This window comes from Kitasatospora sp. NPDC101447 (assembly GCF_044767225.1).
In the GTDB taxonomy this organism is placed as follows: Bacteria; Actinomycetota; Actinomycetes; order Streptomycetales; family Streptomycetaceae; genus Kitasatospora.
On the sequence record NZ_JBIWNL010000002.1, the window covers coordinates 7,166 to 231,620 of the forward strand.

General features: G+C 74.0%; 190 protein-coding genes and 2 pseudogenes. 90 read left to right on the forward strand and 102 right to left on the reverse strand.

What is annotated here, in order from left to right; all coding sequences use genetic code 11:
- The first annotated feature begins 142 nt into the window (after positions 1–142).
- The 4 genes from ACIRST_RS02605 (at position 143) to ACIRST_RS02620 (ending at position 4,229) form a co-directional block, all read left to right on the forward strand.
- Positions 143–736, forward strand: a complete 594-nt coding sequence (locus ACIRST_RS02605) for an ArsR/SmtB family transcription factor (RefSeq protein WP_402799397.1) — start codon at positions 143–145, stop codon at positions 734–736.
- Positions 733–2,022 carry an MFS transporter gene (locus ACIRST_RS02610; protein WP_402799399.1) on the forward strand — a complete coding sequence of 430 codons (1,290 nt, stop codon included), beginning with the start codon at positions 733–735 and terminating at the stop codon, positions 2,020–2,022. Before ACIRST_RS02605 ends, ACIRST_RS02610 begins: the two co-directional genes overlap by 4 nt.
- Before the next feature lie 69 nt (positions 2,023–2,091).
- Entirely contained in the window at positions 2,092–3,090 is a 999-nt protein-coding gene (locus tag ACIRST_RS02615; protein ID WP_350522086.1) for an adenosine deaminase, read from the forward strand.
- A 56-nt stretch (positions 3,091–3,146) separates the two neighbouring features.
- Positions 3,147–4,229, forward strand: coding sequence for a hypothetical protein (locus tag ACIRST_RS02620; RefSeq protein ID WP_402799401.1), 1,083 nt, complete (start codon positions 3,147–3,149; stop codon positions 4,227–4,229).
- Here ACIRST_RS02620 and ACIRST_RS02625 read toward each other — a convergent pair.
- The 5 genes from ACIRST_RS02625 to ACIRST_RS02645 form a co-directional block, all read right to left on the reverse strand.
- The gene (locus tag ACIRST_RS02625; RefSeq protein WP_350522084.1) at positions 4,210–4,797 is read right to left on the reverse strand and encodes a dihydrofolate reductase family protein; all 588 of its coding nucleotides are present in this window, start codon (positions 4,795–4,797) and stop codon (positions 4,210–4,212) included. The genes ACIRST_RS02620 and ACIRST_RS02625 overlap by 20 nt on opposite strands.
- Positions 4,798–4,885: 88 nt before the next feature.
- Positions 4,886–5,521 (reverse strand): vitamin K epoxide reductase family protein, encoded by a 636-nt coding sequence (locus ACIRST_RS02630; RefSeq protein ID WP_350522083.1) that lies wholly within the window; start codon positions 5,519–5,521, stop codon positions 4,886–4,888.
- Positions 5,518–6,312 carry a DsbA family protein gene (locus tag ACIRST_RS02635; RefSeq protein ID WP_402799404.1) on the reverse strand — a complete coding sequence of 265 codons (795 nt, stop codon included), beginning with the start codon at positions 6,310–6,312 and terminating at the stop codon, positions 5,518–5,520. The genes ACIRST_RS02630 and ACIRST_RS02635 overlap by 4 nt, the downstream gene beginning before the upstream one ends.
- A 166-nt stretch (positions 6,313–6,478) precedes the next feature.
- Complete coding sequence (locus ACIRST_RS02640) at positions 6,479–7,138, reverse strand: hypothetical protein (RefSeq protein ID WP_402799406.1); 660 nt, start codon at positions 7,136–7,138, stop codon at positions 6,479–6,481.
- Positions 7,139–7,236: 98 nt separating this feature from the next.
- Complete coding sequence (locus ACIRST_RS02645) at positions 7,237–7,698, reverse strand: SRPBCC family protein (protein ID WP_350522080.1); 462 nt, start codon at positions 7,696–7,698, stop codon at positions 7,237–7,239.
- A 181-nt stretch (positions 7,699–7,879) separates the two neighbouring features.
- On the opposite strand from ACIRST_RS02645, the gene ACIRST_RS02650 reads away from it, so the two are divergent.
- On the forward strand, positions 7,880–8,749 hold the full coding sequence (locus ACIRST_RS02650; RefSeq protein WP_402799409.1) for an Fpg/Nei family DNA glycosylase: 870 nt from the start codon (positions 7,880–7,882) through the stop codon (positions 8,747–8,749).
- Positions 8,750–8,885: 136 nt separating this feature from the next.
- On the opposite strand, the gene ACIRST_RS02655 is transcribed toward ACIRST_RS02650, so the two are convergent.
- Positions 8,886–9,743 (reverse strand): SAM-dependent methyltransferase, encoded by an 858-nt coding sequence (locus ACIRST_RS02655; protein ID WP_402799411.1) that lies wholly within the window; start codon positions 9,741–9,743, stop codon positions 8,886–8,888.
- Between the two features lie 221 nt (positions 9,744–9,964).
- Here ACIRST_RS02655 and ACIRST_RS02660 point away from each other — a divergent pair, with 221 nt between their 5' ends.
- The 5 genes from ACIRST_RS02660 to ACIRST_RS02680 all read left to right on the forward strand — a co-directional run bounded on the left by ACIRST_RS02660 (position 9,965) and on the right by ACIRST_RS02680 (position 15,451).
- Positions 9,965–10,849 carry a polysaccharide deacetylase family protein gene (locus ACIRST_RS02660; protein WP_350522077.1) on the forward strand — a complete coding sequence of 295 codons (885 nt, stop codon included), beginning with the start codon at positions 9,965–9,967 and terminating at the stop codon, positions 10,847–10,849.
- 153 nt (positions 10,850–11,002) lie between these two features.
- Complete coding sequence (locus tag ACIRST_RS02665; RefSeq protein ID WP_402799413.1) at positions 11,003–11,338, forward strand: hypothetical protein; 336 nt, start codon at positions 11,003–11,005, stop codon at positions 11,336–11,338.
- Positions 11,339–11,503: 165 nt separating this feature from the next.
- A complete protein-coding gene (locus tag ACIRST_RS02670) occupies positions 11,504–12,586 on the forward strand; it encodes a methyltransferase domain-containing protein (protein WP_402799416.1) in 1,083 nt (360 codons plus the stop codon).
- Positions 12,587–12,786: 200 nt separating this feature from the next.
- On the forward strand, positions 12,787–13,659 hold the full coding sequence (locus tag ACIRST_RS02675; protein ID WP_350522074.1) for a sulfurtransferase: 873 nt from the start codon (positions 12,787–12,789) through the stop codon (positions 13,657–13,659).
- A gap of 268 nt (positions 13,660–13,927) precedes the next feature.
- Positions 13,928–15,451 (forward strand): M1 family metallopeptidase, encoded by a 1,524-nt coding sequence (locus tag ACIRST_RS02680; protein ID WP_350522073.1) that lies wholly within the window; start codon positions 13,928–13,930, stop codon positions 15,449–15,451.
- A 158-nt stretch (positions 15,452–15,609) separates the two neighbouring features.
- Here ACIRST_RS02680 and ACIRST_RS02685 read toward each other — a convergent pair whose 3' ends face one another.
- Entirely contained in the window at positions 15,610–16,419 is an 810-nt protein-coding gene (locus ACIRST_RS02685) for an aminoglycoside N(3)-acetyltransferase (protein ID WP_402799420.1), read from the reverse strand.
- Positions 16,420–16,698: 279 nt separating this feature from the next.
- The gene (locus ACIRST_RS02690; RefSeq protein WP_402799422.1) at positions 16,699–17,085 is read right to left on the reverse strand and encodes a hypothetical protein; all 387 of its coding nucleotides are present in this window, start codon (positions 17,083–17,085) and stop codon (positions 16,699–16,701) included.
- Between the two features lie 392 nt (positions 17,086–17,477).
- Here ACIRST_RS02690 and ACIRST_RS02695 point away from each other — a divergent pair, with 392 nt between their 5' ends.
- A complete protein-coding gene (locus ACIRST_RS02695) occupies positions 17,478–17,852 on the forward strand; it encodes a hypothetical protein (protein ID WP_402799423.1) in 375 nt (124 codons plus the stop codon).
- On the opposite strand, the gene ACIRST_RS02700 is transcribed toward ACIRST_RS02695, so the two are convergent.
- Both ACIRST_RS02700 and ACIRST_RS02705 read right to left on the reverse strand, forming a co-directional pair.
- On the reverse strand, positions 17,833–18,930 hold the full coding sequence (locus tag ACIRST_RS02700) for an alkene reductase (RefSeq protein ID WP_402799425.1): 1,098 nt from the start codon (positions 18,928–18,930) through the stop codon (positions 17,833–17,835). The genes ACIRST_RS02695 and ACIRST_RS02700 overlap by 20 nt on opposite strands.
- Before the next feature lie 34 nt (positions 18,931–18,964).
- A complete protein-coding gene (locus ACIRST_RS02705; RefSeq protein WP_402799427.1) occupies positions 18,965–20,395 on the reverse strand; it encodes a condensation domain-containing protein in 1,431 nt (476 codons plus the stop codon).
- A gap of 196 nt (positions 20,396–20,591) precedes the next feature.
- On the opposite strand from ACIRST_RS02705, the gene ACIRST_RS02710 reads away from it, so the two are divergent.
- Both ACIRST_RS02710 and ACIRST_RS02715 read left to right on the forward strand, forming a co-directional pair.
- Complete coding sequence (locus tag ACIRST_RS02710; RefSeq protein ID WP_402799429.1) at positions 20,592–21,950, forward strand: MFS transporter; 1,359 nt, start codon at positions 20,592–20,594, stop codon at positions 21,948–21,950.
- A gap of 156 nt (positions 21,951–22,106) precedes the next feature.
- Positions 22,107–22,193 (forward strand): annotated as a pseudogene (locus ACIRST_RS02715) (DNA-binding response regulator); the annotation flags it as partial.
- 67 nt (positions 22,194–22,260) lie between these two features.
- Here ACIRST_RS02715 and ACIRST_RS02720 read toward each other — a convergent pair.
- Entirely contained in the window at positions 22,261–22,746 is a 486-nt protein-coding gene (locus ACIRST_RS02720; protein ID WP_350522067.1) for a MarR family transcriptional regulator, read from the reverse strand.
- A gap of 82 nt (positions 22,747–22,828) precedes the next feature.
- On the opposite strand from ACIRST_RS02720, the gene ACIRST_RS02725 reads away from it, so the two are divergent.
- Both ACIRST_RS02725 and ACIRST_RS02730 read left to right on the forward strand, forming a co-directional pair.
- Positions 22,829–24,085: an alpha/beta hydrolase gene (locus tag ACIRST_RS02725; RefSeq protein ID WP_350522066.1), complete on the forward strand. Its 1,257-nt coding sequence runs from the start codon at positions 22,829–22,831 to the stop codon at positions 24,083–24,085.
- 200 nt (positions 24,086–24,285) lie between these two features.
- Positions 24,286–24,705 (forward strand): TOBE domain-containing protein, encoded by a 420-nt coding sequence (locus ACIRST_RS02730; RefSeq protein WP_350522065.1) that lies wholly within the window; start codon positions 24,286–24,288, stop codon positions 24,703–24,705.
- A gap of 79 nt (positions 24,706–24,784) precedes the next feature.
- Here the strand turns inward: ACIRST_RS02730 and ACIRST_RS02735 are convergent, their stop codons facing one another.
- Positions 24,785–25,597: a class I SAM-dependent methyltransferase gene (locus ACIRST_RS02735; protein ID WP_350522064.1), complete on the reverse strand. Its 813-nt coding sequence runs from the start codon at positions 25,595–25,597 to the stop codon at positions 24,785–24,787.
- A 278-nt stretch (positions 25,598–25,875) separates the two neighbouring features.
- Complete coding sequence (locus ACIRST_RS02740; protein WP_402799433.1) at positions 25,876–26,448, reverse strand: carboxymuconolactone decarboxylase family protein; 573 nt, start codon at positions 26,446–26,448, stop codon at positions 25,876–25,878.
- Positions 26,449–26,738: 290 nt separating this feature from the next.
- Here ACIRST_RS02740 and ACIRST_RS02745 point away from each other — a divergent pair, with 290 nt between their 5' ends.
- Entirely contained in the window at positions 26,739–27,197 is a 459-nt protein-coding gene (locus tag ACIRST_RS02745) for a DinB family protein (protein ID WP_350522092.1), read from the forward strand.
- 25 nt (positions 27,198–27,222) lie between these two features.
- Here the strand turns inward: ACIRST_RS02745 and ACIRST_RS02750 are convergent, their stop codons facing one another.
- Positions 27,223–27,717, reverse strand: coding sequence for a hypothetical protein (locus ACIRST_RS02750; RefSeq protein WP_402799436.1), 495 nt, complete (start codon positions 27,715–27,717; stop codon positions 27,223–27,225).
- Between the two features lie 243 nt (positions 27,718–27,960).
- Entirely contained in the window at positions 27,961–29,538 is a 1,578-nt protein-coding gene (locus ACIRST_RS02755; RefSeq protein WP_402799438.1) for a CehA/McbA family metallohydrolase, read from the reverse strand.
- A 355-nt stretch (positions 29,539–29,893) separates the two neighbouring features.
- On the opposite strand from ACIRST_RS02755, the gene ACIRST_RS02760 reads away from it, so the two are divergent.
- The gene (locus ACIRST_RS02760) at positions 29,894–30,733 is read left to right on the forward strand and encodes a polysaccharide deacetylase family protein (RefSeq protein ID WP_350522060.1); all 840 of its coding nucleotides are present in this window, start codon (positions 29,894–29,896) and stop codon (positions 30,731–30,733) included.
- Positions 30,734–30,837: 104 nt separating this feature from the next.
- On the opposite strand, the gene ACIRST_RS02765 is transcribed toward ACIRST_RS02760, so the two are convergent.
- The 9 genes from ACIRST_RS02765 to ACIRST_RS02805 form a co-directional block, all read right to left on the reverse strand.
- Positions 30,838–31,221 (reverse strand): barstar family protein, encoded by a 384-nt coding sequence (locus tag ACIRST_RS02765; protein ID WP_402799440.1) that lies wholly within the window; start codon positions 31,219–31,221, stop codon positions 30,838–30,840.
- 104 nt (positions 31,222–31,325) lie between these two features.
- The gene (locus ACIRST_RS02770; protein WP_402799441.1) at positions 31,326–31,985 is read right to left on the reverse strand and encodes a 4'-phosphopantetheinyl transferase; all 660 of its coding nucleotides are present in this window, start codon (positions 31,983–31,985) and stop codon (positions 31,326–31,328) included.
- A 116-nt stretch (positions 31,986–32,101) separates the two neighbouring features.
- On the reverse strand, positions 32,102–34,444 hold the full coding sequence (locus ACIRST_RS02775) for an arylsulfatase (protein WP_402799443.1): 2,343 nt from the start codon (positions 34,442–34,444) through the stop codon (positions 32,102–32,104).
- Positions 34,441–36,039 carry a dipeptide ABC transporter ATP-binding protein gene (locus tag ACIRST_RS02780; RefSeq protein ID WP_402799444.1) on the reverse strand — a complete coding sequence of 533 codons (1,599 nt, stop codon included), beginning with the start codon at positions 36,037–36,039 and terminating at the stop codon, positions 34,441–34,443. Before ACIRST_RS02780 ends, ACIRST_RS02775 begins: the two co-directional genes overlap by 4 nt.
- Positions 36,036–36,899, reverse strand: coding sequence for an ABC transporter permease (locus ACIRST_RS02785; protein WP_402799446.1), 864 nt, complete (start codon positions 36,897–36,899; stop codon positions 36,036–36,038). Before ACIRST_RS02785 ends, ACIRST_RS02780 begins: the two co-directional genes overlap by 4 nt.
- A gap of 4 nt (positions 36,900–36,903) precedes the next feature.
- Positions 36,904–37,848, reverse strand: a complete 945-nt coding sequence (locus tag ACIRST_RS02790; RefSeq protein WP_402799448.1) for an ABC transporter permease — start codon at positions 37,846–37,848, stop codon at positions 36,904–36,906.
- A gap of 24 nt (positions 37,849–37,872) precedes the next feature.
- A complete protein-coding gene (locus ACIRST_RS02795; protein WP_402799449.1) occupies positions 37,873–39,471 on the reverse strand; it encodes an ABC transporter substrate-binding protein in 1,599 nt (532 codons plus the stop codon).
- A 143-nt stretch (positions 39,472–39,614) separates the two neighbouring features.
- Positions 39,615–40,610, reverse strand: a complete 996-nt coding sequence (locus ACIRST_RS02800) for a TauD/TfdA family dioxygenase (protein WP_350522052.1) — start codon at positions 40,608–40,610, stop codon at positions 39,615–39,617.
- Positions 40,611–41,142: 532 nt separating this feature from the next.
- Positions 41,143–41,364, reverse strand: a complete 222-nt coding sequence (locus tag ACIRST_RS02805) for a hypothetical protein (protein ID WP_350522051.1) — start codon at positions 41,362–41,364, stop codon at positions 41,143–41,145.
- 377 nt (positions 41,365–41,741) lie between these two features.
- Between ACIRST_RS02805 and ACIRST_RS02810 the strand changes: the two genes are divergently transcribed.
- Positions 41,742–42,227, forward strand: coding sequence for a cysteine/serine endopeptidase inhibitor (locus tag ACIRST_RS02810; protein ID WP_350522050.1), 486 nt, complete (start codon positions 41,742–41,744; stop codon positions 42,225–42,227).
- Positions 42,228–42,736: 509 nt separating this feature from the next.
- On the forward strand, positions 42,737–43,474 hold the full coding sequence (locus ACIRST_RS02815) for a hypothetical protein (protein ID WP_350522049.1): 738 nt from the start codon (positions 42,737–42,739) through the stop codon (positions 43,472–43,474).
- Positions 43,475–43,661: 187 nt separating this feature from the next.
- Here ACIRST_RS02815 and ACIRST_RS02820 read toward each other — a convergent pair whose 3' ends face one another.
- Complete coding sequence (locus ACIRST_RS02820) at positions 43,662–44,210, reverse strand: TIGR03086 family metal-binding protein (RefSeq protein WP_402799453.1); 549 nt, start codon at positions 44,208–44,210, stop codon at positions 43,662–43,664.
- A gap of 196 nt (positions 44,211–44,406) precedes the next feature.
- Between ACIRST_RS02820 and ACIRST_RS02825 the strand changes: the two genes are divergently transcribed.
- Together ACIRST_RS02825 and ACIRST_RS02830 are read left to right on the forward strand one after the other, a co-directional pair.
- Positions 44,407–44,778, forward strand: coding sequence for a metalloregulator ArsR/SmtB family transcription factor (locus tag ACIRST_RS02825; RefSeq protein ID WP_350522047.1), 372 nt, complete (start codon positions 44,407–44,409; stop codon positions 44,776–44,778).
- The gene (locus ACIRST_RS02830) at positions 44,775–45,215 is read left to right on the forward strand and encodes an SRPBCC domain-containing protein (protein WP_350522046.1); all 441 of its coding nucleotides are present in this window, start codon (positions 44,775–44,777) and stop codon (positions 45,213–45,215) included. Before ACIRST_RS02825 ends, ACIRST_RS02830 begins: the two co-directional genes overlap by 4 nt.
- Before the next feature lie 77 nt (positions 45,216–45,292).
- On the opposite strand, the gene ACIRST_RS02835 is transcribed toward ACIRST_RS02830, so the two are convergent.
- The gene (locus tag ACIRST_RS02835; protein ID WP_402799455.1) at positions 45,293–46,519 is read right to left on the reverse strand and encodes a GNAT family N-acetyltransferase; all 1,227 of its coding nucleotides are present in this window, start codon (positions 46,517–46,519) and stop codon (positions 45,293–45,295) included.
- Between the two features lie 226 nt (positions 46,520–46,745).
- Between ACIRST_RS02835 and ACIRST_RS02840 the strand changes: the two genes are divergently transcribed.
- Positions 46,746–49,001 (forward strand): FUSC family protein, encoded by a 2,256-nt coding sequence (locus ACIRST_RS02840; RefSeq protein WP_350522044.1) that lies wholly within the window; start codon positions 46,746–46,748, stop codon positions 48,999–49,001.
- Between the two features lie 73 nt (positions 49,002–49,074).
- Here ACIRST_RS02840 and ACIRST_RS02845 read toward each other — a convergent pair.
- The 3 genes and pseudogenes from ACIRST_RS02845 to ACIRST_RS02855 form a co-directional block, all read right to left on the reverse strand.
- Positions 49,075–49,429, reverse strand: a pseudogene (locus ACIRST_RS02845) (hypothetical protein).
- Between the two features lie 73 nt (positions 49,430–49,502).
- Complete coding sequence (locus tag ACIRST_RS02850; protein WP_350522043.1) at positions 49,503–50,021, reverse strand: NUDIX hydrolase; 519 nt, start codon at positions 50,019–50,021, stop codon at positions 49,503–49,505.
- Positions 50,018–50,287, reverse strand: a complete 270-nt coding sequence (locus tag ACIRST_RS02855) for a hypothetical protein (RefSeq protein ID WP_402799459.1) — start codon at positions 50,285–50,287, stop codon at positions 50,018–50,020. Before ACIRST_RS02855 ends, ACIRST_RS02850 begins: the two co-directional genes overlap by 4 nt.
- Positions 50,288–50,412: 125 nt before the next feature.
- On the opposite strand from ACIRST_RS02855, the gene ACIRST_RS02860 reads away from it, so the two are divergent.
- From ACIRST_RS02860 to ACIRST_RS02880, 5 genes are all read left to right on the forward strand, one after another.
- Entirely contained in the window at positions 50,413–50,904 is a 492-nt protein-coding gene (locus ACIRST_RS02860) for a flavoprotein (protein WP_396548865.1), read from the forward strand.
- A 106-nt stretch (positions 50,905–51,010) separates the two neighbouring features.
- Complete coding sequence (locus tag ACIRST_RS02865; protein ID WP_402799460.1) at positions 51,011–52,402, forward strand: NAD(P)/FAD-dependent oxidoreductase; 1,392 nt, start codon at positions 51,011–51,013, stop codon at positions 52,400–52,402.
- A gap of 327 nt (positions 52,403–52,729) precedes the next feature.
- Entirely contained in the window at positions 52,730–53,041 is a 312-nt protein-coding gene (locus ACIRST_RS02870; RefSeq protein WP_396548861.1) for a hypothetical protein, read from the forward strand.
- The gene (locus tag ACIRST_RS02875; protein ID WP_402799463.1) at positions 53,038–53,589 is read left to right on the forward strand and encodes an acyl-CoA thioesterase; all 552 of its coding nucleotides are present in this window, start codon (positions 53,038–53,040) and stop codon (positions 53,587–53,589) included. Before ACIRST_RS02870 ends, ACIRST_RS02875 begins: the two co-directional genes overlap by 4 nt.
- Before the next feature lie 150 nt (positions 53,590–53,739).
- Entirely contained in the window at positions 53,740–54,135 is a 396-nt protein-coding gene (locus ACIRST_RS02880; protein WP_350522036.1) for a DUF2267 domain-containing protein, read from the forward strand.
- 89 nt (positions 54,136–54,224) lie between these two features.
- On the opposite strand, the gene ACIRST_RS02885 is transcribed toward ACIRST_RS02880, so the two are convergent.
- The 6 genes from ACIRST_RS02885 to ACIRST_RS02910 form a co-directional block, all read right to left on the reverse strand.
- Positions 54,225–55,157: an ROK family protein gene (locus ACIRST_RS02885; RefSeq protein WP_350522035.1), complete on the reverse strand. Its 933-nt coding sequence runs from the start codon at positions 55,155–55,157 to the stop codon at positions 54,225–54,227.
- Between the two features lie 85 nt (positions 55,158–55,242).
- Positions 55,243–58,287, reverse strand: coding sequence for an alpha-mannosidase (locus ACIRST_RS02890; protein ID WP_402799467.1), 3,045 nt, complete (start codon positions 58,285–58,287; stop codon positions 55,243–55,245).
- Between the two features lie 102 nt (positions 58,288–58,389).
- Positions 58,390–59,646, reverse strand: a complete 1,257-nt coding sequence (locus tag ACIRST_RS02895) for a glycosyl hydrolase (RefSeq protein ID WP_402799469.1) — start codon at positions 59,644–59,646, stop codon at positions 58,390–58,392.
- A 42-nt stretch (positions 59,647–59,688) separates the two neighbouring features.
- A complete protein-coding gene (locus tag ACIRST_RS02900; RefSeq protein ID WP_402799470.1) occupies positions 59,689–60,642 on the reverse strand; it encodes a carbohydrate ABC transporter permease in 954 nt (317 codons plus the stop codon).
- 4 nt (positions 60,643–60,646) lie between these two features.
- Entirely contained in the window at positions 60,647–61,519 is an 873-nt protein-coding gene (locus ACIRST_RS02905) for a carbohydrate ABC transporter permease (RefSeq protein ID WP_402799471.1), read from the reverse strand.
- A gap of 114 nt (positions 61,520–61,633) precedes the next feature.
- Entirely contained in the window at positions 61,634–62,923 is a 1,290-nt protein-coding gene (locus tag ACIRST_RS02910; RefSeq protein ID WP_350522030.1) for a sugar ABC transporter substrate-binding protein, read from the reverse strand.
- Between the two features lie 148 nt (positions 62,924–63,071).
- Between ACIRST_RS02910 and ACIRST_RS02915 the strand changes: the two genes are divergently transcribed.
- From ACIRST_RS02915 to ACIRST_RS02930, 4 genes are all read left to right on the forward strand, one after another.
- Positions 63,072–64,154, forward strand: coding sequence for a LacI family DNA-binding transcriptional regulator (locus tag ACIRST_RS02915; RefSeq protein ID WP_402799472.1), 1,083 nt, complete (start codon positions 63,072–63,074; stop codon positions 64,152–64,154).
- A 151-nt stretch (positions 64,155–64,305) separates the two neighbouring features.
- Positions 64,306–66,774, forward strand: a complete 2,469-nt coding sequence (locus ACIRST_RS02920; protein ID WP_402799476.1) for a discoidin domain-containing protein — start codon at positions 64,306–64,308, stop codon at positions 66,772–66,774.
- A gap of 39 nt (positions 66,775–66,813) precedes the next feature.
- Positions 66,814–71,157, forward strand: coding sequence for an NEW3 domain-containing protein (locus tag ACIRST_RS02925; RefSeq protein WP_402799478.1), 4,344 nt, complete (start codon positions 66,814–66,816; stop codon positions 71,155–71,157).
- A complete protein-coding gene (locus tag ACIRST_RS02930) occupies positions 71,154–71,849 on the forward strand; it encodes a hypothetical protein (protein WP_402799481.1) in 696 nt (231 codons plus the stop codon). Before ACIRST_RS02925 ends, ACIRST_RS02930 begins: the two co-directional genes overlap by 4 nt.
- A gap of 89 nt (positions 71,850–71,938) precedes the next feature.
- Here the strand turns inward: ACIRST_RS02930 and ACIRST_RS02935 are convergent, their stop codons facing one another.
- Positions 71,939–72,451, reverse strand: a complete 513-nt coding sequence (locus tag ACIRST_RS02935) for a GNAT family N-acetyltransferase (RefSeq protein ID WP_350522025.1) — start codon at positions 72,449–72,451, stop codon at positions 71,939–71,941.
- Positions 72,448–73,095, reverse strand: a complete 648-nt coding sequence (locus ACIRST_RS02940; protein ID WP_402799484.1) for a hypothetical protein — start codon at positions 73,093–73,095, stop codon at positions 72,448–72,450. Before ACIRST_RS02940 ends, ACIRST_RS02935 begins: the two co-directional genes overlap by 4 nt.
- 153 nt (positions 73,096–73,248) lie before the next feature.
- Here ACIRST_RS02940 and ACIRST_RS02945 point away from each other — a divergent pair, with 153 nt between their 5' ends.
- Positions 73,249–73,743, forward strand: coding sequence for an ATP-binding protein (locus ACIRST_RS02945; RefSeq protein ID WP_402799485.1), 495 nt, complete (start codon positions 73,249–73,251; stop codon positions 73,741–73,743).
- A gap of 27 nt (positions 73,744–73,770) precedes the next feature.
- Here ACIRST_RS02945 and ACIRST_RS02950 read toward each other — a convergent pair whose 3' ends face one another.
- A complete protein-coding gene (locus ACIRST_RS02950; RefSeq protein WP_402799487.1) occupies positions 73,771–74,295 on the reverse strand; it encodes a DUF6879 family protein in 525 nt (174 codons plus the stop codon).
- A gap of 68 nt (positions 74,296–74,363) precedes the next feature.
- Complete coding sequence (locus ACIRST_RS02955; RefSeq protein WP_402799489.1) at positions 74,364–75,014, reverse strand: DUF6368 family protein; 651 nt, start codon at positions 75,012–75,014, stop codon at positions 74,364–74,366.
- Between the two features lie 121 nt (positions 75,015–75,135).
- Here ACIRST_RS02955 and ACIRST_RS02960 point away from each other — a divergent pair, with 121 nt between their 5' ends.
- Entirely contained in the window at positions 75,136–75,744 is a 609-nt protein-coding gene (locus ACIRST_RS02960) for a DJ-1/PfpI family protein (RefSeq protein ID WP_402799491.1), read from the forward strand.
- A gap of 101 nt (positions 75,745–75,845) precedes the next feature.
- A complete protein-coding gene (locus ACIRST_RS02965) occupies positions 75,846–77,255 on the forward strand; it encodes a hypothetical protein (RefSeq protein ID WP_402799493.1) in 1,410 nt (469 codons plus the stop codon).
- 73 nt (positions 77,256–77,328) lie between these two features.
- On the opposite strand, the gene ACIRST_RS02970 is transcribed toward ACIRST_RS02965, so the two are convergent.
- Positions 77,329–79,083 carry an FAD-dependent monooxygenase gene (locus ACIRST_RS02970; protein ID WP_402799494.1) on the reverse strand — a complete coding sequence of 585 codons (1,755 nt, stop codon included), beginning with the start codon at positions 79,081–79,083 and terminating at the stop codon, positions 77,329–77,331.
- An 87-nt stretch (positions 79,084–79,170) separates the two neighbouring features.
- Here ACIRST_RS02970 and ACIRST_RS02975 point away from each other — a divergent pair, with 87 nt between their 5' ends.
- Positions 79,171–79,761 (forward strand): CGNR zinc finger domain-containing protein, encoded by a 591-nt coding sequence (locus ACIRST_RS02975; RefSeq protein ID WP_402799495.1) that lies wholly within the window; start codon positions 79,171–79,173, stop codon positions 79,759–79,761.
- A 253-nt stretch (positions 79,762–80,014) separates the two neighbouring features.
- On the opposite strand, the gene ACIRST_RS02980 is transcribed toward ACIRST_RS02975, so the two are convergent.
- The 6 genes from ACIRST_RS02980 to ACIRST_RS03005 form a co-directional block, all read right to left on the reverse strand.
- Positions 80,015–81,385, reverse strand: a complete 1,371-nt coding sequence (locus tag ACIRST_RS02980) for an NUDIX hydrolase (protein ID WP_350522017.1) — start codon at positions 81,383–81,385, stop codon at positions 80,015–80,017.
- A gap of 147 nt (positions 81,386–81,532) precedes the next feature.
- Positions 81,533–82,402: a DUF4253 domain-containing protein gene (locus ACIRST_RS02985; RefSeq protein ID WP_402799498.1), complete on the reverse strand. Its 870-nt coding sequence runs from the start codon at positions 82,400–82,402 to the stop codon at positions 81,533–81,535.
- A gap of 492 nt (positions 82,403–82,894) precedes the next feature.
- The gene (locus ACIRST_RS02990) at positions 82,895–84,337 is read right to left on the reverse strand and encodes an MFS transporter (protein ID WP_402799501.1); all 1,443 of its coding nucleotides are present in this window, start codon (positions 84,335–84,337) and stop codon (positions 82,895–82,897) included.
- The gene (locus ACIRST_RS02995; RefSeq protein WP_402799504.1) at positions 84,334–85,137 is read right to left on the reverse strand and encodes a glycerophosphodiester phosphodiesterase; all 804 of its coding nucleotides are present in this window, start codon (positions 85,135–85,137) and stop codon (positions 84,334–84,336) included. The genes ACIRST_RS02990 and ACIRST_RS02995 overlap by 4 nt, the downstream gene beginning before the upstream one ends.
- A gap of 286 nt (positions 85,138–85,423) precedes the next feature.
- The gene (locus ACIRST_RS03000; RefSeq protein ID WP_402799506.1) at positions 85,424–85,660 is read right to left on the reverse strand and encodes a hypothetical protein; all 237 of its coding nucleotides are present in this window, start codon (positions 85,658–85,660) and stop codon (positions 85,424–85,426) included.
- 10 nt (positions 85,661–85,670) lie between these two features.
- Entirely contained in the window at positions 85,671–86,009 is a 339-nt protein-coding gene (locus ACIRST_RS03005) for a hypothetical protein (protein WP_402799509.1), read from the reverse strand.
- 705 nt (positions 86,010–86,714) lie between these two features.
- Between ACIRST_RS03005 and ACIRST_RS03010 the strand changes: the two genes are divergently transcribed.
- The 4 genes from ACIRST_RS03010 to ACIRST_RS03025 all read left to right on the forward strand — a co-directional run bounded on the left by ACIRST_RS03010 (position 86,715) and on the right by ACIRST_RS03025 (position 92,289).
- Positions 86,715–88,769, forward strand: coding sequence for a PEP/pyruvate-binding domain-containing protein (locus ACIRST_RS03010; RefSeq protein WP_402799512.1), 2,055 nt, complete (start codon positions 86,715–86,717; stop codon positions 88,767–88,769).
- A 174-nt stretch (positions 88,770–88,943) separates the two neighbouring features.
- Entirely contained in the window at positions 88,944–90,299 is a 1,356-nt protein-coding gene (locus ACIRST_RS03015) for an acetyl-CoA carboxylase biotin carboxylase subunit family protein (RefSeq protein ID WP_402799515.1), read from the forward strand.
- Between the two features lie 32 nt (positions 90,300–90,331).
- Positions 90,332–91,471 carry a nucleotide disphospho-sugar-binding domain-containing protein gene (locus ACIRST_RS03020; protein WP_402799518.1) on the forward strand — a complete coding sequence of 380 codons (1,140 nt, stop codon included), beginning with the start codon at positions 90,332–90,334 and terminating at the stop codon, positions 91,469–91,471.
- Between the two features lie 164 nt (positions 91,472–91,635).
- Positions 91,636–92,289 carry a hypothetical protein gene (locus tag ACIRST_RS03025; RefSeq protein ID WP_402799521.1) on the forward strand — a complete coding sequence of 218 codons (654 nt, stop codon included), beginning with the start codon at positions 91,636–91,638 and terminating at the stop codon, positions 92,287–92,289.
- Between the two features lie 181 nt (positions 92,290–92,470).
- On the opposite strand, the gene ACIRST_RS03030 is transcribed toward ACIRST_RS03025, so the two are convergent.
- Together ACIRST_RS03030 and ACIRST_RS03035 are read right to left on the reverse strand one after the other, a co-directional pair.
- Positions 92,471–93,040 (reverse strand): hypothetical protein, encoded by a 570-nt coding sequence (locus ACIRST_RS03030; RefSeq protein ID WP_402799522.1) that lies wholly within the window; start codon positions 93,038–93,040, stop codon positions 92,471–92,473.
- 69 nt (positions 93,041–93,109) lie between these two features.
- Complete coding sequence (locus ACIRST_RS03035) at positions 93,110–93,886, reverse strand: DUF2625 family protein (RefSeq protein ID WP_402799524.1); 777 nt, start codon at positions 93,884–93,886, stop codon at positions 93,110–93,112.
- Between the two features lie 229 nt (positions 93,887–94,115).
- On the opposite strand from ACIRST_RS03035, the gene ACIRST_RS03040 reads away from it, so the two are divergent.
- Complete coding sequence (locus tag ACIRST_RS03040) at positions 94,116–95,420, forward strand: FAD-dependent monooxygenase (RefSeq protein WP_350522007.1); 1,305 nt, start codon at positions 94,116–94,118, stop codon at positions 95,418–95,420.
- Positions 95,421–95,507: 87 nt separating this feature from the next.
- Here ACIRST_RS03040 and ACIRST_RS03045 read toward each other — a convergent pair whose 3' ends face one another.
- Together ACIRST_RS03045 and ACIRST_RS03050 are read right to left on the reverse strand one after the other, a co-directional pair.
- Positions 95,508–95,915, reverse strand: coding sequence for an Imm7 family immunity protein (locus tag ACIRST_RS03045; RefSeq protein WP_402799526.1), 408 nt, complete (start codon positions 95,913–95,915; stop codon positions 95,508–95,510).
- A gap of 108 nt (positions 95,916–96,023) precedes the next feature.
- Complete coding sequence (locus tag ACIRST_RS03050; protein WP_350522005.1) at positions 96,024–96,929, reverse strand: UTP--glucose-1-phosphate uridylyltransferase; 906 nt, start codon at positions 96,927–96,929, stop codon at positions 96,024–96,026.
- A gap of 360 nt (positions 96,930–97,289) precedes the next feature.
- Here ACIRST_RS03050 and ACIRST_RS03055 point away from each other — a divergent pair, with 360 nt between their 5' ends.
- A complete protein-coding gene (locus ACIRST_RS03055) occupies positions 97,290–97,661 on the forward strand; it encodes a YciI family protein (protein WP_350522004.1) in 372 nt (123 codons plus the stop codon).
- Entirely contained in the window at positions 97,658–98,938 is a 1,281-nt protein-coding gene (locus tag ACIRST_RS03060; protein WP_402799528.1) for an RNA polymerase sigma factor, read from the forward strand. The genes ACIRST_RS03055 and ACIRST_RS03060 overlap by 4 nt, the downstream gene beginning before the upstream one ends.
- An 85-nt stretch (positions 98,939–99,023) precedes the next feature.
- Here ACIRST_RS03060 and ACIRST_RS03065 read toward each other — a convergent pair whose 3' ends face one another.
- The 4 genes from ACIRST_RS03065 to ACIRST_RS03080 form a co-directional block, all read right to left on the reverse strand.
- A complete protein-coding gene (locus ACIRST_RS03065) occupies positions 99,024–100,148 on the reverse strand; it encodes a hypothetical protein (RefSeq protein ID WP_402799529.1) in 1,125 nt (374 codons plus the stop codon).
- Positions 100,149–100,308: 160 nt separating this feature from the next.
- Positions 100,309–102,084, reverse strand: a complete 1,776-nt coding sequence (locus tag ACIRST_RS03070; RefSeq protein ID WP_402799531.1) for a penicillin-binding transpeptidase domain-containing protein — start codon at positions 102,082–102,084, stop codon at positions 100,309–100,311.
- A 184-nt stretch (positions 102,085–102,268) separates the two neighbouring features.
- Positions 102,269–102,775, reverse strand: coding sequence for a carboxymuconolactone decarboxylase family protein (locus ACIRST_RS03075; RefSeq protein ID WP_350522000.1), 507 nt, complete (start codon positions 102,773–102,775; stop codon positions 102,269–102,271).
- A gap of 147 nt (positions 102,776–102,922) precedes the next feature.
- Positions 102,923–104,161: a cytochrome P450 gene (locus ACIRST_RS03080; protein WP_402799533.1), complete on the reverse strand. Its 1,239-nt coding sequence runs from the start codon at positions 104,159–104,161 to the stop codon at positions 102,923–102,925.
- Positions 104,162–104,351: 190 nt separating this feature from the next.
- Here ACIRST_RS03080 and ACIRST_RS03085 point away from each other — a divergent pair, with 190 nt between their 5' ends.
- Together ACIRST_RS03085 and ACIRST_RS03090 are read left to right on the forward strand one after the other, a co-directional pair.
- Positions 104,352–104,990, forward strand: coding sequence for a hypothetical protein (locus ACIRST_RS03085; RefSeq protein ID WP_402799534.1), 639 nt, complete (start codon positions 104,352–104,354; stop codon positions 104,988–104,990).
- 68 nt (positions 104,991–105,058) lie between these two features.
- On the forward strand, positions 105,059–105,904 hold the full coding sequence (locus ACIRST_RS03090; protein ID WP_402799535.1) for a hypothetical protein: 846 nt from the start codon (positions 105,059–105,061) through the stop codon (positions 105,902–105,904).
- A 122-nt stretch (positions 105,905–106,026) separates the two neighbouring features.
- Here the strand turns inward: ACIRST_RS03090 and ACIRST_RS03095 are convergent, their stop codons facing one another.
- Entirely contained in the window at positions 106,027–109,236 is a 3,210-nt protein-coding gene (locus ACIRST_RS03095; RefSeq protein WP_402799537.1) for a M28 family peptidase, read from the reverse strand.
- 374 nt (positions 109,237–109,610) lie between these two features.
- Between ACIRST_RS03095 and ACIRST_RS03100 the strand changes: the two genes are divergently transcribed.
- From ACIRST_RS03100 to ACIRST_RS03140, 9 genes are all read left to right on the forward strand, one after another.
- Positions 109,611–111,047, forward strand: coding sequence for a helix-turn-helix domain-containing protein (locus tag ACIRST_RS03100; RefSeq protein WP_402799539.1), 1,437 nt, complete (start codon positions 109,611–109,613; stop codon positions 111,045–111,047).
- Positions 111,048–111,346: 299 nt separating this feature from the next.
- Positions 111,347–112,204: a sterol desaturase family protein gene (locus tag ACIRST_RS03105; protein ID WP_402799541.1), complete on the forward strand. Its 858-nt coding sequence runs from the start codon at positions 111,347–111,349 to the stop codon at positions 112,202–112,204.
- A 72-nt stretch (positions 112,205–112,276) separates the two neighbouring features.
- Entirely contained in the window at positions 112,277–121,519 is a 9,243-nt protein-coding gene (locus ACIRST_RS03110) for an amino acid adenylation domain-containing protein (RefSeq protein ID WP_402799543.1), read from the forward strand.
- Entirely contained in the window at positions 121,506–123,260 is a 1,755-nt protein-coding gene (locus ACIRST_RS03115; protein ID WP_402799545.1) for a phytoene desaturase family protein, read from the forward strand. The genes ACIRST_RS03110 and ACIRST_RS03115 overlap by 14 nt, the downstream gene beginning before the upstream one ends.
- Before the next feature lie 26 nt (positions 123,261–123,286).
- Positions 123,287–124,951 carry a phytoene desaturase family protein gene (locus tag ACIRST_RS03120; RefSeq protein ID WP_402800119.1) on the forward strand — a complete coding sequence of 555 codons (1,665 nt, stop codon included), beginning with the start codon at positions 123,287–123,289 and terminating at the stop codon, positions 124,949–124,951.
- Positions 124,948–126,003: an NADP-dependent oxidoreductase gene (locus ACIRST_RS03125; protein ID WP_350521991.1), complete on the forward strand. Its 1,056-nt coding sequence runs from the start codon at positions 124,948–124,950 to the stop codon at positions 126,001–126,003. The genes ACIRST_RS03120 and ACIRST_RS03125 overlap by 4 nt, the downstream gene beginning before the upstream one ends.
- A 157-nt stretch (positions 126,004–126,160) precedes the next feature.
- Complete coding sequence (locus tag ACIRST_RS03130; protein WP_350521990.1) at positions 126,161–126,577, forward strand: GntR family transcriptional regulator; 417 nt, start codon at positions 126,161–126,163, stop codon at positions 126,575–126,577.
- Complete coding sequence (locus ACIRST_RS03135; protein WP_350521989.1) at positions 126,574–127,416, forward strand: ABC transporter ATP-binding protein; 843 nt, start codon at positions 126,574–126,576, stop codon at positions 127,414–127,416. The genes ACIRST_RS03130 and ACIRST_RS03135 overlap by 4 nt, the downstream gene beginning before the upstream one ends.
- On the forward strand, positions 127,413–128,477 hold the full coding sequence (locus ACIRST_RS03140) for a hypothetical protein (protein ID WP_402799548.1): 1,065 nt from the start codon (positions 127,413–127,415) through the stop codon (positions 128,475–128,477). Before ACIRST_RS03135 ends, ACIRST_RS03140 begins: the two co-directional genes overlap by 4 nt.
- A gap of 44 nt (positions 128,478–128,521) precedes the next feature.
- On the opposite strand, the gene ACIRST_RS03145 is transcribed toward ACIRST_RS03140, so the two are convergent.
- On the reverse strand, positions 128,522–129,739 hold the full coding sequence (locus ACIRST_RS03145; protein ID WP_402799550.1) for a pyridoxal-phosphate dependent enzyme: 1,218 nt from the start codon (positions 129,737–129,739) through the stop codon (positions 128,522–128,524).
- Between the two features lie 124 nt (positions 129,740–129,863).
- A complete protein-coding gene (locus tag ACIRST_RS03150) occupies positions 129,864–130,418 on the reverse strand; it encodes a YceI family protein (protein WP_350521986.1) in 555 nt (184 codons plus the stop codon).
- A gap of 165 nt (positions 130,419–130,583) precedes the next feature.
- Between ACIRST_RS03150 and ACIRST_RS03155 the strand changes: the two genes are divergently transcribed.
- Positions 130,584–130,886 carry a hypothetical protein gene (locus ACIRST_RS03155; protein ID WP_350521985.1) on the forward strand — a complete coding sequence of 101 codons (303 nt, stop codon included), beginning with the start codon at positions 130,584–130,586 and terminating at the stop codon, positions 130,884–130,886.
- A gap of 55 nt (positions 130,887–130,941) precedes the next feature.
- Here the strand turns inward: ACIRST_RS03155 and ACIRST_RS03160 are convergent, their stop codons facing one another.
- Positions 130,942–133,758, reverse strand: a complete 2,817-nt coding sequence (locus ACIRST_RS03160) for a penicillin acylase family protein (RefSeq protein ID WP_402799553.1) — start codon at positions 133,756–133,758, stop codon at positions 130,942–130,944.
- A 221-nt stretch (positions 133,759–133,979) separates the two neighbouring features.
- On the opposite strand from ACIRST_RS03160, the gene ACIRST_RS03165 reads away from it, so the two are divergent.
- The gene (locus tag ACIRST_RS03165; protein WP_402799555.1) at positions 133,980–135,299 is read left to right on the forward strand and encodes an SUKH-4 family immunity protein; all 1,320 of its coding nucleotides are present in this window, start codon (positions 133,980–133,982) and stop codon (positions 135,297–135,299) included.
- A 39-nt stretch (positions 135,300–135,338) separates the two neighbouring features.
- On the opposite strand, the gene ACIRST_RS03170 is transcribed toward ACIRST_RS03165, so the two are convergent.
- The 3 genes from ACIRST_RS03170 to ACIRST_RS03180 form a co-directional block, all read right to left on the reverse strand.
- Positions 135,339–136,208, reverse strand: coding sequence for an N-acetylglucosamine kinase (locus tag ACIRST_RS03170; RefSeq protein ID WP_402799557.1), 870 nt, complete (start codon positions 136,206–136,208; stop codon positions 135,339–135,341).
- Between the two features lie 43 nt (positions 136,209–136,251).
- The gene (locus ACIRST_RS03175) at positions 136,252–136,848 is read right to left on the reverse strand and encodes a DUF1349 domain-containing protein (protein ID WP_402799559.1); all 597 of its coding nucleotides are present in this window, start codon (positions 136,846–136,848) and stop codon (positions 136,252–136,254) included.
- A gap of 275 nt (positions 136,849–137,123) precedes the next feature.
- Positions 137,124–137,810, reverse strand: a complete 687-nt coding sequence (locus tag ACIRST_RS03180) for a macro domain-containing protein (RefSeq protein ID WP_402799561.1) — start codon at positions 137,808–137,810, stop codon at positions 137,124–137,126.
- 289 nt (positions 137,811–138,099) lie between these two features.
- On the opposite strand from ACIRST_RS03180, the gene ACIRST_RS03185 reads away from it, so the two are divergent.
- Together ACIRST_RS03185 and ACIRST_RS03190 are read left to right on the forward strand one after the other, a co-directional pair.
- A complete protein-coding gene (locus ACIRST_RS03185) occupies positions 138,100–139,719 on the forward strand; it encodes an ADP-ribosyltransferase domain-containing protein (protein WP_350521980.1) in 1,620 nt (539 codons plus the stop codon).
- A gap of 160 nt (positions 139,720–139,879) precedes the next feature.
- Positions 139,880–142,066 (forward strand): HelD family protein, encoded by a 2,187-nt coding sequence (locus ACIRST_RS03190; RefSeq protein ID WP_402799562.1) that lies wholly within the window; start codon positions 139,880–139,882, stop codon positions 142,064–142,066.
- A 100-nt stretch (positions 142,067–142,166) separates the two neighbouring features.
- Here ACIRST_RS03190 and ACIRST_RS03195 read toward each other — a convergent pair whose 3' ends face one another.
- From ACIRST_RS03195 to ACIRST_RS03210, 4 genes are all read right to left on the reverse strand, one after another.
- Complete coding sequence (locus ACIRST_RS03195; RefSeq protein ID WP_396548750.1) at positions 142,167–142,745, reverse strand: phosphatase PAP2 family protein; 579 nt, start codon at positions 142,743–142,745, stop codon at positions 142,167–142,169.
- Positions 142,738–144,228, reverse strand: a complete 1,491-nt coding sequence (locus tag ACIRST_RS03200; RefSeq protein WP_402799564.1) for a diacylglycerol/lipid kinase family protein — start codon at positions 144,226–144,228, stop codon at positions 142,738–142,740. Before ACIRST_RS03200 ends, ACIRST_RS03195 begins: the two co-directional genes overlap by 8 nt.
- A gap of 164 nt (positions 144,229–144,392) precedes the next feature.
- The gene (locus ACIRST_RS03205) at positions 144,393–145,235 is read right to left on the reverse strand and encodes a universal stress protein (RefSeq protein WP_402799566.1); all 843 of its coding nucleotides are present in this window, start codon (positions 145,233–145,235) and stop codon (positions 144,393–144,395) included.
- Entirely contained in the window at positions 145,232–145,639 is a 408-nt protein-coding gene (locus ACIRST_RS03210; RefSeq protein ID WP_350521976.1) for a DUF302 domain-containing protein, read from the reverse strand. The genes ACIRST_RS03205 and ACIRST_RS03210 overlap by 4 nt, the downstream gene beginning before the upstream one ends.
- On the opposite strand from ACIRST_RS03210, the gene ACIRST_RS03215 reads away from it, so the two are divergent.
- Entirely contained in the window at positions 145,638–146,099 is a 462-nt protein-coding gene (locus tag ACIRST_RS03215; protein ID WP_402799570.1) for a DUF6059 family protein, read from the forward strand. The two genes, ACIRST_RS03210 and ACIRST_RS03215, sit on opposite strands and share 2 nt — an antisense overlap.
- Here ACIRST_RS03215 and ACIRST_RS03220 read toward each other — a convergent pair.
- The 5 genes from ACIRST_RS03220 to ACIRST_RS03240 all read right to left on the reverse strand — a co-directional run bounded on the left by ACIRST_RS03220 (position 146,044) and on the right by ACIRST_RS03240 (position 151,369).
- The gene (locus ACIRST_RS03220) at positions 146,044–147,108 is read right to left on the reverse strand and encodes an SDR family NAD(P)-dependent oxidoreductase (protein ID WP_402799571.1); all 1,065 of its coding nucleotides are present in this window, start codon (positions 147,106–147,108) and stop codon (positions 146,044–146,046) included. The genes ACIRST_RS03215 and ACIRST_RS03220 overlap by 56 nt on opposite strands.
- Before the next feature lies 1 nt (position 147,109).
- Positions 147,110–147,910 (reverse strand): AfsR/SARP family transcriptional regulator, encoded by an 801-nt coding sequence (locus ACIRST_RS03225; protein ID WP_350521973.1) that lies wholly within the window; start codon positions 147,908–147,910, stop codon positions 147,110–147,112.
- Between the two features lie 274 nt (positions 147,911–148,184).
- A complete protein-coding gene (locus ACIRST_RS03230; RefSeq protein WP_402799573.1) occupies positions 148,185–149,867 on the reverse strand; it encodes an MDR family MFS transporter in 1,683 nt (560 codons plus the stop codon).
- A gap of 193 nt (positions 149,868–150,060) precedes the next feature.
- Positions 150,061–150,654 carry a TetR/AcrR family transcriptional regulator gene (locus tag ACIRST_RS03235; RefSeq protein ID WP_350521971.1) on the reverse strand — a complete coding sequence of 198 codons (594 nt, stop codon included), beginning with the start codon at positions 150,652–150,654 and terminating at the stop codon, positions 150,061–150,063.
- A gap of 112 nt (positions 150,655–150,766) precedes the next feature.
- Positions 150,767–151,369 carry a flavin reductase family protein gene (locus ACIRST_RS03240; protein ID WP_402799576.1) on the reverse strand — a complete coding sequence of 201 codons (603 nt, stop codon included), beginning with the start codon at positions 151,367–151,369 and terminating at the stop codon, positions 150,767–150,769.
- 258 nt (positions 151,370–151,627) lie between these two features.
- Here ACIRST_RS03240 and ACIRST_RS03245 point away from each other — a divergent pair, with 258 nt between their 5' ends.
- Positions 151,628–152,392, forward strand: coding sequence for an SDR family NAD(P)-dependent oxidoreductase (locus ACIRST_RS03245; protein WP_402799577.1), 765 nt, complete (start codon positions 151,628–151,630; stop codon positions 152,390–152,392).
- 90 nt (positions 152,393–152,482) lie between these two features.
- Here ACIRST_RS03245 and ACIRST_RS03250 read toward each other — a convergent pair whose 3' ends face one another.
- Both ACIRST_RS03250 and ACIRST_RS03255 read right to left on the reverse strand, forming a co-directional pair.
- Entirely contained in the window at positions 152,483–153,217 is a 735-nt protein-coding gene (locus tag ACIRST_RS03250) for an SDR family oxidoreductase (RefSeq protein WP_350521968.1), read from the reverse strand.
- A 60-nt stretch (positions 153,218–153,277) separates the two neighbouring features.
- Complete coding sequence (locus tag ACIRST_RS03255) at positions 153,278–153,481, reverse strand: hypothetical protein (protein WP_350521967.1); 204 nt, start codon at positions 153,479–153,481, stop codon at positions 153,278–153,280.
- A 45-nt stretch (positions 153,482–153,526) separates the two neighbouring features.
- On the opposite strand from ACIRST_RS03255, the gene ACIRST_RS03260 reads away from it, so the two are divergent.
- A complete protein-coding gene (locus ACIRST_RS03260; RefSeq protein ID WP_402799580.1) occupies positions 153,527–155,152 on the forward strand; it encodes an FAD-dependent monooxygenase in 1,626 nt (541 codons plus the stop codon).
- A gap of 72 nt (positions 155,153–155,224) precedes the next feature.
- Here the strand turns inward: ACIRST_RS03260 and ACIRST_RS03265 are convergent, their stop codons facing one another.
- On the reverse strand, positions 155,225–156,256 hold the full coding sequence (locus ACIRST_RS03265) for a ketoacyl-ACP synthase III family protein (protein ID WP_402799583.1): 1,032 nt from the start codon (positions 156,254–156,256) through the stop codon (positions 155,225–155,227).
- A 395-nt stretch (positions 156,257–156,651) separates the two neighbouring features.
- Here ACIRST_RS03265 and ACIRST_RS03270 point away from each other — a divergent pair, with 395 nt between their 5' ends.
- Entirely contained in the window at positions 156,652–157,758 is a 1,107-nt protein-coding gene (locus ACIRST_RS03270) for an acyltransferase domain-containing protein (protein ID WP_402799585.1), read from the forward strand.
- Positions 157,759–157,900: 142 nt separating this feature from the next.
- Here ACIRST_RS03270 and ACIRST_RS03275 read toward each other — a convergent pair whose 3' ends face one another.
- Positions 157,901–159,112, reverse strand: coding sequence for a nucleotide disphospho-sugar-binding domain-containing protein (locus ACIRST_RS03275; protein WP_350521963.1), 1,212 nt, complete (start codon positions 159,110–159,112; stop codon positions 157,901–157,903).
- Between the two features lie 179 nt (positions 159,113–159,291).
- Between ACIRST_RS03275 and ACIRST_RS03280 the strand changes: the two genes are divergently transcribed.
- Entirely contained in the window at positions 159,292–160,953 is a 1,662-nt protein-coding gene (locus ACIRST_RS03280; protein ID WP_402799586.1) for a class I adenylate-forming enzyme family protein, read from the forward strand.
- Between the two features lie 119 nt (positions 160,954–161,072).
- Here ACIRST_RS03280 and ACIRST_RS03285 read toward each other — a convergent pair whose 3' ends face one another.
- Together ACIRST_RS03285 and ACIRST_RS03290 are read right to left on the reverse strand one after the other, a co-directional pair.
- Complete coding sequence (locus ACIRST_RS03285) at positions 161,073–161,753, reverse strand: response regulator transcription factor (RefSeq protein ID WP_350521961.1); 681 nt, start codon at positions 161,751–161,753, stop codon at positions 161,073–161,075.
- A 304-nt stretch (positions 161,754–162,057) separates the two neighbouring features.
- Entirely contained in the window at positions 162,058–162,498 is a 441-nt protein-coding gene (locus ACIRST_RS03290) for a nuclear transport factor 2 family protein (protein WP_350521960.1), read from the reverse strand.
- 237 nt (positions 162,499–162,735) lie between these two features.
- On the opposite strand from ACIRST_RS03290, the gene ACIRST_RS03295 reads away from it, so the two are divergent.
- The 5 genes from ACIRST_RS03295 (at position 162,736) to ACIRST_RS03315 (ending at position 167,600) form a co-directional block, all read left to right on the forward strand.
- Positions 162,736–163,521 carry an SDR family NAD(P)-dependent oxidoreductase gene (locus ACIRST_RS03295; RefSeq protein WP_350521959.1) on the forward strand — a complete coding sequence of 262 codons (786 nt, stop codon included), beginning with the start codon at positions 162,736–162,738 and terminating at the stop codon, positions 163,519–163,521.
- A gap of 109 nt (positions 163,522–163,630) precedes the next feature.
- Entirely contained in the window at positions 163,631–164,590 is a 960-nt protein-coding gene (locus ACIRST_RS03300) for an aromatase/cyclase (protein WP_402799591.1), read from the forward strand.
- On the forward strand, positions 164,587–165,825 hold the full coding sequence (locus ACIRST_RS03305) for an FAD-dependent monooxygenase (protein ID WP_402799592.1): 1,239 nt from the start codon (positions 164,587–164,589) through the stop codon (positions 165,823–165,825). Before ACIRST_RS03300 ends, ACIRST_RS03305 begins: the two co-directional genes overlap by 4 nt.
- A complete protein-coding gene (locus tag ACIRST_RS03310) occupies positions 165,825–166,604 on the forward strand; it encodes a cyclase family protein (protein ID WP_402799594.1) in 780 nt (259 codons plus the stop codon). Before ACIRST_RS03305 ends, ACIRST_RS03310 begins: the two co-directional genes overlap by 1 nt.
- 3 nt (positions 166,605–166,607) lie before the next feature.
- Positions 166,608–167,600 carry an aldo/keto reductase gene (locus tag ACIRST_RS03315; protein ID WP_402799596.1) on the forward strand — a complete coding sequence of 331 codons (993 nt, stop codon included), beginning with the start codon at positions 166,608–166,610 and terminating at the stop codon, positions 167,598–167,600.
- Between the two features lie 64 nt (positions 167,601–167,664).
- On the opposite strand, the gene ACIRST_RS03320 is transcribed toward ACIRST_RS03315, so the two are convergent.
- The 4 genes from ACIRST_RS03320 to ACIRST_RS03335 all read right to left on the reverse strand — a co-directional run bounded on the left by ACIRST_RS03320 (position 167,665) and on the right by ACIRST_RS03335 (position 172,594).
- On the reverse strand, positions 167,665–168,696 hold the full coding sequence (locus tag ACIRST_RS03320) for a methyltransferase (protein WP_396552671.1): 1,032 nt from the start codon (positions 168,694–168,696) through the stop codon (positions 167,665–167,667).
- A gap of 112 nt (positions 168,697–168,808) precedes the next feature.
- Positions 168,809–169,105, reverse strand: a complete 297-nt coding sequence (locus tag ACIRST_RS03325) for an antibiotic biosynthesis monooxygenase family protein (RefSeq protein WP_350521953.1) — start codon at positions 169,103–169,105, stop codon at positions 168,809–168,811.
- A 107-nt stretch (positions 169,106–169,212) separates the two neighbouring features.
- The gene (locus ACIRST_RS03330; RefSeq protein ID WP_402799599.1) at positions 169,213–170,850 is read right to left on the reverse strand and encodes an NAD(P)/FAD-dependent oxidoreductase; all 1,638 of its coding nucleotides are present in this window, start codon (positions 170,848–170,850) and stop codon (positions 169,213–169,215) included.
- Positions 170,851–170,953: 103 nt separating this feature from the next.
- The gene (locus ACIRST_RS03335; RefSeq protein WP_350521951.1) at positions 170,954–172,594 is read right to left on the reverse strand and encodes an FAD-dependent oxidoreductase; all 1,641 of its coding nucleotides are present in this window, start codon (positions 172,592–172,594) and stop codon (positions 170,954–170,956) included.
- A 213-nt stretch (positions 172,595–172,807) separates the two neighbouring features.
- Here ACIRST_RS03335 and ACIRST_RS03340 point away from each other — a divergent pair, with 213 nt between their 5' ends.
- From ACIRST_RS03340 to ACIRST_RS03355, 4 genes are all read left to right on the forward strand, one after another.
- Positions 172,808–174,091 (forward strand): beta-ketoacyl-[acyl-carrier-protein] synthase family protein, encoded by a 1,284-nt coding sequence (locus ACIRST_RS03340; protein WP_350521950.1) that lies wholly within the window; start codon positions 172,808–172,810, stop codon positions 174,089–174,091.
- Complete coding sequence (locus ACIRST_RS03345; protein ID WP_350521949.1) at positions 174,088–175,371, forward strand: ketosynthase chain-length factor; 1,284 nt, start codon at positions 174,088–174,090, stop codon at positions 175,369–175,371. Before ACIRST_RS03340 ends, ACIRST_RS03345 begins: the two co-directional genes overlap by 4 nt.
- Positions 175,372–175,462: 91 nt before the next feature.
- Positions 175,463–175,684, forward strand: coding sequence for an acyl carrier protein (locus ACIRST_RS03350; RefSeq protein WP_396552715.1), 222 nt, complete (start codon positions 175,463–175,465; stop codon positions 175,682–175,684).
- Between the two features lie 116 nt (positions 175,685–175,800).
- Positions 175,801–177,132 (forward strand): cation:proton antiporter, encoded by a 1,332-nt coding sequence (locus ACIRST_RS03355; RefSeq protein WP_402799602.1) that lies wholly within the window; start codon positions 175,801–175,803, stop codon positions 177,130–177,132.
- Between the two features lie 71 nt (positions 177,133–177,203).
- On the opposite strand, the gene ACIRST_RS03360 is transcribed toward ACIRST_RS03355, so the two are convergent.
- From ACIRST_RS03360 to ACIRST_RS03370, 3 genes are read right to left on the reverse strand one after another with little or no spacing between them, the layout of a single operon-like run.
- Positions 177,204–177,608, reverse strand: a complete 405-nt coding sequence (locus ACIRST_RS03360; protein ID WP_402799604.1) for a PPOX class F420-dependent oxidoreductase — start codon at positions 177,606–177,608, stop codon at positions 177,204–177,206.
- A gap of 40 nt (positions 177,609–177,648) precedes the next feature.
- Positions 177,649–179,040 (reverse strand): NDP-hexose 2,3-dehydratase family protein, encoded by a 1,392-nt coding sequence (locus ACIRST_RS03365; RefSeq protein WP_402799607.1) that lies wholly within the window; start codon positions 179,038–179,040, stop codon positions 177,649–177,651.
- On the reverse strand, positions 179,037–180,101 hold the full coding sequence (locus ACIRST_RS03370; protein ID WP_402799608.1) for a glucose-1-phosphate thymidylyltransferase: 1,065 nt from the start codon (positions 180,099–180,101) through the stop codon (positions 179,037–179,039). Before ACIRST_RS03370 ends, ACIRST_RS03365 begins: the two co-directional genes overlap by 4 nt.
- A 300-nt stretch (positions 180,102–180,401) precedes the next feature.
- Between ACIRST_RS03370 and ACIRST_RS03375 the strand changes: the two genes are divergently transcribed.
- From ACIRST_RS03375 to ACIRST_RS03385, 3 genes are all read left to right on the forward strand, one after another.
- Positions 180,402–181,400 (forward strand): Gfo/Idh/MocA family protein, encoded by a 999-nt coding sequence (locus ACIRST_RS03375; RefSeq protein ID WP_402799611.1) that lies wholly within the window; start codon positions 180,402–180,404, stop codon positions 181,398–181,400.
- 99 nt (positions 181,401–181,499) lie between these two features.
- Complete coding sequence (rfbH, locus tag ACIRST_RS03380) at positions 181,500–182,849, forward strand: lipopolysaccharide biosynthesis protein RfbH (protein ID WP_350521942.1); 1,350 nt, start codon at positions 181,500–181,502, stop codon at positions 182,847–182,849.
- A 63-nt stretch (positions 182,850–182,912) separates the two neighbouring features.
- On the forward strand, positions 182,913–184,103 hold the full coding sequence (locus tag ACIRST_RS03385; protein WP_350521941.1) for a nucleotide disphospho-sugar-binding domain-containing protein: 1,191 nt from the start codon (positions 182,913–182,915) through the stop codon (positions 184,101–184,103).
- Between the two features lie 81 nt (positions 184,104–184,184).
- On the opposite strand, the gene ACIRST_RS03390 is transcribed toward ACIRST_RS03385, so the two are convergent.
- The 4 genes from ACIRST_RS03390 to ACIRST_RS03405 all read right to left on the reverse strand — a co-directional run bounded on the left by ACIRST_RS03390 (position 184,185) and on the right by ACIRST_RS03405 (position 189,170).
- A complete protein-coding gene (locus tag ACIRST_RS03390; protein ID WP_402799614.1) occupies positions 184,185–185,222 on the reverse strand; it encodes a ketoacyl-ACP synthase III family protein in 1,038 nt (345 codons plus the stop codon).
- Between the two features lie 303 nt (positions 185,223–185,525).
- Positions 185,526–187,235: an urease subunit alpha gene (locus ACIRST_RS03395; RefSeq protein WP_402799616.1), complete on the reverse strand. Its 1,710-nt coding sequence runs from the start codon at positions 187,233–187,235 to the stop codon at positions 185,526–185,528.
- Complete coding sequence (ureA, locus tag ACIRST_RS03400; protein WP_402799619.1) at positions 187,232–187,939, reverse strand: urease subunit gamma; 708 nt, start codon at positions 187,937–187,939, stop codon at positions 187,232–187,234. Before ureA ends, ACIRST_RS03395 begins: the two co-directional genes overlap by 4 nt.
- Positions 187,940–187,970: 31 nt before the next feature.
- Positions 187,971–189,170: an agmatine/peptidylarginine deiminase gene (locus tag ACIRST_RS03405; RefSeq protein ID WP_402799621.1), complete on the reverse strand. Its 1,200-nt coding sequence runs from the start codon at positions 189,168–189,170 to the stop codon at positions 187,971–187,973.
- 260 nt (positions 189,171–189,430) lie between these two features.
- Between ACIRST_RS03405 and tatA the strand changes: the two genes are divergently transcribed.
- Positions 189,431–189,748: a Sec-independent protein translocase subunit TatA gene (gene tatA, locus ACIRST_RS03410; protein ID WP_402799622.1), complete on the forward strand. Its 318-nt coding sequence runs from the start codon at positions 189,431–189,433 to the stop codon at positions 189,746–189,748.
- Between the two features lie 77 nt (positions 189,749–189,825).
- On the opposite strand, the gene ACIRST_RS03415 is transcribed toward tatA, so the two are convergent.
- Both ACIRST_RS03415 and ACIRST_RS03420 read right to left on the reverse strand, forming a co-directional pair.
- On the reverse strand, positions 189,826–191,598 hold the full coding sequence (locus ACIRST_RS03415; protein WP_402799625.1) for a serine/threonine-protein kinase: 1,773 nt from the start codon (positions 191,596–191,598) through the stop codon (positions 189,826–189,828).
- Positions 191,599–191,706: 108 nt separating this feature from the next.
- The gene (locus tag ACIRST_RS03420; protein WP_350521934.1) at positions 191,707–192,321 is read right to left on the reverse strand and encodes a TetR/AcrR family transcriptional regulator; all 615 of its coding nucleotides are present in this window, start codon (positions 192,319–192,321) and stop codon (positions 191,707–191,709) included.
- A gap of 157 nt (positions 192,322–192,478) precedes the next feature.
- On the opposite strand from ACIRST_RS03420, the gene ACIRST_RS03425 reads away from it, so the two are divergent.
- From ACIRST_RS03425 to ACIRST_RS03465, 9 genes are all read left to right on the forward strand, one after another.
- A complete protein-coding gene (locus ACIRST_RS03425; RefSeq protein WP_402799628.1) occupies positions 192,479–193,675 on the forward strand; it encodes an agmatine/peptidylarginine deiminase in 1,197 nt (398 codons plus the stop codon).
- 131 nt (positions 193,676–193,806) lie between these two features.
- Complete coding sequence (locus ACIRST_RS03430) at positions 193,807–194,832, forward strand: agmatine deiminase family protein (protein ID WP_350521932.1); 1,026 nt, start codon at positions 193,807–193,809, stop codon at positions 194,830–194,832.
- Positions 194,833–194,861: 29 nt separating this feature from the next.
- A complete protein-coding gene (locus ACIRST_RS03435; protein ID WP_350521931.1) occupies positions 194,862–196,511 on the forward strand; it encodes an ABC transporter substrate-binding protein in 1,650 nt (549 codons plus the stop codon).
- A complete protein-coding gene (locus ACIRST_RS03440; protein WP_402799632.1) occupies positions 196,508–197,467 on the forward strand; it encodes an ABC transporter permease in 960 nt (319 codons plus the stop codon). The genes ACIRST_RS03435 and ACIRST_RS03440 overlap by 4 nt, the downstream gene beginning before the upstream one ends.
- On the forward strand, positions 197,464–198,318 hold the full coding sequence (locus ACIRST_RS03445) for an ABC transporter permease (RefSeq protein WP_350521929.1): 855 nt from the start codon (positions 197,464–197,466) through the stop codon (positions 198,316–198,318). The genes ACIRST_RS03440 and ACIRST_RS03445 overlap by 4 nt, the downstream gene beginning before the upstream one ends.
- A 13-nt stretch (positions 198,319–198,331) precedes the next feature.
- Positions 198,332–199,288 (forward strand): ABC transporter ATP-binding protein, encoded by a 957-nt coding sequence (locus tag ACIRST_RS03450; RefSeq protein ID WP_402799635.1) that lies wholly within the window; start codon positions 198,332–198,334, stop codon positions 199,286–199,288.
- Positions 199,281–200,078, forward strand: coding sequence for an ATP-binding cassette domain-containing protein (locus ACIRST_RS03455; RefSeq protein ID WP_350521927.1), 798 nt, complete (start codon positions 199,281–199,283; stop codon positions 200,076–200,078). Before ACIRST_RS03450 ends, ACIRST_RS03455 begins: the two co-directional genes overlap by 8 nt.
- 318 nt (positions 200,079–200,396) lie before the next feature.
- Positions 200,397–201,572, forward strand: a complete 1,176-nt coding sequence (locus tag ACIRST_RS03460; RefSeq protein ID WP_350521926.1) for an agmatine deiminase family protein — start codon at positions 200,397–200,399, stop codon at positions 201,570–201,572.
- Positions 201,569–202,459, forward strand: coding sequence for a DUF4436 family protein (locus ACIRST_RS03465; RefSeq protein WP_402799638.1), 891 nt, complete (start codon positions 201,569–201,571; stop codon positions 202,457–202,459). Before ACIRST_RS03460 ends, ACIRST_RS03465 begins: the two co-directional genes overlap by 4 nt.
- 19 nt (positions 202,460–202,478) lie before the next feature.
- Here the strand turns inward: ACIRST_RS03465 and ACIRST_RS03470 are convergent, their stop codons facing one another.
- Positions 202,479–203,117 carry a TetR/AcrR family transcriptional regulator gene (locus ACIRST_RS03470; RefSeq protein ID WP_402799641.1) on the reverse strand — a complete coding sequence of 213 codons (639 nt, stop codon included), beginning with the start codon at positions 203,115–203,117 and terminating at the stop codon, positions 202,479–202,481.
- Positions 203,118–203,259: 142 nt separating this feature from the next.
- Here ACIRST_RS03470 and ACIRST_RS03475 point away from each other — a divergent pair, with 142 nt between their 5' ends.
- On the forward strand, positions 203,260–204,432 hold the full coding sequence (locus ACIRST_RS03475; protein WP_350521923.1) for an agmatine deiminase family protein: 1,173 nt from the start codon (positions 203,260–203,262) through the stop codon (positions 204,430–204,432).
- Positions 204,433–204,599: 167 nt separating this feature from the next.
- Here the strand turns inward: ACIRST_RS03475 and ACIRST_RS03480 are convergent, their stop codons facing one another.
- From ACIRST_RS03480 to ACIRST_RS03500, 5 genes are all read right to left on the reverse strand, one after another.
- Positions 204,600–205,763 carry an agmatine deiminase family protein gene (locus ACIRST_RS03480; RefSeq protein WP_350526047.1) on the reverse strand — a complete coding sequence of 388 codons (1,164 nt, stop codon included), beginning with the start codon at positions 205,761–205,763 and terminating at the stop codon, positions 204,600–204,602.
- Positions 205,764–205,872: 109 nt separating this feature from the next.
- The gene (locus tag ACIRST_RS03485) at positions 205,873–206,913 is read right to left on the reverse strand and encodes an agmatine/peptidylarginine deiminase (RefSeq protein WP_402799645.1); all 1,041 of its coding nucleotides are present in this window, start codon (positions 206,911–206,913) and stop codon (positions 205,873–205,875) included.
- Between the two features lie 274 nt (positions 206,914–207,187).
- On the reverse strand, positions 207,188–207,766 hold the full coding sequence (locus ACIRST_RS03490) for a helix-turn-helix domain-containing protein (protein WP_350526045.1): 579 nt from the start codon (positions 207,764–207,766) through the stop codon (positions 207,188–207,190).
- Positions 207,767–207,887: 121 nt separating this feature from the next.
- Positions 207,888–209,294, reverse strand: a complete 1,407-nt coding sequence (locus ACIRST_RS03495) for an MFS transporter (protein WP_402799647.1) — start codon at positions 209,292–209,294, stop codon at positions 207,888–207,890.
- A 168-nt stretch (positions 209,295–209,462) separates the two neighbouring features.
- On the reverse strand, positions 209,463–209,816 hold the full coding sequence (locus tag ACIRST_RS03500; RefSeq protein ID WP_402799650.1) for an ArsR/SmtB family transcription factor: 354 nt from the start codon (positions 209,814–209,816) through the stop codon (positions 209,463–209,465).
- A 128-nt stretch (positions 209,817–209,944) separates the two neighbouring features.
- On the opposite strand from ACIRST_RS03500, the gene ACIRST_RS03505 reads away from it, so the two are divergent.
- Both ACIRST_RS03505 and ACIRST_RS03510 read left to right on the forward strand, forming a co-directional pair.
- The gene (locus tag ACIRST_RS03505) at positions 209,945–210,928 is read left to right on the forward strand and encodes an aldo/keto reductase (RefSeq protein WP_402799652.1); all 984 of its coding nucleotides are present in this window, start codon (positions 209,945–209,947) and stop codon (positions 210,926–210,928) included.
- A 163-nt stretch (positions 210,929–211,091) separates the two neighbouring features.
- Entirely contained in the window at positions 211,092–211,931 is an 840-nt protein-coding gene (locus tag ACIRST_RS03510; protein WP_402799654.1) for an SDR family oxidoreductase, read from the forward strand.
- 120 nt (positions 211,932–212,051) lie between these two features.
- Here ACIRST_RS03510 and ACIRST_RS03515 read toward each other — a convergent pair whose 3' ends face one another.
- Entirely contained in the window at positions 212,052–212,447 is a 396-nt protein-coding gene (locus tag ACIRST_RS03515) for an SHOCT domain-containing protein (protein WP_402799656.1), read from the reverse strand.
- Between the two features lie 222 nt (positions 212,448–212,669).
- Here ACIRST_RS03515 and ACIRST_RS03520 point away from each other — a divergent pair, with 222 nt between their 5' ends.
- Positions 212,670–213,635, forward strand: a complete 966-nt coding sequence (locus tag ACIRST_RS03520) for a hypothetical protein (protein WP_402799658.1) — start codon at positions 212,670–212,672, stop codon at positions 213,633–213,635.
- An 18-nt stretch (positions 213,636–213,653) separates the two neighbouring features.
- Here the strand turns inward: ACIRST_RS03520 and ACIRST_RS03525 are convergent, their stop codons facing one another.
- The 3 genes from ACIRST_RS03525 to ACIRST_RS03535 all read right to left on the reverse strand — a co-directional run bounded on the left by ACIRST_RS03525 (position 213,654) and on the right by ACIRST_RS03535 (position 217,897).
- Positions 213,654–216,377, reverse strand: coding sequence for a LuxR C-terminal-related transcriptional regulator (locus ACIRST_RS03525; RefSeq protein WP_402799660.1), 2,724 nt, complete (start codon positions 216,375–216,377; stop codon positions 213,654–213,656).
- A 194-nt stretch (positions 216,378–216,571) separates the two neighbouring features.
- Positions 216,572–217,483, reverse strand: coding sequence for a YhjD/YihY/BrkB family envelope integrity protein (locus ACIRST_RS03530; protein WP_402799663.1), 912 nt, complete (start codon positions 217,481–217,483; stop codon positions 216,572–216,574).
- A 171-nt stretch (positions 217,484–217,654) separates the two neighbouring features.
- Positions 217,655–217,897, reverse strand: coding sequence for a hypothetical protein (locus ACIRST_RS03535; RefSeq protein ID WP_350526036.1), 243 nt, complete (start codon positions 217,895–217,897; stop codon positions 217,655–217,657).
- Between the two features lie 195 nt (positions 217,898–218,092).
- Here ACIRST_RS03535 and ACIRST_RS03540 point away from each other — a divergent pair, with 195 nt between their 5' ends.
- Positions 218,093–219,697: an MFS transporter gene (locus ACIRST_RS03540; protein ID WP_350526035.1), complete on the forward strand. Its 1,605-nt coding sequence runs from the start codon at positions 218,093–218,095 to the stop codon at positions 219,695–219,697.
- A gap of 58 nt (positions 219,698–219,755) precedes the next feature.
- Here ACIRST_RS03540 and ACIRST_RS03545 read toward each other — a convergent pair whose 3' ends face one another.
- The 3 genes from ACIRST_RS03545 to ACIRST_RS03555 all read right to left on the reverse strand — a co-directional run bounded on the left by ACIRST_RS03545 (position 219,756) and on the right by ACIRST_RS03555 (position 223,467).
- Positions 219,756–220,109, reverse strand: coding sequence for a hypothetical protein (locus ACIRST_RS03545; RefSeq protein ID WP_350526034.1), 354 nt, complete (start codon positions 220,107–220,109; stop codon positions 219,756–219,758).
- 76 nt (positions 220,110–220,185) lie between these two features.
- Positions 220,186–221,607, reverse strand: a complete 1,422-nt coding sequence (locus ACIRST_RS03550) for an MFS transporter (RefSeq protein WP_350526033.1) — start codon at positions 221,605–221,607, stop codon at positions 220,186–220,188.
- 30 nt (positions 221,608–221,637) lie between these two features.
- On the reverse strand, positions 221,638–223,467 hold the full coding sequence (locus ACIRST_RS03555) for a glycoside hydrolase family 15 protein (protein ID WP_402799667.1): 1,830 nt from the start codon (positions 223,465–223,467) through the stop codon (positions 221,638–221,640).
- A gap of 290 nt (positions 223,468–223,757) precedes the next feature.
- Here ACIRST_RS03555 and ACIRST_RS03560 point away from each other — a divergent pair, with 290 nt between their 5' ends.
- Positions 223,758–224,279, forward strand: coding sequence for a hypothetical protein (locus tag ACIRST_RS03560; RefSeq protein WP_402799668.1), 522 nt, complete (start codon positions 223,758–223,760; stop codon positions 224,277–224,279).
- Positions 224,280–224,455 lie beyond the last annotated feature (176 nt).

Here is a 224,455-nt window from a genome sequence, read left to right on the forward strand (position 1 = left end):
CGGCCCCCGGCCCCGCCCCGCGGCCGCCGCCGCCCCCGCCCCCCCCCCCCCCCCCCCCCCCCCCCGACCCGGGCCGGTCGGTTGAACAAGGGGAATTGTATAAGGAGTGTCGTACAAGAAGTCTTGTGGATATTCTCCCGGCATGACCGACACCACGGACGAACCACGCGGCGCCCGGGCGATCTCCGACTCCCGGGTGCTCGCCGCCCTCACCCACCCGCTGCGCCGCCGCCTGCTCGACCTGCTCAAGGTGGACGGCCCGGCCACGGTCGGGAAACTGGCCGAGCGCACCGGGCAGGCGGTCGGCAACGTCAGCCACCACCTGAAGGTGCTCGCCGAGAGCGGGCTGATCGAGGAGGCGGCCGAGCTCGCCCGGGACCGGCGCGAGCGCTGGTGGCGGCTCGTCGACCGTGAACTCAGCTGGACCAGGGCCGACTTCGACGGGGACCCGGTCACCGAGGCGGTCGCCGACGCGGCCGGCTCGATCCTCCTGGAACGCCAGGTCGAGCTGGTCCGCGAATGGTCGGCGCGGCGCGGCGGCTACCCGGCCGAATGGCGCGACGGCTGCTCGGTGGCCACCCAGAGCTGGCTGCGACTCACCCCGGAGGAGGCCCGGGACCTCGCGGCGGACCTGCACGCGGTGATCCAGAAGTGGGCGGACCGCCCGGTGCCCGAGGACGGCCGCGAGCGGGAGACCGTGCTCGCGTTCGCCCACAGCGTCCCGGCCAAGCCGTGAGCGCGGTCGCCGCCCCGCCGGAGCCCGCCGAAGTCCGGTCCCGCTGGGGGCTGTTCGCCCAGCGCGACTTCCGGCTGCTCTGGGCGGGCGAGACCGTCAGCCGGCTGGGCAGCAACATCACCTCCGTCGCGCTGCCGCTGGTCGCGGTGGTGGTGCTGGACGCCGGGCCGCTCGCGGCGGGCGTGCTGACCGCCGCCGTCTGGCTGCCCTGGCTGGTGCTCGGCCTGCCGGCCGGGGTCTGGGTCGGCCGGGTGCCCCGACGGGCCGTGATGATCTGCTGCAACCTGGTGTCCGCCGCGCTGTTCGCGAGCGTGCCGGTGGCGGGGCTGCTCGGGGTGCTCACCCTGGCGCAGCTGCTGGTGGTCGCCCTGCTCACCGGGGTCTCCTCGGTGTTCTTCGAGGCGGCCTTCGAGGCGTACCTGCCCGAACTGGTGGCCCCCGAGCACCTGATCGAGGGCAACGCGAAGCTTCAGGGCAGCGCCTCGGCCGCCGCCGTCGCCGGGCGCGGCCTGGCCGGCCTGACCGTCCAGGTGCTCGGTGCGACGACCGGGCTGCTCGCCGACGCCGTCAGCTTCCTGGTCGCGACCGTGACCCTGCTGCGGATCCGGACCGAGCCCCGCCCGGTCGCCACCGAACCCGGACCGGACGGGCTGCTGCGGCAGGCCCGGGAGGGCCTCGCCTTCCTGCTGCGCGACCCCTACCTGCGCTCCTTCACGCTGTACGGCGCCGCCGCCAACTTCGCGCTCACCGGCTACCAGTCGATCACCGCGCTGTTCCTGATCCGGGCGGCCGGGGTCGCCCCGGGCTGGGTCGGCGGGCTCGCCGCGGCCGGCGCGGTCGGCGGAGTGTTCGGCGCGCTGGCCGCCCGGCCGCTGTGTCGGCGCCTCGGCACCGCCCGCGCGGTGCGGATCGTGCTGCTCGCGCTGTCGCCCTTCGGCATGCTGATGGCCCTGGCCGGGCCCGGCCCCGGCATGGTGCTCTACCTGGTGGGAGCGCTCGTCGTGGTCACCGGGGTGGTGTTCTGCAACGTGGTGCTCAACAGCTTCCGGCAGTCCTACCTGCCGCCCGCGCTGCTCAGCCGGGTGGCCGCCACCTCGATGTGCGCCAACCACGCGACCATCCCGCTCGGGGCCCTGGCCGGCGGCGCACTGGGTGCGGCGATCGGGCTGCGGGCCACCATGTGGGTGATGACCGGCCTGCTGGCGCTGTGCGCGGTGCTGCCGCTGCTGTCGCCGCTGCGGACCGTCCGGGACTTGCCCGGCGGAGCGGCGGAACCGGTGCGCTGATCCCCAAGATCGTAGGATGAATCCTTGCCGTACCTTCGGGTTCCCCGCTACTGCTCGGACAGATCGCTGATGCCCCTTCCCAAGGCCGAACTCCACCTGCACATCGAAGGCACCCTGGAGCCGGAGCTCGCCTTCGAGCTCGCCGCCCGCAACGGCGTCGACCTGCCGTACGCCGACACCGAGGAGCTGCGCACCGCGTACTCCTTCAGCGACCTGCAGTCCTTCCTGGACCTGTACTACGCGCTGATGGCCGTGCTGCGCACCGAGGACGACTTCGCCGACCTGGCCGACGCCTACCTGGCGCGGGCCGCCGAGCAGGGCGTCCGGCACGCGGAGATCTTCTTCGACCCGCAGGCGCACACCGCGCGCGGGGTGCCGCTCGGCGTGGTGGTGGACGGTCTGACCCTGGCGCTGTCGCGCAGCGAGGAGCGGTACGGGATCAGCACCCAGCTGATCATGTGCTTCCTGCGGGACGAGTCCGCCGACTCCGCGCTGGACACCTTCGAGGCCGCCCGCCCGTACTTCGACCGGATCGCGGGCATCGGCCTGGACTCGGCCGAGGTCGGCAACCCGCCGGCGAAGTTCCGCGAGGTGTACCGCCGGGCCGCCGAGGCCGGACTGCGGCGCGTCGCCCACGCGGGCGAGGAGGGCCCGGCCTCGTACATCACCGAGGCCCTGGACGTCCTCGGCGTCGAGCGGATCGACCACGGGCTGCGGTGCCTGGAGGACGGCGAACTGGTCGCCCGACTGGTCCGCGAGCAGGTCCCGCTGACCCTCTGCCCGCTCTCCAACGTCCGCCTGCGCTGCATCGACACGCTCGCCGACCACCCGCTGCGCGAGATGCTGGAGGCCGGCCTGCTGGTCACCGTCAACTCCGACGACCCGGCGTACTTCGGCGGCTACGTCGAGGACAACTTCCGCGCCGTCCGCGAGGCCCTCGGCCTGGACCAGGAGACCCTGCGCCACCTGGCCGCCAACTCCTTCCACGCCTCCTTCCTCGACGACCGGCGGCGCGCCGAACTCCTCGCGGAGGTCGAGGACTTCACGTTCGGCCCGACGGAGGGCTGACAGCCGGATCGGCCGAACCACCCACCCGGACGGGCCGGCCTGGCTAGCCTGTCCGGGTGACCACCCCGCCATCGCAGCCCCCGGGCCAGCTGGGGCTGCTCGACCTCTCCGTCGACCTCTCCGTCCCGCAGGTGTACTCCGGCACGGACTTCACGGTCTACCTGCACATCAAGAACCCGTTCTCGGTGCCGGTGTGGATCGACAAGGTGGACATGAGCCTGCCGACCCAGCTGTTCTGGCGGAAGCCCGAACTGCGCGAGCCGCCGAAGGAACCGGTCCTTCCGGAGGCCGAGGCCGCACGGTTGACGGCGGCCGTCAAGGAGCGGCAGGCCCGGATCCGGCAGTTGGCGGAGGAGTCGGCCGAGGTCCCGCCGGAGAGCGTCGACCAGGTGTGGGGGATCCGCGACGAGATCGACCGGCTGCGAGAGGCGAACACCCGGGACCAGGCGCGCCTCGACGGCGCCGACGACCAGCTCAACCTCGACGTCTCCGGCGAATCGACGGTGAACCTGCACGGACGGGCCAGTCGGACCAATGTCTCGGTGAGCGGGCAGGCGCAGGTCACGCTGTTCGCCGACCGCCCGGCCGAGCGGGAACGCGTGCCGCTGATCGGCTCGCTGCCCGGCGGGGTCGCCTTGGAGCCGGAGTCGACCGACGTCTGGACCATCCGCCTCGGCACCCCCCGGAACCCGTTCTTCGTCCCCGCGAGCTACCGCCTGCAGCTCAACGTGGTCTACGGGCTCGCACCGGAGCAGACCGGGAGCCCGCTGCCCGGGACACCGGGATCCGAGCGCCGCAGGGTCTTCGCCAACACCACCGCGCTGACCGTCCCGCTCAAGGCGGCGCTGTGGAACGTGATGACCGGCGGGGTGGCAGGCGGCCTGGTCGGCAGCCTCGGCCGGTCGCTCCAGGAGGCGCAGAGCCTGAGCGCGCTCGCCCACCAGCCGCTGGGGACCACGCTCGGCTCGCTGGTGCTCGCGGTCATCCTGAGCGGGGCGGCGATCGTCTTCGCGGCGCGGAAGTCGGAGGCGCCGTCGTTCGTCACCGTCGAGGACTTCTGGGGCGGTGTGCTGGTGGGCTTCCTGATCGGCTACTCGGGCACGGCGGCGTTCACCGAGCTCACGGGGCTGCCGGCGTAGCGCCGCGCTCGCGGGCGTAGTGCAGCAGGGTGACGCCGTTGGTGAAGCGGTGGGTGTCCTTGAGGGTGAGCGGGGTGGGGTGGTCGGTCGGGCGGAAGAACAGGGTGCCGCGGCCCAGGACGACGGGGTGGACGTAGAGGCGGAACTCGTCGATCAGGTCCTGGGCGAGGAAGGACTCGGCCAGGTTGGCGCCGCTGAGGCAGAGGTCGCCGCCCGGGCCGGCGGTGAGGGCGGCGATCGACTCGGGGGTCACCTCGCGGACGATCGTGGTGTTCCAGTCGGCATGGTCGAGGGTGCGGGAGAAGACGACCTTCGGCATCGCGCGCCAGATGCCCGCGAACTCGACCATCGGCGCGTCGGCGGCCGGGTCCTGGTCGGCGGTCGGCCAGTACGAGGCCATCAGCTCGTGCGTCACCCGGCCGGACAGGAAAGCACCCATCCGGGCGAGTTCGCGGTTGAAGTGGGTGTGCACCTCGTCGTCCACGAAGTGCCAGTCGAGGTCGTGGTCCGGGCCCTCGAAGTAGCCGTCGACCGATACCGAGACGAAGAGGATGATCCTGCGTCGCATGGCGCCCCCACGGGGAGGAGTGGCCCGCCGCCCGCCCCGCCCGTCCCGCCCCGGGCGGGAACGGGAGGACGGCGGACGGGACCGGGGATCAGATCAGGGTGCTCCAGTAGTACCAGAACCGGTTGAGGACCAGCAGCGCGATCACCGCGTACCAGAGCGCCGGGACGACCCAGTGGTAGCGGGCCGCCTCGCGGACGACCACTCGCAGGCGCGGGCCGACCGGGATCACGCCCGAGCGCAGGTTGTGCAGCGTGGTGTACCAGAACAGCGGGATCACCGCGGCCCACACCACCATGCAGTACGGGCAGAGCGCGCCGATCCGGTAGAGCGCCTGGTACATCAGCCAGGTCACGAAGCCGATCCCGAAGACCGTCCCGGCCTGCAGGCCGAGCCAGAACCAGCGCCGGTACGTCGCCCCCGCGAGCAGCCCGGCGCCGACCGCGACCACGACCCCGAAGGCCACCAGCCCGATCAGCGAGTTGGGGAAGCCGAAGGCCTCGGCCTGCTCGCTGCGCATGATCGAGCCGCAGCTGATGATCGGATTGATGTTGCAGTTGGGGACGTAGGACGGGTCCTTCAGCAGCCGGATCTTGTCCAGGGTGAGGACCGCGGAGGCGAACAGGCCGACCGCGCCGCCGATCAGCAGCAGCCAGGCGAACGGGCGGCCGGCGCCGTACGTCGTCCGGGCGGCGGGAGCGGCGGCCGTGGCGGCGGGGGCGGTCACCCGGTCACCTGCTTGACCATCGCGGTGAACTGCTCGGGGGAGACGGCCTTGCCGTTGGTGAGGACGTCCAGCTTCCGGCCGTCCAGCTTGACGGTCGGGGTGCCGGTGACGTCGCTCTTGTTGAACTCCTCGTTGACCTTCGCCGCCCACGGTGCGTAGGTGCCGTCCTGGACGGCCTTCACGAAGGCGTCGGTCTTCAGCCCGGGCACCTGGCCGGCCAGGTCCAGGAGGTGGTTGACGTCGCCGAAGGCATCGCTGCGCTCGTCCGGCTGGTTGGCGTACAGCACGTCGTGGAACTGCTTGAACTTGTCCACGCCCTCGTTCAGCGCGGCGCCGGCGGCGGCCAGCGCGGTGCGCGAGCCCTTGCCGCCGAGGTTGCCGTCCAGGAACGTCGCCAGGTGGTACTCGACCTTGTACGTTCCGGCGTCGGCGAGCTGCTGGACGGTCTTGCCGGTGGTGGTCTCCAGCTGCTCGCAGTACGGGCAGCGGAAGTCCTCGTAGATCTCCAGGGTGTGCGGGGCGTCGGCCTTGCCGTAGGTGATCACCGTGCCGCCGTCGCCGGTCGCGTTGGCCGGGACGACCAGCGGCCCGTTGGCGGCGGCGTTCGAACCCGAGCCGGAGGAGCCGCCGACGGCGAAGGCCACGCCCGCCGCGAGGGCGAGCACGGCGGCGGAGGCGGCGCCGACCACCACCCGGCGGCGGACGCGGTCGGAGCGCTCGGCCTGGGCACGGGCGGTGCGCATGCGCTCGGTGGCGGAGGTCTTCTGGTCGGTCTTGCGGCTGTTGCTCATGGGGTGTCGTCCTGTGCTCTCGGGCGTGCGGAGGTGCGGGCGCGGCCGGTCGTGGGGCCTGCGCGGGGAGAGACGGCCGGGTGAGCGGGGGCGCGCCGGTCGAGCGGGGGGCTCGGGCGGGCGGAGGGCCCGCGGCGGGCGGGAGGTCCGGGTCGGGCGAACGGGCTCAGACGGCCGGGGCGAACACCGGCGGACCGCGCCGGACGGCCGGACGGACGACGACGTCCTCGGCGGGGACCAGCGGGCGGCTGGCCGGGGGGAACGGCACCCGCGCCACCGGACGGGCCGGGACGGGCGCGGAGAGCAGCAGCAGCCAGCGGGCGGCGGCCGGCAGGTGCCGGTGCAGGAACTCGCCCAGCATCCGGACCGTCCGGGCGAGGCCCGCCAGCGCGGCGTCCGCGCGGCGCAGCCAGTAGGCGCCCGCCAGCGCGATCACCGTGTGCAGCAGCAGGAGCAGCAGCACGCCGGTCTGCTGGGAGACGCCGTGGCCGAGCAGGAAGCCCCCCAGCGAACCGCCGCCGCACAGCAGCGGCTGCAGGCCGTGCCCGGAGCCGGGCGGCAGGGAGGGACAGGTGGTCTGGGCGACGTCGAACAGTGCGCCGGCGCCCAGTTCCAGCGGCAGGAACACCGCGGCGACCGCCGGGTAGCCGCGCTCGCGGCCGGCCAGGGTGAGGGCCACCGCGAAGACGGCGACCGAGGCGAGGAGCAAGGGTCCGACCGGCAGCGCGCGGCCGGTGACGAGCACCTGGCCGAGCCCGGCGAGCAGCACGACCAGCGCGGCGAAGACCGCCGCGCGGAGCGTTCTGGTGACCGGGCCGATGTCCATGGGACCCGAGTCTGCCACAGCTCGACAGCGGAACGGCCGGGTCGGCCGGGTCCTGTGAAGAGCCTCACCACCCGCGCTGAGCTGGGCTTATGTGCTTCTTATGACTCCTGCGGCGGGTCATCGACGGCGCTCATCCGGTCCTCGACCAGCTCCCGGAAGTGCTCCAGGTCCTCGCGGACCGTCCGCTCGATCGCCCCGGCCTGGGCGAAGCCGCGCGGTCCGCCGAACGCCCGGTGCACCGCCTCCGGGTCGTACTCCACCCGGATCTGCACCCGGGTGTGCCGGGCGTCGAGCGGCAGCAGGGCGAACGCGCCGCTGAGCCGGACCGGCTCCAGCGTCCGCCAGGCCATCACCCGGCCCCGGCCGCGGTCGGTGATCTCGGTGTCGACCGCGTGCTCGGCCCCGCCGACCTCCACCCCGAGGTGGGCGAGGTTGCGTCCGTGCGGATGGGCGCTGCGGACGCCGTCGACGAACCGCGGGTACTCGTGCACCCGGTGCAGCTGCTCCCAGGCGGCGAGCACGGGGGCGGCGATGTCGATCTGTTCCTCAAGGGTGCTCATGGTGGCGGGGCACCTCCCTCCGTTCCAGCCTGCGCTTCGCGGTGGGGGCGGGCAATGGGTGGGGGAAAGGGACGGGAGGGTGGTGGCGGGAGACGGAGGGGCGGGTGGGGACGGGCGGCCAGGGGCGATCGGCGGACGGGCAGGGCGCGCGGCGGGCGGCGGGGTGCGGGAGACTGGGCGCATGCCGGAGCTGCCCGAGGTCGAGGCGCTGACCGCCTTCCTGTCCGAGCGGCTGACCGGGCGGGTGATCGCCCGGGTGCAGCCGGTGGCGATCAGCGCGCTGAAGACGTACGACCCGCCGGTGACGGCGTTGGAGGGGCGGACGGTCGGCCCGGTGACCCGGCACGGCAAGTTCCTGGACATCGAGGCCGGCGGGCTGCACCTGGTGGTCCACCTGGCCCGGGCCGGCTGGCTGCGCTGGAAGGACAGCCTGCCCGCCGAGCCGCCGCGGCCGAGCCCGAAGAACCCGCTGGCGCTGCGGCTGCGCCTGGAGGGCGAGGCCGGGGACGGCTTCGACCTGACCGAGGCCGGCACGAAGAAGGGCCTCGCCGTCTACGTGGTGAAGGACCCGGCCGAGGTGCCGGGCGTGGCCAGGCTCGGTCCGGACCCGTTGGACCCGGACTTCACCCTGGACGCCTTCGCCGCACTGCTGCGGGCCGACCGGCGCCGGATCAAGGGCGTGCTGCGGGACCAGACCGTGCTGGCGGGGGTGGGCAACGCCTACTCGGACGAGGTGCTGCACGCGGCGCGGATGTCGCCGTACAAACTGGCGTCCGGCCTGGACGAGGAGGAGACGGCGCGGCTGTACGAGGCGCTCGGCGGCACGCTGCGCGAGGCGGTGGAGTGCTCGCACGGGCTGGCGGCGGGGGAGCTGAAGGCGGAGAAGAAGCTGGGTCTGCGGGTGCACGGCCGGACCGGCCTGCCCTGCCCGGTCTGCGGGGACACCGTGCGGGAGGTGTCCTTCGCGGACTCCTCGCTGCAGTACTGCCCGACCTGCCAGACCGGGGGCAAGCCGCTGGCGGACCGGCGGATGTCGCGGCTGCTCAAGTGAGCCCGGCCGGGGCGGGACGGCACGGGGCGGGCCGGCACGGGGCGGGTCGGTCGGGGTGGGTCGGCACGGGGTGGACCGATCGGGTCGGCCGGTCGGCCGGGCGGGACGGCACGGGGCCGTCCCGCCCGCCGCCGGTTCAGCGCTTGATGGCGACGCCGCCCCAGTAGTACGCGGCCTTCGGGTCGGCCGGCGGCTCGCCGTCGGGTCGCCAGCCCAGGACCGGGGCGACGCCCGGCTCGACCAGCTCCCAGCCGTCGAAGAAGCGGACCACGTCGTCGTAGGTGCGCGGCACCAGGGTCATCCCGCCGGCCCGGGCGGCCTCGGCGACCTTGCCGACGGCCTCCGGGTCGAAGTCCTGGGTGGGGGTGGTGAGGGCGAGGCAGCTGCCGACGGGCAGGGAGTCGCGCAGGGCGGCGACCCGGCCCCACGGGTCGTCCTCGTCGGCGATCAGCATCAGCACGGCGATCATCAGCAGGCCGACCGGCTTGTCGAGGTCCAGGGTGGAGGTGAGCGCCGGGTCGGCGAACAGTTCCTCGGGCTTGCGCAGGTCGGCGTGGATGTAGGTGGTGCGGCTGGCCGGGCTGGAGACCATCAGCGCGCGGGCGTGGGCGAGCACGATCGGGTCGTTGTCGACGTAGACCACCCGGGTGCCGGGGCTGACGGACTCGGCGATCTCGTGGGTGTTGGGCGAGGTGGGGATGCCGGTGCCGAGGTCGAGGAACTGGCGGATGCCGTGGTCCTGCGCCAGGTGGCGGACGGCCCGGCCCTGGAAGGCGCGGTTGGCCTTGGCCATCTCCTTGACGCTCGGCACGGCCTCCTCGATGGCCTGCCCCATGGCGCGGTCCGGCGGGAAGTTGGTCTTGCCGCCCAGCCAGTAGTCGTAGACGCGGGCCGAGTGCGGAGTGGTGGTGTCGACGCCGAAACGTTCCCACTGGCTCGGCTCGGCGGCGTCGTCCTGCGGACCCTGCTGGGGGAAGTCCTGACTTGTCGTCATGGCCACGTCCTCTGATGGCAGATCATCACACTGGAGAAGGCTCAGCGTAGCGGTCCGGTCGGGAGGCCGGGCGCCCGGCCGGGAAGGCCGGCGGGGGAGACCGGGGGATCGGGAGCGGGGCGGGGTGCGCGCCCGGTCGCCGTTGAGCCGTGCGAGTGGTGATCGGGTCCGTAGGAGTTGCCTCCGGGGAGCGACGGTGCCACTCGGGGGATGCATTCAGAATGCTGTCAGATCGTCAGATTACTTCGCGAAGATTGCTGCTGGTCGCGGCCGGGATGTCCCTGCTGGGGACGGCCGCCGGCTGCCGGGCCCCCTGGAGCAGCGAGGAGGTCGCGGCCGAGGCGGGCGTGGACGAGACCGCCCTGCCGGTGATGCCGGCCGGGTCCGCCGGGGCGCCCGGCGCTGCCGCGGCCGCCTCCGCCCCGGCGGCGCCCTCGGCCGCGGCCTCCGCCTCCCCCTCGGCCACCGCCGCGCCGGGCGTGGTGCCGGTGCGCAAGGTGCTCACCGAGGCCGAGACCAAGCCGGTGTACGAGCTGGACGCGGCGCGGAAGGTGGTGGCGCTCACCATCGACGACGGGCCGGACCCCCGGCACACGCCCACCGTGCTGGCGCTGCTCCAGCAGTACGGGATCCGGGCGACCTTCTTCCTGATCGGTGAGAACGCGACCGAGCACCCGGCGCTGGTGCGGGAGATCTCGGACCACGGCCACCACATCGCCAACCACACCTGGACCCACCCGGACCTGCGGAGCCTGTCCGCCACCAAGGTGCGGGACGAACTGGTGCGCACCTCCGACCTGCTGCACACGACCACCGGCCGACAGCCCACCTGGTTCCGCGCGCCGGGCGGGGACTGGTCCACGGAGTCGCTCAAGGTGGCCGCGGAGCTAGGGATGCGGAACATGGCCTGGTCGGTGGATCCGCGGGACTGGTCCCGCCCGGGCACCTCGGCGATCATCGACACCGTCCTCAAGGACGTCCGGCCGGGGTCGATCGTGCTCAACCACGACGGCGGCGGCGACCGCTCGCAGACGCTGGCGGCGCTGAAGGCGTACCTGCCGGTGCTCGTGGACTCGGGGTACTTCTTCACGGCTCCGCCGAACTGAGGGCACTCCCATGGGCGGCGGGTAGCGGCTATTCCCTCGAAACCACTCGAATGGGTGGATTGGAAGAACCGTTTCTGCGGATTTTGGGCCTCTAGGGTGATCTCGCACCGATTAACCGGGTACCGCCGCGTACCACCTGAAAGGCCCTCACCCATGCGTCTCCGCAACACCGTTCTCGCCGTCGCCAGCGCCGTCGCCCTCGTCTGCGCCGTCCCCACCTCGGCCAACGCCGCCGTCGGCGACTTCCTCTACAAGGTCGGCGTTCCCCCGGTCGGTGTCCCGGCCGGGCTGGCCGACCCGGAGAGCGGCAAGTGCATCAACCTGTTCGGCGCCACCGAGCTCGACCCGGCCTTCGCACCGGAGAACCTCACCAGGTCCACGGCCACGGTCTTCCTCGACTTCGACTGCAACGGTGACACCTTCTACGTGATGAACCCCGGCAAGCGGCTCGGTGACCGGCTGAAGCTGCGCTCGGTCGTCTTCTCCTGAGGCCGACGGCACGGACGACCTGCGGGGCGGCCCCGGTGACCGGTTGTGACCGGTCGTCGGGGCCGCCCTTCTGCCGTCCGGGTCGCCTTCTGTTGGGGCGCTCACGGCGGCGGCGTAGCGTGAGGACGGGAGGGTTTCGCTGGTCCCGCCGACGGAGGAGGAACGATGTCCGTACGGGAACTGGACGCGGAGAAGCAGGAGGCCTTCGCCGGGCGCGTGGTGGACGTCCTGAACGACGCCTGCCTGGGGCTGATGACCAGCCTCGGACACCAGACCGGGCTCTTCGACGTGATGGCGGGTCTCGCCCCGTCCACCAGCGAGGAGGTCGCGCGGGCCGCCGGGATGAACGAGCGCTACGTCCGCGAATGGCTGGGCGGCATGGTCGTCGCCGGCTTCGTCGAGTACGACCCGGAGCGGCGCACCTACGCGCTGCCGCCCGAGCACGCGGCCTCGCTGACCCGGGCGGCCGGGTCGGACAACCTGGCGGCCATGATGCCGTTCCTGGCGATGATGGGCGAGGTCGAGCAGGAGCTGCTCGGCCACTTCCGCAGCGGCGGCGGGATGCCGTACTCGGCCTACCCGCGCTTCCAGCAGCTCCAGGCCGAGGAGAGCGCCCGGGTGTACGACCTGGCGCTGGTGGACGCGATCGTGCCGCTGGTGCCCGGACTGGCCGAGCGGCTGCGGACCGGGATCGACGTGCTGGACGTCGGCACCGGGGAGGGGCACGCCGTCACGGTGCTGGCGAAGGCCTTCCCGGCCAGCCGGGTGACCGGGATCGACATCGCCGAGAACGGCATCGCCGCCGCCCGCGCCTCGGCGGCCGAACTCGGGCTGGACAACGCCCGGTTCGAGGTGGCGGACTCGGCCGAGATCGGCGGATCGTACGACCTGGTCATGGCGTTCGACGTGATCCACGACCTCGCCCGGCCGACCGGCACGCTCGCCGCCATCGCCGGTGCGCTGCGGCCCGACGGGGTCTTCCTGATGGGCGACGTCGCCGCCAGCAGCCGACTGGAGGAGAACGTCGAACACCCGCTGGCCCCCGCGCTCTACACCTTCTCGACCTTCTACTGCATGACGGTCTCGCTCGGCGAGGGCGGGGAGGGGCTCGGGACGGTGTGGGGCGAGCAGACCGCCCGGCGGATGCTGGCCGAGGCCGGGTTCGGGTCGGTCGAGGTGGAACGGGTCGAGGGGGACATCCTGAACCTGTACTACGTGGCCCGGCCGGACGGCGCGGCGAAGGGCTGAGCGGCGGGGCGGGTCGCCGGTGCGGGGTGCGAGGCCCGCGGGGCGGGGCCCGGCCGGGGCGGCGGCCGGCAGGGGTGGCCGGGGCCGGGCGGTCGGCGTACGTTCGAACTGTCCGGTCCGGTCGCCGGTGCCCGACGCGCGCGGCCGAGCGCGCGTTCACGGCGACGCGGCACGCCCACGGCAGGCAAGGAGGGCCCGGGATGACCGGCAACGGTTACGCACACCCCGAGGCACTGGTCCACACCGAGTGGCTGGCCCACCACCTGGACGACGGGACGATCCGGGTCGTCGAGGTGGACGAGGACACCACCGCGTACGACCGGGACCACATCCCCGGCGCGGTCGGGTGGAACTGGACCACCGACCTGCACAGCAAGGTCGGCCGCGACTACGCCGACCGCGACGGCGTCCAGCACCTGCTGCGGGCAGCCGGGGTCGAGGACGACACCACCGTGGTGCTGTACGGCGGCAACAACAACTGGTTCGCCGCGTACGCCTACTGGCTGCTGCGGCTGCGCGGCTTCGGGCCGGTGCGGCTGCTGGACGGCGGGCGCAAGAAGTGGGAGCTGGAGGGCCGCGAGCTGACCCGCGAGGTGATGGACTACCAGCACACCGGCTACCGGCTGACCGGGCCCGAGCGGCCGGAGCTGCGGGCGCTGCGGGACGAGGTGCTGGCCAAGGCCGAGGTGTTCGCCAAGCCCGGGGCGGACGCCGTCCTGGTGGACGTCCGCTCGCCGGCCGAGTTCCGCGGCGAGCTGATCGCGCCGCCGCACCTGCCGCAGGAGCAGGCGCAGGTGCCGGGGCACATCCCGGGCGCGATCAACATCCCCTGGTCGCAGGCGGCCAACGACGACGGGTCGTTCCGGTCGGCGGAGGAGCTGCGCGCGCTGTACGCGGGCAAGGGCGTGGAGACGGAGCGCGAGGTGATCGCGTACTGCCGGATCGGGGAGCGGTCCGCGCACACCTGGTTCGCGCTCACCGAGCTGCTCGGGTACCCGCACGTGAAGAACTACGACGGCTCCTGGACGGAGTACGGCTCGCTGGTGCGGGCGCCGGTGACGCTCGGGGCCTGAGCGGCGGGTGACGGCCTGCGGGGCGGGCGGGGGCGGGGGCCGGTGCGGGGCGTGGGCGGGGGCCGGTGCGGGGCGGGGGGTGCCGACGGGGGTGAAGGTGCCGATGGGGTGAGGTGACGGCGTCGCGGCATTGCTGCGACGGTGTCATTTCGGCGCGTTTCTTTTCATGAACATCTCACGATCCGGGAGTGGAGCGGGGACTGCCGGGACATGGATCGATCCGACCCAACGTTCGATCCCATCGTTCCGGTGATCCCTGGAGGACCACGTGCGCAAGAGGCTGATCGTCTCTGCTGCCAGCGCCCTGAGCCTGTTCCTGGCCGTCCCCGCCTCGGCATCCGACTTCCAACCCGGCGCGGCCGGGGCGGGCGACCCCTACTACCCGACCTACGGCAACGGCGGATACCGCGTCTCGCACTACGACATCCGGCTGAAGTACCAGCCCGCCACCGACGAACTCGAAGGCACCACCACCATCCTGGCCACCGCCACCCAGGACCTCTCCCGGTTCAACCTCGACTTCGCGCTGAACGTCTCCGAGGTCCGGGTCAACGGGCGGCCCGCGGCGTTCACCACCAGCGGCGAGCAGGAGCTGGAGGTCACGCCCGCCCGGCCGCTCGCCAAGGGCAGCCAGGCCACCGTGGTGGTCCGCTACAAGGGCGTGCCGTCCACCGTGAAGAAGTACGGCTTCACCGCCTGGCTGCGCACCCCGGACGGCGCGGTGGCGGCCGGCGAGCCGGAATCGGCCTGGTGGTGGTTCCCGAGCAACGACCACCCGAGCGACAAGGCCACCTTCGACGTCTCCGTGCTGGTGCCCGACGGCAACCAGGTGATCAGCAACGGCACCCTGACCGGCACCTCCTCCTCGGCGGGGTGGACCCGCTACAGCTGGCGCGAGACCAAGCCCCAGGCGACGTATCTGGCCACCCTCGCGGTCGGCAAGTTCGACGTCACGACCGACACCACGCCGAGCGGGCTGCCGGTCTACAACGCGTACAGCAAGGACCTCGGTGACAACGCGGACGCGGCCAGGGCCAGCGTGGAGCGCACCGGCGAGCTGGTCGACTGGCTGAGCGGCTACTTCGGCGACTACCCGTTCAGCTCGGTCGGCGGCTACGTCCCCAACGTCCCGACCGGCTTCGCGCTGGAGACCCAGACCCGGGTCTTCTACAGCCCCCGGCAGTTCGCGCGCGGCGCCAACACCTCGGTGGTCGTCCACGAGCTGGCCCACCAGTGGTACGGCGACAGCGTCTCGCTCTCGCGCTGGAGCGACATCTGGCTGAACGAGGGCTTCGCCCGGTACTCGCAGTTCCTCTGGTCCGAGCACGAGAACGAGGGCACCGCGCAGGAGCTCGCCGACTACGTGTACGCCTCGCACCCGGCCGACGACCCGTTCTGGAAGGTCAAGCCGGGCGACCCGGGCCCCGACGACCAGTTCTCCGGCGCCGTGTACGACCGGGGCGCGGTGGCCATCCAGGCGCTGCGCAACGCCGTCGGGGACGAGAAGTTCTTCCGGATCCTCAAGGGCTGGCCCACCGAGCGCCGCTACGGCAACGCCACCATCCCGGAGTTCCAGGCGTACGCGGAGAAGATCTCCGGGACGGATCTCGGCGACCTCTTCCGGACCTGGCTGTTCACCGCCGCGAAGCCCGCGACCGGGCCCGTTCCGCCGGCCGCCGCGGCCGCCTCGCTGGCGCCGGGCGCGGGCAGGGCGGACGGGCAGCTGCCGGCGGAGCCGAAGTCCTGGAAGAAGATCCAGGAGACCAACTCCCTGCACGACGCCGGGCACTGACGCCGGGTACTGGCGCCGGGTACTGGCGCCGGGCACTGGCGCCCTGCACTGGTGCCATGCACCGGCGCCCGGCCGTGCGACGGAACGGGACGAGGTGCGGTGACGTGAGGTGACGGGCGTGGCCCGGGCGGCCGTTCGCACGTGAACGGGCGGCCGGGCTACGCCGCTCCGGAGCCGTCCGCCGCCAGCAGCTCGGTGAGGCGGCGGACGGCGAAGGGTATGAGGCCCCGGACCGGGACCAGCCGACAGGGCGCCGCGCCGACCAGCACCTCGCGGATGCCCGCCTGCTCCTCGAACTCCCGCCCCACGACCGGGAAGTGGGTGTCGTTGTCGTCCCCCACGTCCGGCGCCTCGATCCAGACCCGCTCGCCCTGGACCGCCATCGGGAAACGGCGGAGCTTGAGCCGGCGGTTGGGCGCGAACGTCTCGGCGTAGTGCAGGAAGGTGTTGCGGTTGTGCCCGACACCCACCAGCAGCACATGGCCGCCGAGGTCGTGCAGCGCGCCGAACGGCGACTCCCGGCCGACGGCGAAGCCCAGCGAGCGGCGGCCGGTGACCTCGCGGGCGTGCGCCCCGACGGCGGCGACCGAGACCTGCGGGTGCGTGCTGCGCAGGCTCTCCGGCAGGGCGCGCAGGGCCTCCGCCACCGCGCCCGTACCGGAGGGGAGATCGGGCCGGAACAGCGGGACGGCGGCGCGCAGTTCGGCCGTCGCGGCGGTGGGCGCCCCGGTGTGCCCGGGGACCGGGTCGCAGACCGTCCCGGTGGTGAAGGTGGGCGCCGCGACCGTGCCGGACGGTCCGACCGCCTCGCGCAGGGCGGCCACCACGGCCGCCGCGCCGCCCTCGACCCGGCCGAGGCTGGAGAGCGAGGAGTGCACGATCAGCGCCATGCCCTCGCGGACGCCCACCCGGCGCCAGCCCCCCACGAGGTCGGCGGTGGTGAGCGGGGTGGTGCCCGGTGTGGTCATGGTGCCCCCTGGTGAAGCCGGAGTCGGTGCTGATCGAGGTGCCGATCGGTGTGGCGTGGTGCGGAGACTGCTGCGGACCGGGTGCGGCCCGGTGTGGCGTGGTGCGGCGCCCGGAGCGAACGCCGGTGCGCGGACGGTGTCGTGGTGGTGCGATCGTTCGGGGTCGACCATAACCGGTGCCACTGACAACCGGTCAGGACGGGGGTGCCCTGCGTCAGTTCACCGAGGGCTACGGTGTTCGAGCGGGCGACGTCGCGTCGGCGGGGCCCGTGGCGGGGGTCAGCGGCGGTCCGCCTCGGCGAGGGCCCGGGCCTCCTGCTCGGGGGTGAAGCCGTGGCCGAGCGGCGGTTCGCCGCGGTCGCGGTCCCAGGCGAGCACGTCGGCGACGGTGACGGCGAGCGGGGTCGCGGGCAGCCCGGCGGCGCGGGCCCGGGCCGGGTCGCGCTGCTGGCCGGGCCAGAGCGGCTCGGCCCGGACCAGCGGGAAGAACGGCCGGGGAGCGGTCTCCGGCGGCACCGGGACGACGTCCACCTCGGTGCCCGCGACCTCGGCGCAGGTGGCGATCAGCCCGCCCAGGGTGGTCGGTTCGGCCGGGCCCACGGCGTGGAAGGCGCCCGGCCGGTCGTCCTGGAGCAGCCGGAGCACCAGCCGGGCGAGGTCGCGCACGTCGACCAGCTGGACCGGCTGCTCCGGGCGGCCGGGCAGCGCGATCCGCCCGCCGCGCGCAGCCCGGCGCGCCCAGTAGGTGAGTCCGCGGTGCTCGTCGTGGGGGGGGGGGGGGGGGGGGGGGGGGGGGGGGGGGCGGCGGGGGGGGGCGGGGGGGGGGGGGGGGGGGGGGGGGGGGGGCGGCGGCGGGGCGCCCGCCCCCCCCCCCCCCCCCCCCCCCCCCCCCCCCCGACGGTCGCCCGGTCGCCGTAGCGGGCGGTGACGTGCTCCTCGCAGGCGACCTTGAGCCGGCCGTAGGTCTCCTGGGTGAGGTGCTCGGCGTCGAGCAGCGGGGCCCGGAGCGGTGCCGACTCGTCCGAGCCGGGGGCGAGGCCGTCGCCCCGGTACACCGCGTGGCTGGAGACGAAGAGGTAGCGGCCGACCCGGTCGCCGAGCGCGTCCACGGCCTGGTCGACGTGGCGCGGGCGGTAGCCGCTGACGTCCACCACGGCGTCCCACCGGCCGTCGCGCAGGGCGTCGAGGTCACCGGTGTCGCGGTCGCCGATCAGGTGGCGGGCGGCGGGGAAGAGGCCGGGGTTGGTCCGGCCGCGGTTGAACAGGGTGACGTCGGCGCCGCCGCGCAGGGCGTCGTCGGCGATCGTGCGACCGACGAAGGAGGTGCCGCCGAGGACGAGGATCCGCATGGCGCCAGGCTAGGGCTTGGTGCCGGCCGGAATGCGGGTGCGGACGGGCGGCGGGGCGGGTCGGTCAGCGGGTTCGGTCGGTGAGCCGGGGGTAGTCGGTGAGGCCGGTGGCGGTCTGGCCGTAGAGGTGGGTGTGGTCGACGGGGGTGAGCGGGGCGTGGGTGGCGAAACGTTCCGGCAGGTCGGGGTTGGCGATGAACGCGCGGCCGTAGGAGACCAGGTCGGCGAGTCCGGTGGCGAGTACCGCCTCGCCGCGTTCGCGGTCGGTGGCGGCGCGGTTCTCGCCGACGTTGCCGATCAGCGGGCCGGACCAGCGGGGGCGCAGGTCGGCCAGGGCCGGGTAGTCGTCGTTGTCGGTGAGGTGGAGGTAGGCCAGGCCGAGGCCGTCGAGTTCGGTGAGCAGTGCCCGGTAGACCGGCGCCGGATCGTCCTCGTGCATGCCGAACTGCGGGTTGCCGGGGGACAGCCGCAGGCCGAGGCGGTCGGGGCCGATGGCGTCGGCGACGGCGGTGACCAGTTCGACCGGGAAGCGCAGGCGGTCCGCGAGTGTGCGGGGCCCGTACTCGTCGGTGCGCAGGTTGGTGTTGTCGGCCAGGAACTGGTGGATCAGGTAGGAGTTGGCGCCGTGCAGTTCGACGGCGTCGAAGCCGGCGGCGAGCGCGTTGCGGGCGGCGTCGACGTGGTCGGTGACCGCCTGGCGGATCTCCTCGCGGGTCATCTCGCGCGGGGTGACGGCCTCGGCCTTGCCGCCGCCCTTGACGTGCACCGGGCCCGGCGCCATCACGGCGGAGGGGCCGGCCGGCAGGTCGCCCAGCAGCCGGTTGAGCGGGTGGCCCTGGCGGCCGCCGTGCATCAGCTGCGCGACGATCCGCCCGCCGGCCGCGTGCACGGCCTCGGTGACGGCACGCCAGCCGGCCACGTGCGCGGGCGTCTCCAGGCCCGGCAGGTGCCAGCCGGACTGGCCGCGGCTGCTGGGCCAGATGCCCTCGGTGACGATCAGGCCGGCGCTCGCGCGCTGGGCGTAGTACTCGGCGACGACGGGCAGCGGCGTACCGTCCTCGGCTGCCCGGTACCGCGTCATCGGGGCCATGACGAGGCGGTTGGGGAGGTCGAGCGAGCCGAGGCGGTACGGGCTGAGCAGGGATTCCGTGGTGGTGGTCATGCCGGAACCGTAGAACCTGACACCAATGTCAGGTTCAAGCGCCGGCGGCCTCCCCGGTGCTCGGCGGGTTGGTCGGCGGGGTGGTCGGCGGGGCCGTGGTCGTCGCGGCCACCGTGACGGCCTCAGTGAGGACCAACTCTTCCATGCCGTGGAGGAACCGCTCCATCGCCGGGCGCGGGATGACCGAAGGGTCCGCCGTCATGGCGAGGCTGAGTGCCTCGGGGGACTGCAGGGCGTCCAGGGCGTAGGTCAGGCCGGGGCGCGGCTCGAACTCCACCGGCCAGGTGAGGGTGGTCCGGTCGTGGCCGGGGTCGGGTGCCGCGGGCAGTAGCTCGCGGGTGTCGTTGAACACGCAGGAGCGGTCGGCGAGTTCGACGCCCTCGGTGGTGAGCCGGTCGACCTCCGCGGCCAGGGCGAGCTTGTCGAAGTAGGCGTGGCGGTAGGTGCCGATCGCGGCCGCGTGGGTGCGGCGCACCACCTCGCCGAACTCGCCCGTGGTGTCGGGGAGATGGAACAGTCCGTCGCCCGCGACCACGCCGACCGCGTTGGCCAGCTCGGGCAGGAAGCGGTTGTTGACGACCACGTTCAGCACGACCTCCGTCCGGCCGGCGAGTTCGGCGGTCATCGTGGCGACCGCGGCGAGCAGCACGGAGGACGTGCTCACCCGGTGGGCCGCGGCCACCTGCTCGACCGCCCGGGCCAGGGCGGGGGAGCGGAGCACGGCGTTCGGGAAGCGGGCGGGGGCGTCGGCGGCGGGGGCGTCGGCGGCGGGGGTTCCGCCGGTCGGCGGGAACAGCCGGGGCGGGCCCAGGCGCAGCTTGCGGACGAACTGCTTGCGGGCCGCCGTGTCCCGTCGGACTCCGCGTTCCGAGAGCTGGAACTCGGCTTCCTGCAGCGGCTGTCGGGCCGGTTCGCGGAGCCCTGCCAGCTGCTCGGGCGAGTGGCCGAGGCTGAGTGCGGTGAGGTCCGCGACCAGCCGGCTCATCCCGGAGCCGTCCACGGCCGTGTGGGAGAGCACCAGGCTGATGTGCCGGGCCAGGCCGTCCGCCACGACCACGCCGACCCGGATCGGCCACCGGGTGGCGGTGTCGAAGGGGCGGGCAGCAAGTTCCTCGTGCAGGCGGGCGCCGAGGTCCGCCGGGCCTTCGGTCGGGGTGGCGGACCGCACCTCGACCTTCAACGTGCCTTCGGGGTCGAGGACTTGGCGCAGTCGGCCGTCCTCGTCCGGGAGCAGTCGGGTGTGCAGCGAGTCGTGCAGGTGCAGCAGCTGTTCCAGTGCGCCCAGGACGACGGGCAGTGGCAGCCCCGGGTCCAGTGGCGCGGCGGTGGTGATGTTGTAGCGCGGCGCGTCCGCCGGGGCGAGCCGGCGGACGGCGTCCCAGATGGCGTGTTGGCCCCAGGTGGCGGGTCCGGACCCGGCCCGTCCGGACGAGAAGGCGATCTCCAGCGGTTGACGTGTGCTCACCGTGTGCTCTCCGTAGTGCGGTGGTCATGGCGTCGTGCCGGTGCGTTGGGAGCGCGGGTGCTGCTGGGGAGAGTGTGGCGCACGGCTCGCGGCGCGTCGAGGGCGCGGCCGGCCGGGGGAGGGGGTTCCCTGATTGTCTTGATGTGAAGTATCTTGATGTCGAGATTGATGTCGATCATGCAAACGGGGGCCTGCCATGCGGGGGAACGGACTGATCGCGCAGCTGCGGAAGCCTCCGGGCGGCCGGGATGCGCGCACCATGCTGCTGGCGCAGTGCGTCGACCGGACCGGGACCGGGGTGTGGGCGGCGGCCTCGGTGCTCTACTTCACCTACGTCTGCGGGATGGACGCCCGGCAGCTCGGCCTGCTGCTGGGAGTGGGCGCGGTGGCCGGGATCGCCGGCTCCCCGCTGGCCGGCCGGGCGGCCGAACGGGTGTCGGTGCGGTGGCTGCTGATCGGGTGCCACCTGCTGCGGTTGGGGACCATGGGCCTGCTGCTGGTGGTCGACGACTTCGGCGCGCTGCTCCCCGTGGTCGCCCTGACCTGCCTGGCCGAGCGGGCCGCCAAGACCCTGGAGATGCTGTTCGCCACCCGGGTCGCGGGCGAGCGGCGCGCCACCTACCAGGCGCTGTTCCGCAGCGTGGCCAACGCCGGGTACGCGCTCGGCGCGGGCATCTCGGCGATCGGCCTCGCGGTGGGCACCACGGCCGCCTACCGCACGCTGATCCTGGCCAACGGACTCTCCTTCGTCCTGGCCGCCGTCCTGGTCTGGCGCACCCGGGAGCCCGCCGGACGCGGCCTGGTGACGGCGGCCTCCGGTGCGGAGCCGGCCGCGGTCCCGTCCGCCGCGCCGAGCCCCTGGCGCGACCGCGGCTACCTGCTGTTCGTCCTGCTGGACATGCCGCTGAACCTGGACGACTCGATCCTCAACGTCGGCCTGCCGCTCTGGCTCGTCCACCACACCGACGCGCCGCGCGCCGTCGTGCCGGTCTTCCTGGTCCTCAACACGGTGCTCGTGGTGCTGCTGCAGCTGCGCGTCTCGGCAGTGGCGGAGGGCCCGCGCGGGGCGGCCGCAGCGGTGGGCTGGTACGGGGTGACGCTGTTCGGCAGCTGCCTGCTGATCGTGCTCGCCACCGGCGGCGGGCCGTGGACCGCCTCGATCGCGCTGCTGGCCGCGGCGATGCTGGTCACCCTGGCGGAGCTGATGCGGTCGGTGAGCTCCTGGGAGCTGGCGGTCGTCCTGGCGCCGCCGGGGGCCCGGGCCTCCTACCTGGGGGTGGCGGGGATGTCCCAGTCGGTGCAGAAGTCGGTGGGCCCGCTGCTGCTGACCGGGGTGGTGATGGCGGCCGGACCGGTCGGCTGGGTGGGCCTCGGCGCCGCGACCGTCGGCCTCGGCGCGCTCCAGCGCCGGGCCAGCCTGCGCCGGCTGGCGGCGCTGGCCGGCTCGACGGCGTCCGGTGCGACTGCCGCTGCTCCCGGTATGTCGGCCGCTGCGCCCGCTGTCCCCGTGGGCGAGCCGGCGAAGCGGGCGGGGGCCGGGGCCGGGGTCGGCTGAGCCTGCGCGTCGGCGCTGCCGGCCCGACGCGTTCGGGGTCGGCGCGCGGCGGCGCCGGCCCGGAGCGCGGGACCGGACTGACCGGGCCGGCCGACCGGATCGCCGTCGTGGACGGCACACTGACGGTCGGCAGTCCGCCCGGCGGAGGGCCCGCGGGTGGTGGTCGCCGAGGACGGCGTGCTGCTGCGCGAAGGGCTGGTCGGCCTGCTGGCGCGGTTCGGGCACCGGGTGCTGGCGGTGCTGGAGTTCCTCCGGGCGTGACGCCGTGCAGGGCCGGGCCCCGTCGGAGTCGGCTCCGTCGGGGCTCCCGTCAGAGTCGGTCGTAGACGGCGGACAGCCGGTGCAGGACCTCGGTGGCGCGGTCGAGGTCGTCGGCGTCGTAGTCGGCGAGGTCGGCGTGCAGGGCCTCGGTGAGTGCTTCCTGGCGCTGTCGGTGCCGCTCGCGCCCGTCGTCGGTGAGCGCGACCACGACGGAGCGCTTGTCCTCCGGCGGGCGGGTGCGGGTGACGTACCCGGCCGCGACCAGGCCGTTGACCAGTTGGGTGGTGGCGGCTCCGGTGGTCTCGGTGCCCGCGGCGAGTGCGCTGATGGTCAACGGGCCCTGGTCGGCCAGCGTGCGCAGGGCACGGGCGTGGGTGAGTGAGAGGGCCCCGGGGGTGCGGGTGGCGCGACCGCGCAGGCGGGCGTCGGAGGCACTGAGTCGGTAGGCGGCGCGGGCCAGGCGGTCCAGCGCCTGTGCGCGCTCGGGGGCGGGCGGCCGGTCGGCCATGGTCGGTCCTCCGTGGTGGGTTGACAACAGCTTAGTCTAAGTACTTAATAGCTAAGTACTTACAAATTAAGTACTTAGCTACTTGCTCCGATCCCAGAAGGAGACCTTCATGACCGTCCGTTCGACCGGCCAGAGCTGGGCCCTGGACATCGCCCTCGCTCAGGGTGGATTCGATGCGCTGCACCCCGAGGCCGTCGGGACCATGGAGCAGCTCGGCCACGACCACACCGACTTCGCGAAGGTCTTCGCGCTGGTCCGCAGCGGTGCGATGCTGCCCAAGGCGTGGGCGACGGTGGCCGGCCAGGCCGAGGAGAGGGCCGCTCACCACGAGCGCGGCGGTTTCTCGCAGACCGCCGCCGACCTCTACCTGCGGGCCGCGGTGATGTGGGGCCGCGCGCAGTACTCGATCTTCGACGCGGCCGACCCGCGCAAGGCGGCCATGCGTGAGCGCGCCGACCACTGCGTGGCCCGGCTGGGCGCGCTGCGCGACGGCCGGGTGCGGCGGGTGGAGCTGGACTTCGAGGGCTCCACGATCCACGCCCTGTTGCACCTGCCCGCCGGCCCCGTGGAGAACGCGCCGGCCGTCATCCTCGGCCCGGGTATGGACATGATCAAGGAGGACTACATCTGGGCGGCCGAGCGGTACTACACCTCCCGCGGGATGGTCGCGCTGTCCGTCGAGGGGCCCGGCCAGGGCGAGAGCCGGGCTGGCGGGCTCACCGTCGATCTGACCAACTACGAGCGGGCGATCGGCCGTTACCTCGACCACCTGGCCGGGCTCCCGGAGGTCGACGAGACCCGGATCGGCATGTTCGGCATCTCGATGAGCGGCTACTGGGGCTCCCGGGCGGCCGCCACCGACGGGCGCCTGGCCGCGCTCGCCGCGTTCGAGGCCGTCACCGGCGACTTCGCGACCATCTTCGAGCGCGCCCAGCCCACCTTCAAGAACAACTACATGTACATGGCCGGGTACACCGACGAGGCGGCCTTCGATCGCGACCTCGCCCGGCAGATGCCGCTCGGCGACCTGGTCGCCGACATCACCTGCCCGGTGCTGTACGGCATCGGCGAGTTCGACGAGCTCACCGACCTCGGCCAGGCGATCGAGAGCTTCGAGCGGATCCGGGCGCCGAAGGAACTGCGGGTCTACGAGGACGAGTTCCATCCGCTCGGCGGCGTGGCGGCCGAGGCGTTCCGGTTCGGCGCCGAGTGGCTGGAGCGCGCCCTCGCCGGCCGATTCGCCGAGCCGGGCCGCGACGTGCGCCACTACGTCCATCGCGACGGCCGCACCACCGACGGCAGCGCCGACCCCACCTGGTGGCGCGGTGCGGCCCCGACCCGGCTGGCGGTCGTCCGTCGGGGCTGAGGCGGGACGCCGCCGCGGGGCGGGCCGACGGGCCCGGCCCGCGGGGGCCGAGCGCAGCTGCGAGGGTGTCCGGCGATCTGTCCTGGCAGCTGCCCGGCGCCACGCCGACTGCTGTGAGCTGCGGTTTCCCCCGACTACGGTGGAGGTGCGCGACCGGACCCCGTGGAACAGCCCGACGACCCGAGATCGAGGTACCCGTCATGAGTCTGAGCATCCGCAACCAGCTGTCCGGCACGGTCACGTCCGTGGCCGAGGGCGAGGTGATGGCCACCGTCAGGCTCCGGCTGGACGGCGGCCGCGATCTCACCGCTGCGGTCACCCGGGACGCGGTCAAGGACCTCGGCCTGCACGAGGGCAGCCGGGTGCGGGCCCTGGTGAAGTCGACCGAGGTCGCCCTGGCCACCGGCCCCGTCGAGGGCCTGAGCATCCGTAACCAGCTCCCCGGCACCGTCTCCGCCGTGACCAGCGGAGCCGCGATGGCCGGTGTGAAGGTCGCCGTGGACGGCGGCGAGCTGACCGCGGCGATCACCGCGGACGCCTGCGCCGATCTCGACCTGGCGGAGGGCCGCGCCGTCGTGGCCCTGATCAAGTCGACCGAGGTCTCGCTCGCCACCGCCTGAGCCCGGGCACGCCGCGGCCCGTCCCCCGGGGAGGGGACGGGCCGCGGCCGGCTGTGGGCCGGCACCGAATCGCGTGGGTTCAGGGGCGGGTGGCCGTGACCAGGTGGTAGTCGAGCAGGCCGTTGCGCCAGGCGGGGAGGAAGTTGCGGGTCCAGTGGCCGGGCGGGACGGTGTCGGTGAGGTAGCGGTCGAGGCCGGGCCAGACGTCCGGGCCGATGGACTCGGCGCGGACGCTGGTGAAGCCGGCCCCGGCGAGGTCGGTGGTGAAGCCCGCGAGGGTGTGCGGGACGTCGAGGCCGTCGGCGAAGCTGGCGAGGAGGATGCTGAGCCGTTCGGCGATCTCGGGGCCCTCGGCGGCGAAGAAGGTGGTGACGGCGAGCCGGCCGCCGGGGCGGAGGACGCGGGCGGCCTCGTGGGCGAAGCCGGTCAGTTCGCGGAAGTGCTGGGCGGCCTCGACGGAGTACAGGCCGTCCAGGGAGGCGTCGGCGAAGGGGAGTTCGTCGGCCGCGCCGATGGTGTAGCCGAGCCGGTCGGGGTAGGTGGCCAGCGCCTTGGCGTTGACGGCGCGGGCGCGTTCGACCTGGTCGGGGTGGATGTCGACGCCGGTGACGGCCGCGAAGCGGAACTCGCGCAGGGCGAGGGCCGCGCCCAGGCCGCGACCGCAGCCGACCTCCGCCAGGCGCAGCCGTTCGTGCGGCTCGGGCAGGGCCCGCAACACCCGCCGGTAGAGCTGCTCCTGACTGTGCACCCGGTCCTCGGGGGTGAGGGCGGTGAGGTCGATGCCGTGCCAGTCGCCGAAGTTGATGAACCCTCCTGCGAAGCTGGCTGCTTTGGACAGATCGCCGGCGCCGTAGGTCTGCCGTACGGTCGGGGGGATGCGGTTGTGGTCCATGGGCCGCTGGGTCTCCTGCTCGGTGGGCGCCCGGCCGTCGGACGCGCCGAGGTACGTACCCAAACCGGTGGTTGCCCGAACACGGTACGTGATGGACGGGTGTGTCCGGTGGGAAAGGGGCGCGGCGGTGTTGCGAGGGGGCTCGGAACACCGCCGCGCGACCGGGGGCGGCTACCGGGCGGGGCCGGTTGCCGCGGGGTGGTCAGCGGCTGAGGGCCGTCGGCCGGTCGAGCCGGGTCTGCGGTGGGTGACGAACGGATCGCCGGTCGGGGCCCCGGTCATGCCGGGCGCCCTCCGGTGGCGGGGCGCCCGGCGAGCGGGACCGCGCAGGAGTCGGAGAAGCCCTGCGAGGAGACGCCGTTGGCGATGTTGCTCCGGGCGGCCATGTTGACGAAGGCGACGTAGGCGGTGAGTTCGACCATCGCCGCCGGGCCGAGGACGTCGAGCAGATCCCCGTACTGCTCGTCGGTGACGGTGGGCGGCGTGACGGACATCGCCTCGGCGTACGCCATCACGTCCCGCTCCAGCGGGGTGAACACGTCCGAGGCCCGCCAGTCCGGCACCCGGCTCGCCTTGGCGAGGTCCAGGCCCTGGTTCTGCGCCTGGAAGTAGTTGATGTCCAGGCACCAGCTGCAGCCGACCAGCGAGGCCACGGCCATGTGGGCGAAGGACTTGAGGCTCTCGTCGAGCGCGTGCCAGGCTGCGATCCGCCCCGCGAACTCCTGGTTCGAGACGGCGACCTCCGGGTTGTGCCAGAGGACCTCGGTGGGCTCGAAGACGGCGCCGAACGCCTTGACCATGGTCTCGCCGAGTTCGGCGGGCAGCTGGGCCTTCGGCAGACGGAGTGCCATGGGGTTTCCTCCCTGTGTGGTGGCTCGTTCGGGCATGAAGACACCGCAGGGCGGCCGGATGTGACAGGCGGCGGAAAAAAATTAATGCCGGGCGGGGCGGCGGGTTCGCTACAGTCCGCGAGGATTCCTGCGGCCTCGACGCCGGGGCCTTGATCCCTCGGCCCCGGGTCTCGGCCCTGCGGCCACGGCTCCGCGGCCTTGACGAGATCCCGACCGGACCTGAGGAGAACGACACCGTGAACGTCCCCGACGAACGCCCCGCACCGCCGCTGACCGGCGGCGAACGCGAGATGCTGCGCGGCTTCCTGGACTTCCACCGGGCGACCCTCGCCCTGAAGTGCGAGGGCCTGAGCGACGAGCAGCTGCGGCAGCGCGCCAGCCCGCCGTCCACCCTGACCCTGCTCGGGCTGGTGCGGCACATGGCCGAGGTCGAGCGCACCTGGTTCCGCCGGGTGATCGACGGCGAGGACGTCCCGCTGGTCTGGTCCGCCGAGGGCGACTACCAGGCCGCGTACGACGCCACCGGCGCCACCCGGGCCGAGGCCTTCACCGCCTGGCGGACCGAGGTCGAGCACTCCCGCCGGATCGAGCTCGCCGCCGAGAACCTCGACGTCACCGGCTTCCAGCCCCGGTGGGACACCGAGGTGTCACTGCGGCTGGTGATGCTGCACCTGATCCACGAGTACGCCCGGCACAACGGGCACGCCGACTTCCTGCGCGAGGCGATCGACGGCGTGGTGGGGGCGTAGCCCTCGGCGGCTTCGGCGGGGCCCGCTACCAGCCGAGGAGGTGGGTGCAGCGGGTGAGGGCGGTGAGGACGGACTTGGCGACGGTCTCGTGGGTGAGGTCGGCGGTGTCGAGGGTGTGCGAGCCGCCGTCCCCGGCCGGTCCCTCGTGGAGGACGACGTAGTGCAGGGCGGAGCCGGTGGCGCGGCTCTCGCGGCGGAAGGTGTCCAGCCCGGCCGGGACGGCCGGGGACTCCACGACGACCTGGTAGCCGCGGGTCGCGTACGCGAAGGCGGCCTGCGCGGCGGCGGCCAGGGCGGTGGCGTTCTGGCGGCCGGCCTCCGGCAGGTGGGGCGGGAGCCGGCCGCTGCGGATGACCCGCAGGAAGTCGTCCGTCCGCAGGTGGACGCTCGGGTGCAGCTCCTGTGCGAGCAGCTCCGCGACCGGGCTGTTCCCGGCCCCGGACGGGTCGACGAGGACCAGGACGCCCCCGGCGCCCCGGCCGCCCCCGAGCTCCGGCCCACCTACGGTCGTACGGTTCACAGCTGCTGATCCCTTCGCGGGCCGGGGACGGTCGGGTAGCCGGGGCGAGGCGGTCGGAGTGCGAAGGGGCTGGTCGGCACATATCCGGACAGCCGACCGCCTCGTCCCTACGACTGATGCGTCTCGGGGATCAACCTAGTCCAAACGGGTGCCCCGAGTCGTCCCCCACCCGGCCTACGGACGGGTGGCCGCGGTCGCTCGGTGACCGCCCGGTGAGCGCTCGGTGACCGCCCGGTGTCCGTTCTAGTTCCCCTCTGCGCGCAGGATGATCGGGTTGGTGAGCGCCGCCATCGGGCCCCACGGCAGGTCCGGGCCCATCGCGTTGCCCTTGCCCGGGGTGCCGTCCGGCTTCGGGTGGCGCACCTCGGCCCGGACGTACGCGGCGAGCGAGGCCGTGGTGCGCCACACCACCGTGCCGGAGCCGCCGGCCGGCAGCGACTCCTGGTGCATCTGCCCCTCGTCGGTGATCAGCCGGACCGTCCCGCCGGGCACCCCGGAGACGGTGAGCGTGACGTCCACGGGCGCGTCGGCCGGGACGGTCAGCTCCTCGCCGATGCCCGCCTGCCGGCCGTGCCCGGTCACGGTGAACTCCAGCCGGACGGCGCCGGATTCGGCGATCCAGCTGCGGCCGTCGCGCAGCCCGTCGAGGACGGCGTCCCGGGTGAGGTCCTCCGCGAGCACCACGTTGTGCGGGGAGCCGATCACCTGCGGCTCGCTGTGCGCGTCGCTGTTGCCCAGGGCGGGCAGCCAGGAGCGGCCCTCGCGCAGGGCGACGGCGAGCCGGCCGTCCCAGGTGTCCACCGCGGACTCGTCGTCGTACGTCCAGGGGCCGTTCCACACCTCGACGGCGTCGGCCTGCTCGTAGCCGAACTTCCACTGGCAGGCGACGTACGGGCAGTACGGGTGCGCGGGCACCACCAGGCCGCCGGAGCGGTGGACCTGGCGGACGAAGCGCGGGAACTCCTCGTCGCGCGAGCGGTAGCGCCAGTCGACGAACTGGCCGGCCTCCAGGCCGAGGGCCAGCCAGTGGCCGTTGCGGGTGGTGATCTCCTCGCCCGGGACGATCAGCAGGTCCGGGCCGGCCAGCGGGCCCCATACGGCGTGCGAGGAGCTGGTGTTGTGGTCGGTGGAGACGATGAAGTCCAGGCCGGCCGCGCGCGCCCCGGCCGCGACCTCCTCGGGGAGGCGCCGTCCGTCGGAGTGGACGGTGTGCAGGTGGCAGTCGCCCCGGTACCAGGCGCGGCCGCGGCCGCGGGCCCGCTCGGCCGGGTAGTGCGGGGTGAACTGCGGGCCGGGCGCGCCGAACCTGAGGGTGACCTCGACGTGGTAGTCCAGGCCCTGCGGGGCGACCTGGTACGGGCCGAGGACGACGTGCCAGGTGCCGGGGCCGATCGGGCCGGGGAGGTAGCCGGGGGTCGCGGCGGAGCAGGAGAGGCTGAACTCGGTGCGGAAGCCGCCGGACCAGCCGCGGAAGCCGGGGCCGCCGAGGTCGGTGCCGCGTTCGTCGAAGATGCCGATGTCGCAGGAGTTGCCGGGGGTGCCGGCCGGGACCGGGGGCTTGTCGTAGCCGTACGAGACGGCGATCTCCCGGACGCCCTCGGGGACTTCGACCGGGAGGTAGACGAAGTCGGGGGCGCCGGTGGGGAGATGGCCGGTGAGGGTGAGGGTGCGATCGGGGGGTGTGGCGGCGGGCGCGGCCGGGGCGGCGGTGGCCTCGCCGGTCGTGGCGGCGAGGCCGAGGGCGGTGGCGGCGCCGGTGGCCAGGCCGGTGCGGAGCAGGTCCCGGCGGGCGGGGCGGGGTGTGCTGGGTTCGGTCGGCATCGAGGTCTCCGGGTCGGGTCGGGTCGGGTCGCTCGCGTGCCTACCCGGGTGAGTGAACCGGGGGTGATTCCGGGGTGAGTCGGGGCCCACGGGGGCGGGGCGGGTCGGTGAAGAGGGGGCGGGCGGGGGCCGGGGGCGAGTTGCGGGGAGTGACGAATGGTCGGTTCATAGTCATGTAATCGGTGGATATCCGGATGGAATGGACAGGGAGGCTGGCGTGGCGCTGAGTCGGCGGACGCTGCTCGTGGTAGTGGCCGGAGGCGTACTGACGGGGTGCCGGGCCAGGCCGGCGCCGACCTCGCACGCCGGGGCGGCCCCGTCGTCAGTCTCCGCTCCGGGGGCGGCGGACGCCACGGTGGGCGGCATATCCTCGGCGGCGAGCGCCGCACCGACCCAGGATCCGGCGACCGCCGTGCCCGCCGAGACCGCCACGGCCACCGCGACGGCCGACGCCGCGGCGACTCCCGCGCCCACCCCGGCTCCGGTGAAGGAACCGACCCGGGCGGAGACGGTGGACCGGTACGCCGCCGTGGCCCCGACGGACTGGGGCCTGGAGGTCGCCGGGGTGATCACCGAGCTGCCCGACGGCGAGCGCGCGACGGCCCTCACCTTCGACGCCTGCGGCGGCCCCGGTGGCAACGGCTACGACGCCGACCTGATCGACTTCCTGCGGGCGAACGCCGTCCCGGCCACGCTCTTCCTGAACGCCCGCTGGATCGACGCCAACCCGGACGAGTTCGAGCAGCTCGCCGCCGACCCGCTGTTCGAGATCGGCAACCACGGCACCGTCCACCGCCCCCTCTCGGTCACCGGCCGCTCCGCCTACGGGATCGCCGGCACCGGCGACGTCGGCGAGGTCTACGACGAGGTCGCGGGCAACGCGCGCAAACTCACCGGGCTGCTCGGGCACCCGCCCCGCTTCTTCCGCTCCGGCACCGCGCACTACGACGACGTCGCCACCCGGGTGGTCGCCGACCTGGGCCAACGGGTGGCCGGCTTCACCGTGAACGGGGACGGCGGCGCGACGCTCAGCGCCGCCCAGGTGCGGCAGGAGGTCGGGTCGGCCGGGCCGGGCGCGATCGTGATCGGCCACATGAACCACCCGGGCGGCGGGACCGCGCCCGGGGTGGCGGCGGCGCTGCCGGGGATGCTGGCGGCGGGACGGCGCTTCGTCCGGCTCTCGGACGTGCTGTAGGCCCGGGGCCCGGACCGGCCGGCCTTCGGGAGCGCGGCGCCAGGCGGGTCGCGTCGGCCTTCGGGCGTGCGGCGCCAGGCCGGCCGCGTCGGCCCTTGGGCGCGCTACACCAGCCGGAGGCCGCCCGGGTGCTCCTCCTCGATGATCCGCACCAGCCAGTCGAAGACCGTCGGCCCCTCGCCCGCCCGGGCGGCGGCCAGCTCGGTGCCGACCCACTCGCGGTTGGTGGGGTGGCAACGGCCCAGCCGCAGCTCCAGCTGGCGGACCGTCTCCGGGTACCCGAGCCTGCGGCGGGAGGCCTCGTGGTCGCGCCACTCGATGAGCCAGTCGCCGTCCTCGGGCGTGCCGAAGCCGCCGCGCAGGCAGTCGGCGAAGGCGTCGAGGTTGCGGCCGAAGTAGCCGTCCACGCCGATCTCCTGCCCGACGACGTCCCAGAAGTCCTCCAGGGAGCCGATCCTGCTGCCGTCGATCACGTAGGTCACCGTCACGGGGTCGAGGATAGGCCCGGGTGGTGAACGGCGGGTGCGATGATCGGCGGCCGCCGCGACGACCGCCGTTGCTCCGGACGAGGCTGCGGTCGCTGCCGCTCCTGCTACTGCGCCGGGTCCACGGCGATGGCGGTGGCGAGCAGGCCGTCCCGGACGGTCCAGCGGCCGTCGAATCCCGGCAGCCGGCGCCCGCCGACCACCGGGCCCGGGACCAGCAGGCGGGCGGTGAAGGTGCCGTCCGGGGAGAGGTCCAGTTCGGCCTCGCTGAACTCCAGGAAGAGCCCGGTCAGCGGGAACCACGCCTTGTACACCGACTCCTTGGCGCTGAACAGCAGGCGTTCCCACGGGGTGCCCGGGTCGGTGGCGGCCAGGTCGGCGAGCCGCTTCTGCTCGACGGGTAGTGCGACGACGTCCAGGACGCCCTCCGGCAGTGGCAGTGCGGGTTCGGCGTCGATGCCGACGGAAGCGAGGGCGCCGGCCCGGGCCACGGCAGCCGCCCGGAAGCCGTCGCAGTGGGTGAGGCTGCCGATCACGCCGTCCGGCCAGCTCGGCGCGCCGCGCAGGCCCGGGACGAGCGGGCGGTAGGGGACACCGAGCCGGGCGAGGGCGGTCCGGGCGCAGTGCCGGACGGTGGTGAACTCGCGGCGCCGCTTGTCGACGGCGTTGGCGACGGCCGCCGCCTCCTCCGGCTCCAGCCGGGCCTCCGGGGGGTCGTCGTACGCCACCTCGGTCACCACGACGTCCGGCAGCAGGTCCCCGATCACCCGTTCCCCCCTCGGTCGGTCGCGCGGGGTCGTCGCCGCGCGGCACGAGGGTAACCCGGCCGGGGGGATCTCCGGGGGCGAACGGGGACTGCGGCCGGAGTGCGTGGACGCGTGCGCTACTCGAAGGCGGCCGCCGCCTCGCGCAGTGCCCGGGCGACGGTCTCCGGGTCGTACGGTGCCGGCTCGCCGGGCAGGTAGGTGACGGCGTGCAGCGCACCGGTGTAGCGGAAGGAGCGGTGGCGCTCGTGGACCGGCCAGGACACCGGCGACTTGCGGTCGATCCCGACGCTGATGCCCTGGAACGGCGCCATGCCGATCAGCTGGTGGACCGGGCCGAGCCGGCCGCCCTCGGTGCCGTCCACGAGCAGGCGGAACTCCCACCTGAGGTCGGCGACCGCGGTGGCCTCCAGGGTGACCAGCCGGGTGCCGTCCGGCAGGGGTCCGCCGTCGGCCTCCAGCAGGTCGCCGTACTGGTTGTAGGCGAGGCGCAGCCGGCCGTCCTCGACGTACAGGCTGTAGCCCCCGCCCTGGTCGCCGTGCGACACCAGGACGCCCTGGTCGCCCGTCCGGTAGCCGTCGAGGGCGACCTCGACGGTGAAGGAGCGGAAGGAGATCAGCCGGGAGGAGCGGTAGCGCTCCAGCTCGGGGGTGCCGGGCAGCAGGGTGACCGGTCGGCGCAGGCGGTCCGCCCCGGGGCCGCGCAGGGCGAGGGCGCCGCTGCCGTCGGCGAGCGGGAAGACGCCGTTGCGCCAGGCGGCGGCCTCCCAGGCGGCGGACAGCTCCTTGACCAGGCCGGGGTGGTCGGCGGCGACGTCGTGGATCTCGGTGGGGTCGGTCCGGAGGTCGTACAGCGCCCATTCGCCGTCGTCGTACTCCGCGCCGGGGCGGTGCAGGGTGACCAGCTTCCAGCCGTCGCGGTAGTAGCTGCGGTTGCCGGTCATCTCGCAGTACTGCTCGGGGTGGGTGCCGGGCGCCGCGCCGTCGCGCAGGACGGTGGCGAAGCTGATGCCGTCGAGTTCCTGGACGGGGCGGTCCCGGCGTTCCGACGGCCTCTGCACGCCCGCGAGTTCGAGGAGGGTGGGGAGGATGTCGGTGACGTACTGGTACTGGGCGCGGACGCCGTCGTCGCCCTCGGCGCGCGGCAGTCCGGCCGGCCAGGACAGGACGAAGGGGACGCGGACGCCGCCGGCGTAGGTCTGGCCCTTGTAGAGGCGGAAGGGGGTGTTGGAGGCCATCCCCCAGCCGCGCGGGTAGTGGACCAGGCTCTGCGGGCCGCCGATGAGGTCGATCTCGCGCCGGACGTCGGGGTTCCAGTCGTCCGGGAGGTTCGGGTGGTGGACGAAGCGGCTGAAGTAGCTGCGGGTGCCCTCGGCGCCGCCCTCGCCGGTGCCGCCGTTGTCGCTGGTGAACACGATGACGGTGTTGTCGAGTTCTCCGAGGGCGGCCAGGGTGTCGGTGAGCCGGCCGAGGTTCTGGTCGACGTTGTCGACCATCGCCGCGTACACCTCCATGTAGCGGGCGTACAACTTCTGCTGGACGTCGGTGAGTTCGTCCCAGGCGCCGACTTCGTACCCGGCCTCGGAGTTGCGCTCGGGTAGTTCGGTGCCGGGCGGGAAGTGACCGGCGGCGAGCTGGCGGGCGAAGCGGCTGCGGCGCAGTTCGTCCCAGCCGCCGTCGTAGCGGCCCCGGTGGCGGGCGAGGTCCGCGGGCTTGGCCTGGAGCGGGCCGTGCACGGCGTTGTGGGCGAGGTAGAGGAAGAAGGGCTTGTCGGCGTCGTGGGCGCGCAGCGACTTGACCATCTTGACGGCCTGGTCGGTGAGGTCGTCGGTGTAGTAGTAGCCGTCGGGGAACTCGTCGATGTCCAACGGGGTGTTGTCGCGGACGAGTTGGTGCGGGTGGAAGAGGCTGGTCAGGCCCTCCAGGACGCCGTAGTACTGGTCGAAGCCCTTCTGCAGGGGCCAGTTGGCGCGGTCGTCGGCCGCGTTGGAGGCCGAGTCGCGGGTGAGGTGCCACTTGCCGACCGCGTAGGTGGCGTAGCCGGCGTCGTGCAGCAGCTCGGCCAGGGTGGGGATGTCCCCGGCGACCTCCATGCCGTAACCGGGGAACCCCGGGTCGGCGTTGGCGACGAAGGAGTAGCCGACGCGGTGCGGGTTGAGGCCGGTGAGCAGGGCCGCCCGGGCGGGCGAGCAGAGCGGCATGGTGTGGTAGTTGGCGAGTTTGACGCCGGTGGCGGCGAGGCGGTCCAGGTTCGGGGTGGGGATCTCGGCGCCGAACGGTCCGATGTCGCTGTAGCCCATGTCGTCGATCAGGACGACGACGATGTTGGGGGCGCCCTCGCGCGGGCGGACCCGCCGGGGCCAGGCGGGGGTGGACTCGCGGAAGGTGCGGCCGACGGTTCCGGGGAAGTCGGCGTAGGGGTCGCGGCGGTGCGGGTTCGCTTCGGGCGGCGTGCCGGTCATGCGGTGCTCCGGGTGGTGGCTCGGGCCGGCTCCAGCCGCGGGACGGCGGCCAGGAGCTCGGCGGTGTAGGGGTGTTCGGGCGCGGTGACGACGCGGTCGGCCTGGCCGGTCTCGACGATCCGGCCGCGGTGCATCACGGCGATCCGGTGGCTGACCCGGCGGACCACGGCCAGGTCGTGGGCGATGAAGAGGACGGCCAGACCGAGTTCGCGCTGGAGCCGGGCGAGCAGGTCGATCACCTGGGCCTGGACCGAGACGTCGAGCGCGGACACCGGCTCGTCGCAGATCAGGACGCTCGGTTCGGGAGCCAACGCCCGGGCGATGCCGATGCGTTGGCGCTGGCCGCCGGAGAAGGCGCGCGGGTGGCGGTCGGCCGCGGCCGGGTCCAGTCCGACCTGGGTCAGCAACTCGGCGACCCGCTCGGCGCGCCGGTCGCGGTCGCCGAGGCCGTGGGCGATCAGCGGCTCGGCGATGATCTGCCCGGCGGTCATCCGGGGGTTGAGCGAGGAGTACGGGTCCTGGAAGACCAGTTGGACCTCACGGTGCGGCCGCGGGCCGGGGTCCTGGCCGCGGAAGCGGATGCTGCCGGCCGAGGGCGCGTGGGCCCGGACCAGCGCCCGGGCGAGGGTGGACTTGCCGGAGCCGGACTCGCCGACCAGGCCGAGCGTCTCACCGGGGTAGAGGTCCAGGTCGACGCCCCGCAGGGCGGCGGCGGGGCGACGCCGGGAGCCGTAGCTCTTGGTCAGGCCCCGGACGGTCAGCAGGGGCCGGGAACCCGGCGTGCTGTTGGCGGCGGCCCGGGAGGGCTCGTCCAGGCGCGGGACGGCGGCCAGGAGTTCGCGGGTGTACGGGTGCCGGGGTTCGCTGAGGAGCCGGGCCGTGGAGCCCTGCTCGACCACCCGGCCGTGGCGCATGACCAGGAGCCGGCGGCAGGTCCGGGCGATCACACCGAGGTCGTGGCTGATCACCACCAGCGCGGTGCCCTTCTCCTGGTTGAGCCGGGTGAGCAGGTCGAGGATCTGCCGCTGGACGGTCGGGTCGAGGGCGGTCGTCGGCTCGTCGGCGACCAGCACCTCGGCGTCGTGGGCGAGCGCGAGGGCGATCATGATCCGCTGGCGCTGGCCGCCGGAGAACCGGTGCGGGTGGTCGCGCAGCCGCCCGGCGGCGTCCGGGATGCCGACCAGATCGAGCAACTCGACTGCCCGGGCGGTGCGTTCGACCTTCGGTCGACGCTCGCCGTGCGCCCGCAGCGCCTCGTCCAGCTGCCTGCCGACGGTGAGGACGGGGTTGAGCGAGGACATCGGGTCCTGGAAGACCATGGCGATCCGGCGCCCGCGCAGGGTGCGCAGCGCCTCCTCGGGGAGGGCGCCGAGGTCCTGTCCGGCGAGTTCGACGGAACCGGCGGTGATCCGGCCGCCCGGCGGCAGCATCCGCAGCAGGGCGAGGGCGGTGGTGGACTTGCCGGAGCCGGACTCGCCGACGATGCCGAGGGTGTCGCCCGCCGCGAGCCGGAAGTCGACGCCGTCCACGGCGGTGGTGTGGTCGAACCGTACGGTGAGGCCGCTGACGTGCAGCACGTCGGGCACGGTGGTCATCGGCGGATCCCCCGGTTCAGGGCCTCGGCGATCAGCGTGAAGCCGAGCACCAGCGCGGTGGTGGCGGCCAGTGGGGCGGCCGCGAAGGTCGGGTCGGTGGCGAGGTAGCCGACGGACTGGCCGAGGATGCTGCCGAGGGTGGGCTCCGGCGGGCGGACCCCGAGGCCGAGGAAGCTCATGGCGCCCTCGATGAACACGCCGAGCGAGAGCGCGACGGCGGTCTGCACGACCAGCGGGTCGACGGCGTTGGGCAGCACGTGCCGCAGCAGCACCCGGCTGCGGGAGGCGCCTGAGACGCGGGCCGCCACGGCGTACTCGCGTTCCCGCTGGACCAGGATGCCTGCGCGCAACTGCCTTCCGAAGCCCGGTACTTCGGCCAGGGCGATGACGATCACCACCGGCCAGCGGCCGGGGCCGAGGACGGCGGTCACGGCGAGGGCGAGGATCAGCCCGGGGAAGGCGAGCAGCAGGTCGAAGGCGCGCTGGACGGCGAGGTCCGCCCACCTGGAGGTGGCCGCGAGCAGCGCCGCCGAGCAGCCGAGCAGCGCGCCGGCCGGGACGGCGGTGACGATCAGTGCGAGGTCGGTGCCGATGCCGTGCAGCACCCGGCTGTAGAGGTCGCGGCCGAGGTCGTCGGTGCCGAAGGGGTGGGCGGTGCTCGGGCCGGCCAGGGCGAGCGCGCTCTGGGCGTTCGGGTCGGAACCGGTGAGCAGCGGTGCGAGCAGGCCGGCGAGGGCGACCACGCCCACCAGGACGAGGCCGGTCAGGCCGCGCCCGGTGAGCAGGGCGGAGAGGTGACGGTGCTTCGTCGTGGGGGAAGCGGTCGCGGGGGAAGCGGTCGTGGTGGTGGCGGTGGTCATCGGGTCACTCCCAGCGGATCCGGGGGTCGAGCCAGGCGTACGCGAGGTCGGTGAGCAGCTGGACGGCGACGTAGACCGCCACCACGAGCAACAGCAGGTCCTGCACCACCGGGTAGTCCCGGCGGGCGACTCCCTGCTCGATCAGCCGGCCGAGTCCCGGCCAGGCGAAGATCCGTTCCACCAGGACGGCCCCGGCGACAAGGTGGCCGATCTGCAGGCCCAGGACGGTGACGGTGGAGGGCAGCGCGTTGGGCAGCGCGTGCCGCCACACGATCCGGCGGCGGGAGACGCCCAGCGCCGTCGCGGTGCGGACGTAGTCCTCGGCGAGGGCGCGCTCGATGCCGTCCTTGAGGTGGCGGGCGAGCACGGCGGCGCTGGGCAGGGCGAGGCAGAGCGCGGGCATCGCCAGGTACTGGACGGCCAGGTCGGGTGCGTCCAGCAGGGACTCGTGGCCGCCGGGCGGCAGCAGCCCGAGCGAGACGGCGAACACCAGGACCAGCACCACACCGGTGACGAAGGGCGGCACGGCGAGTGCGGCCGTGGTGAGCGCCCGGACCGCGACAGCGACCGGGCGGCTGCGGGTGGTCGCCCCGGCCAGCGCCAGCGGCAGCGCGATCAGCACCACCAGCAGCAGTGCGCCGAGGGCGAGTTGGGCGGTGGTGCCGAGCCCGTTGCCGATCAGGTCGGAGACCTGGCCGCCGATCGCGTAGCTCGGCCCCGGATCGCCGCTCAGCAGGTGACCGAGCCAGCTCACGTACTGGCCGAGGACCGGCTGGTCCAGGCCGAGTCGGGAGCGGACGGCCTCGACGGTCGCGGGCGAGGCGTCGGGCCCGGCGAGGGTGGTTGCCGGGTCGCCGGGGATGAGGCGCAGGATGAGGAAGACCAGGAAGGAGGCGAGGGCCAGGACCAGCAGTCCGCTGGGGAGGCGTTTGATGAGGAAGGTGCGCATGGGTCGGGTACCGGGCCGTCCTGCTCAGGCCGTCAGGTGGGCGTCGTCGAGGTTGAGGTAGCCGAACTTGTTGAGCGTGGCGCCCCGGGCCTTGCGGCCCGCGACCTCAACCAGTCCGGCGATGGCGAGGTCGATCACGAACTCCTCGTCCAGGAGCACGTCGGTGATCTGCTGGTAGAGGGCCTTGGCCTCGGGGCTGTCGCTGTCGGCGCGGTTCCAGGCCTGCTGCACCACGTCGGTGTAGGCGGCGGAGGCGAAGTGCGAGCTGTTGCGGGCCTCGTTGAAGGGGTAGGCGCTCACCGCGAGGGTGGCCGGGTGGAGCTGGGCGAAGCCGTGGCTGAGCGTCCAGAGTGCGGGCATCGTCTGGGAGATGAGCTGCTTCTGCATGGTGGGCGAGTCGGTGGGCTGGAGCACCGTGTCGATGCCGACCTGCTGCAGGTCGTACTGGAGGATCTGGGCGATCGCGGTCGAGCCGGGCTCGCTGGAGTGGGCGAAGGGCAGCGTGATCCGGTCCAGGCCGGCCTCCTTGAGCAGGGCGCGGGCCTTGTCCGGGTCGTGGCGGTAGTGGGTGGCGCCGGCCTCGGTGTAGGCGGGGGACGACTTGGGCCAGGGCACGGAGGAGACCGTCCCGTAGCCGCCGAGGGCCTGCCGGACGAGGCGGTCGCGGTCGACCGCCCAGGCGATGGCCTGGCGCACCCGCTTGTCGCCGACGTGCTCGGCGGTGACGTTGGCGCCGATGTAGTAGGCGCCGGCACCGGTGTCGTACTGCGTGATCCGGAACTGCGGGTCGGTGCGGAGGGTGGCGACGTCCTTGCCGCTGACGTTGTACGACAGGTGCGTCTGGCCGGTCCTGAGCGAGGACAGCAGGGACTCGGCCTGCGGGACGATCCGGATCTCCACGCCGTCCAGGTACGGGCGGCCGCGGTTCCAGTACGCGTCGTTGCGGGCGAGGGTGAGCGAGGCGCCCGGCTTGCGGTCGGTGAGGACGAACGGGCCGGTGCCGATCAGCCTGGTGCCGGCGACGGCGTCCTCGACGGTGCCGGCATCGGGGATGATCATGAACTCGAAGAGGTCGAAGAGGTTGCTGACCGGGTGGGCGAACACCAGGGTCAGCTCGAAGTCGCCGTCCTTGCGGAAGTCGGTGACGGCAGCGGCGGTCGAGCGCAACTGGGCGGAGCGGGCCGGGTTCTGGAGGTTCTTGACCGCGAAGACCACGTCGTCGGCGGTGAACCGGCGGCCGCTGTGGAAGGTGACGTCCTCGCGGAGCTTGAGCGTGACGCTCCTGCCGTCCTCGGCGACCTGCCAGGCGGTGGCGAGTTCGGGCTGCGGCCGCAGCCGGTCGTCGTACCTGGTGAGGGTGTTGAAGACCAGGCGCTGGATCAGGGTGTTGGCGCTCTGGGCGAAGAGCAGGCTCGGCGTGACGTCGATGCCGGTGGCGACGGAGAGCACGCCGCCCCGGCGAGGAGCGCCCGAACCGTCCACGGTGTCGGCCGCGTTCGCGGCGTTCGAGGCCTCGTCGACGGCGGACCGGCAGGCCGCGAGCGTCAGCAGGCCGGCACCGGCGAGGCCCGCGCGCAGCAGGGCGCGGCGGCTCGGGGCGGGAGGACGGGTGAGCGCGGTCATGGCGGTCCTTCGGGAGTCGGCAGGGGGTGGGGGCAGGGGGCGGAGGAGGGGGGAACGGCCCGTGGCGCAGCGCCGGTCCCCGCTCCGGACCGTCGTCGGTACGGAGCGGGGCGGTGGCTGTCGTGTTCGCGGGGCCGGTGCGGTCAGTTGGCCGCTTCGAGCTCCTCGGCGGGCACCAGACCGGGCACCCGCGGCGGCTCGGCGGGCTCCAGCAGACGGCTCGGGGTGCCGTCCACCCCCACCGGCAGGTCGCCGTCCAGGGTGATCCGGCGCACCAGGCGGGGCTCGTCGCCGTAGTCCGCGACCGCGTAGTGCTGGGTCGCGCGGTTGTCCCAGATCGCCACGTCGCCGACCTGCCAGTCCCAGCGGACGGTGTTCTCCAGTCGCTCGACGTAGCGCTGGAAGAGGTCGATCAGCGCCTTGCCGTCGTCACCCGAGACGCCCTGGATGCGCTGGGCGAAGGCGCCGAGCAGGAGGGTCTTCTCGCCGGTCACCGGGTGGACCCGGACCACCGGGTGCTCGGTCCTGAAGGCGGTCGAGACGAAGACCTCCCGGAACAGCTTGGCCACCTCGGCGTTGTTCGCCAGCTCCGGGCGCAGCGCGAGCCGGGCGGCGTAGTCGTAGTCGTTGGTGTGCACGGCGCGCAGGCTCTCGGCGAGCGTCTTCAGCGGCGCGGGCAGGTCCCGGTAGGCGGCCGCGGTGTTGGCCCACACGGTGCTGCCACCGGCCGGCGGCACCTCCAGGGCACGCAGGATCGAGGCCTTCGGGTACGACGGGACGAAGGTGACGTCGGTGTGCCAGTTGTTGGCGCGTACGCCCTTCGTGGCGTCCAGTTCGAAGATGTAGCGGCCGTCCGCGCTGGGCACGGTGGGGTGGCCGACCGGGTGGCCGAGGAGGCGGGCGAAGGCCTCCTGCTCGGCGTCGTCCAGGTGCTGCTGGCCTCGGAAGAAGAGCACCTTGTGCTCGTACAGCGCGGCTTCCAGGGCGGCGACGGTCTCGGTGGGGAGCTCGCCGCCGAGGCGTATGTCGTGCACGATCGCGCCGATCCGGCCAGCGGCGGGCGTGAGGCGGAGGGGGGTGGGGGCGGCTTCGGTGGTTGCGGTGGTTGCGGTGGGGGTGGTGGTTGCGGTGGTGGTCATGGCGGTTCGCCTCCGGGGCGTGATGACGGAGAGTGACTGATGGCGGCCGCGCCCGAGTGGGGCGTGGGTGTGCGGGGGTAGCGCCGGACACGGAGTCCGGGAGAGGGAGGTCCGGCCCGGCGGGCGGTCAGGACGCGAGCGCGCCGCGACAACAGCGGCGCGGGCAGCGGCGGGGAACGGGGCGGACGACGGTGTGCATCGGCCCTCCTTCCGGCTCGCTGCGTGTGGGCTCGGTGCTCATCGTGCTGAAGCGCAGGACTGCCTGTCAATCGCCATCTTGCCTGGTGGGAAAGGGTGTTGCTGCTTCGTTTCGGCCGCTTGCGGTTCCTTGCGCCACCTTGCGGCCTGTTGCGTCCCGTTGCGGCGGATTGCGGGGGGACGGCGGTCCGGCGCGCGGTCGGTCGGCCCTGCCGTGCGGGTGCGGCGGTTGCCGACGTGCGGGAGCGGAAATGGCCAGGGCCGGCGCGGGCGGCTCCCGCGCCGGGGTCGACGCCTGGCCGGAGACGGTCGCTCGGTTACGGCATGTGATCGGTCACTGGCCGAGGAGCCGGGCGAAGTCCAGTCCGAGGCTGCCGAGGACGGGCAGTGCACCGAGGTCGGTCACGCCGCCGACCGGGATGCTGTAGCCCTGGTTCACCACGCGGAGCGCGGAGCCGACGACGGTGGGGCTGGGGGCGGGGGCGGCGGCTGACGGCGCGGCGGCGGCCGGGACCAGGGCGGCGCCGAGGAGCAGGGCGGCGAGTGCGGTGCGCATGTGAGGGGACCTCCGGGGCGGACGGGCGGGCACGCGGGCAGCCGGACGGACAGGCGCACAGGGGTAGGGGCGCACGGGCGCACGGGCAGCGAGGCATACCTGCGGATGACGGCCTGTCAACACCCCCGGTGGCGGCGCGGTCACGCATCTTCGCCCCTTCGGCGGCATTCGTAAAGATCCTTGCCTTGTGTTCATGCCAACATCAAGGAGGTCTGGACCATGCCGAGGAAGAGCGCATACGTTCCCTTCACAAGGACGGGCGCCGGACCGCCGAACTGCCGGGCGGCGTCGGCGACTTGTTCCTGTCATGTTCACGCCTGAACTCGGGGCGTCGGACCAGCACGCCCTGTCAGCACTGCAACCGGAGGGAACGAACCATGCGCGCCATCGGCAAGAACCTCAGGATCCTCGCGGGCGCCCCGCTCGCCGCAGCCGCTCTCATCGCCTTCACGGCCGGCACCGCCAGTGCCGCCATTCCGATCAACAAGCCCATGAACGGCAAGGCCACCTACTACAACGACTCGGGCTTCGGTGCCTGCGGCACCCAAATCAACGCCTCGTCGCAGATGCTGGTGGCCGTCTCGCACACCTGGTGGACCACCGCGAACCCGAACAACGACCCGGTCTGCAAGGGCATTTCGGTCAAGGTGACCTATCAGGGAAAGACCATCACCGTCCCGGTGAAGGACCAGTGCCCCTCCTGTGACTCCACCCACATCGACCTCAGCCAGCCGGCCTTCGCCAAGCTGGCCCCGCTGAGCAAGGGCGTCATCAGCGGCCTCACCTGGCAGTTCGTCAAGGCCGGCCTGAAGGGCGAGACCGTCGAGCTCTCCGCCCCGATCGCCGGCTCCACCATCGGCTGACTCCGGCAGACCTGACGCGGCCGTGGCCCCCCCCCCGGCCGGGCGGGGGGGGGGCCCGGCCCGCCCGGGCGGGGGGGGGGGGGGGGGGGCCCGGGGGGGGGGGCCCCCACCCCGCCCGGCGGGGGGCGGGGCGGGGGGGGGCCGCGGCCCCCCCCCCCCCCGCCCCCCCCCCCCCCCCCCGCGGCCCGCCCCCCCCCCCCGGGCGCCGGCCCCCCCCCCCGGGGGGGGGGGGGGGGGCGCCCCCCCCCCGCGCCGGGGCGGGTGTCGGGGGTCGGCGACCTGGGCTTCTGCCCGACAACTCCTCCGGCCGGGGCGGGACCTGTCGGTGTGACACGTGATCGATGCGGCGTTGCACGGGCGTTGCAGTCCGGTGACACGGAACGCGCCATTCCGTCGACTGTTCGGACTAGTTTCGATCGTGCACGCCCGCTGCGGCGCCGGTGCTTCCCGCACCGGCCGGAACGGGCAACGTTCGCGTCCCCACCCGTACTTCGTTCAGGAGAACCGGCATGTCCCTTTCGACGACCCGTCGCGCGACCACCGTCCGCACGCTGGCCGGAGCCGTCCTGACGGTCGGGCTGCTGGTGCCCGCCGCAACCGCCTGCAGCAGCACGTCGGGTGCCCAGGGCGCGGCTTCACCGGCCGCGACCGCAACCACGGCCGGTACGCCCGGCGCCAGTGCGCCGGCGGCCACGGCCACGACGGCTGCGCCGGCCGCGACGTCCACGGCGTCGCCCGCGTCCACGCCGTCCGGCAAGCCCGGTGGCGGCACCACGGCCGCCAAGCCGGACGCGCACCCCAGCACCACCCAGGCGCCCCCGGGCAAGCCGGCGCCCGGAGCCCGCACCCAGACCCTGCCGGACGGCAGCACGGCGGAGATCCGGGAAGTCGCCCCCCAGCACTTCGTCGCCAAGATCGTCCACGGCGGTGACGTCCTCGCCACGCTGGAGACGAAGGACACCGACGCCGGACTCGACGCCAACGACATGTTCATCGTGCTCTCGCTGGACGGCACGGTCCACGCCTGGATGGGCGGCGGGCACCAGGGCCCCGGAACCTTCAAGCTCCCCGGCGACTGGACGGCCAAGGTCACCAAGACCGGCGAGCTGAAGTACCGCGCGGAGATCCTCGGCCTCGACAACGCGGTGAACGGCACGCTGGAGACCGACGGGCAGGACGTCGGAGTCAACGCCAACGGCATCTACATCGTGCTCTCGGCGGGCGGGCAGATCAGCGCCCACGCCTGACCGCCGCTGTTCCGGCGTGACTGCTTCCCTGGCGGCCTTGCGGCCTTGCGGGCTCGTGTCCTTGCGCCCTTGCGCCCTTTGTGCCGCGGCGGGCTCGGGGCGGGCGGGGCAGGCGGATCGCGCGTCCCCTGCTCGCGCGATCCGCGCCGCCCGTGGGCCCGTGGGCCCGGGGCCGTCGGCCGGAGGGTCAGGCGGTCCAGCCCGGGTCGCGGCCGCTGAGGGCGAGCGCGACCTCGAAGGTCGAGGCGTCGGCCGGGGCGGTGACGGCCGGGCCGTAGACGCCGCCGGTGCGGGCCTGGTCGGCGAGTTGCTCGACCACGCCGAGCAGGACGGTGGCGGCCTCCTCGCCGACCGGGAAGGGCAGGTCGGCGGCGCGGGCCAGGTCCCAGCCGTGCAGGGCGAACTCCTGCAGGGTGATGGCGGCGGCCGCGCTCGCGGGCAGGGTGTTGGGGCCGAACTCCGTCTCGCCGGTCATCGCGTCCGGCCGCACCCACGCAGCGGCGGCGCGCTCGGCGCTGGCGGCGACGGCCCGGGGTTCGGCGACGGACGCGGGCTCGGTGCTGCGGGGCAGCTTGGCGGCCGCGCGTTCGGAGTCGGAGAGCACACCGCCGAGGTGGGCGAACAGGTCGGCGACGGTGAACTGCGCGCAGGGGGTGGCGGCGGTCAACCGGTCGGCCGGGACGGCCTGGGCGGTGCGGGCGAACAGGGCGGCGAACTCGGTCATTGCGGTCTGCATCGTCGGTCCTCGGTCCTCGATCTTCAGCACTTGATCTTCAGTGGTCGGAGCTCGGAGCTCGGAGCTCGGAGCTCGGAGCTCAAGCGCTCGGTGCTCGACGCTCCGGGCCCGGTCGGCGCCGGGCTCATTGCTTAAGCCGAGACTAAAATGACGTGGGCGTGGAGCGCAAGCTGAAGCCTCGACTAAAATGACGGCCATGGAAGCGGTCCAAGTGATAGCCGAACCCCGCCGCCGCGAGATCCTGCGGCTGGTCTGGGAGGACGAGCTGTGCGCGGGCGACATCGCCGAACGGTTCGACGTCACGTTCGGCGCGGTCTCCCAGCACCTGAAGGTGCTGCGGGAGGCCGGGTTGGTCACGCTGCGCCAGGAGGGCCGCAAGCGCTACTACCGGGCCGACCGGGAAGCACTCGGGCCGCTGGCCGCCTACCTGCAGTCGATGTGGGCCGAGAAGCTGGACGTACTGGCCGAGTTGGCGGAAGCGGCCGAGGCCGCGGAGGCCGACGGGACGGCGACGAGGACGGCGGGAGCCGCCGAGCGGGCCGGGGGAACGAGGGGGAGCGCCCGATGAGGACCGACCAGGTGGTGGTGGAGCGGCGGATCGCCGCCCGTCCGGAGACGGTGTTCTCGTTCTTCACCGACCGGGAGCGGTGGCTCTCCTGGATGGGCCGGGACGGCGAGTTCTCCTTCACCCCCGGCGGGAAGTACCGCACCAACGTCAACGCAGACCACCACGCCGCCGGCGCCTTCCTGACCCTGGACCCGTACCACCGGGTCGTCTTCACCTGGGGCCTCGAAGGCGGCGACATGGGCGTCCCGCCCGGCGCCAGCGTCGTCGAGGTCACCCTCACCCCCGACGGGGAGGGCACCCTGCTCACGCTCGTCCACCGTGACCTGCCCCCGGACGCCCGCGCCCCGCACCTCGAAGGCTGGGCCCACTACCTCGACCGCCTGGTCGCCCGCGCCGAAGGGCGCGACCCCGGGCCGGACGAGTGGCTGCAGGCGTAGGCACCCGGGAAGCCACCGGACCGTCGCCCCCGCCGCCTGTGTACCGGCCGGCGGGGCCGACGGGTGTGCGGGGCCGGTCAGAACCAGTGCAGGCAGTGCGGGGGGCGCTCGGCGCGGAACAGGGCGTCGGCGAGGGCGGCCGCGTCCGGGCCGTGGGCCCGGATGTGGCCGGCGCGCACGAGCGTGCTCGGAGCCGTACCACCGAGGTAGACCGAGCCCAGGTCGCGCACGTCCAGGGAGAGGTCGGGCTCGCGGTCCGTCGGGACGCAGTCGGCCTTGCCGTCCCGGACGGTCAGCAGGTAGCGGCCGCGCTCGCCGAGGAACGGGTCGTCGACGTCGAGGACGAGCTCCCCGTCGCAGAACCAGCCGCGCGCGGTCAGCGCACGCGGGACGTCCAGGATGCGCACCCAGAGCCATTCGGTGTGCCTGGTGAGTTGCCCGGCGTTGAGGTCCACCAGCCGCCAGCGCAGCGGGTGCTCCGGCGGGGAGTGCTTGAACACGACCTCCGAGACCAGGTCGTGGTTGAGCAGGAAGCCGGCCAGGGCCGTGTACACGGTGTCGTCGGCGGCGATGGTCTCGTCGACCAGCAGGGAGTCGGGTTCCCCGATCGAGTAGCAGGCGTACCCGTCCGGGACGCCGTCCGCGTCACGGTGCACGGCGACGTAGCGCGGCGCCGGAGCGATCGGAGGCTGCCCCGCGCCCAGGCTCCACCAGTGCGGCGGCCGGGACAGCGCGCCGGGCTGCGCACGGCGGTACCGGTCGTAGACCGCCTCCAGGATCTCGCCGCACTCCGCACGCCGCAGCACCTCGATCGAGCCGGTGTCCTCACCGGTGCCGGTGCCGGTGCCGCCCGCTCGGGGAGCGGTAAGCGCACCCCGGTGGCGCGGCACCGTGAGCCGCTGCGTGAAGGTCGCCGGCCCGTAGCCGAACCGGCCGTAGATCGTGGCCTCGGACGCCAACAGCACGGACAGGAACTCCCCGCGCTCCCGCACGTCCGTGAACTGATGCCGCATCATCGCGGTGAGCACGCCCTGGCGCCGGTGCGACGGCAGGACACCCACCGCGCTGACCCCGCCGACCGGGGCGAGGCCCCCACCGGGCAGGGTCAGCTCGAACGAGTACGCGGCGGCGGTTCCGACGGGCCGCCCGTCCGGCGCGACGGCGAGCCAGGCGCGGTCCGTCTCCAACGCCGCCCACACCCCGGTGCGCTCCCCGGCCGGTGTCTCCGGGAAGCGCGCGAACGCGGCGTGGAAGGTGTCGACGAAGACCTCGCGGTCCCGGTCGGTCGTGGAACGGATCTCCATCGCTGTGCTGCCTCCCCCAGTGACGGCACCACGACCTGCGATGCCCCGGCCACAGTGCACCGTGGCGGTGCTCCCGGGTCAAACGAATTAGCGGCGGGGCCGCCGGTCCGGGGCGGCGCTCCGGCTGCGGTCCGGCCCGGTGCCGTCCTACCGTGAAGGAGTCCCACGCCCGTACCCGGCCGAGGCTCCGCCCGCCGGGGCGGCACACCCACGGGAGCGAGGTGCGATGCACCGGTCGCGAGGGCCGGCGGACCGGCCGCGTGGCGGGCGTCCCGACGCGGCGGTCGTGCACCGCGCGGTGCGGGTCACCCTGGCCGCCTGCGCGGGGTTCTACACGTTCCGCTACGGCCTGCACCGCCCCGTGTCGGCCACCTACGCGCTCTTCGCGGCGGTCGCCCTCGGCGTCCTCGCCCGGGTCGAGGGAGCGGCCCGGGCACGGGCCCGGACGATCCTGTGGACGCTGCCGTTCGCCTGCGGGCTGGTCTGCCTCGGCACCCTTCTGGCCGTACGCGACTGGGCGGCGGCCCTGGGCATGGTGGGCGTCGGCTTCGCGGTGTCCTTCGGCACCGTCGGCGGCCCCCGGATGGTGGGCCTCGCCAACGGGCTCCAGCTGCTCTACATCCTCCCGTGCTTCCCGCCCTACAGCCCGGACACCCTCCTGCAACGCCTGCTCGGCGTGGTGGTCGGCCTGCTGCTGCTCGCCGGCGCGGAGCTACTGATGTGGCCCGAGCCGGCGACACCGGACTACCGGGGCCGGCTGTCGCGCGCCGCCTCGGCCCTCGCCGACCTGGCCGACCTCGCGGCCGCCGCCTGCGCCGGCCGCGCCACCCCCGTCGGGGCCGTCGCCGAGGCCGCCGAGCGGGCCGACACACACCTGGACGAGCTGCGCTTCAGACACGTCCCACTGATGCAGCGGCCCGCCTCGGCCGGCGCCGTCGACCGGGCCCTCGCCCACTGCGCGGTCGCGCTGCGCTACACCGGCCCGCGGGTGCTCGGCATCCTGCGGCTCGCCGGAGTTAGGCCCGACCCGGCCGCGGCACGGCTCACCGCCACCACCGGACGGACCCTGCGCGCCGCCGCGGCCGGGGTGGTCCGGACCGGACCCGTCCCCGAGACCGGGCAGGTCGACCGGGACCTCACGGCCTTCGACACCGCCCGAGCGGCCGCCTGGGAGGGCGACCGGGACGCCGACGGGGCGGTGGACCGGGCCGCCGACCGGGAACCCGCCGGCCCGGCGGCCGACCCGGAACCCTCCTACCTCGCCCGCCCGGCGCTCGGCACCGCCGCCCTGGACGCCGCCGAGGGCGCCCGCTTCGCCGTCCGGGCGGTGCGGGTGAGCCGCCACGCCGCCCTGCCCCCCGACGACACGCCCGCCGACCAGCGGCCGGGCCCGTTCTGGTACGCCTACGACCCCGCCCCGCTGCTGTGGTGGCGGCGGTTCCGCGCCAACCTCACACCCCGCTCGGTCGCCTTCCAGAACGCGCTGCGCACCGCGGGCGCCCTCGGCGCGGCCCGGCTGCTGGCAGGATCCCTCGACCTCTCGCACGGCTTCTGGGTGCTGCTCGCCACCCTCACCCTGATGCGCACCAGCGCCGCCGACACCCGGATCACGCTGCGCCCCGCGCTGGTGGGAACGCTCGCCGGCGCCGCCGTCACCGCCGCGGTGCTGCTGGGCGTGGGGGAGCGTCCCCTGGTGTACGCCCTCGCACTGCCCCCGGTGATGCTGATCGCCTTCGCCGCCGGACCGGCGTTCGGGCCGGCCTGGGGCCAGGGACTGTTCACCGTCGTGGTCGCCCTCGTCTTCACCCAGCTGGCGCCCGCCGACTGGCAGCTGGCGGAGGCGCGCGTGGTCAACGTGGTCGCGGGCGCGGCGATCGGCATCCTGGCGGGCCTCTGCGCCTGGCCGCGCGGCGGCGGCCAGGACCTGCGGCGGTGCACCGCCGGGATGCTGGACGACAGCGCCGAGGCGCTCCGCGAGACCGTCGCCGTGCTGACCGGCACGGGCCCGGCGGCCGGGGCCCTGCACCGGGCCCGCCGCTCCGCCCTGCTCACCGAGGCGATGTACGCCCAGTACCGCTGCGAACGGCACGACCCGGCCGAGGACGGGCCGAACTGGCAGGCGGCGCTCCTCACCGGCCAGCACACCGTCCGCGGGGCCGAACCACTGCTCGCCCGCGTCCCGCCCGGCACCGCGGCGGTCCACCGGAACGGGCAACAGGTGCTGATGCGCCACGCGGACGACGTGGCGGGGGCCTTCCACCGCCAGGCGGCGGCCCTGCGCGCCCGCGAGCCGGCGGGGTCCGCGCACCCCGCCCTCTCCCGGGCCCGCGGCGCCCTGGCCGCCGAACTCGACGGGGCGGCCGCGCTGCGGGGCGACGGACGGGTCTCGCTCCACTCGGTCGACATCGCGGTCTGGCTCACGGGGCTGCTCGACGACCTCCGGCAGATCCACGACGCCCGGCCGTCGCCCCCGCCCGGCTGAGCCTCGTCGCCAGGCCGTCCCCGTCCCCGTCCCCGGCCGAGGCCGAGGCCGGGGACGGGGCCGGCGAACGACCTCAGACCCGGCGCTCGACGGCCTCGAAGATGTCGGCGTCCGTTTCCTGCTGCCACTTGGGCAGGTCGTCCCAGTCGGCGACGTGGGCGGGCTTGGGGTCGGCGACGTGCTTGTGGATCTGGGCGATCCAGCAGGTGGCGACGAAGCGGCCCTTCTGCTTCCGGCTGAGCTTGGCGGTGCTGCCCGCGCTGACCGCGACGAAGTCGCGGACCTGCCCGAACACCGCTGCCGCGGAAGCCCGTTCAGTCGGGCGTCTCCTCCCAGGGCGTGACGTACCCGGGCTTCGGCTCACCCGGGAAGTGCTTGCGCACCCCGGCGATCCACGCCTCACGGAAGATCCGGCCGTCCTCGGTCATGGTTGTCACCCTTCGGTGCGGTAGCCCAGTTCGCGGTACTCGACCGCCTGGGTCTCGTCGGGGTCGGAGCGGTTCAGACCTGCCATGGCTCTGCTCCGTTGCGCAGGTAGCGGGTCCGGCCGTCGGCGAGCGATCGCAGGGCGCCGCACAGCCGGTCGCGCTGTCGCGGGCGGAGGCGCGCGGCTGCTTCGGGGGCCGGGAGGAAGAGGGCTTCGGAGAGTTCGTCGTCGTGCGGGCGGACGGTGGCGGCGAGGGCGGGGGAGAGGGTGCCGGCGTCGAAGATGAAGGCGAGCTGGTCGTCCCAAGGCTCATGCGGTGCAACCCAGTCCACGACGAGCAGGCGGTGGAGCGTGAGGGTGAGGCCCAGTTCCTCGCGCAGCTCGCGGAGGGCGGCCTGGTCGGGCGACTCGTTGGCCTCCGCCATGCCGCCGGGCAGGTCCCAGCCGTCCTTGTAGGTCGGGTTGACGGTGAGGATCCGGTCGTGTGCGTCGCGCAGGATGACGTCCGCCGAGACGCGCTTGCGGGCCTGCTTGGCGTTGCCCTCGGCGAGGTAGGCGTTCCAGGCTTTGGTGTCGGTGGGTGCCGGCCTCACGATGAACCTCCCCGAGACTCCGGGATGATGTCGGCGAGCAACAGGAGTCGGGTTCTGCTCGCTTCTTCGAATCGTGCCAGGTACGCCCGCACGGGTCCGTAGTCACGGTAGCTGCCGAGGACTTCGGCGAGTTCGTCGAGTTGGTCGACGACCCGAACCGAACCGAGCGTAGGGTCGGTCGCGAGGAGGTCGGCGCCGACCGAGACCGCAGCGTCCAGGTCGCCGACCGGACGGTGCGGGTGGCGGGGGCGGACGAGGAGGGGCACCGGGGGTTGTCGTTGATCCATGAACTCACGCGGGGGCGTTGGGGTGCGGTGGCGGAGCCGTTTGGGAAGGTGGTGCACGCCGATCTGGTGGTGGGTCGGCGGGGATGAGAAGGGGAGTGCCGGGGATGGCGCAGAAGCCGGTGCTGTACGTGGTGGTGTGTGCGGCGGGGGTTGCGGGTGGGGTGGGGGAGCTGATCGCGGCCGCTCAGGAACAGGGGTGGGACGTGGGGGTGGTGGCGACTCCGCAGGCGATGGGGTTCATCGATCAGGACGCGGTGACCGCGCGGACCGGGTATCCGATCCGTTCCGCCTGGCGCAAGCCGGGGGAGCCGCGGCCGCTGCCGGACCCGGACGCGATCGTGGTCTCCCCGGCGACGTTCAACACGATCAACAAGTGGGCCCTGGGCATCTCGGACACCCTGGCGCTCGGCATCCTCTGCGAGTCGTACGGCTGGGGGATCCCGGTGGCGGTGCAGCCGTGTCTGAGCACCGCGCAGGCGGCGCACCCGGCGTACGAGGAGAGCTTGGCGAAGCTTCGCCGGATGGGGGTGCGGGTCGCGGACTTCGTGCCCGGTTCGTACAGCTGGACGCGGGCGCTGGGGTTGTTGCGGGACTGACAGGGTGGCTGATCGGGGTGGGCGATCCTGGCAGTGTGAGGGGTGGTCGGCGCGGACCGGTCCGGGGTAGCGTCCGGGCAGGTCAGCGACGGTGTGGGAGGTTCCGGTGGCGGCGGTCAACGGCGAGGTGTCGTTCTGGTTCGCGGCGGGTGGGGTGCCGGAGGCGGGCCCCGGGCTGCCGGGGGACCGCGACGTCGACGTCTGCATCGTCGGGGGCGGCTACACCGGGCTCTGGACCGCCTACTACCTGAAGAAGGCCGATCCCTCGCTGCGGATCGCCGTCCTCGAACAGCGCTTCTGCGGCTACGGCGCCTCCGGACGCAACGGCGGTTGGCTGTACAACGGTTTCGCGGGCCGCGGCGCGTTCGCCAAGCGGTACGGGCAGCAGCGGGCGGCGGCGATGCAGCGGGTGATGGACGACTCCGTCGGCGAGGTCGTCGACGTGGCGGACCAGGAGGGCATCGAGGCGGACATCGTGCGCGGGGGTGTGCTCGAAGTCGCCCGCAGCAAGCCGCAGTTGGAGCGCCTGCGGGCCTTCGTCGAGAGTGAGCGCGCGTACGGCGCGGACCGTGTCGAGCTGCTGGGCGCCAAGGAGGCGGGCGACCGCGTCAACGTCGCGGGCACCCTCGGCGGCTCCTGGAGTCCGTACGGCGCCCGCATCCAGCCCGCGAAGCTCGTACGCGGCCTGGCCCGGACGGTGCGCGGCCTCGGAGTCGAGGTGTACGAGGGCACGGCGGTCACCGCGATCCTCCCCGGCAGCGCCCACCGCGGGCCGCGCGCCGTCACCCCGTACGGCACCGTCAGTGCCGACCGCGTGCTGCGCGCCACGGAGGGGTTCACGGCCGGTCTGCGCGGCGAGCGGCGCACCTGGCTGCCGATGAACTCCGCGATGGTCGCCACCGAGCCGCTGCCCGCCGACTTCTGGGCCGACGCGGGCTGGCAGGGGCGTGAGGTGCTGGGCGACTTCGCGCACGCCTACATGTACGCGCAGCGCACCGCCGACGACCGGATCGCGCTGGGCGGGCGGGGCGTGCCGTACCGGTTCGGCTCGCGGACGGACTCGGACGGCAGCACCCAGGTGGAGACGGTGCGCCAGCTCCGCGCCGTCCTGGACCGCTTCTTCCCGGCCGCCGCGCAGGCCCGGATCGACCACGCGTGGGCGGGTGTGCTCGGCGTCCCCCGGGACTGGTGCGCCACCGTGGAGCTGGACCGGCTGACCGGGCTCGGCTGGGCGGGCGGGTACGTCGGCAGCGGGGTGACGACGGCCAACCTGGCCGGGCGGACGCTGTGCGACCTGGTTTTGGAGCGGGACACCGAGCTGACCCGGCTGCCCTGGGTGGGGCACACGGTGCGGCGCTGGGAGCCGGAGCCGCTGCGCTGGCTGGGGGTGCACGCGATGTACGCCGCCTACCACGCGGCTGACCGGCAGGAGGCGGCCGGACGTGCCACCACCTCGCCGATCGCCCGGATCGCGGACCTGGTCTCCGGGCGGGGCTGATGGGCGGGGCTGACGGGCGGGGCGACATGTCCCGCGGGCCGGGGTGGCGGGGCGGTCCACTAGCAGATCCGTGACGCCGGGAAGTCGATCTTGGGCGTCGAGTCGGCGATACCACTCGAATTGCGGACAGCGTTCGGCTGACGGGGCATATTGTGTACCCCGGCAAACTACTCCGATGGAAGTCAGTTTCCCGTCGCGGTCCGAAAACGATCTGCCGAGCCCCGTCGACTGGGATAGCGTCGAAGGCGTCGGGGGGTCGACACCGATCCGGTGTATTCGAACGCTAGCTACCGGGCCGTAAAGGCCGATTGAGTCCTGGAGAAAAACATGCGGAATTTCCCTACGGAAAACCGGCCGGACGCACTGGACGATCTGCAGCTCGCGGTGGACTCGCTGGCCGCGTTCCCGTCCCGGAATGCGGCGAGCGGGGCGGACGTGACCGAGCGCCTCGCGGCCGTCGCCGACCTGTGCCGCTCGGTCGACGCGGTGCTCGACAGCCTGGTCGTCCAGGCGGCCGCGGAGGCCGCCGAAGAGGGGTGGACCGCGGCCCGGATGGCGGCCGAACACTCCGCCTACTACGCCAGGTTGCAGCGTGCGCTGCTCCCCGCCACTGCCGGCGCCGGGCTGACGCAGCAGTGAGCGCGGCGCAGCCGGGCGCGCACGTGCTGGCCTGCCCCACCCGGTGGAGCGACGTCGACGAGAACGGGCACATCAACAACGCCCGGCTGGTCGGCTACATCCAGGAGGGGATTTACGACCTGTTCTGCCACCACGCGACCGCCGTCCGGGAATCCCTGTTCCCGTCCGGATTCATTATCGCGCGGCACGAGATCGATTATCTTGAGCAGTTGCACCACCGGCCCGAGCCATTGTCGGTGCGGCTCACCGTGGAACGGCTCGGGCGGAGTTCCGCGCATGTCGAGGTGAATGTCTGCCGGGACCCGCTCACCTTTATGCGGGCGCGGACCGTCGTGGTCGCCCGGGACCGCGAATCCGGCCGCTCGCGCACCCTGAGCCCGAACGAGCGGCGCTTTCTCTCGGCGTTTATGCCGGACGCGGCGCGTGCCGACGGCGCCCTGGCCACCGCGACGGCGACGACGCCGGCGCAGCGGGTGGCACCCGGGGCCGTCGGCGGGACCGCCTCCTCGCGCCGGCCGCGCCGGCGGTGCCGGGCCTCGGCGGGCTGAGGGCCGCGCCGAGCGTCCGGGCCGCGCTACGCTGAGCAGCACGGGCACCGGTACGCCCCACGGTGGTCGCGGGCTGCGACGCCACCTCCCTGGCCCGGGCGCGGAGCGCCGTCGGTCCTGCCGGATCCCGCCCACCGTAAGGAGGACGCGATGACCATCTCCTGGGAGGACTTCCTCGCCCGCGTCGTGGAGCGCGGCGAGTACCGGGGCGAGGCGGAGGCGGACCACGCCGCCCGGGTCGTCCTCGTTCTGCTCGGCGAGCACCTGGTGGGGTCCGAGCGGGGCGAACTCGCCGACGCGCTGCCCGAGATGTACGCCTCGCTGCTGCGCGACGCGAAGCCGGCGGCCGAGCCGCTGACCGCGGAGCGCTTCGTCCAGGCCGTGGGCGGGTGGATCGACGGGGCGACCACGGCGACGGCGCAGTGGGACATCGGGGCGGTGCTCAGCACGGTGGCCGACCTGGTCCCGGGGGAGCTGATCGACCGGGTGATTGAGCAGCTCCCGGAGGGCTACGACCTGCTGTTCGGGCATCCCACACCGGCCTGAGGGCACGCGGCTCCCGGCCTGAGCGGTGTGCGGCACCCGGCCTGAGGGGCACGCGGCACCGCCCGGGGCGCTCTGCGGCGGCGGCCCGCTCAGCGGCAGAGCGCGGCCGCGCCGATCAGCCCGGCGTCGGTGCCGAGTTCGGCCCGGCGCACGTCCAGGCCGCGGATGTACGAGAGCGCGGCGTAGCGGTCCAGGTGGCGGGCGAGCGGCGCGAACAGCACCTCCCCGGCGGTGGCCACGCCGCCGCCGACGACGACGCGGTCGAGGTCCACCAGGGCGGCCGTGGCGGCGATGCCGGCGGCCAGGGCCTGGGCGGCGCGGTCGAAGGCGGCGAGCGCGACCGGGTCGCCCGCGGCGGCGCAGGCGGCGACGGCGCGGGCCGTCCGGTCGTCCGCCGGGGGCCGCCAGCCGTCGGCGAGCGCGCGGCGGGCGATCGCGGTGCCGCTGGCCAGGCCCTCCAGGCAGCCGCGCGAGCCGCACGGGCAGGGCTCGCCGTCCAGGTCGACGCTGATGTGGCCGAGGTGTCCGGCGTTGCCGCTGGGGCCCGGCCGCACCGCGCCGTCGAGCACCAGCCCGGCGCCGACGCCGGTCGACACCACCAGGCAGAGCGCGTCGGCGGCGCCCCGGGCGGCGCCCTGCCAGTGCTCGGCGGCGGCCATCGCGACGCCGTCCCCGGCGAGGCGGACGGGCAGCGCGCGGGCGGCCACCGACGGGTGCGCGGCGACCTCGGCGACCAGCGGGAAGCCGCGCCAGCCGGGGATGTTGACCGGGCTGACGGTGCCGTCGGCGAGGTCGACCGGGCCGGCGCTGCCGATCCCGACGGCCGTCACGGCGGCCCAGTCGGGCGTGTCGGCGAGCCGGTCCAGCACCCGGTGCACGACGGCGAGCACGGCCGCGCCCGGGGCCGTCGCCGGGGTGGGCAGCTGGAGCCGGTGCCGCAGCCGTCCGTCGCCGTCGACCAGCGCGCCGGCGATCTTGGTGCCGCCGATGTCGACGGCGGCGAACAGCGGGGTGAGCGGCACGGTGGGCTCCAGCGGAGGTAGGGGTCGGCGCCCCGGCCGGGGAGGGCCGGGGCGCCGCACAGCGTAGAACAGCCCCGGACCGGCCTCAGCCGGCGGTCCGCAGCCGCAGGGTGACCAGCTCGAACGGCCGCAGCGCCAGGCGCACCGCGCCGTCCTCCACCGTCACCTCGCCGCGGGTGCCGTCCCAGGGCCGTTCGAGCAGGTCACAGGGGACGGCGTCGGCCAGCGGGAAGGAGGTGGTCAGCCGGCCCCGGGCGCGGCCGCCGCCCGCCTCGTAGACGCGGACGACCAGGTCGCCGCTGCGGTCGTCGGCGAGCTTGACGGCGCTCACCACGAGGGCATCGTTGTCCAGTGCCACCAGCGGCGCGACCCGCTCCACGCTGCCGCGCATCCGCCGCTCGGGCAGGCCGATCCGGTAGCCCTCGCGCACGGCGTCGCCGATCGCCGCGCCCGGGACGAGGGCGTGCCGGAAGCGGTGCAGCCCCTGGTCGGTCTTCGGGTCGGGGAAGCGCGGGGCGCGCAGCAGCGAGAAGCGGACCGTCGTGGTGGTGCCGCCGTCGGTGTCGCGCACGGTGCGGGTGACGTCGTGGCCGTAGGTGGAGGCGGTGACCAGGGCGACGCCCCAGCCGGGCTCGTCGAGGTGGACGAAGCGGTGGTTGCAGGCCTCGAACTTGGCGGCGTCCCAGCTGGTGTTGGTGTGGGTGGGGCGGTGGAGGTGGCCGAACTGGGTCTCGGCGGCGTAGCGCTCGGTGTGGATGTCGAGCGGGAACGCGGCCTTGAGGAACTTCTCGGTCTCGTGCCAGTCCACCAGGGTCTCGATGTCCAGGCGCTGCTCGCCCGCCCGCAGGGTGAGCGTCTGGACGGCGGTGGACGAGCCGAAGGAGCGCACCACCCGGACGGAGACCTTCTCCGCCGTCTCCGCGAAGACGGTGAGCGAGTCCACGCCCGTCAGGTCGGTGACGGTGTTGCGGTAGAACCGGTCGACGTCCCAGGCGTCCCACATGTTGGGGAAGTCGGGGTGCAGCTGCAGCAGGTTGGCGCGGGTGCCGGGGGCGACGCTCTCCCGGCCGCTCGCGACCTCGACCACCGACGCCACCAGGCCGTCCGCGTCCACCACGACCTCCAGCAGGCCGTTGCGCAGCAGGTAGCCGCCCTCGGGGCGCTCGGCCAGCGTGCAGCCCTTCGCCGGCGGAGCCACCACGGCGGCGCCGCCGGCCGGGACGGTGGAACGCGGGTGCGGCGCCGCGTTGAACACCAGCTCGTGCTCGCCCCGGTGATCCCCGGCGAGGGCCCGCTGCGCCGACGCGATCAGGTCCACCAGCTCCCCGGCCAGTGCCGCGTAGGTCGCCACGGCCTCGCGGTGCACCCAGGCGATGGACGAACCGGGCAGGATGTCGTGGAACTGGTGCAGCAGCACCGTCTTCCAGATCCGGTCCAGCCGCTCGTACGGGTACTCCGCGCCGGTGCGCAACGTGGCAATGGTGCACCAGAGTTCGGCCTCGCGCAGCAGGTTCTCGCTGCGCCGGTTGCCCTGCTTGGTCTTCGCCTGGCTGGTCAGGGTGGCGCGGTGCAGCTCCAGGTAGAGCTCGCCGACCCAGACCGGCGGGTCCGGGTACTCGGCCTCGGCCTCGGCGAAGAACTCGGCGGGCTTCTGCCAGCGGACGGTGGCCGAGCCCTCCAGGTCCCTCAGCCGGGCCGCCTTGGCGACCATCTCGCGGGTGGTGCCGCCGCCGCCGTCCCCCCAGCCGGTCGGGGCGAGCGAGTGCCTGGCCACCCCCTTGTCCTTGAAGTTCCGTGCGGCGTGGGCGATCTCGCTGCCCTTCATGGAGCAGTTGTAGGTGTCCACGGGCGGGAAGTGGGTGAAGATCCGCGTCCCGTCGATGCCCTCCCAGAGGAAGGTGTGGTGCGGGAACCGGTTCACCTGGCTCCAGGAGATCTTCTGCGTCAGCAGCCACTTCGAGCCCGCGTTGCGGATGATCTGCGGCAGGCCGCCGGTGAAGCCGAAGGTGTCCGGCAGCCACGCCTCGTGGTTCTCCACCCCGAACTCGTCCAGGAAGAACCGCTTGCCGTGCACGAACTGCCGGGCCATCGCCTCCGAGCTCGGCATGTTGGTGTCGGACTCGACCCACATGCCGCCCGCCGGGACGAACCTGCCCTCGGCGACGGCCTTGCGGACCTTGGCGTACACCTCGGGGCGGTGCTCCTTGATCCAGGCGAACTGCTGGGCCTGCGACATGGTGTAGAGGAAGTCCGGCTCGTCCTCCAGCAGCGCGGTCATGTTGGCGGTCGTGCGGGCCACCTTGCGGACGGTCTCGCGCAGCGGCCACAGCCAGGCCGAGTCGATGTGCGCGTGGCCGATCGCGCCGATCCGGTGCGCGGACGGCGCGGCGGGTGCGGCCAGCACCTCCTCCAGCCGTGAACGGGCCTCCGCCGCCGTACCGTTGACGTCCTGGAGGTCGACCGCGTCGAGTGCCCGCTCGATCGCGCGCAGCAGCTCCCAGCGGCGGGCGCCGTCCGTCGGCAGCTCGGCCATCAGCTCGCCGAGCACCTCCAGGTCCATCACCAGCTGCCAGACCGTCTCGTCGAAGACGGCGAGGTCCATCCGGGCGAGCCGGTACTGCGGGCGGTCGCCGGCCGTCTCCTTGTCGCCCAACTCGGTGGGCAGGAAGGGGTGGTAGTCCAGGATGACCGGGTTGGAGGCGGCCTCGACGTGCAGCAGCACCTGCTCCCCGCCGGCCGCCGGGGCGGCGATCCGCACCCACTGGTTCTGCGGGTTGAGGCCCTTCACCGGGGTGCCGTCCGGCCGGTAGACCAGGCCCTCGCACTGGAAGCCGGGCATGTTGGCGTCGAAGCCGAGGTCGATCAGCGCCTCGACGGTGCGGCCCGCCCAGGCCTCGGGCACCGCACCGGTCACGGTGATCCAGCTGGTGCCCCAGGGCGCGCCCCAGGCGTCGCCGACGGCGATCGGGGTGCGCGGTGCGGCCAGGCCCTCGGCGACCGGGACGGGCTCGCCCGGCGCCGTCCAGATGCCGACCGTCAGCGGGACGGACTCGGGGTACACGGCGGGGCGGATGCGCTCGTCCAGGACGCGCTTGAGGCGGGCCTCGACCAGGGTGCGGTCATCGTGCATGTCAGCGGCCTCCGTCGGGTGGCTGGGGAAAGCGGGCTGCGGTGGAGCGGGCTGCGGGAGCGGGTTGCGGGGGGAGCGGGCTGCGGGCCGTGGGAAAGCCGGCTACCGGGACCGTACGTCCTCGGGGTGGACCACCTCGGTGATGCCGCGCGCGGCCAGGTGGTCGCGGTCCGCGGCGCGCTCGGCGAGTACGGCGGTCGGCCGGGCTCCCGCCTCGGCGAGCCGCATGAACGCCTCGAACACCGGGCCGCCCGGGCCGCAGACCGAACGCCCCGGGGAGGTGGCCTCGTCCCCGGTGGCGACCACCACGGCGGTGGTGCGCGGCTTCGGCGGCTGCCAGTTCCGGCGGGCCTCGGCGGCGGCCGCGGCGAGCCGGGCCCCGGCCGGTTTGACCGTCCCGTCCGTGGTCAACAGGCCCAGGCCGTATTCGAGTTCGGGGAAGTCGGCGAGCGAGCGGGAGACGTCGTGCGAGCACCACCAGGTGACGCCCCAGAGGTCCGGGCAGTCCAGCACGGCCTCGACGGTGGCGCCGGTGAAGCGGGCCGCGTCCTCGGGGGCGATGTGCGGGGCGGGCGCGCCGACCTCCTGCAGCCACACCGGGCGGGCCGGATCGTCCGCCCAGGCCTTGGACAGCTCGACCAGGTACGCGGCGTGCTGCGCGGTGGCGGTGGAGCGGGCGCCGTAGCGCTGGGCGGTGCCGTTGAACACCCAGGAGTGCACGGCGGTGGCGGCGCCGAGCCGGGCCGAGTGCCGGGGCGTGAACGGGTGCCCGTCCAGGTACCAGGCGGCATCGTACGAGGCGTGCAGGTGCAGCCGCCCGGGGGCGCCGCGCTCGCAGGCGTCGAGCATCCGGCGCAGCCAGGCCTCGACCTCGGCGGGGGTGGCCCGGTCCGGGTCGGGGTGGGGGCCGCCGGAGAACTGGTTGATCTCGTTGCCGAGCGTCATCCCGAGGAAGTTGGGCCGCTCGCGCAGCGCTCCGGCGAGGGTGTGCAGGTACGCGGCCTGGCCGTCGATGACCTCGGGGTCGGTGAAGAGGTTGCGCCGGTGCCACGTCCGGGTCCAGGCCGGCAGGAAGTCGAAGCTCGACAGGTGGCCCTGCAGGCCGTCCACCGCGACGTCCAGCCCGCGCTCCCCGGCCGCGTCCACCAGGGCCGTCAGCTGCTCGACGGCGCGCGGGCGGATCAGGGTGCGGTTGGGCTGGAACAGCGGCCAGAGCGGGAACACCCGCACGTGGTCCAGGCCGAGGGCCGCGACGGAGTCGAGGTCGGCGCGCACGGCGTCGAGGTCGAAGTCGAGCCAGTGGTGGAACCAGCCGACGCTGGGGGTGTAGTTGACGCCGAAGCGGGGGGCGGTGGTCATCGGGGGGCTTCCTCGGCTCGGTGGGGCGTGCGGACGGTGCGGCTATCCCTTGACGGCTCCCTCCTCGACGCCCTTGAAGAAGTAGCGCTGGCAGGCGCCGAACACCACGACGACCGGCAGGAAGGCGATCATGGTGCCGGCCGCGATCAGCCGGGGATTGGCGGAGAAGGTGCCGTTGAGGTACTGCAGCCCGACGGTGAGGGTGTACTTCTGCGGGTCGTTGAGCACGATCAGCGGCCACAGGAAGTCGTCCCAGGCGCCGATGAAGGTGAAGATCACGATCACGCTGATCATGCCGCGCACGTTCGGCAGGCCGACGTGCCACAGCCGCTGTCGGACGTCGGCGCCGTCGATCATGGCGGCCTGGTCGAGCTCGGCCGGGACGGCGGCGAAGGCGGTGCGCATCAGCAGGACGTTGAGCATGGCGATCGAGCCCGGCAGCGCGACGCCGGCCAGGGTGTCGGCCAGGCCGAGGCTGCGCACCAGCACGTACTGGGAGACGATGGTGACCTCGCCGGGCAGCACGAGCGTGGCGAGGAAGAGGCCGAGGACGAGCCGGGCGCCGCGGAAGCGCAGCCGGGCGAGCGCGTAGCCGGCCAGCGTGCAGCCGACGACGTTGCCGGTGATGCAGACCGCGGCGACGATCACCGAGTTGAGCGCGTAGGTCCACACCGGGATGGTGGCGGCGACCTTGCCGTAGTTGCCGAGGGTGGGCTGGTCGGGCAGGAAGGCCGGGGTGCGGGTGTAGACGTCCTCGGCGGGGCCCTTGAGGGAGGTGGACAGCTGCCACAGGAAGGGGCCGATGACCAGGAGCAGGACGAGCAGCAGGAGCAGGTAGCGGGCGGCGGTGTGGGCGGGGGACGGGGTGTTGAAGCCCCGGGAGCCGCGCGTCTTCCGGGGCCCGCGGGTGCCGCGGGTCTTCCGGGCGTTACGGGCGTCGTCGGGCTCACGCAGGCCCCCGGTGGCCCCGGCGGTCGTCGGCGGGCTGGTGGTCACGGGTTCAGGCCGCCTTCCGGTTCAGGCGCATCAGGAACAGCATCGGGCCGAGGGTGACGACGAACAGCAGCAGGCTGAGCGCCGAGGCGTAGCCGAGGTGGCCGTTGAACCCGCGGCTGTACATCTGGATCAGCATCACCACCGACATGTCCCGCCCGCCGGGGCCGCCCTGGCCGTTGGAGAGCACGTACAGCTCGGAGAAGACGCGCAGCGAACTCACCGAGATCAGTGCGGAGATCAGGATCATGGTCGGGCGCACCCCCGGCAGGGTGATGTGCCGGAACCGGCTCACCGGTCCGGCGCCGTCCACGGCCGCCGCCTCGTGCAGCTCGCGCGGGACGTTGGCGAGGGCGGACAGGTAGATGACCATGTAGTAGCCGAGGCCCTTCCACACGGTCAGGGCGATCGCGCTGAACAGCAGCAGCCAGCGGTCGGTCAGGAAGGAGACCGGGGAGTCGGCCAGCCCGGTCTGCCGGAGCAGGCCGTTGACCAGGCCGCGGTCGTCCAGCACCCAGCCCCAGATCAGCGCCACCACGACGGCGGAGGCGATCACTGGGGTGTAGAAGGCGGTGCGGAAGAAGGTGATGCCGGGGATCCGGCGCTGGACGAGCAGGGCGAGCAGCAGCGGCAGGACGGTCAGCAGGGGCAGGCAGACCAGCATGAACACGATGCTGTTGAGCAGGGCGTCGGCGAGCTGGTCGTCGTCCAGCAGGCGGCCGTAGTTCTCCAGGCTGGTGAAGTGCCCGCCGCCCAGCGGCTTGGCGTCGGTGAAGGACAGGATCACCGTGTTGACGGCCGGCCAGAGGTTGAAGACGGCCAGCCAGACCATCGCGGGCCCGGCGAGCAGCCAGGGGGTGAACCAACGCCGGTGGGTCATGCCGATGCCTTCCTGCGGCCGAGGGGTGGTGCGGCTCGTGCCCGGGGGCGGCGGGTGTGGGGCCCGCCGCGTCGCCGGTACCGGACGGGGCGCGGTGCGGAGCTCCGGCGGGGATCAGCCCTTGAGCAGCCTGTTGCACTGCTCGACGGCGGTGTCCAGCGCCTGCTTGGAGCTCGTGTCGCCGCTGATGGCGAGGGCGATCTGCTGGTTGACGACGGTGCTCATCGCGTCGTCGACCTGGACGGGCTGGATCAGCTTGGCCTTGGCCAGCGAGGCGAACGCGATCACCCTGGCGTCGCCCGCGTTGGTGCCGTCGCTCTTGCTGAAGAACGGGTCGTCCGACGAGGCCTTGGTGGACGGGAAGATGCTGGTCAGGTGGGCGAAGGCGGCCTGGTTCTCGGCACTGGTGACCCAGCGGGCGAGGGCGACCGCGGCGGCCGGGTTCTTGGTGCTCTTCGGGATGGACATGCCCTGGACGTACAGCGGCGGGGTGGCCAGTGCGGGGGAGGGGACGACCTTCGGGGCGAGCGTCGGGTTGTCGGTGGCGAGGCTGGTGATGTAGTTCGCGCCGGCGGTGGTCCAGGCGGCGGTGCCGGCGTTGAACAGCTTGGTGTTGCCGGCGTAGGTGTTGGACAGGACGTCCTTGGGGAGCAGGCCCTCCTTGAAGGCGTCGCGGTACTTGTCGAGGAGTGCGGCGGCCTCGGGGGTGTTGAAGGTGAAGGACCGGCCGTCGTCGGACATGATCTTCACGCCGGCGTTGTAGAGGTCGCCGATGCCCGGCTTGCGGCTCATCAGGTAGGTCTGGCCGCCGGACTTCTCCTTCATCACCCGGGCCTGGGCGATCAGTTCGTCCAGGCTGGTCGGGGGCTTCTTCGGATCCAGGCCGTTCTTCGTGAGGAGTTCGGAACTCCAGTAGTTCACATCGGTGTTGAGGTACCAGGGGTAGCCGAAGGTGCCCGGGTGGCCGGCGAAGCGGTAGGCGTCGACACCGCCGGCGACGTACTCGTCGGCGAGTTTCGGGTCGGCCTTGGCCACGTCCAGCAGGAGGTCCTTCCGCGCGAGCGGGAGGGCGAAGTCGGGCGGGAGGTTGACCACGTCGGGCAGGGTGCCGGCGGCGGCCTGGCTGAGCACCTTGTCGGAGTAGCCCTCGCCGGGCTGGTCGAGCCACTCGACCTCGACCCCGGGGTACTTCTTCTCGAAGCCGTCGATCACGCCCTGCACGTAGTCGGTGAACTTCGGTTTGAGCGCCCAGGTCTGCAGCGAGACCTTGCCCTTGACCTCGCCGGTGGCGGCCGCACTCGCCACGCTGTCGCCGCTCTTGGTGTCGCCGGAGCCGAGTCCGCAGCCGGTGAGCGCGGCGGCGGTGAAGGCCGTTGTCGTCAGTGCCGCCCAGATTCTTCGCATGAGGGTCTCCCGGTCCTGGGGTGGGTGGGGGATCGTGCTGAGCTCGGGGGTTCCGGAACCTGACCTGCTGAACGACTAAACCGGTCTAGCTATGGCAGGGACTATGCTCCGGCCTAAACTTGGCTGTCAAGAGAGGAGTCGGGGTTCCGTGGGCAGACCGACGATCGCCGACATCGCCCGCCGGGCCGGTGTCTCCAAGGGCGCGGTGTCCTTCGCGCTCAACGGCCGCCCGGGCGTGAGCGAGGCGACCAGGGCCCGGATCCTGCGGGTCGCCGAGGAGATGAACTGGCGCCCGCACAGCGCCGCGCGCGCCCTCGGCGGGGCCCGTGCGGACGCCGTCGGCCTGGTGATCGCCCGGCCGGCCCGCACCATCGGCGTCGAGCCGTTCTTCAGCCAGCTGCTCTCCGGCCTCCAGGCCGTGCTCTCGGCCGGCGGCGTCGCACTGCACCTGATGGTGGTCGAGGACACCGCCGCCGAGATCGAGGTCTACCGCCGCTGGGCCTCCGAGCACCGGGTCGACGGCTTCATCGTCGTCGACCTGCAGGTCAAGGACGCGCGACTGCCGGTGCTGGACGAGCTCGGGCTGCCCGCCGTCGTGCTGGGCGGGCCCGGCAAGGGCGGCAACCAGCTGCGGATCTGGGCCGACGACCGGGAGGCGATGCTCTCGATCGTCGACTACCTGGCCGCCATCGGGCACCGCCGGATCGCCCACCTGGCCGGGCTGCCGCACTTCCAGCACACCCAGCGGCGGATCCGCGCACTGCGCGACGCCTCGCGCCGGCTCGGCCTGGAGGAGGCCGTGTCGGTGCCCACCGACTTCAGCGACGCCGAGGGCGCGGCCGCCACCCGCACGCTGCTGTCCCGCACCCGCCGGCCCACCGCGATCGTGTACGACAGCGACGTGATGGCCGTCGCCGGGCTCGGCGTGGCGGGCGAGATGGGCGTCGCGGTGCCCGGCGAGCTCTCCATCGTCTCCTTCGACGACTCGGTGCTCGCCAGGATCGTCCACCCGCCGCTGACCGCGCTCAGCCGGGACACCTTCGCGCTCGGCGAGCAGGTCGCCCGCAGCCTGCTGGAGGCGCTGGACGAGGCCGGACCCGGGCGCGACCTGCAGATGCCCACACCGCGGCTGACCGTCCGGGAGTCCACCTCGCCGCCGGGTCCCGCGCCGTCCGCACCGGCGGGTGCGGTTGCTGCGCGAGTCGTTGACACGGGTTCTGAACCGGTTTAGCCTCGCTGCGCCGAGGGGGCCGGTCCTGTGCACCGCCCGTTGTCATGTTCGTTGAACTCCCCTCGATGAGCACCGCCACGCCCGCATGCACCCGGGCCTGCCGCTGCCGGTGGGCCCGGCCCCACCCACTCCGCTCGATCGGAGCCACCGCATGTCAAGACGTCTCCCCCTGCTGCTCGGCGCCGCGCTCGCGACGGCCTCACTGGGCGTCGTGCCTGCCGCCCGTGCCGTTCCCGTTCCGGTGGCTTCGGCTGCTTCGGCCGGGTCCGCCGCGGCGTCGGCTGCGGCCGCCGCCGGGAACCAGCCCTTCGCCTCGTACTGGTACCCGAGCACCATCGTGAACTGGGACCCGGCCACCGACCCGGACGCCCGCTTCAACCGCTCCCGCGTCCCGCTGCAGCCGCGCACCGCCGACCCGGCGCTCAGGGCCAACCCCAACGCCCGGACGGGCGAGGGCAAGATCGCCTCGCTGGTCTCCTTCGGGCCCACGTCGAACAACCCCTCGCAGGGCTCCGCCGACCCCGACTACTACGCCTTCGGCTACTGGCAGTACGTCGACAAGCTGGTGTTCTGGGGCGGCTCGGCCGGCGAGGGCCTGATCCTCGCCCCCAACCCGACCGTCATCGACGCCGCCCACCGCAACGGCGTCAAGGTCTACGGCACCGTCTTCTTCCCGCCCGGCGCGTACGGCGGCCAGCTCCAGTGGGTCCGCGACTTCGTCCAGAAGTCCGGCAGCCGCTACCCCGTCGCCGACAAGCTCGCCCAGGCCGCCCGGTACTACGGCTTCGACGGCTGGTTCATCAACCAGGAGACCGGCGGCGGCGATCAGGCCCTCGCCGGCGAGCTGCGCAACCTGATGCAGTACACCAAGGCGCAGAGCGGCACCGAGTTCATGTGGTACGACGCGATGACCACCTCCGGCGCGGTGAACTGGCAGAACGCCCTGACCTCCGCCAACTCGCCCTTCCTGCAGGACGGTTCGAAGCGCACCTCGGACTCGATGTTCCTGAACTTCGGCTGGTCCGCGAGCGGCCTCGACTCCTCGCGCACCCTGGCCCGGCAGCTCGGCCGCAGCGAGTACGACCTCTACTCCGGCATCGACACCGAGGCCGACGGCTACAACACGGGCGTGGACTGGAACACCCTCTTCCCGTCCGGCGGGCCGCACACCACCTCGCTCGGCCTCTACCGCCCCGAGTGGACCTGGAAGTCCGCCACCGACCGCGCCGACTTCTACGCCAAGGACGCGCGCTACTGGGTCGGCGCCGCGGGCGACCCTTCGCGAATCGACCTCTCGTCGAGCTGGCCCGGCCTGGCCGGCTACGTCGCCGAGTCCTCGCCGATCACCGCCAAGCCCTTCGTCACCAACTTCGACGCCGGGCAGGGCGACTTCTACAACGCCGGCGGCACCCGGGTCGCCACCGGCGGCTGGAACAACCTGTCGCTCCAGGACGTGCCGCCCACCTACCGCTGGGTGGTCGACTCCGCCGGCAGCAGGCTCACCCCGTCCGTCGACTTCACCGACGCCTACCAGGGCGGCTCCTCGCTGCGACTGACCGGCACCCTGGACGCCGCCAACACCGTCCGGCTGTACCAGACCGCGCTGCCGGTCGCCGCGGACACCAGGCTCGACCTGGTGGTCAAGACCCCGGCCGCCGGGCCCACCAAGCTCAAGGCCGCCGTCGCCTTCACCGACGCGCCGAACAGCTTCACCACGATCGACGTCGGCGCCGACTCCGGCACCGGGTGGGAGCGCCATACCCTCGACCTCTCCCCGTACGCGGGCCGCACCATCGCCCAGATCGCGCTGCGGGTCGACGGCTCCGACCCCGCCTACGACCTCCGGGTCGGCCAAGTCGCCGTCTACGACGGGGCGGTGGAGAAACCGGCGGCGCCGAGCGGCCTCACCGTGCTCGGCGCGAGCGACCTGACCTCGGGCTCCAGCCAGTCACTGCGACTGTCCTGGACGGCGGCGCCCGGCGGCAACGTCCACCACTACGAGGTGTACCGCCGCAACGCGGACGGCACCCGGACCTTCCTCGGCGCGACCCCCAACGACGCGTACTTCGTCGGGCGGCTCGACCGGGCGGGCGGGGAGAGCGCCACCACGCTCGACGTCGAGGCGGTGTCCACCACCTACGGGCGCTCCGACGCGGCGTCCACCACTGTGAGTTGGAACAGCACTCCGCCGGCGACCAGTAACCTGGCGTTGAACCGCGCGGCCACCGGCTCCGGCCAGTGCAACGCCAACGAGGGCCCGGCCAAGGCCGTCAACGGCAGCGTCAGCGGTGGCAACGGCGACAAGTGGTGCACCCTGACCTCCGCCAAGTGGCTGGAGGTGGAACTCGGTTCGGTGAAGCAGCTGTCGAAGTTCGTGGTCAAGCACGCCTCGGCCGGCGGCGAGAGCAGTTCGTACAACACCCGCGACTTCTCCGTCCAGGTCCGCGCCAGGACCACCGACCCCTGGACGACGGTCGTCGGCGTCACCGGCAACACCGCCGGCACCACCACCCACCCGGTGAACACGAGCGCCCGCTACGTCCGGCTGGTGGTCACCAAGCCCACCCAGACCACCGACCCGGCCGCCCGCATCTACGAGTTCGAGGCCTGGGGCGCGTAGCCCGCCCGCCCCTCCGGCTCCCAGGAAAGGACGCACCCCGTGCCGGTCACCATCACCGCCGTCGAGAGCACCGACCTGTTCGTCGGCCCCGAGGACGCCCCGCGCCAGATCCTGCGGGTGACGACCGAGGGCCCGGCCGCCCGGATCACCGTCGACGGCCCGGGCGTCCACGGCGAGGCGACCGGCACGGGGGCGGTCGAAGTCCCCCTGGAGATCACCCCCGGCGCCCGGCCGGGCTCCCGACTCCCCGTCACGGTACGAGCGGAGGCCGCGGCCGTGGACGCCGTGGTGGAGGTCGCCGAGCCCGGCTGGACGGTGTACCTGGTCTCGCACTTCCACTACGACCCGGTCTGGTGGAACACCCAGGCCGCCTACACCTCCCCCTGGGAGCTGCTCTCCGCCGACGCCACCACCCGGCCGCGCTGGGAACGCAACGGCTTCGCGCTCGTCGACGCCCACCTGGACCTCGCCCTGCGGGACCCGGTGTACCGCTTCGTGCTCGCCGAAGTCGACTACCTGAAGCCCTACTTCGACCAGCACCCGGAACGCCGCGAGACGCTTCGGCTGCTGCTGGAGCGCGGACAGGTCGAACTCGTCGGCGGCACCTACAACGAGCCGAACACCAACCTCACCGGCGCCGAGACCACCATCCGCAACATCGTCCACGGCATCGGCTACCAGCGCGACATCCTCGGCGCGGACCCCCGGACCGCCTGGCAGCTCGACGTGTTCGGACACGACCCGCAGTTCCCCGGCCACCTCGCCGCGGCCGGCCTCACCGGCAGCGCCTGGGCGCGCGGGCCGTTCCACCAGTGGGGCCCGATCCAGAAGAACTTCCGCGAGGCCAAGGACGACGCCCGGGTCATGCAGTTCCCGAGCGAGTTCGAATGGATCGCGCCAGGCGGCGAGGGCGTGCTCACCCACTACATGCCGCACCACTACTCGGCCGGCTGGTGGATGGACTCCTCGCCCGACCTCGCCACCGCCGAGCAGGCCGTCTACGAGCTGTACCGCAAGCTCAAGCCGGTCGGGGCGACGAAGAACCTGCTGCTGCCCGTCGGGACGGACTACACCCCGCCGAACAAGTGGGTCACCGGGATCCACCGCTCCTGGGCCGCCAAGTACCGCTGGCCGCGGTTCGTCTGCGCCACCCCGCGCGACTTCCTCGACGCCGTCCGGGCCGAGCTCGCCGCCACCGGGCGCCGGCCCAGCCCGCAGACCCGCGACATGAACCCGGTCTACACCGGCAAGGACGTCTCGTACATCGACACCAAGCAGGCCCAACGGGCGGGCGAGGTCGCGGCGGTGGACGCCGAGAAGCTCGCCACGCTGGCCGGCGTCTGCGGGCTGGGCCGGTACCCGGCCGCGGCGCTGGACAAGGTCTGGCGCCAACTCGCCTACGGGGCGCACCACGACGCGATCACCGGCTCGGAGTCCGACCAGGTGTACCTGGACCTGCTGGGCGGCTGGCGGGAGGCGTACGACCTGGCGGGCGCGGTGCGGGACGCGGCGCTGGACGCCCTGGTGGGCCGCATCGACACGGCGGGGGTGGGCGGCTCGGCGGTGGGCGGGCCGGCGGTGGGCGGCTCGGTGGTGGTGACCAACACGCTGTCCTTCGACCGGACGGACCTGGTCTCGGTCGAACTGCCCGCCGGCGTACGGTCGGTGCGGGTCCTGGACGCCGCCGGCGAGCCGGTGCCGAGCACCGTCGACCGGGGGACGCTGCGGTTCCTGGCCACGGACGTGCCCGCGCTCGGCTGGCGCACCTGGCGGCTGGTGGCGGGTCCCGTCGGGAGCATTGCCGAGGGCGCGGTGGAGGGCCCCGCCGAGGGCGCCGGCGAGCCGCCGTGGACGGCGGCCGAGGGGGCCGAGGGGGCCGAGGGGGCCGTCATCGCCAACGACCGGTACCGCGTCACCGCCGACCCGGCGCGCGGCGGCGGGCTCTCCTCGGTGTGGGACCTGCGACACGAACGGGAGCTGATCCAGGACGGCCGGATCGGCAACGAGCTGCGCGTGTACGAGGAGTACCCGCAGCACCCCGACTTCGGCGAGGGCCCCTGGCACCTGCTGCCCAGCGGGCCGGTGGTCGGCTCCGGGGAGGCCGCCGCGTCCGTCCGCCGGGAGACCGGGCCGCTCGGCGAGCGGCTGGTGATCGAGGGCACGGTCGACGGCGTCCGGTACGAGCAGACCGTCACCCTGTGGCGCGGGCTCCACCGGGTCGACTGCCGGACCAGGGTCGTCGACCACCGCAGCGCCGACCGGCTGCTGCGGCTGCGCTTCCCCGTGGACGTCCCCGGCGGGCTGCCGGTCAGCGAGGTCGCGGGAGCGGTCGTCGGACGCGGCTTCGCCATGCCGGACGTCGACTCGGCGGAGGCGCCGTGGACGCTGGACAACCCGGCCAACACCTGGTTCGGGATCGGCTCCACCGTGCGCGTCGACCTCACCGACCCGGCGGGGACGGCCGTCGGCTCCCGGGCCCTCGGTGTGGCGGAGGTCGTCGTCCCGACGCTGGACGACGCCGCCGACGCCCGGTCCCTGGTGGTCGCCCTCGCCCGGGTGGGTGTCACCGCCACCACCTCGGGTGCGGACTGGGCGCGCTACGGCTGGCTGGAGGTGGACTCCAACCTGCCGGACTTCCGGGTCGTGCTCGGCTCGCCGGAAGTCAACGACGCCGCACGGGAGTTGATCGAGCGCGCGGGCGAGGAGTACGCGGCCGTGCTGAAGGCTCACGGCGCGGTGTGGGTGCCGGCCCTCGCCCCGCTCCCGGAGGTCTGGCGGCCGGGCGCCGACCTGCGCGACCTGCGGGCGCTGCCGGCGCTGGTCGTCTCCGACGTGGCAGCGCTGGTCGACGACCTCGCCGACGCCCGGATCAGCGCCCCCTGCCCGGCGCCGGTGCCGGACCGACTCGCCGACCACAGCGTGGCGTTGCTCAGCTTCGGCCTGCCCGGCTTCGCCGTCGACACCACCGGGGCGCTGCACCTGTCGCTGATGCGCTCGTGCACCGGCTGGCCGTCGGGCGTCTGGATCGACCCGCCCCGGCGCACCCTGCCGGACGGGGCGTCCTTCCAACTCCAGCACTGGACACACGAGTTCGGCTACGCGCTGGTCGGCGGGGACGGCGACTGGCGGCAGCAGGCGCTGCCCGCGCAGGGCCAGGAGTTCACCCACCCGCTGTACGCGCGGATCGTCCCCGCCCAGGAGGGCACGTTGCCCGCCACCGTGTCCTGGCTGCGGGTCGAACCGCAGCGGGAGGTGCTGCTCGGCACGCTCAAGCCCGCCGGGAACCCGATCGCCCACGGCTCGGCGGCCTCGGAGGGCGGGTACGACCTCACCGTCCGGCTGCTGGAGTCGACTGGCCTCGGACGGACGGCGCGGCTCGGCGGCGCGCTCGGGCTGGGGGACGTACGGCCGGCCGACCTGCTGGAGCGGCCGCTCGACGCCGCCTCCCCGTGCCTCGACCTCCCCGGCTCCCGGATCGCCACCCTGCTCGCCGTGCCCGGAGCCGTGGCCGGAGCCGTGCCCGGAACCGCACCTGGAGCAGGGGCCGGAGCCGTCCCCGGAGCCGTGGCCCCGGCCGGCGGCCCCGTCCTCGGCCCGGTGGCCGAACCCGCCCAGCCCGTCCACGCCCGCTACTGGCTGCACAACCGGGGCCCGGCACCGCTCGGCTACCTGCCGGTGTCCGTCGGAGCCTCGCCGGGCCTGGTGCGGACAGCGGGGGAGCCGGTGACGCTCTCGATCGCCCTGTCGTCGCACCTGCGGGACGCGGCGGTCGAGGGAACGGCGGTCGTACTGCCGCCCGAGGGCTGGGCCACCGACCTCGGCAGCCGCCCGTACCGGCTGGCGCCCGGGGGCCACCTGCGGTTCGAGGTCACGCTGGTCCCGCCGGCCGGCGCCGAGCCCGGACTGTACTTCGCGGCCGTCCGGATCGAGCACGACGGCCAGCGGATCGAGGACGTGGTGACGATCGCCGTCGGCGACCTCCCGGCGCTGCTACCGGTCGCCGGGGACGCACCCGAGGACTGGACGGCCGCCCAGGGCACCAGGGCGACGGCGGGCCGCGACACCGGCCTGGACGTCGAGGTCTCGCACCGGACCCTGCGGGTGGCCCCCGGCGACCGGGCCACCCTGGGCGTCACGCTCACCAACCGCACCCGCGGCGAGATCCGGGGCGAGCTGCAGCTGGTCTCCCCGTGGGGCACCTGGGAGGCGATCCCCGATCCCGTACGCGGCTTCACCGTCCCGGCCGGCTCCTCGGCGACGGTGGACTTCGACGTCGCGGTCCCGCCGGCGGCCGACCCCGGCTCGTTCTGGGCGCTCGCCAAGGTCATGTGGTTCGGCCGCTGCCAGTACGCCCCGACCGTCGCCCTGGTGGTGGAGGCATGACCCTCGGCCTGCTCGACGGACACCCGCTCCCGCGCACCGCCCTCGACCGCCGTCTCGCCGCCCTGCGCACCGGCCCGCGCGCCACCGCCCTGCCGCAGCCAGGCAGTTCGGAGGACCGCCAGCTGACCCGGTGGGTCGCGCAGGTCCTGCTCACCGAGGCCCTGTGCGAGGCCGTGGCCGTCGAACGCCACCTGCCCGTCGGCCCGGACGGCCCCGCCCGGCTCGACCACCGGGCCGCCGTCGAACTCGGCTCCATCACGGCGGCCGCCTACGAGGGCAGTGCGGCCGTGCGCGCCGTCTACGCGGCTGTGACCGCCGACGTCGAGCCCTCGCCCGCCGCCGTCGCCCACTACCGCACCATGACCGCCCGAACGCCGTCCGCCCGCTGGCGACTCGCCCTCCCCGACGGCGAGTTCGAAGCCGACCCCGACACCCTGCCGGCAGCGCTCGCCGAGGCCCTGCGTGCCGCGCGGCCGGGCGAGTGGGTCACCGTGGGCCCCTGGACGGCCGCCGTGCTCGCCACCCGCACCGCCCCGGAGACCCCCGACCCCACTCCTGCGTTACGGGCCGCCGCCCGCCGAGCCGCCTTCGTCCGCTGGCTCGACCACGAGCGCGGTCGGCGCCTCACCCTGGTCGAGGGACTGGAACACCCCGGCGACCCCGCCCAGCCCGACAATCATCACCGCCACTGAGGGGGATCGGACTCGCCCGCCGCCCCCACTCCGTCGAGCGGGTGGACCAAAAAGGTTTCGCAGTCCGCGAATTGGCTCAGGCCAGCGGGCTACCGAAGGGCGCGGACCATGACGGCGTAGAGCGGGGCGTCCTCGAAGGGGCGGTGCTCGCCGACCTTCCGGTACGCCCAGCGCTCGTACATCGCCTGGACCCGCGGATGGGTGACGTCGACGTAGAGGACGGCAAGAGTCTCGCCCCGCCCGGCCAGCAGGGCATCGTGTGTCTGCTCGGCGATGCCGAGCTTGCGCCATTCGGGGCGCACCATGACCTCGGACACGGCGAATGTGGATGCGTCGGAAGGCGCCGGCATGTGCTGACGCCACCACTCGCGACCGTCCTCCAGCGGAGCGCCGTAGGAGTATCCGACCGGCACGTCGCCGTCGTAGGCCATGACGCAGCTGTAGCCGGGCCGGGCGGTCCAGTGCTCGGCGAACCAGGGGAAGCGCTGGACGAAGGGGTCGTCGGATTGCTCGCGGTAGGCGTCCGCGTGGACGTCGATGAGCAGTTGCGTGTGGTCAGCGGGAAGGTTGCCGGCTTCGTAGCGGCGGAGGGCTATCGTCACTGGTTCTCTCCCTGGGCGTGCTCGGCGTCGTCCAATCGGCGGTCGTCGATACACGAGAACCCGGCAGTGGCGGTGTAGTCGGCGGCGAGACTGTAGAGGCGCCGCCGGACGCTCTCGCTGATGGTCGTGTCCACCTTGCCGAGCGCCTGACGGGCGCCGGTCAGCGCGGCTGTCTCAAGTGATCCGTGCCCGCCTCGGTGATCGTCGAGCGTGGTGAGGGTCCTGAGGCTCTCCTTGAGTCGATCAACGTCGCTGTGGCCGACAGCGTGGCCTCGGAAGGCGCGGTTCGGCGGGAGAGCGGCGGCGGCCGACGCGGCGAGGAAGTTGCGGCGGAGCACGGGTTCCTCCGGGGGTGCTTGGGGCCGGGCGGCGCGAGGCGGGATGAAGCCGAGCTGCTCGGGCGTGCGGTTCAGCGCGCGTTCGAGTGCGGCACGGATCCTGCCCTGGGGCCATCGCGACTGTCCGGCGAGCCAGGTGCCCACGGTCCTCACCGTGAGGGTTCCCGGGCAGCCGAGGGCAACGAGTTCGCGGTTGACCAGGCGCGCCAGGGCGGCCCGTGTGAGCCCCAGATCGGCCATGACGGCGCGGAGTTCGGGATTATCCCCCATGTTCTCAGCGTATCCGGGCGATTGCGGAGCGCGCACGGCCTCATGCAATGGGAAGGTCAAAATTTCCCTCCGGAGGTGCCTGTGTCAGCCCGGTCTTTCACTTCCCGCGGGTCATGAACGGGAGTTGAGTGGAGGTCGGAACAGGTGCCGGCCGCGGCTGCTTGCCCCCGTGCCTTGTAAGGAGGAGCAGTGGGGTGGAACGTGATCGTCAGCCCGCTCAGGACCGCTCGGTTTCCGGTGCCGCTGGAGTGGGACGTCCAGCCGGGTGGCGAAGCGGTTCCGCCGGCGCGGAGGTTGGTGTCGGACATCGTCCGGGCCTGGGGTGTGCCCCTTCTCCCGCAATCGCTGCGGGAGCTCGAACTCTGTGCGAGCGAGGTGATCGCCAACGCCATGGAGCATGCGAAGGCGCGCTGTACGGTGACCGTCCGTCGCGTGGGCGGGCGGCTGCGGGTAGAGGTGTCTGATCCCGAACCGGCCTTCGAACGCTCCGGGGCGGACCCGGAAGCCACCGGCGGGCGTGGGCTGATCCTCGTCGAGGCGTTGGCCGACGCGTGGGGCTGGCACCCGGCGGGAGCGGGCAAGGTCGTCTGGTTCGAGTTCCTGGAGTCCCGCGAGACGCCGAATGGCACTGCCCACGGATGGGGCGCGGCGCGCGGACTCCGCCCCCTCCAGCCGGTGGCGTGACGGCCTTACGGGCTGGGGCCCACGGGGTCAGACGGCGAACTCCTCGTGCGGGGTGCCGGCCGCCCAGACGGCCTCGAAGGCCGTGGCGCAGAGGGTGACCGCGGCCTCGTCCTCGGTGAAGGCGTGGCCCGCCCAGTCTCCGTCGCCGGTGAACCAGTGGAAGAGCACCAGGCGTCCGTCGATCAGCCAGAAGTCGTTGCCCGGGAGGGCGATGGTCGAGGCCCGGCTCCGGGGGAGCCAGCGGACCTGCTCGCCGGCGGCGAGGTTGACCGGGGTGACGGCGTGCTCGTAGCGGATGTAGTCGGTGACCGGCTCCGAGACGATGCGGGCCCGGCGCATGACGACACCCCGGGAGATCGCGTCCTCCACGAGGGGGATCCAGGTGGGCCAGAACGACGCGGTCGGGTCGTTGTCGACCTCGCCGGTCCTCCGGAACCGCTCGAAGGGCTCGACCTCGTCACCGACCGCGTAGCTGTCGCGCATCTCCAGGTGCACGGCGGAGCGTTCGGCGCCCCTCAGCAGCTCGGCGAAGTCCGGTGCGCTCTGCGTCATCACAAGCCTTCCTCGATGCCGGTCGATTCCCGTGAACCGTACGGCCATTGCTCCCGAGGGCACCACCGCTACTTGACCAGCCGGAACCCCGGCCGCTCTACCCAGGCCCGCAGGAACCCCGCCGTGACCAGGGCCGTGTCCCAGCCGTCGTCGGTGATGCCGAGCAGGCCGGGCAGCCCGGCGGTCACCGCCTGCTGGCCGTCCGCCAGTTCGGCCTTGCCCACGCCGCCGATGACGTCGAGGACGGCGGCGGTCAGCAGGGCCGTGGCGACGTGGTCGATCCGGCCGTTGCAGCCGGCGCTGATGTTGACGGCCTGTACCGGCGGGCGGCCGAGCACGGCCGCGATCGCGTCGGTGTCCTCGTCCGCGTGCTCGTCCGCGAAGATGTCGTCGTCCCCGGCGCCCGCCCCCATCAGGTAGAGGTGGAACGGCCGGCGCCAGTCCTCGCGCTGCGGGTCGAAGCCCACCAGGGCGGCGAGCCGTTCGTCCGCAGGCTGCAGCCCGCCGAGCAGCGGCAGCGGCAGCGGATACGGGTGCCGCCGCTCCGCGTCCCGGGTGTCCTCGACGCCCAGTCGCTCCGCGGGCACGTTGACGTCGTAGTACCCGGGGCGCTTCTCCTCGAAGCGGCAGGACAGCCCCACCATCAGCTCGCGGAACTCCCCCAGTACAGCGGGAGAGAGGGGTTCGGCGAGATCGATCACCAAGGTCGGTCCGGACATGCGGGGAGCATAGGGGAGCGAGTTCGACGGGTGCGAGCGCTATTCGAGCCGGTCGGTCCTCGACGGGGACGATGCCGCCGGGGAGACTGGGGCGTCGGTGTCCCGTCCGTGAGGAGTTCTGATGCAGGTAGCCGTGGTCACCTTCGACGGGTTCAACGAGCTCGACAGCTTCATCGCCTCCGCCCTGATCAACCGGTGCCGTGCGGACGGCCTGGAGGCCTTCATCACGACGCCGACTCCGGTGGTCACCTCGATGAACGGCGTCGAGGTGACCGGGCAGCGCCCGATGGAGTTCGTGACCGACGCCGACGTCGTGCTGGTCGGCAGCGGGGTGAGGACGCGGGACGTGGTCGCCGACGACCGGCTGGTCTCCCGGCTGGTGCTCGATCCCGCGCGGCAGCTGATCGGGGCGCAGTGCTCCGGCGCGCTGGTGCTGGCCCGGCTCGGGCTGCTCGACGGCATGCCCGCCTGCACGGACCTCACGAGCCGGCCCTTCGTGGAAGCCCGCGGCGTCACCGTGCTGGACGCGCCGTTCCACGCGGAGGGGAACATCGCCACGGCGGGCGGTTGCCTGGCCTCCCAGTACCTCGCCACCTGGGTGATCACCCGCATGCTCGGGGAGGATGCCGCGCGCGGCGTGGTCGACTATGTGGCTCCGGTCGGCGAGAAGCAGCAGACCGTCGATCGCGCCCTGCGCGCCGTCCGGGCGGGCGAGGTCGCCCTGCCCTGACGACCCCTGTCCTGACGGTCCCTGCCCTGACAGCCCCGGGCCGGACGATCCCGGGCTGACGGCCCCGGGCCCCTGTCATCCGTGCTCCGTAGGCTGTCGACGTGGACATCGAGGACCTTGACTGGCAGGCCGCCTACCGCGCTGGGATCACGCCGCTGATGGTGGAGGCGCTGCTGGCGCGCGGGCAGTCGGAGCTGCTGGTGCGGGCGGCGCGGGAGCGGGGGGAGTGGTTCTGCGCGCAGGCGGCGGTGCGGGAGCTGTGCGCGGCGGGGCAGGCCGAGCAGGCCTGGGAGGTGGTGCGGCCGTTCGCGGAGACCGGGTGGCGGCGTGCGGTGGTGCTGGGCGCGGACGCCCTGGTCCGGTCGGGGCGGATCGAGGAGGCGCTGGCGCTGGTGCACCCGGACGCGGCGCGGCGGGAGCCCGGTCGGCCGGCCGACGAGCTCCGGGGGTGGGGCGCGGATCTCAAGGCCCTGGAGCCGTACGGCGAGTACGCCGCGGTGCTGGCCGCAGCCGGGCGGGTGGACGAGGCGATCGACGTGCTGGAGCCGTACACCCGGGAGGGGCAGCTGCTGTGGGAGCTGGTGGACGTGACGGAGGGCCGGGGCCGCGACGAGCGGGTCCTGGAACTGCTCGCCCCGCACGCCGAGCGGGTCCTGAAGGCCCGGGTCCTGGAGCGCTCCGGCCGCGCCGGTGAGGCGATCGAGCTGTTCGCGGCGGACGTGGCCGCGAGGCGCTGTTGCTCGCACAACGCCCTGGAGTTCTACGCCGGGCTCCTGGCCCGGCACGGGCGGGTGGAGGAACTGCGCGCCCTGGCCGGCCGGGATCCGGGCGTCTTCCTGGCCCCCTTCGTCACGCTCCTGGAGGAGCTGGGGCGGGCGTCCGAAGCCGAGGCGGTGCTGCACGCGGGCGCCGCGGCCGCCGACGGCACGGACCCCGGCGACGGCTCGGGGTCCGACACCGACCCCCACTCCCGTCACCGGTCCGGTCTGATGCGACTGCTGGCCCGGCAGGGCCGCCTGGACGAGGCGGTGGAGGCGGCGCGGCCCACCTTCGGGAACCTCTACGGCTGCGGGAACCTGCTCGAACCGGCGATCCGCCTGCTGTTCGACCACGGGCGGCCGGAGTGGGCGCTGGAACTGCTCGACGGGTGCAGCGAGGAGCTCGCCCGGGAGGACCCGGCGTGGGTCCGCTCCAACCGGTGGTGGCTGATGGGGGAGTGCGGGCGGGCCCGCGAGGCCATCGCGGAGATCGACGCCCTCCCGGCGGAGGACGCCGGGGAGCGGGAGGACACCACGATCGCGTTCCTGCTGGAGCGTGACGGCCGGGCGGAGCAGGCCGTCGAGCTGCTGCGCGGCTCCGCCGAGTACGGCGCCCCGCACGACCTGGCGCACCTTCTGATCCGGCTGGGCCGCCCGGCCGAGGCCGTCGACGGTTACCCCTCCCTGGCGGCCCAGCGGGAGGCGGAGGACCGGCGGTGGAACCGTCGGAGGGAGGAACCGGCGGCGGGCTGAAGCGGGCTTGGCGGGCTGAGCCGGCGGCGGGCCGAGCCGGCGGGGCGTCCACCGTTCCGTCCCGCAGGCGATCTCAGGGGTGGGGCGCACCTGCCGACGGGCTCCGCACAGACGACCGGCTCCGTCCTGCCGACAGGACCTGCCGCAGGACCGTGAGCAGGTACGTCTCGTCGGCGGGCCGGTGCGGTGCCCGCCAGGCGATGTGACCGTCCGGGCGGACGAGGACAGCTTCGGCCGGCGTGTCCGCCCCGAGCAGGGCGGGCGGCAATGGACGGACGGCGACGGGCAGGCCGGCCGCGGCGGCGGTGTCCGCCTGCGACCGCCACGCCGACTCCGTGGCGGCGGGCGCCAGCAGGGTGAAGCCGGGGCCGACGAGGTCCAGGGTGGAGGCGGGCCCGGTCGGGCCGGCCAGGCGCAGGTGGGGGAGCCGGGTGCCGGGCGCGCCGACGGGGTGCGTGTGCTCGGGGTCCAGCGCGGGCCGGACCGTGGCGGTCGGTTCGGTCGGGGAAGTCGGGTCAGCCGTGGCGGTCGGCTTGGCCGGGTCGGTCGGGTCGGTCGGCTCTGGCACGGTGTCCAGGACGGCGGTCGACCGGTAGGCCGCGGTCAGCAGCAGCTCGTCGTCGATCCGGTAGCCGCTCCGCGCCCGGGAGTTGGCGAGCGAGATGTCGATGACCTGCCGGGCCACCGGTCGGCGTTCGGCCTCGTAGCTGTCCAGCAGTGCCTCGCCCGCCGTCCCGCCGACGACCGCGGCGAGCTTCCACGCCAGGTTGTCCGCGTCGCCGAGGCCGGTGTTCATGCCGTGCCCGCCGGTCGGGGGCACCGTGTGGGCGGCGTCGCCCGCGAGCAGCACCCGGGAGCGGCGGTAGGCGGAGGCGAGGCGGGCGTCCATCCGCCAGGTCATGGTGGAGCGGACGGCGACCGGCAGGTCCGGCAACCCGGCGGCGTCCCGGACCAGCTCGGCCAGGCGCGGCCGGTCCGCGACCAGCCGGGCGACGTCCTCGTGTGCCGGGTCGTACGGGTACTGGTAGATCCAGTGCCGGTCGTTGTCGACGGCGAGGAAGCCGCCGCGGCCCGGCGGGGTGAGGAAGTAGGAGGCGCTGGCGCGGTCGGCGACGACCTCACCGAGGGGAGCCTCGAAGCGGACGCTGAGGTAGTGGCCGAGACCGGTCGGCCCCTCCATGGCGATCCCGGCCCCCTCGCGGACGGTGCTCGCCGCGCCGTCGCAGCCGACCAGCCAGTCGGCGCGCACGGTGTGCCGCTCGCCGGTGGCGCCGTCCTCCACGGTGGCGTGAACGCCGCCCCCGGGCGGGCCGTCCGGGTGCGGCTCGTCCGCGTGCGGGCCGCCACCGTGGAAGCCGTCCGCGTGGAGGCCGTCCGCGCGGACGCCGCCGCCGTGTTCGGCGAAGGCGACCAGGCGGGTGGCGAACCGGACGCCGTCCGGGGCGAGTTCGCGGGCCCGCCGCAACAGGACGGGCTCCAGGGCGTCCTGGGAGCAGATCAGCCCCGGGGAGGGGGTGCGTTCGACGCCGCCCTCCTGCCCGGAGACCCCGGTGCGGACGAAGTCCGGGTCGACCAGGTCGCGGCCGCGGTAGAAGGACACCTGCGAGGCCGGCAGCCCGGCCCGCCGGATCTCCTGCTCCAGGCCGCACCGCCGGAAGATCTCCATCGAACGTGCGGACACCCCTCGCGCCTTGGGGTGGTGCGAGGTGCCCGGGTGTGCCTCGACCAGCAGGTGCGGCACGCCGTACCCGGACAGCAGGACCGACAGCGTGAGCCCGACCGGCCCCCCGCCGACGATCAGGACGGACGTCGTCTCCGGGAATCGCATGGCACCCACCCCTTCGTAACGCTCATTGATTCGATTTGACGTTACCATGGTGGGCAGGTGACCACCCGAGACGAAGAAGGCGACCCCATGGCGCAGAGCAAGCCCGCGGTCCAGGACCCCGGCGACGGCAACCCCCGCGGACTCCACTTCCTCGCCGAACTCGCCAACACCGTCCGCGAGGACCCCGCCGCGAGCGCCGCCGATCTCCAGGCGCTCCTGGAACGCCACGGCGGCCCGCCGTTCCGGCTCACCGATGCCGACGCCCGCGAACTGCGCGACGCCACCGTCCACGTGATCGCCATCCTCGACACCGACGACCCCGACCGGGCCGCCGAGGCGATCAACACCCTGCTCGACCGCCACCCCGCCAGCCCCCGCCTCGTCCGCCTCCCGGGCCGCCCCTGGTCCCTGCACACCCGGGCCCCCGCCGACGCAGGCCTCACCCACTGGCTGCTCTCCACCGCGGCCCTCGCCCTCGGCCTCTGGCTCAGCGAACGCGGCACCTGCGCCTGGGGCCGGTGCGCCGCCCCCGGCTGCGGCCGCTTCTTCATCGACACCGGCCGTCGCACCCCCCAGCGCTACTGCACCCCCCGCTGCGCCACCCGCGTCCGCGTCGCCACCCACCGTGCCCAGCGGGCAGCGGAGTCCGGCGAAGCATCAGGCAGTGCGTCCCGATAGGGTCCGTGCACCGGACACGGTCAGTCATGACGGGGATCTCCTTCCCGGCCGCTCCCTCGGCGGCTTCCGCTGTCCCCCAGCGTTCCGCATCGACACCGTCGCCCGGCAGTTGCCGATCGGCACATTTCCGCAGTCCGCAGCCCCGCGGCACCTGCCGATCGGCAGGGTCGGACAGCCGGACTGCCGGACAGCCGGGCACTACTTCACCGGCGTCGCGATGCGCTACATCGGCTGCCGACGCCCCGCCCGCGGGTCAGTTGCCCCCGATCCGGGCCAGGTAGTGCGCCAGGTACGGCGGGGTCCGGAGGTCGCGGATCCCGTCGAGGGGGACCATGCGGACGGCCCGGCCCTCGCCGAGGACGAGGTCGGACTCCGGTCCTGCGTACGTCCCGTGGAGCACGACGGTGGACTCGTGGATCTCGGGGTGCCGCGGGCCGGGCACGGCGCGCAGCCCCTCGACCCGGATGCCGGCCTCCTCCAGCACCTCGCGCGCCCCGGCCTCGTACGCGCTCTCCCGGCCCTCGCGCCAGCCGCCGATCGGGGTCCAGAGCCCGGGGTGGGCGATGCCGGGCACGTCGTCGCGCAGGTTCAGCAGCAGGCGCCCGCCGTCCGGACTGGTCACGAACGTCATCACGCCCTCGAAGTCCCGTGCGATGCCGTGCTCGTCGACGGCGCCCGTCGCCGGCCGCTCGCCGAAGAGCGTGAGGTCGGAGCGCCGGGCGCGGTCGACCAGCATCAGCCGGCGGTAGTCGGCGGGCCGCATGACGGAGTGCCAGTCGTGCAGGCTGCGGGTGGCCCACTCGGTGTGCTCGGAGGAGAGCCGGATCCGGCCCAGTTGCTCGTCGTCGAGGCGTCCGCCCCAGAAGACGTGGCCGACCTGGTGCAGCGGCCAGTAGGCGCCGGGGGAGAAGTGCACCACGGCGAGCAGCTGTTGGCGGGCGACGATCCCGGGGTTCTCGACCGCGAGGTCCAGGCCGAGTTCCTCCCGGGCCTCGCGCAGCGCGGTGTCCCACGGGGACTCACCGGGGTCGGTGTCGCCGCCGGGGAACTGCCAGCGCTCCGGGTCGAGGGCGTTGCGCAGGCACAGCGCCCGCCCGGCCGAGTCGGTGAAGTAGAACGCCCCGTACAGGTTGGACAGGGCGATCCCCCCGACGTACCGGCTGATCGGCCGCCAGCCCGGCACCGCCCGGTGCCGCCGGACGAAGTCGAGCACCTCGCGGTAGCCGTCGCTGGTCGGCGGCGGGTCGTCGAGCTCCGCCCACACGAAGCGGTCGTGCTCGGTGAGCGCCACGGGGGTGCCGTCGGGCACGGTGGCGGTGAACACGAAGTGGCGGAACCGGCGGCCCGCGGCGTCGACGAAGTCCAGTGACCGCAGGTACTCCAGGCCGTCGGCGGCCACCGTGATGCCGGCCTCCTCGGACAGCTCGCGGAGCGCGCCCGCCTGCACGCCCTCCCCGGGTTCCAGCCCGCCGGCCGGGTAGTCCCAGAGCCCGGGCAGCGCGTCGTCCTCGCGGCGGCGCAGCATCAGCACCCGCCCGGACACGTCGAGGACGACCACGCCGACGGACAGCCGCTCGAAGCCCAGGGCGAGCGCGGTACGGGCCAGGAGGTCGTAGTCGATCACGGTGTGCAGCCTTCCGCCGGGTCGGTGTCGGTGTCCAGCCCGTGCCCTACCCACCCCGGTGCGGGACGCAACGGATCACCACGACGTTCCGCGATCGGCCCGCGTGGCCCGCACGGCCCCTGCGCCGCCGATCACCGTCAGGCGCCGTCAGTCCCACCAGAAGGACCAGCAGTTCTCCAGGAGGAGCTCCTGCGCGTAGTCGACCAGGCTCTCGGTGCCCTGGAAGACGTTGTCGGGGCAGAACGCGAGGTGCTCGGCCGCGATCGGCAGCGCCTCGTCCAGGTCGTCCGGCTGCGCCGTGGCGCTCAACCGCAGCCCGTCGGGGCCGACTTCGACGACCCGGGCGCCGAACCTCCGCTCCCAGCTCCGCAGGACGGCGGCGAGCTCGCCGGGATCGTGGTTGCCGGCCGCCGTCCAGCCGCAGACGGCCAGCGCCTCGGCGCCGCTGCCGGCGCGGACGAGTCCGATCCGCAGCCCGGGGTCGTGCCGCAGCAGCCAGCGCGCCACGGCGGCGGCCGCCGCATCCGGGTCGCCGTCCTCGGGGTCGTCCTCCGCCGGGCGCGGGGCGGGGGCCGGGCCCGGCCAGTCGACCCCGAACGGCTCCAGGATCCGCCGGCGATCCTCGGCCTCCTCCGGGTCGTCCACGGGGAACTCGGCCTCGACGGTCCACCAGCCCTGCAGGAGGGCGGCGGGGTCGTGGGAGTTGAGCAGGTCCGCCCGGACCGGGTGGAGTTCGCCCGTGGCCCAGGGCCGGAACTCCTGGTCGCCGGCCCGACGGGTCAGCAGCAGCGGCCACAGCCCCGACCGCGGGTGCTCCCGCTGCAGCTCCTCCCACAGCCCGGCGGGCGCCGGCCCGTCGCTCAGCCACATGACCGGGGCGTCACCGCCGTGGCCGTCGCCCCCGGCCGCAACGATCAGGCGGCCCGGCGGCAGGGGCGTGGACAGGGCGGCCTGCACGGCGGCTCCGTCGGGGAACAGCGGGCGGAGGTCGGCGGGGACCGGGGCGCGATCGATCACGCTCCCACGGTAGGGGCCGGGTCGGACAGGCCCGCACGGCGGCCTCCGGGTGAGGATCCCGCGGGGCCGGCCGGACGCCACGATCGGGGCTGTCCGCAGGGGGGCCTGTTGGTGCCGCACACGGGCATCCAGCGGCAGCCACTCCCGGGCATGACCGGCGGGCGTCGGCTGCGGGACGGGCACGGGGCCGCGATGCTTCCGACGCCTGAGGATCCGCTGGAACGTCCGCGACGACCTCGACGAGGCGTTCCTCAAGCCCGCCCGCTGCATGATCACGTACCGATGCGTCCGAGCCTGGTGTCAGCTCCTCTCGGAGCGTGCTCGGCCGTCAGGTGGCGGCGTTCCCGGGTGAGTCGCCGGGGACGGCGCACGGTCCGGCCGGCGTGCTGCCTGTGCCGTCCGTACTGCCCACTGCGTCGGTGCCCCTGTCGCCCCGGGTGGGGCCGGGCCCCGCAGCCCCCCGACCGGCGGGAGGCGGCAGGGCCCCGTCCGTCAGATCCGCTCGGGCACCGGGTTCCCGACGGCCTCGATGGCGCGCCGGACCGGGACCTTCGCCAGCACGGCGAAGCCGATCACGAAGAACACCAGCAGCGAGATGATCGCCGACCGGTAGCTGCCGGTGAGCTGGTACGCGAGGCCGAAGACCAGCGGGCCCATCCAGCTGGTGCCGCGGTCGCTCACCTTGTAGAGGCTGAAGTACTCGGCCTCCCGCCCGGGCGGGATGAGGTGGGAGAACAGGGAGCGGGAGAGCGCCTGGCTGCCGCCCAGGACCAGGCCGATCATGGCGGCCAGGCCGTAGAACCAGACGGGCTGGTGGGCGGGCATGAAGTAGCCGAGGGCGAGGGTGACCACCCAGCCGACCAGGGAGCCGAGGATGGTCCGCTTGGCGCCGTACCGCTGGGCGATCCGGCCGAGCATCAGGGCACCGCCGATCGCCACGATCTGGACGATGAGCACGGCGGTGACCAGCGCGCCCTGCTCCATGCCGAGTTCCTCGCTGCCGAAGAGCGAGGCCTGGGAGACGACGGTCTGGATGCCGTCGTTGTAGCAGAGGAAGGCGCCGAGGTAGAGCAGCGTGAGCGGGTGCTTGCGCATGCCCTTCAGGGTGCGGCCGAGTTCCCGCAGGCTGCCGGCGGCGGGCTGGTCGGCGGGCCGGTCGGCCGCGGCGCGGCTGGACACCGCGTCGGCCCGGCCGGACACCGCGCCGGCGCGGGAGGGCAGCCGCAGCAGCGGGACGATCGTGAACAGCGCCCACCACAGGCCGGCCGAGGCCAGGCAGATCCGTACGGCGGTGCCGGAGGTCACGCCGAGCGCCTCGTGGCCCTGGAAGAGCGCGAGGCTGGCGATCAGCAGCAGTCCGCCGCCCGCGTAGCCGTACGCCCAGCCCTTGGAGGAGATCGCGTCGCGCTCGTCGGCGGAGGCCAGGCCCGGGAGGTAGGCGTAGGACAGCGCGACCGAGACCGCGTACGAGATGTTGGCGACGACCAGCAGGGCGCCGCCGAGCAGGTAGCGGTCGCCGTCGAGGAAGAACATCCCCATCGTGGCGAGCGCGCCGACGTACGCGAAGCCGCACATCAGTTCCTTGTGCCGCCCGGTGCGGTCCGCGACGGTGCCGGTCAGCAGCATCACCGCGACCGAGATCAGCACGGAGAAGGAGACGGTGTACGGGAAGAACGAGCCCGCGCGGATCGACAGGCCGAGCGGGTGGACGTCGCCGGCCGCGTCGGCGGCCTCCTTGGCCACCGAGGTCAGGTACGGCCCGAGGAACACCGTCAGGACGCTGGCGGAGAAGGCGGCGTTGGCCCAGTCGTTGACGTACCAGCCGAACCGTATCCGCTCCAGGGCCCGGCCGTCGGCGTCGGCGGGTGCCGGGTCGGGCGCCGGCCCGGTCGGGGGGTCGTCCGGAAGGTGCGTCGCGGAGTTCGTGGTGCTCATGGGGTTCCCATCACCGTGCTGGAGCCGGTACTGCCGTCCGTCCAGCAGCCGCGCTCGCCCAGGACGTCCCGCAGGACGTCGATGCGATCGGCCATGATGCCATCCACACCGAGGTCGAGGAGAGCCCTGATCCGTGTGGGATCGTCCACAGTCCAGACGTGGACCTGCAGGCCGAGGCGGTGGGCGGCCCGGACGAAGGCCCGGTCGACCACCCGCACGCCCATGTGGCGCTCCGGCACCTGGGCGCACATTCCGGCGAACGGTGCCCCGCGCCCCGGCAGCAGCGGCCCGGCCAGCGAGCGCAGCCGCAGCCGGGCCACCTCGCGCGGGCCGAGCGAGGTGGCCAGCCGGGGGCCCGCGGCGGCGCGGACGGCGGCCAGCCGGCTGTCGGAGAAGCCGCCGACGCAGACCCGGTCCCAGGCGCCGGTCCGGCGGACCGTCTCGACCAGCGGGGCGACGGCCGAGGCCGCCTTGACGTCGATGTTGAAGCGGGCTTCGGGGAACGCGCCGAGCAGGTCCTCCAGCAGCGGCACGGGCTCGGTGCCCCCGATCCGGGCCTGCCTGACGTTCTCCCAGGGCAGCTCCGCCACGGCGCCCGTGCGGTCGGTGACCCGGTCGAGGTGGGAGTCGTGGAACGCCACCAGCACGCCGTCCCGGGTGGTGTGCACGTCCGTCTCCAGGTAGCGGTACCCGAGCGCGACGGCGGCCTCGAAGGCCCTGAGCGAGTTCTCGGGGTGCCCGAGGTCGCCGCCCCGGTGCGCGAAGGCCAGCGGCCCCGGATGGTCGAGGAAGGCGTGCATGTCGTGCTCCGAGCTGCTGGGGGAGGAAGCCGCGCGGGGAGGGAGACGCACACCGCCCGCTCCGACGCCGTCCCGGACCGCGCCCGACCGCGCGCGTTACAGTATTACGCACTCTGTCAAGCGGTAATGCGGTCACGCCGATCGGCGGGCAGGAGCACTCGGGCAGGAGCGCTCGGGCAGGAGCACTCGGACAGGAGCGCTCGGGCAGGAAGCGTCGAGCAGGAAGGGTGGAGCAGGAAGCCGGTCCGTCCGACTTCCTGCTCCACCCTTCCTGCTGCGTCCGGCCTCACCGCCGGACCAGGTACGCCTCCCCGTTCCGCAGCTCGACGCGGTGTTCCTCGGCCACCCGGGCCAGGCGTTCGAAGACCGCAGGCGGTTCGAGGTCCGCCGAGATCTCCGGCGCGTCGATGTCCGCGACGTACTGACCGGGCTTCAGCGCCGGTCCGGAGGCCGGTGTCCCCGGAGGGTGGGCCACCGTGCCGAGGATGTTCCCGCTCCGGTCGTGGATCACTGTCAAGAGCATCGTCGCCCCCTCAGGGGATGATGAACGCGATCCAGGCGGTGAAATACCGGATGGAATTCGCACTGCTGTTGAAGTACGTCGCCCAGATGTAGAACTCGTGGGTCGTGAGGTCCCCGTGGACCGTGGGGACGTTCTCGACGGACATGTCCTGCACCCACAGGGCGGTCCGCGCCTGGGCGGTTCCGGAGGGCGGCAGGGTGTCCGGCGTGCCGGTGACCACCACGCAGCCGTTGACCTGGTCGAACGAGCCGACCCAGAAGTTCACGGTCTGCCGGGAGGGGAGGCCCCCTGCTCCCAGCCACTGCGTCACGTCGTAGTAGTAGGGCCCTGACATCTGTATCGTCGCCACGGCGGCGCACCTCCATCCACCGGCGGGGGCCGTAATTCCCGGAAGGGCGGCACGAACTGATTCCAGTGTAGGTCCGAATGTCCGGGATGTATACGATTCATGTGCCCGCCGGAATCGTCACCGTCGGTCAATTCACCGGCAGTTCGTCACTCGTGGTCATGTGTTTCCGTACTCGGAAATGAATGCGTCGACTGACCGGCGATCCCCCTGTGGCCGGCGGGGCCGGAAATCGGCCGGGGAGCGGACGGGATGGATGGGGCGAATGAGGTGGATAGGGCGGATAGGGCAGATGGGGCGGCCGGGGCGGATGTGTCGGCATCCTCCCGGAGCGGGGTCCCGGTGTCGATCCCTCTGCGCCGACGCCGGTTTTTGTGAACATGACATCGAATCGATCAGGAAGTTCCGCTTCCGGCTGTGGGTGGGCGGACGGCATCTCGCCCGGGTCGTGCAGGAATCAACATTTCAGGCGTATTTCAAGCGGCCGGGTCGATCGGGCACCGACCTCCTGTGATCCCCGTCACGGAACGGCGTGTCGCACGCTTTCCCGCAGCCCGTGTTCATGGCCGAAACAATCCGCAGTGGCCTGATGTCGCCTGAATATTCGTCAGATGTTCGGAATCGATGGCAGTGTGTGTGTAGCCGTACCAACTTCTGACCTGGTGCACACCGATCGTGTACACGATGACGAATGGCTGAACTGTGCGCATGACCCGTTCGGATCGCAACGAAGCGACCACGCGGCCCCGCCTCACCGGCGAAACGCTCACCATCCAGGAGTTCTCCCAGCTCGCCGGCAACGTCGGCGGCTACCCCTATGTGAAAATCGTGCTCGACCGCGCCGAGTCGGTGCTCCACTTCATCGACAGTGCGGACGGAACACTCCACGTCCGCTACATCGCGTGCGACGTACTCGGCATGTCGATCGACGAACTCGCCCGCGGGCTCGACGCGTTCAACGACGACGTCTACCGGAATCCCGACCGCCGTTTCTATCTCGGCACCCTCGCCCTGCACGACCGCAGCGGCACCGACGAGGGCGGGCGAGCGGAAGGCCCCTTCCTCTCGCTGGAGACCGTCGACGTCGACACCATGTCCCAGGACATGCTGCGCTCCTTCTACCACCGGGTGCGCGCCCACATCGACCCCGCGCTGCCGCTCGTCCTCAAGCCGGCCAACCACCGGCAGGAGGCGTACGTCGCCGCGATCCCGGAGGACGAGATACCGCGCGTCCTGGCCCACGAGCTGTACTCCACCGCCGCGTTCGTCCCCCTGAACCCCGGGGAGGCCCACGGGCGGCTGCGGGTGTTCCGCTCGGAGGAGGAGTACCGGGCCGACCCCGAGCCGCTCCAGTGGCACGACATCGTGGTGATGCCCCGGGTGCCCGAGGACGTCCCCCGGGTGTCCGGCCTCATCCACACCGAGCACACCACCCCGCTCTCCCACATCAACGTGATGGCCACCGGGTGGCGGATACCCAACGCGGTCCGCATCGGAGCCGCCGAGCGGATCGAGGAGGCCGGGCTGGCCGGCCGGTGGGTCCGCTACCGGGTCGACGCCGACGCCGGCGACTTCCGGCTGGAAGCCGCGCCGCCGCGCCACGAAGGCGACCGGCCGGAGCCGGCGCCGCGGGCCGAACGCGTCACCGTGGACCTGCCCGACCTCACGCCCACCCCCGTCACCCCGCTGACCGAACTGCGCGCGGGCGACCACGTCCGGTTCGGCACCAAGGCCGCCAACCTCGGCGAGCTCGCCCACCTGCTGCAGCACGGCTCGCCGCGCTGGCTCGGCTTCTACCGCGTGCCGCGGCCGCCCCGGGACAACCTGCTGCGCTACCTCGCCCGTCAACTCGGCCTCCCGCAGGACGCGGACGACACCGAGCTGGCCGACGCCGCGCAGCGCCTGGTGAAGGAGTACGCCCACGTGCCGCGCGGGATCGTGCTGCCGTTCTCCCTCCAGCAGCGGTTCCTGGACTCCTCGGCGGAGCTCCGGGACGCCCTCGACCGGCTCGACACCGTGCTCCGGGACGGGACCGCGGACACCGCGGACACCGCGGAGACCGCGGAGACCGCCGGAGCCTGCCTCGAAGCGCAGCGGCTGATCCGCACCGCCCCGCTGCCCGAGCCGGTCCGCGCCGAGATCGACCGGGCGCTCGACCGGCACCTGTACGGCGCGGCCGAGCTGGTCGTCCGCAGCTCCTCCAACGCCGAGGACCTGTCGGGCTTCTCCGCCGCGGGACTCTACGAGTCGGTGGCGCACGTCAGCGGCACGGACGCGGTCGTCGAGGCGGTCCGGGAGGTGTGGGCCTCGCTGCTGTCGCCGCGCGCCGTGCAGCTGCGGCACCAGGCGGGCATCCCGCTGGACCACTGCCGCATGGGCGTGGTCGTCCAGGAGCAGGTCGGCGCCACCGTCGGCGGCGTCCTGGTCACCTGCAACCCGCTGAGCCCGCAGGACTTCCGCAGCGTCTACCTCAACATCTCGCCGCGCTCGGTCACCGAGGTGGTCACCGGCGAGGGCGCCCCCCTCCAGTACCTGTGCAACACCATGGAGGGCGGCAGCCGCACGGTCTCGCTCGGCACCGCCACCGCCGACCTGGACGCCACGACCAAGCAGCTGGTGGGCCGACTGGCCCTGATCAGCCGGCTGCTGCAGTCGCACTTCTCGCCCGACGAGAGCTACGCCGCCCCGGTCGACATCGAGTGGGCCATGGAGGGCGACCGGGTGAGCCTGCTGCAGCTGCGCCCCTTCCGCACCGCCGGCTGACGCCGGCCGCCCGCGACGGCACGGCCGCGAACGACGCGGCCGTGCCCGTCGGCGCGGGCCCACGCCGCCGCCCGCCGCACGGCGCGGCACCCCGCGGGCCGAGCGCCCAGGCCGGGCCCGCCCGCCCGGGGCGAACACCCCCGGGCCAGTGAACTTCCCTCAGGAGAGAGCACGTTGAACCGGATCCTGTACGTCTACGTCAAGGGCGGAGCCCCGCTCGACTACGCCTTCCCGCGCATCGCCGCCTGCGGCGAACTGCACGTCCTCGCGCTGGCGCCGCTGCCCACCGCCGCCGAGGAGGTGTGGCGCCCCAGCTGCACCAGCATCGAAACGGTCCCCGAGGCGCCGCGCGGCGACGACCTGGTCGAGCTGATCGTGGAGTACGCGAAGGCCATCGGGGCCGACGCGGTGCTCACGCTCTCCGAGTTCGCGGTGCTCGCCGTCGCGCACGCCGCGAGCCGGCTCGGCCTGGCCGGCGCGGGCGAGGGGATCGTCCGCGCCCGGGACAAGCGGCTGATGCGGGAGGCGTGGGCCGCCGCCGGGGTGCCGATCCCCGGCTTCCGCCGGGTCGACAGCCTCGCCGACCTGGACGCCGCCCTCGCCGAGTTCACGCCCCCGCTGCTGCTCAAGCCGGCCTGGGGCGCCGGCTCGGTCGCCCAGATCGTGCTGGAGCGGGCCGAGGACGCCGCGCCCGCGTGGGACGAGATCGAGCGCGGCCTGCAGGCCGGCAGCAAGGTCGGCATGAACGAGCTCTACGCCCCCGACACCGACCGGGACCGGCTGGTCGAGGAGATCGCCCAGGGCTCCACCGACGGCTGGTACGAGGAGTCCGGCTACGGCGACTACGTGAGCGTGGAGGGCATCGTCGCCGACGGCGTCTACCGTCCGCTGGCCATCACCGCCAAGCTGCCGACCGTCCCGTCCTTCGTCGAAGTGGCCAGCACCTCGCCCTCCGTCATGGCGGTGCCCCTGCAGCGCCGGATCGAGGAGGTCTCGCGGCAGGCCGTCGACGCGCTCGGGCTGGAGAACTGCGGCACCCACACCGAGCTCAAGCTGATGAAGGACGGCGAGCTCGTGGTCATCGAGACCGCGGCCCGGTTCGGCGGCCTGCTGACGACCCGGCAGGTCCACGAGGTGTTCGGGCTCGACCCGATCGGCATGCTGGTCCGGCAGCTGCTGGGCGAGCGCGTCGACTACCCCGGGGCCATGCTCACCGACGGGCTCCGGGCGGCCGCCTCGGTGGCCGTCGTCCCGGCCGACGCGTTCGGCCTGCCCTGGCGCACCCGCCCGGTCTGGGACCCGCAGGCCGTGGACTGGCAGAGCCTGCTGTCCCCGGGCAGCACCATCGAGGCCGTCCCCGGATTCGCCATGCCGGCCGGACAGCCGGTGCCCGCCTTCGACCCGAACGCCGGGTCGCGCAACTGGCTCGGGGTCTACCTGCTGAGCGCCGTCGACGCCGACACCCTGCAGCGCGACTGCAACGCGGTGCTGAACGGCCTGGAAGCCGCCCTGCACCGCGCCGCCGGCTGACCCCCGCCCCACCCGACCACCGAGGTACTTCGATGCGTGTACTGTTCGCCGGCGCACCCGGCGTCGGCCATCTCTTCCCGCTGGTTCCGCTCGCCCGGGCGGTGCGCGGGCTCGGCCACGAGGTCGCGGTGGCCTCGATGGACGGCGGCGAGGCCGTCGCCGCGTCCGGACTGCCGTACCTGCCGCTCGCCCCCGGCGTGGACTGGCGCCTGGAGATCCGCGAGGCCGGCCGCACCCGGCGGCCCGACCTGATGCGGCGGGTCGTCGAGACCAACGCGGCCGACCGCGAGGCCTTCGTCCCGCTGGCCGCGCACGTCAACAGCACGGTGGCCGACGCCACCGTCGAACTGGCCGCGCAGTGGCGGCCGGACCTGGTGGTGTACGAGTACCTGTTCCCGGTGGCCCTCCTCGCGGCGACCACCCTCGGCGTGCCCGCCGTCCAGCACGACCTCGGATTCGTCCGCACCCCCGGGCTGCGCGAACTGATGCTCACCGAGATGGCGGACACCTTCGCCCGGCACGGGATCGACCGGCTCCCCGAGCCGGCCGACACCCTCGACGTCGCCCCGCCGAGCATGGCCGGCACCGAACGGTACGGCCGCACCCTGCGGCCCGTCGCCTACAACGGCGAAGGCGCCCTGCCCGAGCCCCTGGCCGCCCCCGCCCACCGCCCGCGGGTGGCGGTCACCCTGGGCACCGTGCCGCCCAAGACCGACGGCCTGACCAGGATCGAGCGGGTGATCGCGGCCGCCGCCGAGGTCGACGCCGACTTCGTCCTCGCCACCGGCGAACTCGACCTCGGCACGCTCGGCACCCTGCCGGACAACGTCCACGCGTACGGCTGGGTGCCCTGGCGGGCCCTGCTGGACACCTGCGCCGCCGCGATCCACCACGGCGGCAGCGGCACCGCACTCGCCGCCCTGGACGCGGGCATCCCGCAACTCGCGCTGCCCGACGGCTCCGACCGCTTCATCAACGCCCACGCGGTTCGCGACCGCGGCGCCGGCCTCAGCGCGGGCGCCGAGGAGATCGGCCCGGCCCTGCTGGAGCGCCTGCTCACCGAACCCGGCCCGGCCCGGGCCGCCCGCGAGGTCAGCGCCGAGCTCGCGGCGATGCCGAGCCCGGCGGCGGTGGCCGAACACCTCCTGGGCCTCGCAACGCTCAGCGGCTGAGGCCGGCCGGCGGGGGCCGCGAACCCGCGGCCCCCGCCGAGCGCTTCGCCGAAGGCCCCGGCGACGGCCCCGGTGCCGGCCCCCGGCGGGCGGCTTCCCGTCCGACCGTTCCCCGTGCGAGGCTGCCGCCGCAGAGTTCGTTCCGCCTGGGGGAGGACCAGTCCATGTCCGAGCACGGCCCGGAGCAGCCGCACGTCCTGCGAACCGTCAACCGGATCAGCGGAGATGTGCAGGGCCCGGTGATCCAGGCGGACGTGATCATCGGCGACATCCACCTGACGCCCGACGGTGCCCCGTCCCCTGGCGCGGGACCGGCGGTCTCGGTCGAGCTGTTCGGCACCAGCAGCACCTGTGTCGCCTACGAGGGCGGCGACGGGCGGGTGCAGAACGTCGCCGTCGGGGTGAAGGTGCTGGTCGAGGGGCTCACGGCGCAGGCGGTCGTGCTGCGCCGGATGCGGCCCGTGGTCGACTCGCGGCGACCGGCGCGACCGCCCGTTCTCCGCGTGGAGATGCTGGCAGCGCTCGAAACACGGGGTTTCACGGCCGACTTGGACGCCGAGCCCCCGACACTCGGCCCGGCTCGGCCCGGAGCTCCCGACTTCCCCTTCACGGTCACCAACGCGGGCCCGGAGCTGTTCGCCGTCGCCCCCGGCTCGACCTGCGAGGTGGAGTGGCACCTCGAACTGGACTGGACGAGCGCGGGCCGCAGCGGCACGGTCGTCATCGACCGGGACGGCCGGCCGTTCACCTACCTGCCCGTACCGGTGGGTGACCCCGGCAGCGGCCGTCCGCCGGGGCAGCCGCTCCGGGATCAGTAGCCGTAGCCGTAGCCGTGGCAGCACCGACGCCCGGGGCCGAGGCGCGCAGCTGCTCGTCCCGAAGGACCGCCCGGTAGCCCGGCCCGGCGCTCGGTCGGCGGTCGCAGTCACGGAGGGTCCGGAGCGCCTCCTGGGCGGCAGGGGTGATCCGGCCGAGGCGGACGGGCGACCGGTGGGCGGTTCAGGCGACCAGGTCGGGCTGTCGGGCCTCGCCCGGGTGGGGCGGCGCGCCTTCCGGCAGGTCGCGGCCGAGCAGGAGGAGCGCGCCCGCAGGGACGCCGTAGGTCAGGACCCGGTCGGCGTCCCTGGTGTGCTGGACGGCAGGGTCCAGCACACCGGGGAAGCGCGTCTGGGTGCAGGTGCGCCGGCGGACGGCGGACACCCAGGGCAGGACCATGCCGACTCCCGCGTAGGCGCGGGCGCGTTCGTTGGGCCAGGTCGGGTCGAGGGCGCGGCCGTGCTCGTCGGCGCACCAGGCGTGGTGGGTCACCGTGCCGTCGTCCTCGATCACGTAGCCCTCGACGTACGCCAGGGCGGGCGATCTGCGGGCGACGCGCCAGGCGTTGGGGAAGCAGGCGCCGCCGTTGCCCCGCCGGGGCATGCCGGCCGGCCAGGGGCACGGCTCCTGGAGGCGCCCCTGGGCGAGGACCACGGCTTCGGCGGTGAGCGCGCCGCGCGCGGCCCTCGCCCGCAGCGCGCCGACAAGGGCCCGCTCGTGGCGGGAGGTTCCGGCGTTCACGGTGGAGGACACGCTCGTCAGTCTTCTCAACCCCCAAGGGCGGCGCGAGAAGTACTACGCCATCCGATGGCCCGGGCCGCCCTACACCACGCCGAGGAACCCGGGGTCGGCGGCGCCCAGCTGCCGCGCGAAGTCGGCTGCGACCCCGAGGACTTCGCGCATCGGCACGGCCCGGCGAGCCGTGCCGGAGAGGTCCGCGTGCGCCTCCTCGGACCACAGGAACGGAAACACCGTGATGCCCTGGGAGAGCGCGAGTTCCTCGGCCTCCGCGCGCCAGCCGGGCCAGCGCAGCCCGTCGTAGAACGCCTCCGTGCCGCCTGAGAGGAGCCAGGAGACCCACGCGGAGTGGCCCATGTCCAGGGCCTCCCACTCCAGGGTGTCGGGGGCGAAGTAGGTCATCTGTCCCGGTATCCCCGGGCGGCCGCCGGCGGCCGGGTCGTGGCCGTTGAGCGCGAAGACACCGCCGACGGCGTCGTGGCCGACGACCAGGGCGGTGGCGGGGTGCCAGGCGGGGTCGAACGCGGTGGGGAAGCGGTTGACCCGCCCCAGGCTGGGCAGGCCGCCGTCCGCCGCGCCGCCGTCCTCCGCTGCACCGCCGTCAGCCGGGCCGCCGCCCGCCGCCGGGGCGCCGCCGCCGAAGACGCGCACCCAGCCGTGGTCCAGGAGCAACCCGCCGGTGTGCAGCACCAGCGCGCCGAGCACGGAGCGCGCGGTGACCTGCAGCTGCAGCAGGCAGCGGCGTCCCTCGTCGCGGTCGGCGGGCAGCACACGGGCGGGGACGGGGCTCGCCGCGAGCACCGCCGCCAGCTCGGGCCAGGCCGGATCGTCCACCTCGGTCAGTTCGTCGATCGCGCGCATCCGAGGATGATCGCACCGCGGCCCGCCGCACCGCCGGGCGGGTGGCCGACGCGCGGGTGGCCGACGGCGGCGGCCGACGACGCCCTGCGACGCCCTGCGACGCCCTGTCAGCGCCCTGTCAGTGCGCTGCCGGTGGCATGTCGGTGCTGTGAGCGGTCTGTTCGTGTGCCGTGGGCGGCCCGCCGCAGGCTGGTCCACACCAGCACCACCGACCCACGGGAGGTCCACCGTGTCGAGCAACAACCGGACGAACAACACCGAGCCCGGCCACCGCGAGCCCGGCCACGCCGAGTCGATCAGCCCCGGGCCCGACGGCGGCAGCGCCCGCCCGACCTCGGTCCTGGTCTCCGGCGCCGGGATCGCCGGCACCGCCCTCGCCTACTGGCTGCAGCGCTACGGCTTCCGCGTCACCGTGGTCGAGCGCGCCCGGGCGCTGCGCGGCGGCGGTCAGGCGGTGGACATCCGCGGCAACGCCCTGGACGTCGTCGAGCGCATGGGCCTGCTGGCGGAGGTCCGGGCCCGCAGGACCGGCCTGCGGGGGATGTCCGTGGTCGACGCGGACGGCCGTGAACTGAGCCGCACCACCGAGTGGACGGCCAGTGGCGGCGAGGTCGGCGGTCCCGACGTGGAGATCCTGCGCGACGAGCTCGCGGAGCTGATCGCGGGAGCGGCCGGGCCGGGCGTGGAGTACCGGTTCGACGACTCGATCGACACCCTCGTCCAGTACGGGGACGGCGTGCAGGTCCGGTTCCGTAGCGGTACCGAGCAGTCGTTCGACCTCGTCGTGGGCGCCGACGGCCTGCACTCGAACACCCGCCGGCTCGTCTTCGGCCCAGAGACCGACTACCTGCACTCCATCGGCACCTACATCGCCGGCTGGAGCGTCCCCAACCACCTCGGCCTGGACCGCTGGGAGATCGTCCAGCAGGCCGATACCGGCTGGAGCAGCCTGGTGATGACCGTCCGCGACAACACCGAACTGCGGGTCTTCGTCGGCTTCGCCACCGATGAGCCGCTGGAGCGCATGCTGCCCCGGGACCGCACCGCCCAGCGCCGGCTGGTCGCCGAGCGCTGCGCCGGGATGGGCTGGGAGATGCCGCGCTTCCTCCGGGGGATGTGGGAGACGGACGCCTTCCACTACGACGTCGTCGCCCAGATCCGGATGGAGCACTGGTCCAACGACCGCGTCGTCCTGCTCGGCGACGCCGGGTACTGCTGCTCCCCGTTCACGGGCCAGGGCACCAGCGTGGCCCTGACCGCGGCCTACGTCCTGGCCGGGGAGCTGCACGCGGCGGACGGCGACCACCGGCGCGCCTTCCCCGCCTACGAGAAGCGGCTGCGTGACCACGTCGCGGCCAACCAGGCCATCCTGGAGCTGACCACCAGGGTCTACGGCATCGACGCCGCGACCGCCGGTCCGGAGGAGGACGCCGAAGCCCCCGGCGCCGCGGCCGGGCCCGGCCTCGACCGTCCCGGCCCGGAGATGGAGGCGGCCTTCCGTGCCGCCACCGTCTTCGACCTGCCCGACTACTGAGGGCGCGTCACCGAGGAGCGGGCTCCGACCGACCGGCAGGACCGGCCGGCCAGGGCGGGCGGCGCGGGCGGCGCGGCAGGGGGGCGCTCAGCCCTCGAACGGGTCCTCCAGCACCGGGATGCACGGTGACAGCAGCGGCTCGGTGTGCTCGGTGACCCGGCCGCGGACCATCCTGAGCACGCGGACGTCGTTCCCGTGGGGGTGGTCCTCGTCGTCGCGGACGTGCAGCAGGCCGTACGAGCCGGGCGCGCGCTCGCCGACCTCGCGGAAGAAGTCGACGATCTCCGGATCCCGGTGGTTCGGGTGGCCGGCGAGGTGGAGGAAGAGCGAACCGTTCATCCACCGCAGGTCCAGGAGGTACGGGGTGGCGATCTCGTCGATCCGGCGCCGGATGCCCTCGGCGATCTCCCGCAGGCGGGCCTCGACGAGGCCGATGTCGTCGTCCTCGGCCTCGGCCGTCTCCAGGACGTTGATCCACCCGTGGTACTCGAACATGGCTCGGAAGCCTACCGACCGGCGGCCGCCGCGCTCGGTGGGATCCTCCCCGGCGGCCGGCGCCGACCGGCCCACGGCTGTCGCCGACCGGCGCCCGGCCGTGGGCGGTCAGCCGGTGGCCGGCGCGAGTTCGGCGGCGAGCCTGCGCAGGTCGGGGCCGTACTCGGGGTTGGCGAGGGCGGCGGCGAACTGGGCGCGGAGGTAGGCGGCGGGGTTGCCGGTGTCGTACCAGGTGCCGTCGATGACCTGGCCGTAGACGGCGCGGCGGGCGGCGTAGGCGTTGATGGCGTCGGTGAGGTAGACCTCGTCCTCCGGCTTCTCGTGCCAGCGGCGGGTGAGTTCGCGCAGTTCGTCGACGATGCCGGGGGTGATGACGTAGCCGCCGATGGCCGCGTACGCGGAGGGCGCGTCGACCGGCTTCGGCTTCTCGACCAGCCCGGTGATCCGGAGCGAGCCGCCGCCGAGGTCCTCCTTCACCACCGGCACGCCGTAGCGGTAGGAGTCCTCGGGGGCCATCGGCATCAGCGCCAGGACCGGCGCGTTCGTCTGCTCGTACGCCCGGATCAGCTGCTGCGCGCGGGGGACCTCGGCCACGAACACGTCGTCGGGCCACAGCACCAGGCAGGGGTCGTCGCCGAGGTGGCGGGCGGCGTTGAGCACCGGGGTGCCGTTGCCGTACGGGCCGTGCTGGTAGAGGTAGCTGATGTGGCCGCGGCGGGACAGCTCGCCGACCTCCTCGACCGCGTCCGCGAAGGCCGCCTTGCCGTCGCGGCGCAACTGGTCGACGAGGACGGGGTTGGGGCGGAAGTGCTCCTGGATCATGCCCTTGTCGCCGTTGACGACGATGGTGATGTCGGTGATGCCGCTCTCGATCAGCTCGCGCACGGTGTGTTCGATCACCGGCTTGTCGCCGACCGGCAGCATCTCCTTCGGCGTGGCCTTGGTCAGCGGCAGGAGGCGGGATCCGAGTCCGGCGGCGGGGATGACGGCTCGGCGGATCGTCCTGGGGGCCATGTGCCCTCTCTCGTCTCGACGGTGGTGCGGCGCGCGGGTGCGGTGCAGGTGCCTGCACGAGGTCGCGGTGACGTCACGCTACCAAGGGTTCCGGTGTGATTGTTTCCGTTGACCTGCTGGGGAGTTGGGGTCGTGGATCAAGAATTCGTCGACCGTTCACCGGGGCGCCGGCGGCGCGTGCGCCTGGCCGCCCCGGGGCGCCGGGGGCACGGGCACGCGTGGGCGCGGATGCGCCGCTGCGGCGGGATCGCGGGAAGTCCGTGGGAGAGTTCCGGCGGAGGACGTCAAGACGGCGGCGCCCGCTCCGACCACCGGTCGGAGCGGCCCCGCCGGGGCCCGCACACCCGAGGGAGTCACGAGATGAAGTTCCTGATCAGCCTGCACATCAACCCGGCTGTGCTGGACGCGCTGACCGACGAGGAGAAGGCGGCGATCGGCGCCGGGCACGGCAGGTTCATCGAGGAGGTGAAGGAGTCCGGCGAGCTGATCCTCACGCAGGCGCTGGTCGACCCGTCGCAGGCCGCCGTGGTGACCGTCCGCAACGGGCAGCCGGTGGTGACGGACGGCCCGTTCCTGGAGGCCAAGGAGTTCCTGGGCGGGTTCTACCTGGTCGACTGCGAGGACAGGGCGCGCGCGATCGAGCTGGCGGCCCGGATCCCGGACACCCGGATCGCGGGCCTGGGCGTCGAGGTGCGGCAGGTGATGTTCTCCGACGGAAACTTGGAGGCATGACGGCTACGGGCAACGAGGACGACGAACGCAACCGGGACACCGGGGACCGACCGGACCGCCGGGACACCGGGGACACCGGGGACCTGCTGCGTGGGCTCACGCCGCAGGTCCTCGGCACGCTGGTGCGGAAGTACGGCCGGTTCGAGGGGTGCGAGGACGCCGTGCAGGAGGCCGTCCTGGCCGCCGCCGTGCAGTGGCCGTCCGAGGGGGTGCCGGCCAACCCGCGCGGCTGGCTGGTGACGGTCGCCTCCCGGCGGCTGGTCGACCAGGTGCGCAGCGACCGGGCGCGCCGGGAGCGGGAGTCGGCGACGGCGGCCGCCGAGGTGGTGCCGGAGGGGGTGCCGGACACCGACGACACCCTGCTGCTGCTGTTCCTGTGCTGCCACCCGGCGCTGACCGCCGCCTCCCGGACCGCCCTGACGCTGCGGGCGGTCGGCGGGCTGACCACGGCCGAGATCGCCCGGGCGTTCCTGGTGCCGGAGGCCACGATGGCGGCCCGGATCAGCCGGGCCAAGCAGCGGATCCGGGCCGCCGGGAGCTCGTTCGCGCCGCCCGCGGGCGCCGAGCGCGAGGAGCGGCTGCGGGTCGTCCTGCACGTGCTCTACCTGATCTTCAACGAGGGCTACACCGCGTCCTCGGGCAGCGAGCTGGACCGCCCGGACCTCGCCCGTGAGGCCGTCCGGTTGACCAGGTCGGTGTACGCGCAGCTGCCCGGGGACGGCGAGGTGGCCGGGCTGCTGGCGCTGATGCTGCTGACCGACGCCCGGCGGAGCGCCCGGACGACCGCGGCCGGGGACCTCGTCCCGCTGGACGAGCAGGACCGGACGGCGTGGGACCGCGCGCTGATCGACGAGGGCACCGCGCTGGTCAAGTCGGCGCTGGCCGGGCCGGCGCTCGGCCCGTACCAGCTGCAGGCCGCCATCGCCGCCACCCACGCCGACGCGGTGACCGCCGCGGACACCGACTGGCGGCAGGTGCACGGCCTCTACCTGATCCTGGAGCGGATCGCGCCCAATCCGGTGGTCACCCTCAACCGCGCCATCGCCCTGTCCGAGGTCGAGGGCCCGGAGGCCGGGTTGGCCCTCCTCGCCACCCTGGACGCCGACGCCCGGATGGCCGGGCACCACCGGCTGCTGTCCGTGCGGGCGCACCTGCTGGAGAAGGCCGGCGACCGCGCCGGGGCGTACGAGCACTACCGCCGCGCTGCCCGGGCCACCGCGAGCCTGGCGGAGCAGCGCTACCTGGAGGGCCGCGCGGTGCGGGTCCGGCGGGTCTGACCCGTTCGGCGGGCGGTCCGGCCCGTCCGCCCGCCCCGACCCGCCCGCGGCGCCCGACCCGCCCGCGCCGGCCGGGCGACGGCCGTCAGCCCGGCCCGTCGGCCTCGTCGGTGGCCGGCCGCCAGTCCTCGAAGACCCGCAGGCGCAGCCGGGAGCGGCTGAAGTCCGCGAACCACCGCAGCCACTCGTTCTGCCCGGCCAGGGCGGCGCGGGCCGTCGCGTACCAGTCCTCGCGGTCGAGGAGCGCGAGGTAGGCGGCGAGGACCGCATCGAGCTGGGCGGGGGTGCAGCCGGAGTACTCGGGGGACTCGGTGGCCAGGTGCAGCGTCAGCGAGGCCACCACGCAGAAGCGCTCGACGGTGGGCGGCGGGTCGCCCGCGTGGCGGGCGTGGGCCGCCAGGACGGCGGCGGAGTGCGGGTAGTGGCGCAGGGTCATTCCCATGCCGGCGCTCTGCGTCATGATCTGCAGCAACCGCCCGGTGTGGTCGAGCAGTTCGTGGTCCTGCCCGAACTCCGGGAGCGCCTCGTGCAGTCGGGCGGCCGTGGCGGCCCTGCCCGCGAAGTAGCCGTTGAGGAAGTCGCCGTCGACCGCCCGGCGCAGCAGCCACGGGCGGGTGGCCGGGTCGTCGAGCCGGCAGAGCGCCTCGACGACGTAGACCCGCCCCCAGCCCGCCACCCGGTCGGCCAGCCAGAGCAGGTGCGCCGCTCCGCCGTCGAGGCGTTCGAGCGCGTGCGCCGCGAGCGGGCCGGAGGTTCCGGACAGCAGTCCGATCGTCCGGATCAGCGGGCCGTCGTCCGGCGCGGCGGCCTCGGCGAGCAGCGCGAGCCCGACGGTGACGGCGCCCTCGTCGGTGCCGTGGCGCACCAGCCACCGTCCGGTCCGCCGGACCCGCCACGCGTCGGTGCACCGGCGGGCGGCCGCGGCGATGTCCGCGTTGCGGTGGATCGGCACGTAGAGGTCGCGGAACGCGTCGGCCAGTGCGCCGGGTTGGGCGGACGGCTCGGCGAAGTGCGCGTCCAGGACGCGGGCGACCGGGAGGCCCGCCGTCCGCAGGTCGTCGGGCGCCGCGGGGCGTGGTCGACCGTCGTCGGGGTACGGCTTTCCGTCGCGGGGCAGCGGCTCGTTCGGGTTCTGCCGGTGCAGGCGTACCGCGTGGTCGTACAGGCCGGTTCGGGTGTCGGGCGACCGGGGCCCGGGCACCGCGCTCACCAGCGGTCGGTGGACTCGATTCTCGTGATCACGGCGCCGATGGTCGCACCCGAACTCCGCGCTTGGCAAGCGGTTTTACGATCCGTTTCCCGGCCGGTCCCGAGCGGTGGGCCCCCGCCGACCGCAGCGACGCGGACGACGGGGGCCTGAAGACGGGCCCTCAGCCGCCGGCCTTCAGGACCTGGGCGGCCGCCACGCCGGCCGCGCTGTTGCCGTGGCCCCCGCCCTCGACCTCGGCGGCGACGGCGAGGTCGCCGCGGTAGGCGATGAACCAGCTGTTGGTGGCCTGGCTGCCGCCGGCCTCGACGGTGCCGGTCTTGGCGCCGATCTGGCCGGACAGGCCGGACATCGGGGCGCGGGCGGTGCCCTGGGTGGCGGTCTTGGACATCATCGAGCGCAGGTCCCGTGCGACGTCGGCGGGGAGCTTCCCGGGTGCCGTCGCGCGCTTGGCGTCCTCCCGCAGCACGGGCTGGCGGAACGTTCCGCTCTGCACGGTGGCGGCGACCGAGGCCATCGCCAGCGAGTTGACCTGGATCCTGCCCTGGCCGATGTACTCGGAGGCCGCGTCGTCGTTGTTCGCCGGCACCGGGACGGTGGCGTCCCGGCTGTCGATGCCGATGTGCCACTCCAGGCCGAGGCCGAACTGGTCGCGGGCCACCTTGGTGAGCGTGCCCGGCTGCAGCTTCTCCAGGCCCTTGTCGATGAAGCCGGTGTTGCAGGAGTGACTGAAGTCGTCCGCGAGCGTGTACGAGGGGAAGTTGCCCGGCTCGTCGTTGTGCCACGGGCGCGGCGAGAAGGTGGTCTCCTTGCACGGCACCACGGTGTCCGGGGAGACCCCGGCCTCCAGCAGGGCGGCGGAGGTGATCACCTTCATCGTGGAGCCGGGCGGCTGGCCGCCCGAGACCGCGCGGTTGTGGCCGCTCGGCGAGTAGGCCATCGCCAGGATGTTCCCGGTGCTCGGCTGGACGGCCACCAGCGAGGCCGGCTTGCCGCCCGCCGCCTGCTGCTTGACCGCCTCCTCGGCGACCTGCTGGAGGCCGGCGTCCAGGGTCAGCTTGACCTGCGGTGCGCTCGGCGGGGTCAGCACGAACAGCTGCTCGGGCTCCCGCCCGGTGCCCGAGAGCACCACGGCCCGCCCGTTGACGACGGTCGCACCGTCGGCGGGCCCGATCTTGGCGAGCACGGCGGTCAGCGACGGGAAGCCGTCGAGCGGCTTGCCGTTGCGGTCGACCGGCTTGGACACCGGGTCGGGCAGCTGCTTCACGGCGATCGTGCCGCCCGTGGCGAGGTGCGGGTGGAGCACGGTCGGCGCCCAGTGCACGACGGCCTTGCCCTCCTGGGAGCGGACCACGCTGAGCGCGCTGTCGTACTCCCAGGCGCCCGTGGTGTTCTCGAACTCGGCCTTCACCCGGAAGCCGACGGCCGGATCGCTCGCCGTGCCGGCGGGCGCGGGGCCCGTCGGGGTCAGCGCGAGCGAGCGGGTCGGCACGTTCTCGCGGAACACGGCCAGTGCGGCGCGGGCGGTCTCCGGCTTGTCCGTGAGGGCGGAGGCGGCGGTCACGTCCCCGCGGCCCCAGGCCGCCAGGAAGTCCTTCGCCACCGCCGCGGCCTGGTCGGCGGTCGGCGGCTCCTGCGGGCCCTTCGCCGCGGTGTCGGGCCCCTGGGCGCCGCCGCCGTCGCTGCTCGACGTGTTGCCGCCCTGCACGGCGTTCACGATGTTGTAGAGGCCGTACCCGCCGACGGCCAGCAGGGCGGCGAACACCCCGCCCGCCGCCACCAGCACGGCCCGCCGCGCTCCCGAGCGGCGCGGGGCTACCTCCTCGTCCGCCTCGTCCGCGAACTCGACGCCCCGGTACCCGGCGTCCTCGAACCGGCCGTGGCCGTCGTCGAGCTCGGTGTACCCGGCGTAGTCGTCCGGCTCCTGCGCCTCGCGCATGGTCTCGTCCCCCCTGTGTCCTGCCTGATCACGGGCCCGCCCCCTCCGGCAATCCCCGGCCCGCTGCCCGCCCGGTCGTCCGGCGATCCGTTCGAGCGCGGACCAGCCTATGCGGGGCAGGGCGATCGGTCGACAGCAGGAGGGCCCGCCGGGCAGCCGGCAGGCCCTCCTGCGGCGCCTGGCCCTACGCCCAGGGATCGGTGAAGGCGCGGCCCGGGACGGGCTTGGCGATCACGGCGACGGCGGTGAAGAAGTTGACCTGGCCGATGGCGATCATCAGGGTGGCCAGGGCCGTCTCGTCGTAGTGCTCGGCGACCTCGGCGTACAGCGCGTCGGAGACTCGCTCGCCGTGCGGGTCGGGCCGGAGGGCGGCCTCGACCAGGGCGAGGGCGGCCCGCTCGGGAGCGGTGAAGTACGGCGAGTCCTGCCAGGAGGCGACCGAGGTGATCCGCTCCTCGCTCTCGCCGGCCTTGCGGAGGAAGCCGGTGTGCAGGACGGTCAGATAGGTGTTGGCGGCGATCTGGCCCGCCCGCAGCTGGACCAGGCCGATGGTGCTGCGGGGCACCGAGCGGTTGCCGGTGGCCCGGAAGAGCGCGGCCGACACCTCGGCCAGTGCGGGCACGAGCTGAACCGGGTCCTGGGCCATCCGGGGGCGCAGCGGGATCTCGGTGGTGATCGAGCGGGTGGTCATCGTCGTGTTCCTCTCGGGAGCGGCCGGCGCGGCGGGAGCGCCGCGGTCGGTGTGATCGGCGGTGCCGTCACCTCCCCGACGGATCCCGCGGCGCCGTTGTGACAGCGCCGCCGCGCACGCGTGCTTCCGAGTACCGCGCGGGAGGGCTCAGCGCAGGACCGCGGGCGTCGGCCCGTCCGGCCGCACGGTGATGCTGTAGACGGCGCCCGACGGCTTGGCGCGGAACTCCACCGCGCCCATCGGCAGCAGGAGTTCGAGGAGGGCCGTGGTCTCCCGGAGGGCGAACTGGGTGCCCAGGCAGGCGCGGGCGCCGAGGCCGAAGGGGAAGTAGGCGCCGAGCTGGCCGGGGCGTTCCGCGCCCGGGGCGAAGCGGGCCGGGTCGAACCGCTCGGGGTCGGGCCACAGGGCCGGGTCGCGGTGGGTGAGGTACGGGCAGACCAGCACGTCCGTGCCGGCGGCGATGCGGTGGCCGGCGACGACGTCGTCCTCGACGGCGTGCCGGGGGAGCAGCCAGGCGGAGGGGTAGAGCCGCAGTGTCTCGCTCACCAGTGCCTGCGGGTCGGCCGTCCGGGCCCCGGGGTGGTCGTCGAGGAGCAGGAAGAGCCAGGTCAGCGTGGTGGCGGTGGTCTCGTGCCCGGCGACGAGCAGGGTGACGAGCTCGTCGCGGATCAGGGTGTCGGTGTACTCCGGGAAGCGGTCGCCCGCGTCCAGCAGCACCCGGAGCACGCCCGGTTCCTCCAGCGGGCCGGCCGAGCGCGCCGCGTCGATCGCCGCGTGCGCGACGGCGTCGACCCGGGCCAGGTCCTCGGCGACCGCGTCCCGGGCGTCCGCCGCGTTGGTCGGAAGCTTCGGCATGGCGGCCACCACCCGTTCCACCGAACGGAGTTCGTGGTCCGTCCGGTCGTCCAGCGGCAGCCCGGTGAGCGCCCGCCAGACGGTGTCCAGGGCGAAGCGGCGCATCTCCTCGCCGACGTCGAAGGTCTCCCCGCTGCGCCGGTAGCCCGCCCAGCGCTCGGCGGTGCGGTGGGCCGCGGCGGCGATCCGCCGCTCGTACGTGCGCATTCCGGTGCCGGTGAACTGGGACTGCAGCAGCCGTCGTTGGCGCTTCCAGGCGTCCCCGGTGGCGGACAGCACGCCGTCCCCGACGAGCATCCGGGCGCGGTGCGAGCGCTTGACGTAGCGGTCCGGGTGGCGGCCCAGGACGTGCTGCACCGCCGCCGGGTCGGTGACCAGGACGGTCGGCGTCGGGCCGAGCCGCACCGCGGCGAGGCCGCCGACGCCGCGCTGCGCCCGGGCCAACAGTTCGACGAGTTCGGCCTCCTCGGCCCGCCACTGCTCGACGGCCTCCGGGGCCAGCTCCGGTACCGGGCGGGTGTCCGTGCTCACGGGTGGTGTCCTTCCGCTGTGCTGACGGTGCGTCCGCTGCGACTCTATGCCAGGCCGGGGTGCGGCCGGGCTGCGCCGACCGGGTGGCGGTCCGGGCCGGGGCCGGCACGGCGGCCCGGCCAGCCGTATGCGAACGGGTACCGTGCGGCGGGGCCGACCGGCCCCGCTCGCTGCGCGGATGGGAGAACGCATGCCCGGGACCCGGCACCTCGGAAGCGGCCGGACCGGCCGGACCGCCCGGTGGCTGGCCGCCGCCCTGCTCGTACCGGCCCTGGCGGCCTGCGGAGGCGGCGGCGGAGACTCCGCCTCGGGTCAGCGGAGCGACAGCGGCCAGAGCGGCGCCGGGCAGAGCGGGAACGGGCAGACCGACGACGGGCGGACCGACGACCAGCGGACCCAGGACACCGGGAACCAGGGCGGGTTCAGGACCGCCGGCGAGCCGTCGGCGAACGTCCAGGGCTCCGACAACACCGCCCTCATCACGCTGCACTTCACGTCGAGTACCAGCTTCGACGCCACCGTCAGCAAGGTCGCCGACTGCGGCAGTTCGGCGTACGCGGTCAACCCCGGCTCGCAGCAGGTCAAGGTGACCGACGGCGTGGGCGAGCAGGTGGAGTTCACCCTCCCGAACGGGAAGCCGGGCACGAAGGAGCGCACGATCTGCCTCACCGTCACGGTCGGCGGCTCCAGCAAGCGGATCACGGCCGCGGGAAGCGTGCAGAACACCTCCCCCGACCAGGGCACCACCACCTCCCCGGGCGGCAAGACCCCCGACGGCGGGGTGAGCCCGTACGGCGGCACCTCGTCGGGCGCCGGGAGCAACTCCTGAGCGCTGCCGAGGAGGAGCCCCCGCCTGGGCCCCCGGGCGCGCCCCGGGACGAGCCGCGGCAGCCGCCCGTGCGGCCCTGGACCGACTGGATCGCCAAGCTCGCGACCTGGGTCGCCCCGACCACCCTCCTCACCGCGCTCCTCTTCTTCTTCGGCTACGCGTACACCAGCTCGCTCTACAGCTACTTCGGCATCGACGCCGGCACGATCGGCTTCGCCACCCAGGACCTGCTGCTGCGCAGCTCGCCCGCGCTGTACGTCCCGGCCGGGGTGGCGCTGTGCGGGGCGCTGGTCGGCGCGCTGGGCTACCACCTCGCGACCAGGGCGGTCGGGGGTGGTACGGGCGGCGCCCGGACCGTCCGGTGGATCTGCCTGGCCGTCACCGCGCTGACGCTGCCGCTGCTGGTGCTCGGCTTCCTGGCCGGGTTCGAGGTGGTCGACGCCGGCCCGATGGGCACCCCGCTGCTGCTCGGGGGCGCGCTGCTGCTCGCGGTGCTGGCCCGGCTGATGTACGTGCGGAGCACCGGCGCGGCCTACCCGCTGACCGGGGAGCGCGCGGCGCTGGGCATCAGCGTGGCGCTCGTCGTGCTCTGCTCGTACTGGGCGGTCGGCGGCTACGCCCAGCAGAAGGGGACGGCCGACGCCGAGCAGCTCGCCCACCACCTCTACCGGCGTCCGGCGGTCGTCCTGGACACCTCGGAGCGGCTCCACCTGGGGTGGGCGGGGGTGCGGGAGACGGTGCTGCCCGATGTCGAGCAGGGCGCGCGGTTCCGGTACCGCTACGAGGGCCTTCGGCTGCTGGCCCACTCCGGCGGCCGGATGTTCCTCGTCCCGCGCGACTGGACCTGGGAGACGGGCAACGGGCTGATCCTCCCCTTCGACTCCACCGTCCGGGTCGCCTTCCACCCCGGGTGACCGCCCGCCCCGGCACACGCCCGCCCGGATGACCGCCCGCCCCGGCGCACGGCTGCGCCGCGGTCCGTCCCCCTCGACGGCCCGCGGCGCAGCTGCTTGCGGATGGTGTCAGGGCGCCCCGGTCACACCGGCTGCCACAGGGCCGGGACGATCGGCGGCTCCCAGCCGACCTGGGCGGTGTGGCCCTGGACGCAGCGGTAGCTCACTCCGCTGTAGGTCACCACGTCGCCCGCCCGGTAGGTGGTGCCGGGCGTCCAGGTGCCGCCGGGGTTCGGGTTCCCGTTGCCCACGACCAGGGAGAAGCCGGTGCTGTGGGTGGCGGAGCCGGTCCCGGTGAGGGTGATGGCGTAGGTGCCGGCCGGGGTGGCGGCGGAGGTCGCGACGGTGACGGTGGCGGAGCCGCCGGACTGCACCGAGGACGGGCTGAAGGTGACCGTGACGCCGGCCGGGGCGCCCGAGGCGGTCAGGTTGACCGTCTGGGCCGTGCCGGAGGTGGTCGCCGTGCTGACCGTCGCCGTGGCGGTGTCCCCGGGGTTGACGGTGGCGGTGGCCGGGTTCACCGAGACGGAGAAGTCGTTGGCGGGCGTGCTGCCGCCGACGGAGGTCTTCCAGATGGTGTAGGCCACGCCGTCGGCGCTGCGATTGAGCACGGTGGCGTCGACGTTGCCGGTGGTGTCGCAGGACTGGTGGTAGCAGGAGTCGTAGGAACGGCCCGCCGTGCCGCCCCACTTGGCGGCCTGCGCCGAGGTCTTGGTGTCGCTGGCGCCGGCCGCGTAGCCCGAGGTCGGGATGCCGGCCTGCTGGAAGGAGTAGTCGTCCGAGCGGCCCTGGCCCTCGACGTTCTCCTCCGGCTGCAGGTTGAGCGAGTCCCAGTAGGCCTTCATCGGGGCGGAGGCCGCGGAGGAGATGTTGTTGACGAAGTAGCCGGCGTTGGGTGAGCCGACCATGTCGAAGTTGTAGTACGCCTTGATCGCGGAGCGCTGCGTGGAACCCAGCTGGCCGACGTAGAACTGCGAGCCCTGCAGGCCCTGTTCCTCGCCGGTCCACCAGGCGAACCGGACGTGCCGGGTCAGTGTCGGGTTCTGCTGGGCCAGCACGAGCGCGTTCTCCAGCAGGGTGGCCGAGCCGGAGCCGTTGTCGTTGATGCCGGGGCCGGCGCCGACGCTGTCCAGGTGGGCGCCGAACATGGTGACCTGGTCGGCCGGGCCGCCCGGCCAGTCGGCGATCAGGTTGTTGGACTGGTAGGTGCAGGAGGTGCAGGTCTGCTCGCTGACGGTGTAGCCGGCGGCCTGCAGCTTGCCCTTGAGGTACGCCACCGACTGGCTGTGCCCGGCGGTGCCCGCCCGGCGGTTGCCGCCGTTCTGGTTGGCGATGCCGTTCAGCTGTGCCAGGTGGGCCTGGACCTTGGCGACGTCGATGTCGGGCGCGGGCCCGCCGGGGTTGCCCCCGCCGCCGACGGTCAGGGTGTACTGGGCGGTGTGGGTGGCCGCTCCGGCGGTGCCGGTCACGGTGATCACGTACGTCCCGGCCGGGGCGCCCGCGGAGGCCGCCAGGGTCAGCGTCGCGGACGCACCGGTCTGCACGGACGACGGGCTGACCGTCGCGGTGACCCCGGCCGGGGCGCCGGAGACGCTCAGGTCGACGGACTGCGCGGTGCCCGAGGTGAGGGTGGTGCCGACCGTCGCCGTGGTCGAGGAGCCGGGCTGGACGGAGCCGGACGCCGGGCCGAGCGACAGCGAGAAGTCGTTGTTCCCGGACGGCGTGCAGGTCGGGTCACCGCTCTGCGCGGGCACGCTGATCGCGTCCCAGGCGGCCTTGGCCCGGGTGAAGAAGGTGCAGGACGGGTCCAGGTTCTTCGCCGCGGTCAGGGTGGCGGTGCGGTAGCGCTTGTACGTCATGCCGCTGGTCTTGAGCAGCATGCCGCCGTAGAAGACCCGCCCGGCGTCCTTGATGCCGATGCCGGTGACCGAGGAGTTGTTGCAGGTCGGGCTGGTGGGCTTGCCGCCGCCCGGGTTGGAGCCCTCGGCCAGCAGGTAGAACCAGTGGTTCAGCGGGCCGGCCGCCGCGTGCTCCTCGGTGTTCGGGATGGAGGAGGAGTAGCAGTTGGGGTTGTTGCTCACCAGCGAGGGGTTGTACATGTTGCGGATCGGCCCGCTGCCGACCAGGTTGATCATCTCGCCGACGGTGTAGTCCGGGTTGTCGTACGGCGCGGGCTCGTTGGCGTAGGCCTCGGTGAGCGCGCCCATGATGTCGCCGGTGGACTCGCCGAGCCCGGCCTCGTTGTTGGCGCCGCCCGGGGTGTACTGGTCGATGCCGTGGCCGAACTCGTGGCCGACCACGTCGATCGAGGCGATCCACTCGTTGGCCTGGCTGTGGCCGATGGATATCGTGCTGCCGTCCCAGTAGGCGTTGACGTCGTTGAGGCCGACCTTCACCGGCCAGCTGCCGCCGTTTCCGTTGTGCCCGTTGCGACCCAGCCAGTCGCGGAGCATGTCCCATTCCTTCTGGGCCGCGAACATGGCGTCGCCGCAGCCGGTCTCCTTGCTGGTCGGGCTGCCGGTGCCCCAGGAGTCGGTGGACTTGGAGAAGACCTGGCCGGTGCTGTAGTCGGAACAGCTCAGGCCCGGCCGGTTCGGGTCGCGCAGCGAGTACGAGCCGCCGGATCCGGTGGTGCTGATGGTGACCGGTGCCGGGCCGTTCCACTTGCTGTTGACGGTGCCGGCGTGGACGTCGTCGTAGCGGTCGACGACCTCGCCGGTCGCCGCGTCGACGAAGACGTGCAGCCGGCTCGGGGCGTTGCCGTTGCGGCCGCTCAGCACGGTCTCCCAGGCGAGCCGGCCGGCGTTGCCGTCCTTGACCCGGACGACCAGCCGGTTCGACTCCACCGCGTCCACCGCGGGCAGTTCGGCGCGGGCGGTCCGCTCGGCCCGTTCGGCGTCGATCTGCGGGGTGACGGAGCCGCCGATCGGGCCGGGGGCCGCGGACTGCAGGCCGCGGACCTTGCCCTGCCCGTCGGCGAGCACCACCGCGTCGCCGCCGACCACCGGCAGGCCGCGGTAACTGCGTTCGTAGGAGACGGAGTAGAGGCCGCCGACCCAGGGGGTGACGGCCCGGCGCTCGTAGGTCTCGCCGGGGCCCTTGGCGAGTGCGTCCAATCCGGCCGCGGCCGCGGCGTCGGCCGCGTTGACGGCGGCGGCCAGGGCGTTCGGCGGTGCCGGGGAGGGGGTGGGCGCGGCGGTGGCCGGCCCCGCGGTGGCGGCGATCAGGCCGGCCAGGACGGTCAGGGTGGTCGCCGTGGTGAGCAACCGACCGGTGGAAACTCTGCGTTGCATCGAGGCTCCTCGCATGTGGGGGTCCTCGACCGCGGACGGCAACGGCTGGTGGCGCACCGCAGGCCGGGGCAGGGGGAGGGCCGTGCGGGCCGTCCGCGCTCGGGTGCCCGAACCCTCACATGGCGTCATGCTCGGGTCAATGGCTGGTGCGGGCGATGCAAGGGGTTGGCAAATTCCGTCAAGTCCGCGGCTCTGCTTTGCGTCAAGCTGGGCTTTCCTCCCAGTGGTTGAGACCACGTCATGTACGGGGCGGGCGGCCATCGAGTACCGTCCTGGTCGTCGGAGTCGTCGGAACCACTGGAATCGTCGGCGGGCCCCGCGATCGGCCGGGGCCGAGGACGCACCCCGGGGAGGCAGCCGTGGAGCGGAACCGCGTGGCCCCAGCGACGGGCGTTCCGGCACCGCCGACCGGCCAGGGCCGGGGCGCCTGGCGGGAGTTCGGTGCCCGGCTGCGGCACTGGCGGCGCCGGGCCGGCCTCACCCAGGCACAGCTCGGCGCCGGGATCGGCTACGACCACACCGCCGTCAGCAAGATCGAGCACGGCGCCCGCCGGGTCACCCCCAGGGTCGCCGACCGGATCGACCGACTCCTGGGCGCGGGAGGCGAGGTGAGCGCCGCCTGTCTGCGCGCCGAGACCGCCGAGCTGTGCGGCGTCGACGTCTTCTCGCCCGCGCTGCTGCGGCCCCCGCTGCCGGGCGTCGCCCCCGCCGGTCCGCCGCCCGCCGCCCCCGCCCCGGCGCGGCTGCCCGACTACGGCCTGCTCTGCCCGCTGCACGGCGCCGAGGGCTGCGACGTCCCCGCGGCCGCCGAACTCGCCGGTCTGCACGCCGAGTTCTGCGCAACCTGGACGCCCACCGGGACGCCCACCGGGACAGCCGCCGGCCCGGCCGCCGGCCCGCCGCTGGACGCCGCGACCGCGCACGCCCTGACCGGACTGCTCGCCGCCCGCCTGCGCTCCGGCGAGACCGGCGACCGGCCGGGCCTGGCCGCCGCCGTCGAGCGCACCCTGCACGCCGTGCTCGCCAGGCTCGCCGCCGCACCCGCCGCGCAGCGCCGTCCGCTCGCCCGGCTGGCCGCCGAGCACGCCCACGCGGCCGGCGCGCTGCGCATGCAGGACGGCCGCAACGCCACCGCGATGGCCTGCTACGACCGCGCGCTCACCTGGGCCGGGCTCGCCGGGGACCAGGCCACCCAGGTCGGCACGCTCAGCGACCTGAGCATCCTGGCCCGGCTGGACGGTGACCCGGAGGCCGCGCTCGGCTACGCCCGGGAGATCGACCGGGTCGCCCCCGGCCTGCCCTGGGCCGGTGCGATGGGCCGGATCAGCCGGGCCCGCGCGCACGCGCTGACCGGCGACGTCCGGGAGACCGTGCGGCAGATCGGCCTGGCCCGGTCCCACCTGGACCACGTCGGGGTCGAGGACGAGGCCGACGTGCCCTGGCTCTCCATCGCCTCGATGCGGATGCGGGTCGAGTCCGCGGCGGCCGCCGCGCTGCGCGACCTCGCGGCGGCGGGGGACGACCCCCGGCTGGCCCGCCGGGCGCTGAGCGCCACCGAGACCGCCCTGGGCCTGCTCGGCCCGACCCAACTCCCGGCCAGTCGCCTGCTGTTCGTCGTCCGGGCGGCCGACTGCCTGGTCTGCGCGCACGATCCACGGGCGGCCGTCGAACTCCTCGCTCCGGCCCTGGAGGCCACGCCCGCAGCCGCCCTTCCGGCGCTGGTGGAGCACGAGCTGCGCGGCCTGCGCGACCGCCTGGCGGCGTGCGAACCGCGCGCCGCGCACCGGCTGGCGGAGCTGGTCCGGGCCTGAGCGGCGGCCTCCGGCGCGGTGTTCGGCGCGGTGTCCGTCACGGGGCGCCGCGGGGTGCGGGCGAGGACGGGGCGCTCGACGGCGCTCACCCGGCGGTGTGACGGCTCCGCGCCCCGGCAACTCCCGTAACTGCGCCAAAATGCGCCCTCTTCACGCCGTTCGAGCGTCAACTTCGTGCGCGTATCGTCCGCCGATCGGGTCATTCATGGCGTTAACACGTCGAATGACTGCCCCGACCATCGGCTCCCGCTAGAGTCGTGGACGAATCCAGTCGTTAGTCCGCGAAGAACGGGGGGCGCGTGCTGTACACCACCGCACGCCGGCTCGCCCATCCGCTCCTGCTCCTGGGCGTTCTCTGCACCGCCGTCGCCACCCTGCACTTCCACTGGGCGCCGGACCGGGTCTCCCCGCTCGTCCTGGTGGCCGTCATCGGATACCTGGCGGTGCTGGAGCGGGTGATCCCGTACCGGACCGACTGGCACCCGACACGCCGTGAACTCGGCTGGTACAGCGTCTACTTCGTGCTGAGCATGGTCGGCGGTGCGCTGGCCCAGGGCGTGGTGACCGCGCTGGTCGAGCTGCTCGGCCCGGCGCACCCGGCGCTCCCCTTCGCGGTGGAGATCCCACTCGCGCTGCTGGTCGGCTCGCTCGGTGACTACCTCGTGCACCGCTGGTCGCACCACAACCGGTGGCTCTGGCGGCTGCACGGCGTGCACCACGTCCCGGAGAAGGTGAACGTCGCGAACAACGGCGTGAATCATTTCCTGGACGTCTTCTTCGCACAGTCCGTCGTCCAACTCTCATTGGCTCTGATCGGATTCTCCGCGGATTCAGTGTTCGTGGTCGGAATATTCGTTCTGGCGCAGGGGTATTTCGTCCACGCGAACATCGACGTCCACCTCGGCCCGCTCGGCCACGTCCTGGCCGGACCGGAACTCCACCGCCTGCACCACAGCACCGACCTCGCCGAAGCCGGCCACTACTCCTCCGACCTCTCGCTGTGGGACCACGTGTTCGGGAGCTTCACCTGGCGGCCCGGCCGCGTGCCCACCACCGTCGGCCTCACCGATCCCGCGGCGTTCCCCACGACCGGCGAGCTCGGCGCCAGCCTGCTCCACCCCTGGCGCCGGGCGAAGACCACCGAGCAGTCCGTCTGAGCCCGGCCGCGCAGCCGCCCCTCGCCCGTGCCCCGGCGCCACGCCAGCATCCATCACCCTCCGGATTGGACCATGACCTCCTCGCCCTCCGCCGCGCCCCGCGAACCGATCGCGATCACCGGTATCGGCTGCCGCCTACCGGGACACGCCAACGACCACCGGACCTACTGGCGCAACCTGATCGAGGGCCGGGACTGTCTCACCGACACGCCCGCCGACCGGTACGACACCGGCACCCTGGGCAGCCGGGACCGGGCCAAGCCGGGGCGGCTGATCGGCGGCCGGGGCGGCTACATCGACGGCTTCGACACCTTCGACCCGGACTTCTTCGGCATCAGCCCGCGCGAGGCCGAACACATGGACCCGCAGCAGCGCAAGCTCCTGGAGGTCAGCTGGGAGGCCCTGGAGGACGGCGGCCTGCACCCCGGCGAGCTGGCCGGCCGCGAAGTGGGCGTCTACATGGGCGCCTTCACCCTCGACTGGAAGATCCTGCAGTTCGCCGACCTCGACTTCGCCACCATCGCCGCGCACACCGCCACCGGCACCATGATGACGATGGTCTCCAACCGGATCTCGCACTGCTTCGACTTCCGCGGCCCCAGCGTCTCGATCGACACCGCGTGCAGCTCCTCCCTGGTCGCGGTCCACCTGGCCTGCCAGAGCCTGCTCCGCGGCGAGACCGAACTCGCGCTGGCCGGCGGCGCGTTGCTGCACATGGCGCCGCAGTACACGATCGCCGAGACCAAGGGCGGCTTCCTCTCCGCGGACGGCCGGTCGCGCGCCTTCGACGCCTCCGCCGACGGCTACGTACGGGCCGAGGGCGTCGGCGTCGTCGTGCTCAAGCGGCTCTCCGACGCCCGGCGCGACGGGGACCCGGTGCACGCGGTGATCCTCGGCAGCGGCGTCAACCAGGACGGCCGCACCAACGGCATCACCGTCCCCAACGCGGACGCGCAGGTCACCCTGATCGAGCGGGTCTGCGCCGAGGCCGGCGTGCTGCCCGGCAGCCTGCAGTACGTCGAGGCGCACGGCACCTCCACCCCGGTCGGGGACCCGATCGAGGCCGCCGCGCTCGGCCGGGTGCTCGGCGTCGGCCGCCGCACCGGGGACCGCTGCTACGTCGGCTCGGTCAAGACCAACATCGGGCACACCGAGGCCGCCGCCGGCGTCGCCGGGCTGATCAAGACCGCGCTGGCCCTCAAGCACCGCCGCATCCCGCCGCACCTCAACCTGGAGCGGCCCAACCCCGGCATCGACCTGGCCGCGCTGCCCTTCGAGATCCCGACCGAAGCGGTCGACTGGCCCGAGCACCGCGGCCCGGCCCGCGCGGGCGTCAACTCCTTCGGCTTCGGTGGCACCAACGCGCACGTCCTGCTGGAGGAGCCGCCCCGCCCCGGGCCCGCCGCACCGGTCGCTGAGCCGGCGTGCACCGTCCTTCCGCTGAGCACCAAGGACGCCGCCGGACTGCCCGAACTCGCCGCCGCCGTACGGCAGGAGCTCGCCGCCGGGGCCTCCCTCGCCGACCTCGGCCACACCCTGGCGCACCGCCGCCAGCACCTGCCCGAGCGGCTGGCCGTCGCGTACGGCTCCCGGCGGGACCTGGACGAGGCGCTGGCCGCCTGCGAGCGCGGCGAGGAGCACCCGCGAGTGGCCCGGGGCCGCGCCCGGGAGCGCGGACAGCGGCGCCTGGCCTGGGTGTTCACCGGCATGGGCCCGCAGTGGTGGGGGATGGGCCGGGGCCTGTACGAGAGCGAACCGGTCTACCGCGAGGCCGTGCTGGCCGTCGACCAGGAGATCCGCGAGCAGGCCGGGTGGTCGCTGCTGGCGGAGCTGGACCGGGACGAGGCGGACTCCCGGATGGCCGAGACCTGGCTGGCCCAGCCCGCCAACTTCGCCGTCCAGGTCGGGCTCTCGGCGCTCTGGCGCAGCCACGGTCTGCGCCCCGACGCGGTGGTGGGCCACAGCACCGGCGAGGTCGCCGCCTTCCACGAGGCCGGGGTGTACGACCTGGCCGACGCCGTCCGGGTGGTGCTGGCCCGCAGCCGGCTCCAGCAGCGGCTGGCCGGCACCGGCAGCATGCTCGCGGTCGGCCTGCCGGAGGCGGAGGCGGAGCGCCGGATCCGGCCGTACCGCACCCGGATCTCGCTCGGGGCGGTCAACAGCCCGTCCGCGGTGACCCTGGCGGGGGACACCGAAGCCCTCGGTGAGCTGGCCGAGGAGCTGAAGCGGCAGGGCGTGTTCGCCCGGCTCCTGGACGTCGAAGTCCCGTACCACAGCGTGCGGATGGACCCGATCCGGGACGAGCTGATCGCCGCGCTCGCCGCCCTCAAGCCGCAGGAGGCGCGGCTGCCGCTCTACCTGACCGCGCGGGAGGGGCTCGCCCGCGGGCCGGAGCTGGACGGCGGGTACTGGTGGGAGAACGTCCGCAACCCGGTCCGGTTCCGGGCCGCCGTCGAGCGCCTGGCCGAGGACGGGCACGCCCTGTTCCTGGAGCTGGGCCCGCACCCGGTGCTCGGGCACGCGATCCGTGAGTGCGCCGAGCAGGCGCACACCCTGCCGTCGATCCGCCGCCGCCAGGACGAGCCCGAGCGCTTCGCCCGCAGCCTGGCCGAACTGCACACCCTCGGCGTCGAGTTGAGCTGGCAGGCGCTGCACCCGGCAGGGCGGCCGGTGCCGCTGCCGGGCTACCCGTGGCGGCGCGACCGGTACTGGGTCGAGCCCGCGCCGGTCGCGCAGGTCCGGCTCGGCCGGGTCGACCACCCGCTGCTCGGCCGCCGCACCGCGAGCGCCCAGCCCGGCTGGACCACCGCGCTCGACCCCGAACGGCTGCCGTACCTGACCGACCACCGGATCGAGGGCCAGGTGGTCTTCCCGGCCGCCGGGTACCTGGAGATGGCCGCCCAGGCCGTCCGCGCCCTGACCGGCGGCACCGAGGTGGTGCTGGCCGAGGTCGAGCTCAACCGGGCGCTCTTCCTCTCCGAGACCGAGCCCGTCACCGTCCAGCTCGGCTACGCGCCCGAGGACGCCCGCTTCAGCATCGCCGCCACCCCGGCCGGCGGCGAGCCCACCGTGCACGCCTGCGGCCGCGTCCGCACCGGCCAGCGGCGCTCGTACGGGCCCGCGCTGGACGTCTCGACGCCGGACGCCCACGGCCGGCACCTCGACGGACCGGAGTGCTACCGGCGGCTGGCCGAGCGCGGCTACGACTACGGGCCCGCCTTCCGGGCCGTCGAGCAGGTCTGGGCGGGCCCCGGCGAGGCACTGGCCCGGATCCGGCCGACCGCCGGACTCGGCCCCGACGCGGCCGACCACCACCTGCACCCGGTGTTGCTGGACGCCTGCTTCCAGACCCTGCTCACCACCACGCTGCACACGCCCGAGGGCGGCAGCGTCCGCCTGCCGGTCGCCATCGAGGAGGTCCGGCTCGACGAGATCGGCGACCGGCCCCTGTGGGCGCACGCCACCGTCACCCGGGACAGCGGCGACGAACTCGTCGGCGACATCGCCCTGTACGCCGAGCACGGCACCCCGCTCGGCCGGATCACCGGCTTCCGGGTCGCCGACGTGGCCCAGGCGCCGGCCTCGGTCGGCCTGGCCACCATCGACGGCTGGCTCACCGAGGTCGCCTGGGTGGAGGCACCCGCCCCGGCCGCCGAGGAGGCCACCGGCGACCTGCTGCTCTTCGCCGACGGCGGCGGCCTCGCCGAGCGGCTGGCCGCACTCGCCGCCGAACGCGGCGCCCGCTGCCACCTGGTGCGGCCCGGCCCCGAGTTCCGGTACGCCGAGGGGCACTCGACCGTACGCCCCGACTCCGCCGAGGACGTCCGGCGACTGCTCGCCGCCCTGGAGCCCGGCTACGACACCGTCGTCCACCTCTGGAACCTCGACCTGCCCGCGCTCGACGCCGCCACGGCCGACCGGCTCGACGGCCTCGCCACCCTCGGCGCCTACTCCCTGATCGCCCTCGCCCAGGCCGTGCCCGAGGCCCGCCCGGACGGCCGGCTGCACATCGTCACCCGGGGCACCCAGCCCGCCGCCCCCGGCGACCGGGTCGAGCCACTGGGCGCCCCCGCCTGGGGCATCGGACGGGTGCTGTGGCAGCAGGAACTCGTCGCCCAGCGCGGCAGCCTGATCGACCTCGACCCGGCCGTCGCCGCGACCGACCAGGCCGGGGCGCTGCTCGCCGAACTCGCCGCCCGGGACGAGCAGGAGATCGCGCTGCGGGCCGGCGGCCGCCTGACCAGCCGACTGCGGCAGGCCGAGGGCCTCACCCGGCCGCTCCCGCCGGTCCTGCGCCCCGACGGCAGCTACCTGGTCACCGGTGCCTTCGGCGCCCTCGGCCGGCTGCTGTGCCGCACCCTGGTCAAGCGCGGCGCCCGGCGGCTGATCCTGGTCGGCCGCACCGCCCTGCCGGAGCGCTCCCGCTGGGCGCACACCGACCCGGACACCCCGGCCGGGGAGCGGATCGCCTTCCTGCGCGAACTCCAGGCGCTCGGCGCCGAACCCCTGCTCGCCCCGGTGGACGTCACCGACGAGGGAGCCCTCGCCGCCTGGCTCGCCGACTACCGGGAGCGCCAACGCCCGCCGATCCGCGGCGTGTTCCACCTCGCCGGGCAGGTCAAGGACACCCTGCTCGCGCAGATGGACCGGCCGTCCTTCGACGCCGGCTACGCCCCCAAGGTCGCCGGCGGCCACCTGCTGCACCGGCTGCTGCGCGACGAACCGCTCGACCACTTCGTGCTGTTCGCCTCCGTCGCCTCCCTGCTCACCACCGCCGGGCAGACCAACTACGCGGCCGGCAACGCCTTCCTGGACGCCCTCGCGCACCACCGCCGGGCCGACGGCCTGCCCGCGCTCAGCCTGGACTGGGGCCCCTGGGCCACCGGCATGATCGAGGAGCTGGGCCTGGTCGCCCACTACCGCGACGCCCGCGGCATGAGCTCGCTGCCGCCGGACGCCGGGACGGCCGTCCTGGAGCGCGTCCTCGGGCAGGACCGCGCCCAGCTGCTGGTCGCCACCGTGGTCGACTGGCCGACCTTCCTCGCCTGGTACCCCGCGCCGCCGCCGCTGGTCGCCGACCTCGCGGCGAGCGCCGCCGAGCAGGCCCCGGCCGAGACCGGCGGCTTCCTGGACGCCTACCGGGCGGCCGACCCGCAGACCCGGCGCGAGCTGGTCACCGAGCGGTTCACTGCCGCCGCCGCGGCCGTGCTGCGGATCGGCGCCGAGCGGATCGACACCGACACCCGGCTCGGCGCGCACGGCCTGGACTCGCTGCTCGCCATGGAGCTGCGCGCCCGGGTGCACGGCGAGCTGGGCGTCGCCCTGCCCGTGGTGGCCCTGCTCAGCAACGGCACCGTCGGAGACCTGGCCGACCTGCTCACCGCGGGCCTCGCCGAGCGGCTCGACACCGACGGCGACGCCGCCCAGGCCGAGGTCGACCTGCACACCGACGAGTCCCGCTACCCGCTCACCCACAACCAGCAGGCGCTCTGGTTCCTGCGCCAGCTGCACCCGGACGGCTTCGCGTACAACATCGGCGGCGCCGTCGAGGTGCGGGCGGTGCTCGACCCGGAGCTGGTCTTCGCCGCCTTCCGCCACCTCGTCGCCCGCCACCCCGGACTGCGCGCCGCGTTCACGGCGGAGGAGGGCCGGCCGGTCCAGCGCATCCGCGCGCAGGCCGAGGCCGACACCGGGCTGTTCGACGTCGAGGGCCGCCCGTGGGAGGAGATCCACGAGCTGATCGTCCGCGAGTACCGGCGACCCTACGACCTCGCCGACGACCCGCTGGTGCGGCTGCGGCTGTTCCGGCGCGGACCGGACCGCTGGGTGCTGATGAAGGCCGTCCACCACATCGTCTCGGACGCGATCTCCACCTTCACCTTCATCGAGGAGCTGTTCGAGGTCTACGAGGCGCTGCGCCAGGGCCGCACCCCCGACCTGCCCCCGGTCGCCGCCCGCTACCTGGACTTCCTCAACCACCAGAACCGTTTCCTGGCCGGGCCCGCCGCACAGCGGATGCTCGACTACTGGCGCGGCCACCTGCCCGCCGAGATGCCGGTGCTGGCGCTGCCGACCGACAAGCCCCGGCCGGCCGTGCAGACCCACAACGGCGCCTCCGAGTTCTTCCGGCTGGACGCCGAACTCACCGCCCGCGTCCACGAGCTGGCCCGCGCGCACAACGCCACCCCGTTCATGGTGCTGCTCAGCGCCTACTACCTGCTGCTGCACCGCTGGTCCGGGCAGCCGGACATCGTGGTCGGCAGCCCGGTCACCGGCCGCACCCAGGAGGAGTTCGCCTCCGTCTACGGCTACTTCGTCAACCCGCTGCCGCTGCACGTGAGCCTGGCCGGGGAGCCGACCGTGGCCGAGCTGCTGGCCCGGGTGCGGGAGAGCGTGCTCGGCGGGCTCGACAACCAGGAGTACCCCTTCCCGCTGCTGGTCGAGCAGCTGGGGCTGCAGCACGACCCGAGCCGCTCCGCGGTGTTCCAGGCGATGTTCATCCTGCTCACCCACAAGGTCGCCGTGGAGCGCTTCGGCTACCGCCTGGAGTACATCGAACTCCCGGAGGAGGAAGGGCAGTTCGACCTGACGCTGTCCGCCTACGAGGACCGCTCGGACGGCTGCTTCCACTGCGTCTTCAAGTACAACTCCGACCTCTTCGAGCCCGCCACCGTCCGGCGGCTCGCGGCGCACTACCGCAACCTGCTGGACGCCATGACCCGTGCCGCCGAGGGCGAGCCGGTCGGGCGGCTGCGGATGCTGGACGCGGCCGAGCGCCGCGAGATCCTCACCGGCTTCAGCGGCGCCGAACGCCGGATCGACCACGACACCCCGCTGCCCGAACTGATCGCCAAGGCCGCGGCCGAGCGCCCCGAGGCCGTCGCCGTGGTCGCGCCCGGCCGCGACGAGGTCCGGCGCCTCACCTACGGCGAACTGGACCGGCGCTCCCGGCGCGCGGCCCTGCGGCTGCGCGAACTGGGCGTCGGCGAGGGCTCGGTGGTGGCCGTCTGCCTGGACAAGTCACCCGAGCTGATCACCACCCTGCTGGCGATCTGGCGGGCCGGCGCCGCGTACCTCCCGCTCGACCCCGGGCACCCGGCGGACCGGCTGGCGTACCAGGTGGCCGACGCCCGGGCCGAGCTGGTCGTGGTCGACCAGCGCTGCCCGCTGCCCGCCGAACTGCCCGCCCGGCCGGTCACCCTGGAGGAACTGGAGCGGCCCGCCGCGGCCGCCGGGCCGCTGCCCGCCGCCGACCCCGACCGGGCTGCCTACGTCATCCACACCTCGGGCTCCACCGGCCGCCCCAAGGGCGTCCGGGTCGACCACCGCAACCTGGCCGCCGTCACCGCCGGCTGGCGCGCCGAGTACCGGCTGGACACCGAGGCCCGGGTGCACCTGCAGATGGCCGGGACGGCCTTCGACGTCTTCTCCGGCGACCTCGCCCGGGCACTCGGCACCGGCGGCACCCTCGTCCTGGTCGACCGCGAGCTGCTCTTCGACACCGCCCGGCTGCACCGGGTCATGCGCGAAGAAGCCGTGGACTGCGGGGAGTTCGTGCCCGCCGTGGCCCGCGCGCTGCTGACCCACTGCGAACGCGACGGGCTGCGACTGGACTTCCTGAAGCTGGTCGTCGTCGGCTCCGACTCCTGGAAGGCCGCGGAGCACCGCCGGCTGCGCGCCCTGTGCGGCGAGCGGACCCGGCTGGTCAACTCCTACGGGCTGACCGAGGCCACCGTCGACAGCACCTACTACGAGGGCGCGGCCGAGGAGCTGGAGCCCGGCCGGATGGTGCCGATCGGCCGCCCCTTCCCGAACAGCGCGCTGTACATCCTCGACCCGTACGGCGAGCCGGTCCCGGCAGGCGTGCCCGGCGAGCTGTGGATCGGCGGCGCGGGCGTCGCCGCCGGCTACCCCAACGACCCGGAGCAGACCGCCGAGCGCTTCACCACCCTGGAGCCGGACGGCCGGCCCGTACGCCTCTACCGCACCGGCGACCTCGGCCACTGGGACACCGCCGGCACCGCGCACCTGCTCGGCCGGATCGACAACCAGGTCAAGGTCCGCGGCCACCGGATCGAACCGGGCGAGATCGAGGCCCACCTCACCGCCCGCCCCGAACTCGCCCAGGCCTGCGTGGCGGTGCGCCAGGACTCCTCCGGCGAGACCGTGCTGGCCGCCTACGTCGTCCCCGCCGAGGGCACCGTGCTGGACCGCCGCGAACTGCGCCGCCACCTGGCCGAGCACCTGCCCACCGTGATGATCCCCTCCTACCTCACCGAGCTGCCCGCCCTGCCGCTCACCCCCAACGGCAAGGTCGACCTCGCCGCCCTGCCGGAGCCGAAGGCCGACACCGGCGGCGCCCAGCACGAACCGCCCGTCACCCTCTACGAGACCCGGGTCGCCGAGCACTGGCGCACCCTGCTCGGCCTGGAGGAGGTCGGCCTGCAGCACGACTTCTTCGAACTCGGCGGCAGCTCGATCCGGCTCATCGAGCTGATCCACCACCTCCAGACCGAGTTCAACATCGGCATCCCGGTCGGCCTGCTGTTCAAGGTCACCACCCTGCACGGCATGGCCCGCACGATCGAGCAGATCATCACCGGCGAGGTGGCCGGCGGCCAGCCCCACCTCTGGTTCAACGCCGGGGCCACCGGCGGCCGGACGGTCTTCTGCTTCCCGCCCGCCGGCGGCCACGGCCTGGTCTACCGGCAGCTCGCCGCCCACCTGCCCGAGCACCGGATCGCCGCCTTCAACTACCTGACCGGCGACGACAAGACCGCCCGCTACGCCGACCTGGTCGAGGAACTGGACCCGTCCGGCCCGCACGTCCTGCTCGGCTACTCGCTCGGCGGCAACCTCGCCTTCGAAGTGGCCAAGGAGCTGGAACGCCGGGGCCGGACGGTCGGTTCGGTGCTGCTGGTGGACGCCTACCGGGTCCTGGACGCCTTCGACCTCGGCGAGGAGCACGTGGCCGTCTTCGAACGCGAACTCCACGAGCACCTGCACCGCCACACCGGCTCGCGGATCGTCGCCCGCGAGACCCTCGAACAGGCCCGGGACTACCTGGAGTTCTGCAGCCGCACCCCCAACACCGGCACCGTGCGCGCCCAGCTCGACGTGGTCTGCGAGCGCGAGCGGCTGGGCGTGCACGTCGGCGGGGAGGACGGCTCCTGGCACGGAGCCTCCAGCACCGGCACCGCCGTGTACGCCGGCCACGGCAGTCACGCCGAGATGCTCGACGGCGAGTACGCCGCCCGGAACGCCGAACTGGCGGGTGCCATCCTGGCCGGAGGCACCGCCGATGGCCGCGGCTGACCGCGGACCGGACTGGTCCACGAGGGAGCGGGCCCCCGGCGGCCCGCCCCGGGTCATCGTGATCGGGGCCGGCCTGGCCGGCCTCGCCACCGGCTGCTACGCGCAGATGAGCGGCCTGGAGACCCGGATCTTCGAGAAGCACGTCCTGCCCGGCGGCTGCTGCACCGCCTGGTCCCGGCAGGGCTACCTGTTCGACTACTGCATCGACTGGCTGATCGGCACCGCCGAGGGCACCGGCGCGCACCAGGTCTGGAGCGAACTCGGCGCCCTCGACGGCAAGTCGGTGACCCGCTTCGACACCTTCAACCGGGTCGTCGACGAACACGGCCGCGCCGTCACCTTCTACGGCGACCCGGACCGGCTGGAACGCCACCTGCTGGCCCTCGCCCCCGGCGACGCCGGGCCGATCCGGGCCTTCTGCCGGGACCTGCGCCGCTTCGCCGCGATCGACCTGCCCTGGGAGCTCACCCCGCCGCCGCTGCGCACCACGGCGGAGCGGCTGCGCACCCTGCGCACCGTCCTGCCCGCCTTCCGGCTGTTCTGGCGCACCGCCACCACCCCGATGAGCGGCTTCGCGGAACGCTTCCAGGACCCGCTGCTGCGCCGGGCCTTCCCCAACATGTTCCTGCAGGAGCCCGCGGGCTTCCCGCTGCTGCCGTACCTGTACACGCTGGCCGCCGCGCACAACGGCAACGCGGGCTTCCCGCAGGGCGGTTCGCTGGGGCTGGCGCGCTCGGTGGAGGAGCGGTACACCGGGCTCGGCGGGGTGATCGGCTACCGCTGCCGGGTGGAGCGGATCCTGGTCGAGGAAGGGCGCGCCGTCGGCGTCGAACTCCGCGACGGGTCACGGCACTTCGCCGACCACGTGGTCGCCGCCTGCGACGGCCCGACGGTCCTGGACCGGCTGCTGGAGGGCCGCTACTCCAGCCCCGCGACCGACCTGCTGTACGGCGAACTGCTCGACAAGCCGGGCAACCTGTACCCGGCCGTGGTCTCGGCCTTCGTCGGCGTCGACGGCCCGCTGCCCGAGGGCGAGCCGCACAGCACCACCTACCTGCTGGCGCCCGAGGAGGGCGCCCGGCTGCCCGGCTCGCTGCAGCACAGCCTGGTGGTGCAGCTGCGCTCGTCCTACGCGGACGGCTTCGCACCGCCCGGCAAGTCGGTGCTGCACTGCACCTACTTCAGCGACTACCGCTCCTGGAAGGACCTGCGGGTCCGGGACCGCAAGGCGTACCGGGCGCGCAAGCAGGAGGTCGCCGCGTTCGTCCGGGGCTTCCTGGAGCGGACCCACCCCGGCCTCGCCGGACGGATCGAACTGGTCGACGTGGCCTCGCCGGTGACCACCGAGCGCTTCACCGGCAACACCTACGGCAGCATCCTCGCCTGGCAGGCCTTCTCCGAGGCCGAGGACGCCGCCAACCGGCTGGTCAACCGGGACCGGATGCGGCTGCCGGGCCTCAGCGGGTTCTCCATGGCCGGGCAGTGGACGGCGCTCGGCGGGCTGATCCGGGCCGCCACCAGCGGCCGGTTCGCCGCGCAGTACCTCTGCCGGGAACTCGGCCGGCCGTTCCGGGCCTGGCCCAGCGACAACCGGGAGCCCTGGCACCCGGGCAAGTGGGGCAGTCTGCCGCAACTCGACCGGGCCACCGTGGGAGCGCCGGACGCGGGGGTGCCCGAGGCGGTCGGGCCCGAGGCGGTCGGGCCGGAAGCGGAGGCGGCGGAAGTGGGAGTTGCGGAGTGAGCGGGACGACGGCCGACAGGCGGACCATGGTCATCATCGGCGGCGGGCTCGGCGGCCTGTCCACCGGCTGCTACGCGCAGATGAACGGCTACCGCACCCGGATCCTGGAGATGCACGAGATCCCCGGCGGCTGCTGCACCGGCTGGGAGCGCGGTGAGTTCACCTTCGACTGCTGCGTCAGCTGGCTGCTGGGCAGCGGGCCGGGCAACGAGATGCACCGGATCTGGCTGGAGCTCGGCGCCCTGCAGGGCAAGCGGATGCGCAACTTCGACGTGTTCAACGTGGTGCGCGCCCGGGACGGCCGGGCGGTCTACTTCTACTCCGACCCGGACCGGCTGGAGGCCCACCTGCTGGAGCTGGCGCCCGAGGACGCCCGGCAGATCCGGCAGTTCTGCGCCGGGTTGCGCAAGTTCCGCCTGGCGCTGGCCCGTTACCCCTTCCTCAAGCCCGTCGGACTGATGGGTCGGCGCGAGCGGTGGCGGATGCTCGCCTCCTTCCTGCCGTACTTCAATGTGATCCGGCGCTCGATCACGGTGCTGATGAGCGACTACTCGGCGCGGTTCCGGAGCCCGCTGCTGCGCGAGGCGTTCAACTTCATCCTGTACGAGAAGCACCCCAACTTCCCGGTACTGCCGACGTACTTCCAACTCGCCTCGCACGCGGGGCAGTCGGCCGGGGTGCCGGAGGGCGGCTCGCTCGGCCTGGCGCACTCGGTCGAGCAGCGCTACCGGCGGCTCGGCGGCGAGATCACGTACAACGCCAAGGTGACCGAGATCCTGGTCGAGCGGGACCGGGCGGTCGGGGTGCGGCTGAGCGACGGCCGGGAGGTGCGGGCGGACATCGTGGTGGCGGCCTGCGACGGCCGGACGACCGTGCTGGACCTGCTCAAGGGCCGCTACCTGAACGACACCTACCGCCGGCTGTACACCCGGACCATCTCCGAGCCCGGCATGGTCTTCCCCGGCTACCTGACCGTCTTCCTCGGCCTGCGCCGCCCCTTCCCGGCCGGCGACCCGTGCACCACCTACCTGCTGGAGGACGACGTCGCCGCCCGCCTCACCGGGATCCGGCACCCCAGCATCAACGTCCAGTTCCGCAGCCGCCACTACCCGGAGCTGTCCCCGGCCGGGACCACCGTGGTCTATGCCAGCTACTTCTGCGACATCGCCCCCTGGCGCGCGCTGAGCACCGGCCCGGAGCAGACGCCCCGGCTGCGGCGCGGCGAGGAACTGCACACCCTGCCGGTCGGCCGGGGCCGGGAGTACCAGCGGGAGAAGCGCCGGGTGCGGGACGCGGTGATCGACTTCCTGGACGGCCGCCACCCGGGCCTGCGGGACGCGGTGGCCGTGCGGGACGTCTCCACCCCGCTCACCCAGGTCCGCTACACCGGCAACTACGACGGCACGGTGCTGGGCTGGCAGCCCTTCGTGGAGAGCGGCGAGACCCTGGAGGAGGAGATCAAGCGCAACGGGCCCGGGCTGCCGGGCCTGGAGAACTTCTACCTCTCCGGCGTGTGGGCGACCACCGGCGGCCTGATCCGGGCGGCGGCGGCCGGGCGGCACGTCGTCCAGTTCATCTGCCGGGACGACGGCCGGCCGTTCACCGCCGAGGTGGACGACAGCGCGCCGCCGCCCACCCTGCTCATCGACCCGGTCGGACCCGTCGAGCGCCAGTTTGGAGTGACCTCGTGAGGATCGAGAAGTGGACCGTCCGGGAGCACGTGGAGGGCGTGCCGGACATCGAGCGGATGTACCGCAAGGTCGTCGAGGACGTGGACGTCCGGCTCGCCGAGGACGAGATGCTGCTGCGCACCCGGTACGTCTCGGTCGACCCGTACCTCCAGGGCATCGCGCTGGACACCCCGATCGGCGACCACATGGGCGCAGACTCGATCATGGAGGTGCTGGAGGCCGGGCCGGCCGCGCGGTTCGCGGTCGGCGACCTGGTGCAGGGGTTCGGCGGCTGGCGCAGCCACGTGATCGGCAACGGGGCGCCGAGGCTCTGGCAGACCGGCACCTTCCCGATGGTCTTCCCGGCCTTCCGCCGGCTGGACCCCGGGGACTACGACGAGGTGTTGCCGCTGTCCACCGCGCTGGGCGTCCTGGGCGGGCCGGGCATGACGGCCTGGGGGACGGTGGAGAAGTTCCTGGACGTGCGCCCCGGATCGACCGTGCTGGTCAGCGGGGCCTCCGGGGCCGTCGGTTCGCTGGTCGGGCAGCTGGCCAGGCACCGGGGCGCGCGGGTGATCGGCACCACGGCGACGCCGGAGAAGGCCGAGCGGCTGTGGGAGCTGGGCTTCGACGGGGTGGTGCTGTACCGCGACGGTGACGCGCCCGAACGGCTGGCGAAGGAGCTCGCCGAGCTGGCCCCGGACGGTGTCGACCGCTACTTCGACAGCCTCGGCGGAGTGTTGACCGACGTGGTCTTCGGGATGCTCGCGGTGGAGAGCCGGGTGGCGGTCTGCTGGCAGTGGGGGAGCCAGGTCGGCGGTGACTGGGCGGGGCCCCGGCTGCTGCCGATGATCATGTACCCGCGCACGACGATCCGCGGCATCTTCTCCCTGGAGTGGTTCACCGAGGAGAACTGGGCGGCGCTGCGGCGGGACTTCGGCGCGCTGGTCCGCGGCGGGGAGTTGAGCTACCAGCAGACCGTGCACCGGGGCTTCGAGAGCATCCCCGCCGCGTACCGCAGCCTCTACGTGGACCGCTCGGCGAGCCGGGGGAAGGTGCTGGTGGAGCTCTGAGCGGCGGCCCCGGCGCTCCGGGCAGTGTTCCGGCGCAGTGTTCGCTGCAGTGTTCCGACGCAGGGTCTCGCAGCGGTGTTTCGGTGTAGTGGTTGACTAGTGTTCTACTGAACCATAACAATTCACGGGCAGGCCTCAACGACCGAGGAGATGCCCCGTGATCGAATTCCATGTGGACCGGGCGGACAGCCTCCCGGCCTACGCGCAACTCGTGCAGCAGGTACGGGAAGCGCTCAGGCTGGGGCTGCTGAAGCCCGGCGACCGCCTCCCGGCCGTCCGTGACGTCGTCGTCTCGTGCACGGTCAACGCGAACACCGTGCTCAAGGCCTACCGCGAGCTGGAGCACGGCGGCCTCGTCGAGGCCCGGCAGGGCTCCGGCACCTTCGTCACCGGCTCGCTCGGCGCCGTCGAGCCGCACGACATGGCGCGGCTGCGCACCGGGCTCGCCCGCTGGGTCGCCGAAGCCCGCGAGGCCGGGCTGGAGGACGAGGACGTCAAGGCCCTGGTGACCGCCGTGCTCGCCGAGGAGCCGGCCGCCGCCGAGCGCGACACGCGCCAGGGAGCCGGGGCGTGACCGCGGTCCTGGAGGCGCGCGGACTGACGAAGCGCTACCGCGGCGTCACCGCCCTGGACGACTGCAGCTTCGCGCTCCCGGCCGGCGGGGTGGTCGCGCTGGTCGGCGCGAACGGTGCGGGCAAGTCCACCCTGCTGGGCATCGTCGGCGGCATGCTCAAGCCCACCGCCGGGGAGTACCGGGCGGACGGCCGGGTGGTGCTGCTCTCCCAGGACAAGCCGCTCTACCGCGACTTCAGCGTCACCGACATGCTGAACTTCGGCCGGCACACCAACCACGTCTGGGACCAGGCCCGCGCGCTCGCCTGGCTGGCCCGGTTCGACGTCCCGCTGGGCCGGCGCTGCGACAAGCTCTCCGGCGGGCAGCAGGCCCAGGTCGCGCTGGCCGTCGCACTCGGCGCCTGCCCGTCGCTGCTCCTGCTGGACGAACCGCTGGCCAACCTCGACCCCGTCGCCCGCAAGGCCGTCACCGGCGAACTGCTCGCCGAAGTCGCCGAGACCGGGATGACGGTGCTGCTGTCCACCCATGTCGTCGCCGAACTCGCGGGCGTGGGTGACCACTTACTCCTCCTCTCGTACGGCCGGAACATCCTGGACGGCGAGGTCGAGGACCTCCTGGCCCAGCACGTGCGGCTGACCGGCCCGCGAGCCGAACGGCCGCCCGTCGAGGGGCAGGTCGTCCACGAGAACCACACCGCCCGGCAGTCCACCTTCGTGGTGCGCACCCTGCTCGGCGCGGCGACCCCGCTCGGCGCCCCCGGCTGGACCGGCCACCCCGTCACCCTGGAGGACCTCGTGCTCGGCTACCTGAAGACCTCGCTCGGGGAGACCGGACGGTGAGCGCCCCGGCCGTCTCCCCGCCACCCGCCGCCACCCGGACCGCGCCCGCCGCCCGGGGACACCTGTGGCGCGGCATCCTCTGGCTCGGCTGGCGCCAGCACCGCTGGCAGCTGATCGGCGCCGCCGTCACCACCCTCGCCCTCCTGGCCTGGATGGCCGTCAACGCCGCCGACCTGCAGAGCGCGCTCGACCTGTGCCACGGGCCGGACTGCTCCAAGGCCGTCGCGGACGACCGGCTCGCCCGGATCAGGCACGCCGCCGACATCGCCGGCTACCAACTGAACCTGGTGGTCCTGCTGCCCGCGATGTTCGGCATGTTCATCGGGGTGCCCCTGCTGGCCCGGGAGTACGAGCAGCGCACCCTGCTGCTCGCGTGGTCCCAGGACATCAGCCCGCGGCAGTGGCTGTTCGGCAAGCTGGCCGTGCTCGGCACCGTCGTCGGCGGGCTGGCTGCCGTGCTCTCCGCCGAGTGCCTGCACGTCGCCGGGCTCGTCCACCTCGCCGACCGGCGGAGCCTGTTCGAGGGGACGCTCTACCAGGCGGGCGGCTGGCTGCCGCTGACGCTCGCCCTCGGCTGGGGGATGTTCGGCGTCGCGGTGGGCGCGGGGCTGCGCCGGCTGCTGCCCGCGTTCGTGGCGGTGCTCGGCGCCTTCGGCGCGCGGACGATGCTGATGGAGCAGCTGCGGCCGCACCTGATGGACCCGGTGACCCGGACGATCCAGCTGGGGGCGGAGCACGGCCAGGGCCTCGACCCGTTCGCGCCGGTGGCCGACGAACTGCTGCTGGACGGGGGCAAGGCGCCGTTCGTCGACGCCGCCGGGGCCCTCCACCCGTACAACGAGGTGATGGGGCAGTGGTGCGGCGCCGTCCCGGACGGGCGGACCGCGGCGTTCACCGCCTGCCTGCAGGAGCACGGGCTGACCGGGATCCAGCAGAGCCTGCAGCCAGCGAGCCGGCTGGGCACCTTCCACCTGATCGAGAACGGGCTGAACCTGGGGCTGTTCGTGGTGTCCCTGGCGGTGACCTGGTGGCTGGTGCGCCGGGCCCGCACCACGGTGTAGCGGGGCGCGGGCCCGGGGGCCGCCGGTGGCCCGGCGGGGAGGTCCTAGCCGGTGATTCCGGCGGCCCGCAGGCGGCGGAGGACGGCGTCCCACTCCGGGGTGACGGGCTCGGTCCGGCGGCTGCCGACGCCCAGGTCCTTGAAGCCGGTGGAGGTCGACACGCACACCACCGGTCCGTCCGACAGGTCCGGCTCGCCGAGGCTGCGCAGCCCGGCCAGGCCGGCCGCGGCGGAAAGCTCGGTCCACAGGCCGGCGCGGGCCAGCTCGCGCTGGGCGTCGGCGAGGCGGCCGTCGTCCAGGGTCAGCGCCCGGCCGCCGCTCTCCCGGACCGCGACCACCCCGCGGTAGCCGCTCACCGGGGAGGCGATCGAGTAGGCGTTGCTCGGACCGACCGTCACCTTGGCGGCCGGGAGGCCCTCCTCGACGGCCCGGGCCAGCGGCCCGGAGGCCGCCGCCTCGCAGGAGTGGATGCGCGGCACCCGGTCGGTCAGGCCCAGGCGGCGCAGCTCGGCGAAGCCCTTCCAGACGCCGAAGAGCAACTCGCCGTACCCGGTGGGCACGAACACCGCGCTGGGCACGCCGACGTCCTGGAAGATCTCGTACGCGACGGTCTTGTAGCCCTCGGGGCCGTACGCGTGCCCGGTGTGGGTGGTGGTCAGGTTGCTGACCGGGTGCAGGCCGAGCCGGTCGACCACCTGGCGCAGCAGCGGCCAGCGCGCCTCCCACGGCACCGGGAGCACCACCGCGCCGTACGCGTTGAGGAAGGCGTCGACGTTCGGCGGGACGTCGGGGCCGGTGAACACGACGCAGCGCAGCCCGGCGCGGGCGGCGTAGGCCGCGGCCGAGGCGCCGTGGTTGCCGGAGGAGGCGACCGCGATGCCGGGCGCGCCGACGCCCACGGCGGCGCCGGTGGTGCAGCGGTTCAGCCGGTCCTTGTGGCTCCAGGTGGGGTTGCGCGACTCGTCCTTGACGTACACCCCGGGCTCGATCTCGACCAGCGGCGTGGCGCCCTCGCCCAGGCCCGGCGCGAGCAGCGGCGGCAGCAGGGGGGCCCACCGCTCCAGGCCGCCGCGGGTCGCTGCGGGGGCGAACAGGCTCGCCGGGTCGGCCTTGTCGTAGGCGTAGTCGACCTCGACGGGGTAGGAGACGTCCTCGGTGCCGGTGCCCGGGCAGCCCGCGGTGAGCGGGGGCCAGAGCGGGTAGTCGAGGTCGGGGTCGCCGAGGGAGCGCTGGCCGGTCGCGAGCGAGTCTGTTGTTGCCATGTCAGGAGACTAGCCGGGCGGTGGGCGTCCGGTCCGGCGGTTTCCGGGCTCCCGCCCTGGGGTCGGCGGGGTGCCGCGCCGGGGTTGGCGGGCTCCCGGCGGAGCCGCCGGGCACCCGCGGCGGTCACTGGTTCTGGCGGACCGCGGAGATGTCGAACTCCAGGACCACCTTGTCGCCGACCAGGACGCCGCCGCCCTCCAGCGCCGCGTTCCAGGTGACGCCGAACTCCTTGCGGCTGATGGTCAGCGAGCCCTCCAGGCCCACCCGCAGGTTGCCGTACGGGTCGACGGCGTTGCCGGTGTACTCGAAGTCGACGGTGACCGCCTTGGTGACGTCCTTGATGGTGAGGTCCCCGGTGACCCGGTAGTCGGTGTCGGACTTCTGCTCGATCCTGGTGGTGCGGAAGGTGATGTCCGGGAAGTTCGGCGCGTCCAGGAAGTCGTTGGTGCGCAGGTGCTGGTCGCGCTGCTCGACGCCGGTGTCGATGCTCTCGGCCTTGATCACCAGCTGGGCGGTCGAGCGGGTCGGGTCCGCGCCGTCGAGGTGGGCGGTGCCCTCGAACCGTTGGAACGCGCCGCGGACCTTGGTCACCATGGCGTGCCGGGCGACGAAGCCGATCCGGGTGTGGGTGGGGTCGAGGACGTAGTCGCCGGTGAGGTCGGAGAGGGTGGCGGGCATGGTCGGTGTGCCTCCTGGTACGGGTGTCGGCCCCCGGCCCGGGGGTGGCCGGGCGGTCCCCGGACCACGCTAGGGGCACTCCCCGGGCGTCGCCCGTCGGATTGGGCCTCTGCGGGGCGGGGGAGGGATGGGACGTCGGAGGAGTCGGACGACCAGGGAGCCGGGATGGACAGCGGGATCGGGGCCGTGATCGAGGCGGTCCGGGCGGCGAGGACGAAGATCCGGGAGGACGCGTTGCCGATGGCCCGGGAGAGCGGGCGGGAGCCGGTGCCGGCGGCGGAGGAGGCGACGCTGTTGCGTGCGATCGCCGAACTGCTCGACACCGTGGGCGAGTTGGTCGACTCGACCGCCGGGCGGCTGACCACCGGCGCCACTCGGACGACGTACATGGTGGCGCGCCGGCGGCTTCGCGACGAGGCGAACAACCTGAAGGGGGACGCGGAGGTCGCCGCCGCCCGGGTGAAGTGACGGCTGAGGACGGCAGCCCCCGCCGGGGTTCCGGCGGGGGCTGCCGTCCGGCGGCTCAGCGGTGGGCGGGGAACTGCACCACCTGCTGGTAGGTCGGGCGGTTCTGCCAGGTGGTCTTGGCGTCCGTCACGCCGCCCAGCGGGCGCTGGATGACGGTGTCGGCGCACCACTGGTCGCCGGCCGAGCAGTCCGGGTCGCCCGGGTAGACCTGGGCCGGGGTCTGCGCGGCGGCGCGCTTGAGGGTGTCGAGCAGGACGTTCCGGCAGGCGGTGAGGTCGCCGCCGCCGCAGAACGGGCGGGCGAGCGGGCCCTTGACCTGGTCGCCGAGGACGGCGCGCAGGTCCTTGTCGAGGTAGCTCCACCAGCCGTACTGGAAGGACGAACCCTTGTGCGGGATGCCCTCGTTGGCGCTCACCGGGCCCCCGCCGGGGCCGGTCTGCCCGCCGGAGGGCGACTCGTTGATCTGCAGGGCGCCGGTCAGCGCGCCGAACAGCTGGTCGCCGAGGCCGGGCCGCATGACGCCCTCGGCGACCAGCGGCCACCAGGCGTCCAGCACCCGGATCGCGGTCGCGTCCGCGTAGGTGTGGCTGCCGGGCGAGGTCTCCTGCCGCCGGGCGCCGTCGGCGAGCCAGGCCTCCAGCTGCTGCAGGGCGGTGAGAGTGGCCGGGTCGGTGACCGGCGCGCTGCGCAGCACCCGGATCAGGTCGGGCAGTACGTCCTCGGCCCGCAGGTCGGCGAGCGCGGCGCTCTCCATGGCCTGGGTGAGGGAGACCCGGCTGACCTTGCCGCCGCCCTGCAGCAGCGCCTTGACCCGGTCGTCGAGCAGGTTGCCGCGGTGCACCGAGCCGTTGCCGAAGCCGGCCGAGGTGTAGCCGTTCGCCTGCTTGTTGTTCCAGGAGACGTAGTAGTCCTGGTCGACGGACTGCGGGTGCTCGGCCGCCGGGGTGTACCGGGCGGTGTTGGCGGCGGGGTCGAAGTCCGCCCACTCGAAGGCGGGTTCGGCGCGGACGGGCAGTCCGGCGTCGACGCCCGGGGCGCGCACCGGGTTGCTGCCGGAGTTGTAGTACGCGATGTCGCGGGAGTCGGCGTAGAACCAGTTGAAGGTGTAGTCGATGTCCTGCGCGGCCCGCTGGAAGCTCGCCGCGTCGTGCACCGCGCCGGGGTCGTTGAGCTCCTGGAAGCCGATGATGGATTCGGCCTCGTGGCGGTAGGTGGAGCGCAGTGAGGTGAAGGCGACGGGTGCGCCGCCGACCGTGCCGCGCGCGGTGACCAGGCCGTACTTCGAGCGGTACATCACCAGGGTGTAGGAGCCGGCCGCGGTGGAGTCCGCGGTGGTCGGGTTCCAGGCGTTCTTGCGTTCCAGCCGGTCGAGGGGCACGCACTGGCCGTGCCAGAGGTAGGAGTTCGAGGCGGTGGTGACCGGCGAGCCGTCGGTGGTGCAGAGCGGGACGGCGTAGCTGTCGGTGATGTCCTGGCCGGCCGAGGTGGCGCTCCAGGCGTAGTCCTGGCCGCGGCCGAGCTGCACGTAGAAGCTCAGGCCGGCGAAGGCGGCGCCGCGCGCGCTGATCCCCGGGCCCTGGATCTCCTCCAGCATCAGCAGCTGCGGGGCGAAGTAGCCGGTCTGCGGGCCGAACACGGCGACGGGGTGGCCGTCGTCGGTGTGCGCACCGGAGACCAGCAGGGCGTTGGACATGCCGTGCTTGGCGGTGAGCAGGTTGCCGGGCAGGACGCCGTTCGCCTTCGTGGCGGCGGTGTTCGCGGAGCCGGTGGCGTCGTAGATCATCCGCTCGGGCACCACCGAGCCGGGGTCGGGCAGTGCCTCGCCCTGCGGCCGGTCGGGGACGGTCGCGTACGGGAAGCTCTGCCCGTCGTGCAGGGTCTGGACGGCCTCGGGGTCGTCGGACTCGCGCAGCGACTTCCAGAGCGCGTCCCCGGCGTCCTTGCCGTAGCGGGCCTCGGCGGCCGACTTGACCTGGGCGGAGGCGAGTTCGTTGCCTCCGCCGGAGCCGAACAGGGCGCCGACCACGGAGGCGAGGGCGACCAGGTCGGTCAGTTTGAACGGCTCGATCGACCCGGCGTTGGTGATCGGGTCGATGTGCCCGGTCAGGTCGTACTCGCCGGGGAAGGTGCGGGCGTTGTAGGACTCCTTGGCGTACTGGTTGATGCCGTCGAGGTAGGCGTTGGCGTCGGCGAGGGCCTGGGTGGCCCGGCCGCCGCGGGCGGCGATGGCGTCGATCTGCTGCTGCAGTTCGGCCTCGGTGTACGGCGCGGCCTGCCAGAAGCTCTGCTCCAGCTGGCGGTTGGCGGCGGCACCGCCGGCGAAGCCGGACAGCTGGCCGCGGCCGACGTGCCGGAAGAGGTCCATCACCCACAGCCGGTCCTGGCCGGCGGCGTAGCCCGCGCCGAACTCGGTGCCGTAGCGGGTGGTGCCGGTGATGTGCGGGACGCCGGTGGCCTTGTCGCGCACGATGGTGACGTCCGGGCGGGGGTTGGTGGTGCTCGCGACCTGGTCGGCGGGGACGCCGAAGGAGGCGTCGTCGAAGAAGTCGCGGAGCTTGGCCTCGGTGAGGCCGGGGTAGCCGGAGGCGAGCGCGGCGTAGGGGCCGAGCTGGTCGTCGGTGTGGGCGGGGCGGGTGCCGAACATCCGGTTGAGCAGGATGTCGGCGAGGGTGGCGTTGCCGTTCTCGCCGGGCGGCAGGATGTCGGCGCAGTGGCCGCCGCAGTAGTCGCCGGCGGCGGCGCTCGGCGCGGTGGGGGCGGCGGCCGCGGTGGGGACGGCGGTCAGGGCGGCGGTGACGAGCAGGGCCGACGCGAGGGCGGCGGCCGCCTGGGATCGGAAGGGGTGTCGGAGGGGGTGGGGGTGTAGGCGCAAGGCGGACTCCTCCGTCGAAGCCACGAGAGCTCGACGGTAGGGGCGCTACTGGCCGGTTGGCTAGTGGCGTGCATGCCATTTCCTGTGGCACGCCGCGGAGTTGACGCCTCCCGGGCCTGGGCGGCCGGTGCGTTCGGGCCGGTTGTCGGCGGTGTCGGCTAGGGTCGGTCGCGTCGAGGCAAGATCGTCCGTCGGAACGGCGGGGGAGGGGGCGAGCGGGCATGGGCGCGGAGCGGGACGCGGTGTCGAAGGAGAGCGTCGGGGCGGCGGAGGACGCCGGGGCGGTGACGGGAACGAAGGTCCCGGTGCCGGAGGGCTTCGGGCCCCGGGAGCTGCCCGCCGGTCTCACCCACGGGCCGAGCCGGGCGCGGCTGGCTGCCGGGGGCCTGCCCCGCTGCTTCGCCCACCTGGACCTGACGGCGTCGTGGCACGAGCCCATGGCGACGGCCGCGACGTGGTACGACGGGCTTCGGGAGGACGGTGCCGAGGCTCTGGTCGTGCTCGGCGAGACGACCTACCGCGACGCGTTCGGCGACGCCCTCGCCGATGTACTGCTCGACGGAGCCACCGGCGAGGTGTACCTGGCCTGCCGGGACGACGCCGGTGCCCTGAAGCGGGACTTGCTCGCCAGCGGCCTGGACCCGCTGGTCGCACTGATGATCGAGGTCGAGGCCGTCACGGCGGGTGCCGACGAGCCGTACGAGCCCGAGGAAGGCGAGGAGGACGAGGACGGCGAGGAGGACGAGCCGCGCGGCCCGGCGGCGGTCGCCGAGGCCGCCAGGATCTCCCTGGAGCGGATGCGCGCGGCCGATCCGGAGCTGTTCCGGCGGACGGCCGGCCGGCCGGCGCACTGGGAGACGGCGATGCGGGTCCGGGCGCTCGCCTGGGGGGCACTGCCCGGTGAGCCCGGCGGCCTGCGGTACGCGGTCGACGCGTCCCTGGTCGAGGAGCTCGCGGCGCTCACCGACGGCACCGTCCAGCGCTTCGAGGAGTCGGACCTGCCCGCGGAGCTCTGCCACGCCCCCACGCGGCGGCTGCTCACCGGGATCGGCCTGCCGGTCTCCGACCGGGGGGTGTTCCGGATCGACACGGTGGGGCCGCTGTACACGATGGCGGAGATCTTCCCGGACCTCTACGACCCCGATGACCCCGAGTACGGCGCGGAGCACCGCCGCGACCACCAGGGCGAGTTCCTGGCCCTCGCCGACTGGCCGTACGAGTTCACCGTCGCGCTGGACGGTGCCACCGGCCGGGTCGAACTCCCGGCCTGGTTCGACGACGGCGAGCCCGCCGCGTACCTCCACCGGGACGTCTCGGCCCTGCTCTACGTGGTCTGGACGTACGAGCGCCTGCGCGCCGACCGGCGCCGCTGGGGCGGTCGGTACGCGCCGGTGCCCTGGGAGGTCTTCCACCCGAGCGAGCTGCTGGACGCCGCGGCGGAGGAGGCCCTGCGCAGGCTGGACCCGGAGGCCTTCGCGTCCGATACGCACTTCTGGCCGATCCGGGTCGACGACGGCCACATGGGGGGCCTGTTGGAGTAACGGCGGGCGGCGGGTGACGGGCCGCGGGTGACGGGCCGATCAGGGGGCCGGCCGGGCGAGCAGGGCGGCGGCGGTGGCCGCGTCGGTGACCGGCAGCAGCGGGGCGAGGTCGGCGAGGCCGTGGAGCAGGTGCTGTCGGATCGGGCCCGGTGCGGTGGCCACCGAGCCGGTCAGAACGAGCGGTTCGCCGGGTACGGCGGTCGCCCGGACCAGCGCGGCCAGGTGGTCGGCCGCGGCGCGGGCGATGGCGAGGGCGTCGGCGTCGCCGGCGTCGGCCAGTCGGGAGACCAGCGGGGCGAGTTCGGCGAGCCGGCGCGGCGGGCCGTCGTAGGCCCAGCGCAGCAGCCGGTCGGGGGAGTCGGCGGCGCAGTGGGCGCGCACGGCGGTGCCGAGCGGGCCGTCCGGGTCGGCGTGGGCGTGCCGGAGCGCCTCCCGGCCGAGCCAGAAGCCGCCGCCCTCGTCGCCGAGCAGCCAGCCGAGTCCGCCGCTGCGGGCGAGCGTGCGGGTGCCGTCGAGGCGGACGCAGATCGCGCCCGTCCCGGCGATCAGCACGGTGCCCCGGCCGTCGGCGACGCCGCCGCAGGCCAGGGCGGGGACGGTGTCCGGGACGAGCCGGACCGGGCAGCGGAGGCCGAGCGCGGTGCGGACCAGCCCGGCGAAGCCGTCCGGGTCGGGCAGCGCCCGGTACCCGGCGAGGCCGACCAGGCAGGCCGCGACCCGGGCCGGGTCGAGCGGCCCGAGCGCGGCCGACACCGCGGCGGCCAGCTGGTCGACGGCGCCGGCCCGGGCCTGCCCGGCGGGGTTGGCGCCGCCGCTCTCGCCCCGGCCTAGCGGCGTGCCGGAGGTGTCGAGGACGACGGCGCGGGTGCGGCTGCCGCCCGCGTCGACGCCGAGGCGGAGGGTGGTCATGGGGCGGCTCCGGTGGGTGGGCGTGCCCTGGGTCGATCAGCCGTCAGTCTGCCAGGTGCAGCGTCACGTCGGCCGGGCCCTGGGCGAAGCGGGTGAACCGGACCTGCAGGCCGTCCCGCTCGGGTGAGGCGCAGAACGGCCCGGCCGCCGCGGGTGCCGCCGGCGGGAGCGGGGCCAGCCGGATCAGGCGCCAGGGGCCGTCCTCGCAGCGGGCGCGGACCGTCACGGCGTCCCCGCTGCGGCTGGCTCTGACGGTCACCTCTCTGCCGTGCCACTCGGGCACGGGGGCGAGCGACCAGTCCGAGACGCCGCGGGTGACGACCGCGCCCAGGTGCGGGAGGCCGTCGCTCATCTCCACCCCGGCCTTGATCCAGGTCTGCGGGTCGACCCGGATCAGCAGGCCGGCCTGGTCGTAGAGGGCGCCGAAGTCGGCGACGAAGGTGACCTCGGTCGCACTGCCCGGCGGGAAGCCGGTGAGCAGCGCGTGCCCGTCGTCGCGGACGAAGCCGTAGCCGGTGGTGCGCCAGAAGTCGCTGCGGCCGCGGGCGGTGACCAGGAGGTCGGTGCCGTCGGCCCGCGCCCGCTCGGGCTGGTTGAGCCAGCTGCCTTCGTGCCAGGCGATGTCGCGGGGCGGGTGCATGGGAGGCCTTCCTTCCGGTCTGCCAGCCGACGGCTGCAGGGGGCTGCAGGTGGCTGCAAGGGCTTTCAGAAAGGGCCATTCAACACCCGCCCGGGTGGGCTTGGGGAGGTTTGTCAGGGCAACAACACGGGAGGGATCGGGGTGTCCTCCTTACGCTTCGGAACCCCGGCCGGGCGGGCGGCCGCGGGCGTGTACGGAACGGGCCGTGCGCCGGGCGGTCGGCGCGAATTGACAGACCGTCAGCATGGCTCGGATGGCGGATCGTCAGCGCCTCCTCAGGACCTGCGCCCCGGGGTGCTGCGGCGCGCGGGCGGCGTGATGCGGACCCGCTCGGTGACGGGTGCCCGCTCGATGTCGTCCAGCTGGGCGAGGACGGTGGCGCGCAGGTCGTCGTCGTCCTCGAAGTGGTGGTCGTTGAAGAGGGTGTAGCCCGTCCACATCAGGTTGGCGCAGACCCGGGCCGGCACCCGCCCGGTCTGAGCGCCCATGCCGACCAGCGCGACCGACCGGATGGAACCCGGCTCCAGCCGGTTCTGCCGGTGGACCGCCTGGAAGGCGGCGGCGCAGGCCAGTGCCACGTTCAGCGTCTCGCTCACGTTCTGCGAGGAGGTCTGCATCGTCGGGGCCGAGATCAGGAAGCGCGGGCTGACGGCCCCGGACGGCACGCACACCGCGCTGCCGACCGGGAGCGAGCCGGCGTGCCGCGCGCGGATCGCCCGCTGCACCCGCAGCTGGATGCCGGCGCCCAGGTGGCGCTTGATCGCGGCGTCCGTCCCGCCGTCCATCCGGCCACGGGAGTTGGTGGGGCTGACCCAGGCGTCGACCTCGGTGGCCAGGATCGAGGCGTTGCGGATCTCCACGCCGGGGGTGTCGGCGAAGGCCGACCGCCACGACTCGACCACCGTCGCGTTGAGGTCGGTCAACACCACCTTGAGCGGCGACTGCGCGCGGTCCGTGGTCATGCGGGGGCTCCTGTCGGTCGGGGGTGGTTCCTGCTGACGTCCATGAAGCTAGCCCGCGGCACTGACAGTCCGTCGGTGCCCGCCGGCCGCGGCCGGGGCCGGCGTCCGGCACGCCGGACCGCGGGCGGCCGCCGACCCGGACCGCCGCCGTCCGCCGGCCCGAATTGTCGGTGCCCGCTGGTAGGACTGTGGTGTCCGCCAGGGAAACCGACTGGCCGTCACATCCCTTTCGCCTGCCATTCGTGCGGCCCCGACCGTCCGGGCCGCCTCACAGTCTTGGGGCACCACCATGAGCGCTGCCGACACCTCCGCCACCCAGCCCGACCCGAACGACCCGCTCGCCCTCGCGGAGCTGTTCACGGGCGGCGGCGAGCCGTGGCTCCCGCTGCTGAAGCCGGTCATCGAGGCCCAGCCCGGCGCGGCCTCGTTCATCGGCCCCGGCCGCGGCCCGGACGTCGTGCCGGTCCGCGAGCTGACCTTCCAGGCGCTCAAGCCGCACGCGCCGCACAAGTGGAAGGTCGTGGTCTTCGGGCAGAACCCGTACCCGCGGCCGGAGAGCGCCACCGGCATCGCGATGTTCGACAACACCTTCCACGACTGGAAGGACAGCAAGTTCGGCCGGGTGGTGAGCATCCGGTGCATCATCAAGGCGGCGGCGATGTGGAAGTACGGCATCGCCAAGAAGACGCCGATCGCCGACATACGGGCGCTGCTGAAGGAGCAGGAGACCGTCCAGCCGCCGGAGTGGTTCCAGGCGATGCTCACCCAGGGCGTGCTGCTGCTGAACGCGGCGCTGACCGCCAGCAGCGACGGCGCGATGGGGCCGGACCAGCACACCGCGTTCTGGCGGCCGGTCGCCGAGCGGATCGTCGAGGAGATCCTCCGGGCGAAGCAGCAGGGCCCGGAGGAGGACCGCTACGTGGTCTTCGCGTGGTGGGGCGCGCACGCGCGCAACCTGAAGAACGTCGTGCTGCGGCTGCAGAAGAAGTACCCCGAGGTCGAGGTCCGGCACCTCGACCACGCCAACCCGGCCGCGCAGGGCGACATCTTCTGCGACGGCGAGCACTTCGCGACGGTGAACGACGCCCTCGCCGCGCTCGGCGCCGAGCCGGTGGACTGGCTGCCCAGCACCGGCTGGAACGCGCAGTCGGCCGACGGCGGCGGGGCGGACGGTGCGGTCGCGGAGCGGATGGGCGCCTTCATCGCCTCCACGATGGAGCTGCACCAGCTCTACCTGGACCGCCTCGCGAGCGTGAAGGACGAGGGCCTCGTCCTGCCCGCCATCACCGGTGTGTTCGACACCCCGCTGATGGGCTTCCGGGAGGCCGCGGCCCCGGTCGCCGAGGTGCTGCGGGGCCTGGGCCGGCACGTCGAGCTGTCGCACGAGTTCGGCAAGCGGCGGGCGGACGAGGCGGGCACCGGCCCGTCGGCCGACGAGATCGCCGCGCTGTACCTGTACACCTGCGAGTCCGCGTTCTACCGGGAGATCAACGCCGTCCTGCGCTCGCCCGACCGCAGCCGGCTGGTGCCCTACCTCCCGTACCTGCGGCTGCTGTTCGCGGCGGTGTCGCGGCTGCCCGTCCGTACCGAGCCGCTCTGGCGCGGGGTCTCGCTGGACCTGCGCCGGCAGTACCCGCTGGGCAAGACGGTGACGTGGTGGGGCGTGTCCTCCTGCACGTCCAAGCTCGGTGTGGCGCAGGCCTTCCTCGGCAGCCGCGGCAAGCGGACGCTCTTCGAGGTGCGTCCGGCCAGGGCCACGGGCATCCAGAACTTCTCGGCCTTCACCGGCGAGGAGGAGTTCATCCTGCTGCCGGGCACGCAGCTGGAGGTCACGGACGTCCGCACCGAGCGCGGCGGGCTGTGCACCGTGACGCTGACGGAGCTGGCGGAGGCGCCCCTGGTGTCCTGAGCCGGTCCGGGGCCCCGCCCCGCCCCGTCTTCGCCCTGGCCCTCGCGCTCTCTCCTCGTTCCCAGATTGCGTAACCAAGTCAGTAACTTTACTGAGTTCAGTTATGCTGGATCCCGAGCGAGTGAGCTCGCTGGCTCGGGACGGGAAGGGACGCGGAACGATGACCTCGGAAGTCCAGCGGACGGCGCCGGAAACCCGGCACCTCGACGACGAGCTGCGGCGGGAACGGGCCTACGTCGAGTCCTGCCGGGCGGCGACGGCCCGGCAGGTCGAAGATGCGAGCCACCAGGTCGTCGCCGGGGAGGACGTCTCCGGCGACGGTGCCAGCGCGGAGGCACTCGGCCGGTACCTGCGGACGCGCGCCAAGCGGATGAGGGAGCTGCCGGAGAGCCCGTCGTTCTTCGGCCGCCTCGACTTCGCCGACACCCCGGAGGCGGGGGACCACCGGCGCCAGCGCTACTACGTGGGCCGTCGGCGGATCTCCGAGGATCCGACCGTCCCGCCGCTGGTGGTCGACTGGCGGGCCCCGGTCTCCCGGGCGTTCTACCAGGCGAGCGCCCACACCCCGCTCGGACTGGCGCAGCGCCGACGGTTCGGCTGGGCGCCGTGGAGCCTGGGCCGCCCCGACGAGCTCACCGGCCTGGAGGACGAGCGCCTCGACGGAGCCGGCCGGAGCCCGGCGGGCAACGGCCCGGGCGGCATCCTCGCCGCCGAGATCGAGCGGCCCCGCACCGGCCCGATGCGGGACATCGTCGCCACCATCCAGCCCGAGCAGGACGAGCTGGTGCGGGGCGGGCTGAGCGAGTCCGTCTGCGTGCAGGGCGCGCCCGGCAGCGGCAAGACCGCCGTCGGCCTGCACCGCGCCGCGTACCTGCTCTACAGCTTCCCGCAGCGGATCCGGCGCGGCGGCCTGCTGGTGATCGGCCCCAACCGCACCTTCCTGCGCTACATCGCCGAGGTGCTGCCCGCACTCGGCGAGATCGACGTCGGCCAGTGCACCGTCGAGGACCTGGTCGCCGACCGGCCGGTCGCGGCCGTGGACGACGAGCGGGCCGCCGCCGTCAAGCAGGACGCACGGATGGCGACGGTGCTGCGCCGGGCGCTGTACGCGCGGATCCGCACGTCGGGCGCGGAGCCGCTGTCCGTCCCGGACGGCTCGTACCGGTGGCGGGTGGCGCCGGAGCGGCTGGACCGGATGGTCGCCGAGCTGCGCGCGCAGGAGCCGCCGTACGCGATCGGCCGGGAGAGCGTCCGCACCCGGGTGGTGGCGATGCTGCAGGACCAGGCGGAGCGCCGGGCTGGCGTGATGTCCGGCGGGTGGCAGCGGAAGGTCGGCCGCTGCAAGCCGGTCGCGGCGTTCCTGGAGGCGGCCTGGCCCGCCCTGCGGCCGGAGGCCGTGGTCGCCGCGCTGCTGAGCGACCCCGCCGTGCTGGCCGAGGCCGCCGACGGGGTGCTCGACGCCGGGGAGCAGGCGGCGGTCCTGTGGCGCAGGCCGCCGCGCTCGGCGAAGAGCGCGAAGTGGTCCGAGCACGACCTGATGCTCCTGGACGAGGTGGCGGGCCTGATCGAGCGCCCGGCCGGCTTCGGTCACGTCGTGGTGGACGAGGCCCAGGACCTCTCCCCGATGCAGTGCCGGGCGATCGCCCGCCGCAGCGCCTTCGGCTCCCTCACCGTCCTCGGCGACCTCGCCCAGGCGACCGCCCCGTGGGCCGCCCGCAGCTGGCCCGAGCAGCTCGCCCACCTCGGCAAGCCGGAGGCCGCGGTGGTGCCGCTGACCACCGGCTTCCGCGTCCCGGCCGACGTGATGGCGCTGGCCAACCGGGTGCTCGGTGCGCTGGACGTGGACGTGCCGCAGGCGGTGTCGCTGCGGCGGGACGGCGAGCTGACGGTGCGCCGGGTCGACGGCTCGGGCGGCGGGGGTGAGGCAGAAACGGGCGGAACAGGCGGGACAGGCAGGACAGGCGGGATAGGCGGGACAGGCGGAACGGGCGGTGCGGCCGGGCTGGGCGGTGCGACGGTCGCCGCCGTACGGGCCGCGCTGGAGCGCGAGGGCTCGATCGCGGTGATCGCGGCGGACGGCGCGGTGGCGGAGGCCGACACGGCGCTCCGGGCGGCCGGGATCCCGACGGCCTCGGCCGAGCAGGTCGGCACCACGGCCCGGGTGACGGTGCTGCCCGCCTCGCTGGTCAAGGGACTGGAGTACGACCACGTGGTGGTCCTGGAACCGGCCGCGATCGTCGAGGCCGAACCGCGCGGCCTGCACCGGCTGTACGTCGTGGTGACCAGGGCGGTCTCCCGGCTGGACATCCTGCACTCCCGGCCGCTGCCCGCACCGCTGGCCGGGTGACCGGGACCGCCGCCCCGAGGCAGCCGGGACGGCAAGCGGGGTGGACGCGGTGCCCGGGCGGGCCGCGCGTCCGTTCGGGGCCGGTGCCCGGGCGGGCCGCTCAGTCCCCGGCGAGCCGCAGCGGCACGTGCCCGACGGCCAGGGCCGCCGCCGCGGCCGCGAAGCCGAGGACCGCACCGGCCGCGACGTCGCCCGGGTAGTGCACGCCGGTGTGGACGCGGGAGTAGCCGACGGCGACCGCCAGCGCCCCGAGCGGCACCGCCGCCGGGGGCAGCACCACCCCGACGGCGGTGGCGAAGGCCGTCGCCGACGCCGTGTGGCCGGACGGGAAGGAGGCCGACTTCGGCATCGGCACGTGCCGGGCCACGTCCACCCGGGCCTCCTCCCGGTCGGGCCGTCGGCGGCGGACCAGCCGCTTGCCGAGCAGGTTCGACGCCGCCGAGGCCAGGGCGACGGCGCCGACCCCGACGGCGGCCGCCTGCCGGGGACGGCCGGGCAGGAGGGCGAGGCCGGCGGCGACGGTCAGTGAGATCTTCGAGTGGTCGGCCGTCCGGGACAGCCGCCGCAGCGCGGAGTCCAGGGCCGGCGTGGGGGTGGCGGCCACGGCCGCGTACAGGGCGCCGTCGATCGCGCGCAGGTCGGCGAGGACGGCCGCCGCGGAGACGTTCCGGTCAGGCACGGGACCGCCCCCCGCCGTTTCGCCCGTCTCCGTCCCGGCCGCGCCCGCCCCGGTCCTGCGCGTCCCGGTCCTGCGCGTCCCGTTCGTCCGGGGCCCGCCCGGAGTCCGGCGTGCCGCGGCTGAAGGCGAGCGTGGCCAGCTGCCGCCAGTCCACCCGCTGCCGGGTGGGCGCGACGCCGGGGCGGTCACGCGGCACCAGCACCCGCAGCGCGCCCGGGCGCAGCGTGCACACCACCGGCGTGGGCAGCCGCAGCGCCTCGCCGTCGACGGCCACCGGGATCTCGGCCTCTTCGGACGTCACCTCGACCCGGCGCGCGGTCAGCACCGTCAGTCCGGTCGCCTGCGCGCCCCGGACGGCCAGTTCCGCGGCCTGTGCCGCGCCCTCGACCCTGATGCCCGTGACGCCGAGCAGGCCGCTGTCCAACCGGGCGCGACGGCCGCCGCTTTCGAGGTCGTCGGGGGAGCCGTACGGGTTGTTGCTGATCAGCAGCGCCTGCTGGGCGGAGAGGGCCGCGACGCTGCCGCCCTCGATCCGGGCGTCGACGCGCCGCACCCCCTCGCCGACCAGGAGGTCCGGCAGCAGGTTCAGGGCGGTGCCGGCCTTGGCGTCGCGGTACTCGGGGCGCTGCACGACGTCCGCGTACACCCCGAAGGAGACCGTGTTGACGAAGGGCCGGCCCGCGACCTCGCCGAGGTCGATCCGCAGTTCCTCGCCGGCGGTCAGCGCGTCGAGGCAGCGGGACGGATCGGCGCGGTCGAGGCCGAGGTCCATCGCGAAGTGGTTGCGGGTGCCGGCGGAGATCACCAGGAACGGCAGCCCGTGGTCGGCGGCGACGGCCGCGACCAGGGCCTGGGTGCCGTCGCCGCCCGCGACGCCGAGCAGGTCGGCGCCGCCGGCCACCGCCTCGCGGGCGAGTGCGGCGACGTCGGCGTGCACGGCGGGGTCGAGCAGGACCACCCGGGCGCCGAGCTCTTCGGCCCGCTCGACCAGGCCGAAGCGGCCGACCTTCCCGCCCCCGGACTTCGGGTTCATGATCAGTACCGGGTGCACCGGCCGGGTGGCGGGGACCGCCGGGTTCGCCCCGCTCGGGCGCACGCGGCGCAGTGCCGTCCGGGCGAGGGCCAGCGCCGCGCCCCAGCAGAGGAACAGCACCAGCGCCGTCGGCCACAGGTCGTGGTAGGCGAACAGCACCACGAGTCCGATCGGCGCGGCGACCGTGAGCAGCCCCCCGACCAGCCGCAGGGCGCCGCGGTGCGCCAGGAACCACCAGGCCCCGGCCGCCCAGACGACCAGCACCACGAAGCCGCTCGCCACCACGGCCAGACTGCCCTCGCCCAGGGCGATCAGCAGCACGACCACGGCACCGACCGCGGCCAGCAGCGCGCACCGCGCGAGCACCCGTGCGGTCACGTCCCCCTCGGGGCCCACCTGCCGCGTCCCGTCGATGTCGTCCTCCCTGAGCCGTGCCCCGGGTGTGCCCACACGAGCCCGGTCCGTGCCAGCAGCCTGCGCACTCCCGCCCCGGCGGGCATCCCGGCCAGGCTGTCCGGGTGAGCCCCGACCTCCGGGCCCTCGCCCTTCGAGTCCCGGCATCCCGGCCCCGCCCTCCCGAGCCCCGACCGCGGTCAGCGCCGTCAGGGGCGCGGTCAGGCGTGCCGGACGAGGGCGACCGGGCAGCGGGCGTGGTGGATCGCCGCGTGGGCGACCGGGCCGAGGTGGGCGCCGAGCAGGGTGCGCCGGACGCGCCGTCCGACGACGAGCAGTCGGGCGGCTCCGGCGGCGTCCACGAGGGCGACGGCGGCACTGCCGCGGATCAGGTCGGTCGTCACGTCCAGCTCGGGGTAGCGCGCCCGCCAGGGCTCCAGCAGCTCGGTGAAGCGGGTCCGCTCGACGGAGGAGAGCTCGGTCTCCAGGCCGCCGATCGCCTCGAAGGCCATGTACTCGCTGCCGACCGGCGGGGACCAGACGTGCACCACGCGCAGCGGGGCCGAGTACCGGACGGCCGCGTCGAAGGCGAAGGCGAGCACCTCCTCCATCGGGTGGACGAGGTCGAGGCCGACCAGGACCGGGCCCTCCGGCTCGTCCTCGCCGGGGCGGACCAGGACCACCGGGCAGCCGGCCCGGCGCAGGACCTCGTGGCTCACCGAGCCGACCAGGAAGCCGCGTACGGCGCCCAGGCCGCGGGAGCCCAGCACGAGCAGGGCGGCGTCGCGGGAGGCGTCCTCCAGCGCCGCGGCCGGGCCGTCGGGGACGAGTGCGGAGCTGACCGGGACCTCGACGAGGGCGCGCAACTCGGTCTCGCGGGAGCCGAGTCGCTCCACGGCGTGCCCGCGCTCCCGCTCGTCGTCGGCCGCGTTCCGCTTCGGTCGGGGCCGGGCCTGGAGGAGCCGCAGCGGGCAGTCCCGGCGCTGCGCCTCGCGGGCCGCCCAGGCGGTGGCGGCGACGCTCTCGGGTGAGCCGTCGAAGCCGGCGACGACCGGCCCGGTCACGGCCCGCTCCGGGAGCCGCGCAGGGTGTCGAGCGCCGCGCCCAGCCGCCGGGCCGCCTCGTCCGCGACCTCGCCGAGCCCGCCGTCGGGGCCGGCCAGCGCGACCAGCGTCTGCGGGTCGACGGCCTCCACCACGGTGGCGCCGCCGTCGGCGCGGACGACGACGTTGCAGGGCAGCAGCAGTCCGATGCGGCGGTCGGCCCCGAGCGCGCGGTGGGCGAGGGCGGGGTTGCAGGCGCCGAGGATCAGGTAGTCCTCGATCTCGGCGTCGATCTTCTCGCGCAGGGTCGCCCGGACGTCGATCGTGGTCAGGATGCCGAAGCCCTGTTCCTTGAGGGCGGCGGTGACCGCCTCCACCGTCTGCGCGAACGGCCGGTCGAGCCGTACGCCGATCCCGTAGTCCATGGTTCCTCCCGGGGGTCGCGGCCCCAGTATCGGCGGCGGCCGGGCCCGGCGCCTTCCGGGCCGGGCGCCCGACGGCGGCCCGCCCGGAAGGCGCCGGTGCCTCCAGGCGGGCTTGAGGCGGGGCGGGCACGCTGGCTGCCCGCGCTGGACGGGACGCCGACAGGAGGCGGACGTGATCGCTCTGTGGTGGGTGCTGCGGGCCCTGGCCGCACTGGTGGGGTGGCTGTGGTCGGGATTGAAGGTGCTCGGCGGGGCGGACATGTACGAGGCCGCCGCACGCGCCGCCGCGGCTCCGGCGGAGGTGCCGGAGCCGCGGCGACTGCGCGGTCCCGCCCCGGGTCACCCCGAGCGACTGTGCCCGGAACTGCCCCTGAGCGAGGTGGAGTTGCGGTTGTTCAGGGAGCTCAGTGCACTCCCGGAGCCGCCCGGTCGGGGTGAGGGCCGGCGGTCGGCTGGTTGAGCGGGGTGCGGGTGGGGCGTGGTCGGTCCGCGCCCACCAGCGCGGCGGAGAGCTCCCAGAGCCGGTCGGCGCGCTCCGGGTCGAGGGCCGCGGGGAGGTAGCCCCGGGCCGGCGCCGTTCCCTGCCACGGGCCGGCGACGGCGCAGTCCTCCAGGTAGGCCCCGCCGGTCTCCGCGAGCTCCGGGGCGACCGCCGCCCACACCGAGGTGGCCGCGCCCTGGGCCGCCGTGCGCAGGCGCGGGTCGGGCGTGCCGTCCGGGCCGATCAGGCCGACCGCGTGCTTGGTCTCGGTGCTGAGGTGGCGCTGGAGCCCGGTGAGGGTGGCGCCGGGGCTGACGGTGTTGGCGAGCACGCCGTGTTCCCGGTGCCGGGCCGTGAGGGCGACGGCGAACAGGGCGTTGGCGGTCTTGGACTGGGCGTAGGCGAGGTACGGGTCGTACGGGCGGTGCTCGAAGTGCGGGTCGTCGAGGTCCAGTCCGCCGAGGTGGTGCGCGCTGGAGCCCACCACGACCACCCGGGCGTGCCCGGCCGAGTGCAGCGCGGGCAGCAGCCGGACGGCCAGTGCGAAGTGGCCGAGGTGGTTGACGCCGAGGTGGGTCTCGAAGCCGTCGGCGGTGCGGCCGGGGGGCACGCCCATGACGCCCGCGTTGGCGATCAGCAGGTGGACGGGGTCGCGCCGGCGCAGCAGGCCGTCGGCGAACTCCCGGACCGAGTGCAGGGAGCCGAGGTCCAGCGCCGCGACGGTGACGGCCGGGTTCCCGGTGCTCCTCCGCAGTCCGGCCGCGACGGCCTCGGCGGTCCGCGGGTCGCGGGCGCCGATGACCACCCGGGCGCCGGCCCGTGCGAGGGCGCGGGCGGTCTCCAGGCCGATGCCCGAGGCTCCGCCGGTGACCACCGCGGTGCGGCCGGTCAGGTCGTGGCCGGCGACCACGTCCAGGGCCGTGGGGGCGGGCGCCGGCGGTCCGGTCGACGTACTCGGCGGGACGGCGGACGGGGTGACGGGCCGCATGTCAGCCCCTCCTCGCCCCGGAGCCGACCGGCATCCGCTGGACGGCGGGGCCGTCCACCCGCAGCACCTGCTGGTGGACGCGTTGGAGCTCCGCCGACGGGTCGAGCCCCAGCTCCTCGCCGAGCAGCCGGCGCACCCGCTGGTAGGCGTTGAGGGCGTCGCCGCGCCGGCCGGAGCGGTTCAGCGCCAGGATCAGCTGGGTGTGGAACCACTCGTTGAAGGGGTAGGTGCTCACCAGGGTCTGCAGCTCGGCCACGAGTCGGCGGTGGCGCCCGAGTTCCATGTCGGTGCGGACCCGGGCCTCCAGGGCGCTGATCCGCCGCTCCTCCAGGTGGGTGGCGTAACTCGCCAGCACCGGGCCGCAGCTGACGTTGGACAGGGCCGGCCCGCGCCACATCGCCAGGGCGTCCGCCAGGAGTCCGGCGGCCCGGAGCGGTTCGCCGTCCTCGTTCAGCAGCCGGGCGTCCTCGACGAGCCGGTCGAACCGGGGTGCGTCGAGCTGCCGTTCGTCGATCCGCAGGACGTAGCCGGGGAGGACGGTGGAGATCATGTGCCCGGCCGCCTCCTCGCCGACCTCGGCGGCGAAGGCTTTTCGGAGCTGGTAGATGTAGGTCTGGGCGGTGGTGACCGCGCTCCGCGGCGGGCGGTCGTCCCACAGCTCGGTGATGATCGAGTCCAGGCTCACCACCTGGTTGACCCGCAGGAGCAGCAGGGCCAGCAGCTGACGGGTCTTCGGGGGGCTGGGCGTCCGCGGGCAACCCAGGTGGCTTACCTCCAGTGGTCCCAATACCTTGAAATCCATGGGAAGCTCCTCGCCGGTCGGCTGAATCCTCATGAACGCGGGTGGCCGGCCCGTTTTGGTGGCCGGCCTGCGATCAGGACCCTAGGAGCGTTGTCGGGGAACGCTCAAGGCGAATGCTTCCAATGGGGCGCCGGACACCCACCTTCGGGGTATCCGGCGATGTCACTGAAGAGAGATGGCGCGCGGCGCGGTCGCTGTGCGATCACCCGTACGGGGGTGACGGGTGGGCGCTGGGCGGCCGCGCCGCGGCCGGCTTCTCGGGCTTGACGTTCCGTCAGCTCTGACGCTGCGTCAAGCCTCCTTCGTATCCGCCTGGTTGGGCGGGGACGTCGAAGGCGTCGACCGGGCGGTCGGCGTCGGGCGAGGCGCCGTCGGGGGAGGCGGCGGAGTCGTCGCCCTCGTCGTCCTCGTCGAGGTCCAGGTGGGCGAACTCGCCCAGCGGGACGCTCTGGTCGAGGTGCACGTTCTTGAGGAAGGCGGAGATGACCAGCACCCCCACCATCACCGGGGTGAGCCAGAAGAAGACGTCGGTCAGGGCGTCGCTGAAGGCCAGCCGCAGGCCGTCCCGGATCGCCGGCGGCAGGGCTTCGACCACGGTCGGCGACACCGAGCCGTCGGACGGCACGGCCGCGACCTGTGCGGCCGTCAGGTGCTTGGCGAGGCCGTGTTCGTACTGGTGGGCGAAGAGCGCACCGAGTGCGGCGAGGCCGATCGAACCGCCGATGCGCTGGGAGAACGCCGCCGTCGCGGTGCCGACGCCGAGGTCGCGGCGCTCGACGGTGACCTGCACGGCGATCACCAGGGGCTGCATCATCAGGCCGAGGCCCGCGCCGAGGATGGTGACGTAGACGGCGAGCAGCCACCAGCCGGTGTGCTCGTTCATCGTGGAGAGCAGGAACATGGTGAGCGCGCCGATCACCGCACCCACCATGGGCGACCACTTGTAGCGCTCGGTCTTGGTGATCAGGTTGCCGCCGACGACGGAGGAGAACATCAGGCCGACCATCAGCGGCAGGGTGAGCAGCCCGGTGTTGGTGGCGGTGATGCCCGTGACCAGCTGCAGGAACATCGGGATGAAGGTGGCCAGGCCGTTGACGCAGGTGAAGACGAGCATGCTGGCCAGGCAGGCGAGCACCACCGTGCGGACGGTGAACAGCCGCAGCGGGATCAGCGGATCGGGGGCGTACCGCTCGGCCACGACGAAGGCGGCGATGAAGACCGCCATGCCCGCGAAGAGTCCGAGGATGGTGGTGGAGGACCAGGCGTACTTGGTGCCGCCCCACGAGGTGGCCAGCACCAGGCAGGTGAGCGCGCCGGCCAGCATCAGGAACCCGGCGTAGTCGATCTTCCCGCCGCGGGTCCGCGCCGGCAGCTTGAGCGCGGTGCCGGCCACGGCGAGTGCGACCAGGCCGAGCGGCAGGTTGATGTAGAAGACCCAGCGCCACGTGGTGTGGTCGACGAAGTAGCCGCCGATCAGCGGGCCGGCCACCGAGGACAGGCCGAGGACGGCGCCGTACAGGCCCATGTACTTGCCGCGTTCACGGGTGGGCACGATGTCGGCGATGATCGTCAGGGTCAGCACCATGAGGCCGCCGGCGCCCACGCCCTGGATCGCCCGGAAGGCGATGAGCTGGAAGATCGACTGGGCGGCGCCCGCGAGGGCCGAGCCGGTGAGGAACGCGACCAGGGCGAACAGGTAGAGCTTGCGCCGTCCGTAGAGGTCGGCCAGCTTCCCGTACATGGGGGTCGAGATGCCCGAGGCGAGGATGTAGGCGGTGAACAGCCACGAGGTGTACTTGAGGCCGTGCAGATCCCCGACGATCGCGGGCAGCGCGGTGGCGACCACGGTCTGGTCCAGCGCGCCGAGGGACATGGACAGTAGCAGGGCCGACATGACGACGGCCAGTTGGCGGCGGCTCAGGGGGCTCCGGGCGGCGTCGCCAGCTGTTGGTGGCACGGGTGGCTCCTTGGTGCGGCTGGTCACGAGGACGGTGGTCTGGGGTGGTGCCGACAAGCAGTGGGGAGCGGTGCAGCTGCGGTGGGGCGCGGATCGTGCGGGGTGTGCGGGTCGTGCAGGGGGTGCGGGTCGTGCGGGTCGTGCTGTTCCGGCGGGTCCGACCGGCCGTGCGGGGCCGGTGGATCCGGCGGACTCAGAGGCCGCGTTCGAGTAGGTCGAAGGCCTCGTCGATGAGGTTGGCGGATGTCCGGTCGTCCTCGTTGATCCAGGAGAAGCGGACCGCCCACTGGATCACCGAGAACGCCGAGGTGACCACGACGCTCGGGTAGCTGTCCTTCATCGGGTCGGTGCCCGTCCGCTCGGCGACCGCCAGGATGAGGCTCCGGAAGATCTCCTCCTCGCCCTCCGAGCTGCGCTTGGCCAGGAGTTCGGGGTGCCGGCGCCACAGTTCGCGCCAGAGCTCGGACTCCTCGCGCGCCGGGACGAACGAGTCGGCGATCTCCTGGGCCACCACGCGCATCGAGCGGAACACCGGCTCGTCGGCGGGGCGGTCCTGGAAGAGCGCCGTCAGCGACACGGCCGACCAGGACGGCCGCATCTGGAGCGCCTCGTCCTTGCTGGAGAAGTAGTTGAAGAACGTTCGGGGGCTGATGTCGGCGGCCTCGCTGATGGCCTCGACGGTCATCGCGTCGAGGCCCTTGTCGAGGACCAGTCGGACGGCCGTGAGCGTGATCGCATGTCTCTTGGCCGCCTTCTGGCGTTCTCTGCGTTGATCGGATGCACTCATCACCACTGCACTCTATGCAATCTTGGCGCGGCCTGCAAGAAGTGCAGAGCTTGCACTTCCATCGGATTATGCAAATTTTGCACTGAGTGCAACGAGCGTGGTCCGCGCCGGCTCAGCCCTCCGCGGCCAGGGTGATCGCGGCGGACGCCTCGTCCGGCTGGGCGGGCCACGTCCCGTACTGGCTGCGCCAGTACATGAGCGGGGTGGACAGCCCCTGGTGCGCGGTGCCGTCCACGACCGCGCCCACCAGCACCGTGTGGTCGCCGGCCCGGACGGCGCCCGCCAGCCGGCACTCCGCGTGCGCGATCGCGTGCCGCTCGATCCACGGCAGGCCGGTCACCGGGCTCGCCCGCCACGGCGTCACGCCGAAGCGGTCGCCGGTCCGGGAGGCGAACAGGTTGGAGACCCCCTCGCCGTGCTCGCGCAGCACGTTGACCACGAAGGCGCCGCGCGCCAGGACCGCCGTCAGCACCGTGCTGCGGTTGTCCAGGCAGGCCAGCAGCAGCGGCGGACGGGCGGAGACGCTGCACACCGCGCTGCAGGTCAGGCCCTTGGGGCGGTCCTCCTCGTCGAGCGTGGTGATGACGGTCACCCCGGTGGGCAGCGTGGCCATGATCGAGCGGAACACGCTGTCGTCCACGTGCGGTCCGCTGTCGTCGTAGTCGATCCGCAGCACCCCGCCGTCGGTGTGCCGGTTCCCGGTCTCGGTGCTCATGCTTCCTCCCAGTCCTCGGGTACGCCCCGCGACCGGCCGTCGCGGCCGCGCGGATGGCGGCGAGGCTGGCAGAGCCGTTTCGACCCGGGTTCGAACTCCGGCCGACGCGCCGGCTCGGCCGATGCCCTTGCGGGGGGCCGGAGTCGGGCGGGGGAGAGGTCTCGAACCGCCCTCCAGACGGCCCGGGCAGGCTCGCGACGGGATCCGCTCGATCCCCCGGGAGCCGGCCCGCCCGACACCGGGCCGCAAGGAGGCAGCGTGGAACTCGCAGTCGCGGACCGGGTGGTCCTGGTGACCGGTGCGACCGGAGGGATCGGGCGGGAGATCGCGCGGGCCTTCGCCGCCGAGGACGCCAGGGTCCTGATCGGCTACCACGGCAAGGAACGCGAGGCGGCCGAACTCGCCGACGAACTGGGCGCCGCCAAGGGCCGGGCGCGGGCCGTGCGCTACGCGCTCACCGAGCCCGAGCGCACGCTCGCCGAGCTCGCCGCCGCCGGCGACGGCTGGGCGGACATCGACGTCCTGGTCACCAGTGCCGTCCGGATGATGGGCAGCCGCCGGGCCCCCGGCGTGCACTTCGAGGACGTCGCCGTCGAGGACTGGGAACCGGTGGTGCAGCAGAACCTCGCGCCGACGCTGCGGCTCGCCCAGCTGGTCGTGCCCGGCATGCGGCGCCGCGGCTGGGGCCGGATCGCCCTGCTCTCCTCGCACGTGGCGGTCGACGGCCACCGGGGCCAGGAGTTCTACGGCGCGGCCAAGTCCGGACTGCACGGCTTCGCCCGCAGCCTGGCCTGGGACACCGGGGCGGACGGCATCCTGGTCAACGTGGTCTGCCCCGGGCTCACCCTGACCGAGCGGGCCCTCACCGGCCTGCCCGCCGCGGTGCGCGAGCAGGAGACCGCGCGGACCGCGAGCGGCCGGCTGAGCGCGCCCGCCGACGTCGCCAACGCCGTGCTGTTCGTCTGCTCCGGGGCCAACGGCAACATCACCGGAGAGGTGCTGACCGTCGCGGGCGGCCGCTGAGCGCCCCGGCGGCCGCCCGGCGCCCGGGGACCCCGGGCGCGCGGACGGGGCGGCCGGTTCGACCCGGCCGCCCCGCACGTCGCCGCTGCCTCAGCCCAGTTGCTCCCGCGTGGAGAGCACCGTCAGCTCGGTCAGGTGCACCCCCGCCGGGGCGTGCAGCACGTGCAGCACCTGCTCCGCCACCTCCGCCGGATCCAGCCCGACCGCCTCCTGCACCTTGGCCAGCACCCCGCGCAGCGCCTCGTCCCGGATCCGCTCGCTGCCCCCGGTGCGGACGGCGCCGGGCGACACCAGGGTGACCCGGACGCCGTCCCCGGCGAGCTCGATCCGCAGCCCGTCGCTGATCGCCACCAGCGCGTGCTTGGTCGCCGCGTACACGCCCTGGATCGCGTGCGCCACCGAACGCCCGGCCGTGGAGCCGATGTTGACGATCTGCGGGTGATCGCCGGAGAGCAGGGCCGGGATCGCGGCCCGGGTGACCGCCAGCAGCCCGAGGACGTTCAGGTCGACCATCGCCCGCCAGTCCGCCGGATCGCCGTCCCGGACGAGGCCCAGCGGGAACACCCCCGCGTTGTTGACCAGGACGTCCAGCCCGCCGAGCTCCGCGCAGGCCGTGCCCACCGCGGCCCCGGCCGCGTCCGGGTCGGCCAGGTCGACGCCCACCGCCACCGCGCCGAGTTCGGCCGCCAGGCCGTCCAACTCGGCCGAGGGGCGGGCGAGCAGGGCGAGCCGACCGCCGTCGGCGGCCACCGCCCGGGCGATCGCCGCCCCGATCCCGCGTGAAGCTCCCGTCACCAGCACCCGTCGCCCGTTCGATCGTGTCATCCTCGGTTCCCTTCCCGATGTCCCCGGCTTCCCCGGGGTCCTTCCCCGTTCCCCGACCGCTCAGCAGTAGCGGGCGCGGTTGGAGAACGGCTGGAAGGAGGCGCCCGCCGGAGCCTGCGAACCCGCCCTGGCCGCAGGGCTGTCGGCGGCCGGAACCAACCGGTCGGGCGGCCGGGCGGGCGGGAGCCGGGGCGCGCAGCCGTTCTCCAGCACCGTTCGAGGCGGACCGGCCAGGGTGAGGGGGCGCGGGCGCGCGAGCGGCACCGGCGTCCGCGCCCAGCCATGGACACGGTCGGACGAGGGAGAGTCATGGACGACGAAGAAGTTTCGGTGCTCGTGGTCGGCGGTGGCCTCGTCGGGCTGTCGGCGGCCGCCTTCCTGCGCGGCCACGGCGTCACCACGACGGTGGTCGAGCGGCACCCGGGCACCTCGGTGCTGCCCCGCGGCCGGGTGATGAACTCCCGCTCCATGGAGCTCTACCGCGCCTGCGGACTGGAACCGGTGATCCGGGCGGCGCCGCCGTCGGTGTTCGAGCGCTACCCGGAACTGGCCCGGGTCGAGACACTGGCCGGTCCGGAGGTCTACCGGGTCAGGCGCGAGGAGCCCGGCTCGGTGGCGCACCTCAGCCCGTGCGAACCCGCCTTCGTGGACCAGCAGGTGCTGGAGCCGCTCGTCCTGGGGCACGGCCGCAAACTCGGCGCCGACATCCGCTTCTCCACCCGGATGCTGGAGTTCGAGCAGGACCCGGACGGCGTCACCGCGCTGGTCGAGTCCACCGCCACCGGCCGCCGCCACCGGATCCGCGCCCGCTACCTGATAGGCGCCGACGGACACCGCTCGCCGGTCCGCCGGGAGCTCGGCATCGCGACCCACGGGCCCGGCGTGCTCCACCACGTCGCCAACATCGTCTTCGAGGCCGACCTCACCGCCCTGCTGCGCGGCCGGCTGATCTCGGTCTGCTACATCGACCGGCCCGAGGCCGGCACCCTGCTGGCCATGTTCGAACGCCAGGACCGCTGGCTGCTGATGGTGCCCTACCACCCCGAACACGGCGAGCACCTGGACGACTTCACCCCCGAGCGGTGCCTGGAACTGGTCCGCACGGCCACCGGCGACCCGACGCTCGACGCGCGGATCGTCCCCACCCTGGACGGCGCCGACCGGCCGGTCCAGGGCTGGGAACTGGCCGCCCGGGTGGCCGACCGGTTCCGGGACGGGCGGGTCTTCCTGGCCGGGGACGCCGCCCACGTGGTCTCGCCCGCCGGCGGCTTCGGCGCCAACACCGGCGTCCAGGACGCGCACAACCTGGCCTGGAAGCTCGCCGCCGTGCTGAACGGCTGGGCCGGGCCCGGCCTGCTGGACTCCTACGAGCCGGAACGGCAGCCGGTCGCCGAGACCACCTGCGCCTTCTCCGCCGCCAAGCAGCACGAGCGCAGCCGGGCCGACGGCGCCGGAGGCGGCTTCTCGCCGCTCGCCCTGACCTTCGGCTACCACTACCGCTCGACGGCGGTGATCGGCGGGCCGCCGGCGGGCACCGACCCGTGCGAGCCCGCGGACCTGGCCGGGCTCGCCGGCACCCGCGCCCCGCACGTACGGCTGGAGCGCGAGGGCGCGACCCTCTCCGCGCTGGACCTCTTCGGCGAGCGCTTCGTGCTGCTCACCGGCCGCGACGGCACCCCCTGGGCCGAGGCCGGCACCCGCGCCGCCGACCGGCTGGGGGCGCCGTTCGCCGCCCACCGGATCGGCACCGACCTCGTGGACCCGGACGGCGACTGGGGCGCCCGCTACCACCTGGGCCACACGGGGGCCGCCCTCGTCCGGCCGGACGGCTTCGTCGCCTGGCGCTCGGTCGACCACGGCGGGCGGGGCGGCGCCGCACTGGAGGGCGAACTGGCCCATGTTCTGGGCCGGTTGCTGGCCCGTACCGGGCCCTGACGGGGCTGCGCACCGCAGCGGCCGACCCGGGGACCGGGCCGGCCGCTGCGGTGCGTTCGGCGGATGCGGTGGTCAGCGGTCGGCGGCGGGCGCCAGGACCTCCAGGACGGCGCCGGACCAGGTGAAGCCGGCGCCCACGCCCAGCAGCAGCACCCGGTGCCCCGGCGCGAGCCGGCCGTCCTGCCACAGCCGGGCCAACCCGGCGAACTGGTCGGCGGGCCCCAGGTGCCCGACCGTCCGGCCCCACTCCCAGGTGGAGCGCTCCACGGGGATCCCGTAGCGGCGGAAGTAGCCGGAGTCCAGGCGGTGCAGGCCCAGGTTGGGGAGCACGAAGTGGTCGATGTCGGCGAGGTCCGTCCCGGCCTCGGCGAGCACCGTCTCCAGGGAGGTCCGTCCGCCGCGGGAGACCCGTGCGGCCGTGTACGGCATGCCGTGCCGGGCGATGAAGGCCTTCTGCCAGACGCCCATGTCGATCGGCCGGCGGTGGGTGAACGGGGCGTCCGCGAACAGGTCGTCACCCCGGTGCATGCCCTCCAGTCCGGGCTCGGAGTGCGACACCAGCGCGACGATCCGGGCGAAGCCGGGCCTGCGGGTGACCACCACGGCGGCCGCGCCGTCCGCGTAGAACGTCCCCGGATCGGTGCGCCAGCGGTCGAAGCCGGGCGGGCTGAAGCGGTCCCCGGCGGTCAGCAGCGCGGCCCGGTCCTCGGGGGCGCCGTCCAGGTAGTGGCAGGCGAGGTCCAGCGCGGCCATGCCGCCGTTGGACATCTGCCGCACCTCCATCGCCGGGCAGTGGCTCGACCCGGCGACCTCCCGCTGGACGAAGGAGGGGGCCGGCCACTCGTCCAGCCCCTGGTAGTACGCGGTGGCGTGCAGCAGCAGCGCGAGGTCGGCGGGATCGCGCCCGGCCGACCGCAGCGCGGCGCGCGCCGCCCGTACGGTCATCTCGGGCGCCGAGAGGGTGTCGGAGACCCGCACCGACACCATCCGGGTGGACGACTCCAGCTCCGGCTCGCACCAGCCCGCGCGGACGGCGTCGCGCACGGCCACGGGCGGCGGCAGATGGAGGGCGGCGCCGGCGATGAACAGGCCCTCGAACCTCATCCTCACTCCGATGTCGACGGGTTGACGTGTCTGCGGGTCGCCGCTTCGCTTCGCTTCGTCGCGGCGGGGTGCCGGACCGGGGGTGGGCGCTGTCGGCCCCGCCGGTCCGGCACCGTGCCGTGGTGGTCGGCCAGGACGACGCCGGCCGGCGGCTTGTGGCGCACGCCCGGGGGTCGTCCTCCGTCGACCGTCCCGCGGGTTCCGCGTGGGTCGGTCGGGACCCATCCTGGGCCGGGGGCTTCGACCTCGCGTGGAGCGTCGTTCGAGGCCGGGCCGGGCCGGTCGGACGGCCGTCGTCCGCCGGTCGAACGCCGGTCGAACGCCGGTCGAGACGGTCTCGACCCGGGGCGGGGAGCATCGGCGCCACTGACCCGCCCCTGGAAGGACGGACCGTGATGACGACACTCCCCGGCCGGACCACCGCCACCAGCGCCCCCGCCGCCACCGCAGCGACCACCGCGACCCCGGCGACCGCCGGCGGTGACGACGGTCCCGGCACCGGACCGCGTCCGGTGGTGCTGCTGCTGCCCGGCCAGGGTGCGCAGTACGAGGGGATGGCGGTGGGCCTGTACGACGCCGAGCCGGTGTTCACCGCCGCGATGGACGAGGTCTTCGAGCTGATGGGCCCCGAGGGCCGCCGGGTGCGCGCGGACTGGCTGAGCGACCGTCCGGCGGTGCCGCTGGACGACGTGACCCGCGCCCAGGCCCTGCTGTTCGCCGTGGACCACGCGCTGGCGCGGCTCGTGCTGTCCTGGGGGGTCCGGCCCGCGGCGGTGCTCGGGCACAGCGTCGGCGAGGTGGTCGGCGCGGTCCTGACCGGGGTGCTGGACCTCCCGGACGCGGTCCGGCTGCAGATGGACCGGATCTCCCGGATCAGCGCCGCCCCGCCCGGCGGGATGCTCGCGGTGGCCGCCCGGCGCGAGGAGCTGGCGCCGTACCTGAGCGAGCAGGTGGTGGTGGGCGTGGTCAACGGTGCCAGGCAGTGCGTGCTGGCCGGGCCGGAGGCCGAACTCGCCCCGGTGGAGGCCGGGTTGCGGGCGGACGGGTTCCTCTGCCGGCGCACCCGGGCGGTCCAGGGTTTCCACAGCCCCAGCCTCGCGGCCGCCGCCGCGCAGTCGCTGCCGACGGTGGCCGCCCTGCGGCTGTCGCCGCCGAGCCCGACCCTGTTCTCCGGCTACACGGCCGGGCCGCTCTCGCCCGAACAGGCCACCGACCCGGCGTTCTGGGCCGGGCAGCCGGCCGCACCGGTGCTGTTCGGACCGGCCCTCGGCCGCCTGCTGGACACCGGCCGGTACGTGCTCGTCGAGGCCGGCCCGGGGCAGGGCCTCACGGCGCTGGCACGGCGTCGGCCGGCCGTCTCCTCCGGGCGCAGCGCGGCGGTCCCCACCCTGCCGGCCCGGCGCGGCGCGCCCGCCGACGACCGGCGGACGGTGCTGGCGGCGGCCGCGTTCCTGCGGGCGGAGGGGCACGGGCCGGTACCCGCCGAGCCCGCCCTGGCCTGACGCCGGCGCGCGGTGACGGCCGACGCGCGGTGACCGTCGGCGGATGGCGACGGCCGGCGGAGGACGACGCCGACGCGCGGCCCGGAACGCGCCGGGCCCGGCCCGCGGCTCGCGGACCGGGCCCGGCGCGGTGGCGCCCGGGTCAGGGCCGGACGACCAACTCGCTGCCGACGACCCCGCCCTCGGCCACCGCGCGCTCCAGGAGGCCCACCAGGCGGGCCGGCGCCGGCATGGCCGCGTTCTCGTCCCGCAGCCGGCCGGCGCTCTCCCGGTGGCCGGGCACGGTGAGCAGCGCGGTGACGGCCTCCGCGACGGCGTCGACGTCCGGGCCGTCCGGGACGTCCAGGGTCAGGCCGGCGCCGACCTCGGTGATCCGCTCCGCCCAGTGGTCCTGGATCGCGGTGTGCGGGACGACCAGCTGGGGCAGCCCGGTGACCGCGCTGATCATGCCGGTGCCGACCCCGCCGTGGTGGACCACCGCGTCACAGGTCGGCAGCAGCGTGCTCATCGGGAAGGCGCTCAACAGCCGGACGCCGTCCGGCAGATCGGCCGCGGAGACGTCGTGGTGGCCGGCGACCGTGACGACCGCCTCGGCCCCGGCCCGCCGCACGCCCTCGGCCAGCCGCCCCACCAGGCCGGTCAGGGCGGTGGTGGTCACCCCGCCAGTGACGCAGACCCGCGGCCGCTCCGGCCGGTCCAGCAGCCACTCGGGCAGCACCAGCGGCCCGTTGTACGGCACCAGCCGCATCGGCGCCCACGGCACCGGGTGCGGCGAGCGCAGGGTCTGCGGGCAGGGGTCGATCCAGGCCTCCGGCGCGAACCGGGGCTCGACGCCGAAGCGTTCGAAGAGCCGGGCGAAGGGCGCCCGGAGGTCCTCGTCCCGTTCGAAGTCGAAGCCGAAGGAGAACCCCCAGGTGTGGCCGAAGGCCGGGACCTTCACCGCCGCCGCGGTGACCAGTCCGGCCAGCGCGACGGTGTCGTACACGACCACGTCGGGCCGCCAGGCGCGGGCGAGGGCGACCAGGTCGTCGGTCATCGCGTCGGCGGAGGTGATCTGCCGGGTGCCGAGCAGCCGCCGGGCCTCCCGGTCGAGCCGTTCGGGGTTGCTGACCCAGCCGGAGGCCAGGTGGCGGGGGCCGCCCGTGGAGGCGAGGCCCCGGTGGGCGGACTGCGCCGTACGGATGGCGTCCTCGTCGCCGACCGGGGCGACGGTGAGCCCGGCCGCGGTGAGGAACCCGGTCGCGGCCGGACGGGAGGCCACCAGCACCTCGTGGCCGGCGACTTGGCAGGCCCAGCTGAGCGGGGTGATCCACGGCAGGTGCGCCCCTGCGGTGGCCACGAACAACACGCGCATCCGCTACTCCCATCGGTCGGTTCTGCTCGGACGTGCGCCGGTCAGCCTGGACCGGTCCGCTCGCGGTCCGTTCGAGGGGCGCGTCCCCTCGAACGGCTCTCAACCCGTGCCCCAAGGAGGCCTGGCACCGTCCCGGTACCCGGGTGCGGGTCGCACCCACCGGACGGAGGAGAAGACCTGTGACCACGTCCAGCCCACCTGCCCGTCGTGGCAGCGCCACGGCCGGCGCTCCGCTGGCGGCGATCGCGGACCGGCTCGGCGGCCCCCGGGTGGACCACCTGCTGAGCCGCGCGGCGGCCCTGGCCCCGGACCGCGCCGCGCTGCGCACCCCCGACGGGTCGGTGCTGACCTTCGGCCGGCTCGACGGGCAGGTCGACGCCTTCGCGGCCGCCCTGCACGCCCTGACGCCCGGTCCGGAGGCGGTGGTGGCGGTCGCGGCCGAGCTGTCCCCGGCGTTCCCGGTCGCGTACTACGGGACCGCGCGGGCCGGCCGGGTCGCCGCGCTCGTCAACCCGCTGCTGCGGGAGGACGCCCTGGTGCACGTGCTGGCCACCTCGGGTGCGCGCACGGCGGTGCTGACGCCCGAGGTGTACCGGCGGGTGCGTACCGTCCGCGACCGCCTGCCGCGGCTGGAGACGGTGCTGCTGACCTCCGGCGCGGCGGAGGACGAGGGCGTGCCGCTCCTGGCCGAGGTGCTGGCCGCCGCGGCCGGGCGCCCGCTCCCGGAGGCCGCGGCGGATCCCGGGGCGGTGGCCAACCTGCTGTTCACCAGCGGCACCACCGGCGCGCCCAAGGCGGTCGAGCTGACCCACCTCAACCTGACCGTCAACGCGGCGCAGACGGCCCACGCCCACGGCCTGGACGCCGCGTCGGTGGTCTTCAACTACCTGCCGACCTACCACCTGATGCACCTCAACGCCGCGGTGCAGGCCGGCGCCACCCAGCTGCTGTGGACCGACCCGGACGTGCCGGGTTCGCTCGCCGCCGCCCGGGAGGGCGCCGTCACGCACTACTACAGCCTGCCGATGCGGCTGTCCCGCCTCGCGGCCGATCCCGCGGCGGACGGGGCGGTCCCGACGCTGCGGGCGATCCTCTCCGGCGGCTCGGCCCTGCCGCCGGAGGCGACCCGCGGCCTGACCGCCCGCTTCGCGGTGCCGGTGGTGCAGGGCTACGGGCTGGCCGAGGCGTCCCCGCAGACGCACTTCGACCGGCTGGACGACCCGCGCGCCGGCTCCTGCGGGCCGCCGTCGGCCGGCACCGAGTCGCGGATCGTCCACGTCGACACCCGGGCGGAGCTGCCGGTGGGGGAGCGGGGCGAGATCCAGGTCCGCGGGCCGCAGCTGATGAACGGGTACCTGGGCGCCGAGCCCGGCGCGCACCTGGACGCCGGGGGGTGGTTCTCGACCGGTGACATCGGCTACACGGACGAGGACGGCTGCCTGTTCGTCGTCGACCGGATCAAGGACGTCTTCAAGTGCGACAACTGGCTGGTGTCGCCGACCGAGGTCGAGGGGGTGCTCCGGCAGCGGCCCGAGGTCGCGGACAGCGTGGTGGTCGACCGCCCGGACCGCTTCAGCGGCTCGGTGGCGTACGCGCTGGTGGTGCTCGCGAAGCCGTACGCGGACGAGGAGGGGGCGGCGCTGGCGGCCGTGCGGGGCGCGAACGCGCGGATGCCGTACTACCAGCACCTGCGGTACGTGGAGGTGGTGGAGGTCATCCCGCGCTCGCAGAACGGCAAGGTCCAGCGGCGGGAGATCCGGGACGCGGTCCACGGCCGGGACCTGCCGGAGCCCTCCGCGGAGGGGCCGCTGGAGGTGACCCGGACCGCCGGCCGGGGGTGAGCGCGGACACGGGACCGGCCCGGCGACCACCGTTGGTCGCCGGGCCGGTCCCGCGCCCCCCGGCCGTTCGCAACCGGCTGCCCCGGCAGCGCGTCGGCCGTCGTCGGTGCCGGGAGCGGTCAGGGTTGTCGGCCGGCCGTCAGCGGGGTCCCCCGGGTGCGGGTGGGGACCGGGATCAATGACGCGGCGACGGCCTTGTTCACCGCGTCGATCCGCGACACCGCGCCCAACTTGCCGAAGACGTTGCGCAGATGACGCTTGACGGTGCCCTCGGCGATGCCGAGCCGGGAGCCGATCTGGAAGTTCGTCAGCGCCTGGGCGGCGAGCACGAGGACTTCGAGCTCGCGGTCCGACAGTGTGACCGCGGCCTGTCGGCTGAGCTGGGCGAGGCTGTGCTGGGAGACGGCGAGGGTCGACTGGTCGCGGCTGTAGACCCCGCGGATGGCCGCGAGCAGTTCGTACCGGCTCACGCTCTTGAGCATGAAGCCGCGCACGCCGAGGTCCAGCAGGTCGCGGACGTCGGCGGGCCGGTCGCTCATGCTCAGGACGATGACCCGGGCGTCGGGGGAGACCGTGGCGATCCGTCGGACCGCCTCGGCGACCTCCGAGTCGAGCAGTTCGCCGCCCAGCAGGACGACGTCGGGCGCGGTGGCGGCGACGAGGGTGACGGCTTCGTCGATGTCGCCGGTGTCGCCGACCACCGCGAGGTCGGGTTCGGCGGAGAGGACCTGCCGCAGCGACTGCCGTAGCAGGGTGTGGTCGTCGATGAGCAGTACCCGGGCGGGCTCAACCGGTTTCATTTCGACACCGTTCTGCCGTTGGGACGGACCGGGTTACTGACGATCTTTCCAGCAGGTCGGCCGGGAGCGCTTCGAATACCGGCGGGTAGTGATCCGCTTCGTTGGTGAAGAGAAGCCTCCGCGCATTCTGTGGTCGACATGACGGTTCTTCTCCCCCGTTCTGGGGCTCTGGGTCGATAGGTCGATCGTGCGTGGATCTTGTTGCTTGACCCTGCCACGGAGGAGTATTACCTGACAATACGAAGACTGTCTGATTGTCTGCCTGCTCAGCGAATACTCAGGGAAAAACCGACCGGCCGGCCGTTCAGGCGAGGTCGTCCCGGGTGACCCTGCGGTCCGTCACGACCCAGGAGTCACCGACCGGCTCCAGCAGGTCCACGCAGACCGTCGAGCGGTGCACCGTCGCCTCGCCGCCGCGCGGCACCTCCAGGACCAGCGCGTAGCAGGTCGCCCGGAGCCGGCCCGACTCCGCCGGCTCGGTGGTCAGCATGCCCACCCAGTGGCGGTGCACCACGCCCGCCTCGGCGAGCCGCCGGGAGGCCTCCTTCGCCGCGGCCGCGATGTTGCCGCGGCCGCGCACCGGCGCGGGCAGGCCGTTGGCGGCGAACACCCCGTCCTCGGCGAAGGTGGCCGCCCACGCGTCGGTGGCGCCGGTGTCGAGCAGCCGCATCTGGCGGGCGTAGAAGTGCTGGACGCGCAGGTAGGTGTCGGTGTCGGCGAGCGGGGCGACCTCGTGGGCTGTCATCGGGCTTCCTCTCGGGACGGCGGGCGGTGCCTGCGGGTGAGGGGGCGAACGCTGACCGACCCTCGCAGGGCGGCCTGGAGATCTCTTGGAGCTGCGGTCCAGCCCGGCGGCCGACGGCCCGCCGTTCCGCCCCGCCTTGAGGGTGTCTTGAACCGGTCCCGGGAGAGTCCGCCGGAGTGTGACGACGCACAGCCCCGCGCGCGACCGCGGCGGGGACACCGGCGGGAAGGCGGAGACATGGCGGAACAGAAGGAGCGGGTCGCGCTGGTCACCGGCGGCACGAGCGGGATCGGGCTCGCGGTGGCCGAGGAGCTGGGACGGCGCGGCGACCGGGTGTTCGTCTGCGCGCGCACCGGGGACGACGTGGCGGCCACGGTCGAGCGGCTCCGCGAACAGGGGATGGAGGTGGACGGCGTCGGCTGCGACGTCCGCTCCACCGAGCAGATCGCCGTCGCCGTCGCCGCGGCGGTGGAGCGCTTCGGGCCGATCGGGATCCTCGTGAACAACGCCGGCCGGGGCGGTGGCGGGATTACGGCCGAGATTCCGGACGAGACCTGGTGCGACGTGATCGAGGTGAATCTCAACGGCGTATTCCGAATGACCCGCGAGGTGCTCGCCCGCGGCGGCATGCGGGACGGGAGCTGGGGGCGAATCATCAATATCGCGTCGACCGGCGGAAAACAGGGCGTGGTGCTAGGAGCTCCCTATTCCGCTTCCAAGCACGGTGTCGTCGGATTTACCAAAGCTTTGGGGCTGGAACTGGCCAAAACCGGGATCACCGTGAACGCGGTGTGTCCCGGTTACGTGGAGACGCCGATGGCCGACCGGGTCCGGCAGGGCTACGCCGCCCACTGGGGCGTGACCGAGGCCGAGGTGCTGGAGAGGTTCGAGGCGAAGATCCCGCTCGGCCGCTACAGCACGCCGCAGGAGGTCGCCGCGATGGTCGGCTACCTCACCACCGAGGCCGCCGACCCGGTCACCGCCCAGGCGATCAACGTCTGCGGCGGGCTCGGCAACTACTGATCCCGGCACCCGGCACCCGGCACCCGGCACCCGGCGCCCTGGCCGCCCTGGCCGCCCGGGCCGCCGGGCCGCCCGGGACCCCGTCGGACCCCACGGAAGGAGGGCCACCGTGCCCGCGCAGGACATCCGCCACACCGACCACCGCATCCTCGTCTCCGCGCCCGCCGAGACGCTCTACCGGCTCGTCGCCGACGTCGGCGGCTGGCCGCACCTGTTCACGCCCACCGTCCACGCCGAGCGGGTGGACGGCGACGACCGCCGGGAGCGGATCCGGATCTGGGCCTTCGCCAACGGCGAGGTGCGGACCTGGACCTCGCTGCGCGAACTCGACCCGGCCGCCCGGCGGGTGGAGTTCCGCCAGGAGGTCTCGCAGGCGCCGGTGGCGTCGATGACCGGCAGCTGGGCGATGAACCCCGCGGCCGACGGCCGGACCGAGGTGGTGCTCGGCCACACCTTCGCCGCCGTCGGGGACGGCGCGTCGGACCTCGACTGGATCGACCGGGCCGTGGACCGCAACTCCCGCTCGGAGCTGGACTGCCTGCGGGAGATCGCCGAACGCGACCCCGGACTCGACGAACTGCTGCTCTCCTTCGACGACACCGTGCTCGTCCGGGGCCCGCGCGCGGAGGCCTACGAGTTCATCCGCCGCTGCGACCTCTGGCCCGAGCGGCTGCCGCACGTGGCCCGGCTGGAACTGACCGAACCGGAGGACGGCATCCAGCGGATGGTGATGGACACCCGCGCGCCGGACGGGACGACGCACACCACCGAGTCGGTCCGGGTCTGCCTGCCGGACCGGATCGTCTACAAGCAGACCGTCCTGCCCCCGATCATGGCGGCGCACACCGGCGCGTGGACCTTCGAGGAGACCGCCGAGGGCGTCGCCGCGACCTCCCACCACACCGTGGTCCTGCGGGCCGAGGCGGTGCCCGCCCTGCTCGGCCCCGACACCACCCTGGAGCAGGCCCGCACCGCGGTGCGCGCCGCCCTCGGGGCCAACAGCCGCACCACGCTGGAGCACGCCCGGGCGCTGGTCGAGCGCGGGGCGAGCACCGGGCCGGGCCGGTGACCGACCTGGAGGCCGAGGTCTGCGTCGTCGGCGCGGGCCCGGCCGGCCTCACCCTCGCCCTGCTGCTCGCCCGCTCCGGCGTGGACGTCGTCCTGGTCGAACGCTCGCGCTCGTTCGAGCGGCAGTTCCGCGGCGAGATCCTCCAGCCCGGCGGGATGACCCTGCTCGACCGGCTGGGCGTGCTGGCCGGCGCGCGCGAGCGCGGCAGCCACGAGCACGACCGGTTCGTGCTGACGGAACGCGGCCGGACACTGATCGACGGCGACTACCGGCGGCTGCCCGGCCCGTTCAACTGCCTGCTGAGCATCCCCCAACGGCACGTGCTGGAGGAACTGCTCGACCGCTGCCGGGAGTTGTCCGGATTCCGCTACCTGGAGGGCGCCAAGGTCGGCGCCCTGCACACCGCGGACGGCCGGGTCCGCGGCGTGGTCGCCTCCGGCCGCGGCGGGGAACAGACGGTCCGGGCCCGCTGGACGGTCGGCGCCGACGGCCGCTACTCCAAGGTGCGCCGACTGGCCGGGATCGACGCCGGCCGGCTGGACGTCTTCGACCAGGACGTCCTCTGGTTCAAACTGCCCGCCGACGCACGGCCGTTGAACGAGGTCCGGATCTTCCGGGCCGGCGGGAACCCCGTCCTCGCGTACACCGCCGTGCCGGACGCGATCCAGGTCGGCTGGACCCTCCCGCACGGCGGCTACCGCCCGCTCGCGGCCCAGGGTGCCGAAGCCGTACGGGAGTTGATCTGCGCCGCGATGCCGATGTACGCCGACCAGGTCCGCGAACGGATCACCGCACTCGGCGACCTGACGCTGCTGGACGTCTTCTCGGGCGTCGCCCGGGAGTGGGTGCGGGAGGGGCTGGTGCTGATCGGCGACGCCGCCCACACCCACAGCCCGATCGGCGCCCAGGGGATCAACCTCGCCGTCCAGGACGCGGTGGCCCTCCACCCCGCGCTGCTCGCCTCCCTGGCGGCCGGCGGGGAGAGCGGCCCGGTCCGCGGGTACGCCGCCGCCCGGCACCGCGACATCGCGCGGATCATGCGCATCCAGCGCCTGCAGAGCCGCGGCATGCTCTCCTCCGGCCGCGCGGCCGGAGCGCTGCGGCCCCTCCTCGCGCCGCTGCTCTCCCGCTCGCCGCTCTACCGCGCGGTGCTGGCCGAACTGGCCTTCGGCAACCGCGCCATCGACGTCGCACCTGCCGCCGCCGTCCACAACTCCCAGACCCAGGAGCAGTGATGCAGCTGATCGACCTCTCCTCACCGGTGGACGCGACGTTCTGGGAGCCGGACCCGGTCACCCACGTCACCATGTCTCCGCGCGAGGGCGCCCTGCACATGGCCGAATCGATGCGGGAGCACTTCGGCGTCGACTTCGACGTGGACGAACTCCCGGACGGCGAGTTCCTCAACAACGACACCTTCACCCTCACCGTCCACACCGGCACCCACATCGACGCGCCCGCCCACTACGGCACCCGCGCCTCCTACCGGGACGGCGGCCCCCGCACGATCGACCGGCTCCCGCTCGACTGGTTCCACCGGCCCGCCTTCGTCCTCGACCTCACCAAGGCCGGGACCGGGGCCGTCGGCGCCGACCTGCTCGCCGAGGAGCTCGACCGGATCGGCTACACCCCGGCCCCGATGGACATCGCCCTGCTCAACACCGGCGCGGACCGCCACCTCGGCACCCCCGCCTACTTCTCCGACTTCGCCGGCCTCGACGGCCCCGCCGTGCACTTCCTGCTGGACCTCGGCGTCCGGGTGATCGGCACCGACGCCTTCAGCCTGGACGCGCCGTTCCCGTACATCCTGAACACCTACCGGGAGACCGGCGACCGCTCGGTGCTCTGGCCGGCCCACTTCGCCGGCCGCGACCGCGAGTACTGCCAGATCGAACGGCTCGCCAACCTCGACACGCTGCCCCGCCCGTACGGCTTCACCGTCTCCTGCTTCCCGGTCAAGCTGGCGCGGGCCGGCGCCGGCTGGTCCCGCGCCGTCGCGCTGCTGGAGGACTGAACCGTGCGGACCACCTCCCTGGGCCGGTCCGGGCCGGCCGTCTCGGCGCTCGGCCTCGGCGGGCTCCCGCTGGCCGGCGCCTACGGCCCGGCGGACGACCCCGCCGCGATCGTCCGGCACGCCCTCGACCTCGGCGTGACCCTCTTCGACACCGCCGACTACTACGGCCGCGGAGCCGGCGAGGAGGTCCTCGGCCGCGCCCTCGGCCGCCGGGGCACCGCCGGCCGTGGCAGCGGCGTCGTCCTCGCCACCAAGACCGGCATCCTCCACCGCGACGGCGGCCCGCCCGGCCTCGACGGCAGCCCCGAACACCTGCGCCGGGCCTGCGAGGCCTCGCTGCGCCGCCTGGGCACCGACCGGATCGACCTCTACCACCTCGCCAGGATCGACCCGCAGGTGCCGGTGGAGGAGTCGATGGGCGCGCTGGCGGAGCTGGTCGCGGCCGGCAAGGTCGGCCGGGTGGGCCTGTGCGAGGCCGCGCCCGCCACGCTGCGCCGGGCGCACGCCGTCCACCCGGTCAGCGTGCTGCAGACCGAGTACTCGCTCTGGGAACGGCACGTGGAGGCGGAGATCCTGCCCGCCTGCCGGGAGTTGGGCGTCACCCTGGTCGCCTACCGGCCGCTCGGCTCGGGCCTGCTGGCCGGCCGGCGGACCGACCCGCGGACGCTGCCCCCCGGCGACTTCCGCCACCGCGACCCCCGGTTCGCCCCCGGCAACCTGGGCCCCAACCTGGCGCTGGCCGACGCGCTCACCGCACTGGCCCGGCAGGCCGGCACCGGCCCGGCCGAACTCGCCCTCGCCTGGCTGCTCTCGCACGACGGCGTCCTGCCGATCCCCGGCACCCTGGACCGCGCCCACCTGGAAGCCGACCTCGGGGCCGCGGAGCTGCGGCTGGACGAGGCCGTGACCAAGGCCCTGGACGGCCTGCTGCCCCCGCACGGCCCGGCCGGCGAGCGCTACCCGCCGGGCCTGCTGGCCACGGTCGACCGCGGCTGACCGACCGTCAAGAACGAGGGCCCGAGCCGTTGTCCACGGCTCGGGCCCTCGCTCCGTCGGCGGCTCAGGACGCCGGCACGGTGCTCTCGAAGCAGTGCAGGTACGGGCCGATCTGCCGCACCCCGCCGAGCTCCAGCCCGGCCTCGGCGATCAGCGCGGACAGGCCGGCCCGGGTGTGCTTCTTGCCGCCCACGTTGAGCAGGAGCAGCAGGTCCATCGCGGTGGTGAACCGCATCTCCGGGCTGCCGTCCACCAGGTTCTCGATCACCACGACCCGGGCGCCGGCCGGCGCCGCGGCCCGGACGTTGCGCAGGGTCGTCACGGTGCTCTCGTCGTCCCACTCCAGGATGTTCTTCAGGAGGTAGAAGTCGGCCTTCACCGGGATGCTGTCGCGGCAGTCGCCCGGCAGCAGCGTCGCCCGGTCCGCGAGGGCGCCGCCGGGGCGCAGCCGCCCGTCCGCGCCGGCCACCACGTCGGGCAGGTCGAGCAGGGTGCCCCGCAGCTGCGGGTGGCGCTCCAGCAGCGTGGCCAGGACCAGGCCCTGACCGCCCGCGATGTCCGCGAACGTGGCGGCCCCGCCGAGGTCGAGGACGTCCGCCACCGTCCTGGCGGACAGCCGGCTGGACTCCGTCATGGCGCGGTCGAAGATCTCGGCGGAGGCGGGGGCGTCCTCGTGGAGGTAGGTGAAGAACTCCTTGCCGAACACGTCCTGGAAGACGCCCTTGCCGGTGCGCACCGACTCGTCGAGCAGGCCCCACACCGCCCAGGTCCACGGTTCGGTGGCCCACAGGACCATGTTGCGCAGGCTGCGCGGGGCGTCCTCGCGCAGCAGCCGGGACGCCTCGGTGTGGGCGAAGCCGTCCGGGCCCTCGGTGAGGACGCCGTGGGCGACCAGCGCCCGCAGCAGCCGCAGCAGCGTCCCGGGTTCGGCGCCGACGGCGGCCGCGAGCTCCTCGGCGGTGGTCGGGTGCTCGCCGATGCCGTCCGCGACGCGCAGCCGGGCCGCCGCCCGGACGGTCGCCGCGTACGCGCCGCTCATGGCCAGTTCGCGAAGTCGCATCACGGCGGTGAAGCCGGAGGCCTCGGTGTCGTTCATCTGTGCTGCCTCTCCTCAACTCGGGCGGGATCCCGGACGGGTCCGGGCGGCTCGGACGTACGGAGCGGCGGCCGGGAACGCGGGCTCCCGGCCGCCGCGGTGCGGTCGTCGGCTACTGGCCGGCGGGGAACGCGGGGATTTCGAGGCAGGGCTCGAACTCGGCGGTGGCGTGCTTCATCAGCAGGCCCACCCGGTCGCGGAACCCGGCGCCCTGGAGGGCCGCCGCGTGGGCCTCGCGGCTCTCCCAGGTGCCGGTCTCGATCAGGACGTTCTCGTCCTTCAGCGACTTGTACAGGGTGTGCGACACGAAGCCGGGACGGCTCTTCATGTAGCCGGTGATCTCGCCCAGCAGCCGCTCGAACTCGGCCCGGTCACCGGTGACGGTCAGCTTGTTGACGATGGTCAGCATGGTTCCTCCTGAAGGGGTTCGGTACGGACGGGCGGTGCGCCGTCCCGGTGCGGACGGCGCGTCGTGCCGTCCCGGTACGGGTGTCGCGTTGGTGCGCGGCGCCGGGGTCAGTCGAGCTCCCGGTGGCCGATCGCGAGGTACTCCCGCAGTTCCTTGCCGGGGTGGTTGCGGGCCCATTCGCCGACCTCGCGCATCTTCGCCGGGGTCGGGTCGATGAAGCGGGTGGCGGGGTCGGTGAAGCCGAGCGCGGGGAGCATCCAGTCGGACTCCCGGATCCGCGCCTGCATCCGCTGCGCGGCCTCCTCGCTGCCGAGTGCGCCGGCCTCGACCTGCTCGCAGACCTCGACCAGTTCGGTGAACAGCTCGTGGTAGAAGTCGGTCGGGCACCACAGGCCGGGGTAGCGGTCGTCGTCGAGGGCGCGGCAGTGCGCGTCGTCGCCGGTGGCGACGGTGCGGGCGATCGCGGTGGCCAGCCGGCGGCCGCCGAGGATGCTGGCGCTGCCCCAGAGCCGGAACACGCAGTCCCACAGCCGGTGGTCGGCGAAGGCGATGAACGAGGAGTTGACCAGTTTGTCGTTGTAGTCGAGCAGGCCCTGCTCCAGGCGCTCGACGTACTCGAAGCGCTCGGGGGCGAAGTCGTCCTCGCGCAGCGCGTCCATGAGCCGCCAGGACAGGGTGTTGATGATCTCGCAGGTGTTGGCCAGGCCGCGGGAGAACAGCGGGTCGAGGAAGCCGGCCGCGTGCGACATCAGGCACCAGCGGTCGCCGACGGTGCGGCTGGAGGAGTACTGCATCCGTCCGGTGCGCACCCACTCGCGCACCGGGCGGGCGCCGGCCAGGTGGCGCTCGACCGCGGGGAAGCGCCGCACGTGCAGCCAGAACTCCTCCTCCGGGGTGAGGTCGGAGCGCTCGGGGTAGGTGCGCGGGTCGATCTGGATGCCCACGCTGCACAGCGGGTTGGTGGCGTTCTCGTGGTTGTCGAAGGGGATGACCCACATCCAGCCGCGGTCGAAGATGTGGTGCATCGTCCCGTCGTTCCAGCGCTCCGGGGGGCGCTGGCCGGCGGGCACGTCGATGTGGTCGTCGTACGGCTGGACGCCGACGAAGTGGGTGAAGATGGACCGGGCCTGGTGCTTGAGCCGGGTCGGCACCTCGCGCAGGTCCTCCTGGTGGGCCAGTGGGGAGCGGAAGCCGCTCGCGTCCACGAGGTAGCGGCCCTCGTACACCGTGCCGTCGGCGCCGGCGACCGAGACGCCGTCCTTGCGCAGGTCCAGGCGCTCGACCCGGAAGTTCTGCCGGGCGTCGCAGCCGTAGCGGACGGCGGTGTGGAACATGTAGGCGTCGGTGTCCTGGCGGAAGTAGTGCGCGGCGTAGCCGATGACCTCGGGGATCCGCAGCTGGTTGCTCTGGGCCGGGTCCGGCTCCGCGCCCTCCTGGTGGATCTGGAAGCCGAAGTTGGTCTTCTGGCCGTGGGAGCTGCTGACGTGCTTGATGGTGTCCGGGAAGCTCGCCAGGTAGCCGATCTCCGGGACGTCGTAGCGCTGGGCGATCAGCCGCAGCAGCGCCAGGGTCTGGCCGATCGTCGACTCGCCGATGGCGAAGCGCGGGTGCTGGGCGCCGTCGAGCAGCAGGGTGCGGAATCCGTGCCGCGCGAGGATCGAGCCCAGCATCGTGCCGGACAGCCCGGTGCCGACGATGATCACGTCGTACGGTTCGGCGGTTCCGGCGGGGTCGGCGGGTTTCACGGGCGACTCCAGTCTCGTGGTCGGTTCCCGACATCGGGTGCGGGGACGGGCGGCGGTGGGGGCGGGTCCGGGCGTGGGGGCGGTCAGGGCCGGTCGGCCGGGGTCAGTCGGGCAGGGTGAGGCCGGCCCGGCGGGCGGCCTCGTCGAGCACGTCCTCGTCGAGCCGCTCGCCGCGGGCGGCCACGTACGCGTCCGGCCGGACGAGGATCCAGCCGCCCGGCCGGCCGCCGAGCGCGGCCGTCAGCCGGGGGTCGTGGGGCAGCGGGGCCGGGTGGCCCGCGCCGTCCTCCGCCGCGGTGCGGACGGTGCGGACGGACAGCCAGTCCTTGTGCCGGTCGGCCAGGGCGGCGGCCGGTTCGCCGGTGTGCGCCGCGCCCGGGCCGGAGAAGACCAGCAGGGTCCAGCCGGGGTCGCGCAGCTCGGCGAGCAGCGCTTGCCAGCCGGGCGTCGCGGAGTGCCGCTCGTCGACCTGGGTGATCCGCTCGCCGGGCGCCGGCCCGGAGCGGGCGCCGGCGGGGGACGGCACGGTCAGCGGGCTGAGGCCGTAGTGCAGGTTGAGGCCGGAGATGCCGCCCAGGAAGCCGCGCTGCACCCGGGCGCGCAGCGGGTGGACGGTGCGCAGGACCCCGAAGAGCAGCGGGAGCAGCCGGTCGGCGACCGGGTTCTTCAGCTGGATCATCCGGGTGGCCCGCTTGGTGGTGGCGAGCAGTGCGGCGCCCACCGGCACCCGCTCCGCGGTGTAGCTGTCCAGCAGGCCCTCCGCGGCCTGGCCGTGCACCACCATGGCGAGCTTCCAGGCCAGGTTGTAGGCCTCCTGGATGCCGGTGTTCATGCCCTGGCCGGAGGCCGGGCTGTGCACGTGGGCGGCGTCGCCGACCAGCAGGCAGCGCCCGACCCGCATCCGGTGGACCATGCGCTGCTGGAAGGTGAAGACCGAGACCCACCGGGGCGGGCCGACCCGGAAGGGCACCCCGGTGCCGGCCGAGAGCATCCGGGTCAGCCGGTCGGCGACGGTGTGCGGGTCGGTGCTGCGGTCGCGCGGCGAGGTGTCCAGCATCCGCCAGCGGCCGGGCTCGGTGAGCGGCACCGCCATCAGCGTCACCCCGCCGGTGCGCACCCAGTAGATGCTGTCGGCGGGCAGCGCGGTCTCCACCCGGGCGTCGGCGAGCATCCAGGTCTCGGCGCTCTCGCCCTCCAGGGGGACGCCGAGGGTCTTGCGGACCAGGCTGTGGCCGCCGTCGCACCCCAGCAGCCACGGCGTGCCGATGTGCTCCCGGGCCCCGCCCGGCAGCTCCAGCCTGGCCCGGACGAAGCCGTCCTCCTGGGCGAGTTCGGTCAGCCGGGTGCCCCACTCCACCTCGACCCCGAGCCGGGCCAGGGCGCCGCGCAGGACCCGCTCGGTGTCGGCCTGGTCGACCGCGAGGGTGAACGGGAAGCGGGTGGGGGTGGCCGAGTAGTCGGCGTCGAGCCGGGCCATCCGCCGGCCCCGCTGGTAGAGCGTGAAGGCGGTGATCCGGCGGCCCGCGGCCAGCATCTCGTCCACGATGCCCATGTGGTCGTAGACCTCAAGGGTGCGCGGGTGCGTGGCGATGGCGCGGCTGGTCGTGGGCGGCTCGTCGCGGGCGTCCACGATCCGCACGCGCAGCCCGCGGCGGGTCAGTTCATGGGCCGCCGCCAGGCCGACCGGTCCCGCGCCCACCACGAGCAGCGGGGCGTGCGGCCGACTGGTCGGATCCGTCGTCATACGGCTCACCTCCTCGGCAACGTTCGCGTTCCGGCCGATGCTGGCGACGGCCGTTCGAGGGACGGACGAGGCCGGATGGGCGTCGGCCGGAGCGGGTGCCGCCGCGGGCCCTCCACCACCGCTCGATCGCGGGTTGAGCTCGGCCGTCCATCGTCCGGAAGCACAGATCCGACGGGGACTCGGGGCGGTTCGCACCGGACGCGGGTCACTGCCATGAGGAGGTTGCCGGTGGACCGGCTCGTCGCGATTACCGGAATCGGCGTGGTGGCGCCGGGAGATCCAGGCACGAAGGCGTTCTGGGACCTCGTCGTCTCGGGGCGCACGGCGACCCGGACGATCTCGGGGTTCGACCCGTCGCCGTACCGCTCCAGGATCGCCGCCCAGTGCGTGTTCGACCCGCTGCAGGCGGGCCTCGGCCTCCAGGAGGTCCGCCGGCTGGACCGCGCCGCGCAGCTCGCCGTGGTCGGCACCCGTGAGGCGGTGGCCGACAGCGGGCTCGAACTGGGCCAGGAGCGGCCCGAGCGGATCGCGGTCTGCCTCGGCAGCGCCGTGGGCTGCACCATGAGTCTGGAGGCCGAGTACGCGGTGGTCAGCGACAGCGGCCGCCGCTGGGAGGTGGACCACGCGTACGCGCTGCCGCACCTGCCGGACTACTTCGTGCCCAGCTCGCTGGCGGCCGAGGTGGCCTGGACGGCCGGGGCGGAAGGCCCGGTCAACATGGTGTCGGCGGGCTGCACCTCGGGCCTGGACGCGGTCGGCTACGCCTGCGACCTGATCCGGGAGGGCAGCGCCGACGTGGTGATCACCGGCGGGACGGACGCCCCGATCTCGCCCATCACGGTCGCCTGCTTCGACGCGATCAAGGCGACCTCGACCTACAACGACGACCCCGAGCACGCGATGCGGCCGTTCGACCGCACCCGCAACGGCTTCGTGCTCGCCGAGGGCGCCGCCGTCCTGGTCCTGGAGGAGGCCGAGCGGGCCCGTCGGCGCGGGGCCAAGATCTACGCGCTGATCTCGGGCTTCGCGGCCCGCAGCAACGCGTACCACATGACCGGACTGCGCTCCGACGGACGGGAGATGGCCGCGGCGATCGACGCCGCCCTGGCCGAGGCCCGGCTCGCCCCGGAGGCGATCGACTACGTCAACGCCCACGGCACCGGCACCCGGCAGAACGACCGGCACGAGACCAACGCGTTCAAGCGCGCCCTCGGCGACCACGCCTACCGGACACCGGTCAGCTCGATCAAGTCGATGATCGGGCACTCGCTGGGCGCGATCGGCTCGATCGAGATCGCCGCCTGCGCGCTGGCCATCGAGCACGGCACCGTCCCGCCGACCGCGAACCTGACCGAGCCGGACCCGGAGCTGGACCTCGACTACGTGCCGCTGACCGCCCGGGAGCGCGAACTGGACGCCGTCCTCACCGTCGGCAGCGGGTTCGGCGGCTTCCAGAGCGCCATGGTGCTCACCCGGCCCGGGGCGGTGCGGGCATGAGCGAGCGACGGGGGCACCCGGGCCCGGAGGCCGGCGGAGTGCGGACGGTCACCGGGGGCGCGTCGGCGAGTACACCCGCCGTCGTCACCGGCATCGGCATCGCCGCCCCCAACGGCCTGGGCACCGAGGAGTGTTGGCGCAGCACGCTGGCGGGCACCAGCGGGATCGGCCCGATCTCGCGGTTCGACGCCTCCGGCTACCCGGTCCGGCTGGCCGGTGAGGTCCCGGGGTTCGAGGTGGCCGCGCACGTGCCGAGCCGACTCGTCCCGCAGACCGACCGGATGACCCAACTCGCCCTGGCCGCCGCCGACTGGGCACTCGCGGACGCCGGGGTCGACCCGCAGCGGTTCGACGATTTCGAGATGGGCGTGGTGACGGCCAACTCCTCGGGCGGATTCGAGTTCGGCCAGAAGGAGTTGGAACAGCTCTGGGCGAACGGCCCGCAGTACGTCAGCGCCTACCAGTCCTTCGCCTGGTTCTACGCCGTCAACACCGGCCAGCTGTCGATCCGGCACGGGATGTGCGGGCCGAGCGGCGTCACCGTCGCGGAGCAGGCCGGCGGCCTGGACGCGCTCGGCCAGGCCCGGCGGCAGCTCTCCAAGGGCATCCGCCTGGTGCTCACCGGTGGGATGGACGCCTCGCTCTGCCCCTGGGGCCTGGTCGCCCAGCTGCCCTCCGGCCTGCTCAGCGAACAACCGGACCCGCAGCGGGCGTTCCTGCCCTTCGACACCGCGGCGAGCGGCCAGGTGCTGGGGGAGGGCGGCGCGATCCTGGTCATGGAGCCGGCGGCGGCCGCGCGCGAGCGCGGCGCCCCGCACCTCTACGGCGAGATCGCCGGCTACTGCGCCACCTTCGACCCGCGCCCGGGGTCGGGCCGGCCCTCCCGGCTCCTCGGGGCGATGCGCGGCGCGCTGGACGCGGCCGGGCTGACCGCCGAGGAGGTCGACGTGGTGTTCGCCGACGCCTCCGGGGTGCCCGAGTCGGACCGGGCCGAGGCCGAGGCGGTCACCGCGCTGTTCGGCCCGCGCGGGGTGCCGGTGACCGCACCGAAGACCATGTTCGGCCGGCTCAGCTCCGGCGGTGCGCCGGTCGACGTCGCGCTGGCGCTGCTGGCGCTGCGGGACGGGGTGATCCCGCCCTCCGTCAACATCACGGCGCCGGTCGAGGAGTACCGCCTGGACCTGGTCACCGAGGCCCGTCCGGCCCGGCTGCGCACCGCCCTGGTCGTGGCGCGCGGCGCCGGCGGCTTCAACACCGCCCTGGTGGTGCGGGCGATCTGACGGAACGTCACCCGGAAGTCATGGATCTGGAACTGCGACGAGAGGATTCACCACCGTGAGCGCGTTCACCATCGAGGACCTCAAGCGGATCATGCGCGACTGTGCCGGGGAGGAGGAGTCCGTCGACCTGGACGGCGAGATCCTGGACCTCCGCTTCGAGGAGCTCGGCTACGACTCCCTGGCCCTGATCGAGACCACCAGCCGGATCTCGCGCGAGTTCGGCGTGCAGCTCCCCGAGGAGGAGCTCGGCGAGATCGGCACCGTGCGCGAGCTGCTGGAGCTGATCAACCAGCGGCTGTCCGTCCGCTCCTGACCCGTCCGCCCGGACCCACGCCGTACGGCGAACCCGGGGGCCGGTGGCCCGGCACCTGCCGGGCCACCGGGCCCCTCCGTCGCGCCCCCAACCCCCTACCCAGCAAGGGAGTCACCGTGCACCTGGCCGCCGGACCGGTCGCGCCGCTCGCCGCCCACGACCTGATGGTCTTCCTCCTCCAAGTGGGCCTGCTGCTCGGGCTCGCCGTCGCGCTCGGACGCCTCTTCACCAGGCTCGGGCTCTCCGCCGTCGTCGGCGAACTGTTCGTCGGCGTGCTGCTCGGGCCGTCGCTGCTCGGCCACCTGGCCCCCGGCTTCGCCGAGTGGCTGCTGCCGCACGACCCCGCCAGGTTCCACCTCCTGGACGCCTTCGGGCAGGTCGGCGTCGTCCTGATGGTCGGCGTGACCGGCCTGCAGATGGACCTCGGACTCGTCCGCAGGCGGGGAGCCACCGCCGTACGGGTGAGCGTCCCCGGGATCCTGGTGCCGCTCGGCCTGGGCATCGGGCTGGCGTACCTGCTGCCCGGCTCGCTGCTCGGCAGCGTCTCCGACCGGGGAACCTTCGCGCTGTTCGTGGGGGTCGCGATGGGCGTCAGCGCCATCCCGGTGATCGCCAAGACCCTGATCGAACTGGGCCTGCTGCACCGCAACATCGGCCAGCTGATCCTCTGCGCCGTCACCGTCGACGACATCGTCGGCTGGCTGCTGCTCTCCGTCGTCTCGGCGATGGCCACCGTCGGCGTCTCCGGCGGCCGGGTCCTGCACTCGATCGCCAACCTCGTGGTCGTGGTGGTGCTCGCCCTGGTGCTGCGCCGCGTCGTCACCGCGGCCGGGCGCCGGATCGCGGCCGGGCGCCGGATCGCGGCCGGCCCGTCCGTTCCGGCCGTGCTGGTCGGCGCGCTGGTGCTCGCCGCCGCCGGCACCCAGGCGCTCGGCCTGGAGGCCGTCTTCGGCGCCTTCCTGTGCGGACTCGCCCTGAGCGGCACCCCGTTGGCCGACCCGGAGAGGCTCGCCCCCGTGCGCACCGTCGTGGTCTCGGTGCTCGCCCCGGTGTTCTTCGCGACCGCCGGACTGCGGATGGACCTGACCGCCCTCGGCCGGCCCGCGGTCCTGGCCGCCGGTCTCGCGGTGCTCGCGGTCGCGATCGCCGGCAAGTTCGGCGGCGCCTACCTGGGCTCGCGGCTCAGCCGGATGAGCCACTGGGAGGGCCTGGCGCTCGGCGCGGGGATGAACGCCCGGGGCGTGATCGAGGTGGTGGTCGCCATGGTCGGTCTCAAACTCGGTGTGCTCAGCCAGGAGATGTACACCGTGGTGATCCTGGTCGCCATCGTCACCTCGCTGATGGCGCCGCCGCTGCTGCGCCGGTTCATGGCGCGGATCGAGGAGACGGCGGAGGAGCGGCTGCGCGAGCAGGCGCTGACCCCGGGGTCGGTCGCCGTCCACCTCTGAGCGCGGCCACCCACGAGCCGGGCCCGGCCACCCTCCGTGACGGACGGGGCCGGGCCCGGTGGTTTCGCCGCTCAGCCGACGTCGCGGCCGTTGGTGCCCTCCTGCCAGGAGGCGTCCACGCCCCAGGCGACGATCCGCTCCGGGGTGATCCGGATCAACTCCTCGGCGAGGCTCGGGTTGTGCGCCCGCCCGCCGGTGGCGAGCGCGGCGGCCCGGCCGCGGATCTCGACCCCGCGCGCCACCCACGGGTCCGTACCGGCGATGTCGTCGACGACGAAGGACACCGCGGGCTGCTCGGCCACGTCCCGGTACTTGCGGCTGCGGCCGAGGTCGCGGCCGGTGATGTCGATGGTGCCGTCGTCGTTCAGCCGGAATCCGACCGGGACGTTGTGCGGGCGGCCGTCGGCGCCGACCGTGGCCAGCCGGCCGATGCGCCGGGACCGCAGGTAGGCGGTCTCCTTCTCGGTGAACGGCATGGGTCTCCTCCTCGTGGGCGGGTGGGGGTGCGGGCGGGGCTCAGAGCGTCGCGAGCAGGGCCGCGATGAGGGTCCGGGCCTGGACGTTGAGGTACCCGTCGTAGCGCAGCAGCGTCATCGCCTGGTGGACGCTGATCCAGGCGAAGTCCGGGGGGACGTCCAGCGGGAAGTCCTCGGGCACCTCGACGATCCGGTAGCGGGAGCGGGCCTCGAAGAAGCGTCCGCCCTCCTCGGACAGCACGGTGTCGTAGCGCACCAGGCTCCCGGTGGTGGTCAACGCCTCGGTGAGGAAGCGCGGTTGTCGCTCGGGAGGCAGGCCCGCGTAGTTGTCCGGGCAGCACTGCACGGTCGGCGCGATCTCCGCGACGTTGGCCAGACCCGCCTCCACCCGGGCGTGCGCGAGCAGGTGCAGCACCCCCTCGACAGGCCGCACCAGGAAGGCGGTGACACCCAGCCCGATCGGCTCGAACAGCGGCTGGGTCCAGCTGGACACCTCGCGGTTGGCGGCGCTCACCGACGCGGCGATCACCTGGAAGTAGCGCCCCTGCTCGTGCCCGATCCGGTCGGCGGTCCGCCGCCAGCTCTCGATCCGGTCCAGCGGCCGGTAGCTCTGGGCCAGTTCGCTGGTCGCCCGGATCCGGGTGAGCCAGCTCAGCACGTCGGTCAGCGACTGGTACGCGCCCTGGTCCTCCACCCGGGGGCCGAGCGGGATGGACGACAGCACGGTGCGGGCGTCCATGTTGACCACGTCGTCGAAGCCCATCAGCCGGTGGATCTGGCCGAGCGTCAGCCACCGGAACTCCGGCGCCTCGGGCGGCTCCTCGTCGATCTCCACCACGATGTTGCGGTTGCGCTTGCGCAGGAACCACGCCCCCTGCTCGGACTGCAGCGAGTCGAGCAGCACCTTCCCGCCGGTGGGCGGTACGAAGTGCTCCAGGAAGGTGATCGGCCGGCCCCGGTGCACCCCGGTGTAGTTGCTGCGGGTGGCCTGCACGGTGGGGGACAGCTGCACCGAGTTGATGTTCCCCGGCTCCATCTTGGCCTGCATCAGGAAGTGCAGGACGCCGTCGAACTCCTTGGCGACGAAGCCGAGGATGCCGATCTCCGGCTGGTTGATGATGGGCTGCATCCAGTGGGCCGTGTCCGTCCGGATGTCGAGCCCCTGGATGGTGAAGAACCGCCCGCTCTCGTGCCCGAGGTCGCCGTTGGCGGCGTCGAAGCCCCAGCCGGCCAGATCGGCGAACGGGATGCGGGTGACCTCGTGGCGGAAGATCCGCCGGTTCTCCTCCAGCCAGGCGAGGATCGCGCGGTTGGGCGTCACCGGGCTGTCGGTGGCGGCCGCCGAGCGGGTGAAGCGGCGGATCAGCTCGGTGCGGTCGGCGACGTCGGAGCCGTGCCGCAGGGCGGTGGCGGTCAGCGGGGCGGGAGTCATCGCGCCACCCGCACCCGGGTCAGGTCGCCGACGATCAACTGCTGCCGGGCCGCGGCCGGTTCGGCGTGCAGTTCGGCCCGGCGGCCGATCAGCGAGCCGTCCAGTCCGCGCACCCCGGTGATCGTGGTGCCCTCCAGCACGATCGAGTTCTCGATGCCGGTGGCGTCCAGCATGCAGCCCGGCCCGACCGAGGTGTACGGGCCGATCCGGCTGTCCCGGACCACGGTGCCCGCGGCGACGGTGACCGGGCCGGTCAGCTGCGAGCGGACCACCTCGGCGCCCTCCGCCAGCACCACGTCACCGGTGAGCACCGAATGCCGGTCGACGCTGCCGCGGACGTCCCGCCGCAGGGTGTCCAGGACCGCGCGGTTGCAGTCCAGCAGCCCCTCGACGGTCCCGCTGTCGCGCCAGAACCCGGCGTACTCCAGGGCCCGGACGTCACCCCCCTCGGCGATCAACTCGCCGATGGCGTCGGTGATCTCCAGCTCTCCGCGGAGGCTGGGGCGAAGGTCGCGCACGGCCCGGTGGACCGCCGGGGTGAAGAAGTAGACCCCGATCAGCGCCAGGTCGCTCGGCGGCCGCTCGGGCTTCTCCACCACGGCGTCCACCCGGCCGTCCGCGCCGAGCGAGGCGACGCCGTACGCGGACGGGTTGGCCACCTTGGTCACCAGGACCTGGGCGTCCGGCCGGGTCTCCCGGAACACCGCGGCGGCCTCGGCCACCCCCTCGGTCAGCAGGTTGTCGCCGAGGTACATCAGGAAGTCCTCGTCGCCGAGGAAGTCCGCCGCGATCGCGACGCAGTGCGCCAGGCCCAGCGGCCGCTCCTGATGCAGGTAGGTGAGCCGCAGGCCCAGCGCGGAGCCGTCGCCGAACACGGCCGCGATCTGCTCGGCGTGCGGACCGACGATGACGCCGACCTCCTCGATCCCGCAGTCGCGGATGTTCTCCAGGCAGTGTCCGAGCACGGGCTTGTTCCCCACCGGGACGAGCTGCTTCGGTATCGAGTACGTGAGCGGGCGCAGGCGGGTGCCTGTCCCTCCGGACAACAACAGAGCCCTCAAGGTGCCTTCTCCTCACCGCCGCGGCACCGGAGGCCGGGCAGGCTCCGGAGCGGTTCGCCCCGGCCGGATACGGAAAGCGTGGGTCCGTCGCGGTGTGCTCCCGGCACGGGACCGGCCCGCGCCGGGAGCACACACCGGCCCCAGGCGGGACGATGCTTGGGGCTCGCGTTCGAGGGGCGTTCAAGCCACTCTCTGCCACCTCCCCCGACTGGCCCTCGCGCGGCCCGGCTGGACGGGGCCTCCAGCGGGCGGCGACAGGCTGGCCGCACGACACCGACCGGCCGTACAGCGGAGGCGACGATGGACCAGACCCGAACCGAGCCGCCCGTCCTCAGGACGGGCGTGCTCGGCTGCTCCGACATCGCGTGGCGCCGGGCCCTGCCCGCGCTGGTCGCGGACCCCGCGGTGGAGCTGGTCGCGGTGGCCAGCCGGGACGAGGCCAAGGCCCGCCGCTTCGCCGGGCACTTCGGCTGCGAGGCGGTCACCGGCTACCGCGCCCTGGTGGAGCGCGCCGACGTCGACGCCCTCTACGTCCCGGTGCCGGCCGCGCTGCACGAGCCGTGGGTGGAGACGGCGCTGCGGGCGGGCAAGCACGTGCTCTGCGAGAAGCCGCTGACCGTCGACGCGGTGGCCACCCGACGGCTGGTCGAGCTCGCCGCCGCCCGCGGGCTGGTGCTGCTGGAGAACTTCATGTTCCAGTTCCACGCCCAGCACCGGGCCGTCCGGGACCTGCTCGACCAGGGCGCGATCGGTGAACTGCGGTCACTGAGTGCGGTGTTCACCATCCCGGCGCTGCACCCCGACGACATCCGCTACCGGCCCGAACTCGGCGGCGGCTGCCTGCTCGACGTCGGCGGCTACCCGGTCCGCACCGCCCAGCTCTTCCTGGGCCCCGAGCTGCGGGTGGCCGGCGCGGCGGCCGTCCGCGACCCCGGCTCCGGCGTGGACGTCGCGGGGGCCGCGCTGCTGGTCTCCCCGGAGGGCGTCAGTGCCCAGCTCACGTACGGGATGGCGCACGGCTACCGCTCGGCCTACGAGCTGGCCGGCAGCGAGGGGCGGATCGTCCTGGACCGGGCGTACACCCCGCCGGCGGACCACCGGCCGGTGCTCCGGGTGGAGACCAAGGGCGGCACCGAGGAGATCGTGCTGCCCGCCGACGACCAGTGGGCCAACCTGGTGCGGGCGTTCGCCGCGGCCGTGCGCGGGGAACGGCACCTGGACCGCTACACGGAGGCGACGCTGCGGCACGCCGTCCTGACCGGGGAGATCCAGCGGGCCGCGGCCGCCGGCCCCCGGTGACTCCAACGGGCTTCGACCGAACGTCCGCACCATCGACCGCGAACGGGCCCCGCGAGGCGGGCGAGCCCGCGGCCGCGCCTACTGCCGGGAGGAACGAAGGTGAACGACCGCCGCGATCTACTGATCGAACAGGTCCGGGAGTACCATCGCGAGATCAGCGTGGAGCAGGAGTTCGTACCGGGCGTCACGCCGCTGCTGCCGGCCGGTGCCGTGCTGGCGGAGGAGGACCGCGTCGCGCTGGTCGAGGCCGCCCTCGACCTGCGGATGACGTCGGGCGAGATCTCGGTGCGCTTCGAGCGGAAGCTGGCCCGCCACCTCGGCCTGCGCAAGGCCCACATGGTCAACTCCGGCTCCTCGGCGAACCTGCTCGCCCTGTCGGCGCTCACCGCGCACGAACTCGGCGACCGCCGGCTCTGCCCCGGCGACGAGGTGATCACGGTGGCGGCGGGCTTCCCGACCACGGTGAACCCGATCATCCAGAACGGCCTGGTGCCGGTCTTCGTCGACATCGAACTGGGCACGTACAACACCACCCCGGAGCGGGTCGCCGCGGCGATCGGGCCGCGCACCCGGGCCATCATGATCGCCCACCCGCTGGGAAACCCCTACCAGGCCGAGGAGTTGGCCGACCTCGCGCGCGAGCACGGGCTGCACTTCGTCGAGGACAACTGCGACGCGCTCGGCTCCACCTACCGCGGCCGGCTGACCGGCACCTTCGGCGACCTCAGCACGGTCAGCTTCTACCCGGCGCACCACATCACCACCGGCGAGGGCGGCTGCGTGCTGACCCGCAGCGTCAGCCTGGCCCGGCTGGTGGAGTCCTACCGGGACTGGGGCCGGGACTGCTGGTGCGCCCCGGGCAAGGACAACACCTGCCTGAAGCGCTTCGACCACCAGCTGGGGACGCTGCCGCACGGCTACGACCACAAGTACATCTTCTCCCACATCGGGTACAACCTGAAGTCGACGGACCTCCAAGCGGCGCTGGGCGAAGCCCAGTTGACCAAGCTGGACGAGTTCGGCCGGCTGCGGCGGCGCAACTGGGCCCGGCTGCGCGAGGCGCTGGACGGGCTGCCCGGCCTGCTGCTGCCCAGCCCCACCCCGGGCAGCGACCCGAGCTGGTTCGGCTTCGTGCTCACGGTGCTGCCGGACGCCCCGTACACCCGGGCCGAACTGGTGGCCTTCCTGGAGGCGCGGGCGATCGGCACCCGGCGGTTCTTCGCCGGCAACCTCACCCGCCAGCCGGCCTACACCCACGCCCACTACCGGGTCGCCGGGTCGCTGGAGAACAGCGACACCGTCACCGAGCACACCTTCTGGATCGGCGTCCACCCCCGGCTCACCCCGGAGATGGTGGACTACCTCGCCGACTCCGTCCGGGAGTTCGTGACCTCCCGGCGCAGCCCGGTGCTGGCCGTCCCGGACGGCCTCGGGCAGGCGGGCGCCTGACGGCCGGGGCCCGGGTGCCGGGCCCGGGGGGAGACCAATGACCGTACCGACCGAGGAGCTGCTGTGCGTGTGATCGTGAATGCCCTGGTGCTCACCCATCTGATGCCGATGGTGCCGGTCGCCTGGGGGCTGCGGCTGGCCGGCCACGACGTGCTGGTGGTCGGCGACGCGGAGGTGGCCAGAGCGGCGGGCCGGGCCGGCCTGCCGAGCCGCCGGGTCGGCCCGGCGGACGGCGGCGCCGAACGCTGGAGCCGGCCGCTGGTGGCCAAGTCCCCGTTCGCCGTGGCCGGTTCGGGCAGCAACCGGCCGAGCGAGGAGCCCCCGTGGGCGCAGATGGGGCAGCGCTGGCTGGCCCGGCTGGACACCTACATCGACGAGTACCTGGAGCTGGCCCGGGTCTGGCAGCCGGACCTGATCATCACCGACCCGCTGGAGTGGGGCGGGCTGGTGCTCGGCGGCGTGCTCGGCGTGCCGGTGGTGCTGCACCGCTGGGGCCTGGACAACATGAGCTCCTCGCTGCTGAAGCCCGGCAAGCTGGCGCTGCACGAGCTGTGCGCACGGCTGGGCGCGCCGGACGGCCTGCCCGACCCGGTGCTGGTCCTGGACCCGTGCCCGCCCAGCGTGCAGTCCCCGAACGTGACCCCGGGCGAGCCGGTGCGCTTCGTGCCGTACAACGGGACGGCGTCGCTGCCGGACTGGGTGCTCGGCCCGCGTCCGGCGCGCCGGGTGTTCGTCAGCCTGGGCGCCTGGGGGACGGGGCGGCTGGCCGAACAGGGCAAGCTGGACTCGATCGTGGACAGCATCGCGGCCGCGGTCCACGAGGTCGACGAGGTCGAGGCGGTGCTCTTCCTGGAGGAGCGGTTCCGCGAGACGCTCGGGCCGCTGCCCGGGACGGTCCGGGTCGCCGACCCGCTGCCGGTCAACCTCTGCCTCCCGTACGGCGACGCGATCATCCACCACGGCGGCTCCGGCACGGCGCTCACCGCGTTCTGCTACGGCGTGCCGCAGCTGGTGCTCGCCCAGGACGGGCCGCTGCTCGTGCCGAACGCCGAGCGGGTCGAGGCCAGCGGCGGTGGTCGGGGCATCGTCGACGAGCGCGAGCGGGACGACCCGGCGGCGATCGGCAAGGCCCTCGGCGAGATCCTCACCGAGGAGCGCTTCCGGGAGGGCGCCGACCGGATCCGCCGGGAGATGGCGGCCATGCCCTCGCCCGGCCTGCTGGGCGACCTCCTGGAGGGGATCGCACTGGGCTGACCGGCGCCGACGACGCGCAGCGCCGCCCGTCCCGGATCCCGGGCGGGCGGCGCTGCGCGTCGTGACGGTGCGGCCGGCCGCTCAGGCGGACCACGGCGGGGCCGCGAGGTACTCCAGCACCGCGGTGCCGAACTGGAGCCCGGGGCCGACCCCGGCCATCAGGTAGGTCTCGCCCGGCTTGATCAGCTGCTGCTCGATCAGCCGGTCTAAGCAGATGACCTGGTCGCCGGTGCCGACGTGGCCGAGGTCGCGTCCGAGCCGGTAGGTGGAGCGCTCCTCGGTGAAGCCGAACAGCGGCAGCAGCCGCTCGGCGACCACGGCGCGGCTGGCGTTGATGTGCCCGATCCAGGAGATCTCCGACATCGAGCCCAGCCCGGCGTCGGCCACCGTCCGGTCGTTCAGCTCCTGCTGTCCGTTGACCAGCAGGTCCTTCAACTCCTTGGCGAGCGGGGAGTGTTCGACGAAGTGGACGCTGCGGGCCCGCAGGTCCATGGTCTGGGCCGAGAGGTCCGTCGGCGGCCAGATCGGCACCCCGGAGCGGTGCAGTTCCTCCAGCTGCGGAACGGCCTGCACGCCCACCGACCGCAGCCGGGCGAACCCGGGCCGCTTGGACAGCAGCACGGCGACCGCGGCGTCCCCCAGGACCATCCCGTTCAGGTGCGACCAGCGGTCGACCAGCGGCCCGGAGAAGTTGTCCGAGCCCACCACCAGGACGGAGGCGTTCTCCGGTGCGGCCCGCAGCTGCCCGACGGCGAGCTGCATGGCGCTGAACAGGCCGGTGCAGTGGCCGCGCAGCTCGACCGCCGGCGCCGAGCCGCCGATGGTGTTCCGCTGGATGTACGAGGCCGGGCTCCAGCCGTTGGGGCCCTGGTGGAACCCGGTCGCGTAGAGGACGAAGGAGACGTCCGCCGGGTCCGCCCCGGAGCGGTCGAACGCGTGCCGCACGGCGTGCACCGCCATGTCCACCGGGGCCATGTCCCCGGCTATCGGCACCTCGTCGATCTCGTTCGCGGCGAAGTCCTCGGCCGAGTAGACGCCCTCGTCGACCGCCGTGGCCGCGTTCTTCTTCTCCGGCAGGTAGATCCCGATTCCCTCGATGAAGACATCGCCAACCCGCATCTGGCCCCCTCCTCAGTGATCACTCGTCGGCATGCGCCGCCAGCCTCCCGGCGGCGGCTGGAGGGTCCGTCCAGCACCGCTGGAGGGCCGCCCGGCCGTGTCGATCGCCAAGGATGCCGTCGAACCCGTCGGGGCTCAAGTGTTCGTGGAGAAAGCCGAGTTGGGCCGAGTGTCAGGTGTGCACCGGGCCGCCCGCGGCCGCCGGGACGGTGCGTGTGCGGCCGCCGGGACGGTGCGTGTGCGGCCACCGGGACGGTGCGTGTGCGGCCGCCCGGGCCGGTGCGGTCGGGCGGCCGCCGGGCCTCACAGGAAGTAGAGGCGGTTGAGCGGGACGCTGTCGGCGGGCTCCGAGCGCAGCGGGGTGCCGTCCAGGGTGACCAGGCCGTTGCGCGGGTCGACCAGGACGTCGCCGAGGCGGGTGTTGCGGACCATGTCGCGCGGCCCGATGCCGCGGGTGCCCCGGACGCCGACGCGGCGGCGGCGGGTCGTCATGGCGTCGTAGGGGCGGTCGTGGGTGCCGGACTCGGCGGCGGCCCGGCTGGTGAAGGCGACCGACAGATCGGCCGGGATGGCGCCGTGGGCGCCGAACAGGGGCCCCAGGACGAGGGGTTGGCAGGTGTCGGTGGAGCCGTTCGGATCGCCGGTGACGCCGTACGCCGGGAAGCCGGCCTTGAGCACCATCTGCGGTTTGGCGCCGAAGGAGGCGGGGTGCCAGAGCACGATGTCGGCGAGCTTGCCGATCTCGATCGAGCCGACCTCGTGCGAAAGGCCGTGCGCGATGGCCGGGTTGACGGTGAGCTTGGCGATGTAGCGCAGCACCCGCTCGTTGTCGTCGTCCGGGCCGTCGCCCTCCATCGGGCCGAGTTCGGCCTTCATCTTGCCGGCCACGGCGAACGTGCGGCGCACCGTCTCGCCGGCCCGGCCCATGCCCTGGGCGTCGGAGGAGGTGATGCCGATGGCCCCGAGGTCGTGCAGCACGTCCTCGGCGCCCATGGTGCCGGCCCGGATGCGGTCGCGCGCCATGGCCTCGTCGCCGGGCAGGTCGGTCTTCAGGCCGTGGACGGAGACGATCATGCCGTAGTGCTCGGCGACCGCGTCCCGGCCGAACGGCAGCGTGGGGTTGGTGGAGGAGCCGATGACGTTCGGCACGCCCGCCATCTTCAGCACGTCGGGGACGTGTCCGCCGCCGCAGCCCTCGATGTGGAAGGCGTGGATGGTCCGGCCGTCGAGGACGCGCAGGGTGTTCTCGACCGACAGGCACTCGTTCAACCCGTCGGTGTGCAGCGCGACTTGGACGTCATGGACTTCGGCGACACCCAGCGCGGTGTCCAGCGCGCGGGTGTGTGCGCCCATGTCCTCGTGCACCTTGAACCCGCAGGCGCCGCCCTCGGCCAGCGCCTCCACGAGCGGGGCCGGGTGCGAGGACGAACCGCGGCCCAGGAAGCCGATGTTGACCGGCCAGGCGTCGAAGGCGTTGAACGCGTGGCGCAGCGCCCAGGGTGAGTTGACGCCGACGCCCCACGCGGGGCCGACCTCCTGGCCGATGATCGTGGTGACACCGGAGGCCAGCGAGGCCTCCATGATCCGCGGGGACATCAGGTGGACGTGGGTGTCGATGGCTCCCGCGGTGGCGATCAGTCCCTCGCCGGAGACGATGGTGGTGCCGGTTCCGACGACGACGTCCACACCGTCCAGGGTGTCCGGGTTGCCGGCCCGCCCGATCGAGGCGATCCGCCCCTCGCGGATGCCGATCGAGGTCTTGCGGATGCCCTGGACGGCGTCGATGACGAGGACGTTGCTGATCACCACGTCGCAGGTGTCCCGGACGGCGGCGGCCTTGAGGTGCAGGCCGTCCCGGGCGGTCTTGCCGAAGCCGACCAGGAACTCCTCGCCCGGCGCCTGGGAGTCGGACTCCACGCGGACGACCAGGCCGCTGTCGCCGAGCCGGACCCGGTCCCCGGCGCGCGGGCCGTGCACGGCCGCGTACTCGGACGCTTCGATGCTGCTGCTCACGATTGCTGCTCCTGTCCGTCGTCGACCGCTCCGAGGTAGCCCTGCTCGGCCGCGCGGCGCAGGGCTTCGCGCCGTACCCGCGGCGAGTCCAGCGGCCCGTCGACCAGCCCGGCGAAGCCGATCGCGACCCGCTCGCCGCCGATCGGCACCAGGCCGACCTCGACGGTGGCGCCCGGGTCGAAGCGCACCGAGGAGCCGGCCGGGACGGCGAGGTGCAGGCCGTAGGCGGCGGCGCGGTCGAAGGCCAGGCGCGGGTTGGCCTCGAAGAAGTGGAAGTGCGAGGTGACCGAGACCGGCACGTCGGAGGTGTTGCGCACGGCGAGGGTGCGGACCGGCTGCGGGCCGGTCGCGGCGGCCCCGTCGGGGAGGACGGCGCCGGGCGCGGCCCCGCCGAGGGTGCCGCCGCCGAACGGGTCGGCGATGACGACGAGCCTGGTGCCGTCCTCGAACACCGCCTCGACGTGGATCTCGGTGACCAGGTCCGGCACGCCGGGCAGGACGTCGGCGGGGGAGAGGACGGAGCTGCCGAGCGCGACGGCCTCGGCCAGCCGCAGGCCGTCGCGGGCGGCCTCGCAGACGGTGTCCGAGATGAGCGCGGTGGCCTCGGGGACGTTGAGCCGCAGGCCGCGGGCGCGGCGGGCGCGGGCGAGTTCGGCGGCGGTGAAGATCAGCAGCCGGTCGCGTTCGGTGGGGGTCAGCTGCACGGGGGTTCCCTTCTGCCTCGGTGCGGGGCGGTCAGCCGGCGGGCTGGTCGTGGGTGGAGCAGTGGATGCCACCGCCGCCGGAGGCGATGGTGTCGATCTGCAGCGGGACGATCTCGCGGTCCGGGAAGTGGTCCCGGAAGATCGCCTGGGCCTGCCCGTCGGCCTTGGCGTCGCCGAACAGCGGCAGGTAGACGCCCTTGTCGCCGATGTAGAAGTTCATGTACGAGGAGACGAAGGCGTCGCCGCGCCCGGTGATCCGGTCCGGGTCGGGCTGGCCGATCTCGATCACCTTGAGCTTCCTGCCGGTCGCGTCGGTGGCCTCGGCAAGGACCGCGCGGGCCTGGTCGGCGGAGCGGGACCAGACGTCCGGCGGGGTGCCGGGGAAGGCGCGGTCCAGGAAGACGACGCCGGGGGCGGCGAAGCGGGCGAGGCAGTCGACGTGGGCGTCGGTGATGTCCTTGCCCTTGACGCCGGCGAGCCAGATCACCTTCGTGACGCCCAGGGCCTTCTTGAGCTCCGCCTCGACCGAGTCACGGCTGCGGCCGAGGTTGCGGTTGTCGTTGACGACCGAGCTCTCGGTGATCATCAGGGTGCCCTGGCCGTCGGTCTCGAAGGAGCCGCCCTCGGCGGTGATCGGCGTCTCCAGCCGCTCGATCCCGTACTTCTCCAGGACCGCGCGGGCGATCCTGGCGTCGTTGGCGTGCTCCTGCTTGCCGCCCCAGCCGCTGAAGTTGAAGTCGACGCCCTTGACCTTGCCGCCCTCCTCGACGAACACCGGTACGGTGTCGCGGGCCCAGAGGTCGTCCACCGGGACGGAGAGCAGCTCGACGTCGGAGCCGCAGGCGTTGCGGGCCGAGGTCTCCTGGCCGGGGCGGACCAGCAGGACCACCGGTTCGCGTTCGCCGATGGCCCGGGCCACCGTGGCGATGTCCTTGCGGACGGCCCCGAGCTGCTCGCCCCAGACGTTCTCGGACGCGGGCCAGGCCATGAAGGTCCGCTCGTGCTTCTCCCACTCGCCGCCGAGCCGGCGCCCCTGGACGGGGGCGGGCGCCGGCGCCGGGGGCTGTGCGGGCGCCCCGGTGGCCGACTGGCCGGGGGCTGCGGAGCTGGGGCCCGCGGGCTCGGCGGCGTCGTCGTCGGAGGCGGCGCAGGCGCTCGCGCCGAGGGCGATCACACCGGCTCCGGCGAGGGAGCGCAGCACCGTGCGGCGGGCGAGGGGGGACTGGGACACGCTGAACTCCGGTGGGGCTGGGGGTGGATCCGGTCCGGCGGGGCGGGCGGGGCTCCGGGGAGCGGCCGCGGGGGGCCGGTGGCGGCGGACGAAGGGACCGTCCCGGTGGACGAGATCGTCCGGCATCGCCGGAACTGAACTCTCGCATTGACTGAAAAATCAGTCAAGCTTTACGGTGAAGGTACCCAAACCACCCCGAGACGACCCGGCCGCCGAGCGCGCGGCCCGGTCACGACGATGAAAGGCCGGGTGAGGCGGCGATGCTGCGCAATGGTCTGGAGCCCTGGCACGTACTGGTGATGGTGGCCGTCCTGGTGCTGCTGTTCGGCTCCAAGAAGCTGCCCGAGATGGCGCGCGGACTGGGGAAGTCGATGCGGATCCTGAAGTCCGAGACGGCGGCCATGCGGGAGGAGTCGGCGCCGGGCGGGGCGCCGGCGGAACCGCCCGCGGGCCCGGCGGTACAGCCACCGGCCGCCCCGGCCGCCCCGTCACCCTCCGGTCAGTCACCCGCGGGTCAGACGCCCTCCGCCCAGTCACCCGCGGGCCCGGCGGCCCAGCCGGTGAAGCGGCCGGTCTGACCGGGAGGGCCGCGGGAGCGCCCGCGGCCGGAGCCGAGAGCCGTCGTTCCCCCACCGCCCGGCGGGGGCGGCGGCTCTCAGCCGTTGCGGCGGTAGTGGTCCAGCGACACCCTGACCGGCCCGTCCGGGCCCGCGGTCGACAGCACCCGGACGACGGCGAGGTCCTGGCCGTCCGCGGACCGGACGCAGAAGGCCCCGCGCGGCCCGACGGCGGCGAACGGGATCCGGCCGGCCGGACGGCTGCCGAGGCCCTTGAGGCACTCGGCCACCCCGAGGCCGGCGTCCCGGCCGATGAAGGAGTCCGAGGTCTCCGGGACGAGGAACTCGGCGTCACCGCGGCTCAGGTACCAGGAGACGCTGTCGGTCGGGACGACGGTGCCGGTGGCGAGGTCGAACTCGTAGCCGGCGTCCGCCGAGGTCAGCTCGACCGAGCGGTAGACCGGCGCGTACTCGGCGGCGGGCCCGGGCGGTGCGGTGGGGGAGGCGCCGGCGGTGCGGGTGGGGGTCGGGCTCGCGGTGGCCGTCGGCGTGGCCGGCGCCGGGCTGCCCGGCACGGCGGAGGCGGACGCCGGGGCTTCGTCGGCCACGGCCTCCCCGGAGTCCGGGTCGTCGAGCAGGAAGACCGCCGTCGCGGCGCCGACGGTCAGAGCGACGGCGGCGGTCAGCGCGGTGCGGCCCAGGGCGCGTCTGCGGCCGGTCCCGCTCCGGCGGCCCCGGCCCCGGCGCTCCGCCGTGACGTCCTCGCCCGGAGCCGTCCGGGAGGCCGTCGACGCGCCGGAGGCCGACGGCACGGCGGAGGCCGCCGCCGACGCGGAGACCGGCGCGGACACCGGGGCGAGCACCGTCGGCGTCCGTGCGGCCCCCGGGGCGAGGACCGTCTGCGCCGAGTCCCAGCCCGGGCGCGCGGCGGCCTCGGCGGGCACCTGCGGCAGCTCGGCGTGCCGGGTGATCTGGCTGGTCAGCGGGTGCGGCAGCCAGTCCTCGCCGAACCGGAGGTGGCCGCCCACCGCCGGGTGGCTGCGGGCGGCGGCGATCACCTCGGCGGTGGTCGGACGGTCCTCCGGCTGCTTGGCGAGGCAGTGCAGCAGCAGCGCGCGCAGGCTCTCCGGCACCCGGTCGAGGTCCGGCTCCTCGTGGACGGTGCGGTAGAGCGCCGCCGGGTCGGGGCCGTCCCCGAAGGGCGGGGTGCCGCCGGCGACGTGGACGGCCAGGGCGCCGAGGGCGTACACGTCGGTGGCCGGGGTGGCGGCCCGGCCCATGGCCTGTTCGGGGGCCATGTAGGCGGGGGAGCCGATGCGCAGTCCGGTGCCGGTCAGCGCGCTGGCGTCGGCCGCGCGGGCGATGCCGAAGTCGATCACCCGGGGGCCGTCGGAGGCGATCAGCACGTTGCCGGGCTTGAGGTCGCGGTGGACCACCCCGGTCGCGTGGATCGCCTGCAGGGCCTCGGCGATGCCGGCCACGAGCAGCAGGACGGTCCGCTCCGGGAGCGGACCGAACCGCTGGACGACCTGCTGGAGCGAGGGCCCCGGCACGTAGGTGGTGGCCAGCCACGGGGTGGCGGCGTCCACGCCGGCGTCGACCACCTGCGCGGTGAACAGGCCGTGGATGCGCCGGGCGCTGGCCACCTCCTGGGCGAAGCGGGCCCGGAACTCCGGGTCCTCGGCCAGTTCGGGCCGCACCACCTTGAGGGCCACCGGCCGGCCGCCGGGGGTGTAGGAGAGGTAGACGCGCCCCATGCCGCCGGCGCCGAGCCGGGCGTACAGCAGGTGGCCGCCGACCTCGCGCGGGTCGTCCGCGGTCAGCTCCTGGAAGACCGGCTGGAGGGCGAAGGGGGATCGGTCGGCGGACATGCGGTGGCCTCTCTCGGCGGACAAGGAGGGTGCGGGAGCCGGAGCGGCGTCCCGGGGCGGCCACGGCGCTGGTCGGCGCAGACGGCATCGCGAAGTTTAGAGGTAGGGTCAGGGTAGCTGTGACCGGCCCGGTCGGGCGCCGACGGCCGGCCGGCCGGGGTGCAGCTCGGTGTCGAGGGCGCTGCGCAGCAGCCGGCGCGCGTGGTCCAGGGGCAGCGAGCCGCTCAGCCACCGTACGCTGAGCCCCTCGACGAGGGTGGTGAGCCGCTCGGCGGAGGCCGCGTGCGCGGGTGCGGTGCCGGTCGGGTCGGCCCGGGCGAGCAGCTCGGCGATGTCGTGCACCCAGGTGTGGGTGGTCCTCGCCAGGTCCTCGCGCAGGCTCGGTTCGAAGACCGCGCTGGCCCGCAGCTCGCCCCAGGCGGTGCTGTTCTCCCGCACCTCGGTGCTGTCCTGGAGCTCCCTGAGCAGGACCCGCTCCAGGTCGGCCCGCGGGTCCTCGGTCCGGGGTTCGGGCTCGTCGTCGGCGGTGTAGTGGTCGGCGCGGTCGCTGATGAACTCCAGGGTCCGGCGCAGGATGCCCGCGCGGTCGGTGAAGTGGTAGTAGATCAGCGAGGTGGAGACCCCGGCCTCGGCCGCCAGTTCGCCCACGCGCAGTCCGCGTACGCCACGGCGGGCGATCACCCTGGTCGCGGCTTTGAGTATTTCCGTCCGACGGTCCGACATGGTCGTCCACTCTACCGGGCTTCCTGACTGGTCAGACAGGTTCCTGATGATCCTTTCAGTGAGTTGCGTCAGCTTTGAGCCGAAAGCTTGACTGAATTTTCAGTACGGTAGAGGATGCGGGGCAACCCCCACCCCTCCCACTCGAACAGGGAGCGACATGCACACCCCCACGCCCTCAAGACGCGGCCTGCTCCGGCTCGGCGCCGCCGCCGTACCCCTGATCGCACTCGGTACCGTCCTGCCGGCGACCGCCCGGGCCGCGACCCCGGCGGTGACCGACCCGAGCGCCGCCCCGGCCGCAGCGGGCGCCACCACGAAGCTGCGGATGCCTGCCGAGAGCGACCGGCACGACCGCACCTTCATGGCCTGGCCGGCCCTGCCGTCGATCTGGCGGACCCAGCTCTCGGCGGTGCGCGACGACATCGCCCGCGTCGCCCACGAGATCTCCCGCTACGAGCCGGTCGTCGTGGTCGCCCGCCCCGGCCAGGCCGCCGACGCGCAGTACTACTGCGGCCCCGGCGCCTACCACGCCATCACCGTGGTCGAGATCTCCAACGACGACCTGTGGATCCGCGACTTCGGCCCGACCTTCGTGGTCGCGCCGGGCGCCGTCGCCGGCGTCGACACCAACTTCAACGGCTGGGGCAAGAGCGGCACCCCGTACTACCAGCGCTACACCGAGGACGCCGCGGTCGCGGCCGCCCTGCTGGCGCAGTACGGCGTCGACCGGATCCGGGCCCCCTTCGTCGGCGAGGGCGGCGCCCTGGAGACGGACGGCCAGGGCACGCTGCTGGCCACCGTCAGCTCGCTGGTGAACTCCAACCGCAACCCCGGGATGTCCCGGGACCAGGCCGAGCAGGCCCTGAAGTCGACGCTCGGGATGGACAAGGTGATCTGGCTGGCCGGGCTGGCGGGCCAGGACATCACCGACGACCACATCGACTGCCTGGCGCGCTTCACCTCGCCCGGCCGCGTCATCCTCGACCAGCCCGGCCCCGGCACCGACCGGATCTGGATCGACGTCTACGAGCAGGCCAGGCAGGTTCTGCGGACCGCCACCGACGCTCGGGGGCGCCCGCTGACCGTCGTGGAACTCCCCGGCCCCGACCGCACGCTGATCCGCGGCAGCGGCAAGGACTTCCTGTCCAGCTACACCAACTTCTACGTCGCCAACGGGGCCGTCTTCGTCCCTCAGTTCGGCGACGCCTCGGCCGATGCCCAGGCCTACGCGATCCTCCAGGCCGAGTTCCCCGGCCGGGACGTCGTCCAGCTGAACATCGACAACATCGCCTCCGGCGGTGGTGGCATCCACTGCGCCACCCAGTCCCAGCCGGCCGTTCCGCCGGCGCTCTGAGACTCCCCGGCGGCCCGTCCGGATCCCCCCACGGAGACGGGCCGCCGGGGCCTCCCGCTCCACCACCCTCCCCCCGACCGCCGCGCGCCCAGCGCGCCGGACCGGCCGGGGCCGAACAGAAGAGGTATCCCGTGACGTACCGCATGCCCGCGGAGTGGACCGAGCACGACGGCTGCCTGATGGCCTGGCCCGTCCGCCCCGACCTGTGGGGCGACACCCTCGACGAGGTGAAGCGCGAGTACGCGGCGGTCGCCCGCGCCATCGCGGAGTTCGAGCCGGTCACCATGGTGGCGCCGCCCGGCCACGGCGACGAGGCGCGCGCCCTGTGCGGCGAGGGCGCCGGCGAGGGCGGCGAGGGCATCACCGTCGTCGAGCTGCCGACGGACGACTCCTGGTTCCGCGACTCCGCGCCGATCTTCGTCCTCGACGGCAACGGCGCCCGGGCCGGCGTGGACTTCCGCTTCAACGCCTGGGGCCGCAAGCACAGCCCCTGGGACGCCGACGACCGGATCAGCGGCCTGCTGCTGGAGCACCTCGGCACCCCCGCGATCCGCTCCGAGATGATCCTCGAAGGCGGCGCGATCACCGTCGACGGCGAGGGCACGCTGATCACCACCGAGCAGTGCCTGCTGCACCCCAACCGCAACCCGGACCTGACCCGGGAGGAGATCGAGGCCGAGCTGAAGGCCCGCCTCGGCGTCACCAAGGTGATCTGGCTGCCGTACGGCGGCGCCCTGGACACCGAGACCGACGGCCACGTGGACGGCGTCTGCGCCTTCGTCGCCCCCGGCAAGGTCGTGCTGCAGCTCCCCGCCGACCCGGAGCACCCGGACTACGTGCGGATGCGCGCCAACCGCACCGTGCTGGAGCACTCCACGGACGCCCAGGGCCGGCCCTTCGAGATCGTCGACCTGTCGCAGGCCGCCTTCGTCGAGGTCGACGGCCGCGAGGTCGAGGTGGGGTACCTGAACTTCTACCTGGCCAACGGCGGTGTCGTCGTGCCGGTCGCCGACCACCCCGAGGACGAGGGCGCGCTGGCCGTGCTCGCCGCCGCCTACCCGGACCGGAAGGTCGTCGGTGTGCGGGCCAGGGTGATCGCCTACGGCGGCGGCGGCGTCCACTGCATCACCCAGCAGATCCCGGCCGCCCGCGCCTGACCCCTCGCCAGCGAACGGAGAGAACCCTCATGACTCCCACCGCGCCCGCGAGACGCGCCACCGCCCGCGGCCGGCTCGTCCTCGCCACCGCGCTGCTCTCGGCGGCGGCCCTGGTCGCCGCCTGCTCCGGCCCGCCGCACTCCGGATCCGACCAGGCCTCGGTGCAGCTGTCGGCCGACACCCCGCCGGCCAAGGGCGAGCTCGACTCCTTCACCTGGGCCACCTACGCCGAGCCGCCCACGCTCGACTACCTCCAGGCGTTCGACTACCCGCAGAACACCGTCCTCGCGAACGTCTGCGAGAGCCTGATGCGCTGGACGCCCCAGCTCACCCTGGCTCCCGGCCTGGCCGAGAAGGCCTCGAACCCCGATCCCACCACCTGGGTCTACGACCTGCGCTCCGGCGTGCACTTCCACGACGGCACGGTGATGACCTCCGACGACGTGGTGTACAGCCTCGGCCGGCAGATGAACCCGGACAACGCGGCCGCCTGGAACCAGGTGTTCCAGAACGTCGACACCGTCACCGCGACCGGCCCGCTGCAGGTCACCGTCAAGCTCAAGCAGCCCGACTCCCAGTTCCCGCAGTACATGGCCACCGCCGCGGGCGTCGTCGCCGCCAAGGCGGGGGTGGAGGCCGCGGGCAAGGACTACGGCACCAGCGGCGGCCTCGACTGCACCGGGCCCTTCAAGCTGGGCGCCTGGGCCAAGGGCCAGTCGATCGAGCTGCAGCGCTTCGACGACTACTGGGGCACCAAGGCCAAGTCCAGGAAGGTCGTGTTCAGCTTCCTCACCGACGCGTCCGCCCGCACCAACGCGATGCTCACCGGCGACGTCGACGGCGGCTACCTCATCCCCACCGAGAGCTACGACCGGCTGAAGAAGAACGGCCCCGGCACGCTCTACTTCGGCGAGGGCCTGAGCACCGTCAACGTCAACGTCACCAACATGCAGGGCCCGCTCGGCGACCTGCGCGTCCGCCAGGCGCTGTCCCTGGCCCTGGACCGCTCCGGCTTCGTCAGGACCGGCCTCGCCGGCGCCGGCACCGTCACCGGCTCCCTCACCACCAAGGCCGCCTGGGGCACCGCCCCCGACGACGTCCGCAAGGCCGCCTTCGACGGCCTCACCCCCACCGCGCAGGACATCGACAAGGCCAAGGCCCTCGTCAAGGAGGCCGGCGCGAGCGGCAAGACGCTCGTCATGGCCACCAGCACCATCGGCCAGGACGTCTCGCTGCTCGCCACCGCCGTCCAGGCCGCCGGGACGAAGATCGGGCTCGACATCCAGCTGAAGACGATCGCCCCGAACGCCTTCACCGCGCTGTTCACCGACGCCAAGGCACGCGAGGGCATCGACCTGTTCCCGGAGACGTACTACGACTCCGTCACCGACCCGCTCGACCTGCTCGTCAACTTCAAGACCGGCGCCTACCAGAACTTCGCCGGCTACAGCGACAAGACCTACGACGACCTCGTCGACCAGGCCACCGCCGAGTACGACCCGGCCAAGCGCGGGGCGATCGAGGCCAAGCTCCAGCAGACCGCCTCCCAGCAGCTGCTGTGGATCCCGGTCGCCGAGTGGCCCACCGCCGTCTTCCTCAACAAGCGCATCACCGGCGCCCCCACCACGATCTCCTACATGTACTACCCGTGGGCGGCCGACGTGGGGGCCGCCCGGTGAACTTCCTGAGATTCGCCGCCCGGCGACTGGTGGAGATGGCCGCCACCCTGCTCGGCGCGTCCTTCGTGGTCTTCGGCGCGATGTACCTGGCGCCGGGCAACCCGGCGAGTTTCCTCCTGTCGGGCCGGTCGGCCTCGCCGGCCGCCCTGCAGGCGATCAACGACCAGTACCACCTCGACGACCCGTTCCTGGTCCGGTACTTCCGCTGGCTGGGCCAGGTGCTGCAGGGCGACTTCGGGCGCTCCATCACCTACCGCACCGACGTGTCCAAGCTGCTCGCCGACCGGCTGCCCGCCACCCTGACGCTGGTCGCCATGGCGCTGCTCGTGGTCGTCGTCATCGGCCTGGTGCTCGGCTGGATCGGCGCGGTGCGCGGCGGCGCGACGGACACCGCGATCCTGCTCTCCACCACGCTCGCCGTCGGCACCCCCTCCTTCGTCGCGGCGGTCCTGCTGCAGGGCCTGTTCGCGGTCAAGCTGGGCTGGTTCCCGACCAGCGGCACCGGCGACGGCTTCGGCGACCTCCTGTGGCACCTCACCCTGCCGGCGATCGCGCTCGCGCTGTACCTGATCGGGATGCTCGCCAGGGTCACCCGCTCGGCGATGCTGGAGGCCCTGGAGGGCGAGCACGTGGCCGTGGCCCGCAGCCGCGGCGTGCCGGAGCGCGAGGTGATCCGCCGCCACGTGTTCCGCAACTCGCTCGGCACCGTGCTGACCACCGGCGGCCTGATCGTCTCCACCCTGCTGGTCTGCACCATCCTGGTGGAGTCGGCCTTCAGCATCGGCGGCATCGGCCAGCTCCTCGAACTGTCCACCACCACCAAGGACTTCCCGACCGTCCAGGCGATCTCCCTGCTGATCGTCGCCCTGTTCATGGTGGTGAACCTGGTCGTCGACCTGCTCCACCCCCTGGTCGACCCCCGGGTCACCCTCGGCACGAGGAGGTCCGGCGCATGAGTGTCGCCCTCACCCGTCGGCCCGGACTCGGCCGGCTCAAGGCCGCCCGCGGCCCGCTCCACCTGGCCTGCCTCGGCATCGTCGTCCTGGTGGTGATCGCCGCCCTGCTCGCCTCCTGGATCGCGCCGCAGGACCCGAACGCCGTCGACCTCGGCAACGCCCTGGCCGGCCCCTCGCCCGACCACCTGCTCGGCGTCGACGCCGCCGGGCGCGACACCCTGTCCCGGCTCCTGCTCGGAGCCCGCACCTCCCTGCTCGGCCCGCTCGGCGTGGTCGTCTTCTCCACCGTCGCCGGCGTCGTCATCGGCCTCGCGGCCGGCTGGCGGGGCGGCTGGCTCGACTCCGTCCTCTCCCGCAGCACCGAACTGGTCTTCGCCTTCCCCGGCATGCTGCTCGCCATCCTGATCGTCTCGGTCTACGGGGAGGGCCTGCTCGCCCCCGTCATCGCCCTCGCGATCGCCTACCTGCCGTACGTCTCCCGGCTCACCCGCTCGCTCGTCCTCGCCGAACGATCCCGGCCGTACGTCTCCGCGTACCAGGTCCAGGGCCACTCCACCCTGCAGATCTGCCTGCGGCACGTCCTGCCCAACATCGCCCCGATCGTCCTGGCCCAGTCCACCATCAACTTCGGATACGCCCTCATGGACCTCGCCGGCCTCTCCTTCCTCGGCCTCGGCGTCCCCGCGCTCACCCCCGACTGGGGGCGGATGGTCTTCGACGGCCAGACCGCGATCCAGCACGGCTACCCGCTCTCCGCGATCCTGCCGTGCGTCCTCATCGTGCTCACCGTCGTCGCGTTCAACGTCGTCGGCGAGCGCTGGGCCGACCGCGTCGCCCGGAGGACCCCATGAATCGGAGCAGCACGTGAACGCCCTCGACATCCGGGGCCTGCGGCTCCGCCTGCCCGGCACCGCCCGGCCCGTCCTCGACGGGGTCGACCTCGCCGTGGGCCCCGGGGAGACCGTCGCCCTGGTCGGCGAGTCCGGCTCCGGCAAGAGCCTCACCTCGCGCAGCGCCCTCGGCCTGCTGCCGCCCGGCGCCACCACCGAAGGCAGCGTCCTGGTCGACGGCGAGGACGTCCTGACCATGGGCCCCGACCGGCTGCGCGCCCTGCGCACCGGCCGGGCCGCCATGATCTTCCAGGACCCCAGGGCGGCCATCAACCCGCTGCGCCGCGTCGGCGACTTCCTCACCGAGGGCGTGCGGTTCGGCGGACGGACGGGTGCGGCCGACGCCGAGCGGCGCGCGGTCGAACTCCTGGACGCCGTCGGCCTCGGCAAGGAACTGCTGCACCGCTACCCGGGGCAGCTGTCCGGCGGCATGCTCCAACGCGTCATGATCGCCGCCGCGCTGATGGGCGACCCGGTCCTGCTGCTCGCCGACGAGCCCACCACCGCGCTCGACGTCACCAGCCAGGCCGAGGTCATCGCGCTCCTCGGCCGGCTGCGCGAACGCTTCGGCACCGGCCTGCTGTTCGTCACCCACGACCTCGGGCTCGCCGCGGCCATCAGCGACCGCGTCTGCGTGATGTACGCCGGGCGGATCGTCGAGAGCGGCCCCGCCGGAGCGCTGTTCGAACGGCCCCGCCACCCCTACACCGCCGCGCTGCTGGCCTCCACCCCGAGGCTGGACTCCCGGACCGGCCGGCTCGCCGCCATCGACGGCCAACCGCCGGACCTGCGGCAGGAGTTGACCGGCTGCGCATTCGCCGCCCGGTGCCGTTACGCGACCGAGCCGTGCCGGGAGCAGACCCCCGAACCGCAGGGGGAGCACGCCGTCGCCTGTCACCACCCGCTCGAAGGGAGCCCCCTCGATGTCTGAGGCCGTACTGGAGGTCACCGGGCTGTGCCGGACCTTCGGCACCGTACGGGCGGTGGACGACGTTTCCTTCACCCTCGCCGCCGGCGGATCGCTCGGCATCGTGGGCGAGTCCGGCTCCGGGAAGACGACCACCGCCCGGATCATCGTCGGCCTCGAACAGGCCGACGAGGGGCGGGTCACCGTCCAGGGCCGGGCCCGCGGCGGCCGGGTGCGGGGGAGGGCCGAGCGGCTGGCCCGCGCCCGCGAGGTCCAGATGGTCTTCCAGGACCCGTACCTCTCCCTGGATCCGCGCACCAGCGTGGAGGCCGTGCTGCGGGAGACTCTGCGGCTGCACTTCCCCGGCACCGACCACGGGGCCCGGATCCGGGAACTCCTCGACCAGGTCGGCCTCGGCACCAGGGCGGCCGAGGCGCTGCCCCGGCAGCTATCCGGCGGACAGCGCCAACGCGTCGCCATCGCCCGGGCGTTGGCCGTCCAGCCGGCCGTCCTGGTGCTGGACGAGGCGGTCGCCGCGCTGGACGTCTCGGTCCAGGCGCAGGTCCTCAACCTGCTCGCCGACATCCGCGAACAGACCGGCGTCGGGTACCTCTTCATCACCCACGACCTGGGTGTCGTCCGCTGCGTCACCGACGAGGTCATCGTGATGCGGCACGGCGCGGTCGTCGAGTCCGGGCCGACCGACCGGGTCCTCGACTCCCCGCAACACGCCTACACCCGGCTGCTGTTGGAGTCCGTCCCGCGGCCCGGCTGGGATCCCGACCGGATCGCCGCCGCGCGCCGCGCACTGTAAGACGGCCCCGGACCGGCAGGCCGAGGGACCTGCCGGTCCGGGGCGACCGAGCAAGACCGGCGCAGGGCGCCGGCCGGCAGCGAACCTGCCCGGCCCGGCGGCGTGGGCGCCGGCCCGGGCCGTGCTCGGCGCCGCCGAGGTGCTCTACCGCACCGGTGCGGGATCTGCACCGAGCACCGGCTGCTCCGCGAACGGGAGGCCGCCACCGAAGGGCCGTGAGCGGTTTCCCCCGAACGGCGGATGCGTGCCGTGCCGGATCCTGACCGCCCTGTCAGTAGCCTGCGGAGCCGGACCCGACACCTACCGGAACGAGGCCCCATGGCTCACCCCCGGCCGTCCCGCCGTTCGCTCCTGCAGTCCGGGGCCGCGCTCGCCGCGCTGGCGCTGACCGGCTGCTCCTCCGGCGGCGGCGACGAGGAGCAGCCCGGCCCCGGCAGCACGGCGGAGGCCCCGTCGGGCAGCCCGGCCGCGGCCGGATGGGCGATGCCCGCGGAGTCGGGCCCGCACACCCGCACCTTCATGGCCTGGCCCGCGCTGGAGGAGGTGTGGGGCGACCAACTGCCCGGCGTCCGGCAGGACATCGCGACGCTGGCGCAGACGATCGCCGGCTTCGAGCCGGTGGTGTTGCTGGCGCGTCCGGACCAGGCCGACCAGGCCCGGCAGGCCTGCGGCTCCTCGGTCGGGGTACTGGAGCTGATGGTCGACGACCTGTGGGCCCGGGACACCGGCCCGACCTTCGTCACCGGCCCGCTGGGGATCGCCGGCGTCGACTTCAACTTCAACGGCTGGGGCAACAAGCAGACCCACGCCAACGACAGCCAGGTCGCCCGCAACCTCCTCGCCCACTACGGCATCACCCGCGTCCAGGCGCCGATCACCGGCGAGGGCGGCGGCATCGAAGTGGACGGCGAGGGCACCCTGATGGCCACCGAGAGCTCCTGGGTGAACGACAACCGCAACCCCGGCATTTCGCGCGACCGGATCGAGGCGGGCTTCAAGGACCTGCTCGGCGTCGAGAAGGTGATCTGGTTCAAGGGCGTGGCCGGGCAGGACATCACCGACTGCCACGTGGACGCCCTCGCCCGCTTCGCCGAGCCGGGCACCGTCGTGCTGCACCGCCCCGCCGCCGACACCCCGCCGGACGTCTGGACCACCGCCTCCGAACAGGCCGTCCAGGTCCTCGCCTCCGCGACCGACGCCAGGGGCCGCGCGCTCAAGGTGGTCGACCTGCCCGAGCCGGACTTCGACCTGATCCAGGGCGCCGGCAAGAACTTCCTCGCCACCTACATCAACTACTACGTCTGCAACGGCGGCGTCATCGTCCCGCGCTTCGGCGACCAGGCCGCCGACGACCACGCGGCCGGCATCATCGGCGACCTCCACCCGGGCCGCAGGGTCGCCCAGGTCTCCATCGACCACATCGCCTCGGGCGGCGGGGGCATCCACTGCGCCACCCAGCAGCAGCCCGTCGCGTCCGTGTCCAGCCGGACGTGACCGCCGCCCGGGTGCGCGACAACCGCTTCCTCGTCGCCCTGCTGATCGTGGCGGTGCTGTGCTCGGCGGGCGTCGCGCTGTACCTGAACGAGCGCAACACCCGGCAGCAGGCCCGTGAACTGGCCCTCCCGGAGAGCGGCGACTGGATCGAACTGGACGTCACCGCGCAGGACATCGACCCCGGGGCCGGGGACCTCACCCTCTTCGTCGTGCCGGTCCCGCACGGCGGCCTCGCCGCGGAGCCGGGCTCCGTCGCCTTCAGCCGGCAGGTCGTGATCACCGTCCAGTCGGCGACCCGCACCGAGCTGCGGGCGGCGGCGGGGGAGGCCGCGACGCCCCAACCGGTGCCGGCCGACTTCCACGCCGGCACCGTGACCGACTACCCCTTCGACCGCCACCGGTTCGCGGTCTCGTTCGCGGCCGCGGACACCGCGGGCAGCGTCCCCGTCGGCGTCGTCTTCGTGGACGCCGACCCGTTCTTCCTCGTCCACCCGACCAGCACCCCGAGCGCCTCCGGGGCGACCGTCCTGGCCGGTACGGTCACCCGGGCGCGCAGCACCTTCATCCTGGCCTGGTTCATGATCGCGGCGATGTGGGCGCTGGCGCTGGCGGTGATGGCCGGGGCCGAGGTGCTCTACCGGGGGCGGCAGGGGATGGTCTGGCCCTCGCTCGGGTGGATGGCCGCGACCCTCTTCGCGCTCATCGGGATGCGCAACGCCGCACCCGGTTCGCCGCCGATCGGTTCGCTCATCGACTACGTGGCCTTCTTCTGGGCGGAGGGCATCATCGCGGCGTGCCTCACGTTCACCGTCGTGGCCGGCACCCGCGTCGAGCGCCGCAAGCGGGCCGAGGCGGCTGCCGCGGCCGCCACCGGTGCGGACCCGTGACGAGGGGCCCGGCGACGGGTCAGGCCGCGGCGGACAGCGAGTCCAGCAGGGTCCGCAGCACCCGCTCGGCGTCCACCGTCCCGTCGAGCGAGCCGATGGCGGCGAGGCCGTCCACGGCGGCGGCGAAGGCCTCGCCGAGCGGAACGGGATCGGCGCCGTCGCCGCGCTCGTCCACCAGGCAGCGGAACAGGGCGACGAAGGAGGACCGCCACCGCGCGTACTCGGCCTCCAGGCTCGCGCGGACCCGCTCGTCGTTCAGGGCGAGCCAGTGCAGGGCCGCGTGCAGGCGGGCCAGGTCGGGGCTCTCGGGCCGGGTGAGCAGGGCCAGGACCTGCTCGGCGCGCTCGGCGTAGCCGCCCGGGCCGGCCACCGCCTCCTCCAGCGGCGTGATCCACTCGGGCCGGATGTCCGCCACCACGGCGACGATCAGGTCGGTGCGGTCGGCGAAGTGGTAGTGGCACATCCCGTGCGAGACCCCGCACAGCGCGGCCACGTTGCGGGTGGTGAAGCGCCCGGCGCCGTCGCCCGCGAGCAGGGTGCGCGCCGCGGCGATCAGCCTGGCCCGGGTCTGCTCACCCTTGGCGGACGCGCGCGCCCGGCCGGTGCCGCCCGGTCCGGCGGCCGTCCGCGGAGCTGCGTCTGTCGCCCGTGTCGCCATGGCCGCCACTGTAACGACTGCGGGAGTGCGGTAGGGGCGCATCGGCACCGATACCTGCGCAAAGTATTGACCGAGCGCTTGGCCAGTTTTACCTTTTCGGTCAACTGCTGCACCAGCAGGGGAGTTTGACAAGGAGGCAGTGATGGAGGACAGCTCCAGACCCCACGCGGAGCTCCACGCACAGCTCGGCCGACGGCGGTTCCTGACGGCCGCCGGGATCGTCGTCGCCGGTACCGCGCTGACCGCCGCGACCGGCGGGCAGGCACTGGCGGCCCAGCGCCGCACCACCGCCGGCCCGGCCGTCGCCGGCTACCGGGTGCCGTTGGACACCGTCCGGCACACCAGGACCTGGATGGCCTGGCCGGACAGCACCACCATCTGGCGCAACAAGCTCAGCGGCGTCCAGTCGAACATCGCCCTCATCGCGAAGACCATCGCCAAGTACGAGCCGGTGACGATGTGCGCCAACCCGGCCTCCGTGGCCAAGGCGCGGTCGATGTGCGGCTCGACCGTCACCGTCATCGGGGACATCCCCGTCGACGACTGCTGGATGCGCGACACCGGCCCGGTCTTCCGCACCGACGGCGCGGGCGGCCTGGACACGATCGGCCTGAACTTCAACGGCTGGGGCAACCACCAGAACCCGCACGGCAACGACGCCCTGGTCGCCCGGCGGCTCGCCGCCTACCTCGGCCTGCCGTTCACCGCCGCCGGGCTGGTCGCCGAGGGCGGCGCCGTCGAGACCGACGGCGCCGGGACGCTGATGGCCACCCGGAGCAGCATCATCAACGCCAACCGCAACCCCGGCATGTCACAGGCCGCGATCGAGGGCGCCATGTGCGCCGCGTACGGTGCCACCAAGGTGATCTGGTTCACCGGCATCGCCGGCCAGGACATCACCGACGACCACGTGGACGCCACGTCCCGCTTCCTCGGCGCGGGCACGGCCGCCGTCCAGATGCCACTGGCGAGCGACACCGACGTCTGGTCGAACGACGAACGCCAGCAGTACCAGACGCTCACCACGTCCACCAGCGCCCAGGGCACCCCGTTCACGGTCAGCCGGATCCAGGGGCCCGACTACAACCTGATCCGGTCGACGGACCCCAACTTCGTCGGCTCCTACGCCAACTACTACCTGTGCAACAACGCGGTGATCTCCGCCCAGTTCGGCGACACCAGGGCGGACAGCGCCGCCAGGTCCACCCTCGCCCGGCTGTTCCCGGGCCGCACCGTCGAGCAGCTCAACATCGACTACCTCGGCGCGGGCGGCGGCGGCATCCACTGCGTCACCCAGCAGCAGCCCGTCGCGTGAGCCCGAGGGGGGGGGGGGGGGGGGGGGGGGCCGCCCCCCCCCCCCCCCCCCGCCCCCCCGCGGGGGGGGGCGCGGGGGGGGGGGCGGGGCGGCCCCCCCCCCCCCCCCCCCCCCCCCTCGGAGGCCGGCCCGGAGCCCGTCCCCGGGCCCCGGGCCGGCCCGTCCGGTCAGCCGAGGGCGGGGATGTCGTGCGTGGCGCAGTGGATCCCGCCGCCGCCGGCCGCGATCGCGTCGATCTTCACCGGGACGATCTCCCGGGTCGGGAAGTACTGCTTCAGGATCTGCTGCGCCCGGTCGTCGGCCCGGGCGTCGCCGAACTTCGGCAGGTAGACGCCCTTGGTGCCGATGTAGAAGTTCATGTACGAGGAGACGAAGGCGTCACCGCGGCCGGTGATCTTGTCCGGGTCGGGCTGCTGGAGCTCGACCACCTGCAGCTTCTTGCCGGTCGCGTCGGTGGCGTCCTTGAAGACGGCGCGGGCCTGGTCGGCGGAGCGGGACCAGACGTCCGCCGGGGTGCCGGGGAAGGCCTGGTCGAGCAGCACCACCCCGGGCGCGGCGAAGCGGGTCAGGCAGTCGACGTGGGCGTCGGTGATGTCCTTGCCCTTGACGCCGGCCAGCCAGATCACCTTGGTCACGCCGAGGAGCCGCTTCAGCTCCGCCTCGATCTGGTCCCGGCTCATGCCCGGGTTGCGGTTGTCGTTGACGACGGAGCTCTCGGTCACCATCAGGGTGCCCTGGCCGTCGGTCTCGAAGGAGCCGCCCTCGGCGACCAGCCGGGTCTCGATCCGCTCGACGCCGTACTTCTCCAGCACCGTGCGGGCGACCTTGGAGTCGTTGCCGCGCTGCTGCTTGCCGCCCCAGCCGTTGAAGTTGAAGTCGACGCCCTTGACCGTGCCGCCCTCCTCGACGAACACCGGCAGGGTGTCCCGGGCCCACAGGTCGTCGACGGCGATCGGCACCACCTCGACCGCCGAGCCGCAGGCCTTCTGCGCGGCGTCCTTCTGCTCGGGCCTGGCCATCAGCACGACCGGCTCGCGGGCGGCGATGGCCTGGGCCAGGCCGGCCACGTCCCGGCGGACGTCGGCGAGCTGGTCGCCCCAGACGTTCTCGGAGGCGGGCCAGGACATCACGGTGCGCAGGTGCTTGTCCCACTCGGCGCCGAAGCGGCGCACGCCGGGGGTGCCGCCGGGCCGGGTGGGCGGCACGGCACCGGTCGGGTCCTCGATGTCGTTGGGGTCGCAGGCGGTGAGGCCCAGCGCGAGGGCGCCGACACCGGCGCCGACGCCGGCGAGGTTGCGGATCAGGGTACGGCGGGACACGGCGTTGGTCATGCGGGAACTCCAGCGGGGTCGGGGTGGGTGGACTCGTGCGGGCTCGTGCGGGTTCGTGCGGCAGGTCGGGGCAGGGCAGGGCAGAGCAGGGGAGTGGCTACGGCGGTGGCTACGGCACCGGCTCGTGCATGGTCGAGCAGTGGATGCCGCCGCCCCCGGCCATCAGGCGGTCGACGTCGATCTGGACCACCTCGCGGCCGGGGAAGGCCGAGGCGAGGGCGTCCCGGGCGGCGGCGTCCTTGTACGCGTCGCCGAACTGGGCCGTGATCACACCGCCGTTGACGAGGTGGAAGTTGAGGTAGGAGTCGACGAACTTGGAGCTGCGGGAGCGGACGGTGTCCGGGCCGTGCACGGGGATGACCTGCAGGCGGCGCCCCCGGGCGTCGGTGGCGGCGGAGAGGATCGCGAACTGCTCGCGGGCGTCCCGGGCCCAGGCGTCGTTGCGGTCCGCCGGCGGCAGCTGCACCATCACCACGCCGGGGCGGACGAACCGGGAGGTGACGTCCACGTGGTCGTCGGTGATGTCCTGGCCCTTGATGCCCGGCAGCCAGATCATGGTGTCCGCGCCGTAGGCCTCCAGGACGGCCTCCTCGATCTCGTCCCGGCTCATGCCGCGGTTGCGGTTCTTGTTGACCAGGCTGCTCTCGGTGGCCATCACGGTGCCGTCGCCGTCGGTCTCGATGGCGCCGCCCTCGCCGACGAAGTCCGCGTAGGTGTGGCGCAGGCCGCGGCGGGTGGCGATCAGCTCGGCGGCCCGGGCGTCGTCGTGGTGCACCTGCTTGTTGCCCCAGCCGTTGAAGTTGAGGACCACGGCGTCCAGGCCGCCGTACCCGTCCCGGCGGAACACCGGCGCGATGTCGCGCATCCACAGGTCGTCGGTGGGGACGGCGGTGATCACCTCCACCCCGTTGCCGCACCAGGACTGGGCCTTGCCGGCCGTCCAGTCGTCGGGGGCGCACATGACCACCGGCTCGAACTCGGCGATTGTCCGGGCGATCAGGGCGATGTCCTCCTGGACGCCGCCCAGGCGCAGTCCCCACACCCCCCGGCGGGAGGGCCAGGACATCCAGGTCCGCGCGTGCGGGACGTCGTCCGCCGGCACCCAGGGGTAGGGCTGCTCGGCGGAACGGTCATCGCGGTAGTGGGTCATGAGGGTCTCCAGATCGTGCGACGGTGCCGGGGAGGGTGCGGGCCGCGTGGTCCACTCTTCGCGCCGCGACGTACCGGCGCACCACGGACGGCGCGGACCGGCGGCAGCAACCCTGCCTGCGGACTCAGGCTTACATTGACTGAAAAATCAGTCAAACCCACGGGCGTGCCATGACGGATCCTTGACGGGAGCGGTGCGGAGCGTGACGTCCTCCGTCGGTTCCGTGCGGAATCCGCACGGAACCCCCACGGATCAGGAGCCGATCAGGGGTCGGTCAGGAGCCGAGCCGGGCCACTTCGGCCTCGATCGCGTCGGCCATCAGCGTCCGGGCGTGCGCCAGCGGGAGGCTGCCGCTCAGCCAGCGGGTGCTCAGCCCCTCCAGCAGCGCCGTCAGCCGCTCCGCCGCGCCGGCCAGTGCGACCGCCGAGGCCATCGGCCGGACGACCCCGAGCAGTTCGGCGATCTCCTGCACCCACACCCGGGTGGCCCGTGCCAGGTCCTCGCGCAGGGTCTCGTCGAAGACCGCGCTCGCCCGCAGCTCACCCCAGGCCGTGCTGTTCTCCCGTACCTCGACGGTGTCCTGGAGTTCCAGCAGCAGCGTCTGCTCCAGCTCCTCGCGCGCCGTCAGCGGCGGGGCGTCCGGGGCGCGGTCGGTCGTGTAGCGCTCCGCCCGGTCGTTGATGAACTCCAGCGTCTGACGGAGGATCCCGGTGCGGTCCTTGAAGTGGTAGTAGATGAGCGCGGTCGAGACGCCCGCCTCCGCGGCGAGCTCCTCCACCCTCAGTCCGCGCACCCCGCGGCGGGCGATCACCCGTGCCGCGGCTTCCAGGATCGACGTTTTACGACTGGCCACGGTGCACCACCTTACCGGGGCGCGCCGACGTGATCGGCTCCGCGGTCTGAGGTACCGGTCAGTAGGACTTCGGCTCGGGTTCGGCCGGGTGGCGGGGCGGCGGGGCGGCGGGGCGGCGGGGTCAGCCGGCGGTGGCACGGGTGCGGGCGCCGGTCGGGCGGGGCCAGCTGTGGTGGTTCCGGTCGATGACGTAGTGGTGGCCGTGCTGCCAGGCGCCGCCGGCGGTCGCGTGCGCGTCGGCGAGATGGGGGTGCCCGGCGGGCAGGTCGGTGTGCAGGTGTTCCAGGGCCCCGGGGTCGCGGGACGGCCACAGGGCGGTGGCCGCCGTCGCGGCGGCCAGGGCGAGCAGGCCCAGGACGACGGCGGTGACCGGAAGCCCCGCGCCGGCGGCCAGCCACCCGGCGAGCGGGTAGGTGAGCAGCCAGCAGGCGTGCGAGAGCGAGAACTGGGCGGCGAAGGCCGCGGGCAGGTCGGCGTCGGCGGCCGAGCGGCGGATGAGGCGCCCGCCGGGGGTGAGCACGGCCGAGCTGCCGGCGCCGACGAGGGCCCAGGCGGCGAGCAGGCCCAGCCACGTCCCGGTCCCGGCCGGGGCGGCGGAGATCGCCGTGACGGCGGCGAGGACGGCCGGCAGGGCGAAGGCGGCGGGCAGCATGACGGCCCGGTCGCCGAGCCGGCCCAGGACGCGGGGCAGCAGGACCGCGGCGAGCATCGAGCCGGCCCCGTAGGCGCCCAGCGCGAGCGAGACGGCCCCGGCCGGGCGGTGGAAGTGGTCGCGGACGACGTTGACCGTGTCGACGAACACGATCGCGCCGGCGGCCGCGACCGCGAGGTCGAGGGCGAGCAGGGCGCGCAGCCGGGGGGTGGCCCGGAACAGCCGGGTGCCGAAGGCGGCCTTGGCGTACACGCCGTCGGCCCGCCCGGCCGGTGCCGACCCGGCCGGCGCCGGCTCGACCGGGGCCGGTTTGGGCAGGACGGTGGAGACCACCAGGGCGGCGGAGGCGAGGAAGCCGACCGCCGTCCCGGCGAACAACCAGTCGTACGGGACCGCCGTCAGCAGGAGCGCGGCGAGGGCGGGGCTGAACAGCGACTCCAGGTCGTACGCGAGCCGGGACATCGACAGGGCGTTGGTGTAGTCGCGCTCGGCGGGCAGGACGTCCGGAACGGTGGCCTGGAAGGTCGGGGTGAAGGCGGCCGAGGCGGCCTGGAGCAGGAAGATCAGGAGGTAGACCTGCCAGACGCGGTCGACGAACGGCAGGGTCAGTGCGACGCACGCCCGGGTGAGGTCCATCGCGACCATCAGGGCCCGCCTGGGTATCCGGCCGGCGAGCGCGCCGGCCAGTGGCGCGACGGCGACGTAGGCGACCATCTTGATCGCCAGCGCGGTGCCGAGGACGGCCGAGGCGTCGTCGCCGGCGATCCGGTAGGCCAGCAGGGACAGCGCCACCGTGGCCAGTCCGGTGCCGACCAGGGCCACGACCTGGGCGGTGAAGAGGTGGCGGTAGGCGCGGTTGCGCAGCACGGACAGCATGGGCGCTCCTGCCCCGTCCCGGTCGCCGGTCGGGGTGGTCGGTGGGTGCGTGCTCCCATCATAGGAACGCGTGCGTACCTGTGCACCTATTCATCGGAAGTCCGCCCGGGTCCGCCCGGACTCCGCGGTCCGCGCGCCTGTGCCCGGCTCGCGCCCGGCTCGCGCGGCTCAGTCGTGCGGCGGCAGGTGGCCGATCTGGTGGTCGGCGACGTTCAGCGCCTCGTCCACGAGCCGGCGCAGGCGGCCGTGGCGCAGCGAGTAGACGACCCGCCGCCCCTCCTTGCGGGTGCCGACGAGGCCGGCGAGCCGGAGCTTGGCCAGGTGCTGGCTGACGGACGGCCGGGCGGCGCCGGTCGCCTCGGTCAGCGTGGTCACGTCCGCCTCGCCCCGGCCGAGCCGCTCCAGCAGCGCCAGCCTGGTCCGGTCGGCCAGCAGTGTCAGGACGGACGCGGCGACGTCCAGGCGCTGCTCGGCCCGCTGCTGCGAGCGGTGCGCATCTGCCAGGTGGGTGCCGGTGCTCATCCGCTCATCGTAGGGCGTTTCGTGCGCACATGCGTACCTTTGGCAGATGGTTCGTCGACGGAGTCCCGAGGGGCGGGCCCGCGGCGGCGCCGGGCGACAGGGCCGGACCGCCGTGAGAGGGTCGTCGCATGGAACAGCGCGTACTCGGCCGCACAGGTCGGCCCGTCTCGATCGTCGGACTCGGCACCTGGCAGCTCGGCGCGGACTGGGGTGACGTCCGGGAGGAGGACGCCCTCGCCGTCCTGGAGGCCTCCGTCGAGGCCGGCGTCACGCTCTTCGACACCGCCGACGTCTACGGCGACGGCCGCAGTGAGCGCCTGATCGGCCGCTTCCTGAAGGACCGCCCGGACGCGGACGTGTTCGTCGCCACCAAGTTCGGCCGCCGGGTCGAGCAGCGGCCCGAGCACTACCACCTCGCCAACTTCCGTGCCTGGGCCGACCGTTCACGGGCCAACCTGGGCGTGGACCGGCTCGATCTGGTCCAGCTGCACTGCCCGCCGACGCCCGTCTACTCCTCGGACGAGGTCTTCGACGCCCTGGACACCCTGGTCGCGGAGGAGCGGATCGCCGCGTACGGCGTGAGCGTGGAGACCTGCGCGGAGGCGCTGACCGCGATCGCGCGCCCCGGTGTGGCGAGCGTGCAGATCATCCTCAACGCCTTCCGGCTCAAGCCGTTGGAGCAGGTGCTGCCCGCCGCCGAGGCGGCCGGGGTGGGGATCCTGGCCCGGGTGCCGCTCGCCTCGGGGCTGCTCTCGGGCCGCTACAGCGAGCGCACCGTCTTCCCGCCCGACGACCACCGCACCTACAACCGCCACGGCGAGGCCTTCGACCAGGGTGAGACCTTCTCCGGCGTGGACTTCGCGACCGGTGTCGAGGCTGCGGCGGAGTTCGCCGCGCTCGCGCCGGCGGGCGCCACCGCCGCGCAGACGGCGCTGCGCTGGATCGTCCAGCAGCCGGGGGTGACGACGGTGATCCCCGGTGCCCGCAACGTGGCGCAGGCCCGGGCCAACGCGGCCGCCGCCGAGCAGGCGCCGCTGCCGTCGGCCACCCTGGCGGCCGTCCGGGAGCTGTACGACCGCCGGATCCGCCCGCAGGTGCACGACCGCTGGTGACACCGCCGCCGCCCGTACGGGCGTGCTGCGGGGGCGCGAGGCAGCGTGCCGCGCCCCGCCCGCACGTCCGTACGCCCGGCGGGCGCTGTCCGCAGGCCTGGGCACCCGGCCCCCGCTCTGGGACCGTGACGCCGACGGTTCGGTGGCACGGAGGGGGTACCGCATGGCACGGCGCTGGCTGGTGACGGGCTGTTCGTCCGGGCTGGGGCGGGCGCTGGCCGCCGCCGCGGCCGAGGCCGGGGACACCGTGGCGGCCACCGCCCGCAAGCCCGCCGACCTGGCGGAGCTGCACCGGTGCCACGGCGGCCGGATCCTGCCGCTGGCCCTGGACGTCCGGGACGCCGAGCAGTGCCGGAGCGCCGTCGCCGACGCGGTGGACCGGCTCGGCGGCCTGGACGTCCTGGTGAACAACGCCGGCAACGGCGTGTTCGGCACGGTCGAGGAGGTCGGCGACGAGGAACTGCGGGACCAGCTGGAGACGCTGGTGGCCGGCCCCTGGCGGCTGGCCCGGCTCGCGCTGCCGGTGATGCGCGCCCGGGGCGGCGGGCACATCCTCAACGTCTCCTCACTGGCCGGCCGGATGTCCTTCCCCGGCCTGGCCGCGTACGTCACCGGCAAGCACGCGCTGGAGGGCATGACGCAGGCCCTGGCGGCCGAGGCCGCGCCGTTCGGCGTCCGGGTCGCCGCCCTGGAGCCCGCCGGCTACGCCACCCGGTACGGCACCTCGCTCACCGACGCCGCGGACCGCTCCCCGCTCTACCGCGACGCCACCGACCCGATGCGCGAACAGCTGCGCGGGATAGCGCAGTTGCCGACCATGGGCCGCCCCGAGGAGTTCGCCCGGGACGTCCTGCGGATCGTCGCCGCCGACGGCCCGCTGCCGGTGCGCATCCCGGTGGGTCCGGGGAGCCTGGACTACGTCGCAGCGGCCGTGCGGGCCGCGGCGGAGGAGCTCGCCGCCGTCCGCGCCCTGGTGGACGAGTCGGCGTCGGCGGCCGGCTGACGGCTCCGGACGGCCCGGCCCGCCCGGCTGCGAACGGCCTGGCTGCGGACGGCCTGGCGCGCGGCGGCCGGCCGCCGACCCGGGGGCCGGCGACCGACCGTCAGCACGCGTTCCCGGCCGTCAGGCGAGCACCTTCGCCTTGGCGCGCCGGAACTCCTCCTCGGTGATGTGGCCCTTCTCCTTGAGCTCGGCCAGCCGCGCCAGCTCGTCGACGTGGGCGCCCGGCCCCGAGGTGTCGGAGGCCGTCTCACGGATGTAGGTGCGGAAGTCCTGCTCCGCCTCGGTCGCCCGCTGGACCTCGCGCTGCCCCATGCCCTGGCCCCGGGCGATCAGGTACACGAACACGCCCAGGAACGGGAGGAAGATGAGGAACACGCTCCAGCCCGCCTTGCCCCAGCCGCCCACGGTGTCGTCGCGGAAGAGGTCCCCGAAGACGCGGAACAGCAGGAAGAACCAGAGGATCCACAGGAAGAGCCACATGGTCGTGAAGAAGATGTCGAGCAACGGGTAGTCCACCACAGGCCTCCTGACGTCGACGGTCCGCCCCGGCAGCGGGGGCGGGCGCGTACTGGGCTGAGCGGAGGCGTCCGGGCGTACACCCGGACGCCCGAGCCCGGGTGGGAACCCGGTGACGCTCCTTACCGTCCATGTACGCGCCCGCGGCCCGTCCGGGCATCACCCGGACCGGGTGAGTCCGCCCCGGGGCGGCCCCCGACCGGCGGGGTTATTCTGCGGCTGATGGGCGGAACGGAGAGCGCACGGCAACGACCCGGCCTGGTGGCACTGCTGCGGACGGTCCGGGCGGACCCCGCCCGCATGCCCGAGCGCCTGGCCGTCTTCGCGGTGGAGTTCCTGGGCCCCCAGGCGGCCGACACGGCGGCGCGGGCACACGCGTCCGAACGGGCGGGGACGAGCCGGGCGGAGGTCACCGAGCAGGTCATCGGCCGGGGCGTGCACCGGTCGGTGGTGGAGGGTTCCTTCCTCGGCGGCCCCTTCATCCTCCTGCTGCCGGTCGCGTTCGTCGCCGCGCTGCTCGCCCAGCTGCAGATGGTGCTGGAGCTGGGCGCCCTGGCCGGCCGCGACCCCCGGGGTGACGACGCGGCGGTCGAGGTGCTGCTGGTGCAGGGGGTCTACTCGACGCCCGCGGAGGCCAGGGCGGCCCTGCGGAAGGCGGTCCGGGCCGAGGCGGAGGAGGATGCCGAGGCGGCGTTCGGGGGCGAGACCGCGCCCAAGGGCTCCTGGTGGTCCGTCGTCCGCCGACAGGCGTACCTGATCGGCCTGGTGACCCCCGATGACCCGAGCCGGGGCCGGCTCCGCAAGTGGCTCGGCTGGGCCGGCATCGGGGTGCTGCTGCTCGTCGGGATGGTGGTGCCGTTCGTCTGGGTGCCCGCCTGCGCCGAGATGTACCGCCGCGCCACCAACCAGCTCGCGGACCGCGCCCTCCAGCGGTACGGGTCGCCGGCCGCCGGGGACGCACCGGCCCGCACCCGGAACCGGTCGGTGCTGCGCCCCGGCGCGCTCCTGGTGGTGCTGCGGACGGTGGTGGCGTTTCTGGCGACGGTGGGGGCGGTGCTGATCGTGCTGCTCACCGGGGTGCGCGTCGCCGACAACGCCCTGCTCGCGATGTTCCTGGTGCTGCTGGGGCTGAGCGCGGCGGTGGTCGGATGGCACTACTGGCGCTCCCGTCGGGCCCGCCGAGATTAGGGGCCGCCCGGCGGGCGGTCAGATCAGGTGCAGTTCGCGCGCCCGCCGGACGGCCCGGCTGCGTCCGGAGACGGCGAGCTTCCGGTTGATGCTCTTGAGGTGCGTCTTGACCGTGTTCACCGACAGGAAGAGCTCGGCGGCGATCTCCTCGGTGGACAGCATCTGCGCGGCCCGTTCCAGCACGTCGAGTTCGCGCTCGCTCAGCGGTTCGACCGGGGCGTCCGGCACGGCGGCCTCCCCGCCTCCCGCGGCCGCGGTGCCGGGCAGGAGGTCGGCGGGCAGCCAGCCGTGGGAGTCCGCCGGCGACGGCCGGGCCCGCAGCAGCCGCCGCAGCCACGGCCCGGCGTCCCGGAACGGCCGGCGCAACTTCTCGGGCCGGGCGAGCGCGAGGGCGCGGGCGAGCAGCCGTCGGGCGTCGGCCTCGTCGCCGAGCGCGGCGGCGACCTGCGCGCGGGCCAGCAGGACCCGGACGGTGACGCCGGGACCGTGGCCGTCGTGGTCGGGGACGGCGTCCAGGATCCGCAGGGCGCTGCGGCTCTCCCCGGCGGCGAGCCGTGCCTGCGCCGCGGCGACGGCGCACTCCGGGCCGTCGGCGCCGCTGCCGTCCAGTGCCGCGAGGGCCGCGGCCGGATCGGCCTCGGCGAGGTGCGCGGCCGAGGCGAGCACGGCCACGCCCTCCCGCACCCAGGGCGGCGGTCCGGCCGGGCCGGGCCCGTCGTCCGCCGCCCGGCCGAGTGCGTCCAGGGCCGCCCGGGTACGGCCGCCGGCCAGCAGGATCCGGGCCCGGACGATCGCGAGTCCGGCGGCGACGGCCGGGTCGTGACGGGCCGCCGCCGATCCGGCCGCCCGGTCGGCGGCCGCGCGCGCCGCGGTCAGGTCGTCGTGCTCGACGGCGAGGGCGGCCAGCACCAGGTGGCCCACCCCGCTGCGGGAGGCCGGCGGCAGGCCGGCGCGTTCGGCCTCGGCGGCCGCCTTGCGCAGCCGGGCCTCGGCGCGGCCCGGCCGCCCGTCGAGCAGGTCGATCAGGGCGAGCCGGGCGAGTGCCTCCTGGCGCGGACCGGCCGTGGTGGGTCCGTCGGCCGTCTTCGCCGCGGCCGTCAGCGCCTCCTTGGCGGCGTCGAGGCGGCCCTCCCAGAGCAGGACGGCGCCGAGGTCGTTGAGTCGGAGCGCGGGCAGTTCGGGGTGCTCCGCCAACAGCCCCGGCGGGACCAGCCCTTCGAGCCGTTCGGCCTCTTCGGCGGCAGCCCGCGCCAGGTCGGCCGAGCCGAGCAGCCGGGCCGCCAGCACCCGCAGTTGGGCCGCGCCCAGCAGGGCCGCCGACGCGTCCCCGCCGTCGTGCTCCCGCAGCAGCGCCTCGGCCCGTCCGAGGTGGTCGAGGCCGCTGTCCGCCTCGTACCGGGCGAGGTCGCGGGCCGCCCGGACCAGCTCCGGGGCCGCACCGCCGGCGTCCGGGGTCATCCCGGCGAACAGGGCGTCGAGCCGTTCCGCGTCGCGGCCGGTGAAGAGCGTGCCGAGGGCCAGGCCGTCGACGACCCGGGCCGCGGCGAACTCCCAGTCGCCGGCCGCGGCGGCGTGTGACAGCGCGTCGGTCGGGTGGCCCGCGTCGGTCAGCCAGCGGGCCGCCCTGCGGTGCAGCTCCCGCTCCAGCCCCGGGCTGCGGGCCGCCAGGTGGACGCGCAGGATCTCGGCGAACAGCGGGTGGCAGCGGTACCAGGCGTGCCCGACGGGCTCGACGAAGGCGTTGGCCCGGGAGAGGTCCGCGAGGATCCGGGCGGCGTTCCGCCGGCCGGTCAGCGCGTCGGCCAGGTCGGGGTGGACCCGGCCCAGGACGCTCGTGCGCAGCAGGAGGTCCTGGGCCTCGGCGGACTGGGTGTCGAGGACCTCGGCGAGCAGGAAGTCCGCGACGGTGCTCCCGCCGGCCTCGAACTCCGCCAGGTAGGCCTCGGGGTCGCCGGCGCCCTGGGCGGCCAGTGCGGACAGCCTGAGGCCCGCGGCCCAGCCGCCGGTCCGCTCGGTCAGCGCCCGGCTGCCCTCGGCGGAGAGGTCCAGGCCGTGCCGGTGCAGCAGCGCGGCGGTCTCCGGCGGCCGGAAGGCCAGGTCGGCGGCCCGAACCTCGGTGACACTGCCGGCGGCGCGGTAGCGGTGCAGCGGGAGCAGCGGCTCCGTCCGGCTGAGCACGGCCAGCCGCAGGCCGGGGCCCGCGTGGCCGAGGAGGAAGTGGAGCCCCGAGGCCACCTCGGCGGAGGACACGTGCTCGAACTCGTCGAGGACGAGGAGCAGGGGTTCCTCCCGCCGGCTCAGGTGGGCGGCCAGCCGGGCCAGCAGCGAGTGGTCGACCTCCTGGGCCCGGGCAGGACTGCCGATGTCGTCCGGCAGGGCGACGCCGTGGTGGCGGACGGCCTCCAGCAGGTAGGCCCAGAAGACCCCGGGGGCGTTGTCCTCGCGCTCCACGGTGAGCCAGACCGCGGGGCCGGGCAGTCGGGCGGTGGCCAGCCAGTCGGCGACGAGCAGGGTCTTCCCGGCCCCGGCCGGGCCGCTCACCAGCAGGAGGGACGTCCGGAGGCCGTCGTCCAGCCGCCCGACCAGGCGCGGCCGGTGGACGAACGTCTCCGGGATCACGGGGACGGCGAAACGGGCCGCGAGCACCGGATCGCCGCCGGGAATCCGGGCCGGTACGTCGGGGGCGCGTCCGGGCACCCCGACCGGCCGGGCCGGGGTGCCGACGTCTGGGCTGAGGGTCATGGTGCTCACCTCAGGTGGGCGGCGCACGGGAAGCGCGGATCGCTGACCCCTCCATCCTTTCCGACCGGGCCCGGCCGGGCAAAGGGGCGCACGGTCCCGCCCGCCGGGGCCGTACGCCCCCACCGCCGTCCGCCGAACGGTCCCGGCTCCCGCCGCGGCACGCGCGCCGACTGGGCCGCACGGGTGAACGCGGTCTACGGGGCGGTCGGTCCGTCCGCGTCCTCCTCCTCCGGGGGCGACTCCGGCGTGCCCAGCAGCCCGGCCAGCCGGCCCTGGCCCGCCAGCACGTACCCGACGCCGATCCCGAGCGTGATGGCGGTGAACACCACGATGAGCCAGCTGAGCAGGGTGAAGACCAGGCCGAGCGGGCCGAACTGGGTCACGCTGCGGTTCAGCGAGTGCGGGACGTAGATCCGCGAGGCCCAGGCGAGCGTCGTCAGCGCGGCACTGGTCAGCACGGCCCCCGGCAGCAGCGGGAGCCAGGGGACGCGGCCGCCGAGCAGCAGGTGCTGGGTCCACCACCAGAGCAGCGTGGCCGTGATCAGGTACAGGACGACCCCGAGCGCGTCACCCGCCCCGAATCCGGACCGCACCTTCCCCTGGACGACCAGCGCGGCCAGCCACACCAGCAGCCAGGCGAGCCACCGCCAGGCCGCCAGACGCCCCGACAGGTGGGGCAGGTGCCAGCTCCGCTCGCACAGCCGCTGCAGGATGCGGCTGCAACTCGTCGCCGAGAGCAGGGTCACCAGGATCCCGATCCCGCCGAAGGTGTCGGTGGTGGCTTCCTCCCCCTTGGGGTGGAAGACCCCGGTGACCTCGTCCAGCGAGGCGCCCTTGAGCCCCAGGACGGCCTTGATGGAGTCGGCCGCGCTGCTGCGCACCTCCTGCGGCATGAAGGCCGCCAGCACGAACAGCACCGGGAGGGCGGTCAGGAACGTCTGCGCGGCGAGACGGGTGGCGGTGTCCAGGACGTGGATGTGGATCAGCTGCGCCGCGAGCCGGCGCGGGAACGGGGCGTCGCGCAGCGTGGCCGTCTGGTCCTGCAGCCAGGCGGACCTGGCGCGGAACCAGTCAGCGCGGCCGGGCCGGTGCCGCCGTTCCGCCACGCCGCTCTCCCTCGGGTCGATGTCGGCGGTCGGGCCACCGCCGCGGCTCGCTCCGGCGCGGGCACGCCGGATTCCGTCCAAGACTGGGCGACCGGACGGTGGGCGGCATCTCGGCCGGGCCGCCGTTCGGCGCAACGCCCGGGGCGGTCCCGACGGCCCCGGGGGCGGGGCTCAACCGCCCGGTGTCCGGCTCCGGGGGCGTCCGAGGGCGTCCTGGTCGGGCAGTTGGCGGAGCTCCATGACGTGCAAGCCGAGCGCCTGGAACCGGCCGAGCAGGCCGTAGAGGTGGGCCTCGTCCGTGACGGGGCCGAACAGGAGGGTCTGGTTCGGCACGAAGACGCTCTCCAACTCCGGGAACGCCTCGCGGACAGTCACTTCTGGCATCGCCCCGGCGATACGGAACTCGTAACGCATAAGCGTCCTTCCCTGGAATGCTCCGCCGGTCCTCGCCGATCCCCGTGTGACCAGGCTGCGCGCCGCGTCGCCCCGGGGGATCACCCAGACGGGGTGAGCCACGGCCGCGGGCGTCCGGTCCAGCATCGTTGCGGGAACACGAACCGTGTGGGCGTCCAACCCGGGCGTACGGATCGGTGAGCGCGAGGAGACACGGTGAACCGGTGGAGAGCGCTGATCGTCCTGGGCACGGCGCAGTTCCTGATGGTGCTCGACGCGTCCGTGATGAACGTGTCCATCAGCCAGCTGGTCGAGGACTTCCACACCGACGTCACGGCGATCCAGGCGGTCATCACCCTCTACACGCTCGTGATGGCGGCCTTCATGATCACCGGCGGCAAGCTCGGCGACATGTTCGGACGCCGGCGGATGTTCCGGCTCGGCCTGGTCGTCTACGCCGTGGGATCGGGGCTGACCGCGGTCGCCCCCACCCTGTGGGTGCTGGCACTCGGCTGGTCGGTGATCGAGGGCCTGGGAGCCGCGCTGGTCCTCCCGGCGCTGGCCGCGCTGGTGGCCGGAGCCTACCGGGGACGGGACCGCGCCACCGCCTACGGCGTCATCGGCGGCCTGGCCGGGGCGGGCATCGCCGTGGGCCCGCTGCTCGGCGGCTGGCTGACCACCTACCTGACCTGGCGTCTGGTCTTCGCCGGCGAGGTCGTCCTGGTGGTGGTCATCCTCCTGCTGATGGGCTGGATCGCGCCGGAACCGGCACCGGAGCGGCGCACGCGGCTGGACGTGGTCGGCGTGCTGCTGTCGGTGGCCGGGCTGGGACTGGTGGTGCTGGCCGTCCTGCAGAGCAGTTCCTGGGGCTGGCTGCAGCCCCGCAACCCGCCGTTCACGGTGCTCGGGTTCTCGCCGACCCTCTTCGCCGTCGCGCTCGGCGGTGTGTTCCTGGTGCTGTTCCGGTCGTGGGAGCTGCGCCGGGAGGATCCGCTGGTCCGGTTCGGGCTGTTCGGCATCCCGCCGCTGCGGTCCGGCCTGCTCATGCTCTTCAGCCAGAACCTGATCCTCCTCGGGTTGTTCTTCGTCATCCCGCTCTACCTCCAGGTCGTGCAGGGCCACGACGCCTTCGAGACGGGCCTCCGGCTGCTGCCGGTGTCCGTCACGATGCTCGTGACCTCCATGACCGGCCCGTTCCTCGGCCGGTTCGCCTCGCCGAGGACGGTGGTGCGGATCGGGCTGCTGGTGCTGTTCGTCTCGTCGCTGTGGCTGGTCGGCACCGTCAAGCCGGAGCTCGACGACCTGTCCTTCGCGCTGGCGATGGCCCTGCTGGGGATCGGCATGGGGCTGCTTGCCTCCCAGCTGGGCAACGTCGTGCAGTCGAGCGTCGGGGAGGAGGACCGCAGCGAGGTCGGCGGGCTGCAGTACACCGCGCAGAACCTGGGGTCGTCGCTGGGCACCGCGCTGATCGGCGCCATCCTCATCGGCGCCCTGACGGCCGCGTTCGGCAGCACCGTCGCCGAGCACCCGCAGATCTCGGAGCCGGTGCGGCAGCAGGCCGGCATCAGGATCGAGGCCGGCGTCAGCTTCGTGCCCGCGGACCAGCTCTCCGCCGCGCTCGCACAGACCGCCGTTCCGCCGCAGGAGGCGGACGCCATCGTGGAGTCCTACAGCGCGGCCCAGCTCGACGGCCTCAAGGTGTCGTTCCTGGCCGCCGCCGGGATCACGCTCGTCGGCTTCGCCTTCACCGGCCACCTGCCCGCTCGGCGGGAGCCGGGCGGGGCCGGGCAGACGGCGGAGGCCGAGGGCCCGTCTGCCTGACGGGCGATCCGGCCGTGTGCCGGGGCCCGTCGGTTGAACGGCCGGCCGGTGCGGGAGGTCAGGTCCGCGCCCGTCGGTGCGTCGCGTGGGCGGCCTTCCTGATCCCCGCGATGAACTCCGCGAGGGCGTGGCCCACGGCACCGCTCAGGATCATCAGGGAGCCGATGAGGATCCAGGCCTCCTTCTCGTTGAGGCTGATCGGGGTGGTGGGGGCGGGGCCGCCGGCCGTGGAGGCGCTCCGGGGAGCGGGGCGCAGCATGTTCCTGGCGATCGCGACGAGGCCTGACAGGGCGTGCAGGGTCGCGCCGACGACGAGAGCCCCCAGACCGATCACGAGCCAGCCGACGCGACCGAGCTCGTCGGACCCGGGCGCGATGGCGCGGCGTGCGACCTGGTGGTGGATGCCTGGCATGGGTCTCGTCTCCTTCGATGGTTCTGACGGGAGACCCCCCTGTTGGCGGACGCTCGGGAGCGCCGGGCAGCCGGGCTCATCGGTCGGCCTCCCTTCCCGGGCCGTCCGCGGCACCCGCCCGGCCACCGGGCAGGAACAGGGCCGCACACAGGCCGATGAGGCCGCAGAGCGCGAGGACGCCCATGGCCGCCGCGTAGGCGTTCCGGCTGAGTCCGGCGACCAGGATGGTGCCGGCGATCGCGGTGCCCAGCGAGGAGCCCAGGTTGGAGATGCTGCGGGAGAGGCCGGAGATCTCGCCCTGGCGGCTGTCGGGGAAGGCGGACTGCACGATGTTGACCGAGGGGGTGAGCATCAGGCCGATGCCCAGCCCGATCAGCAGCAGACCGGGGGTGAAGGCCCAGACGCTGTCGACGGCGCGGACCAGCAGGAGGAGCACCACGATCCCGACGGTGGTGACGGCGAAGCCCGTGACGATCAGGGTGCGCTGGGCGTGGCGCTCGGCGAGGCGTTCGGCGGCGAGCGAGGTGGCGAGCAGGCCGAGGGTCGCGGCGGTGAACACCCCTCCGGTGGCGATGGCGCTGTAGCCGCGGACGACCTGGAGGTAGGCGCCGACGGTGAACGAGACGCCCATCAGGACGAGCCACTGGGCGTTCTGGGTGACCAGGCCCAGGTTCGAGGTGCGGTTGCGGAACAGGCTGGTGGCCAGCAGCGGTTCGCGGCCGTCGCGTTCCAGGTGGCGGATCCAGCGGAAGAAGCCGGCCAGCACCGCGGCCCCGGCGACCAGGAGGGCGATCATCAGCCAGGTGTTGTTGTCCGCGGCGAGGATGCCGGTGACCATCAGGACCAACCCGGCCGCCGACAGGACGGCGCCGACGGTGTCGAACGACCGGGTCGGGTCGGCGGGGAGCGGGTCCTCCAGCTTGCGGGTGAAGAACACGATCAGGGCCACGACGACGGCCTGGAAGCCGAAGTTGGCGCGCCAGTCGATGGCGGTGGTGAGCAGGCCGCCGAGGAGCGGGCCGGCGGCCGCGCCGATGCCGCCGAAGGCCATGATGGTGCCGAAGGCGCGGGCCCGGGTGGCGGTACCGGTGAACAGCAGGGTGGTCAGGATGTAGACCGGGGGGATCAGCAGGGCGGTGCCGACGCCCTCCAGGATCGAGTTGCCGAGGATCAGGACGCCGAGTCCGGGGGCGGCCGCGCTGAGCAGGGCGCCGACGCCGTAGGTGGTGAGGCCGGCCATCAGGCAGCGCTTGCGGCCCCAGCGGTCGGTGAGCTTGCCGCCCGGGATCATCAGCGCGGCCATCACCAACAGGAAGACGGTGATGGCGACTTGGACGCCCTGGACGGTGGTGTCCAGGTCCGTGCTGATGTCGTTGATCATCACGTTCATGCTGGAGCCGGCGAAGCTGCAGATGAACTGGGCCAGTGCCAGCGGGATGAGCACCCGGCGCCCGGCCGCGGCCGAGGCGGAGGTGGAGGCGGTGGCGGTGCCGGTCATTCCCGGATCCTCTCTCCGAGGGGCGGTGCGTCAGGCGGCGCCCCGGCGGTCGAGTTCCTCGTCGAGGGCGAGCGCCGCGTCGATGAGGGCGAGGTGGGTGAACGCCTGCGGGAAGTTGCCCAGTTGCTCGCCGGAGGGGCCGATCTCCTCGGCGAACAGGCCGACGTGGTTGGCGTAGGTGAGCATCTTGTCGAACGCGTAGCGGGCCTGGTCGACCCGGCCGGCCCGGGCCAGGGCCTCGACGTAGAGGAAGGTGCAGAGGTTGAAGGTGCCCTCGGAGCCGCGCAGTCCGTCGGGTGAGGCGGTCGGGTCGTAGCGGTACACCAGGCTGTCCTCGACCAGTTCCCGGTCCATGGCGTCCAGGGTGGACAGCCAGTCCGGGTCGGTGGGGGAGAGGAAGCCGACCTTGGGCATGAGCAGCAGCGAGGCGTCCAGGACGTCGGTGCCGTAGTGCTGGGTGAAGGCGCGGCGCCCGGGGTTCCAGCCGCGTTGCACGATCTGGCGCAGGATGTCGTCGCGCTCCGAGCTCCAGCGGTCGAGGTCCGCGGGGCGGCCGAACCTCCGGGCGATGCGGATGGCGCGGTCGAAGGCCACCCAGCACATCAGGCGGCTGTAGGTGAAGTCCTGGCGTCCGCCGCGGGTCTCCCAGATGCCCTCGTCCGGGCGGTCCCACTGCTCGGTCAGCCAGTCCACGAGCCGACGGAACGCGTCCCAGCCGCGCAGCGCCCCCATGTCGGTCTCCTGGGCGGCGAACGCGTAGGCGGCCTCGCCGTAGATGTCCAGCTGCAGCTGGTCGGCGGCGGCGTTCCCGGCGCGCACCGGGGAGGAGCCGCGGTAGCCCTCCCACTGGGTCAGCGTCTCCTCGGTCAGGTGGGGGTCGCCGTCGATCCGGTACATGATCTGGAGGCGTTCGCCCTCGCCGCGGGCGGCCTCGATCCGCTCCCGCACCCACCGGCGGAAGGCCACCGCCTCGTCCTGGAAGCCGAGGCCGATGAGGGTGTGGACGGAGAGCGAGGCGTCCCGGATCCAGGTGTAGCGGTAGTCCCAGTTGCGCTCCCCGCCGATCTGCTCCGGCAGTCCCATGGTCGCGGCGGCGATCAGCGCGCCGGTCGGGTGGTAGCTGAGCAGCTTGAGCGTGATCGCCGAGCGGTCCACGATCTGCCGCCAGCGTCCTTGGTAGTTCGAGGACTTGAGCCACTCGTACCAGAACTTCCGGCAGGCGTCGAAGGCGGCGAGGGCGTCCGTGTCACCGGGCGGGGCGGGCGGGGCGTCGCCCGGCGGCCGGGCGGTGAGCAGCACGGTGGCCATTTGCCCGGCGTCCAGGGTGAAGCGCGCGGTCACGTCGGAGCCGTCGGGGTGCAGCACGATCGGATCGGTGGCCTGGACGCACAGTTCCTGGTCCGGGCCCTGCAGCACCGCGCAGCGTGCGTCCGGCAGGGTGAGCCGGTGGGTGGCGCGGCCGTAGTCGAAGCGGGGCCGGCACTCCAGCAGGAAGGGCACCCGTCCGCGCACCACCCGGGCGGTACGGATGATCCGGTGCCGGTCGCTCGGGGTCGGCGAGGAGTCGGGCAGCATGAAGTCGACGACCTCCGCCACGCCCTGCGGGGCGAGGAAGCGGGTGACCACGATGGCCGTGCCCGCGAGGTAGAGCTGTTTCACCTCGGCGTCGGGCACCGCGTCCCGGTCGACGGCGAGCCGGCAGTTGCCGCCCTTCGCGTGGTCCAGCAGGGAGGCGAAGAGACTGGGGGAGTCGAAGCGGGGCGTGCACCACCAGTCGATGTCGCCTCCGGTCGACACGAGCGCGGCGGTCTGCAGATCGCCGATGACCCCGTGCTCGGCGATCGGAGGGTAGGCGTCCATGCTGCGCTCCCCGGATGTGAGGAAAGAACCCGGATGGGGGAAAGGAATCGACCCTTCGCCGACACGCTACGGAGGGTGGCCCGGCCGCGGATCACCCGGCGTGGGTGAACGTCCGGCGGCCGGGCCGCCGTGGGCCGCCCGGGCGGGGCCGCGCGCGCGGGCCCCTCACCTCCGGCCCCCCGCCTGCCGACCCCTCACCTGCCCGGGGTGAGGCCGGGCCCCGGAGATCCGGTGACAATGGCGGCGACGGTTCACCGGCCGTCCCCGGCACGGTGACGGGAGGAGACGCCGTGACAACGTCCCGCAGCCGTACCCCCGCCCCGTCCGGGCCGGCCCCGGAGGGGAACGGGAACCGGACGGACTACGCCGGCGCGGTCTACGGCTCGATGCTGGCGGCCTCCGTGATCGCGGCCGCCGGTGTCCACGAACCGCACCCGCGGCTGTCGCTCATCCTGCTGCTGGTGATCACCGGGCTCGTCTTCTGGATCGCCCACGTCTACGCGCACGTGGCCGGGCAGCGGGAGATCGGACGCCAGGTCAGCTGGCCCCAGGTGCGCGAGGTCGGCCGGCACGAGTGGCCGCTGGTCGAGGCGTCGGGGCTGCCGGCCCTGGCGGTGCTGGTCAGTCCGTGGCTCGGGACGGGCAACAGCGCCTGGCTCGCCCTCGGCGTCGCGGTGGCCCAGCAGGTGGCCTGGGCGACGCTGGGCGCCCACCGGGCGGGCGCCCCGGCCCGTCAGGTCGTCGTGGAGGGCGCGGTCAACCTGGTCCTCGGGCTGGTCATCGTGGCGGCCAAGGTCGCCGTCGGGCACTGAACCACCGGTGCGGGTGGTGCCGCCGCCCGCCCGCTTCGTCCGGGTTCCGACGTGGCGGGGGCCCCGCCCCGCCCCGGGCGGGGGCCCCCCCCCCGGGGGGGGGTGGGGGGGCCCCCCGCCCCGGCTTGAGGGCCCCCCACAACCCCGTGGTGGTGGCACCCCGGTGCCACACCAGA

Coding starts and splice junctions, on each gene's coding strand:
- ACIRST_RS03310 (WP_402799594.1), top strand. CDS start 165,825: ATGCAGCTGATCGACCTCTCCTCACCGGTGGACGCGACGTTCTGGGAG.
- ACIRST_RS03535 (WP_350526036.1), bottom strand. CDS start 217,897: ATGCGTTACGAGTTCCGTATCGCCGGGGCGATGCCAGAAGTGACTGTC.
- ACIRST_RS02635 (WP_402799404.1), bottom strand. CDS start 6,312: ATGAGCAACAGCCGCAAGACCGACCAGAAGACCTCCGCCACCGAGCGC.
- ACIRST_RS03150 (WP_350521986.1), bottom strand. CDS start 130,418: ATGCCCGCCACCCTCTCCGACCTCACCGGCGACTACGTCCTCGACCCC.
- ACIRST_RS02960 (WP_402799491.1), top strand. CDS start 75,136: ATGCAGGTAGCCGTGGTCACCTTCGACGGGTTCAACGAGCTCGACAGC.
- ACIRST_RS03425 (WP_402799628.1), top strand. CDS start 192,479: ATGCACACCCCCACGCCCTCAAGACGCGGCCTGCTCCGGCTCGGCGCC.
- ACIRST_RS02730 (WP_350522065.1), top strand. CDS start 24,286: ATGAGTCTGAGCATCCGCAACCAGCTGTCCGGCACGGTCACGTCCGTG.
- ACIRST_RS03505 (WP_402799652.1), top strand. CDS start 209,945: ATGGAACAGCGCGTACTCGGCCGCACAGGTCGGCCCGTCTCGATCGTC.
- ACIRST_RS03075 (WP_350522000.1), bottom strand. CDS start 102,775: ATGACCACCCGCTCGATCACCACCGAGATCCCGCTGCGCCCCCGGATG.
- ACIRST_RS03045 (WP_402799526.1), bottom strand. CDS start 95,915: ATGTTCGAGTACCACGGGTGGATCAACGTCCTGGAGACGGCCGAGGCC.
- ACIRST_RS03010 (WP_402799512.1), top strand. CDS start 86,715: ATGACCCGTTCGGATCGCAACGAAGCGACCACGCGGCCCCGCCTCACC.
- ACIRST_RS03180 (WP_402799561.1), bottom strand. CDS start 137,810: ATGACCACGGACCGCGCGCAGTCGCCGCTCAAGGTGGTGTTGACCGAC.
- ACIRST_RS02710 (WP_402799429.1), top strand. CDS start 20,592: ATGCGGGGGAACGGACTGATCGCGCAGCTGCGGAAGCCTCCGGGCGGC.
- ACIRST_RS03495 (WP_402799647.1), bottom strand. CDS start 209,294: ATGCTGTCCGTGCTGCGCAACCGCGCCTACCGCCACCTCTTCACCGCC.
- ACIRST_RS02745 (WP_350522092.1), top strand. CDS start 26,739: ATGCTGCGCGGCTTCCTGGACTTCCACCGGGCGACCCTCGCCCTGAAG.
- ACIRST_RS03145 (WP_402799550.1), bottom strand. CDS start 129,739: ATGGCAACAACAGACTCGCTCGCGACCGGCCAGCGCTCCCTCGGCGAC.
- ACIRST_RS02820 (WP_402799453.1), bottom strand. CDS start 44,210: ATGCAGACCGCAATGACCGAGTTCGCCGCCCTGTTCGCCCGCACCGCC.
- ACIRST_RS03485 (WP_402799645.1), bottom strand. CDS start 206,913: ATGACCCACTACCGCGATGACCGTTCCGCCGAGCAGCCCTACCCCTGG.
- ACIRST_RS02910 (WP_350522030.1), bottom strand. CDS start 62,923: ATGCGAAGAATCTGGGCGGCACTGACGACAACGGCCTTCACCGCCGCC.
- ACIRST_RS02740 (WP_402799433.1), bottom strand. CDS start 26,448: ATGGCACTCCGTCTGCCGAAGGCCCAGCTGCCCGCCGAACTCGGCGAG.
- ACIRST_RS03115 (WP_402799545.1), top strand. CDS start 121,506: ATGGCCGCGGCTGACCGCGGACCGGACTGGTCCACGAGGGAGCGGGCC.
- ACIRST_RS03285 (WP_350521961.1), bottom strand. CDS start 161,753: ATGAAACCGGTTGAGCCCGCCCGGGTACTGCTCATCGACGACCACACC.
- ACIRST_RS02815 (WP_350522049.1), top strand. CDS start 42,737: ATGTCCCTTTCGACGACCCGTCGCGCGACCACCGTCCGCACGCTGGCC.
- ACIRST_RS03550 (WP_350526033.1), bottom strand. CDS start 221,607: ATGACCGGCACCGCCACCGCCTCCACCTCCGCCTCGGCCGCGGCCGGG.
- tatA (WP_402799622.1), top strand. CDS start 189,431: ATGCTGCGCAATGGTCTGGAGCCCTGGCACGTACTGGTGATGGTGGCC.
- ACIRST_RS03545 (WP_350526034.1), bottom strand. CDS start 220,109: ATGCCAGGCATCCACCACCAGGTCGCACGCCGCGCCATCGCGCCCGGG.
- ACIRST_RS03220 (WP_402799571.1), bottom strand. CDS start 147,108: ATGCGGCCCGTCACCCCGTCCGCCGTCCCGCCGAGTACGTCGACCGGA.
- ACIRST_RS03555 (WP_402799667.1), bottom strand. CDS start 223,467: ATGGACGCCTACCCTCCGATCGCCGAGCACGGGGTCATCGGCGATCTG.
- ACIRST_RS03085 (WP_402799534.1), top strand. CDS start 104,352: ATGCCCGGGACCCGGCACCTCGGAAGCGGCCGGACCGGCCGGACCGCC.
- ACIRST_RS03185 (WP_350521980.1), top strand. CDS start 138,100: ATGAGCGCTGCCGACACCTCCGCCACCCAGCCCGACCCGAACGACCCG.
- ACIRST_RS02615 (WP_350522086.1), top strand. CDS start 2,092: ATGCCCCTTCCCAAGGCCGAACTCCACCTGCACATCGAAGGCACCCTG.
- ACIRST_RS03000 (WP_402799506.1), bottom strand. CDS start 85,660: ATGCTCTTGACAGTGATCCACGACCGGAGCGGGAACATCCTCGGCACG.
- ACIRST_RS03270 (WP_402799585.1), top strand. CDS start 156,652: ATGACGACACTCCCCGGCCGGACCACCGCCACCAGCGCCCCCGCCGCC.
- ACIRST_RS02810 (WP_350522050.1), top strand. CDS start 41,742: ATGCGCGCCATCGGCAAGAACCTCAGGATCCTCGCGGGCGCCCCGCTC.
- ACIRST_RS03050 (WP_350522005.1), bottom strand. CDS start 96,929: ATGGCCCCCAGGACGATCCGCCGAGCCGTCATCCCCGCCGCCGGACTC.
- ACIRST_RS03190 (WP_402799562.1), top strand. CDS start 139,880: ATGACCTCGGAAGTCCAGCGGACGGCGCCGGAAACCCGGCACCTCGAC.
- ACIRST_RS03175 (WP_402799559.1), bottom strand. CDS start 136,848: ATGCACCCGCCCCGCGACATCGCCTGGCACGAAGGCAGCTGGCTCAAC.
- ACIRST_RS03120 (WP_402800119.1), top strand. CDS start 123,287: ATGGTCATCATCGGCGGCGGGCTCGGCGGCCTGTCCACCGGCTGCTAC.
- ACIRST_RS03520 (WP_402799658.1), top strand. CDS start 212,670: ATGGGCGGAACGGAGAGCGCACGGCAACGACCCGGCCTGGTGGCACTG.
- ACIRST_RS03240 (WP_402799576.1), bottom strand. CDS start 151,369: ATGAGCACCGAGACCGGGAACCGGCACACCGACGGCGGGGTGCTGCGG.
- ACIRST_RS03500 (WP_402799650.1), bottom strand. CDS start 209,816: ATGAGCACCGGCACCCACCTGGCAGATGCGCACCGCTCGCAGCAGCGG.
- ACIRST_RS03290 (WP_350521960.1), bottom strand. CDS start 162,498: ATGACAGCCCACGAGGTCGCCCCGCTCGCCGACACCGACACCTACCTG.
- ACIRST_RS03250 (WP_350521968.1), bottom strand. CDS start 153,217: ATGACACGATCGAACGGGCGACGGGTGCTGGTGACGGGAGCTTCACGC.
- ACIRST_RS02880 (WP_350522036.1), top strand. CDS start 53,740: ATGACCATCTCCTGGGAGGACTTCCTCGCCCGCGTCGTGGAGCGCGGC.
- ACIRST_RS02675 (WP_350522074.1), top strand. CDS start 12,787: ATGACCGGCAACGGTTACGCACACCCCGAGGCACTGGTCCACACCGAG.
- ACIRST_RS03110 (WP_402799543.1), top strand. CDS start 112,277: ATGACCTCCTCGCCCTCCGCCGCGCCCCGCGAACCGATCGCGATCACC.
- ACIRST_RS02685 (WP_402799420.1), bottom strand. CDS start 16,419: ATGACCACACCGGGCACCACCCCGCTCACCACCGCCGACCTCGTGGGG.
- ACIRST_RS02870 (WP_396548861.1), top strand. CDS start 52,730: ATGCGGAATTTCCCTACGGAAAACCGGCCGGACGCACTGGACGATCTG.
- ACIRST_RS02970 (WP_402799494.1), bottom strand. CDS start 79,083: ATGCGATTCCCGGAGACGACGTCCGTCCTGATCGTCGGCGGGGGGCCG.
- ACIRST_RS03035 (WP_402799524.1), bottom strand. CDS start 93,886: ATGCGCGCGATCGACGAACTGACCGAGGTGGACGATCCGGCCTGGCCC.
- ACIRST_RS02605 (WP_402799397.1), top strand. CDS start 143: ATGACCGACACCACGGACGAACCACGCGGCGCCCGGGCGATCTCCGAC.
- ACIRST_RS02895 (WP_402799469.1), bottom strand. CDS start 59,646: ATGACCACCGCCCCCCGCTTCGGCGTCAACTACACCCCCAGCGTCGGC.
- ACIRST_RS02800 (WP_350522052.1), bottom strand. CDS start 40,610: ATGACCACCACCGCAACCACCACCCCCACCGCAACCACCGCAACCACC.
- ACIRST_RS03510 (WP_402799654.1), top strand. CDS start 211,092: ATGGCACGGCGCTGGCTGGTGACGGGCTGTTCGTCCGGGCTGGGGCGG.
- ACIRST_RS03475 (WP_350521923.1), top strand. CDS start 203,260: ATGGAGGACAGCTCCAGACCCCACGCGGAGCTCCACGCACAGCTCGGC.
- ACIRST_RS02795 (WP_402799449.1), bottom strand. CDS start 39,471: ATGACCGCGCTCACCCGTCCTCCCGCCCCGAGCCGCCGCGCCCTGCTG.
- ACIRST_RS02830 (WP_350522046.1), top strand. CDS start 44,775: ATGAGGACCGACCAGGTGGTGGTGGAGCGGCGGATCGCCGCCCGTCCG.
- ACIRST_RS03215 (WP_402799570.1), top strand. CDS start 145,638: ATGGTTCCTCCCGGGGGTCGCGGCCCCAGTATCGGCGGCGGCCGGGCC.
- ACIRST_RS03340 (WP_350521950.1), top strand. CDS start 172,808: ATGAGGAGGTTGCCGGTGGACCGGCTCGTCGCGATTACCGGAATCGGC.
- ACIRST_RS02930 (WP_402799481.1), top strand. CDS start 71,154: ATGACCCTCGGCCTGCTCGACGGACACCCGCTCCCGCGCACCGCCCTC.
- ACIRST_RS02775 (WP_402799443.1), bottom strand. CDS start 34,444: ATGACCGGCACGCCGCCCGAAGCGAACCCGCACCGCCGCGACCCCTAC.
- ACIRST_RS03170 (WP_402799557.1), bottom strand. CDS start 136,208: ATGACCACCCTCCGCCTCGGCGTCGACGCGGGCGGCAGCCGCACCCGC.
- ACIRST_RS03445 (WP_350521929.1), top strand. CDS start 197,464: ATGAGTGTCGCCCTCACCCGTCGGCCCGGACTCGGCCGGCTCAAGGCC.
- ACIRST_RS03325 (WP_350521953.1), bottom strand. CDS start 169,105: ATGCTGACCATCGTCAACAAGCTGACCGTCACCGGTGACCGGGCCGAG.
- ACIRST_RS02725 (WP_350522066.1), top strand. CDS start 22,829: ATGACCGTCCGTTCGACCGGCCAGAGCTGGGCCCTGGACATCGCCCTC.
- ACIRST_RS03470 (WP_402799641.1), bottom strand. CDS start 203,117: ATGGCGACACGGGCGACAGACGCAGCTCCGCGGACGGCCGCCGGACCG.
- ACIRST_RS03295 (WP_350521959.1), top strand. CDS start 162,736: ATGGCGGAACAGAAGGAGCGGGTCGCGCTGGTCACCGGCGGCACGAGC.
- ACIRST_RS03365 (WP_402799607.1), bottom strand. CDS start 179,040: ATGACTCCCGCCCCGCTGACCGCCACCGCCCTGCGGCACGGCTCCGAC.
- ACIRST_RS02670 (WP_402799416.1), top strand. CDS start 11,504: ATGTCCGTACGGGAACTGGACGCGGAGAAGCAGGAGGCCTTCGCCGGG.
- ACIRST_RS03155 (WP_350521985.1), top strand. CDS start 130,584: ATGGACAGCGGGATCGGGGCCGTGATCGAGGCGGTCCGGGCGGCGAGG.
- ACIRST_RS03055 (WP_350522004.1), top strand. CDS start 97,290: ATGAAGTTCCTGATCAGCCTGCACATCAACCCGGCTGTGCTGGACGCG.
- ACIRST_RS02655 (WP_402799411.1), bottom strand. CDS start 9,743: ATGACGACAAGTCAGGACTTCCCCCAGCAGGGTCCGCAGGACGACGCC.
- ACIRST_RS03210 (WP_350521976.1), bottom strand. CDS start 145,639: ATGGACTACGGGATCGGCGTACGGCTCGACCGGCCGTTCGCGCAGACG.
- ACIRST_RS03275 (WP_350521963.1), bottom strand. CDS start 159,112: ATGCGCGTGTTGTTCGTGGCCACCGCAGGGGCGCACCTGCCGTGGATC.
- ACIRST_RS02905 (WP_402799471.1), bottom strand. CDS start 61,519: ATGACCCACCGGCGTTGGTTCACCCCCTGGCTGCTCGCCGGGCCCGCG.
- ACIRST_RS02780 (WP_402799444.1), bottom strand. CDS start 36,039: ATGACCACCGTGCCCGACGTGCTGCACGTCAGCGGCCTCACCGTACGG.
- ACIRST_RS02735 (WP_350522064.1), bottom strand. CDS start 25,597: ATGGACCACAACCGCATCCCCCCGACCGTACGGCAGACCTACGGCGCC.
- ACIRST_RS02650 (WP_402799409.1), top strand. CDS start 7,880: ATGCCGGAGCTGCCCGAGGTCGAGGCGCTGACCGCCTTCCTGTCCGAG.
- ACIRST_RS02860 (WP_396548865.1), top strand. CDS start 50,413: ATGGCGCAGAAGCCGGTGCTGTACGTGGTGGTGTGTGCGGCGGGGGTT.
- ACIRST_RS02990 (WP_402799501.1), bottom strand. CDS start 84,337: ATGAGCACCACGAACTCCGCGACGCACCTTCCGGACGACCCCCCGACC.
- ACIRST_RS03335 (WP_350521951.1), bottom strand. CDS start 172,594: ATGACGACGGATCCGACCAGTCGGCCGCACGCCCCGCTGCTCGTGGTG.
- ACIRST_RS03480 (WP_350526047.1), bottom strand. CDS start 205,763: ATGACCAACGCCGTGTCCCGCCGTACCCTGATCCGCAACCTCGCCGGC.
- ACIRST_RS02840 (WP_350522044.1), top strand. CDS start 46,746: ATGCACCGGTCGCGAGGGCCGGCGGACCGGCCGCGTGGCGGGCGTCCC.
- ACIRST_RS02785 (WP_402799446.1), bottom strand. CDS start 36,899: ATGACCACCGCCACCACCACGACCGCTTCCCCCGCGACCGCTTCCCCC.
- ACIRST_RS02660 (WP_350522077.1), top strand. CDS start 9,965: ATGCTGTCAGATCGTCAGATTACTTCGCGAAGATTGCTGCTGGTCGCG.
- ACIRST_RS03320 (WP_396552671.1), bottom strand. CDS start 168,696: ATGAACGACACCGAGGCCTCCGGCTTCACCGCCGTGATGCGACTTCGC.
- ACIRST_RS03455 (WP_350521927.1), top strand. CDS start 199,281: ATGTCTGAGGCCGTACTGGAGGTCACCGGGCTGTGCCGGACCTTCGGC.
- ACIRST_RS02790 (WP_402799448.1), bottom strand. CDS start 37,848: ATGCGCACCTTCCTCATCAAACGCCTCCCCAGCGGACTGCTGGTCCTG.
- ACIRST_RS02825 (WP_350522047.1), top strand. CDS start 44,407: ATGGAAGCGGTCCAAGTGATAGCCGAACCCCGCCGCCGCGAGATCCTG.
- ACIRST_RS03390 (WP_402799614.1), bottom strand. CDS start 185,222: ATGCGGGTTGGCGATGTCTTCATCGAGGGAATCGGGATCTACCTGCCG.
- ACIRST_RS03525 (WP_402799660.1), bottom strand. CDS start 216,377: ATGACCCTCAGCCCAGACGTCGGCACCCCGGCCCGGCCGGTCGGGGTG.
- ACIRST_RS03265 (WP_402799583.1), bottom strand. CDS start 156,256: ATGAGGTTCGAGGGCCTGTTCATCGCCGGCGCCGCCCTCCATCTGCCG.
- ACIRST_RS02890 (WP_402799467.1), bottom strand. CDS start 58,287: ATGCACGATGACCGCACCCTGGTCGAGGCCCGCCTCAAGCGCGTCCTG.
- ACIRST_RS02805 (WP_350522051.1), bottom strand. CDS start 41,364: ATGCGCACCGCACTCGCCGCCCTGCTCCTCGGCGCCGCCCTGGTCCCG.
- ACIRST_RS03060 (WP_402799528.1), top strand. CDS start 97,658: ATGACGGCTACGGGCAACGAGGACGACGAACGCAACCGGGACACCGGG.
- ACIRST_RS03095 (WP_402799537.1), bottom strand. CDS start 109,236: ATGCAACGCAGAGTTTCCACCGGTCGGTTGCTCACCACGGCGACCACC.
- ACIRST_RS03360 (WP_402799604.1), bottom strand. CDS start 177,608: ATGCCGTTCACCGAGAAGGAGACCGCCTACCTGCGGTCCCGGCGCATC.
- ACIRST_RS02950 (WP_402799487.1), bottom strand. CDS start 74,295: ATGACGCAGAGCGCACCGGACTTCGCCGAGCTGCTGAGGGGCGCCGAA.
- ACIRST_RS02835 (WP_402799455.1), bottom strand. CDS start 46,519: ATGGAGATCCGTTCCACGACCGACCGGGACCGCGAGGTCTTCGTCGAC.
- ACIRST_RS02955 (WP_402799489.1), bottom strand. CDS start 75,014: ATGTCCGGACCGACCTTGGTGATCGATCTCGCCGAACCCCTCTCTCCC.
- ACIRST_RS02995 (WP_402799504.1), bottom strand. CDS start 85,137: ATGCACGCCTTCCTCGACCATCCGGGGCCGCTGGCCTTCGCGCACCGG.
- ACIRST_RS03435 (WP_350521931.1), top strand. CDS start 194,862: ATGACTCCCACCGCGCCCGCGAGACGCGCCACCGCCCGCGGCCGGCTC.
- ACIRST_RS03260 (WP_402799580.1), top strand. CDS start 153,527: ATGGACGACGAAGAAGTTTCGGTGCTCGTGGTCGGCGGTGGCCTCGTC.
- ACIRST_RS02975 (WP_402799495.1), top strand. CDS start 79,171: ATGGCGCAGAGCAAGCCCGCGGTCCAGGACCCCGGCGACGGCAACCCC.
- ACIRST_RS02700 (WP_402799425.1), bottom strand. CDS start 18,930: ATGACCACCACCACGGAATCCCTGCTCAGCCCGTACCGCCTCGGCTCG.
- ACIRST_RS03375 (WP_402799611.1), top strand. CDS start 180,402: ATGGACCAGACCCGAACCGAGCCGCCCGTCCTCAGGACGGGCGTGCTC.
- ACIRST_RS02640 (WP_402799406.1), bottom strand. CDS start 7,138: ATGGACATCGGCCCGGTCACCAGAACGCTCCGCGCGGCGGTCTTCGCC.
- ACIRST_RS02625 (WP_350522084.1), bottom strand. CDS start 4,797: ATGCGACGCAGGATCATCCTCTTCGTCTCGGTATCGGTCGACGGCTAC.
- ACIRST_RS02920 (WP_402799476.1), top strand. CDS start 64,306: ATGTCAAGACGTCTCCCCCTGCTGCTCGGCGCCGCGCTCGCGACGGCC.
- ACIRST_RS03235 (WP_350521971.1), bottom strand. CDS start 150,654: ATGAGTGCATCCGATCAACGCAGAGAACGCCAGAAGGCGGCCAAGAGA.
- ACIRST_RS02755 (WP_402799438.1), bottom strand. CDS start 29,538: ATGCCGACCGAACCCAGCACACCCCGCCCCGCCCGCCGGGACCTGCTC.
- ACIRST_RS02645 (WP_350522080.1), bottom strand. CDS start 7,698: ATGAGCACCCTTGAGGAACAGATCGACATCGCCGCCCCCGTGCTCGCC.
- ACIRST_RS03460 (WP_350521926.1), top strand. CDS start 200,397: ATGGCTCACCCCCGGCCGTCCCGCCGTTCGCTCCTGCAGTCCGGGGCC.
- ACIRST_RS03345 (WP_350521949.1), top strand. CDS start 174,088: ATGAGCGAGCGACGGGGGCACCCGGGCCCGGAGGCCGGCGGAGTGCGG.
- ACIRST_RS03420 (WP_350521934.1), bottom strand. CDS start 192,321: ATGTCGGACCGTCGGACGGAAATACTCAAAGCCGCGACCAGGGTGATC.
- ACIRST_RS03225 (WP_350521973.1), bottom strand. CDS start 147,910: ATGGATTTCAAGGTATTGGGACCACTGGAGGTAAGCCACCTGGGTTGC.
- ACIRST_RS03070 (WP_402799531.1), bottom strand. CDS start 102,084: ATGCGCGAGGCGCAGGAGCCGGACGACTACGCCGGGTACACCGAGCTC.
- ACIRST_RS02665 (WP_402799413.1), top strand. CDS start 11,003: ATGCGTCTCCGCAACACCGTTCTCGCCGTCGCCAGCGCCGTCGCCCTC.
- ACIRST_RS03020 (WP_402799518.1), top strand. CDS start 90,332: ATGCGTGTACTGTTCGCCGGCGCACCCGGCGTCGGCCATCTCTTCCCG.
- ACIRST_RS03165 (WP_402799555.1), top strand. CDS start 133,980: ATGGGCGCGGAGCGGGACGCGGTGTCGAAGGAGAGCGTCGGGGCGGCG.
- ACIRST_RS03350 (WP_396552715.1), top strand. CDS start 175,463: ATGCGCGACTGTGCCGGGGAGGAGGAGTCCGTCGACCTGGACGGCGAG.
- ACIRST_RS03025 (WP_402799521.1), top strand. CDS start 91,636: ATGTCCGAGCACGGCCCGGAGCAGCCGCACGTCCTGCGAACCGTCAAC.
- ACIRST_RS03415 (WP_402799625.1), bottom strand. CDS start 191,598: ATGTCCGCCGACCGATCCCCCTTCGCCCTCCAGCCGGTCTTCCAGGAG.